This window comes from Treponema sp. OMZ 840, assembly GCF_050937815.1.
Taxonomy (GTDB): domain Bacteria; phylum Spirochaetota; class Spirochaetia; order Treponematales; family Treponemataceae; genus Treponema_C.
Map to the genome: position 1 here is coordinate 173,015 of NZ_JACDIJ010000001.1, position 230,686 is coordinate 403,700.

A 230,686-nucleotide genomic window follows, 5' to 3' on the forward strand; every position below is an offset into this window, starting at 1 on the left:
GACGGTTTTTTCTTTTCATCCGGTAAAGACAATCACCACCGGTGAAGGCGGAGCTATAACGACAAACGATGAAAGCCTGTATAAACGCCTTTTAGAATTGCGCAGCCACGGTATGACAAAAGATACTGAGCTGCTTACTCAAAATCCCGGACCTTGGTACTATGAAATGCATAGCCTCGGTTTTAATTATCGTATGACAGATATACAAGCCGCCTTAGGTTACTCGCAGCTTTTAAAACTTCAGCAGTTTAGAGAAAGGCGGCAAAGTATTGTAAACCGATATAACAAGGCCTTTGACGGTATACCGTATGTTAAACTTCCATATAGGACTTTTGAACAAGTTTCCTGTTTTCACCTCTATGTATTACAAATCGACTTTGAAAAACTCGGAACAGTACGCAAAGAGTTTATGAAAAAATTGACCGATAAAGGAATCGGTACGCAAGTGCATTATATTCCCGTTCATACGCAGCCCTATTATAAAACACACTATGGTTATAAAATCGGAGACTACCCTATTGCCGAACGATATTATCAAAAAGCCTTATCTCTTCCCCTATATCCTGCAATGAGCGATGATGATGTGCAAAAAGTTATCGATGCTGTTAAGGAGCTTGTTCAGCAATGACAAAACTTGCACTCGGTACCGCACAGTTCGGCATGAACTACGGTATCTCAAATACGCGCGGCCAAGTTTCCGAATCGGAAATAGAACGGATTCTTACATTTTGTAAAACTCACGGTATATGTACGCTGGATACGGCACAGGGCTACGGTGAAAGCGAAGCCGTTTTGGGCCGCTATGATTTATCTTCGTTTAAAATTGTTACTAAATTATCCGGTGACGCGGAGCTTGAAGATTCTCTTTGTAAATTAAACGTCAGTTCAGTTGATGCCCTCTTGTTTCATCGTGAAGATGAAATAAATGATACAACGTGGCAAAGGTTTGAAAATTGGAAAAGACAAAAACTGGTACATAAAATCGGCGTAAGTGTCTATTCTCCTCAAAAACTGTCACAGATAATGCAGTTATATCCTATAGATATTGTACAGTTGCCGCTTAATATATTGGATCAGCGTTTTATTCCCTTACTGCCTGAATTAAAACAAAAAAAAATAGAAGTACACACACGTTCGGTTTTTTTGCAGGGGCTGTTGTTAATGAATGAATATCCGACATATTTTGATTCGGTTAAACCTGTTTTGCAAAAGCTTCCCGAACCTAAATTATTGTATGCATTGCACTTTGCACTTTCATTACAACAAACCGATAAAACGGTTGTGGGTGTTACCTGTTTAAAAGATTTGGAAGAGATTTATAAAGCAGCTGTAGCCCCCTCCCCTTCCGTCGATTACAGTGTATTTTTTGTTGAAGATGAAAAGATTATCAATCCTTCCTTGTGGAGTAAAGAATGAAAACCATTGCAATTATAACGGCACGCGGAGGCTCGAAGCGCATTCCTCGAAAAAATATAAAAGAGTTTATGGGTAAACCCATGCTTGCTTATGCAATTGAAGCTGCCCAAAAATCGGGAATCTTTGATACGGTTATAGTTTCAACCGATGATGAAGAAATCGCTGCCCTTGCAAAAAACTTAGGTGCAGAAGTTCCCTTTATGCGGAGTGCTAAAACCAGTTCGGATTATGCAATTACCTATGATGTTTTGGAAGAAGTATTGGCAGAATATAAAAAAATAAACATCGGTTTTGATACACTTTGCTGTATCTATCCCTGCGTTCCCTTTTTAACGGCCGATTCGCTGTACAAAGCGTATAATCAAATGTTTTCAGATTCACACGATGCCGTTATGCCCGTATGTAAATATCCGGTTCCCATAGAATGGGCAATGATTATAAGTGAAGGAAAACTTATGCCGAACGATAGAGCCGCACAGCTTATTCGCTCACAGGATTTGGTGCCGAAGTATTATGATGCTGGGATGTTTTATTTTTGCAAAACTTCAGCTTTACTGGAACATAAAACCTTGGTACCGCCGAATACCGGTGCTTATATAATCGATGAAACGGAATGTCAGGATATCGATACCCTAGAAGACTGGAAAAGTGCAGAATTAAAATATAAAATAATAAAGGGAGCGTAAGGCTATGAAAACATATACAAAGTCAAACGAACTGCTTGAGCGTGAATTAAAGGTTTCTCCGCTTGCGGCACAAACATTCAGCAAATCATACCGCTATTTTTGTAAGGGTATTTCTCCTGCCTATATAGATCATGCAAAGGGCTGCCGTGTCTATGATGTCGACGGAAACGAATTTATAGACTTTATTTGCGCATTGGGACCTATTACTGTCGGCTACAATGATGACCGCATAAATACTGCCGTCAAAGAGCAGTTGGATAAGGGGGCGAGTTTTTCTTTACAAAGCCCGATAGAAGTTGAACTTGCCGAAAAAATATGCCGGATTATTCCCTGTGCCGAAATGGTACGCTTTGTAAAAAACGGAGGCGATGCCACTACGGCAGCAATACGGCTTGCACGAGCGTATACGGGAAAAGAAATGGTATTGATGAGCGGCTATCACGGTATGCATGATTGGTCGATTGGTGCTTCAAACAACAATAAAGGAGTACCGCAAGCGGTTTGCAATCTTACAAAGAATTTTATATACAATGACCTTACTGACATTGAAGAAAAATTAAATACATATAAGGATAAGGTTGCAGCTGTTATCCTTGAGCCGATTCAGGCAGACGGCCCGAAAGAAGGATACTTACAAACATTAAAGGATTTGGTACACAAACACAATGCAATTCTTATCTTTGATGAAGTTGTTTCCGGTTTCCGATATGCCTTGGGCGGTGCTTCCGAACTCTATAAGGTAACGCCCGATTTGGCTGCTTTCGGTAAGGGAATGGGAAACGGATATGCCATATCCGCCGTTGCAGGTAAAAAAGAGCTTATGCGGCAAATTGAAACCGGTGTTTTTATTTCAACCACATTCGGAGGAGATGCCCTGTCCATGGCAGCAGCCTTGGCAACAATTAAAGTTTTGGAACAACCCGGATTTTACGATTCTATTTGGAAACTAGGAAACAAAATGCATACAGGCTTAAAACAGCTTGCCACAAAGTACGGATTGGAAAAAGTTATCACCGTAAGCGGTTTAGCTCCGCATTGCGGCCTTTCCTTTGACGGAACCGGCAGCTTATCGTATTTAGATATACACAGCGTATACTCCCAAGTTATGATTGAAAACGGTATTTTGGTTTTTGCAATTTGTAACTTGAACGGAGCACATACCGAAAAAGAAATCGATTTATATCTTGACGCAACGGAAAAAGCCTTTGCTCTTATAAAAAAAGCAATTGAGCAGGACAGCCTTACCGGAATTCTTAAAGGCGGAAAAGTTGATCCGGTCTTTAAAAGAAATATAAGATAATGAGAGAAAGTTAAAATAATATGTTTATGTGTAAATACAAAATATTGCAAAAACAAATCTACACTTTTGAAAGTTACTCTATTGTTCCAATAAGATATGAAGACCGCTTTGATATAATGAAATGGCGTAATGAACAGATATATCATTTGAGGCAAAATGAACCCTTAACCGCCGAAAAACAAAATACATATTTTGATACGGTTGTTTCAAAATTATTCGATGCCGATAAGCCCGATCAGATATTGTTTTCTTATTTGAAAAATGATATTTGCATAGGATACGGCGGTTTAGTGCATATCAATTGGATAGATAATAATGCGGAGATTTCATTTATTATGAATACGGATTTGGAAAAAAAATATTTTGATAAGCATTGGGGTATATTTTTACAACTTTTAAAAGAAGTTGCTTTCGGTGAGCTTAAGCTGCATAAAATATATACCTATGCATTTGATTTGCGGCCACATTTATATGTAACACTTGAAAAAAATGGATTTAAAAAAGAGGCTGTTTTAAAGGATCACTGCTTCTGTGATGGTGAATATAAAGATGTTGTTATACATTCACTAATTACTCGTATCAGCATATAGGGGACTCTGTATAGAATGAAGTTGGCATTAGTTATAGGTTCAAGTTCTGAATCTGTTTATGCAATTAATGTTGCAAAACAAAGCGGATATACAGTATGGGCATTTGATCAGAATCCAAATGCGTGTGGGTTTTCTTACGCAGATAAATGTTATACTTTGGATATAAATGATACAGATGCAATAGTAAAAGAACTTAATGGTCGTATTCCCAATCTTATTTTACCTGTTCCAATTGGAAGAACACTTGTTTCTGTAGGGAAAATGAATGACAGATATAAGCTTGTTGGCATAACGGAAAAAAATGCAGATATATGCACTGATAAATATATTTTCCACAAAGTATTAAATAAGAAAAAATTGAGAAATATCTCTTGCGCTCTTATTCAGAATACTAATCTACATAAGATTATGTCGAAAAAATACCCTGCTATATTGAAGCCGCGTTTTGGATCGGGGAGTCGAGCTGTAAAAATGATATCAGATCAAAAACAACTTACTGCTATTATTTCATCATACAGCCCTTTGAGGGAAGATTTTGTTATTGAAGATTGTGTGATAGGCCAAGAGTATGGTGTTGATGGGGCAATTATTAATGGAAAAGTTGCAGTTACGATTTTGAGAAAAAAAATAAATACATCTCCTCCTATTTGTCAATGTGTAGGTTATATTGGGATGCCGAAACAGGCAAATAGTATGGAGATATATAATTCTGCCACATCGTTTCTTACTGAAGTTATATCAGTGTTGAATATAAAAAATGCTTTATTTCATGCAGATTTGGTATATGATATGCAAAAGAATTGGTTTATTATTGAGCTGTCTCCAAGACCTTCAGGCCATAATTTACATAACCTTTTTACTATAAAATGTACAGGAATTGATATAGTTAATGAGTACATAAAATATGCTGAAAATAATTCTATCTCCGATTCGTGTTTTATTACCGAAAAAATTAAACCGATGATTATTCATTTCTTTAATTTTGAGAATTTATATGTTACATCAATACCTGATGAAAACTACTTGTTTTCCAAATATCCGCTTGTTTCCTATAAATGCAATATAAAAAAGAATGATTTTCTCGGGCCGATTATTGACGGGAAATCAATTATAGACAGAGGCTTTTTTATTTTAGAAGCAGATTCTGTAGAGGCTCTATATAGTTTAAAAGATAAATTCCTCTTAGAATTTGATACACGAGGCAGCTTATGAATCATTGTTTAATTCCTGTAATGTCATATCCTGAAATTATAATGCAATCAGGTAAGGGAAGTTATCTTTTTGATACATCAGGGAAAAAGTATCTTGATTTTAATTCCGGTCAATTTTGTACAATATTGGGACACAGTAATGTAAATTTAGAGAAAAAAATTAATAAAGCTAACTTAAACTTGTTACATACATCAACTGGACTATTATCCGAAGCTGTTATAAATGCTAGTCTTCTTATTAATACACTCAGTGGTAGCTTGAATGCTTATTCTATTTTCTTAAGTACCGGTGCTGAAGTTATTGAATTTTGTTTAAGATATGCAAAACATATTACAAAAAAAAATGGTATTGTATGTTTTGATTGTGGATATCACGGATTAAGTTTAGGGGCTCAATCCATTACCTTTGCAGGTAAATATGCAACCCCTACGGTATCAAATGTGTATACAATTCCTGTAGCAAATAGAGTTTTTTCCAAAAGATGTATTGATAATATTTTGTTTAGAACAGATAGACTCTTACAAGAAAATGAAATAGCTGCTATAGTAGTTGAACCAGTCGTTTCTGTGGGGGGGATGATATTCTTATCTGAATATTTTCTTCATGAGTTACGATGTATATGTACAAAGTATAAAGTATTGCTCATATTTGATGAATGCCAAACAGGATTTTGCAGATTGGGAGAGTGGTTTGCATATCAAAAGTATGATGTTATTCCAGACATGGTTGCCACTGCAAAAGGTGTTGGATTAGGTTATCCTGTTTCATTAGCTCTGTTTAATGGTGAGCTGATAAAATACATGGATTTTAGTATGACACATTATAGTTCACATCAAAATGATGCTTTTGCTGCGAACATAGTATTGGCAGGTATTGATTTTATAACTAAACGCAAAATCCTCACAAAAGTAAAACAAAAAGGGAAGTATTTTCTTAAAGCATTACAGCGCTTGACTGAAAAAAATAAGTATTTATTAAATCCACGTGGACAAGGACTTATGTTAGGTGTAAATTTAAAGGAGATTCATGGAGTTGATTCCAGAGTTATATACAATGTTTTGGCACAGGAACTTTTAGAGAATGGTATTATTATACAGGGAACGGATAGAGGGCGTGTACTAAGATTTTTACCTGATTATTTAATAACACAAGAGGATATTGATTTTGGTCTTCATTGCCTGTCTGAATGCATAAATGGAATATATAAAGCATATGATAAATAATTTCTATTTTTCTTTTCCTACAAAATATATTTTCGGCATCAATACTATTTCTCAGATTGAAAATGAATTGAGTGATAAATCTATTACAAGGCTATGTGTTCTTGCGGGAAAATATTCGGCGGAAAAATTAGGTATATTAAAAATCATAGAAACAATATGTCATAAGCAGAATATTAATTATTATGAATATAAAATAATTGATGGTAAGGCTTCTCGTGAAAATATTGAATATATAAATGATTTTTTGTTAAATAAAAAGATAAATTTTATAATCGCCGTTGGAGGTGGAACAATTATAGATATTGCTAAAACAATAAAATCTGAATTTAATAATATTGAATTTGGTGTAGTGTTAACGCATCCTGCGTCCTCTTCAGAATCAAATAATTCATATGTGTATTATGATAATATAAAAAATAAAAAAATAGCAAAAAGAAGTATGAATGCCTACCCGAGTTTTTCAATTTGTGATCCAACCTATATGGAAACATTGACAAAAAAACAAATGTACTCATCTTTCTCAGATGTCTTTTCCCATTTACTGGAACAATTTTTTGCAATTGAATTGACATTTATTGATGATATGATTATTGCCTGCTTGCAAAGAGTTGTAAACCTATTTGAATTATATCAGAAAAAGCTATTCACAATTAATGAACAAATGGAATATATGTTACTGACATCAATGGCATTAAGTTATATTTTTTCTAATGGTAGAACAATGGATTGGGTCGCTCATCAGGTAGAACATTCTTTATCCGAATATAGTATCGGAACTCATGGAGAAAATCTAGCAATTATTATGCCTGCATGGGTCTCCTTTTCTCAAAATAATCAATACTATTCTAAAAAATTGGAATATCTAAGTAGTAAAATTAATCATAACAATAGTAAAAAAATATCTGGATTATTTTTTATACAATCATTTTATAGTTCAATATCTGAAAACTGCAGATTATCATCAATGCTTAAAAATAATTTTATTCTTGATAAATATCTAGGAACATTGTTTGACACTCCTTTGCTTGGACGAGTGAATGTCATTAATTTAGAACAATTTAGTTTTTTTTTTAATTCACTAATATAGATATGAACACATTTATAATTGCCGAACTTTCGGCTAATCACAATCACAAAAAAGAAATAGCTTTTAAAACAATAGAAGCGGCAAAAAAAGCCGGTGCCGATGCGGTGAAAATTCAAACCTATACGGCCGACACTATGACCTTAGACTGTGATAATGAACATTTTCAGATAAATCATGGTTCACTATGGGATGGTAAGACATTATATGAGCTTTATCAACAGGCATATACCCCATGGGAATGGCATAAAGAATTATTCAATCATGCAGCAGAACTTGGTATTCCTCTTTTTTCAACTCCCTTTGATAAAACGGCGGTAGATTTTCTCGAAACGCTTAACAACCCCATATATAAAATAGCTTCGTTTGAAATTACGGATATTCCCTTGATTGAATATGCTGCCTCAATGCATAAGCCGATGATTATTTCTACAGGAATAGCAACATTGCAGGAAATTGAGGAAGCAGTAAGCGCTTGTAAAAAAACAGGGAACAACGATATTACCCTATTAAAATGTACGTCTTCCTACCCCGCTCCGCTTAAAGAAGCTAATTTATTAACTATACCGGATATGATTACAAAATTTAACTGTAAAGTTGGGTTATCCGACCACACGCTTGGAGATGTTTGTGCCTGTGCGGCTGTTGCTTTAGGAGCAAAAGTTATTGAAAAACATTTTATTATTGACCGCTCCATAGGGGGGCCTGACGCCGCATTTTCTATGGAAGTCGAAGAGTTTGCTGTTATGGTAAAAAGAATACGTGAAACGGAAAAGTGTCTGGGATGTGTTTCGTATGAACTTTCGGAATTGAGTAAAAAAAGCAGAAAATTCTCGCGTTCTTTATTTGCCGTCAAGGATATACAAAAAGGAGAAATTTTTACCGAAGAAAATATACGCTCAATAAGACCAGGCGATGGATGCAGTCCGAAATATCTTCCAGAATTGTTGGGAACTAAATCGGATAAGGAATATAAAAGAGGAGAGCCGTTAATTTATGAACCTGCGACAAATAATTAAATTATTTATTCCCCCGATAATCTTAAAAATAAGACATTTTTTTCTTAACAACAAGAAAGACGACTCTTATCTCAGTACCGTACACACAATACAAAAAAACTCAAATACATTGTTTATACTCGGTAACGGTCCTTCGCTTAACACAACATTTGCAAATGGAACCGATTTTTTTAAGGAAAAAGATATAATCTGTGTAAATACTTTTGTTACTACAGATTTTTTTGTGACACTTAAACCTACCAAATATATGATTGCCGATCCAAATAATCTTATTGGATTAGAAACTTTATCAAATGTATTAAAAGAGCAAACACAGGAAATTGTAACTGAATTCCAAAAAAAAATAAATTGGCATATTGATTTTATTGTACCGGATTTTGCTCGAGACGGGTATTTATATCAAAGTCTAAAAATGAATAAGTTTATCACTTTTTATTTTTATAATACAAAAGATGTTTCAAAAACAAATTATACATACTTTCAAAATCTGGATGAAAATCTTATAGCACCGCCAGCTCAAACTGTTTTGAATACCTGCTTATGGCTGGGAATTAAATTAAAATATGATGCGATATATCTATTAGGAGCCGATACCTCTTGGACAGAACAAGTGAGTGTCGATCAAACAACAAATGAGCTATATACAATAGATAAACATTTTTATGGAGAAGTTAAACGACCTGTGTATGGTGATGTTGATGGAAAAATTCCGCGTAAATTACATGAAGAACTGGAGGCTGATGCGAAGGTTTTAAGAAATTATTGGGAATTAAAGACTTATGCTCAACACGTGGGTGTTGCAGTGTATAATGCAAGTGCATACTCTTTAATTGATGCCTTTGAGCGAAAGAAAATATAGATGGAAACTATGACAAAAATTGTAATAAACAACAAAATCTTTGATTATAATCCGGAGGTTCTAACGTATGAAACGGCCGTTCCTTTAAATTTAGCAGATGCAAAAGAAAATTTACTGTTATTTAAAAAAGCCGCCGATACTCAAAACTTATTTTTTTTACTTTACTATGGCACATTATTAGGTGTCATAAGAGAAACAAACTTCATTAAACATGACATTGATATAGATGTAGTAACAAATGATGAAACATCATTACAAAACATCATACCAATATTAAATGAATACGGTTTTAGTTTTATAAGATATGAAACTACAAAATCTTTACATTCTTTTACAACTGTTTATTCGTTTAGACGGAAAAGTGTATATATAGATGTATATATCGCATATTTTGAAAAACAAAAGAAATGTTATAACTTATTAGGCTCTTACATACCTTGTAAATGGATTGATGAAACAACTATGATTTCTTTTTTGGAAAATGATTTTCAAATCCCAAAAGATTATATAAAGATTTTAGAAACATTATACGGAAAAAATTGGACAATCCCTATTATACACCAACCGGGAGATTTCAAAAAAGACAAGCTTCTTAAAGATAGAATTCGAGACTGTATTTTTTATTTAATTAACAGATTAAAAAGAATATTAAAAAGGATATTTCCTAAAATATATATAAAAATTAAGCATCTTGTAAAGAAGAAGTCTTTTTTAGATAATCACCACCAACCGTAACAATGCCGCAGGTTTTCGTAAAACAATAGAAAGCGTTGTAACTAAAGATTGTAGCGATAATCTAGTTCCCGTCATCATTAAATAATTAAAAAAAGAAAAGACTGACTTATGGTGTTTTTTTAATGTTTGAAATATATTATGGAAAAATACAATCAGAGATGAGGAAGGGAAAATATGTGATGTATAGCATTTCGAATATATTAAAAAAAGTCAGAGGATGTAGTATATTATGTTTTGATTTATTTTCATGGATTAAAGAATGGTATATATCTTTATTTGATCGGCGATTACGATATTTTGTTTACGGTCTTTCGAATAAAGGTTTCCAACATATTCAACATTATTATTACAAAAACTTCCTGCCTTTTAACGAAACACAAATAAGACCTTCAATATACAGACCGCATATCAGGTTTTATGAAGTTTTTGGGGGATTAAAAGTACGGGAAAAAATTAAAAAAGTTCCTAATAAATTAACTGTTTTCAGTACGGGTGAATGTGTACACTCTTTAGTTGTACCTGCTACGCAATATTATAAGGATAATTGCATCTCCTGTGCCGATATTTCTCTTGGCTTTGATTATTTAACGGACAAGAATTATATTCGTTTTCCTTATTGGCTATTACGGTTTATTTCTCCAACTAAAAATAAAGATAAGATTGCAAAATTAATTGATGAGTATAATGCTCGTAATTATAAAAAAACACAATTTTGCGCGCTTATTGCAAGTCATGACAAGACAAATATTCGTACAAAAATGCTTGAAAAAATAAATATGATAGAACCTGTGATGTGTGCAGGAAGGTTTGCATATAATGATCCGACTTTAAAAACTCTATTTAATGATAATAAACAAGAATACCTAAGGCAATTTAAATTTAATATCTGTCCCGAAAATGATTCGTTTCAAGGTTATGTAACCGAAAAAATATTTGATGCTTTATTAGCCGACTGTATCCCTATTTATTGGGGAGGAGACAGACCGCCTGAACCGGAAGTAATCAATCCGGCGGCACTCATTTTATTTGATCCCGATAATCCGGAAGATGTGATTGAACAAATAAAATTTTTACATACTAATGCAAGTGCATATGAACAGTTTAAAAAAAATATAAAATTTAGTTCTACTGCAGTAGACTGGATCTATAATAAAATGCATGATTTATTCGTTCTCTTCGATGACAAAATTACGGAAAAGGGGTTATATAAAAAAAATGCAAATTAATGTAGAATCTGTTTCTTGCCCTCTCCTCTCAATCATAACAATAAACCGTAACAATGCTTTAGGTCTTCGTAAAACGATAAAAAGTGTTGTAACTCAGGATTGTACCGATTTTGAATACCTTATTATTGATGGAGCATCTACGGATGAAAGTCATACCGTTATAAATGAATTTTTGAGCAGCAAATATGCAAATAAAATTTCTTATTGGATCAGTGAACCGGATACCGGAATTTACAATGCGATGAATAAGGGAATCAGACAGGCACGGGGTACTTATGTATACATACTCAATTCCGGTGATTGGCTTGAACCTAATGCGCTTTCAAGTATTGTCGAAAAATTAAAAGCTGAACAACCGGATTTACTGCTATTTTTTTTGAACTTTTGGAGTAATGGAGAAAAAATACAATTAGAAATGAGGTTGCCGGAAAATTTATGTATGGCAACAATGTGTCATCAAGGTCTTATATATAAAAAGAATCTACATGACAAATATAGCTTATATGATGAACGTTATCAATTTGCAGCAGATTACGATTTTTGTATAAAAGCCTTTTACAAAAAAAATATAAATATTTCGTTTTTATTCTTACCTCTAGCAAATTTCCCGGTTGGAGGAATGGGGGGCTCCGAGGTTTCAACCATAGAATTTAATGAAATACAAATCAAATACGGCTTTATTCCCCCGCCCCCCTCTCGTATAAGAATTTTTATAAAAAAAGCAGTTAAATTTTTTATTCCCTACGGCTTATTGTTTTTATACAGAAAAATAAAAACAATTGGAAAAAATTATGCAAATAAAAAAGAATAATAACATCATTTCATTAATTGTACCCATTTATAACCGCAGTACTTTTTTACCGGCTTGTATTACAAGTATAATAAATCAATCATATCCGCATTTGGATATTATTCTTGTAGACGACGGTTCAACCGATAATTCGTTTGATATTTGTAAAGAATATGCACAAAATGATAAGAGAATTACTGTTATAAGTATTCCGAACAGCGGAGTAAGTACGGCACGTAATACCGGTATACAACACGCAAAAGGCGATTTTATACAATTTGTAGACAGCGACGATATGATAAAACAAAATGCCTGCGAAATTCTTTTGAACGAACAAAAAAAGAATGATGCGGATCTTGTGATATGCGGGTTCTATAATATAGACAGCAATGGAAATCACTTATCAGATGATTACTCAGATAGTCCGATATCCAACTTGGAAGATTTTTACAAAAATTTTGGATCCCTATTGGATAAAAATTTATTAAGGTCTCCTGTCAATAAGTTATATAAAAAAACTGTTATAGATGAACATAAAATCGGTTTTAATTCGGATTTTAGTATTGCAGAAGACGGACTGTTTAATCTTCACTATTATCGTTATATGAATTCACCCGTTGTAATACGGGATACTCTCTATATATGTACAGACCATAACGATACCTCTCGATTGACTCGAAAGCCGCATGAAAATTATTTTAAAATACAAAATATATATTTTGAACAACTGGTTAATTTATTAAAAACTAAAAATGCATATACGAAACAAAACAGAAATACTGTTATGTATCAATATCTTCAAATTCTTATAACAGGTCTGGAAAAAAAAGCCATGCACAATGAGAGCCTCGACTTAGATACATTACATAAAAATATTTTATGGGATATCTTTCCGGTACGGCACAATTTTGACTTTGTATCGAATAAGGTTACTTTATGGATAGAAAAAAAGCAGGAAAATAAATTACTGTATGCATTCACTAATACCGCATGCAAAAAGAAATTTGCGGCTATAAAATATACACAATACAATAAAAAAATTATACATAAAATATATGGAGTTTTAAAGATAATTTTTTGGCAATGTGCAGAAATTATATCTATTCTACGATAGAAGGACTATATGAGCGAAAACATTAAAATTATAACCTGTACCGGCTACGGCAATTCGGGCAGTTCGGCAGGTACGGACTTTTTAAAAGAATTCGATTCAATAAGTGTTCCCTGCAATAACTTTGAATGCACCTTTTTACATGAACCTGACGGTATTGCGGATTTAGCTTATGCATTGGAAGTTGAACCACATAGACTCAAAGCCGACTTGGCGATAAAGCGCTTTTTAGATTTAATTTCAAGGTTAAATAAGAACTATGGATATCGTTCTCATTTTAAGAACACCTTCCAGCCGATTATGACTGAGTATATTCAAGAATTGGTAGATTGTACATGGAAAGGAGGCTGGCATAGAGCATACGAAGAAGAAACCCTTTCTCTTAAAGAAAACGCTCGCAGAGATTTTTCCGTTATGTATTTTGAAGAAGTATATAAAAAAAATCTGCATAATGAAAAAAAACAATCACTATATGAGCCGGATAACTGGCAGCGTCAATATCTCCCCTATGTAACACAATATTATACAAATGCGAGAGAAACATTTATTTCTGTAACAAAAAAATACTTATATAAACTTTTTGCCCAATTGCCGTATGGTAATGCCGACTATCTTGCATTGGATCAACTTTTACCTCCAATTTCTCATAGATTATATTCACGATATTTTGACTGGATCAGAACAATCATTATAGACAGAGATCCGCGCGACTTATATATTGCAAGTAAATTCTTTTGGGGCTCAAGGTATATTCCCCTCGATAATATCGATACATTTATTACATGGTTTAAATCAACACGAAGTGAACGGCTAACCGATACTTCAAATAATGTAATATATATTCAATTAGAAGATTTAATATATGACTATGAAAATGCTAAAAACAAAATTATACAATTTATAGGTATTTCTCCCGAAAAACATAAAACTCCTTTAAAGTTTTTTAATCCGCAAAAAAGTTGCGTAAATACTCGATTATGGACAAAATATAATTTCTATAATGATGATATAAAAAAAATTGAACAAGAATTAACTCCCTTTTGTTTTGATTATTCTAAGTACAATTTTAATGAAATGAATTCTCGCAAGACAGTCGATTTTATGTTTCACGACCTTCAACATGAAGCCGATACTATGCGCATAAAAAAGCATATATCTTTAAAATTACGATTTTTATATTTTAAGCGCAAATTAATCCGCTGTGCTTTGGATGCAGCTATAGTAAAAACAATGCAGTGGTTTAAGCGAGAAAAAAAAACACCCGCACTTTGTTTCCGTTTTCTTATTAAGTTCGGTGTATATGCAACTTTTTTTCCTTTTTATTATCTTTATGAGATTCTAAAGGCGATTATTAATTTTATTATTATGTAGATTCAGTAAATAGGGGTATTTAGAGCTGATGAAAAAAAATAATATTCGATTTTCAATAATAGTGCCTGTATATAATTTGGAAAACTGTATCAAACAAAATATTCAAAGTCTTCTAAATCAAACATATGACAATATTGAAATAATTATTGTCAATGATGCTTCTACGGATTGCAGTGCAGCCCAAATAGTTTCACTTGGACCATCTGATAAGATGACCGTTATAAACAATAAAAAAAATTTAGGCTTATTGCATACAAGGCTGGTCGGAACAAAACAAGCCTCTGGAGATTATATTTTATTTATGGATGGAGATGACAGTTTCGAAAAAAAAGCCTGTGAAATATTGGCAAAAAATCTTGAAGAGCATCCTTGTGATGTATTGGAATTTGCCTATACTCGTATACCGGATAATATAATTCAATATCCGCAAAAAGTTACAAAAAATAGATTGGAAGCAATGTTTGTTCCGCCTATTTCGGCCGGGGTAACAATATGGAATAAAGCGTATAAAGCAACAATCATAAAACAAGCGTTTTCTACCGTCACTCCTTTTTATTGCACTCCGGCGGAAGATGTATTTTTATCAAGTATCATAGCTTCTTTTACGGATGATTATCATATTTGTAATCAAGCACTGTATAATTACAATACCGGACAGGGGATTTCAACACGACAGAATACGGTACAAACAAATGAAACATACTTTTCTTCAATGAAAAAAGTTTGTGTAGAACTTGAAAAATACTTTACCCGGTACAATCGGCAATATCTTCCTATTGTTGCCTTCACAGAGAAAATGTTGGCTGAAAATGCCGTACATTGGTTTATCCAACAACATACAGAACCCGTTGCTGTAGAAGATTCATATTTGCTTATATTGAAATATTTTTCCGATGAAGCATTGCGTCCCATTTTGCAGGAATTAATACGTAACGCGGAAAAGTACCGAACGGGAAAAATCAATTATTCTCGTATCGGTAAAAACTTTATAAAGACTCTTGTCCCCCGCTCTTTATTTACAAAACTGAAAAAAATTATCTATAGGTGATTACATGCACAATAAAATAACCGTCATTATAACTATCCGCAATAGAGATACCCTACGTATGGAAAAACAAATTGCCTCGATACGCAGTGCTGGCGCGGCTCCCGCCTTTCATATTATCGATTACGGTTCGGATGAGTTTTATGCAAAACAATATTCCGCACTTTGTAACAAGCTTAATTTGGAATATACTCATATGTATGCCGAAGGTTTGCCGTGGAATAAGTGCAGAGCGTTAAATTACGGTGCAAAAACGGCAAATACGCCTTTTATTGTAACATCAGACGCCGATATGATTTATGAAGGGAATCCCTTTCAATACTGCATTGACAATTATAAAGACAAAACAATGTATCATATGGAAACTTATTGGCTGCCTAAAAACGGTGACAAAAAAAAAGCCGGTTATGCAGGCCACGGAAACTCGGGAGGTTTTCAATTTATCGCAAAAGCGGCATTTGAAGAAATAGGCGGTTATGATGAGCGTATTGTTTATTGGGGACCTGAAGATTTGGATTTTCCCGACAGATTAAAAAAAATCGGCTACACACAGGAATGGCTTCCGAATACTTTTAAACTCTATCATCAGTGGCACCCCGTAAGCGAAGCAAATTGTAAACGACCGCAAACTGTCACGATAAATACGTTAAAATATGCATGGGATAATAAATTAAATCCTGTTAAAAAAAATGATTGGGGGATAATTCTTACGGAAAAAGATAGACCTATCTTAAAAGAAATACGGAATAACAACCCGAAAACAGTTTATCTGGAAAAAAGTATTCTTGACTTTTGGAAATCGGCGGAAACGGTTTTAGATACACAAAAGTACGGTTTCGTAAAGCTGGAACTTGGTAAACGAGTGAATAATAATTTTCTTTCACATATAAAAACCGCCATGAAAATATTACTAAAACCGGACTCATCTTTTTCAGCCATAAGATCAACAATTAATATTAATTTTGATGTTTTATATGAAATGCTTCCCGTACTTTCAGCAAACGGACTCCGCGATTACTATATTTCGGATGATGTTTCCTGTGTATATTTATTATGGAATTGACCGAAACTATGAATAAAAAAAGCAGCCTTTTTGTATCCCCCTTTCCCGACAATCGTCTTGATTCTACGGACCCTTTGCGCCAAGCTCAGCTTGTAATGCTACGCCTGCTTAAAATTTTCGATGCCATATGCACAAAACACGGCCTTACCTATTGGCTTGACGGCGGCACTTTATTGGGAGCGGTACGGCACAAAGGCTTTATTCCTTGGGATGACGATCTTGATGTATGCATGCCCCTTGAAGATTATGAAAAATATAAAAATCTTCCTCAAAGCGAGTTCCCGTACGATGTGTATCACGATACCGTTTCTTTTAATTTTTTAAAATTACGCGACCGTTTTTCCAAACGCCTTGATGAAGGTTTTGATGCCGATAAAATGTTTAACAGTATTTACATCGATATTTTTCCGGTGAAAAAATTTCCTGCCGGCAGAAGATTATTTTCCCGTATTCGTATGCTGATCCCCCCCTATACTCCCCCTCCGTTTTACAAAGGCATAAGTACAAAAAAACGTATTAAGCGCATAGCTGCCCGGCTTTTGTATTATGTTATAAATTATACCGGACTTTCATATATAATAAAATTGCTGAGCTTACTGGGAGCAAAAAACTGTTGGGCATACGATTTACCTGCTTCATGGCACTTTCATTTTCCCGATAAATGGATTTTCCCGCTGAAAAGGTTGAACTTTGAAGACTTTCCGGCGCCCGTACCGCATGATTATCATAATTTTTTACGCTGTGAATTTAAAAACTATATGGAACCGCCGCCGGAAAATCAGCGCAATCATCACAATAATATTTCCATTTTTCCGACCGTACCCTGCAATCATCCTGAAGCACTAAAATGGGAGGATTATCATTGAAAATGAATACACTTAAAATCCCTGTTTTTGTTATAAGCTTAAAATCGGCTTCCGAGCGGCGCAGTTTTATACAAAATCAATTAAAAAAACTTAATTTCGATTTCGAATTTTTCGATGCGTTTATAGGAAAAGACTATGCGTCCGATCCCGCTTATTACAACGAAAAAAAAGCATTAAAAGCCGAAGGACGCAAACTGCGTGCAGGAGAAGTGGGCTGCGCATTAAGTCATAATGCAGTATATCGCCTCATTGCCGAAAAAAAGCTTCCCTATGCCCTGATATTGGAAGACGATGCAATTATATCGGAGGATTTACCCCAAGTAATAGATAAACTGCTTCCATATCTAGACGGGCGGCGGATTATACAGCTTGAACGCTGCGATTTATATAAAAAATCGAGCATACAGCCACTTGTTAAAGGGTATTCAATAGTGGAACCGCGGTTTATAAAAGCAGGAACGATTGCACAAGCGGCAGGCTACCTTATAAGTTTTGAAGCGGCCATGGCTATTAAGGATATTAATTTTCCGGTTTATTTTCCTGCAGACAGCTGGGGCTATTATAAAAAATATGTACATTTTTCCGCCGTCATTCCCTCCCAAACCTGTATACGACAAAGCGGCGGATTTTTCAGTTCAACCGAAGACATCAAAACGGTACGCAGCTTTTCCGACACAAATGTGTGGACCTTTATATTGCACGTTTTTTTTACTTATAATTTTTTCGGCCGCATTATCTATAGATTTTTTCATCCGCTTTACAAAAGGGTTTTCAGATGGAAAAAATAAGTATTTTTATACCTCATATTGCACAAAACAACCATCTTTTAAAATTAAACCTGCCCCTCATTAAAAAAAATCTAAACCCGCAAAAAGTATACATAGCGGCCGCCCAACCGGCCTTGGACGATTTGAGTTTTTTGAAAGATAAAACGGTAGCTCTTATAGATGAAGATTCGATACTTCCGGGATTAAGTTTCAAGACAACGCAAAAACTTATGGAAAAGGCGGGACTTCCGGTTGAACGCACGGGATGGTATTTTCAACAGTTTTTAAAACTCGGCTGGGCATTGAAAGACGAAGATTCCCCCTGGTATCTCAGCTGGGATTCGGATACGATTCCCGTTCGTCCGGTCAGTTTTTTTTCCGATACGGGTAAACCGCTGTTTATTAAAAAAACGGAATTTAATCCCGCCTACTTTGAAACAATTGAAAAAACTTTAGGCTTAAAAAAAAATAACGATTTTTCTTTTATTGCAGAAGCTATGTTATTCAATAAAGATTTTGTAAAATCAATGATAAATACTATAGAAAATAACAGTGCCGTTCAAGGTAACGTTTTTTATGAAAAAATACTCTATGCCGCCGCTCAAAGTTCTTTTGTGCAAAGTGCTTTCAGTGAATTTGAAACCTACGGTACCTATGTAAGCGCATGTTTTCCCGGGTCTTATGAATTTAAATCAAGTAACGGCTTTAGAAACGGAGCAAAATATGTCGGCCTCAATCCTTCAAGCTATGATTTGCAACGCTTTGCCCGAAAATACGATATTGTATCATTTGAACGCTGGAATACTATTTTTAAACCCTTTATTTTGCTGCAAAAAATATACTCATTTATATATGTAAAAATAAATAAATTATGATAGTTTTACAGTTTTTTATACAATGTGCTCAAGCGGAGAACGCATTGCCGACTTTTTAATACAAAAGCAGAGCGAAATACACGAACAGGTGGAAATATTGAATGGAACAAAATTTTAACCCCTCAACAAACGGCAAAAGCCCCCTTGTTTCGGTTATTATGGGAGTCTATAATTGCGAAACGACGGTGGAAGATTCTATCAATTCAATATTGAATCAAAGCTTTAACGACTTTGAATTTATCATTTGCGACGACGCTTCTTCCGATAAAACCCTAGAAATTGTCTTAAAATGTGCACAAAAAGATACGCGCATACGCGTACTACGCAATCAGGTGAACAGCGGTCTTGCTCCTACGCTGAATAAATGTATAGAACATGCACGCGGGACCTACCTTGCCCGCATGGACGGCGACGATATAAGCAAAAAAGACCGCTTCCAAAAACAAGTTGATTTTTTGGAAACGCACAACGACTATGCTTTTTGCGGAACTTCGGCCGAATTGTTCGACGATGAAGGCGTGTGGGGTTTGCGTACCTGTATCGAAAACCCGAAAGCAAAAGATTTTTTATCGGTATCGCCGTTTATCCATCCTTCCGTACTGTTCCGAAAATCCGCACTGATAACAGCCGGCCTTTACAAAACAAAAAACGTCGGCCGCTCCGAAGATTACGAATTGTTTATGCGCTTGTATGCACAGGGGTTCCGCGGTTACAATTTTCAGGATTTTTTACTTACCTACCGGGAAGACAAAAACGGTTTTGTAAAACGCAAAGTAAAATATTTATGCACGGAAGCAAAAATTCGATACAGGGGTTTTAAAGCCCTGCATCTTTTTCCGCGGGCACTGCCCTATGTTATGCGCCCCATTGTTTTAGCGCTTTTGCCTGCGCGGTTTCGAACCTTTTTACATAAGTCAAAATATAAAATCGGAGAAAGACAATCAAAATCGTAAAAATATCGGGCGGCTTGGGAAACCAAATGTTTTGCTATGCCTTCGCCCTCGCTCTGCAACATGCAGGCCATGAAGTTTTTGCCGATACAAGCTTGTATAACACAAAGACAATCCGAAACGGTATCGATTTTTGCCACAACGGCTTGGAAATTGAACGTTTGTTCGGCGTTAAAATTGCCGAAGCGGACAGGGCTGATGTGCGCCGATTATCGGTTTCGTCCTCAGGTTTGATTAACCGCATACGGCGAAAATATTTTACGCCGAAAAGCCATTATATCGATACTCTTTTTGCATATACGGGCGAACTTTTTCAAGATACGGCCGACCGCTATCTTGAAGGATATTGGCAAACCGAAAAGTATTTTTTACCCATAGCAGCCGATATCCGTTCGGCTTTTACGTTTCGCCCGCCCCTATCGGAACAGTCGGCAGCACTCAAAACCGAAATTCGCTCATATGCCGAAAACGGCCTCGCTTGCGCCTCGGTTCACGTGCGGCGCGGCGATTATTTGGCGACAAAAACCCTTCATGTGTGTACGGAACACTATTATAATAATGCCATTGCCCGCGTTTTAGAAAACCATCCCGTTTCCGCCTTTTATGTTTTTTCAGACGATATAGCCTGGTGCCGCGAACATCTAAACTTTTGCGGTACAAATGCCGTTTTTATCGATTGGAATACAAAAACCGACAGCTGGCAGGATATGGCATTGATGAGCTTATGCCGCTTTAATATCATCGCAAACAGCTCGTTCAGCTGGTGGGCGGCATGGCTTAACGACAATCCGGACAAAAAAATCATAGCGCCTGCGGTGTGGAATCGCCGCGAATTGGAATACAAAGATTCTTATTACAAATACGATTATTCGGATATAGTACCCGAAAGTTGGATACGCATCCCCATCGATTAAAGATAAACGGGCGACTGTTGCCGCTTAAAAAATTGCCGCCCCTAAAGAGGAAAGTTATGAACGATTTTTCACATATTCCGGAAAACCGCCTCAGCGCCGCAGATACCCTCCGGCAAGCCCAGCTTGTAATGCTGCGCGAATTGCGCGTTTTCGATGAAATTTGTAAAAAACACGGGCTGCGTTATTGGCTTGATGCCGGAACGCTTTTAGGTGCGGTTCGCCACGGCGGCTTTATTCCCTGGGACGACGATATCGACGTTATGATGCCGATTGAAGATTATAAGCGGTTTTGCACCCTTGCGCAAAAAGAGCTCCCCTTCGATATGTTTTTTCAAACCTCACAAACCGATCCCGAACACGACATACAATGGGCAAAAATCCGCGACCGCTTCAGTTATATGGACGATCCGGGAGGTCCTTATAATTATAATCAGGGCATCCCCATCGATATTTTTCCCGCATACGAACATACGGAACGCGAATCTAAAAACCGCAATATCTTCATTTTATTTTCAGACGAAAATAAAAGGCTTAAAATTTCAAAGCGTAATTCGCGCAAAAGAAACATGTACTTGTTTTTTTGGAAAACCGTCCACTTTATAATAAAACCCCTTGTATGCCTGCCGTTTATACGCAAAAAAATACAAAAATGGGGACAAAAAGGCACAAAGGGATTTTGCTACAGCTTGGAGCAGCCCTGGTTTCATTTTTTCCCGCTCGACTGCGTTTTACCCCTTTCGACAGTAAGGTTTGAAAACCATGAATTTTATGCTCCGCACAATGTAAACGAATATTTAACGATTTGCTACGGAAATTGGCAAAAAATCCCGCCGCCTGAAAAACGCGACAAACACGGCGTCCTCGGTATTCATCCGACCGATGCGGGACCTCGCCCCGATAAAAACAGTTTAAAATGGGAAGATTATTATGGAAAAAAAACACAATAAAGTCCAAACCGATAAGCCCATACGGGTAGCTCAAATTATAGGAAAGGCGGTTATAAGCGGGGTCGATTCGGTGGTTATGAATTATTACCGCAATATAGATAAAAGCCGCGTTCAATTCGATTTTTTTATGGACGGCTATAACCCGACTCTTATCGACGAAGAAATCCTTGACTTGGGCGGCCGCATCATAAAACTGCACCCTTATGAGCAATCAATGTATAAAAATATGAGTGAATGCCGCAAAGCCTTTGAAAAAAGCCGCTATACGATTGTCCATTCTCATTTAAATACCTTAAGCGTTTTTCCCCTCTTTGCGGCATGGCAGGCAAAAGTTCCCGTGCGCATAGCACACAATCACAGTACGACAAGCCGCGGCGAGTTTAAACGCAATCTTATGAAGCAGGCGCTGCGCCCTTTTTCAAAAACCTTCGCCACCCACTATGCCGCTTGCGGCGAAACTCCTGCACGCTGGCTGTTCGGTTCGAAGGCGGTGCGGGAGCATAAAGTTCGTTTAATAAAAAACGCCGTAGATACATCGCGCTTTTACCCCGATACGGCTGCGGCACAGCGCATACGAAAAGAATTCGGCTTGGAAAAGCGTTTTATAATCGGTCATGTCGGCCGCTTTGTATTTCCGAAAAATCACGAATTGATTGTAAAGGTATTTGCCGAAGTCTATAGGCAAAATCCGAATGCCGCCCTTGTTTTAGTCGGAACCGGAGAGCTTGAAAACGAAACGCGCGCCCTTGTAAAAAAACTCGGTATCGAACAAGCCGTATTTTTTACCGGTTTACGCCGCGATATCCCCGATTTTTTAAATGCTTTCGACGTGTTTTTTTTACCGAGCCGGTATGAAGGAATGCCCGTTGTAGGAATGGAAGCCCAAGCGGTAGGTCTTCCCTGCCTCATGAGCGATGCCGTTCCCGTCGATACAGCCGTTACCCCTCTGGTTGAGTTTTTCCCCTTGAACGCGGGTGTAAAAGAATGGGCGCGTAAAATTTTAAGTTATGAAAATCGGAGAAAAATGACTTTTCCCGATTTAATGCGCGATTCCGGCTTTGAAATACGTTCGGCAGCCGAAAATTTATGCCGTTGGTATGAAGATTTGCAAAAAGGTGCCGCCCATTAAAAAATCTCTTTGCTTCTTTTAAAAGAATATGATAAAATAAAGCTATGACGGCATTAGATTTCCCAAATAGCTTTAAAAAACGTTTTAATCATACAAGTTCTTTTTCAACCGGCACAACTTTTATGATTTTCGATTGTATCGGCGTTATGTTGTGTGTCGGCGCGGCTTTTTTTACGGTAAACGCCGTAGATAAAACACTCATCAGATTCCGCGATTTTGTGGACTATTGGGTATACCTTCCCGCCTTTGCCGCAGCCTTTTTTGCCGCACGGCTTTATCCGGGCATTATGCTCCAGCCTGCCGAAGAAGTACGGCGTTTTACCCTTACATCGTTTTTTTGTTTTACCGGTATCGCCCTTTCAATAGCGGTCGAAACCGACGGCCGTGAAGCACTGAGCGTCGCTTTGTTTTTGGCCGTTCCTTTTGCAGCCTTTATACTTCCGCTTATGCGCGAAGCGGTGCGTACTTTTTTTTGCCGCTTTAATTGGTGGGGAATTCCGGTTGTCATATATGCTTCCGAAAAAAACAAACATATTATAACCGACCGTCTTTTAAATAAACATTCTTTCGGCTATAAACCGGCGGCAATCATCAGCTCGGACGCAGCCGGATATTCCGAATATAAAACCGTTCCCGTTTTTCCGTATTCGGAGGAAATCGAAAAATCCGTACATGCATGTAAAATTACAACGGCAATCGTTATGGAAGAGTCCGAACGGTTACGTGTAAAAACGCCGCTTAATTCCCTGCTATCCGAATACCGCTACATCATTACAATACCTTACAGTCAAAGCTTGAAATTCGTTTCCCTGTCGGTGCGCGATTTCGGCGGCATCCTCGGTTTTTCCGCTTCAAACCGTCTGACACGAATGTTAAACCTCTTTTTTAAACGCTGCATCGACTTGGCTCTTTTACTTATATTTTCCCCGCTCATTGTTCCCCTGATTTTACTTATTTCCATTCTCGTAAAATGTACGTCAAAGGGGCCTATTTTTTACGGCCATAAGCGTATCGGAAAAAACGGTAAACAAATAACCACATGGAAATTCCGCTCGATGGTTATGGATGCCGACAAACGCTTAAAAGAATTGCTCGAAAAAAATCCCGCCTTAAAACGCGAATGGGAAGAAAATCAAAAACTGGAACACGATCCGCGTATTACCGGTATCGGAAAATTGCTGCGCAAAACCAGTCTTGACGAATTACCGCAGTTTTTTAATATCTTAATCGGACAAATGAGCTTTGTCGGACCGCGGCCTGTTGTCGAAGCCGAACGGAAAAAATACGGCGACAAATTCGATTATATTTTTTCGGTTACGCCCGGCCTTTCGGGAATGTGGCAAATTTCGGGACGCTCTTCAACCGGCTATGACGAACGTATTATGCTCGATACCTTTTATATTCAAAACTGGTCGATTTGGCTCGACATTTGGATAATTTTACAAACCTTTGTCGTCGTTGTTACGGGTAAAGGAGCCTACTAGTTTTATAAGGAACAATATGGCACATAAAAAAATTGCCCTTATTACGGGCATAACCGGTCAAGACGGTTCTTTTTTGGCGGAATTTTTACTTGACAAGGGGTATGAAGTACACGGTATTATACGGCGCTCATCCTCCTTTAACACAGGACGAATCGAACACTTGTATATCGACGATTTAATTGAAGACATGCACAAAAAACGGCGTGTACATTTGCATTACGGCGATATGACCGATTCCATGAGCATTACACGCCTTATACGGGAAATATCGCCGAGCGAAATATATAACCTCGCCGCCCAATCACACGTAAAAGTTTCTTTTGAAGTGCCCGAATTTACGGCTGAAGCGGACGGAGTGGGCGTATTGCGTATACTTGAAGCAGTGCGTTTTTTGGGACTTGAAAATACATGCCGTATATACCAAGCTTCCACTTCGGAACTGTACGGCCGGGTGCAGGAAATTCCGCAAAAAGAAACAACCCCCTTTTACCCGCGCTCGCCCTATGCCGCTGCAAAACTGTATGCGTATTGGATTATAAAAAATTACCGGGAAAGTTACGGCATATTTGCGTCAAACGGAATTTTATTCAATCACGAATCCGAGCGGCGCGGTGAAACCTTTGTTACGCGGAAAATAACCTTAGGTGCTTGCCGGATTGCACACGGATACCAAAAAAAGCTATATTTGGGCAATTTGGACGCTTTGCGCGATTGGGGCTATGCAAAAGATTATGTCGAATGCATGTGGCTTATGCTGCAGCATAAAGAAGCCGACGACTTTGTTATCGCTACCGGAGAACAATATTCCGTGCGCGATTTTTGTTTGCGCGCTTTTAAAGAAGCCGGTTTGGAATTGGAATTCCGCGGCGAAGGCATAGACGAAAAAGGGTATTGTAAAAAAACGGGACAAGTTTTAGTCGAAGTGGATCCGAAATACTTCCGCGCCGCTGAAGTTGAAACCTTATTAGGCGATCCGTCAAAGGCAAAAAATGTGTTGGGATGGAATCCGCGAAAAACATCGTTCGACGAATTGATTAAAATAATGGTAGCGCACGATATGGATTTTGTCGTACGCGATCGGCAATCCCGTACCGGAAAAAAATAAAAAACGGACGCTGTTATGGAAAAAAACGCAAAAATATATGTGGCAGGGCACCGCGGTTTGGCGGGTTCTGCAATTGTACGTAAACTTCAAAGCGAAGGATATACGAATATAATTGTGCGCTCTCATGCCGAATTGGATTTGTGCAATCAAAGCCGTACAAACGATTTTTTTGCCTCCGAAAAACCCGATTACGTTTTTTTAGCGGCAGCCCGTGTCGGCGGTATCGGCGCAAATTCAATCCTCCCCGCCCCCTTTATTTACGAAAATACGATGATAGGGTTTAATGTCGTTGAAGCGGCACGGAAAAACGGCGTAAAAAAACTGCTCAATTTGGGATCGTCGTGCATATATCCCAAGTTTGCCCCTCAGCCGCTAAAAGAAGAATATCTTTTAACGGGAGCCTTGGAGCCGACAAATGACGCCTATGCCCTTGCCAAAATCGGCGTAATAAAACTGTGTGCAAAATACAACAGCCAATACGGTACAAACTTTTTGTCCCTTATGCCGACCAATTTATACGGTCCCGGCGACAATTATAACATTGAAACTTCCCACGTCCTTCCCGCCCTGATCGCCAAATTTCACAACGCAAAAGCATCCGGAACCGACAGCGTTTGTTTGTGGGGAGACGGAAGTCCCGAACGCGAATTTTTATACAGTGAAGATCTTGCCGATGCGGCCCTCTATCTTATGCAGCACTACAGTGCTTGCGATATAGGGGAATTTATCAATGTGGGAAGCGGAACCGACTTATCGATAAAAGAATTGGCCGAAATTGTACGTTCTGCCGTATATGCGGATACAAAGGGACGCAGCTGTAAAATCGAGTGGGATACGTCAAAACCGAACGGTACCCCCAAAAAGCTTTTGGATGTATCGCGTTTGTCCGCCCTCGGCTGGAAAGCAAAAACACCGCTTAGAACCGGCATTGCATTGACATATAAGCACTTTCTATCGGAACATATCTAGCTTTTTTTTAAAATGCCTGTTATACTCATACCCATGTATTCAATACGTTTTTATAAAATTCGGCGGATTTTTGCTGTTATTATATATATGTCGGCCTTGTGTTTATATGCGGAGCAGTATCACATACGTTCGGTAGCGTATGATATTCAGGGAATAACGCGCCAGTACCCCCTTTCAAAAGTCGTCAATATAGATACCGCAAAGGTTTTTACAAGCCGCTCCGAATTGGATTCATATTTAAATGAAAAGCTGATTCAATTAAAAAATCAGCGGGTGTTGGAAGAAGCATTTATTATACCCTCATACGGAAGCGAAAACGATGAAGGTATTATTCCCGTCGATTTGCTAATAAAAACAAAGGATACATGGAATATTATTGCTTTGCCGTATCCGAAATACGATTCGAACAGCGGCTTTGTCTTTAAAATCAAAATAAAAGATTATAATTTTTTCGGTACAATGCGGACTTTAAACGGCGACATATCGTATAAATACGAAACTGCCGACACGCCGCAGCACAATATCGGAACCTCCGTTTCGTTCGATATTCCCTTTAAACTCGGAATTGCCGATGCGAATTGGGCAAACAGTTTCGGCATAAATTATATAATCGGAAAATCATCCCCGAATATAGATTTTTCAACGGGTGTCAGTTTCGACATACCCTTATACAAAATCATAAATCTTAATTTTTCAATAGCTCAGTCGGTAAAATATAACCCCGATTACAAAGCCGACGGAGATGCCTTTTATCTTGCCGAATCCGTTAATATGGGCCTGCCCATTACCTTATTAAAAACCGAAAAATGGGGGAATCTGCTATGGACTCCGTCCGCTTCGATAACTTGGAATTGGGATCCTTTTGACATAAGTAAAAGCGGGGACGGCATTAATCGTTCCGATTTAAAAGGACCCGATATACAATTAAAACACGGCTTCGGTATGCAAAAAATAGACTGGATAGGCAATTTCAGACGAGGCTTTGCCTATACCGTATCTCAAAATCTTTCATACGACACTTTTTTTAAAACATATACAACTTCGTTTTCAATGCATGCCGAATATTACCGCGCATTCGAGCGTGTAGGCTTTGCCGGCCGTGCATACTTATTTAAAAATTTCGGCGTAACTTCGGAAGAAGGCTCACGTATACGCGGTGTCCGCGATAAAAACATCAATACGGATTCGGCATTGCTGATTAATATAGACGTTCCTATAAAAGTTTTACAAACCGATTGGGTGGGCTGGGGTTTACCGGCATGGACAAAATGGATTGACTTTGAAATGCAAATTTCCCCCTTTGCGGACATAGCAGTCGGCAATAATGAAGCGGCGGGAACTCAGTATAATATAAAAGACGGCTGGTATGCCGCCGGTTTTGAAATTATCGGTTTCCCGAATAAAATGCGAAGCATACAAGGACGCATAAGTTTCGGAATCGATACGGTGCGTTTTGCGCAAAAAGCCGGCAAAAAAATCGGTTTTGTAGACAAGGCGGTGAATAAACTTTTCAATACATCATGGCGGACAGGTTCATGGTATGAATTGTCTATCGGTATAGGCTTACATTACTAAAGGATTAAACATATGCGACACTTACTATATTCAAAAAAAATAATAATTATATGCTTTTTTTTGTCCCTGCTTTGTTACGGATTTGCACAGCAAAATATATCCGTTCCTTTAGAAGATCCCGTATATGCAATGCTTGACTATGCAATGATCCGCGGTTATTGCGAAACAATGCACAATTCGCGCCCCTATACGCTTAAAACCGTTTTGGATTTACTGAATCAAATACTCGACAATTCCGAGTCGTTGCCGAAAGAAAAAACGCTTGCACGGGAAACCTTGGAACGTTTAACCCCTAAATCGGTCGGCCTCCCCTTGAAACAAAAATCGCCCGCATCCGTTTTGCTAAAAAACGGGTCCTATACGTGGGAAAGTACCGCCAAACTTCCCGTTCGCATACATATAGGCGGCTCATGGGAGTCGAGTTTTAACACCAACTTTAATTCCCCCGATCTTTCCTCTATACACTGGTTTGATATGTATATAAAAGGCGATATCGGCAATAATTTTTCCTACAATGTAAATGCAGGCATGGGAATTATGAAATTGGATATTGCGCCCGCTTCAAGCGGAGAAGCCGATTCACATGCGCCTAATACCTTCAGCCAAAGTTGGGACGGGTATCAGTATCTGATGCAAAACCTCGCTACCTTTGACGGTTTATCCAACTCGCCTGCTGCCGGTATCCGCCTTCTGCCGGAATTTGCAGTACGTTTATGGGACGGAAAAGCCGGAATCAATTTTTCACGTATGAGGCGCGATTGGGGAACGGGCGACGGCAATTTAATATTATCAAAAACCGCTCGTCCCTTTGCCGCCGTTGATGTATACATACGGCCGTTTCCGTGGATTTCTCTTTCCGCCCTTACCGGTTCGTTGGAATATTTTAATTCAAAAGGGATTCAGTCTTCCGCAAAAGAATTCCAAAACAATATCAGTGCCTTTATGGCCGAACTTTTTATAAAAGATATAGCATATATCGGTTTTACGTCTTCTGCCGTGTGGGTAAAACGTTTTGAACTGGGCTACCTGAATCCCGGAATGATTCCCTTTTTTTATCAAAACATGATAGGTGATTTTGATAATTTGCAATTGGGATTTGCAGTCGGCTTTAACATTCCTAAATATGCAAAACTATATTATAATCTCTTTATAGACGAAGCTATACTGAACGATGATAATTTTTTCCATAATCCGCGTGCAAGTATGTTGATTTGGCAAACCGGATCAAAACTTACGATACCGGAAATACCTTTTACAACCTTTTTATTTCAGTACACAAAAATAGAACGGTATATGTATACGCATCCGCTTGAAAATGTTCCCGGCTATAACACGCCGATGAATACAAGTTATATCAATCACGGAGAACCGCTCGGCTATAAACTTAAGCCGAATTCCGACGAACTGAAAATCACGGTGCAAACACTGCCCTTTTGGTATTTGAACATACAGGGTTTTTACACCTTGGTTCACCACGGTGTAGACTACGGTTCAAAAAAGATTCCGGGAAGTTCATACGGAGCGGGCTACAAAGAAATGTGGACTCCTGAGGCCGATGCAAATCCGACCCTGTATCGATATAAGGATTTTCTTAAAGACGGCGTATATGAGTGGATACATTCTTTGGGTATATCTGCCGACTTAAATCTGCGCTTTGTAAAAGATATACCCTTAAAACTTCGAATGGGCTATACGCTTTCCTATACACATCATACGGAATTCGTCAACGGAAAATTTATGCAAGAACGAACCGGAGAGTACAAAAACCGCTTCGGAAACTATCTGAGCTTGTCTATAAAAGTATACTGATTTATAGTTCTTTTTGAGCCAACACTTTCCACATTCGCTGCGGACTTTCTTGTGAAACGGCTTTAAATATATCGGATGCAAAAGCGGTATGGCCGAGTTTTTTCGATATTTTTCCAAGCAAATAAAAACCTTCCCACAGTTTATTTTTTTCGGCCCATTCGTTTATATCGGGATAGGTTTGTATTTTATGCAATAAATCAATTACGGTAGTATAGGTATAGTCCATATTGCGCGATTTAATAATATTGTCGGCGCGGCTTAAAGCCGTCAAACAAAACAATAAGGCGGTTTCAAAAGCTTTTTCATTTAAATCGAAAGAGTCGTAATATGCGGTAAGCTGAAACCATACATACAGCGTATGATAATTATCGTTTCGGTATAATAAAAACAGCTTATCGGCATTCATTCCGCGCCGTACCGCCGAATCGACCGCTTTTAAAAAGCCTGAAGAAACCCCGTCCGTTTTATATCTGTCGTCACGGGAAGCAAGAAGCAGTAAAGCGGATTCATATCTTTCATTGTCGCCCGTTAATCTATATAAATCGGCCATATCGGCAAGTATATCGAATTGAATATCGGGTATATCAAGATATTTTCTGTTTTTATATGCGGACGAATAAAATTCTTCGGACAGCGCATACTCGCCTTCAATCATATATAATTTACCCAATAAAAAATCGGCTTCCGGATACGCCATATTTTTTATATATGCGCTAAAATTTGTAATGGAATAATTAAAATCCTGAAACGAAAACCGGATAAGTTTTGATTCGATAATGCGCACCGCATCGACATTATTCCGCTCACGAAGTACGTTAAGAACGGATTCCATATCGTCTCCGGCTTTTAACAAACCGGGCTGAGCAAGTGCATAATCGATTGTAGAAACGGCCCAATCTTTTTCTTCTTTCCATTGCTCCTTTGCATTTTCTACAAGACGAAAAGCGGTGCCGAAATCTCTGTCATTAAAAGCATCATAGGCTTGTTCCAAAGAATACCAAGACGCATCGTCAAAGCCCCTGTCGGGATCCAAATATTGGGCATAGAGGCTTACGCCTACACATATAAAACAAGCACAACATGCAAAAATGTGTTTTTTCACAAAGATTTTAATTCCTCACTAAATGCAATATCGGCATTTTTGTTAAGAAGATTGAGGTCTTTATGCCGTATAGTCCGCACGGTTTTTCCCTTTTTAAATATCACAACCGAATCTCCCGCTCCGGTAATGCCGATGTCCGCGTGTTTCCCCTCCCCGCGTCCGTTTACGACACAGCCCATAACGGCAACCGTTATATCCTTATCCATCGACAACAGTTTATGCTGCCATCGCTCTATAAAACCGTGCACGTCGAAACCGTTTCTTCCGCAGCGCGGACAAGACACGATTTTAACGCCTCCTGTCGATAAACCGCAGGCGCTCAGTATTTCGCGGGCGGCTATAACCTCGTCTTCGGGAGAAGCCGAAAGGCTGACGCGGATTGTAGCTCCGATACTTTCTTTTAAAAGATGAGAAAAAGCAAGGGTGCTTTTTACAATACCGCCGATAAGAGGGCCTGCTTCGGTAACGCCGACGTGTAAGGGTACGAGCGGACATTGTTTCGCAAAGGCTTCGTTTGCTTCTATCGTTTCTTTTACATCGGATGCTTTAAGGGATACAAGATAATTTTCAAACTTCAGCTTTTCAAAAACTTCGGCTTCCCGTATTGCGGTAAGGGCAAGACCTTCGGCGCGGGAAATCTCTTTTGCTTCGACCCGCTTTGCAATATCGGACGGGAAACTTCCTGCATTAACGCCGATTCTGATTGCCCTTCCCTTTTCGCGGCATGCGTCGACAACGGCTTTTACCCGCTCTTTACTGCCGATATTGCCCGGATTAATGCGGATTTTTGCCACATTACCTTCAAGACAGCGAAGGGCAAGACGCCAATCAAAGTGAATATCGGCGACAAGGGGCATGGTACAGTGTTCGGCAATGAGGCACAGAGCTTCGGCGCTTTCTATATCGGGAACGGCAAAGCGTAAAAGGCGGCAGCCTAAGCTGCTCAAAGCTTCAATTTTGTCTAAAAGCGAAAAAAGGGCACGCTCGTCGGTTAATACCGGAACGATACCCTCTTTCCACATAGTTTGTATTGCAACCGGAAAAACGCCGCCGAGCTTAAGTTCGGCGGTCCGGCCCGCACCGCCTATGCATACGGTACGGGTTTTAATCGTATTCATCTATCTATCGGCTGCCGGTTGTGTTATGCCAACACCATAAAGGAGAAAACCATGGCAAACAAGGCGACACTCTCCGCCAAACCGACTACCGTAAGATATTGCACAAAACCTTTTCCCGTTTCTCCCAAAGCATCGGCACCGGCAGCTCCGGCCTTACCTTGGAATACGGCGGATGCGGCCATTGCAAGTCCCGAAAACAAACCGAGTGCCAAAAGGAACATGCCGTCTTTTACATCGGCGGCCTTAATCATAGACCGCATAAGCAAAAGGCCGTAAATGGTTTGCGTAAGCGGAGCGCCTGCAAAGGCTACCAAAATAAAGGGGGCCGGCTTATTATTTACATAACACCGTTTCCATGCACCGATTGCCGACTGGCCGGCGATACCGATACCGATTGCAGAACCCGTTGCTGCAATACCGAGAACACATGCTGCTCCGAACAATCCGATCATAAATATCTCCTTAAAACTCCGCTCCGGCCGAAAAGCACCGAAAGCGGGGCATATCCGTCATTCGACGGTAAAAACAAATTTTAAGCGGCACACGGCCGCCTTATGCTGAGCCGGCAATCTTGCCCGAATGCCGCACAAACGGCAGGCAAGGCGCCGCGCGTCATTCTTTAAAGGGCTTGTATTTAAAGCCCGCCCAAACCATTCCCAAGTGGTTTGAAAACTCCAAAGTATTCAAACGCACACCGTGAACGATAACCGAAAGCATGTTTAAAATCAGGTTTAAGCCGTGCCCGAATACCAAAAGCAAAATACCGGCAAAGATGATAAAGCCGCCGAGCATGGGGCCGGCCATCGTATTGACGGTTGACGAAATCGCAGCTCCTGCCAAGCCGACCGCCCACAAACGTATGTACGACACAATGTCCGAAAATACGTTTACAACACCGAGCAAAACCGAAATCAGGTTTTTTAAACTGCTTAAAATCGATTCTTTTATGCTTCCTTCGTAACTTGAAAACACAAAGCTCAAGGCAAAACCGCCGCCCACCAAAAGCGCAACCGGATACAATATCGGGTAGCCCGAAAGAGAAGCTATAGGAACCGGCGCATCGAAGGGAAAGCGCTGATTGTCGACAACCATGTTCAATACAACGTAAAACATTCCCCAAAGCATAAAAAGAGCGCCTAAATCGCCGACAGCTTTCAAAGAACGTATATTGCGCACAATGCTTTTGATGTGAGCAATGCTCAAGTGAAACAGAGCCAGGCAAAAACAAAAGATTTGCAGGTTTTGTACAACCCAGCGGTTATTCGCTTCGGATTGGGCGGCATAGGCGCTCGAAAAAGGTTCAAACGCGAGCGACACCAAGGCGGGCGGAAGTTTTTCATGCGGAATACCGAACCAGCTGCACGTAAGCGTTCCCCACACAAGGGTTGCCGCTCCCAAAATAAACAGGAGTCCCGCTTCGCTCTTCGGTTTTTTGCCCTTTGCAAAACCGATAAAGGTTATCACAAGGGAAAGCACAACCATTAAAGAGCCGTAACCGGCATCGCCGAAAATCATGCCGAAAAACACGGCAAAAAACAATAAAAACCAGCCGGATATATCGTATTCGCGGTAACCGGGAACCACATCCAAAAAGTCCGATAAGGGATAGATGAGGCTGACCAGTTTATTGTTTTTAAGCTTTGTCGGAACCGCATCTTCTTCGGCAGGATCGGCGGCAACAAGGGCCCACTGCTCTTTTTGAGCGGCGGCTTGCAGTTTTGCAAGGTCGGAAGCGGGAATATAGCCGGTAAGCCAAGCCAAAGCATGAGAGCCTTCTTCATCGCGTTCCATACCCGAATTGAGGTTTTCAAACTCCAGTGCTTTTTCCGCCGTATCGACAGCGTTTTTAAGCGCTTCGGTATACACCGCAGCCGAAGCGATTTTTTCGGCTTTTTGCTTTTTTTCGGCACTTAAATTTTCGATTTCTTCGGCAAGCTTTTTTGTCGAAACGTGAGGAAGCGGCACCGCGTAAGCTTCGGGCGGCAGGGCAGCTTTGTCGGAAGCGCTTTGTGCTTCATCACCGTCTTTTTCTATCAATAAAAAGCGCGTAATGTTTTTATCGCGGTTTACAAAGATTGTTTTAATATTTTCGCTTAAGGACGAGTATTTATCCGTTGCGATTTCGTATAATGAAAGCACAATGTTTTTGCCCTGCAAAAAAGCCAAATCGTCGGTATCGACGCCGCCCCAACGCTCAAGGCGTTCAAGTTCGGCTTTTGCCGAATGAATTTTCTCTTCCATATCCTTGATTTCGGCATTCCACGCGGTAATTTCGGCCGCCTTTGCGGAAGCTTCTTCAAAAGAAAGCGGCTTTTGGGCATTTTTTAAGTCTTTGCGCTTTATTTCGGATACGAGCGCGTAGGCATTTTGCAGTTTTTCAAAATTATTTTTATACTCGTTAAAGGTTTCTCCTCTGCCCTCCACTTCTTCAATGTGGACAAGGCCCAATTTGCGCAGTTTTTGTAAAGCTTTTTTACGTTCCGCATCGAGGACTACCAGGGATATTTTTTTCATAGGTACAATCATTGTGCATCTCCCTTAGCAGCGCGCGCCGCCTTTTCTTTTTCGGCGGCAATTTCCAAATTCTTTTTGGAAATCTTACCGCGCACAACGGCGGCAACCTGCTGGTCGCCCAAATAAACGGTAATAGCCTTAATATTCGCCTTTGTTTCGGGAATCTTTACCTTTTCAAACAGGTTGACGCGCTGGGTTGTTGTCCTCAATTCGCGGGTTAAAAGGCGAACCTGTTCTTCCAACACGTCAGCTTCCAAATCCAAGGATAAAGCCTGTTCCATTTTAAGGGAAGCAAGGTCTATCCACAAAGGCTCGGCATATAAATCGTAATCGCCGCGTGAAAAATCCGCACCCTCGTAGATCGGAATAACGACACCGGCAATATTGCCCGTCGATTTTCGGATATTGCGGACGGTTACCGTATCCTTTTTAAAAACTTCGCTTTCGCCGAAGACGGCTATCCAGGCTTCAAATTCCGCATCCAGTGCTTTACGCTTGCTGCGCACTTCTTTAGCACGCGCATCTATGGTACGGATTTCGGTTTGAAGCTGCTGTTTTTTTAAAGTCAGGGTCGGAAGATAGCGCTGATACATTTTCAGCGCATCTTTTTGAGCCTTTAATTCGTTTTTAGTCAGCTTAATTGCAGCCATTATTTACGCCTCGCGCCAGTATTTTGCAATCAATTCGGACTTTATACCCGTTTCTTCGCTCTTAAAGCAGGAGGCGAGAATCTTCCAGCCCATATCGAGGGCGCTTTCAAGCGGAACGTTGATGGACAAGTCCATCATTTCTTTTTCGAACATAGCCCCGTATTTTAAAAGCTTTTCGTCCCATTCGGACATCATAAAGCCCATCGATTTTTTTTCGAGGGTGTCTTTGTACGATGCATACAGGCGGATCATACTGTCCATAAGGGTGCGGTGGTCGTCGCGGGTTTTATTGTTGACGTTTTGCTTTAAGCGCGACAAACTTCCGAAAGGCTCGATACGGCCGCCCTTTAAATAATACTGGCCTTCGGTAATGTAGCCGGTATTGTCGGGAACCGGGTGGGTCACGTCGTCTCCGGGCATGGTCGTAACCGCCAAAATCGTAACCGAACCGGCCGAATCAAAGTCGACCGCTTTTTCGTAGCGCGCGGCAAGCTGGCTGTACAAATCGCCCGGATAACCGCGGTTTGACGGAACCTGTTCCTGAGTGATGGCGATTTCTTTCATCGAGTCGGCAAAGTTCGTCATATCGGTTAAAAGAACGAGAACGTCCTTTCCCTGAAGGGCGAACTGCTCGGCGACGGCAAGCGACATATCGGGGATTTTCAAACATTCAACCGTCGGGTCGGCGGCGGTGTGAACGAACATAACGGTGCGGCTTAAAGCGCCTCCGTTTTCAAGTTCGCTTTTAAAGTACAGATAATCGTCGTACTTTAAGCCCATGCCGCCCAAAACGATAACGTCTACTTCGGCCTGCATAGCTATGCGCGCCAAAAGCTGGTTATAGGGTTCGCCCGATATACTGAAAATCGGCAGTTTTTGAGATACGACGAGTGAGTTGAATACGTCGATCATCGGAATACCCGTTCGGATCATGCGGCGCGCCATAATACGCTTTGAGGGGTTAACCGAAGGACCGCCGATTTCGACGAGGTTTTCATGAAGGGCCGGCCCCTTATCGCGCGGGTCGCCGGAACCGTCGAAAATGCGTCCCAAAAGGTTTTCCGAAAAGCTTACCTGCATTTCATGACCCAAAAAGCGGATTTGATCTCCCGTGGAAACGCCGCGTCCGCCTGCAAAAACCTGTAAAGAAACGGTATCGCCTGCAATACGGGTTACTTCGGCTAACGAAGTACCGAACGAGGTTTCGATTTCGGCAAGCTCTCCGTTTTTTACGCCTTCGGCACGGACAGTGATAACGCTTCCGTTGATTGATTCTATTTTACTGTATACCTTATTCATTATTCACCGTCCTTAAGCAAAGCCTGAGCTTCGGCAACGAGTTTTCCCGACATCGAATCATACAGGGATTCAATATCTTTTTCTTTTTCTTTGAATTCGGCGCTTTGCCACAGCGTATAGTTCCAGTCGATAAACTGCTGGCGCAATCGGTTAAAGAAAGAGCGCGCTTCGTCTTTTCCGGGAAGGTTAAAGTCCGAACCGAGCACGCGCAGCAAAAGCTTAAACACGTAGGTTTGGCGTTCAACTTCGGCGGAAGAATCGACTTCGTCGAATGAGTTTTGCTGGAAGTATACGGCGTCTAAAAAGTCGGCCTTTAAATACTCGATAAAGTCTGCCAAACTCGTACCTTCTTCACCGACAACCTTCATCATCGCTTCAACATCGGTACCGCGCTTAAACATGCGGCGGGCAAAGTTTACCCAGTCTTCGCGGATAACGCTTGTATATTTCGACCACGAATCCAAGGGATTGATGGCAGGATATTTACGCGCATCGGATCTTTCGCGCGACAAGCCGTGGAAGGAACCGACAACCTTCAGCGTAGCCTGCGTTACCGGCTCTTCAAAGTTACCGCCCGCAGGAGAAACGGTACCGCCGATGGTTACCGAACCGGTTGAACCGTCGGAAAGGCGGACAATACCTGCGCGCTCGTAAAAGGCCGCGATGTAGGATTCCAAGTATGCGGGGAATGCTTCTTCGCCCGGTATTTCTTCCAAGCGGCCGGACATTTCGCGCAAAGCCTGTGCCCAGCGGCTCGTAGAGTCTGCCAAAAGCAATACGTGTAAGCCCATTTGGCGGTAGTATTCGGCCAGCGTAACGCCCGTGTATACGGAAGCTTCGCGCGCGGCAACCGGCATGGACGAAGTATTGCAAATGATGATGGTACGTTCCATAAGGGAGCGTCCCGTGCGGGGGTCGGTTAATTCGGGAAATTCTTTTAAGATTTCTACAACTTCACCGGCTCTCTCGCCGCAAGCGGCGACGATAACGATATCGACGTCGGCGTTACGGCTCGTGGTATGCTGTAAAACGGTTTTACCCGCACCGAAGGGGCCGGGGATACAATAGGTTCCGCCCTTTGCAACGGGGAAAAAGGTGTCGATAAGGCGGATTTTGGTTACCATTGTTTGTTCGGGCTTAAGACGCTCCGCATAGCAGTCGATAGCGCGCTTTACCGGCCAGTTAAAGCTCATTGTGATGGAATGGTCTTTTCCCTTGCTGTCGGTTAAAACGGCGATTTCGTCTTTTAAGCGCTTTTGTCCTGCATTGATAACCGACTTTACCGTATAGGTGTCGTTCATATAAAAGGGCACCATGATTTTATGCATAAAGGGGCCTTCGGGAACCGTTCCTACAGGGTCTCCCTTGCGCACGGTTGCGCCGGCTTTTACCGTCGGCGTAAAATCCCACAAAGTTTCGTCGGGAAGGGCGTCCAAATAAATACCGCGCTCCAAAAAGAAACCGGCTTGCTCTGCAAGCTGGGGCAGCGGGTTTTGCAAACCGTCGAATACCTGCCCTAAAAGGCCCGGTCCCAATTCAACCGAAAGCATATCGCCGGTAAACGTTACCTCGTCCCCGGTTTGAATGCCCTTGGTCATTTCAAATACCTGCATTTGGGCCTGATCTCCCCGTATGCGGATAACTTCGCTTTTAAGGCTTTTGCCTGCGACCTTTACATAGCCGACTTCGTTCAGCGCGACGATTCCGTCAAACTGTACGCTTATCATGTTACCGTTGACGCCGATAACCTTTCCTTTTGTATCCGTCATGTTGCTTCTCCAAGAATTCTGTCGTAAATGGCGCGGTATGCGTTCATTCCGGCCTCTGTATTAAACTTCTTTATGCGAACCGCAAGTTTCAGTTTTAATGCGTAATAAAAAAACGAATCGACGGAAAATCCGTCTATCGGACGCAGGGTTTCCAAAACGGCGGCTCTTTCCGTATTTAAAAATTCTTCGGCTTCCAGCGGGCTTGCCATACCGGATGCGGTGCGGGCAATTTGCACAATGTCGGCAGGAAGACTTTGGGCGTTTACGGAAAATTCCTTTTTAAGTTTTGCAGCCCTCACCTGTACAAGGGCATAGCGCAAAGAACGTTCCCAATCATACCATGCATCCACAAAGGCCGAGCCTGTCGGCTTTTGCACGCGCGGCGGTTCAAGCGAAAGCGATTTTAAAATTTTTACGGATCCTTCGTCCAAACAGCGCGTACATAAATCGGTAAAATAGTCTTCCGTAATCGGCAAAGCCGAAGCGGCGTTAATTGAAAAAGCCGGAAGCTGCGCCGCAAGATAATAGCGGCTGCTCACTATCGGCTTCCTTCCGCAGCAGATGCCGCATTTTTAAGAATTTGCGCGGTACGCTCATTGAGATAGGCGGCAAAAAGATTTGCAACGGCTTCAGCCGAAAAATCGTAATATGCGCGGCCGTCCTTGGTACCGATACGGAATCCTGAGCTCAGGTTTGCATCCGTTTTTATTTCAAGCCCCTTGGCAATGTGGTCTTTTAATGCGCTCATAAAACCGCTTTCCAAAGCTTTGCGGTCTTTTTCGCTCAACAGTACGGAAATCCCGTCCGAATCGCTTCGGGACGTCCATGCTTTTACCGTTTCGGGAATTAAGGTTTTCAGCATATCCGCAGAATAGGCTTTTTCGGTTTCGGTTTTTATAAAAGCGTCAAGCTGAGCGTTTATGCCGTCGCGGAAGGCAATCAAAACGTTGCGGCTTGCCTGACTGACCGCATCGATACTCGCTTTTTCAAGCCGTTCGGTTTCGGTTTTTGCATTTTTTATAATGCCGGAAGCCTTATTTTCGGCTTCGGCAATAACGGCGGCAGCCTTTTTTTCCGCTTGTGCAATAATATCCGCTGCCGCCGCTTCTGCGGAAGCAACTCCGTCTTTTTTGATTTTGTCGATCAACTCTTGTAATTGGACGTCCATAGAACCCCTCGTAAAATAGCTTTATATAGAATAACGTTTTGCCAAAAATAAATCAACCGCCGATAAGGCCGAATTTGTGTACCGTGCGGCTTTCATACACCGTTCCCGCCTTTACGACAGCGGAAGGAAAATCGCTTCGGTTCGGCGAATCGGGAAAAGCTTCGGTTTCAAGGCAAAAGCCTGCGTGTTTTTTATAGGGTAAACCGTTTTTGCCGGAGGCGACGTTTAAAAAGTTTCCCGTATAAAACTGAACGCCGGGACAGTCGGTGTACACGCTCATCATGCGGCCGCTTACGCTTTCTTCAACTTCGGCGCATAAAAACAGGCCCTTTGCCGCCCCTTCGGTATAGTTTTTTTGCGTTTTATCGATACAAAAACAGTGGTCGTAGCCGCCGCCGGCTTTTTTTATATCCTGACCGACTGTTTTAAATGCGCGGAAATCGAAGGGTGTTTTTTCGACCGGTGTTTTTTTAAGCGGAATCAAATCGGAATTGACGGGTAGATACGAGTCCGCATGTATGCGCATACGGTGAGATAAAATATCGGGCGCCCCCTCCCCTGCCAAATTATAATAGGAATGATTTGTAAGGCACACAACCGTATCTTTTTTTGCGGCGGCCTTGTAGCGGAAAATCAATTCGTTCGTTTTTGTAAGCGCGTATTCGACTTCGATTTTAAGCTTACCCGGAAAGCCCTGCTCCCCGTCGCAGGAAGTACGGGAAAAGCGCACTCCTATTTCATCGTTTTTTCGAAATGCCTTCGAATCCCATACCATACGGTTATAACCGTGAAAGCCGCCGTGCAAACAGGCAGTCCCGTCGTTTGCGTCCAAGCGGTATTCGGTTCCGTTTAAAGAAAAGCGGGCGTTTGCGATACGGTTTGCATAGCGTCCGACACAGGAGCCGAAATAGGTATTTATATCGTTTATATAGCCTTCAATAGTGGAATAGCCGAGTACAATATCTTCAAGTTTCCCCTGTTTATCGGGCACAAAGAGGCTTGTGATAATGCAGCCGTAATCGGTTACCGAAAAGGCCATTGAAGTATTGCTTAAGGTATACAGGGTAAGTTTTGTTCCGTCGGACAAAACACCGAAACGGCGTTTTTTGATTTTCATGGAATATAGTATATCACATTGTACCGAAAATGGAAAGTCTTTTTATTATGCCGCATAACCGTAAGCCGCCAGAGCGTAGGCTCTTACCGGAACCGCTTCAATAGAGCAATAAAATAAACGGCAGTGCTGACAAATCCCGTATATTGATATATACTGTCGTAACATGAATTCCGACAATCTGTTTGACCGGCTCGGTTCGGTTTTAAAAGATTATATAGACGATGAGGATTTGCAAAAGCAAAACCGTACACAAGCCGCGCGGAGCAAAAGCGGGTCAGAAGAGGAGCCGAATACAAGTACGGATAAAAAAACTTTTACATATCAAGGTCCCAAAAGCCGCATTGAAAAAAACAAATCGGAACAAACCGCCCGTGCGCGCGGTATTGTGTACAAAGCGCCTCCGATGCAGCTCATCGAAGATTTTAGAGTTTTAGGTTTTACTGCGTTTACCGATTTCCAAAACTGCAAAAAACGGTATAAACGGCTTTTACACAGCTATCATCCGGATAAATATGAAGCCGATCCGAAAAAACAAAAATCCGCGCTCGATGCAACGGTAAGGCTTCATAAAGCTTTTAAAAATATAGAAGCGTGGTTTAACCGAAATAACGGACAGCAGTTTTAATCGCTGCCGCCTGTTTTACCGGCATATTCGTCAAGTTTTCGATGCAGGGTTTTTCGCCCTATGCCGAGAATATCGGCGGTTTTTGTTTTATTTCCCTTATTGATGGCAAGATTTTGCAAAATAAGAATCTTTTCCGACTCCGACATAGGTATACCCGCGGGCACTTCAATAATATCGGCGGAAGTGCTGCCGGCAATCGTCGGAGGCAAATCTTCAAGTTTTATTACCGGGCCGGAACACATGACAACGGCACTTTCCAAACAATTGCGTAATTGGCGGATATTACCCGGCCAATCGAATTTATATAATGCGGAACGTGCGCGGGTATCGATACCCTCGATAACTTTCCCGTTTTCTTTTGCAAATTCCTGTAAAAACGCGGTAATAAGCAAGGGAATATCGTCACGCCGCTCGCGAAGCGGGGGTACATGAATATGTACGACATTGAGCCGATAATATAAATCTTCGCGAAAACGTCCTTCGGTTATTTCCCGCTCCAAATCGCGATTTGTTGCGGCTATAACTCGTACATCTACTTCCAGCGTTTCTTCGCCGCCGACACGCTCAAAGCGCTTATCCTGCAAAACGCGTAAAATTTTTATTTGCACGTTTTGATCGATTTCTCCGATTTCATCCAAAAAAATCGTGCCGCCGTTTGCAAGTTCAAAGCGGCCGCGCTTACGGGCCGAAGCACCCGTAAAAGCGCCCTTTTCATGGCCGAACAATTCGCTTTCAAGCAGATTTTCCGACAAGGCGGCGCAGTGGACCTTTATAAGCGAATTGTCGCGTCTGGGCGACAAATTGTGCAGTGCGTTTGCAATCAATTCTTTTCCGACGCCGCTTTCACCCGTAATAAGAACGGAAGCCTTTGAATTCGCCGCTTTACGCACAATTTCGAATATTTTTTGCATTTCGGCGCTTTTTCCGATAATCGATTCAAAAGATTTACGGTTATTCAATTCTTCCTGTAATTCTTTATGCTTTAATGCAAGTTCTCTTCCTTGTAAAGCACGCTTTACGATAAGGATTAATTGGTCAAGATTCAAAGGCTTAGTTAAAAAATCATAAGCGCCGTTTCTCATCGCGTCCACCGCGGTGTCTATGCTTCCGTGACCGGTAAGCACAATAACGGGTACGCCGGGAGTTTCGGCCGCAACCTTTGCAAGCACTTGTTCACCGCTTACCTGCGGCATACGCAAATCGGTTATAACCAAATCGATATCGCCTTGCATAATACGTTCCAAACCGGCTTTACCGTCGGGCGCTAAGGCGATTTTATAACCTTCCATTTCAAGAGCGGCGCCCAAACCTTCGCGTATGTTTTTTTCATCGTCTATAATCAAAATCGTGTACTGCATAATTTATTCTCCACTGTACTCCAAAAGCCGCCGTTCTTTTTGCGGTATCGGGAAACTCATAGCAAAAACGGTTCCTTCTCCCGGAAAGGATTTTACACTTATGTCGCCGCCGAATTCTTTAATGATTTTATATACCATAGTCAAGCCCAAACCCGTTCCTTGCGCCTTTGTCGTAAAATAAGGCTCAAAAATGCGGCTGACGGTTTGTTCGTCCATACCCTCTCCCGAATCGGCAACACTTACGACAAAACGGTCGTTTTTTACGGCAGCGCTCATCCATAATACGCCGCCTTCGGGCATTGCGGCAATTGCATTTTGAACCAAATTATTCAATATTTGGCGGAAAAGCTTTGTATCCAGCATAATATGAGGAGCTTTTTCAATAAATTCGGTTTGTAAAACAATATGCTTTTGGTTAAGTTCGGCTTTTACAAAATCGATGAAGGTTTGCATTTGTGCAACGGGATTGACGGCTTCCAATTCCGCATGAACGGGACGAACGGCAAATAAAAAATCGACTATTATTTGATTGAGTCTGTCGATTTCTTCATTGACGGTTTCCAGATACTTTTCAACATATTTTTTATCCGGCAGTACACCGTCGCCCTGTCGGGCTTTTTTTAAGGCTTTTTGAATTAATTGTATATGAATGCTTATTGCCCCGAGCGGATTTTTTATTTCATGGGCAACGCTTGCCGCCAAATTGGTTAAACTTGCCAAATTTTCCATACGCCTGATAAGGGTTTCTTGGTTGCGTTTTTCGGTTATGTCTTCCGCTTGTACGATATAGCCGGAAAGTTTTTTTGAACGGACTAAGGGCAAAACGGATATATGTACAAAACGCACCGCCCCTGCAGGGGTCGAAAGGGTAAATTCTTCGCTTATGTATTTTTTTTGCGTTGCACTGTTTGCTTTTAAAAAGTCAGCCATATTGTCATCGTCTACAAGTTCCCAAACACAGGCATTTACCGCTCCCTGTGTATTGAGCGGAATGTGCCGTAAAGCGGTTTTGTTTATTAAAATAGGATGCCATTGCGAATCGCAAATGATAAGGCCGGTACTCAAGGATTCGAATACGGCGTCAAGCAATTCGGCTTCGTCATTTAAAACATCAAAAAGGCGCTGAATTTGATCGGGCGTTAATTTTGAAATTTTACCGGTTACACGTTTTACAAAATCTCTCATCGCATGCCTCTTTTCGGATGTATCAAGGCGAAACCGCCTCCTCTAAAAATGCATAAGCCAAGCTTTCCATGGCGGCAACAGGCGATTGGTTATACACGGTAATATCTTCATACGAGCGTTTAACCGCATCAGCTATACGGTCGCGGTACGTAAGAGAGTCGGGCATACGTTGCGATTGCTCTTTTACGGCCGCTAAAACAAAGTTAAAAAATAAAGACAAGATAATGCGCGGTTCGAAATTTTTCATCTTTTTTACGAGGGCGTCTATATCGGGAACATCATTGTGATGCAAAGTATCGGTAAAGTCAAAAGCGGCTTTTTCTATATCTTCCGAGCCGACCGGTAAAAATCCGTTTAAGTATGCACCGACCGAACCGATGCCGTCTTCATGAAAAATACGTTGAATAACCTCTTTTTGCTGATCGGCAGTACGTTCGCTAAAACCGTAAGTTCTGACACGGGAAAGAATTGTCGGCAGTACGGCGTTTTTACGTTCTGCAGTTAAAATAAAAAAAGCATCGGCCGGCGGCTCTTCGAGAATTTTCAATAAAGCGTTTTTTACACTGTCCTGCATGCGGTCGGCATGTTCAAAGATAAGTACGCGCTTTCCCTCCGATGCGGTAAGCCGCGCCCACGCAGAAGCTTTGCGTATATGGGATACGGGAATAGAATCGTACATAAAAGCCGATTCAAGTTTAATGCACTGCGAAAGCAAATTTTCGACGGTTTTTTCCAAAGCGCTTATATCCTGCAGGGGACGCTGCGGATCGGCTTCTTCCAAAAGTTCTTCGATAACCGAAGTAATCGCCGCTATCTTTGAAATTTTTTCATCGCCTTCCCATAACACTTGGCTGAAGCGGTTGGTTAATTTACGGACACTTCGGACAAAAAGATAGCGCGCCGCAGTTATATATGAGGCGTTTTGCCGTGCGGCGCTGCGCAAAGTTTGGGCGGAGGCGGCAATTTCCAAACTGCAGTCACGGCTGCCGGCTAAAAGCAAGCCGGAACTTACCAAGCTTTTATGTTTTAAGCATGAAGGACAAGTACATTGCCAAGTTCCGCAGGGGCTTTGTGAGCATGAAAGTACACGTGCCGTTTCAAGGGCCGCAGTTAATTTTCCCGACAACGGAGGGCCGAAAAAAAGCAATGCTTGGGGCAGCTTTCCGCCGGCAATATCATCGCTTAAAAGTTCCGCTGCAGGCTGGTACAAAAGATTTTCAAACACGGTAACTTTCTCCCGTATAAAGGACAAAAGCGATAAAGTCTTGAACCTTACTTACCGGTTTTGCTAAAATATCTTGAAGAAAGTTGTGAAAAAAACTTTTATGTACAAGAACTCCGATTCCGAACCAGGGTTGCGCATATAAAACGACAAGCACAAAACAAACCAGCAATAAACCTTCAGCCGTTCCGAAAAAAAAGCCCAAAGCCCTATCCAAACCCGTCATTATTTCGCCGGAAAAAAAACCGCCGACCAATTGTTGTATTAAGCGGATTATCAAATAAATTAAAACAAATATAAGCAAAAACGCAAGGATTTGTGAAACAAACTGAGATTCTACATAGCGGTTTATATAGGGCGACAATTTGGCATAAAGCATTACCGCACCGAATATACCGGTAACAAAGGCGGCTTTGCCGAAAAACTCTTTTACAAAACCGTTTACTGCCCCCTGTATGCCGCATAATAAGATAATTACAAAAAAAATAATGTCAAGAAAATTAAAAGTCATTTTTTGCTAATACTCCCCTGTATAGAATATCGGCAATTTTTTGTGCGCTCTTTTCCGTTCCGGCCGATTTTAAAGCATTTTTTCCCATAGCGGTACGAAAATCGACGTCGCACATTTTTTTAAGATTCGATTTTAAATCGAGCGATAATTTTTCTTCCGCACTCGACGCCTTTCCGGCCGGCGCTCCGGCAGTAAGCGGCTGTATAACCAAGGCGGCTCCTTGTTGTGCAAAGCGTGCAGCGTTTTCAACTTGATCGCCTCGAGTTCCGGAGCCTGCAAGCGGCAGCAAAAGCATGGGTTTTGCACAAACCGCGCATTCCCATAAGCTGTTTGCACCGGAGCGCGAAAACACAATATCGCTTGCGGCTATAACATGGGGCATATCGCTGTAAATAAAATCATACGGAAGATAATTTTTATTTTGCCGCGCGCTCTCATATTCGGGGCAAAGGGCTCGTTCGTAATCGTTTCCCCGCCCCGTTTGATGAACGAGTATAAAACGCTCGCACAGCCAATCGAAATTTTTAAAAACAAGATTGTTTATTTGATGTGCTCCGCTCGAACCGCCCAAAACAAGCAACAGAGGTTTTTCTTCCGCACGGGATTTTTTTACGCTTTCGTTTGTTTCCGTTTTGTCTGCTTCGCTTTCGCTTTTTCGGTCAAGTCCCAAAAAAAGCCGTCCTTTTACGGCATCTGCCGTGTAAAAAGCCGAACGCACCGGATTTCCCGTTACCGAAAGAAAAGGTTGCATTTTTTCGGGGAAAAAACGGCGGGACTGTTCGTATGAAAGCAAAATACAAGAGGCAAAACGGCTGTTTAAGCGTGTGGCAAGACCGGGAGAAAAGTCGCATTCATGAGTATAAACGGGGATACGCAAAAAAAACGCGGCGGCACACGGAGGTACACTTACAAAACCTCCTTTGGAAAAAACGGCACAGGGTTTTATGCGGGCTAAATGGAAAAAAGCGGTAAAAAAACCTGCGGCAACTTTAAATACGTCCGCAAAGGTACGAAACGAAAAATAACGCCGCAATTTGCCGGAAGGAATGCCTACAAAGGCATCGACGGAAGAAAAACCCGCCGCATTTTTATTGGCAAGCACCATTTCTTTATCGCGGCCGGAAGAAGATCCGAACCACACAATACGCACATCGGGACAAAGCTCTTTTAATTCATCGGCAACCGCCAACCCCGGATAAATATGTCCGCCCGTACCCCCTCCGGTACATACGATTGTTTTCATCAGCGCGACGATTCGAATAAATCTATAAGAATTTGTTTTTTGAATACCCTTGCATAATCAAGCGCCGACAGCCCCATCCGGTCTTTCAAAAAAACATCACCGCCGTTTGCATAAAGCAATTTACAAATTTTTATATTACAAATACCGGTTGCAATAACCATAAGCGGCTGCCCGTCTTTAGCAACGGTATTTATCTGCGCGCCGGCTTTTACCAAAATATCGGCAATTTCATAATTATTTTTCCACACAGCATCCATCAAAGGCGTATAACCTCTGTCTTCTGAGGCGGCATTTATATCGGCACCTTTTTTGATAAGCCACGATACTAAAGGTTCTTTATTGCTGCGGGCCGCTATGGAAAGCATAGGGGTGCCTGCCGAATCGCGGATATTTACATCCATTCCCGCTTTTAAAAACAGTTTTGAGGTATCCAAATCTCCGCGGGCAATATAGTTTGAAAAAGAATCGGGTGTAAGCGGAATACCTAAATGAAATAACTTCTTTTTAACCGAATCTTGAACTTCCTGTTTAACATACAGCGGAAAATCTTTTTTTAAAGATGCAAGCAAAGCATCCACATCGTAAAAAGATTGACCGAACGAAGAACCGATGCATGACGGCAGCATTTGTACGGAGGGTACTGAAAACACGGCAAGCTGTTTTCCCGAAAACAAACCGACGGCATACATAAAAAGCGGCGATACGGGAATAGTATCGGCGCCTAAACAAATACAATGCGTCGCTTTATTTATTCGGCTGATATATTCAAAACAAGTATTTTCGGATTGATTTGCACAAAGAAATTTTTCGGAATCGGCTTTAATTACGGTATAATGTACTTTTTTATCATCAAAAAACGAGCTAAGCGCATCTATATGTTTTTTAGTTTTTTTTCCGGTAAACAGCAACCAATCCATATAAGTATCCGTAAAGTTAAAAGGCTTTCACAAAAGCACACACCTTTATGAAAGCCCCTTAATGCCGCCGGACAGAATCGAACTGTCGACACATGGATTTTCAGTCCATTGCTCTACCGACTGAGCTACAGCGGCATAACGTTATACATAATACAGTTTTACGATATTTGTGTCAATATGTCAAAACAAAAAAATAAAAAATCAGCGTGAAAACAAATCGATAATAAACTGCACTTCGGTTATCGATAATTTTAACTTTTTTGAAATATCGTCAATCGACATACCCTCGGAATATAAGGTGATTACCTTGTCTTTTAGCGGAGCTTCCGCGTGTGCGGGAGCGGATATAATTTCGGGTTCTTCAATATTTTTATACGAATCGAAATTGATCGATAACTGTACGTCGTCGGAAGCGGAAGACCTCTTCATGTTTTGATATCTTTGCGCTGCGGTTTTTATTTGCGAATTCGGCGCCGGTTTTGACGACAGCTTTGTTAAAACGGCATTTTCCCGTAAACGCTCTTGTTCTTCTTTTTGTACGAAATTCAAACGCCGGTCGGCCGCCTGTATAAGCGCTTTTAAATCCTGTATGCGGTTTTCTATAAGTGTAATATCCTGATCGACGGTTCTGTTTATTTCTATTAAAAGTTTATTAACTTCGTTTTTTATATCGGTGAGAAGGGCTTGGGAAGCAAATTTCTTTTTTAATCGAACAAAAAACACACACCAAAGAACAAGGTTTATGAGCGTTATAAAAATCAATAAAAACGTTTGTGCCATTTTTTTATCCGGATATATCGATATGTTGTCCCAGGCGGGGATCCTTAATTACTTCCATAATTTTATCGTCGGTTTGCGCGTCGGAACCGCTTTTTTGTTTGTCTTTTTTTTCTTTTTCCGGGGAAGCACCGCCGCTTTTATTTTTTACCGCACCGGGTCCTTCATCGTGATTCACCGCCGCTTCAACGGCTTCATGCTGCTCTTTAAGACGCTTGCTGTGCTCTTCTTGTTGAATGGCGTTTTGAAGCTGTGCGCCCTGCTGTTGAAACGCGACGTTTTTTGACACATTAGCCAGTTGAGAATACAATGTTTGCAAATCAATTGGTTGAATAGCCATCGGGACTCCGTTTGGTATCGGCCTCCGAAGGCGGTTCGTATTTACCGTACCGGATAAAGCCGTTTTCATAAAAAAAGGTTACCGCTTTCGATTCATTGCGTACTTCTTCTTTAATATCCCTGATAAAAATCTTAACTCCGGAATATACCGTACCGGAAACGGAAATTTTGCCGACCACCTTTAACTCACGCAAATATGTTTGCAATTCCTGAATTTCTCTTGTCATTTCTTCCGTTTCGGCTTGTATATCGCTTTGACGTGCAATAAGAGCGGTTAAATTTTCTTCTTTTTCGTGCGAAAGCGTTCTTCTTACTTTTTTTTGATTTTGAAGCGTTTGAATGTTTAATTCGACTTCATCGAGTTCCTTGGCACGGGTATCCTGCAAGGCAATCAATTCATCAAGACGCTTTTTTGCTTTGGGATCGAAGCCGACTTCAAGCACGGTTTCGCTTCCTCCGGTGCTGTTACCCACATTTTTTGCATATATCTCTTCAGTAGCAAAAATATGTCCGCCGATAATACTTGCCCGTTTACCCTGTACAAGCACTTTTTTATTCGCGGTAACGGTAGAGTTTATAATACCGTCTTGAACAATAATAAATTCTTCTGATTCAACCGTACAGTTTTGAATGAATTTTGCCCATAAAGATTTCCCGGCTTTGATATAGCCCTTATCTTTACCCATAATTCCCCGCGATACGACAATATCGCCGTTATCGGCTTCAAGGCGGCTGCTTCCGACACTTCCGTGAACTTCTATATTGCCGGAAGCATGCACATCAAAGCCGTCTTCAACATTTCCCTTAATGATAACCGCACCCAAAAAGGTAATGTTTCCGGTTTTTATGTTGACGCTTTCCAATTCCATAACAGGTTCGACGGTTATTTTATCGTTCACCAAAAGAACTTGACCGTTAACGGCAGCCAATACCGTCCGCCCGTCGGTATCGAGGTTTACGTTTTTTCCCAGCGGAATATGTATATCTTTTCCGTTTTTTGCTTCCAAATAACGTCCGAACAGGGTTTTTCCGCCCCTGCCCCTTTCGGCCGGAATCTTTTGTGCAAGGGTTTGTCCTTCTATAACGTTTTGAATGAGATTCAATTCTTTAAAGTTTACCTGTCCCGACTCGGTTTCTTTTATGCGCAGTTTGGAACGATCCGTTTCAAAATTATAAGCGATATAAGCGTCGCGGCCGTCTACCGGTTCCGTACCTTCTGCAACGACAAAGGGAGTACCGTACACGGGTTTATCGACAAAGGAATCTATATATTCTTTATTTATACCCACAACGATACGCTGTGCATCAAGCATTTTCATTATACGGTCTGCGGATATTTCCGCACCGCCTATAGCCGGTGCGGAAGCTATAATGCTCGCTTTCATTTCATCGTTGCTGACTTCAACATAAAAAGTCGCATCTCCGGCTTGGTTATGAGAATATAAGCCGATAGGTATATATTCGCCGTCGGAACCGTTTTCCACCGTTTTTTTAATAACATTTTCTTCAAGGGACAGGGTATCGGAACGCTTAACCCTCGCCATAACGCTTTCAAGATCAACCGGCACGCCCTTGCCCACGGGCGGGATAACTTTTAAGTTTATTTGAGAGCCGAAATAGCGCACATAAAAAATACCGTCAATATCTTTGGGTTTACCTTCATCTTCAAAGGCACCCGAAAGAATATCTTTGCTTTTTTTCTTTTTTAATGTCTTTTGCGTCAAGGCGGTGTTTTCATATATACGAAGAAACCAAGGCTTTTTCATCATGCCGGCAAAGCCTTTAAAACCTTGCTCCAGCACTTCATATTCCAACATCATAGGTCGGGTATTGAGCTGTGCGGCGGCATCGGCTAAAGCTTCTTCCAACGTATCGGCACGGACTTCAACATAACGAAGGTTTTGATCCTGCTCAAGAAGCTGCTGCATATCGGTTCTGATATTTTCAAGCGTAATCATGCAAACCTCCGGTTTTTACATAATCCCCTTTCGGATATTCGTCAATTTCGCGCGCAAGCGTGTATTTGCACTGGCATGCAGCTGCGATATGCGCGATTCACTGACTTGTAAAACTTGTCCGATTTCTTTAAAAGTAAGATCCTCGTGATAATACAAAACAAGAACCATTTTTTCTTTTTCAGGCAATTCGTTTATTGCCTCGGTAATAACCCGCTTTATTTCTTCACGCTCGACTATAACGTCGGGATTTAAACTGGAGGGGGATTCAATACTGTCGCCTATGGACATTCTGTCGGAATCTTCTCCGGAATACCACACATCGTTTAAGGATAAAATACTGGTAGCGGATACTTTTAAAACAGTATGATGAAAATCGGCAAGGCTCATATTCATAGCGGAGGCGATTTCTTCATCGGTGGCCGTGCGCCCCAATTTAGATTCCAATTCGACGATGGTATCTTCAATTTCGCGTGATTTTTGCCGTATGGAACGGGGCACCCAATCCATTTGCCGCAATTCGTCGAAAATCGCCCCCCGAATACGTGTTACGGCATAGGTTTTAAATTTTACGTTTTTATCGGGATCGAATTTATTTATCGCATCGAGCAAGCCGAATTGACCGAAGCCGACCAAATCGTCGAATTCAACATTTCCGGGCATACCGACGGCAACCTTACCCGCAACATATTTTACCAGCGGCATGTACTGCCTGATAAAAGCGTCACGCAGTTGAATTGATTTGGTTTTTTTAAATTCAACCCAAAGCTCTTCTTCTGTTTTTTGCTCAAAAAGCGAAATCGCCATATTCCACACCCTTTATTTGTGTCAAAACCGTATAGTTTACGACTCTTTTTGCAAAGCCGTCCGTATTGCGGCGGCTATATTTTTTGAATCGCTCAAATCAACGTTTATTTCGTTTTGCCCCGCCCGCAAGCCGCCCGTACTCGATTGGGCACTAAGCGATACCGCCTGTTCATCATCCGTATCCGCATAATATTCTTGCGGCGTAAAACCGTCCAAATCGGGCAACGTATCCAAAACGGTATCGCCGGCTTCTTCCGCACTATCGGAAGATATGTCGGTAAAACCGGCGTTTTCTTCCGATAGCGTATGCTCATCGGTTTGCGTATTCCCCTGTTCGGAACTTTCAGCCGACTCAACCGTTTCATCGGTTTTAAGAATTTCGGCGTCTTCGACATCCTCAATTTCTTTTTCCGTATCCTCGTCCGAAAAACTCTCGTCGGAATGTTCAGCCCTAGTTTCGGTATCGAGGGGTTTGCCCAAAGGGGAAGGAACAAAGCCGTCTTCAACCGCTTTTTTTTCGTGATCATCGTGCGCTTCTCCGTCCGCCGTTTTATACAGGACTCTCGCATCGTTTTCCACAATAAAATCGGGCGCCGTATCCGTATCGGGTAATTCCGTATCGTCAAGAGATATATCTACGACACTGCCTGCCGCCGACGCTTTAAATCCGCTGGCCGCCGAAGGTTCCGTCTGCGCCTCAGCTAAAAAACGCACGTATAAAAAACGGACGGCGCTGATGAGTACTCCGGAAAAAACAGCCGACAACACTGCACGCAAAAGAACAATCAAAAAGTCCACACGTCCGATTATCCCTGCGATAAAAGACACGGTAAAACCTGCAGCCGCGCCGATTATTGCGGTTTTAAGGTTAAACACTATCCCCTCCAATACTAGATTATGACAAAAATGCGCTAAGGTCAAGGGCTTGTTTTAAACTAAAGCGGCTTTTAAACGCACCCTGCCGACGCTACCATTTTCTCCGCATTTTTCTAAAAAAGCGGGCAAAGCCTTCTTCCGTATCCAGCTTCGTTTTTTCTATACGGCCTACAATATGTTTTATACACACGGAACATTTTGCATTCGGCTGCGCGATTAAAAACGGCTTTTGGCGCAATACCGAAGAAGAAACGGCAGGGTCGTCGTATATAAAACCCAAATAATCGATTTGGTAGTTTAAAAACTGCCCTACAATTGTAATAATGCGCTCGGCGACTCTTTTGCCTTCGGAAGCCGAATGCGTACGGTTTACCAAAAGCTTTAAATTAGGCCTGTTATCGAGCATTTCCGTCGCAATAATTTTGATAATACCGTATGCATCGGTAATCGATGTGGGTTCGGGAGTCGTAACCACATAAACTTCGTCGGCGGCGGCCAGCAATCCCAATACGTTTTGTGCAATTCCTGCGCCCGTATCTATAATAATGATATCGGCACTCGATAAGGTAGTGAATTCGGATGCAAAAAAATCCATTTCGGCATTGCTTAAATTGGCGATACGGGAAAACCCGTTTGCTCCGGGAATAAATTGAAAGCCGAATTCGGTGTCCGTTATAATTTCACTCATACGGCGGCGGTTGTTTATAACGTCCAACAAGTTTGCTTTCGGCGATATGCCTAAAAGGACGTTTACGTTTGCCATGCCCAAATCGCCGTCAATAAGAATAACCCGTTTGCCGTTTTGAGCATAGGCAATCGCCATATTTACGGCGATATTGGATTTTCCTACCCCGCCCTTACCGCTTGTAACGGCAATAATACGGGTTTTATTCCCGTTGACAATCCTTTCATTTTGATACGCAGCTCCTTTTTCCAAGCGGCGCTGCATCATTGCCCGTAATTCGGACGCTTGATCTTCCATACTTTTATCCTAAACTTTGTGATGAAAATTTTCGATCGATGTGTTCCCGATCTATTTTAAAATCGGACAACTGGATAAGCATTCTTACAGGATTTGCTTTTTCAATATCGCGAGGTACACGCTGTCCGGTAGTAAAATAAGCCAAAGCTTTATTTTTTTCATCGACAATACTGATAATGCTGCCGATACAATCGGTTTCATCCATTTTTGTAACGATAAGCGCATCATAACCGAAGATTTCATATTGCTGCATAATGATACGCAAATCACTGACCTTTGTCGATGCGGAAACGGTTAAAAACACTTGAGTTTGAATACCTTTAAAATCCAAAACTTTGCGCATTTTTGCCAATCCTTCATAATCTTTGGGGCTGTGGCCTGTCGTATCGACAAGAATAACATCCACATCCTTTGAATACAGTTTTAAAAGTTTTTGCATATCATCCGTCGATTCGGCCATCGAAACGGGTATATGCATAACGCCGCCGTAAGTTTCGAGCTGTTCTTTGCCCCCGATCCGGTAACTGTCGGTCGTAATAATGCGCACACGCTGTACCGTCGCATCTACGGTTCCCCGATCGACAATGTACCGCGCGGCGAGTTTTGCAACGGAAGTTGTTTTGCCGACTCCGGTCGGTCCGACCAACACAATAACTTGCGGCGAAGAAAGATATACGGTATCGGCGATGCGGATACTTTGTCCTATCCAATCGACTACGGTTTTTTGCACAGTATCAAAATCATTTAAATCATCAAGCGAATATTCTTTTCGGATTTTATCGCTTATATTCTTGATATAGGTCGGAGTAAATTCGTTTTTTCGCAGCAATTCTTCCAAACGCACGATGGTCGGATGTTCATCATTTTGTACGGCAGCCGTTTTTTCATCAAGATCGCGGCGCAAAGAGCGTATTTCATCTAAAACCAACTTCATTTGCGGATTTGAAAAATTTTTATTTGCTTCAAGAATTTTACGCTTTTCTTCGGCAAAATCCATTGCGGAAGAAACCGCCGCCGAAGAAGATGCGGTTCTTTGCACGGACGGAGGAATTACCGCATAGGTTACCGCATACTGCTTTCTTTTCAAAAAACCGAATAAACCTTCGGGGGCAACTTCTTCTTTTTTTATGATATAATAATCTCTGCCGTAAATCTTACGAATCTTTTCGACACAATCTTCGTACGATTCTCCGCGCATTATCACGGGTACTTCTGAAGCACTGCTAACCGCCAACTTTAATTTCTCCTAAATTTTCAAGTTTTATATCGTTTACGATTTCGGGCACCGAAAGCACAACCAAATTCGGCAATTCTCTTTCCGTACTGACTTTTACCAAAATGCGCGCTTCTTCCGGACATAAAACAACCGGCATAAAGCCTCCGCCTTGAGCCGAAGCAACGGCTGTACTCAATGCCGATATCCACTCATGCTGTTCGGCAGGTTCCAATGCGGCGATAGGCCCGTTTACCGTATCTACACGGCTTGAAACCAATTTTTGTAAAAAATCGGGAGCGATTGTAAGAACATGCATAACGCGGTTGTCGTCCGAATATTGAAGGCAAATTTGCCGCGATAAAGCTTGGCGCACTTTTTCGACCAAAATATCCGTTTTTTTAGTCACCGGACCGAAATCCGCCATAGTTTCAAAAATCGCAACCATATTCCGTATGGACACCTGTTCGCGCAAAAGTCCTTGCAGTACTTTTTGAATTTCTCCCATGTTAAAGAGTTTTGTAACTTCTTCAACTACGGCAGGATATTCTTTTTTCAGCGTATCGACAATGGATTGTATTTCCTGGCGTCCCAAAATTTCGGCCGCATGTGTTTTTATCAACTCGGTAAGATGGGTTGCGATTATTGTCGGAGGATCTACAACGGCATAACCGGCGCGCTCGGCACGTTCGCGGTCGGCTTCGGCAAGCCATATGGCGGGCAGTCCGAATGCGGGATCCGTCGTCGGTTCGCCCTGTATTTCTTCGGTTACCGAACCGGTATTCATACACATATACCAGCCCATCCGTATTTGACTGGAACCGACTGCGGCTCCCTTTATTTTAAAGCAATATTCGTTCGGACTTAATTGCATATTATCGATAATACGAATGGGGGGAACTACAAGGCCCATATCGAGTGCGCCTTCACGCCGAATTCTCGTAATACGTTCCAGCAATTCCGCTCCTTTTTCTTTATCTACCAGCGGGATAAGACCGAAGCCCAATTCCAATGAAAGCGGATCCAAGGGAACTACGGGACTGATATCGGCAACCGAACCGCCTTGGGTTTGGCGGCGCTCGGTTTCTTTTGCCAGTTTTGCCGCAAATGCACTCGCTTGTTTTAACTGCAATCTGCGTCCGATATAGCACAGGGCCGCTCCCATCGGAATAAGAACATACCAGGGAAAGCCCGGTAAAAATCCGATAAGCCCCATCGTAACGCCTGAAATATAATACACCCACGCATTTTGCGTAAACTGACGGCGCATATCATCGCCCATTGATGTTTTACCGTCTGATGCCGATCGGGTTACGATAATGCCGGTTGCAACCGAAATAAATAAAGCCGGAATTTGTGAAAGCAAACCGTCGCCGATGGTAAATTTAGCATAGGTTTGTATAGCTAAGTTAAAAGGTTCGCTTCTGAATACCATTCCGAAAATAATACCGACAATAAGGTTTATAACCGTTATAAAAATACCGACTTTTACGTTTCCCGATACGAATTTAGTCGCACCGTCCATCGACCCGTAAAAATAAGATTCGCTTTGTATTTCCATTTTTTTTATTCGGGCTTCATCTTCGGTTATGGCGCCTTGATTGTACTCGGATTCGACGGCGGCCTGTTTCATCGGCATAGCGTCAAGGGTAAAACGGGCGGCAACTTCGGCAATACGGGTAGCACCCTTTGTAATAACAAGGGCTTGAACCGCTATCAAAATAATAAAAATAACCAAGCCGATAACAAGACCTTCGGTGCCGCCGCGTCCGACGACAAAGGTACCGAAAGCGGTTATAAGCTGGCCGTCGAACTTTGCTCCCTGAGTCAATATAAGCCGTGTCGAAGATACGTTCAAAGCAAGACTGTACACTGTCGAAATAAGCAGCATAGTCGGAAAAAACGAAAAATCGATGGCGCGCGGCGTATACATGACGATTAATAAAATAAGCAGCGCAAGTAAAAGGTTAACCGCCATCAATACGTCCAAAATTACGGTCGGCATGGGGATAATAAGCATAAAAACAACCGCTACAACGGCAACAGCCATTGCAATATCGGTATTTTTCTTTTCTGACATTCCCCCTCCCTAGACGGTTTTCCCGCTTATAGCATATACTTTTGCAAGTATTAGTGCAAGAACTTCATAGTATGTATCGGGTATTATATCACCGACTTCGGCTTCCGCATAGAGGGCACGCGCAAGCGGGCGATTTTCAACCATGGGTACATCGTTTTCACGGGCTATTTCTTTTATGCGCTGTGCAAGCAAATCCTGCCCCTTGGCGGTTATCATAGGACCCTGCATAATATCTTTATCATATAATATTGCAATAGCAAAATGGGTCGGGTTTGTAATAACCACATCGGCCTTTGCAACATTGTCGCGTACGTTTGCCTGCATAAGCTCGCGGATAAATTGGCGCAGACGGCTTTTTACAAGCGGATCTCCTTCCATCGTTTTAAATTCTTCTTTAACTTCTTGTTTGGTCATTTTCATCGATTCGATAAACTGCCAACGCTGCACTAAATAGTCGGGAATTGCAATCGACAAAAAAATAACCGCCGCAATAACCAAAATTTTTGCACACATAAAGGCTATATGAGTTATACCCTGCCATAAATTTACATTTAATAAAGAAAGTAAAGAAGGCAAATCGTTTTTTATGGTTATGTAGGCTGCAAAAAAAATAACGGCAACTTTTAAAAGCGATTTAAATACATTAAATGCGCCTTCAAACGAAAACAATGTTTTACGAAAATACTCGCCGAAATGCGGCAAAACTTTTGAAAATTTAGGCTCAATCGGTTTGAGCGAAAAAATAAATCCTCTGTTTTGAATTAAATTTGCCGCAACCCCTGCAATAAGGGCGGTTAAGGCAATGGGAAAAACCATTTTAATAAAATAGTAAAAAAAAGCCCGTACAAGCAGCGCATTCAGCTGCGCTTCCGTACAGCGTGTAAAATAAAAATGAATTATTTCAACGCTTTGTTTAAAAAGCCAGGGGGCAAGGATAATAAGGGTTAAAACGGGCAAAAGCATAACCAAAGCACCGTTTAATTCTTGACTTTTTGCTACGCGGCCTTCTTCACGCGCTTTTCGTAATTTATGCTCGGAAGGCTGTTCGGTTCTGCCTTCGTCTTCGGCGGCAAACCACTGTAAATCTATGCGGTATATATCGGTGCTCATATACTTTGCCCCGTGTTTGCAAATAAGCGTTCAAGATTTAAAAATCCGGCATCAAACAAACGTATAAAAAAATCGGCCATATACGGCAATAAAACCGTCAGCATAAAAAAGGCGACTAAAATGGTAATGGGCAATCCTTCCGATAAAAGGTTCATCTGCGGGGCGGCTTTGGATAAAATACCCATACACACGGCAACTAAAAACAAAGTGCCTACCATGGGCAAAGCGATAACCATTGCATCAAAAAAAAGTTTGGAAAGCCCCCGAAGCAAAAAGCGCAAAAAATCGTTTTGATGGGTTAAAATGCTGAAAGCATTTAAGCTTTGAAAGCTGTTTAAAATACCCGTTAAAAAAATTTTTTGAAAGCCGCCCGTTTGTAAAAAAAGCACAAGGGCTATAAGGTTAAGATATTGACCCATTAAGGGGTTTTCGATTTGGGCAAGGGCGTCATATACTTCCGAAGCACCGAAACCCATTTGATAGGTAAAAAACTGACCGGCGGAGCTGAAGGCGGCAAAAAGCATTGAAATATAAAAACCGCTTATAACACCGAGCATAGCTTCCCCGATTAAAATAAATACGTATTCCAAACTGAAGGGTAATACATTCCAGCCTTCGGCATAGGCAAAGGGAAGCACCAAAAAAGACGCATAGCCTGCTAATGCGATACGTGCGGGACGGGGAACCGCACCGGAAGCCAATAAGGGTAAAGTTAAAAACAAAGCCATGCAGCGAGATGCAACGAGTAAAAAAAACGGAGCCTTTGCGACAATCTCATTCAGCATACAGTCCCTTCCCGTTCCCGATCTAACGCGCTATTTGGCCGATCATCGCAAAAATATTTAAAGTGTACTGGCGCATCGAAACGAACATCCAACCGCCGAGTAAGGCAAGCACGGACAAAATAGCGATCAATTTCGGCACAAAGGTTAAGGTTTGTTCTTGAATGGATGTAGTAGCTTGAAAAATCGCTACAATGAGTCCGACTATCAAAGCGGAACCCAGCACGGGAGCGGCCATCAATAAAATTTGAAAAATACCGTCACGAAGCAATGTAACAAGCATTCCCAACGACATATGTTCCTCCTAAGTTTAAGGAATAATCGAGTTAAATAACTGCTGCGTAAGCAGTCCCCAGCCGTCAACTAAAATAAATAAAATAAGTTTAAACGGCATTGAAATTTGTACCGGCGGAAGCATAATCATACCCATGGACATTAAAATGCTGGCAACCACCATATCGATAACGATAAAGGGAATATACAGCAATATACCGATACGAAATGCAACGGTAAGTTCATGCAGTATATAGGCCGGAATAAGTGCGTAGGTGGGAACGTCCGCCAAGGTTTCGGGTTTTTCAAGTTTTCCCATAGACATAAAAAGAGAAATATACTCGGTATTGTTTGCCATTTGTTTATACATAAAAATACGCAAAGGGGCTTCGGCTTCGTCAAAAGCCTGTTCGATGGGAATTTTCCCTTCAGACAGGGGTTTGAAAGAATTGGTATACACTTGCGTAAATGTAGGCCACATAACAAAAAGGGTTAAAAAAAAGGCAATACCGTTTAAAACCGATGTCGGCGGAACTTGCTGTAAAGAAAGTGCGCGTTTTATAAAATCCAAAACAATTGAAAAGCGCAAAAAACAGGTAACAAGAAGTAAAATGCTCGGCGCTAAAGACAAAATTGTCAGCAAAAGCAAAAGTTGTACGTAAAAAGAAACTTCTTGGCCGCTTTGTGCGCGCCTGATTTGTACGTCTATTGTGGGAATCTGAACCGGATTTGTATTCAACGATAACTGTGCCGTTCCCTGTGCGCTTCCGCGCGGAAACTCGGATCTTGATTCTGTTTGTGCAAACATAGGGGCGGCGGTACAAAAAACGATACACAATAGGAGTATCCGGTATATTTTGTTCATTCCCCCTCCCCCTCTTCGAGCCGCCGGCGCTGTTTTTTTAAAACGGATTCGGTTTGCTTTGCCGCAGCGGAAAAAGCGTTCAAAACGCTTGCAAAATCTTTCGGTTTTTCGGCAGGCGTTTTTTCGGCCTCCAAAATCAACCGGTCTACAAGCTCTTTATCCGTGATTTCCCCGATAAGATTTACCGAAGATTCGCCGACGCCGACAAGCCACGCTTTTCCCGGCATAGTTAAAACATGAACGGATTTCCCCGGTGCTATAGTAAGCGAAACGGCTTTTTTTAAAAAAGGGTTTTCCTGCACCCGCGGATTCAATCCTTTTTTTAAAAAGAATACAAGGCCATAAATACAGGCAATAACGAGAATAAGTACCAAAATCATGCGAATAAAAAGCCAAAGTGTGCTTGTCCGTTCCGCACCGGAAAGCTCCGAAAGGACTTGCGGGTTTATCGGCAAATCTTTTTCCGAACTTTTAATCGATTCGGAATCGAGTTTTTTTTCAATCGTAGTGTCGGATCCGCTTAGACCGCTTTCGGTATTTTGCGCCGCAAGAGGCACTGCGGCACAAAGGGCGATACACAGAAAAAAGCACACAGCTTGTTGTGTTTTGTGTAAAATATTCGTAATTTTCCCCCCACCCCATATATTTTATCGCAAATCGCTGACCCTTTCAATCGGCGAAAGAATTTCGGTTACACGCACACCGAAGTTTTCATCGATAACGACAACCTCACCCTTTGCAATGGGTTTATGGTTTACAAGGATATCGACCGGTTCACCGGCAAGTTTATCAAGTTCTATAATCGTACCCTCGCCCATACCGAGAATTTCTTTTATTTGTTTTTTTGTACGTCCCAGCTCTACGGTCATTTCCATGTATACGTCCATGATAAGACCGATATTGCCCTGCTCCATTGCACTGACGGTTTGCTGTAACGAAGGATATTGAACGGACTGAACGTTCGGGATATTCATTCCCGGCATTCCCATATTCATACCGCCTCCCATATTCATGGTGCCGCCCATATCCATACCGGGCATTCCCATCGCGCCTCCGGCGTTCATACCGCCCAAGCCGGCCAGCTCGGACGGAGAAAGCATACCCGGAGCACTTGAGGCGGACGAGGAAACGGAAGGATTCAGCGCATTGATAATACCCGAAGCGGCTTCCGTCGAAAAAGCTTCCCAAATAGTATATTCGGTGCCGTCAACGGATACCGGATACGAAAAAACGGGGAAAGTATCCTGAGGAAAACGAACCATCGCCTTAGGAACATGCAAAGCCTCTGCAGGCCGCGACGCCAATCCCGGCAGTTTGCCGCTGGTACTTAAATGGGTTATTTGCGTACCTACTTGCTGGGCTATGGCTTCGGAAATTACCGACAAAGCCATTTCATCCAATTCGGGGGCTTCTTCTTTATTCACAAGCGACGTTATTTTTTTTGCCAAATCGGGCGAAAGCAAAAACAAATGATCGCCGGTCAATCCTGCAGAAAAATCGGACATAACCGCAACAACCATTTCGGGCAAATTCTTAAGAACATCGTCGCGGCTTAACACTTCAACCACCGGCTTTTGAACGCTGAATTCGGCACCGGTCATCGTTTTAAGAGAATTCGCAAAAGTACCGACGGTTTCGGCAGCAAAATTAGCGAGAATCGAGGTATCGAGAGAGGGCGAAGGGAAGGAACCGCTTGAAGAGCCTCCGCCGCCCATATCTACACCCGCCAACAGAGCATCAATTTCATCTTGAGAAATGGCGCCATCACTCATATGCTTCTTCTCCTTCCACTGATAATTCTTCAAATTCTTCGGTTTCAGCCTGGTCTATTTTTCCGATAACTTGGACGGCCATTTTTTTTCCGATTACACCGGGCTGACAATAAAATTTCTTTTTATTACCGACATTAAGAGTAAGCGGATCGCCTACCCGTATATTTGATAATCGGACAATATCGCCGACTTTTAAAGTCAAAACGTCGCGGATAGGCAAATCTATCGAGCCTATTTCAGCAACCACATCCATATCGACCGAAGACAGTTTTTCTTTTAAGACGCCCAAATACTGGGTGGTGGAACTTCTGCGCACCGAAGAAAACCAAAATTGCGAAGACAACTTGGAAATAATCGGCTCAATCGTAATATAGGGAATACAAAAGTTCATCATTCCCTCTTCTTCGCCTATCTTCGTTTCGAGGGTAACCAAAACAACCATTTCCGAAGGCGGAACGATTTGGGCAAACTGGGGATTCGTTTCGATTTGTCCTAAGCGCGGGCGTAAATCGATAACCTGTGTCCACGCTTCGCGCATATTTGCCAAAATACGCACGATAATTCCTTCCATTACGGATTGTTCTATATCGGTAAGGTCGCGCTGCACCTTAGCCGCATGTCCCTGTCCTCCGAACAGGCGGTCGATAATCGAAAAGGTAATGGCCGGATCTATTTCCAAAATGGCGTTTCCCTTTAAAGGGTCCATATTGATAACGGCCAAAGTCGTAGGCGTCGGAATAGAGCGGATAAATTCCTCATAGGTAAGCTGATCTACCGATGCAACATGAACGTGGGCCATACTTCGCAGTTGAGCCGACAAAGCCGTAGTCGTAAGACGCGCAAAGGTTTCATGCATAATCGATACGGTACGGATTTGTTCTTTTGAAAATTTATCGGGACGCTTAAAATCGTATATTTTTATTTTTCGGGTATCATTGACCGGTTTAAACTCTTCAGTGTCGGTATCACCGGAACTGATAGCCATTAAAAGCTGATCAATCTCATCCTGCGACAAAACTTCATTCATTGCCTACACCCTTTTCCCTGCAATAATCACTGCTCAACCACTTCAAATTTTAAAAACCGCACATCCCGTATCGAGGATGAGGTTAATATATCGTTAATATCGTTTTTTATTTCGAGTTTCAGCATATCCTCATTTTGAGGACGCAATTCGATTATTTTTTTACTCGAAAAATATTTTCGAAGATAATCCTGGATTTCAACTTTGCGGTCGGTTATCTCTTTGGAAGCAACCTTATCGTCAACCTTATAACCGAGTACAACATTGACAATGACGCTTGCGGGCAAGGGGTCTATGGTTTTTGCCCGTACATCCGGCAAAGCTTGATACCATTCGTAAACGTCGCGCTTCGGAGCATATTCCTGCGATATGGGTACCGCCGTTGTAGACGGAGAATTGGAATTGATAATCGACATTGTAATAACGACAACTGTTACTATGAGAATAATAGCTCCGACGGCAATTGCCGCCCATTTTAAGATAGTCGGCAGTAAGCCGCTGCCCTTAGACCCTTTGGATGCGGACGCAGCACCGGAATCGCTATCTTCAAAATTCAAATCGTCATCAGCCATAACAGTTTAACCTCTCTTACATAGTATCATTAAAAATGACCTTCGTCCAGAATAATTATATCCACGCGGCGATTATATGCCCTTCCTTCGGGCATATCTTCGGCAAATTGGGGCTGGGTATTGCCGTATCCGGCAACATAAAACCGCCTTTCGTCGGCACCGAAATCCGCCAAATAATGCAGTACATTTATAGCCCGCGCCGTAGAAAGCTCCCAATTACTCGGCCATAAAGCCGGATCCGGCGCTATGGAATCGGTATGGCCTTCTATTCGGAATTTGCGGTCTTTTAATTCGTCTAAACTTAAAAATTGCGCCAGCTTTAACAAGGTTTCCCGTGTTTCATCTATAAGCAATTCCGCACTGTTTTCTCTAAAAAAGGCGTCGGAAGCCAGTGTTATAACAAGACCGCGCTCGTCGGCGGTAACCTTTATTCTGTTTGTGTGTCTTTCGGGCGCAAAAAGACTCACCGCTTTTTTTACGGCAAGCCCCAAAGCCTTTCCCTTTTCCAAGGCAGGCAGTGTATTGACCGTATTGCCCAAATCGGCAAGACGCCCGGCGGCCAGCGACATACCGCCTGAGGTCGGATCTCCTTGCAGGGCAACGGTAAGCTGGGCAAGCTGAATTTCATCGATTTCAGTCGGATTAAAAAGCATAACGAAAAAGCAAAGCATAAGCGTAATCATATCGCCGTAGGTTTCGAGCCATGCCTTCGACGGTTTAGGCGGTTCTTTTCGTTCTTTTGCCATGCCTAGTCCTTTAATACATCGGCTTCAATCGCTTTACGCGTTTGCGGATCCAAATAGGTAAGCAGTTTCATTGCCAAAATACGCGGATTGTCGCCGGCTTGAATTGAAAGCACACCTTCTATAACCATTTCCCGCGTTTGAATTTCCCTACTGTTTTGGTATGCAAGCTTTGAGGCAATCGGAGATAAAAACATATTTGCCAAAAGAGAACCGTAAAGCGTGGTAACCAAGGCAACTGCCATATTCGGACCGATAGAGCTTTTATCTTCCAATTTACCCAACATACCTATAAGACCGATAACAGTACCCATCATTCCGTAAGAAGGCCCCAATCCCGCCCAGTGAATAACCATTCCTATCCAGTCCATATGCCGGCTTTCAATACGGTTGAGTTCGTTTTCCATAATCGTACGTATAACGGCACCGTCGGTACCGTCAACGACAAGACGCAATCCCGATTTCATAAAAGGATCTTCCAAATCTTCCAAGCCCTCTTCCAAAGCTAAAATCCCCTCGCGGCGCGCCTTTTCGGATAAAGCTACCATATTTTGAACCAAAGCTTTCCCCCCAAAATCGGGCACTTTAAAGATTCTTGCAATGATTTTAAACATTGCCAAAACCCTATTCATGGGAAAACTGAGAAACATTGCAATAAAAGAACCGATAATAACGAATATAAGAGAAGGCAGGTCCCAAATTCCGCCTATGCCGCCTCCCGAAGAAAGAACGGAAAATACAAGAGCAGCCAGACCGCCTGCAATACCGATAATACTTGCTATATCCATAGAATTCTTCCCCTCCCCTTACAACTCGTTTTTAAATGCCCCGATACGCTGCCGGTATGCAATAATTTTTTGAAGCATATCATCGGCAGTATTACGCACAACCAGCTTTTTGCCGGACAGCATAACCAAGGTTAAATCGGGGTTTTGTTCCATATATTCAATTTGATGCGGATTTATCCAATACAAGCTCCCATCCAAACGTGTTACTTCTATCATACTATTTTCTACGCTAACTCCCTTCCAGTCAAGTACTTAATCATGTTTTTCCGCAAATTCCTTATAAAAAATAAAAAAATCTACATATACTATATCGGAAAATACACATATAATATTGAGGGTAAATATTGCACAGGAGTCCGTTTTCACATACAATATATTTGTATGTGTATAGAAGAACTTAAACGGGAATTAAATGCAGAACAATTAAAAGCCGTGCAAAAAACCGAAGGCGCTCTTTTAATTATTGCGGGAGCCGGAAGCGGTAAAACACGGGTTATCACATACCGCATAGCATGGATGCTTGAACAGGGGATTCCGCAAAGTCAAATACTGGCGCTCACTTTTACAAATAAAGCGGCAAAGGAAATGTCTGAGCGCATAAAAAAACAAACGGGGAAAAAACTGCAAAATCTTACGATTTCCACCTTTCATGCTTTCGGGGTGCGTATTTTGCGAAACGATATAGCCAGTTTAGGCTGGCGGGATAACTTTTCAATTTATGACGAAACGGATAAAACCCAGCTTATAAAAGAAACCGGCCGTGAACTCGGCTTTAGCGCCGATGCCTTGGACGCCTATAAAATCGGTACTCTTTTTTCAAACATAAAAACCGGCCGCTATACTTGGCAAAGTGCAAACGATATGTACCGTCCCCTGTATGAAGAATATCAAAAAGGCTTAAAATTGTACAATGCGGTTGATTTTGACGATTTGATTGTTTTGCCTATAAAACTTTTTAAAGAATATCCGGAGGTATTAAAGCGCTACCGCCAGCGCTATAAATACATTATGGTGGATGAATTCCAGGATACATCGTTTCAACAATACAGTCTTATGCATTTGATTGCCGATCGGAATATTGCGGTTGTAGGAGATGACGACCAGTCGATATACAGTTGGCGCGGAGCAAACTACGAAAATATACGGATGTTCGAAAAAGATTTTCCGCATGTAGAAGAGATACGCTTAGAGCAAAATTATCGATCGACGGAAACGATTTTGGCAGCCGCAAACGGCGTTATATCGCATAATACAAACCGCAAAGATAAAGAACTGTGGTCGGGAAACGGAAGCGGAAAACCCATAGAAATGTATATGCCTGAAAATGAAGCGGCGGAAGCCGATTTTATAGTTGAAAGTATACAAGGTTTACGCAGCGGCGAAAGGCGCAACTACGGGGATTTCGGCGTTTTAATGCGTGCAAATACCCAAAGCCGTGCTTTGGAAGAAGCGTTTTTAGCCTCCGGTATTCCCTATACGATGAGCGGCGGTACAAGTTTTTTTCAACGTAAAGAAATTAAAGATATTATAAGTTATCTGCGCGTGTGCACGAATCACTACGACGATATAAATCTTTTACGCATCATCAATACGCCCAGACGCGGCATAGGCCGTAAAACGATAGAAAAATTAAACGCAGCGGCGGGAACCGGCGGTTCTCTATGGGAAGCGATTGAACATCTTATCGCACAAAATACCGAACAAAAAACGGGGACAGCCGAAGAAAAAAAACCGACGCTTTTCGGCGAAGAAACGTCCCGTGAAAAAAAAGAAAAAGATCGGGGTATCGGCGCGCTCGAAGAATTTTATGATTTTATCGTAAACCAAAGAAGCGTTCTTTTAAGCGGCGGCGGTTCTCTTTCAAAAAAAGTACGCACCTTTGTGGAAAATCTGGATTATTGGAGCTATTTGGTAAGCGAATATCCCAAAAACGAAAAAGCGGCGCGCTATAAATTTTTAAACATCGAATACCTTATCAATTCGATCGAAACATGGGAAAACAACCCGGATAATGCGGACAGAAGCTTATACAGCTGGCTAAACCGCATTACCCTTTTATCGCGCGACGATGCCGAAGAAGAATCTTTATTGGGGAAAGTTAATTTGATGACCATCCATGCTTCAAAAGGCTTGGAATTCCCTGTGGTGTTTATTGCAGGCTGTGAAAACGGCCTTATTCCCCACGCACGCAGTCTTGAAGACGGTGAAGGCGGTATAGAAGAAGAACGCCGCTTGTTTTATGTTGCCATTACCCGCGCCCAAGACAAACTATTTATTTCAGCCTGTAAAAAAAGGCGCAAACTTCAATCAGTAGTCGAATGCGAACCTTCTCCGTTTTTGGATGAGATTCCCCGTAATTTAATCGAGTACCATGAACCTCCGGCAGAATTAAGCGACGAACAGGCAGACGCTTTTTTTTCAAACATAAAACGCGGTTTCGGCGCCCGGCACTCGACGGATGGCACGGCGCAATAGTTCCTGCCGATTGTACCGCACTTATTTAAAAGCGGACAGCCCATTTGACAAAAAACCTCTTTTTGTGTTATAGTTGTGTAAATATTTATCTATATGTAAATATTTATCTTTAACTGATACCGCCCTATGCGGTATGAATAAATTATGGAGGAACACAGTATGAGTTCTTTAAGAAAAGTACTGACGGTTTTGTTTGCCGCAGTACTTTGTATTTCTTTTATTGCCTGCGGCGGACAAAAAGAAAGCGCTAAACCCGCCGTCCGCGCCGTAACCGAAATGAAAGCCGGTACTTACACCGAAACGGTAACGGGTATGCACGAAGGTTTGGTAGTTGAAGTAAAACTTGCCAAAAACAAAATTGAAGCCGTAAACGTTAAGGCACACAAGGAAACACCCGGTATCTCCGATGCGGCCATCAATACGATTCCTGCTGAAATCATCAAACAGCAAAGTCTTTCGGTAGACACCGTTTCCGGCGCTACGATGACCAGCAAGGGAATTTTAAGTGCGGTTGAAGCGGCGATTCAAAAAGCCGGCGGAAACCCTGCCGAGTTTAAAACCGGTGCAAGCGGCGCCGCTGCAGCCGAAAGCAAAAATTACGGCAGCACTCCGCCTAAAAAATGGGACGAAACCCACGAAATCATCGTCGTAGGCGGCGGTTTTGCAGGTCTTGCAGCGGCACACAGTGCCAAAACAAACGGTGCAAAAGACGTTGTGCTTATCGAAAAAATGCCCTTTGTCGGCGGTAACTCTCAAATTAACGGCGGTGTTTATGCCGCTTATACGAGCAAAATTGCCGCTCAATTCCAAAAAGAGCTGAATCTTCCCCCCGACACCGCCGAAAAGCACATTGCCGACACCCTTAAGGGCGGCGACAATATGGGCGATGAAGCGCTTGTAAAAAACATGGTATACGGTTCGCCCTTCTATCTGGACATGCTTTTGGACAACGGTTTACAAGTTCGTAAAACCTTAACCCGTCCGGGCGGACATTACGGTTACAGAACCTACACAACCATCAGCGGTCAAGGTTCCGACATCGTACAGGTTCAAAAGAAAATGGTTGAAAAAGCCGGCGTTCCCATTATGACAAATACCAAAATGGTAACCATTTACCGCGAACATCCCCTTTCGGGAAAAGTGTTGGGTATCGGCGTTGAAACCAAAAACGGTTTTAAAACCATGAAAGCTACCAAGGCTGTTATTCTTGCAAGCGGCGGTTTTGCAGGAGATGTTCCCATGAGATCCCGCTATGTTCCCATGCTGACAAAAGAATTGCCCACTACCAACCACGTAGGTGCAACCGGTGAAGGTATTGTTCAAGCACAAGCCATCGGTGCGGCAACGCTTCATATGTCCTACATCCAGCTGTATCCGTTTGCAAACCCGAACGGGGGCGTTTTGGACGCATATGCGGTTATCCCCTTTTCCGGCCCCAGCTCCGGCGTTGTCTATGTAGACTACAAGGGTGAACGCTACGTAAACGAAGGCGAGCGCCGCGACGTATGTTCGAATGCAGCTAAAAACTCAGGCGGTTTCCCCACCTTCTGTATTATGAACGAAGAAATCGTTAAAAAAGGCGGATTCGTAACCCCGGCCCAACTTCAAGGCGGTATGGAAGCGGACAGAATTTTCAAAGCCGATACGCTTGAAGCTTTAGCTGCCGAAATCAACAAGCGCACCTACGAAGGACAAAAGGTATCCATGTCCGGTGCAAATCTTGTTGCAACCATCAAAAAGCATAACGGTTACGTAAAAGCCGGCGCCGACCCCGATTTCGGTAAGCGCGTCGACAAGGGTATTATGATGACCATCGAAAGCGGCCCCTACTATGCAATTCCGCAGTGGCCTTCCGTTCACCACACGATGGGCGGTTTGAACATCACTCCCAACACCGAAGTCCGCGATATTTACGGAAACGTAATTCCCGGTCTTTTTGCTGCAGGTGAAATCACCGGCGGTATCCACGGTACCAACCGCTTAGGATCCAACGCCGTTGCCGACTGCTGTGCAAACGGTTATATTGCCGGTCAATATGCCGCAACGGGAACCCTGCCCGACTTTATTAGGGGTAAATAAGGATTTTTCAAAAGTCACTTTTTTTGAAAAACTCAGTGTCTTAAAACCGGTTTTTATTCTAAAATCCGATTTTTAAGATACCAAAACGAGGGCTGCCTAAACCGAAAGGTTCGGGCGGCCTTTTTTATGTAAAAATAAAAACCGGATATTTATACCTTTGTAAATTTTTTTTTATATTTACAACATATTTAAACACACTTTAATTTCTCTTGTTTTTTTTCCAAAAAAAGGTTATAATACAAATATGAAACAATTACAAATTATAAAAAACATTGCATGTGTTTTATTCACACTGACTTTGTTAAGCTGTACAAAGATGTCCGCCCAAACCGGTTCCGCGGCATCCAAGGAGTTCAAAATGACGGAAAACACAAGAGAAATATATCTTGCAGGCGGCTGCTTTTGGGGCGTCGAAGGATATTTCCGCCGCCTTCCGGGAGTTAAAGCTACCGAAACGGGATATGCAAACGGCAAAACCGATAAAACAAGTTACCGGCAAATAGCGGTAACCGACCACTCCGAAACGGTTCATATCGTATACGATTTTTCAATTATAAGTTTGGAAGAATTGCTTGCTCATTTTTTCAGAATCATCGAGCCCACCTCTGTCAATAAACAGGGGAACGATGTCGGCCGCCAATACCGCACGGGCGTTTATTATACCGACGAAACGGATGCCCCGCGTATTAAAGCTTTTTTCGACTTTATGCAAAAAAAGTATACGGAGCCGATCGCCGTCGAAACCGAAAAACTTGCACACTTTGTAAAAGCCGAAGAATACCATCAGGATTACTTGGAAAAAAATCCTCAAGGCTATTGTCACATCGATTTGAATTTGGCGTCAAAGCCGCTCTATGATGAAAAAAGTTTTAAAGTTCCCTCAGACGCGGTTTTAAAAAATAAACTGACGGCCATCCAATACGAGGTTACGCAAAAAAAGGCAACCGAGCGCCCCTATACGAGCGAATACGACCAATTCGACGAACCGGGTATCTATGTGGATATTGTAACGGGGAAACCCCTCTTTTCGTCAAGCGACAAATACGATGCGCTCTGCGGATGGCCGAGTTTTACAAAGCCCATAACGACATCGGCCCTCGATTACGAAAGGGATACCAGCCACGGCATGGTACGAACCGAAGTACTGTCAAAAACGGGCGGTACACATTTGGGGCATGTTTTTCCCGACGGACCGAAAAAAGACGGCGGTTTACGCTATTGTATAAACGGCGCTTCTTTAAGGTTTATTCCGTATAAGGATATGGAAAAAGAAGGTTACGGCGATTATATGGTGTATGTTCGGCAATAAAAAAAGGGGCGCAACGAATGTAAGCATTGCATCGCGCCCCGACTTTTTCCTCAAAACCGCATCGCCGAATCAGCTAAAGTCGCGGTTATACAATTTGTCCGCAACAAGCGTGATGTCGGTTGATAAGGGCAAAGAGCCGAGTTTTTGTTTAACGGCATTCAAATAGGAGTCATCTTCAAAAAGGCGGCATACCGTATCGCAAATTTCTTTAGGATCCCGTATATATCGGGCAACCTTATTGCGAACGGCAAATTGCATATTGCCCAATTCCTGCCCGTGTATATACGACGAAATAATAACGGGTTTGCGCGAAACAAGCACTTCCATTAATGAAGATGTTCCGGCCTTTGTAACCGCACAATCGCACACTTTTACCATTTCATCCATATACGAAATAAAGCCCATCGGGCGCAAATCTATGCCGGGGTACAATTGCGCCGTTATATCCAACACTTTTTTTGCCGCCTTATCTTTACCGCATACGACTAAAATCGTAAAGGAAACTTTTCGGCGCACAAAATGCTGCACGATACGAACCGCATTGGGCAGTCCCTCTCCCCCGCCTGCTAAAAGTATAACCTTTTTATCTGCCGGTATTCCGTGTTTGCGGCGAAGTTCAATTACATCGCTTTTTGAAAGCGGCGTTAAAAATTTCGGATTAAGTAAAAAGGGAACGACGCTTACATTTTTTTCGGGAACGCCGCAGTCCTTTACCGCCTGTTCTTTTGCAATATCGGAAAAAACAAAATATTTTACATTTTTTTCATAAAACCATGCCCGCGGCAAACTAAAAGGATCGGTTACTATAACGGTTAAAGAGATTTTACCCCCAAGACGCCGTATGGCGCTTACGACAGCAGGGGTTAAACCGAAGTGAAAACATACGACATCCGTAGCTTGAGCTTTTTTTATAAGCCTCTTTAAATACCATGCGGTATGAGGGGCTAAAAGCATATTGACAAATTTCTGAAACCATGTATGCATTCCCAAATCATAGGTTAATATCCATATACCCGGCACATAATTACAAGCAAAGCGATAACATGTTTCAAAAACAAAGCGTGCAAAATGATTTTTAGAATCAACTCCGTTCAACACTTCTACGGAAGCGTCGGGATGAGTTTGTTCCATAGCATATTTTAATACATTTGCAGGGGCTTTATGTCCCCCGCCGGTGTTTAAGTATAAGCATACAAATTTTCGCATACGTATATTCTATAGAGAACCGATACTCCTGTCAATGTATGTAAAATCGGCAAAAAACGCTTAAAATATTACATAGATTAAAGATTCAAATCGCTTTCATCAATCCATGTTATTGCATCCCATATGTGCCGGCCGTTATTTTTTTGTTTTTTTCCGGGGGTGCTTCTTCCGTTTAAAATATACGCTATAAGACGTTTACGTAATTCGGCGGCAATATCGGGGTGTTCTTTTATAATATTGATTTTTTCGCCTATATCGTTTTGCAAATCATAAAGCTGAAATCTGGGGGAAGTTTTATCTTCTTTTCCGGGCTGCGGATACGACCAGCCGCCGGATCCGGGACACATTTCCAGCTTCCACCTTCCCTGTCTTAAGGATAAAGAACCGTCTATGCTTTGATGAACCGTATCCGTCCGCACTTCGGCACGTTCTTCTTTCCACAATGCATAATTGCTTACACTGTCCTCACCTTCATTATCCTTTAATGTAATTCCCAATATATCGGCAATGGTTGCCATAAGATCCGACAAACAAACAAGGGCATCGGAAATCCTATTTCCCCGTATGCAGGCAGGCCAGCGGACAATACAGGGCACGCGATGACCTCCCTCATAAATGTCGGCCTTTGTTCCTCTAAAAACATAACTGGGATTATGACCTTTTTGTGCCAATTCTTCATAATCGGCCATAGGCGAACAACCGTTATCGGAAGTAAAAATAAGAATCGTGTTTTCCGACAAATCGTATTTTTTCAACTGCGCTTGTACACGGCCTACCACATCGTCGCAGTGCAGTACAAAATCGCCGTATTCGTTTGTTCCCGATTTACCTTGAAATTGTTTTGCAGGCAAAATGGGAGTATGCGGGGCAGGAAGCGGAAAATAAATAAAAAACGGAGAATCTTTGTATTCCCGTATTTTTTCACACACTTTATCGGTAAGTTCATCCAAAACGTTTTCATGAACAAAGCCGGGTGCAGTAGGACCTCTTCGCCAGAATTTTTTTCCGCCGCTTTGCGTTACCGTATCCGGTATTGCCGTAAACCGGTCGTTTTCAATATATACATAGGGAGGCATATCCAAAGAACCGCTGATACCGAAAAAATATTCAAATCCGTATGCTGTCGGCGATTGTTTGATCGTTCCGCAATAGTCTATGCCGTCGCATGCGGCAAAATCTTCCCGCTCAAAAAATTCGGGGGTTTTCGGAAAATCCATGCCAAGGTGCCATTTGCCTATCATACAGGTTTTATAACCCTGAGCTTTGAGCAAATCCGCCACTGTTGTCCTGTTTTTTTCGATAATGGGGGCCGAATATCCGCCGACAACATAGGACTTAAGCACGGAGCGCCAACTGTACCGGCCGGTTAAAACGGAATATCTGGAAGGCGTACACACGGCGGAAGCCGCATGTGCATCCGTAAAACGGATTCCTTCTGCACACATGTTGTCCAAATGAGGCGTACAAAACGGACAATCGGGATTATAGGCCGAAACATCTCCGTACCCCATATCATCCGCTAAAATATATATAATATTCGGTTTTTGCTCGTTCATATAATACCGGTTCCGTATACCTAAAAAAAGAACGGCCGGGCTTTGTAAAAACAGGTTTATTCAAAAATTCCGCACCTTTTCAGACAAACCCGGCGTTCCTCTTATATTTTTTTTATGCTGTTATTTGAGTCCGTAGTTATTTTCTTTACTCCAGCCCTTTTCGGTTTTTATGTTTTTTAAAACGGCGGCATAGGATTCCTGCACATACTGAGCAAATTTATCTACGGAATACGCTCCTTCCAAATACATTTGACCGCCGCGGCAAAACAAATCTCTGAGTTCGCCGCTTATTCCCGTATAGTACGGAAGACGCAGAGGCTCTTCGATAATAATAAAGCCGGCAAGGCGTTCCGGAAGTTTTGTGGAAGTTGACAAAGGAATTCTGTTTAATTCTTCGGCATAGCGAACCTGTACTGCGGATGAAGACATGTATTGGGCAAAATCGATAGCCGCTTTTAAGCGTTCGGGATCTTTTTCAAGGGCTTTATTTACACCGTAAATAATATCGGGCTGTCCGCCCAAGATAACCGATTTTCCCATTGCATAGGAGCTGGTGGCTGAAGTAATGACAGGTATGGGCATAACTCCGTATTCAAATGAGTTTCCTACATTTGCCGATATGGAAGTAAGACTGGTAGATAAAGCTTGTACCATAGCGGCTTCTCCGCGAATAAACATTTCGACGGCGGACTTTTGTTCCAATCCGTTATAATCCGACGACCAGTATTGTGAAAAATCTTTCATTAAAACAAAGGCTTCTTTAATTTGCGGAGCGGTAAAGTCAAGAATTCCTTCGTCAAAAGCTTTTGCAATTTCGGCAAGTTCGACAAAACCGTTACCCGTAACGTCGGCTTTGCTTAAAATCGCACTGTTAAGCTGGCTGCATACGGAATTATTAAACCACAGCCATGATAAGTCGTTTTTCGATGCATTCGGAAAAGCGAAGGGAATAGTGCCGGATGCTTTAAGTTTTTTACAACTGTCGATAAATTCTTCCCATGTTGCGGGCACTTTTGCGCCGGCGGCATCGAAAAGGGTTTTATTGTAAAATATACGTACTACCGCCGTCGAAGAAGGATAACCGGGAACATCCGTAGGAGTTACATACATTCTCTCCAAAATCGAATCGGGAAGCGTTGCCTTCCAAGGTCGTCCGGGATCATAGGGACTTTCTTTTTCATATAAATCTTTAAAATTGTATAAATAACCGGCCTCATAATCGGATGACATTTCATATAAAATACCGCTGTATACGTCAGGTCCCTGTCCGGCGGTAAACTGTGTTGTCAACCACGTTCTGTAATCGCTTTCGTGATTTTTGAACTCAATAGTTACACCTGTGGCCTCTTTATATTTTTGCAAAATATCTTCGGTTATTTTGTTTGCCGTTTCATTTACGCCGAGATCCTGTGCAAACACCAATTTCATTTCCGAAGTTTTTTTACTTTGTTTGCACCCTACAAACAGTATCGTACAGGCAATGACGCTTAACAATACCGCCGCTGTCTTTTTTTTCATATTAACCTCCTAATAAGGGGCTTACCCCTTTACAGCTCCCTGTGTCAATCCGGCTACAAAATATTTACTGGCAAAGCAAAACAAAATAATCAGCGGTAAAGATGCTATAATGTAGCCGGCAAAAAGCACCCCGTTTCCGTCGGTAACGGAAACGACCAGTTTAGTTAACGCAACCGCAATTTGCTGCGTGGCCGTACCGCTGCTTGCAACCAAAGGCCAAATATAATTGTTCCACACATTCAAACCGGTCATAATCGTTACGGTTGAAAGTATCGGTGTGGATAAGGGTAACACGATTTTTAGAAGAATTTGCATATCGCCTGCACCCTCTATATATGCGGCTTCAAAAAGACTTTTAGATATGCTTTCCATCGAAGAACGGATAAGAAAAGTACCCATAGCCACTTGATAGGCGGCAGGCGGAAAAATCAATCCGGCGAAGGTATCGTATAAGTGCAGCCGCGTTATCTGTATAAACTGCGGAATCAGCATTACAAAACCGGGAATCATTAAAAGTGCAATTATACCGTAATAAAGAACGGTTCGGCCTCTAAAATTCTTATATCGCACAAAGGCATAGCTTGCAAGCATTGAAACTGCCGTCGTAATGAGAATAACAAAAACCGTAACTAAAAAAGAATTCAGCATGGGTCTGATTACTTGGGGTAAAGCCTTTGCATAATTTGCAAATTGCCAGCGGGCGGCAAAATTAAACGGGTTTTTTATAATCTCCGTTTGACTTTTAAAAGAATTGATAACCAATAAATAAAACGGAAAAAGAGTAAGCAGCAATAAAAGAGCTAATAAAAATCTGCTGAAATACCGGCGTAGTATCGTATACATTTAAATTTCCCTAATCCATATGTTCGGTTTTTTTCATTACCGCCTGATTAACGACGGTCAAGGCTAAAATCACAATAAACATTAACACGCCGATTGCGGAAGAATAACCCATTTTTTTATAAGTAAAGCCCTGCTCATACAAAACAACGGAAGGCATAATAGTCGCGGTGCCCGGACCGCCCTTTGTTAAAATATACACTTTATCGAATACTTGTACGGCACCGATAATTGCAAGCGTAACGGTAAGCCGTATTTGACTGGCAAGCATGGGAACGTCAATATAAAAAAAACGCCGCCAAGTGTTTACACCGTCTATTTGTGCCGATTCAAACAAAGCTTTCGGTATTGACTGTAAAGCACCGTAGTACAATAAAAACTGTAATCCGCCCAAACCGGCAATACCCAGCCACGGAAACCCGATTGCAATAATTGCCCCCAATGCGGTTTTTGAACTGCCGAGCCAGGGACGTGTCAATTGCGGCAAGCCTATACGTGTAAGAATAGTATTAAAAACCCCGTTGTCCCCGGCAAGTATCCATTTCCATAATAAAATAATTACGACAATCGGAACAACCATAGGAAAAATAAACGCCGTTCGGATCATATATTGCCCTTTTGCCGATTTTAAAGCAAATAAGAGTTCTGCAGCCAAAAGCGGAATCGTTAATACGATAATCACATTCGATACGGCCATCCAAAAGCAATTTATTACACTTGCACGCAACGAAGGATCCGCAAAGGCTTTTTTATAATTTGCAAATCCGATAAACAAATTCACATTTGTTCCGTTCCACTCAAAAAAAGACTTTCCAAATGCCATTGCAAACGGGAAATACTTAAAAACTATCATGAGGATATAAATAGGCAATAAAAATAAATACGGCTTTAAAAAATTAAAAGATAGCGTTTTGGGGGCTGCCGAAATTTGCTTGTTCATATGTTCCTAACTAAAATATAATAAAAAGCATTATATACCCGCAATACGCTCATGTCAATGTATATGATTTTATAAGCTCTTGTCATTATTTTTTATCTATGCTACTACTGACATATATGAAAACGCTCAAACAAAAAATATCTTGTATATGCATTTTAATGTGCATAACCTGTTTTCCGGTTTTTGCACAGTTCAGCGCCGGAGCAAAATTTTTCGGATTAAGTATGCATCCGCGGGGAGCCGCGAATGCACCTCTTATACCTTATAAATTCGATTCAAGAGGTATTTTTGTCCTTCATCCGGGTGTAACGCTTAATTTCGATTATTTTCTATGGAAAGACATCGTTTCGGTAAAAGCCGTACAGGGACTGTATGCCGATTGCGCAATGCAGTTTGCAGGCTTTTCTCACGTGGGTTTTCGCATACGCTTGTTTAAAATCGGCCGTTTTTCGATGAATGCGGGCCTGGGTCCCACCTTTTTATACCGCCAAAGCTGGTATAGGCTTCCCGGTTATAAAGACAGTTTTACCTTTTATCACGGTACAAAGCATGAAGATTGGCAGTACCGTTTTATCGTATACGGAGGAGAAATCGAAAGCAATATACAGGTAAACGACAAATTCGACGTTTCGATTTCAGTTATTCCCGGAGGGATCGATTTAATCAATGTCAGTTTCGGCGCCCGGTACAACTACAAGGTTCGGTAAAACTGCCGAAAATAAGGATATGAACGACACAAAGGTACTCATAATTGCCGAAATAGGAACGTCCCACGGCGGTTCATTGGATAAAGCAAAACGTTTAGCCGATGTTGCCGCCGAAGCGGGAGCCGATTGTATAAAATTTCAGTGGGTGTATGCCGACGAGATTTTGCACCCGAACACGGGTTATGTCAACCTTCCCGGCGGAAAAATAAGGCTGTATGACCGTTTTAAAGAGCTTGAAATGCCGCCGTCCTTTTTTGAAACGATGCGCAATTATGTACGCTCACTGGGAAAAAGCTTTATGTGTTCCCCCTTCGGCATACGCTCTGCCGAAGAACTGTTTGCCTTACAACCCGATTATATAAAAGTCGCTTCTCCCGAATTGAATCATTTTCCCATGCTGAAAAAGCTGTGTGCGCTGGAAACATCTTTAAGCGAAAAAAAGCAAATTCCTCTGGTGCTTTCAAGCGGAGTTTCGAAAATGGAGGATATAAAAAAAGCTTTTGAGGTTTTTAAACCGCTTAAAAAGCTTTCGCTTCTTCACTGCATTACAAGCTACCCCGCCCCGCCGGAAGAATATAATCTTTCGCTTATAAGCCTGTATGCAAAAAAATTCGGCATCGATACGGGCGTAAGCGATCATTCTTTAGACCCCCGCATTGTTCCGGTTATGGCCGCTGTCTGCGGCGCACGCCTTATAGAAAAGCATATTACTTTATCGCGCACAACCGGCGGCCTCGACGATCCGGTCGCCCTTCCGCCCGATTTATTTTCAGACATGGTACAATCGGTACGACGCTATGAAAAAATGCCGCCCGAAAAAGCCCTCGAAGAAGCGCAAACGGAATTCGGGGAGGAATTGTGCCAAAAAGTTATCGGAAACGGTGTAAAGGAGCTTGCTCCGTCGGAAAAGGCGAATTACGGGCGCACAAATCGTTCAATACATTTTATGCACGATATGAAAAAAGGCGATGTAATACGGGAAAAAGATATAGGAGTGCTGCGAACTGAAAAAGAACTTTCAGTCGGTATTTCGCCTGAATATTACGAACGGGTTATCGGTTTAAAAATTTCAAAAAACGTAAAAGCCGGAGAAGGTTTGCAATGGATTCACACGGAACGAGGCGTTTCACCGCTATAAAAGGTAAATGTACGTCCATTGTTATTTTGTACCGATTTTTTCGGTACAGCAAAGCGAAATGCGGTAAAGTCCCTTTAGTGTCAAATCCTTGTCCACGCTTTCCAAAATATCGGTAATGGGCTTTATAACGCTGTTTAAGCCGCCCGTTGCGATAACTCGTATATCTTCGGCTTTACAGCCGGTTTTTGCACACAGGTCGGACTTTATGCGCTCGGTAAGGGATTCGGTTAAACCCTTATAACCGAGAACGATACCGGCTTGTATCGAATGAATCGTATTCGTACCCAGGGCATCCGGCGGCGACTCAAGCGGCACCGAGGGAAGCTGGGCGGTATTATTGAACAATGAGCGTACCGCCGTTCCCAAGCCGGGGGCGATGGCAACGCCTTGAACAGAGCCGTCCGCACTTATCGCCGTAAAGGTAAGCGCCGTACCGAAATCTATAACAATACAGGGGCAGCGTAAACGCGCATAAGCTTCAACCGCATTGCATACGATGTCGCTTCCGATTTGATGAACCGCCGTTTCCGGAATCTTTATCGGCAATTTGCCGAAAATGGGCGGCGCGACAATGAGGGGTTTTTTCCCCGTCAAATTGACGACGACACTTATAAAGGGCCCGATAAGAAGGGGAACGACCGAACTTAACACGGCAGACTCCACATCCGATACTGAAACGCCCGCATCGCGGAATAAAGAGCGCATAACTGACGTGTATTCGTCGGCGGTACGCTTGGTATCGCTGTAAATGCGCCGCTTAAACACAATACGCTCATCATCAAAGAGGGCGGCGACCGTATTCGTATTTCCTATATCCAAAGCTAAAAGCAATTGCAATTTTCTCCCGTTACGGCTATTATAAACGATATGACTGCACTTATACAACCGAAAATACTCAAAGGCTTTAGAGATTTTTTACCCCAAGCCGAAATTAAACGCGCGCTTTTAACCGAAAAATTAACCGCCTCTTTCCGCTCATACGGCTTTGTTCCCATAGATACGCCCGCATTGGAATACTCGGAGATTTTACTGCGCAAAAGCGAGGGTGAAACCGAAAAACAGGTATTCCGCTTTACCGACAACGGCGGGCGCGATGTTGCCCTGCGTTTCGACTTAACGGTGCCCTTTGCACGTTTTATAGCCGAACACAAGGACGAATTGTATTTTCCCTTTAAAAGATACCACATAGCCAAGGTATGGCGCGGCGAAAAACCGCAGGCAGGACGCTACCGCGAATTCGTGCAATGCGATTTCGACATTGTAGGCTCGGACAGTGCAGCCTCCGACTTTGAAATACTTTCTCTTATAAGGCAGGCGCTTTTTTCGATAGACGTAAAAAACATTACCATACGCATAAGTCACCGCGGTCTTTTTAACGTTTTTTTGACAAAACTCGGTTTAAGCGGCAAAAGCGAAGATATTTTGCGCACGGTCGATAAATTGGCTAAAATCGGCAAAGACAAGGTACTCGATATTCTAAACGACATAACCGGCAGCGCTAAAAAAACGGAAGAGGTTTTAGCCTATATTTCAGGCGCCGGCAGCTTTGATGCAACCCTTGCCCTGATGGAAAAATATACGGAAGAAGAAGGCGGCGAAGGCATAAAGCGCTTAAAAGAAATACAAAGTTTTATCAAAGAAAGCGGTATGGAAAACATCGTTGTGCTCGACCCTTCCATTACACGCGGTTTGGATTATTATACGGGCTTGGTATACGAAACCTTTTTAAACGACCTTCCGTCAATCGGCTCGGTATGCTCGGGCGGCCGCTACGACAATTTAACCGGCTTGTATATGAAGGAACAAATAAGCGGTGTAGGCGCTTCAATCGGCTTGGACCGCTTAATCGCCGCCCTTGACGAACTCGGCTGTGCGGCCGAAGCGGAAGGCTTTTTGGACGCCGAAATCTTTTGCACGGACGAAAGCTTAATGTCCGTATATCAAAAAACCGCCTTTACACTTCGCAATGCGGGCTTGGCGGTAGAAGTATTCCCGGAAGCAAAAAAGATGAATCAACAGTATGCGGCCGTAGAAAAAAAAGCCGTTCCCTTCGGCATCCTTATCGATAAGGCGCAAGCCGAACAAAATCTTTTAACGCTGAAACACCTCAAAACACGCACACTATACGAAAACATCAGCGCACAAAAAGCGGCCGATATTATTGCAAAACATAAAAACGGCACAAAGGAATTAAACCGCTAAGGAACAGGCAATCCGTATGGAACAATCGATTACCTTTAAAATCAGGAAAAGGCAGCTTGTCGCAACCCTTTCGGCGTTTTTTTTCACACCGAAAATACTGTCGGTACTCTTCGGCCTCAGTATGCTCACCGTTTTTCCTCACACACTAAAACCGTTTTCAGCAACACGATTAATCGCCTCCGTACTGACGGCCGCCGTTTTTACACTACCGCTTGTCATTATACTCTTGCTTATGATACTGATTAGAGCCGCATTCATTTTTAAACAGGAAAAACAGTACGCATCCGACATAGCAGTCCGCTTTTATGACACCTTTTTGGAAGAAATAACCGTAAACAATACACTAACCGTACAATATGCGGATATATACAAATTAAAACTGCGCAAAACCGTCCTGTTGATTTACCTCAGCTCTTTGCGGGCAATTGTCATTCCGGCAAGTACGGAATACGACATCAAAAAACTGTATGCAGAGCTGCACATCAAAACTCGACAGGGTTGACAACGTGCATACAAACCAGTGATAATAAGTTAAGAAAAAGGAGGATGTATGCCGCTTCAAACTACAACCATCAAAATCGATACGGAATTAAAAGAAAACGCCCTCCGCCTTTTTTCCGACCTCGGAATGGACATGGAAACTGCAGTTACCGTTTTTTTACGGCAAGCTGTCCGCGAACAGGCAATTCCGTTCAGGGTCGGAAACCCTATACCGAATCGTGAAACACTTGAAGCAATGCGGGAAGTTGAATTGATGAAAAAAGAACCTCAGTCATATCGGGGTTATACCGATGTAGATACGATGATCGGGGAACTGCTTGCATGAAATATACATTGAAACCGACCGGGCGGTTTCAAAAAGACCTCAAGAAGGCTCAACGCCGAGGTTATAATCTTGAACTGCTAAAAACGGTTATAAAGATACTTGCGGAAGGACAGCCTCTCCCAAAACAATACAAAGACCATCAGCTTAGCGGAAATATGAGCAACTGTAGGGAATGTCACATAACACCCGATTGGCTTTTAATCTATGAAATCAATAAAACAGAACTTATTTTATATCTTACCCGCACGGGTACTCACAGCGATTTATTTTAACAATCGCCTGTAAACCCGCAGACAAGGGCGGCGGCGGCTTCGTTAGCCTCTTTAAGCGCTTCGCTTAAAGTTTTTCCTTTTTTTAAAGCTGCAATCAAGCTTCCCATATGCGCATCCCCCGCCCCGTTTGTATTGCGTACGCATACGGGAGCGGAAGGAACGGTATAGCCGTTGATACCGTCTTCAAGGCAGTAAACGCCGTTTTTTCCGAGGGTAATTACCACCGTATTTTTGGTTGCCCCCGCCAAATTGTGGGCCGCATGTTCTATATCCCTGGCTCCGGTAAAAGAAAGGGCTTCTTCTTCGTTTAAGTGTAAAAAGGGATTAAGGGCAAAAAGACGCTCCATACGCTCCAAGGGGATACGGCACAGGCGCGGACCGGGTGCAAAATAAAGGCATTTGTTAAACGAGCGGACACCGGAATCGTCGGTATGAGAACACTGTTCAAACGTATCTTCAAGCCAGCGCACCAAGATTTCTCCCGTCGGTTCTTCGACTTCAAGGCCGCAAATATAAATACTGTCGGCGGATAAAACATCAGCCTTGTCCATCCAATCCGGATTAAAAACATACTCGGCGCCGTGCCAAGACATAAAGGTGCGCTCTCCGGTTTTATCGATAAAACAATAACAGCATCCGTTGTCCTTATCTTCCACATCGGTAAAAATCGGTATACCGTTTTCTTTAAGAGCTTTACGTACAAAATCGCCGTAAGCTCCCGTTCCGACCGGAGAACATAGGGTACAAGGCACTCCCGACTTCCGTATTGCCGAGGCGACGTTGTAGGCACAGCCTCCCAGCTGTAATTTTTGATCGATTACGTGAACATCTTCCGCCCTTCGAGGAAGTTCATCTATATGAATAATTACATCGGCTACCGTAGAACCGATCACTAAAATCTCTTTCATTTTATTTTCTCCGCTGCAAATTCCGCTTTTAATTTATTTGAATACACTTGTATTGTTTTTTCCGGCAGCCATCCCGTAGAAAACTGATACCATAAGGATCGCTTCGCATTTAAACCGTCTACCGCAATAGCCGTTCCCTTAACTTGTATAATATCACCTTGACGTCCGTGACCTACAATACTTGCACCGTCGGAGGGTTTTATACGGTACGCAGCATAAGGATCGGTAATAAGTGCCCAGCGTTCGCCCAAAACGATATGTTCGGCAGCATTGATATCAATGGTGTACATATCCGTTTTATTTTTACACGAAATAAACAAACACAATAAAAATAAAAAACAGAGAATTTTAGTCTTCACAATAAAACCGATTTATAAAAAAAGTACTCGGGGGAAAATAAAATGAAGCGTTGCAATCACAATGCAAAAAATCCCCATATATTTTCGTCCGTCGATAAAAATCTTTTCAAAAAAAGCGGGCAAAGTAAAGGAAACGGAAGCCGAAGCTTTATAATATTCATACAACAAACAAAGACCGGCACATATACCGGCAAGAGCAGGTATTAAATCGCCCAAAACGGGAATATCGCCTTGCACGACGGTTAACAGCTTCATAATGCCGGTAAAAATAGTTAAAATACCCAAAATAAGACGAAAATTTTTTGTTTCAAAAAAACTCAATCCGGCAGCACTCGTTTCGGCCGCATCTTCCGGTATTTGTTTGGAAAATACGAGTAAAAGCCCCGAAGCCGCATTCAAAACCACTGATAGTAAATAAAATTGTATCATGAAATCCCCCTATCCGGCCGGCACCTACTTTTGTTCAACCCGTGTACGAAGCGTCAGAGTTTCACCGTTAATACCGATATCGGCCTGCACATATACTATATCATAATCCGTAAAAATTGTCCTGTAAAATGTCGGCGTTCCATCCGAAAAAGCGGAATTTTCCTGTACGGCAAGTATGTTTTTTTCTTTATCCATAGCGGAAAACTTTACGGATACCGTTTCTCTATCGACGTTATTTTTTTGCTGTGCTTTTACACTCACATATACCGATTCTTCGAATGAAAAAGCGGACAACTTAAAATCCGTTCCTTCAAAAAAAGCCTTGTTATCTCTTCCCGTTAAAAATGCAAGCGATAAAACGACAAGAACGCAAAGTATAACCGAAACAAGCATAAACCGAGATTGCTTCGTATGTACAAGGGCTTTAAATAAACCGCGTGGAGGTTCGGCGGCGGTACCGTCATAAAACGCCCGGACACTTTTATCCGCCCGCTCCAAGCGCGTTTTACGGTTATAATAAAAATTAAGTTCCGATTCCTGTATTTTAGTATCTTCGTTATTATTCATCAGCGATTCCGACTCGACTGGATAATGCTGTCTATAAGCGTATCGGTGCGCCACCATACAACCGAAGCTTTATCTTCTCTTGCAACGAGTGCCGAAATAATTCCCGACGGCGAGAGGGAAAAACTGTGATATACGATATTGTCGGTATCCATCTGTAAACGCCGGCGGATAATTTTTTGCCCGCTTTCTTTTAACATAAGAATTGAAAAACCTTCGGTATCCGCTGTAATAAAGAAAAACCATCCCGATTCGGTTACGCCCAAAAACTCATATGCCATTGCAAATACTTCTTTGGTATAACCGTAGGTTACCGTTTGTTCAAAATCGGGAACCGCAATGGGATCGGCGTATATACCCGTATTTAAATCCAAAGGATAAACAAGGGTTTGGTCGAAGGTCATACCCGATTGAACCCGTGTTAAAGCGTCTATTTCGGCCGGAAAATAATCTATTTTCAGATATAAAACGGGTGAATTATAGTCAGGAATAACTTGCGCCAAAGTTGAAAACACAATATCCGAATTGTCGGTACCGTATTCGGGAAGTACGGAGGGCGGCAAAGGCACTTTAAATCTTAAATATCCGTCACGAGTAAACCAAAATACCGCATAACCGTTTTCGATTAAACAGACGACAACCAATTCGTTTTGTTTTGTCGTATAGATGTTTTTTATATAGGGAAACGGAGTGCCGCCCGGCCCTTCTTGTCCCAAATAATCGATAAAAGATCCGTCGCTTTCAAAACGCAAAACAACCGAACGTAAAAGTGTTTTTGTTTTTTCATCAAATACAAAACGCTCTCTAGGAAGTATATCGGCCGCATATAAGCGTTTACCCGAATCCACTGCAAGGGCGCTGATTTTATTAAAAGGATATGCAACCGCATTTTGCGTTGCGACACCGTTATTCGCTTCCAAAGCGGAAACGGTTTTACTTCCGTTTAATCCGATAAATGAGGGAACGGGGTTTTTTTCGGCATTGTACAAAATACCTATTAAATCGCCGTAAGACGTTAATTCCATTATCTTCGCAGCTTCGGAATTTGCAATATAAAAAAAACCTTCATTCATAACCAAGCGTGTTTGCACTTCTCCGGGAACTTGTAAATCAAACAAGCGCAGCTCATTTTCAAAGCCCCCGTACTGCAAATCAAACAAGGTTTCTTTTTCAAAGGCGGCTATAGGTTTGGATCCGCCGCAGGACACAAAAAAAAGATGCGCGATACTAAAGAGTATCAATACACAACCGGTTCGAATATTTTTGCAGCATAAAAAAATCGGTTTTCGAAGCATAAACACAGCATAAAGTGCTTGCCCAAATATGTCAATAAGCGGTACATTATAAGGTATGATTGACGCAATAATGACATTCTTTTTCGGTTCCAAACAGGAACGAGATGTAAAAGCCCTGATGCCTATCGTTGCAAAGGTCAACGAAAAAGAAGCATGGGCAAGCGCCCTTGACAAAGAAGGATTTTTAAAACAAACAGCCCTTTTTAAAGAACGGCTTAAAAACGGCGAAAGCCTTGACGATATTTTACCCGAAGCCTTTGCCCTCGCCCGCGAAGCGGCAAAGCGTGTACTGGGAGAGAGGGCCTACGACGTGCAGGTTATGGGGTCAATAGTGCTTCACTCCGGCCGTATCGTAGAAATGAAAACGGGCGAAGGTAAAACCCTTATGTGCGTCGCCGCAGCCTATTTAAACAGTTTAGCCGGAAAAGGCGTTCACGTTGTAACCGTAAACGATTACCTTGCTCAGCGCGACGCGGACTGGATGCGTCCCGTCTACGAATACTTAGGCGTTACGGTCGGCTCAATCGTATCGAATATGGATAACGCGGCGCGCAAAGCCGCTTACAATTGCGACATTACCTACGGCACAAACAACGAGTTGGGCTTCGATTATTTGCGCGACAATATGCAGTTAAGCCCTGCCGAAAAGGTACAGCGCAGCTTTGCTTTCGGCATTGTTGACGAAATCGACTCCATCTTAATCGACGAAGCGCGTACCCCCCTTATTATTTCGGGACAGGGCGAAGACGACACGGTTAAATTTTTCGAAGTCGATAAATACGTCGGTCAGCTTGAAGAAGTACAAAAAAACCCGGAAACCGGTTTATACCCGGACGAAGTACAGGGCGAAGAGGTTATCGGAGATTATACGCTCGACGAAAAAAGCCGGCGCGTATCCTTTACCGACGCGGGTATGCTTAAAATCGAAGCGATTTTACAAAAGCACAATTTAATCCGCGGCTCGGTGTTTGACGAAGAAAACTTTGAATACATTCACTACTTTACACAAGCCGTGCGCGCCCACACCCTCTATAAAATCGATGTCGATTATGTCGTAAAAGACAAGCAGGTACAAATCGTAGACGAGTTTACCGGCCGTATTTTGGAAGGACGGCGCTACGGCGAAGGTTTGCACCAGGCTATAGAAGCGAAGGAGCATATCAGAATCGCCCAGCGCAACCGCACTCTTGCGACGATTACCTTTCAGAATTTTTTCCGTATGTACGACAAATTGTCGGGCATGACCGGAACGGCTGATACCGAAGCGGTCGAATTCAGCAAAATATACGATTTGGACGTAACTGTTATTCCGACAAACAAGCCCGTTGCCCGTATCGACGAAAACGATGAAGTGTATTTGAACGAGCACGACAAGTGGGAAGCCATTTGTGCCGAAATCGCCGAAGCCCATAAAAAAGGACAGCCGGTTTTGGTCGGTACGGTGTCGATTGAAAAGTCGGAGCATTTAAGCGCCCTGCTTACCAAAAAGGGAATCCGCCACGAGGTATTGAACGCAAAAAACCACGCGCGCGAAGCTTTGATTATTGCCGAAGCGGGGGCCAAGGGGGCGGTTACGATTGCAACCAATATGGCAGGCCGCGGTACCGATATAAAGCTGGGCGGCAACCCCGAATTCAGGGCAAAAAAACGTGCCGGAACCGAAGCGACACAGGAGCAGTATGAAAGCGCGTATAAAATCGAAAAAGAAAAATGGCTTACCGATTATGAAGAAGTAAAGCAGGCCGGCGGCCTTTACGTTATCGGTACCGAGCGGCACGAAAGCCGCCGTATAGACAACCAGCTTCGAGGACGCTCGGGCCGTCAAGGAGATCCGGGCCGCAGTAAATTCTACATTTCGATGGACGACGATTTAATGCGGCTTTTCGGCGGCGAAAAGATGAAATCCCTTATGTCGCGCATCGGTATGGAACCGGGAGAGCCTATTTACCACCCCTGGCTTACCAAGGGAATTGAAAAAGCGCAGCGCAAGGTTGAAGAGCGTAACTTTGAAATCCGTAAGCACTTGCTCGATTACGATGACGTTTTAAACGAACAGCGCCGCTTTATATACGATCAGCGCGACGCCATTTTAACCGACGAGGATTTAAAACAGCGCATTTTACTGACCGCCCGCGAAACCCTTGAAGAATTTGCCGAAGAGTACGCCGCAGCGGCGCGCAAAAACGCCGAAGGAGCTGCAAGCGAGCTTGCTTCCGAATTAAAGCAAAGCTTTGCCCTCCCGCTTTCTCAGGACTTGCTGCACAGCGCACAGGCGGAACATAAAGCGGATGCCGTACAAGACAAGCTTGTAAGCGGTATTATGAGCGCGCTTGAAAACGATTTAAGCGAAAAAGAACTTTTGGCGGGAAAAGAAAACCTGAATATGTTTATCCGCTATCAATACGTACAGGCTATAGACCGCAAATGGCTCGACCACCTCGAAGCCCTTGAAAGTTTGCGCGAAGCGGTATACCTTCGCACTTACAGCTCGAAAAATCCCTTAACCGAATACAAAATCGACGGCTTTAATATCTTCGACGAAATGCTCGACAGTATCCGCACCGAAATCGCCTCGCGTGTCTTTAAAGTGAAGATAACGAACGACCGGGGTGAAGATATGCAGCGAAAGGCTCGCACTATGCAGATGAACGCCCAGCACAATGCGATGGCCGCCTTTGATGCGGGAGCCGCGCGTTCGGCCGCAGCAGCCTCGCCCTTTGCGTCAAAACGTCAGGGCGAAAACGTGACGGTAGTGCGCACAACGCCGAAAGTAGGCCGCAACGATCCCTGCCCCTGCGGTTCGGGGAAAAAGTATAAGCAATGCTGCGGACGCTAGGACGCTGCATTGCCGCATGCTGCGGACGCTAGCGGTTTTTTCTAAAAAGTCGGTTACTTTTTAGAAAAAACGGTTTTCCCAAAAACTTTTATTTCCAATCCGTCTTTATATCCTGTATCCGATTCCATATCCAATCGGTGATATTTTATAATTTCATATAAAACAGCTTTATAGCCGACACTGCCTCCATCCTTATAGTAAACGGGAATCGGAATAATAAAAAATATAATTATAATAATTAATGCAATTTTCATTTTTTTATTTTCATTAAGTCCTTCACACTAAGTTTCGTTTCAATAACAAACATCCGCCTTTTCCTATCGCTTTATTACTCTTGTAGCAATATAGGTTTTAATGTTCAATTCATGAAGTCTGCCTGTACCGTTCGTGTCTTCATACAAATCGACTAAAGTAAATCCTGCTTTTAATTGGCCGCCGATTTGTTCTTCAAGAGTATGGGAAAATTGCAAACCGTAATCATTTTCTATGCCGTATTGTTTTGATTTTTCATCCTGCAAAGGGTCAAACGGCATTTTCCATATAATTTCTTTTTCTTCGCTGTCTACAATGTAATTTATTTCATTATTCAAACCCGACAGCAAAATCCCGCCTTTTTTCAAAACCCTATAAGCTTCATTAAAAACATGATACACATCTTTGATATAACAATTTGAAACCGGATGAAAAATAATGTCAAAGGTTTCATCGTCAAAGGGAAGGCACTGCGTCATATCACCTTGTACAGCCCGAATTTCATATTTTTCCCTGTCGGCAACAAACAGTTCCGATTCAATTTGTTTCGATGAATAATCGAGTACCGTACACTCGGCGCCCACGGCTTGAAATATTGGCATTTGCTGTCCGCCGCCCGAAGCAAGTCCTAAAACTTTTTTACCTTTTAAATCACCGAACCACTCGTGAGGGACGGTACGGGTCGGTGTAAGCAAGACATTCCACTTGCCTTTTTTTGCATTTTCGTACACTTCATGTGAAATCGGCTTTCCCCATTCCCAGCCCGCTTTAATCCATCTGTCTATACTCGCCTTGTTTATATCCTGATATCTCTCCATGCTTATCAAGCCTGCCTTTGACGGCTATTAAACCGTATGTTTGATAGAATTTATTGTACCGTGAATCTTTACTTGTGTCGATTGCCGTATGCGGCTTTTTTTCCTATTCCATAGCATTTTTCGGGTTTTTATAAAAATACCTGAGCCTTTTTACAGTGGTTTTGCCGTAGTTAATTGCTTCTTTCGGGCAAAGGTGCAGGCATTTTAAACAATTGTCACATTGAGGTTTTATCCATTGCGGCTTTCCGTTTACCATTTTTATTGCAGAGGCGGGACAATTTTTTTCGCATTGCGAGCATGAAATACAGGAATCCAAAACATAAAACGGTTTTGTACTTTGATACGCTTTGTAACTGCGGTGAATATAGGGCTGCAACAGCTTCATTATAAAAGGACTGTGATAAGCCTTCTTTTTTCCCTGCATGATCTTTTCCAAGCCGATGTCCGCTTTTTTCAATTTTCGTTTTTGTGCATCTATATTGGGAATACCGTGCAATATTGAATAATTTGTTACCATTCTTAATTCATAAATTGTCGGTTTCGGCAATGATTTTTCGGCACAGATTTCTTCCACCTGTCTGTCCGCCCCGCCTAAAATACCGCCGCATGTTAAAATAAAGATGAGATTTTTTATATTTCTAAATTCGGTTTGAAAGATAAAAGATTTTACTTTTTCGGACACCCCCCAAAAACAATTAAATGTAACAATATATAAATCTTCGTGGGCTACATTAATTGTCTTTTCTTTTATCGAACACATATCGACAGGCTTACTGTTTAAAAAATTACCCAGCCTATCGGCAATGTGTTTTGAGTTGCCGGTTGAACTGTAGTATAAAATCATATGAATGCTCCGTAATTATGTTTTGCTTTTTAAGAATCTGATGGAACGGAGGCTTCGGACACCACACCCTTTATAAAATAGAGAGTAAGAATCCTGATTACCTCGCTGCAGCCTTCAAAATCCGAATCCGTTATATGACAATCGATATAGTATAAAAACTCATATACTCTCTTTAATTGAGAAGCCAATCGACTATTGATTTTTAATTCTTTTATTTTTTATCGAGCACAGCCGTTAAAAAGTGATGAAATTGATTATCCCTTTTTCCTTGTTCCGAAAAATAATATTCATGCAAAACCTTTGAGATTTTAGGATTGCTCCATTCCGCCATTATTTTATTGCCGAACAAATGTTTTGAAGTTACGGAGAACAAGGATTCAACAACTATTTCGATCGGCATCTGCCAATCAACTTGCTCCATAACCGCTTGTCTGACTCTTATATTTTCACGTTTATACACTTCCAAAAATATATCTTCTTTGGAAGCATAATATTTATAAAACGAACCTGTTGCAATATGAATGGATTTTGTAATATCGGAAATATTTGTTTCCTTATACCCTTTTTTTGCAAAAACGGCATGCGCGCTTGCTAAAAGTTCTTCTTTTTTATCCATACTCGCCTTCTTATGAATGAATATTTTTTATTATTCATTCATAATTTAATACAAAGATTTATTTGAGTCAAGTAATGCAATAATCACACCTATAATTTTTTTATATCGGCCACTTTTGTTTTTTGGCGAGTTTTTCCAAAATTTCAAGAACGAGCCAAATATTTGTTACATGTATTGCACTCAAAGTGATAAATGTTTTTTTATCTTTGAATTTAATATTGATTGTATTTGACGGTTTATCTATCCTATAATATTCTATTGTGTTTAATGGAAATGAAGCATCACGGCCCCGCTTTGTTTCAATTAAATTTCCGTTTTCTATTCGAATATTGTAATCATTTAAGCCATACTGCAAAATAACCTTAATACTGTTTATTTCTTCCGGAATGTCTCCATTCAACTGATATTTTGCGTAATGTTTAAGGACGGAATCGATTTCTTCTTTTTCAGGAGCAATATCCGCACTGTATTCTTTTTGATCGTTCATTAATATCGTTATTGTACGATGGGGTGTTATTTTATCAAAATAAAAATTTGATTTTACCGCTTTAATATCCTTGAAATATAAGGGTATTTCATCCCCCTTATCCATAAAAACGACAAAACCGTCTTCAGACAAAGCGATTTTTTCAATATGATTTTGTCCGAACAGTTTTTTTAAAAAACCCTTCGACGTGTTTTTTATTATTTTTGTATACATACTTTTCTCCTTATGATAAAAAAGCTTATTTTTGTGATTTCTATTTTACTCTATCATGCCGAATGAGTAAATACCGGCATATATTTTTCATCTACCCTACCGAAATTTTCCATTCTTTCGATTTGTTTTGCAGCTGCCACAGCCGTGCATACAAGCCTTGCTTTTCCAGCAATTCGGAGTGAGAGCCTTCTTCAACAATCCGCCCCTTATCCAAAACAATGATGTTGTCGGCGTTCTTTATTGTCTTTAACCGGTGAGCAATCATGATGACGGTTTTGTCTTTAACCAAATGGGATATGGCTTTTTGAACCGACACTTCATTTTTTGCGTCCAAGCTCGATGTCGGCTCGTCGAGTAACAAAATCGGTGCGTCTTTTAAAATAGCTCTGGCAATCGAAATGCGCTGTTTTTCACCGCCCGATAAAGTGGAGCCGCCCTCTCCGACAAGGGTGTTGTATCCTTCGGGGAGTTTTTCGATAAATTCGTGACAGCCCGCCAGCTTTGAAGCGCGGATCATATCTTCTTCCGTTGCATTTTTGTTTCCGAACATAATGTTTTCTCTTACGGTGTCATGGAAGAGGTACACATCCTGCAGCACCATCGAAATATGTTTAAGCCAATTGTCGGGATTTATTTCATTGAGCGAAACACCGCCGATTTTTATACTTCCCGCATCTACGTCCCAAAACCGCGCAATAAGTTTTAATATGGTGGACTTTCCTCCTCCGCTCGGCCCCACAATGGCGGTAAGCGTATTTTTCTTAAAAGTGCAGGATATATCATCAATAACCTTTTTCCCCTTTACATACGAAAAGCCTGCATGTTCAAACTCAATGCCGCCTACATCTTTTGGCTCTATTGTTTTTTCTCCGCCTAATTCTTTTTCGCTCATAACGGTGTCGATTCTTGTTGCACTGACATAATACATTCTAAGAGCGGCGATGTATCGAATCCATGTAAGAAGCGGACTTATTATTTTAGTGCCGATGATAAGGATACTTAAAAATTCGGTTAAGCCTATTTCTCCGCCGAAAATAAGATAGGTCCCCGTAAAGCACATAAGCGGAAGTCCTGCACGTGCAAAGGTTAAGGCAAAGCCTAAAAGTGCACCGCCGACAGTTTCACTTTTTATACTGATTTCTTTCAGATGCTTGTATGCGTTTTCAAGTTTGGAAAAACCTTCTCCGATCTGGTTATAACTTCTCAATATTTTCATACCGGAAAGGTATTCGTTTAACGCCTCCGCAGTGTCGTCTTTAGCCGCTCTTGAGCTTACAACAATCTTTCCCGTTATTTTCAACGAAACAAAAATGATACTTGCGGAAATCGGGAGTGTAATATAAAAGGCCAGCGCCATTTTCCAATTAAACCAAAACATAAAAAACGACGTTGCAACACAGGAAAAAACAACACCGAAAAGACCGGTAAGAGCGCCGACCATACTCCGCTCAATCGCCAAAAAGTCTCCGGTAAACGTATTGATAAGTTCCCCTGAACGGGTTTTGGAAAAAAAGCCGAGCGGCAATTTTTTTATTTTTTGAATAAAGTCCTTTTTATTCCGTGCCGAATTGCGCGCACCGGGAAGAAAGGTCCTTAAAAAAGCAGCCGTACTGACCGTCAGCTGTAAAAGAAAAAAGCCTGCCAGACACAGTGCAATAGTCCAATACCCTTTATCAAAGATAACGGCGGGAGTATTAAAATATTCGATAAATAAATTGATTGCAAAATACACCGCCACCGCAGGAAAGGTTATCGCAAAGCCTTCCAAAAAATACCATATCACCGGTTCCGTCATTTGCCCGGGATGCCCCATCGTAAATTTTCTTATCAGTTCTTTCATTTTTCTTCACCTCTCCTTGCCTGCTATTTCCCATGTTTCCGCTTCAAACTGTAAGTCCCACAGCGTTTTATATGCTCCGTCTTTTTCAATTAAACTTCCATGTGTGCCTTCTTCTATAATTTTCCCCTCTTTCAATACAATAATCTTATCCGCATCCATAATGCTTTTAAGCCGGTGCGCAATAACAATAACGGTTTTATCTTTAATGAGATTTCTAATCGCTTCCTGTATTAAGTTTTCATTTTCCGCATCGGTATAAGCCAAAGCCTCGTCCAAAATGACAATGTGAGAATCTTTTAAAAAAGCCCGTGCAATGGAAAGTCTTTGTGCTTCTCCGCCCGATAATTTTATATTTCCCGAACCGATGGGGGTATCGTACCCTTGCGGAAGATTCATAATAAAATCGTGGCAGCGCGCTTTTTTTGCCGCTTCGATAATTTCCGCATCGGAGCGTTTTTTGTTCATCGCGATATTGGCCCGCACCGTATCCGAAAAAATATGGGTGTCTTGAAATACAAAGGCGATTTTTTCCATTAAGTCCTTTGTATCAATGTTTTTTATATCTTTACCGCCTATTTTTATGCTGCCGGTCTGTACGTCCCAAAACCGTACCAGGAGCTGCCCGATGGTGGATTTTCCGCTTCCCGATTCTCCGACCAGGGCGGTCATTTCATTTTCGTTACAGGTAAATGAAACGCCGCTCAGTGCCTCCCTTCTAAGCGGATCCGCCTCGCTTTGATACGAAAATGAAACCGAATCAAAGACAACCGTATTACCGCTTTCTTTTTCCGCAGTGTTTTTTGTCTCAAAAACGCTCTCATTTAAAATGGTATCAATCTGAGTCAATCCTGCCTTTGTGAAATTAAGCTGCGTTGCATAATCGATACAGGTTAAAAGCGGGTCGTACAGTGCGGGAACGATAATCAATGCCGTGACAACCGCCAAGACCGTATCGCCTGAAGGATTTTGTAAAATCAAAAAACCGCCGGCCGGAATAACAAAGGCAAGGAGGGAAAGGCTTATCGTTTTATACATACTCATAAAAAAAGCGGAATTTCTGTAATTGGTTATCTCCCAATCAAGGCATTTATCAAGACTGTGCTCCAGGTTTTTTGATATGCCGCCTGCCCGTCCGAACAGTTTTACCTCCGCCATTCCTTTTACATACTCGGAAAAATTGCCGGTAATATCGGCTGAGCGCTTCATATAATCCGAATACCTTTCTTTCGCTTTTTCTCCGCCGAAAATCAAAGCCTGAAAACTAAAGGCAATAACGACCGCAAGGAAAACGGTACATGCCATAATCCAATTAAGATAGACAATTCCCGAAAAGAATAAGATCAGCACAATCAATGAGCCGATTAAATCGGGCAGCATGTGGGCGATGACACCTTCCATGTTTTCGATATTTTCGTCCATGATTTTTTGAATGGAGCCGCTTGTGTTTTTTGAAAAAAAGCCGAGCGGTAATGAGCCCAAATGCTCCATCAGTTTTATTCTATAGGTATACAAAATCTTAAATGCCGCAGTATGACAGCCGACGCTGCCTAAAAACGAAAAAATCAAATTGCATAACACAGCGCAGCCTGCGGTAATTATCCAAAAGAAAACACCGGTTTTTTCTCCCGCCGTTAAAAATATCCTCGCTATAAAATATACCGATACATACGGAATAACATTGCACACCATTCCCAGTGTGGACAAAAAAATACTTGCGGTAAGAAAAACTTTTCCCTTATTTGAATAATGGAAAATATAGTCCATTATCCCCTTTGATTTTTTATTCACAAAATGCTCCTATAAGTATTTGGATTAGTCTTAACTAACTTGTCTTATTGTATCCGTACCGGATATTTTTGTCAACACATCAATTCTTCAAATAAGAAAGAAAATATATAAATACTTGCAATTTTAAGTCTAATATGTTATTCTAATCTTCAAATAGAACAGAAAAAACTTTAAAAAGGACAGATATATGAGAACGCTTGAAGACTATTGGAAGGATTTTGAGGATTTCGGTTTTGTCAAACATGTAAAAGACGGAAGAAGAGATTATATATTGGAAAAAACAAAGGGCTCAGGCGGTTTTTCCGTTTTGGGAGATACCGGGACGGCTATGGCGGTCATTTCCGATTGCACACTGTATCAGCCTTTTATTATTAAAGAGTATATAGATGAGCGGATTATTGAAGCAGGGCAATACTACACAGGAGCCGCATCTTATTATCAACAGCAGGATGACAGTACCGAATTTGAATATGGATTGAATGCCTATGTCAATTATGATTACTTTTACGGATATAAAAGAATTGAGCCGAATGTACGGCTGGTAAATATAGGCTTTGCTTTTCGTAAAACTTTTTTTTCTTCTTTGCCTATAACATTGGAGGATGATTTTTTTGAAAGAGCGGCAAGTGTACTTAATCCCGAGCCGATTGTCATTCCGAAAATAACCGCAATTTGCGACAGCCTTAAAGAATGTACACTGGAAGGAGCAGCATTAAAGCTTTATATTCAAGGTAAATGCTTGGAGGTTTTTTCACTTCTTTACGATTATGTTTATAAGGCACAACCGAAAACAAATGTGCACCTTTCCCAAAAAGACAAGGCTGTTCTTAAAAATGTAAAAACTTTTATAGAAGAACACTTTGCAGATCATTTTACCATTGCGGAGCTCACTAAAAAATTTTCTATCAATCAGCAAAAATTGGTAACGGGTTTTAAAGATTGTTTTAACACGACAATAAATGAATACACGCAAAAGGTAAGAATGACAAGGGCGCTTGAATTGCTTTATAATGATGAATTATCCATTGTAGAAATAGCACAGGCGGTCGGCTACTACGGGGACGGCTATTTTCAAAAAGCGTTTAAAGAAACCTACGGCATCAGTCCCGCCCGAATGCGCAAGGATTTGTAGGAAAGCTGCCGACTGAACAGTCTTAACCTATAAAAAAAGGCTGCCCTCATTGAGGGCAGCCCCTTATAAACGGACAGCGCCGTCTTATAAACCGATCAGGATTCCGACAGCGCCGAGGTCCTCTGTAGTTTTATACCTTATCAGCCGTTGCGGATAACCGCTTGAGCCGCAGCCAAACGGGCGACGGGCACGCGGTAGGGAGAACAGGAAACGTAGTTCAATCCGGCACGGTAACAGAAGTCGATCGTATCGGGGTCGCCGCCGTGTTCGCCGCAAATACCGAGCTTTAAGCCGGGCTTTTTGGAACGGGCTTTAATGCGTGCAATATTGATAAGTTCACCGACTCCCTCTTCGTCAAGGGTTTTGAACGGATCGGTTATAAGCACGTCCTTTACCAAATACGAGGTAAGGAATTTACCGGCGTCGTCGCGGCTGAACGCAAAGGTCATCTGCGTTAAGTCGTTTGTACCGAAGCTGAAAAAGTCCGCATGTTCGGCAAGTTTATCGGCGAGGAGCGAGGCGCGCGGCACTTCAATCATAGAACCGATTTGCACATCGAATTTGACTTTTTCCGTATCGAATACCTTTTGAATAATAGCCTGCGCTTGACCGCGGATAATTTCCAATTCGTCGTTATCGCAGACAATCGGAATCATAATTTCGGGCTTTACGTCGATTTTGCGCTTAATACAATCGGCGGCGGCAAGGGCGATAGCTTCAACCTGCATTTCGTAAATTTCGGGATAGGTAATAGCCAAACGGCAGCCGCGATGGCCGAGCATCGGGTTCATTTCGTGCAGGGCGTCGAGCTTTGCATTCAACTTTTCCAAGTCGATGTGCATAATGTGCGCAAGCTCTTCGCGCTCGGTTTGCGTGTGCGGAATAAACTCGTGAAGCGGCGGATCCAAAAGGCGGATTGTTACCGGCCGGCCGTTCATCGCTTCGAAAATACCGACAAAGTCTTTCTTTTGCAGGGGCAAAATATTTGCCAAAGCTTCGCGGCGCTGTTCTTCCGTGTCGGAAGCGATCATTGCGCGGAAGTGAATCAATTTATCGCGGTCAAAGAACATGTGTTCGGTGCGGCACAAACCGATACCTTCGGCGCCGAAATCGAATGCATGCTTTGCATCGGCGGGCTGGTCGGCATTGGCGCGGACGCTGAATCCCTTAATTGCGTTTCCGTCGGTATTGGTACGCAGCGAAGCGTTGCGCACTTCATCGCACCAGTCGAGGAAGGTGTGCAGACGGTCGGAGATTTCAGAGTCGATAAGGGGAAGCTGACCTTCGTATACGCAGCCGGAAGAACCGTCGATGGTGATAAAATCGCCGCGCTGAAAAGCTTTACCGTTTATAAATACTTCTCCGTTTGAAAAAAGCACTTCCGAAGCGCCGCATACGCAGGGGGTACCCATACCGCGGGCAACAACGGCCGCATGGCTGGTCATACCGCCGGTAGACGTTAAAATACCTTCGGACACAACCATTCCGGTAATATCTTCGGGGCTGGTTTCTTTACGTACCAAAATAACCTTGTGGCCCTTTTGTACCCACGAATCCGCTTCGTCGGCCGTATAGACGATTTGACCGCAGGCGGCTCCCGGAGAAGCGTTTAAGCCCTTTGTAAGCGGCTTTGTTTCTTTAACCGCCTTGGGATCGATTCTCGGGTGCAAAAGCTGGTCAAGCTGATCGGGAGACACGCGCATAACGGCGGTCTTTTTATCGATGAGTTTTTCTTCAACCATTTCGACCGCACAGCGTACGGCAGCCTGCCCGGTGCGCTTACCGTTACGGGTTTGCAAAATAAAGAGCTTTCCCTGCTGAACGGTAAATTCCATATCCTGCATATCGCGGTAGTGTTTTTCGAGGCGGTCGCGGATAGCGATAAGCTCGGCATACACTTCTTTGTTTTCGCTTGCAAGTTTTTCGATGGTTTCGGGAGTGCGGATACCGGCTACAACGTCCTCACCCTGAGCGTTCATCAGGTATTCGCCGTAAAATTTGTTTTCTCCGGTTGAGGGGTCGCGGCTGAAGCACACGCCCGTTCCCGAATCGTCGCCGAAGTTTCCGAATACCATAGACTGAATATTAACCGCCGTTCCCGCAAGGCCGCGGATACTGTTCAATGCGCGGTACTTGATGGCGCGTTCGTTCATCCACGAACCGAATACGGCATTGATGGCACCCCACATTTGCTCGACGGGGTTTTGGGGGAAGTCCTTTCCCGTGTGCTTTTTGTAAATCTCTTTGTAGCGTCCTACCAGTTTTTTTAAGTCCTCGGCATCAAGGTCGGTGTCGAGCTTTACGCCCTTGGAAACCTTAATGTCGTCCAAAGCGTTTTCAAACCCTTCGGAAGGAACACCCATTGCAACGTCGCCGAACATTTGAATAAAGCGGCGGTATGCGTCCCATGCAAAACGCGGATTACCGGTTTTTGCCGACAAACCTTCAACGGCTTTGTCGTTCATACCCAGGTTTAAGATGGTATCCATCATACCGGGCATGGACAGGGCGGCACCGGAGCGTACCGACACCAAAAGAGGATCGTTTGCATCTCCGAGTTTTTTACCCATAAGTTTTTCAAGGCGCTCAAGATGTTCCGCAACTTCACTTTCAAGTCCGTCGGGATATTTTTTTCCGTTTTCGTAGTATAATTTACAAACCTCAGTTGAAATGGTGAACCCGGGCGGAACGGGAATTCCCAAATTAGTCATTTCGGCCAAATTTGCACCCTTTCCGCCGAGACCTTCTTTCATGGATGCATCGCCTTCGGCTTTACCGTTGCCGAAAAAATAGACAAACTTTGTCTTTGTCATGAAATTATTTTCTCCTTAACATAGTTATCTTTGTATTGTACATTGAAAAAAAATCGCTGTCAATGTATACTCTGGGGGTATGGCCAAACTTTCGCAGGCTTTGTCCGTTTTGTTTTTATTTTTAATACTTTCGTGTACGTCCGTTCCGAAAAAGAACGAAAAAGCGGCACAAAATCATACGCAAAACATACAAAATGTGATAAGATTTAAACACCCGCCTAAACAGCAGCCCCTTCGCCTTTGTTTTGCAGGCGATATTATGGCTCACTCGGTAAATTACCGTATGAAGGATTTTAACCTTATCTATCGGGATGTACAAAATCTTTTGTCGGCTTGTGATTTGGCATTAGGCAATTTGGAAACGCCGATTTGCGATGAACTTCCCTACCAAAATTTTCCCAACTTTAATATTCACGGCGAATACGCCCAAGCCGCCATCGATGCGGGTTTTAATGTATTTTCGCTCGCAAACAATCACACAAACGATCAGGGAAAAGCCGGCATACGCGGAAGCGCCGCTTTTTTTGCCGAAGCGCGTTCACAAGGAGTCTACAGTGCGGGGATTAAAAAACCGGAAAGCGAAGAGCTCACATACGAATTGATTGAAACGCAGGGATGGAAAATCCTTTTTGCCGCCGTTACGGAAATCGTAAATATTGAGCGCCATACCGATTTATTCGACTTTTATCCCTTTACCGAAAAGGGAAAACGCACATTAAAAAGCGAACTGATACGAATACAAAAAGAAAACCCCTGCGACTTGTTTATTTTAAGCATTCATTCGGCCGATCCCGAATATGTATTAGAAGTGACGCAAAAGAGACGCGAATATTTTTATTCGCTTTTAGATTTGGGCGTCGATATTATTTGGGCGAACCATGCCCATGTTTCAAAGCCGTGGGAACGGGTAAGCTGCAAGGTAACGGAAGACGGCATAAGCCGAAAAACGGAAAAACTCATTATGTACGGTATGGGAAATACGATTTCCGGCCAGTTGCCGCGTTTTAACTTCGATAATCCTTCCCATCCCTACGAATACACCGGAACGGGAATTCTTTTGCAAGTCGATGTAAAACAAAACACCGATTCTCAAAAAAGCGCTATTCAATTCGCCGATATAAAACCGCATATTATTGTAACTCATGTCGATAAGGGGTATAATTTTGTTATAAGGCGGTTGAATGAGAACCTGATAGCGCAGCAGGATAAAAGATTGGCCGCATATTATAAAAAGCGTTTGGAATTGATGAAAAACATACGGGAAATTACTACATGCCGATAGATTACCGGGCCTTGCCCGTTTACGAACAAAAAGAACTTATCCTCGATGCGATTAAAAAAAATCAGGCAATAGTCGTACAAAGCCCCACCGGTTCGGGAAAAACAACGCAACTGCCCGTAATCCTCTATGAGGCGGGTTTTGCCGATGCGGGAATGATTGCCGTAACTCAGCCGCGCCGTATTGCCGCCCTGTCGGTAAGCGAGTTTATCTCAAAACAGCTGGGCTGCACCTATCCGGGAACAGTCGGTTATAAAATGCGCTTTGAAGACAAAACGGATTTTTCAACTAAAATAAAAATTATGACCGACGGCATTTTGCTTCAGGAAATGAAGCTAGACCCCATGCTGTCGCGCTATTCGGTTATTATGGTGGACGAAGCTCACGAGCGCAGTTTAAACATAGACTTTGTACTCGGCCTTTTAAAGCGCGTTTTAAAAGAGCGGCCCGATTTTAAAGTGATTGTATCGTCGGCAACAATGAACGCCGAAGCTTTTTCCGCCTATTTTAACGATTGCCCGATTGTAACAATCAATACAATCACCTACCCCGTTACAATCGTCTACGATCCGCCTGCAATTCCTGCAAGTACGGCTTCTTTAAGTGCCTCGGAAGCCCTTTTGGCAAAAATCGAAGATACGATAAGCCGCGTGTTGGACAGTAAATACGATGGCGGAATTTTATGCTTTTTACCCGGCGAAAAAATCATCAAAGACTGTATCCGTCGTCTCGGCCGCGCACCTTTTTCGCGGCGCATTTTTCTTATTCCGCTGTACGGACGGCTTGCCAAAGAAGAGCAGGAACGCGTTTTTATAAATCCTCCTTTCGGCCGCAAAAAGGTTATCGTTTCGACAAACATCGCCGAAACAAGCGTAACCATTCCCGGCATTACAACCGTTATAGACAGCGGCTTGGCAAAACTGAACTATTACAATCCGCGCAGTTTTACCTCAAGCTTGACCGAAACCCTCGTGTCGAAAGCGTCGTGCAATCAGCGTAAGGGGCGCGCCGGGCGTACCCACAGCGGCGTATGTTACCGCCTCTATCCGCGAAAGGATTTTGAAAACCGCAGCCTCTACACAATGGAAGAAATATACCGTACCGACTTATGCGAAGTGGTGCTCCGCATGGCGGAACTCGGCATACGCGACTTTGAGCAGTTTGAATTTATTTCGCCGCCCGGCCGTGAAGGGCTCATAGGCGGTGTGGAAACGCTTAATATGCTCGGCGCCTTGGAAAAGGACAACAGTCTTTCCAAAATCGGAGAGCTTATGGCGGCCTTTCCCCTTATGCCGCGCCAAAGCCGCATTATCGTCGAAGCGATTTTACGTTATCCCGATGTGATAGAAGAAGTGCTTATCGCCGCCGCCTTTTTGTCGGCGCACTCGCCCTTTATACTTCCGCCCGGCGAAGAAAGCGATGCCCGGCGCGCCCATCACGAGTTCCGAGATATGAGGGGCGATTTTTTATCCTATGTAAACATATTCAAACGGTACGGCGAAGCAAAAAACAAATCGCGCTTTTGTCAAAAAAGTTATCTTGACGAGCGCGTTATGGCCGAAATAGTCAATATAAAAGAACAGCTGGAACAAATAGTCGGCTCTTTAGGCCTTCCCGTTGTAGGCGGCGGCCACCCGGACGATTATTTAACCTGTATAGCCGCAGGTATGATTCAGTTTGTGTGCATACGCGAAAAAAAAGAAAGCTATCAAAGTTTAACCGCCGAACACATTCAAATACATCCGGGCTCCTGCATGTTCCGCTCCGACCCCCTCTATATTGTTGCAGGAGAAATTGTGCGCACATCGCGCATGTTCGCCATGTCGGTTTCTCCGCTTACAAGGGCGGTGTTATCGCGCCTCGACGAGGGGATGGCAGAGCGCCTTGCGGCAATGACGGGGAAAAGTACCCGATCCGGCATTAAAAACAAAGCCGGGGCCGGCGGCGATGAAAGGGCGGCAAGAGAAAACCTCGGGCGCAACAAAAAAGAAACGGGCGGCAAACAGGGCAGGCTTTGCAAAAAAGAACGATTATCCGACAGCGCACATATTGCAAGGGCAAACGTTGAAAATGTAAACGCGGAAAACGTCATCATAGGCGGCATAGTCTTTGCCGTCGAAAAAATCAAGGGTAAAAAGCACCTTATTATGCCCTACTCTCTTTTACAAAAAGCCGCCCAAGCCGACGAAGATCCGGGACGGCTTGCACAGGCGGGAAAACTGCGCGTAAAAGTCGAATACGGAAAGCACGCCCTCTTAACCGGGGAGCGATTAAGCCTTGCCCTGCGGGTCGTAAAAGAAACGGATTTACGGCCGCTCACCGAGAGCGAATGGGAGCGCACGCTGAACCTGTCGTTTGCAGAAGAAGCGGAAAAACTGTTTAACGCCCTGCCGGTTATCCTTCGCACGGCCCCCGTAAAAAAGGGCGGAAAAGAAATCGGTTTTATCGGCCTGTGTACCGACGGCAGGGGAACCTATTGGCTTAAAGTATCGAAAAGCTTTACTACGGCACTCAATGCAAGCCTTTCAAGTTTGGAGGTGCTTATAGACGAAGCGCCCGATTCTATGAGCGAAGCGGATAAAGGACGGCTTAACAGACTCTACCGAAAACTCAACGATTTATATGAATAACTTATACGAATAACCTAATGCAGGGTAACCGCGGCCGTGTATTCTTCCGTCTATTGACTATTTTGAATGTATGGGATAATATTAAATAGGAGTTTGGATTATCCCATGAAACTAAGGACAAGAAAAAACGCATTTTTACAGCGTCATGCGGACAAAACAATACAAAGACTCGCCTCTTCATATCCGGCCGTGCTGCTAACGGGAGCCAGGCAAACGGGAAAAACAACCCTCTTAACAAAAATTACGGATGCCCAAGCCGTTCCCTATCTTACCTTTGACGACCCGACGGAAGAACTGTCCGCAACAAACGATCCTAAATCATTTTTGGCATTTCATCCTCATCCCGTTATATTTGATGAGATTCAATATGTCCCGCATTTGTTCCGCTACTTGAAAATTGAAATCGATAAAAACCGCCGTAACGGAATGTATTACCTTACCGGCAGTCAGCAATTTAAGCTTATGGAAACGGCAACGGAAAGTCTTTCGGGAAGAATAGGCATTGTGCAGCTCTATCCCCTTTCCGCCCGTGAAATCAGGCAGGACATATTTTCGGACAGCTTTATTCCTACAAAAAAATATTTTCTTGAAAGAAGCAAGGCTTTTTCGGCTTATACATTTTCAATTCATAAAACATGGCAGGCTATTTATGCCGGAGGTTATCCTGAAGTCATTAAGGGAAAAGTTGCGCCCGCCGATTTTTATGCAAACTATCTTAAAACCTATATTGAACGTGATATTAAAAAACTGACACAGGTTGCCGATGAAATGCAGTTTTTGCAATTTATCACGGTTGCGGCCTCCCGTACAAGTCAACTGGTCAATTACGGCGATATGGCGCGGGAGTGCGGCATAAGCGAAGTTACCGCAAAAAAATGGCTTTCTCTTTTGGTTACCTCCGGTCTTGTGTATTTATTGAAGCCCTATTCGTCGAATGTCGAAAAACGGGTTGTTAAAACTCCGAAAATGTATTTTATCGATACCGGACTTGCAGCCTATTTAACGCGCTGGACAAATCCTGAAGTTATGCAAACCGGCGCAATGGCGGGTTCCTTTTTTGAAACCTATGTTATCGCTGAAATTATAAAATCTTTTGCCAACAACGGAGAAGAAGCTCCGCTGTATTTTTACCGCGATAAAGATAAAATCGAAATAGATGTGCTTATCGAACGCAATAACACAATTTACCCTGTTGAAATAAAAAAAACGGCAACTCCGAATACCGAAGATGCAAAGAATTTTTTCATTATGAACAGACTTAAAAACGTGCGCATAGGTCAGGGAACAATTATCTGCAACTGCAGTCAGGTTGCAGCGGTTACAAAAAATAAAATAAGCGTCCTCGCCGTTCCCCTTGAGTTTATATAAATCAAATGTTCACAAGCTCAACGATTTATATGAGTAAAAAATCATTGACAATACAAGCTATACATTGTATTGTTTTATTATGACCGGTAAGGAAATCGTAAAAATCTTAAAAAAATACGGGTGGACATTGGACAGAACCAAGTGTTCGCATTATATTTTTGTAAAAGATAATAAAACAATTCCCGTACCCGTGCATGGAAATAAAGATATTCCGATAGGAACGGTAAAAAAAATATTCAAATCGGCAGATATACAGGAGAAATTATGACATATTATTGCACATTAAAAAAAGAGGACAATGTATATTATGTAGAATTTCCCGATTTACCGAATGTATTCACTTTCGGAGAAACAAAGGAAAAAGCAATAGAAATGGCAGGAGAAGCTTTAAACGGTGTTTTGGAAAGTGAAATAACACGGGGCATACATATTCCGCTCCCCTCTTTTATATCCGAATATCCTGTAGAAGTTGAACCCAATATAGCCTTTTCCCTTATGCTGCGAAAAAATCGCGGGAAAAAAACACAAAATGAAATTGCCGATAAGCTGAATATATCTTATCAACAATATCAACAGTTGGAAAATCCCAAAAAAGCAAATCCGACTTTGAAAACAATTGCCAAACTCCAAAAAATATTGGATTACAAATTTGTAACTTTTTAAAACCGATAAAAAACGTTCACCGTATAGCCGCGATTTGCACAAGAAATTCGTTTAAGAACAAGAGGCCTTCTTTTGTAAGACGGTAGGCTTTGCCGTCGGTTTCGGCTAAAGCCCGTTTTTGCCAGCAGGTAAAAACGGGTTCTATAAAATCCGTAAGCTCACGACCGAAGCGTTTTTTGAATTCGGCATCGTTTACGCCCTCAAGCATACGGAAGCCCATCATCAAAAATTCGGTTATTGCCTCATCTTGACTTATGTGTTCGAGCGCACTGACCGATTCGGGGATAACAAAGCTTTGTGCAGCCTGCCCGGAGACGGCCGCCCGGAAGGCGGGGGGCAGGAAGGCGGCCGCACTTGTACCGTTTTTTAAGCCCGTCCAAAAGTCCGTGTATGCTTTAATGTCGTGCGTGCCCGTATAGCGGACGGAACCGACTGTTCCGACGGCCGCGGCACCTAAGCCGATATAGTCTTCCATACGCCAGTAGGCGCGGTTATGGACGCTTTCAAAACCCTTTTTGGCAAAATTGGACACTTCATATTGGATGTAACCCGCTTTTTCGAGTATGCCGCGCCCCAAAAGCCACTGCTCGTCGGCGGTATCTTCATCCCGGGCAATAAGGCCGTCGGATATTTGCTTTTCAAGAGGTGTTCCCGTTTCTATCATAAGGCTGTAAAGGGATATATGGTCGGGTTCATAACTCAGCAATTCACGTAGACCTGAACAAAAATCATCGGTGCTTAACCGGGGAAGCCCCGCAATAAGATCGCAGGAAAAGCGCCTCCCTAAAGACGCTAAGGAAGCCCCGCTTCGGAAATCCGGTGACGTACCGGCAAGGGACCGAGAAGTTTTTTGTCCGTTTTTGCGCCATTGTTGTAAATTTTCGAGGGCACCTTTGATTTGCTCAGGGGAGGAGCGCCGCCCCATAAGGCGCAAAACATCATCGTTAAAGGTTTGAATGCCGGCTGAAATGCGGTTTATGCCCGCTTCGGAAGCTTTTTCAAGATAGGAACAAACACCGTCCGGGCCTTTTTCGGCAATGTCGGCGCAGTTGACTTCAAGGGTAATTTCGGCTTCCGCTTTAGGCGGACAGAGTTTGTACAAGCCTTCTAAAAGACGCTTCAGCTGTACGGGAGACAAAAGCCCCGGAGTACCTCCTCCCACATAAATACTCGACCATTCGCTTATACCGTGCAGATATTTGCGGTATGCCGCTTCATTAAGCAGGGCATCCATATAGGAGTCGGGAATACGGGAACGGGCGGCAAGCGGTACGGAAAAAAAATCGCAGTACGAACACTTTGATTTACAAAAAGGAATATGGACGTATAAATACATCAATACAGTTTTTTTATGTCGGTAAACGGATAGTATTGAAAAAGCGCTTTTCCGCTTATTTCGGATGCCCTTACCGGACCGAACAAACGCGAATCAAAGGCGGAAATACGGTTATCGCAGAGTACAAAATACTCGTCTTTTCCCAATGTAATCGGCGGCATTTTTCCCGGTGCCCCCATAGCCCTATCCCACATAGCGGGAAAATTATCTATGAGAATATTATAATCGGCCGAAGAAAGTTCAAATTCCGTTAAAAAATGAGAAGTTCCGGCTTTTTTTATATAAACGACATAATCATCGATATAGAGGATATCGCCCGGAAGTCCGATCAAACGGAACAAGGCCGTAGGCGGACAGCCCGAAGGCAAAACCGTAAACGGATGTACCCGCTGAAAAGTCAGCATTGCAACCGAAACTTCAAGCACCTTTTCAAAAAAATTCAATTGATTTTTTTCCGGCGCTTCAACCCTGACAATATCGCCGCGGTTCAGATTTTCCGTACTGAAAAAATCGGGCCTATCGGGAGCAAGGGGCAGTATAAAAAGAGCTGCATTTTTTACAAGGCCGGGCTTCATTGAGGACGATAAAATAAGGACGGGAGATAAAAAAAAATGGAAAATTAATTGCAAACAAATCATCGTCAACAAAAAAATGCACACAATAAGCAGAATTTTTCTTTTTAACTCTTTTTTACGTGCAAAAGCAAAATCGTATGAATTTACCGTCATAACACAAGCATATCACATACAGCCCTTCGTTACAAGCAATTTAACGCTTCCGCTTTTTAAAATTGTTCCGAACTGTCCGTATTTTATTAAAACGGCTTGTTTTTATCGCAATATCGTATTAGTATCGCTGTATGAAAACAAGCAACGTTTTTATTTTAATATGGACAGCCGCACTTACCTTTGTTTCGGGGTTGTTAAACGGAACGGGCTTTTTGCTGTATGCAAGCGCTTTAAGTCATCATACAGGTAACCTAACCCGCGCGGCCGTCGAATTGTCGCAATTAAATGTCCGTTCCGCCTTGTATATATTGACTTTGCCCGCTTCATTTTTTACCGGCGCATTTATTTCGGGCTTGCTTTTTCATGAAAAAAACTTTGAATTTTCAAAACGCTACGGTATCCTCCTTATGAGTTTTTCCCTTATATTCATGTATCTCGGAGTTTTTAATACAGCCGACATTCCAAGTACCGTTTTTATGTGCCTTATTTTGGGGATACAAAACGGTATGTTTATTTTTTATAAGGGAATTTTAATCCGTACCACCCACTTTACCGGTTATTTGACGGACGCGGCACTGTGTTTGGGAAGCGCATTTTGCGGTACGGCCGGAAGCGAAAAAAAGAAAAACGATTTAAAAAAGAGTTTATTTTATCTTTTGAGCATTTTATGCTTTACGGCAGGAGGTATGTTTTCGGTTTTTATAAAAGCACCCGGCGTTTTTTTTGCGGCAGCCTTGATATACTTTATATGCGGCCTGTGTTATTTTACACTGCGAAAATTAAAGCATAGGCATTAAAGCTGTGATTGCGGATATTTCGGTTTTTGCGGCAGGCATCTATTTTTTATTGTTACTCGAATCGCATTTTATAACGGCGCTCAGCGCGCTTATGTATTTTAAATGTGCAAAAACGGCAGCACGCAAAATCGATGTACGTGATAAAAAATTCGACTTAAAAGACAATTACATAATCTGCATTCTTGTTTCAGTTATCGGTATTGTTATTGCCTTTTATTCTCTTCGGGCAGCGGAGGTATACACAGGATTTCAGACGCTGCTTATCGGCGCAGTCCGTATCTTTATGCCGAAATATTTTACCCGAATACGCAGCGTAAAAGACGCAGAGGATAGAAAATGCGTCCGTCTTGTTTTTTCTGTACAAAAACTGAATATTTTGTTTTCACCCTGCGTCCTAAAACAGTATGATAAGGCGGCCCGCACCGGTTTTTTGATTATTCTCGTTTGTGCCGCCGCCGAGGCGATACTGCAAAGAATGTCGTAAAAAAAATGAGCATTTGCAAAAAAAAGAATTTGTGTTTTTTTAAAACCGATTGTATAATGTACTCAATACAAATAACACAGTGCCGGCTGTAAGGGTGCTTACGTTTTAATACCGTATTCCGCTTTAGCTTAATTCCAAAAGGCACCGGAAAAGTAAAAAAAAGGAGTTTATGTATGCCAAAAGTATTATCCATCATTCTCGGCGGCGGCAAAGGCACACGCTTATATCCGCTCACAAAAGAACGCTCAAAACCGGCGGTTCCCTTCGGAGGAAAGCACCGTATAGTGGATATTCCGATTTCAAATTGTATTAACTCGAACTTCAAACAGATTTATCTGCTTACCCAATTCAATTCGGCATCCCTTCACATGCATATTACAGCCGCCTATAATTTTGACCGGTTTTCGCAGGGCTTTGTCGAAATTCTTGCTGCAGAACAAACCCTTGAACATTCCGGCTGGTATGAAGGAACGGCGGATGCCGTACGAAAAAACTTTATCCACTTTCAAACACAAAAACCGACTCATTACATCATTCTTTCCGGCGATCAACTGTATCAAATGGATTTAAACGCCTATCTTGAATATCACATGGAACACAATGCGCAAATAACGATTGCAACGACGGCCGTCAACCGCGCCGATGCGTCGGGCTTCGGTATTATGAAGATAAATAAAGAACGCAATATTACCGCCTTTATGGAAAAACCCGCTGCCGACCTTGATATAAGCGATTGGATAATTCCCGACGAAAGCAGGACGCCCGGAGCAACTCAAGGTAAAGATTATCTTGCCTCCATGGGTATTTATATTTTTAACGCCGAAGTTTTGGAAGAAGCACTCGATAACGACTATACCGACTTCGGAAAAGAAGTAATTCCGCAAGCTATAGAAAAATACAAGGTATTTTCGTATATTTACGACGGCTATTGGGAAGATATCGGTACGATAAAAAGTTTTTACGATGCAACTATCGACCTTGCCGCAATTACGCCGAAATTCAATTTTTACGATGAAGACAAACCCATTTTTACTAAACCGCGCAATTTACCGCCTTCAAAAACAAATCACGCCCAGATGACGCGCTGTATTGCAAGCGAGGGCTGCGTAGTAACGGAAGCATGCATTATAGATTCGGTTATAGGTATACGAAGCGTTATAGAACGTAATTCCAGCTTGGAAGGCGTTGTCTGTATGGGAGCCGACTTTTACGAAACGGAAAGTCAAAAAAAGGAAAACCTTGCAAAGGGTATACCAAATATCGGCATAGGCTGTAATACGCATATAAAACGCTCTATTATCGATAAAAACGCCCGTATCGGAAATAATTGCTCGATAGGCTGCCGAGGTCCCGTTCCGGACGGTGAAACGGCGCAATATTTGGTATCTGACGGGATTATCGTCATCAAAAAGAATGCGATTATTCCGGATAATACGCTCATATAGAAAAGTGCATAACCGCGCCGCATTTACTGCAGGGTATGTGCGGCGTTTTTTTCCGGCGCTTCAATGGATAAAGCGGGAGCTGTAAGCTCAAGTTTTGCCTTTTTTATACGTAAATGTAAAACAGTGCCGCTTTTTATTTTTTTGCAGTCTATAAGCAGCGTATCTCCGGCAGTACATTCGCCTGCAATAATTTTTGAAGCTAAAACGTCTTCCACTTCATGCTGAATCAAACGGCGCATAGGGCGCGCTCCGAATGCGGGTTCGTAACCGTTTTCGATAAAATAAGAACGGGCTTTCGGTAAAAGTTCAAGATATATATTTTGTTCGGCTAAACGTTCTTTCAGTTCCTCAATTTGAATATCCAGTACGCCCGACACTTCCTTATCGCTTAAGGGGGTAAAAACCACAGTATCGTCGATACGATTTAAAAGTTCGGGGCTTAATATTTGTTTTAATTCATTTAAAGCGTCGGCTTTAATATTCGCATAATCCATAATCGCCTTATTTGAAGCATTAAAGCCCAAACGGTTTTCATTGGAAATACGGCGCACACCCGCATTGCTTGTCATAATAATCAAGGTATTTTTAAAATTGATTTTATGTCCGGAGTTGTCGCTCAGTTCGCCTTCTTCAAGTACTTGTAACAATAAATTAAATACATCCGGATGAGCTTTTTCTATTTCGTCTAGCAGGACAATCGAATACGGATTTTTTCGGATTTTTTCGGTTAAAATACCGCCGTCTTCATACCCGATATAACCGGGCGGCGCCCCTACAAGACGGCTTGCATTATGTTTTTCCATGTAGTCGCTCATGTCGATGCGTATAAGGGCATCCTCGGAACCGAACAAAAAGCGGGCAAGGCTTTTTGCCAATAAGGTTTTACCTACACCTGTAGGACCTAAAAAAATAAAGGAGCCTAAGGGGCGCTTTACTGAAGAAACGCCGGATCGCGCACGGCGCACGGCAGAACAAACGGCACATACCGCTTCATTTTGACCGATAACAAAACGGTGCAATTCTTCTTCCATATTCATTAAGCGTGACGTTTCCGAAGCATTTAACTGTTCAACCGGGATGCCGGTCATACCGGCTACAACGGAACATACATCTTCGATTTGTACGGTATTTTGTGCCGAAGAAGAACGCCATTGCTTTCTCAGCGTTTCAAGTTCGGTGCGCAAAGAATATACTTGATCGCGAATTTTAGCTGCACCCTCATAATCTTGATCTTGTACCATCAGTTGTTTTTCTTCGGTCAAAGCATATATACGCTTTTCAATTTCGGCAAGTTCGGCCGGACGGGAATCGTCCTGTATTTTTTTCATTGCGCCGGTTTCATCAAGTAAGTCGATAGCTTTATCCGGTAAAAAACGGTCGGCAATATAGCGTTTGGAAAATTTAACGATGGATTCTATTACGCCGTCGGCATATCGTATCCCGTGAAATTCTTCGTAACCGCTTTTAATACCTTCCAATATTTCCGTTGTTTGCTCTTCGGTAGGTTCATGGATATGAACAATTTGAAAACGTCTTTCCAAAGCGGCGTCTTTTTCAAAGTATTTTCTATACTCTTTTAAAGTCGTAGCTCCTATACACTGAAGTTCGCCGCGTGATAAAGCAGGTTTTATCATGTTCGATGCATCCATCGTTCCTTCGCCGCTGCCTGCACCGATTATCGTATGAAGTTCGTCAATAAATAAAATAACGTTTTTTGCTTCATGAATTTCTTTCATGATGCGTTTAAGACGTTCTTCAAATTCGCCCCGATATTTTGTCCCCGCAATGACGAGGGCTAAATCAAGCGTTAAAAGGCGCTTGCCTATAAGGCCGGCAGGAACCTTTTCTTCGACAATAGCGGCCGCCAAGCCCTCGACAATAGCGGTTTTGCCGACGCCGGGTTCGCCTACAAGTATGGGGTTATTTTTTCCGCGGCGGGATAATATTTGAATTACTCTACGGATTTCATTTTTGCGCCCGACGACGGGATCCAAACAGCCGTTTTTTGCCGCGTCGGTTAAATCGCGGCTGAATTCTTTTAGCAGGGATGTTTGCTGAAGTTGTTTACTTTGTCCGAAATTAACCGGTTTTATGTTTGTGCCGGTATTTTTGGCATCATAAGCGGATGAGGGTATTTGTACCGAAGCGGCTTCAACGGCGCGGCGCACACTGTCCAAACCGATACCCGCTTTTTTAAAAAACAGAGCGCATAGACTTTGCTCTTCACGGATTGCGGCGAGTAAAAGATGTTCGGTACCTATATAATCGCGGCGCAACGAACGCGATTCGACTGCGGCAATATCAAACATCGTACGCAATCTGCGCGAAGGCGCTATGTCGGAAAAAGCTGAAACGGGGGACTTAAGCGGAATAACCTGCTCAAGAGCAAGCTGAAAGGTTAAAAGGTTGATTTTTAAAAACTGCAAAACGGCAAAACCCAGCCCCGAAGAACTTTTTATAAGCGCAAGCAATACATGCTCGGGTAAAATTTCGTCGGCACCCGATCTTTTTCCTTCTTCTTGGGCATAGACATTGAGCAATTTGTGCGCACGCGGCGAAAGACCTTTTATCATATAACACTCCCCTGCATTCCAATCAATTAAGCATATATTTGTATGCTTTCAAGCGATTCCTGCATAATTAATGAACGTAATCGCGCATGCTGTAATTCCGGCGTATTGATATCGCTTTCGAATTTAAAGCGTTCGTTGCGGTTTACAAATTCGATATGAGCTTCCCGGGTTCGATATACTAAAGCAAACAAAACCGGGTTTTCGATACATGCTAAAATGCCCGTATCTTTTCCCCACTTTATGCGAAAAAGGGCATCGATACATTCCCGTTCGGTTAAAAAGCGGCTGTACTTAACCGAAGCGAGCGCCTTATATACAAAATCGCGCAAAGCCGTCGGTTTAGTATCGGCAATTTTATGTCTGCACATTCGTTCCGATTCCGCAGCCGCTTGTAAAGTTTCCGTTAAAGCCGCAATTTGTTCTTCTTCAGTTCCGGTAAAGCAAGCTCCGCTGCTTATTTGATAGCAGGCGCCTAAAGCAGGCGAAAAAGAATTCTCATAATCCGGGGCATAACCGAAACAGGGCATAACCGTAAAGCTTTTTTTTTCAATATCCGAAAACAAAGCGCTTAATTCCTTGGTTTCCCGATTTAAAAAAGTTAAAGAAGGCAAATGTACAAAGGCCGAAATCTTCATACCCGTACCGACATTATTTACGGACGCGCTCAAATAACCGAATTCGACCGAAGCGGCAAACTGAACGATATTTTGCAGCGAAATGTCTATATCCTTTATAATAGGATATACTTCATCGACATTCAAGCCGGCGCCGAAACAGGCAATTCGTAAATGGTCTTCATCATTAACCGAACACATCAATTTTCCGTCGGTACGCACAACAATTCCCGCAACAGGGTTCGTTATTTGATCCGAACTTAAAACGCCGCGCTCCGAAAGAATACGCTGACCGAGCGAATCGAGTTTTTTTACACTGAGCGCTTGATACCGTTCCGGATGTTCGAGGCGCGAAAAAGCATCGAAAACAAGACTTTGTATGCGTTCCCCGTCATCGCGGCTAAAACACGAAGGAAAGGGAAAATTGACAAAATTTCGTGCAAGGCGAATACGGGTGGAAAGAACGACATCATTTTCCGGTCCGGTTTCGCTGTACCAAGCACCCGCTTCATTCATACGGCAATTCTCCCTAATGTTCGTCCGCGCCCGTTACGGCCGGAGATTCAAGTGCCTTTAAAAAATCACGGTACATCGCAGCTTTTTCATAATCTTCACGTGCAAGAGAGTCTTTAAGCTTTGTTTGTATCGCCATTCTATCGGTAAGCATGGATCGAAAATACGCAAGCTTTTTCGGCATCGAACCGGTATAAGGTAAGTCGATACCTTTTTTAGTGAGCATACCTTGAATTTCCTCTTTAAAAGCTGCGTAACATTCGGGACAGCCTGCTTGACCCGTTTTGCGTATGTCATAAATACTGCGTCCGCAAACGGAACACACTTTTTTTTCGGTATGCACACCGTTTATAAGATTTTCAAGATTCATAGTAATCGTTTGCGTCGATGCGTCTATACCCTGCGCTTTTGCACACACTTCACACAGATGAACTTCTTTTTTTCCCAGTGTACTTATTTGTCGAACAAAAACTACGGCTTCGCGCCGACCGCACAAATCACAAATCATCATATACCTCGTATATCTCAGGTTTTTCTGAGAATATGCAGGGGCTTTTCTTTTCCTGCACGGACAGCCGGAAAAACGGAAACCAAGGCCGACAAACCGAGTGTTTGCAAGGCTATAAAAAACATCTCCCGAAATGAAATATGTACCGGTATGGTTTGTAAGTAATACGCGGGATCCAAAAAAGTAACCGGCGAATACATTGTTTGCCCTGTTATACGATACCATATTTTTAAAATAAGGTTAACAGCCTTTTCGGAAAATTCTATGATTTCATTACAGTTTACGGCACATACCAAGCCGAGAGGAAGCCCCAAACAAACGCCGCCCATACCGCAAATGATACCGGTAATTAAAAAAGCCGTGCTTATGCCTGAAGAAGACGCTCCGATACTTTTAAGTATTGCAATTTCTTTTTTACGCTCCATTACAACCATAATAAGAGCCGACGATATATTAACCGAAGCGATAAGTAAAATCAAAAACATAATGAGAATTAACAGCATTTTGGTCGATGCATAATTTTCATATTGCGCGGTATTCATATCGCTCCACCGCTTTATGCGGTAACCGGCAGGCAAAAAGTCTTCAGCCGAACGGTAAGCTTTTTCCAAACGTTCGGAAAAAGGAAAATCGGTTTCAATTCCGATACAAAGGCGCGAAGAAGATGCGGGTAAAAAAGAAAAACCGGTTTTAAACGGCACAAAAACCCATAAAGCGTCTATTTCTTCGTATCCCGACGATACGATACCCGATATTTTACAGGACAGCATTTTAGGCCGTATATCCGAAGCGGACAAAAGGTTTGCCGTAATAAGGCGGATTGTATCTCCGACTTTCAATTCCAATTTTTCAGCAAGGGCACGGCCGATAACCGCGCTTTTGGCATCGGGAAAAGCCGCTTGACCTTCCAAAACTTCAATATAAGTTTTAAAAGCTTCGTTATTTATAAATATATCTCCGTCAACGGAACGTATTGCAGCCCCTGTCCTGCCTTTTTTACCCGCAGCTAGGGCCATTCCCTGCTTTTCGATAAAAGCCGTTCCCCCCGTTAGGTTTTCAAGTTTTTCGGCAATACGGTTAAGTTCGCCTACCTGTTCATCAAAACCGCTCAAAGAACTTTCAGGACACAAAACTTGCATGTGATAGCTTGAAAGTCCGATCATACGTTCGGTAATACCCTCTATCATACCGTCGGCTACAACCAATACGACAATAAGCGGAACCAAACTTAAGGCAATGCCGAATACCGCACCGAAAAGGCTTTTACGTCCGTTTGAAACGCTTTTATAATTCGGCAATATAATGCGCAAGGCATATAAAAAAGATGCTTTAAGAGTCATATACGAGCCTGCCCTGTTTTATGCGCAAACATTCGTCGGCGCGCGAAGTTAACGATACGTCATGGGTAACCATAATAAGGGTTTTGTGGTATTTTTCCACCATGGAAAAAAGCAAATCGCCGACTAAATGCGCGTTTTCGGGATCCAAGTTGCCGGTCGGTTCATCGGCTAAAATAAGCTCGGGATCGGTAATAAGAGAACGGGCAACGGCGGCCCTTTGCCGTTCGCCGCCGGAAAGCTGAGACGGTAAATGATGCATACGTTTTTCCAAACCGACTTCGCAAAGAAGCTCGGATGCACGCATGCGGGCTTCTTTTTTTGAAATGCCTTTCATATACAGGGGTAAAAATACGTTTTCCAAAGCGGTAAAATCTTTTAAAAGGTAATGGAATTGAAATATAAGGCCTAAAAACGAAGCGCGGTATTCGGAAGCCGTATATTCATCCAAAGCCGTTATATCATAATGCCCTACCCTAACCCTGCCCGCAGAAGCGGTATCCAAGGCGCCGATGATATTTAACAATGTGCTTTTTCCGCTGCCGCTTTCGCCTAAAATAACGATTTTAGTACCCTGTTTTACCCTCATATGAACATCGGAAAACACGGTCAGTTTTTCACCTGCCCCGGTATATATCTTTTTCAGTCCTTCGATCTGTATAAAACTTGTATCGTTTTCAACTCGGTTACTCATAACGCAATACCTCTGCTATTGAAAGTTTCAGTATATTTCGACTTGCGGCATATGCAGCGCTTAAAGCCGATAAGATACCGAATATCGTTATAGCGGCAGTTTCGACAAAAAACATACGCGCAGGAATTCGGGCATAAAACATAAACATAGGATTTTCGGTTAAAAAAACAAGATTTGACGGATTAAGCAAAAGGGTAAAAATATATTGAACGCCGTATACGGTTTTTGAAATAAGCCAAAACACCGCATCCATACGCACGCTTATAAGCATACCCAAGAGCAGTCCGGGTACGGCACCGCCTAAACCGATAAGCATTCCTTGCATAAGAAAAACCGCTTGAATATAAAAAGGCGGAGCGCCGAGTGCCGACAGTACCGAAATTTCTTCACGGCGTTCAAAAATAATACGGCGCATTCCGTTAAAGATATTTACTCCGACTACAATAAAAATGATAAAAACAAGCATCGTCAACACGTTTTTTTCAACTTTTAAAGCGCCGAAAAAGGATTTGTTGTAAGTGCGCCACGATTCAACCGCAAAATACGGATCTTTTTGTTTTATAAGGTGAATTAACCGATTGTCATGGGCAGGTTTGTGCAATTTTATACCGTACAGGGTTTGGGCCGACGAACCGAGCAGTTTTTGCCCCGTATCGAGGGATAAAAACACAAAGCTGTTGTTGATTTCCGAATACGAAGATGAAAAAAGCCCGGACACGGTAAACACGCGGCTTGAAGATAACAAATCAACATCTGAAGAACCCGAAATGGCTAATAAACTTATCTTGTCGCCGGGGGCTATCCCCAAACTGTAGGCTAACTGAGATGCAACGACGGCTTGATTATCGCCGAGATCAAAGTTTCCGCGGTATACGGCGATTTCACGGGCAAAGCCCCTATCCAATTCCATTATGTTTTGAGGAACAAAGCGAATAAAAGCAGCCTCTTGACGGCCGTTTTTTCCTACAGTTAACGCTTGGGCATCCATAAAGGGAATGATACTGCGGACAAGCGGATGTTCGGCCATATCCTCCAAACGTTTTTTTTGTACATCGCTATCGGGAACCGCGCGTATATGAAAAGAATGGATTTCCAAAATACTTTCTATGTATCCCATTTGAAAACCGTTCATTACGGCCATAACGACAATCAGGGTCATCACGCCGAATGCAATACCCAATGAAAACAAAAAAGCGGTTAAAGCGTTTTTACCCCGTGTATCGATACGGGCAAAGCGGCGCGAAATAAATAAAACCCATGATGTTTTATTCATTTGTTTTATATTTGAAGTTTTCACAGCGCCCTCTCCCGTTTTTTTTCATCGTTTTTATAAAAGATTTCCCAAACGGGTGTTTCGTCTTTATACACGGTAACTATTTTTATATTATCGGGAAAATAAAGCACTTCTTTCCAGCTTGTATCCGAAGTATATGTTTTTTCCTTTATTTTGATACCGCCTCTATAATATAAAATATCGGCTTTATCGCCTCCCTTTCCGTAACGGTACTCCGTTTTTTCGCTGCGCTTACCCGGTTGTGCATATACGACAGTTTGTTCCGCTATTCTATCTTGCATATCGTAACGTATCGTTTCAGAGCATATCAATTTTTTATCGGTACTTTCATATGTTTCGCGTTTTAAAAGGCGTTTTTTTTCACCGTAAAATTCACGTATAAAAACGGCATTTTCTCTGTCGGTTGTTTCCGCCCGCTCGGGAAAAAGGGAATCGCTTGTATAAAAATAATCGGTTTCGAATACGGGTTCGGCCGCAGACGGCTTCCATATTATTTTCTTTATTAATCGATAAGATGAATCGAGTTTTTTTTGTACAATTATGTTATCGGCACACCGAAGCGTATGCATACCGTTTTTATCAATTAAAAAACGTTCGGATTCGTCAAAATGGCGGCGCAAACTTCCGTTCGGGAAAAGAGCGCTTCCTTTTTTTTCAAAAAGGGTGCCGTCGATAAAAAAGCCGGAAGTTTGTTCCTCAGCTTTATCGGCATAGCTGAAAACGAAAAATGCACAAAAGAAAAAAAAACACCGAATACAATATTTCACATTCAATCGCCTAAAAAATCATACGCATAGCGTTTGGAATCGAAGAGTTTAATATCCGCATAGGTTTCACCCGAACCGATAAAAGCAATCGGAATTCCCAACTCCCGCCCTAACGAAAAGGCCGAACCGCCCTTTGCACTTGAATCGTGTTTGGTTAAAAAAACGGCATCAATACCTATCGCATCATGAAAAACTTCGGCTTGGCGTAAAGCGTTTTGCCCGGTGGTGCTGTCTAATACGAGAATTTTCTTGTATGCACCGGCACTTGCTTTTGCCGAAGCAATCCGGTCTATTTTTTGAAGCTCATGTATAAGATTTTCTTTATTGTGAAGACGTCCTGCCGTATCCGCCAATACCAAACCGCCGCCCTTGGCACCGAGTGCTTCCGCCGCATCAAAAACAACGGCAGCGGGGTCTCCGCCGTGCTTGTGGGATACAACCCGTATACCGAGTTGTTCGCCGTGAAAACACAATTGCTCTATAGCGGCGGCACGGAAGGTATCGGATGCAGCCATAATCAAATTGGAAAATCCTTTTTTTTGATAAAAATCAGCCATCTTTGCAACGGAGGTTGTTTTGCCCGTGCCGTTTACACCGAGAATCATGTATATATTGATTAAAGCCGGATCGGGTTCCAAAACAACTGATTTTGCCGATTCGGCAAGGAGTTCGACCAGCTGATTGCGGATAGCACTCAAATCCCGTATTTTAGATGTTTTACAGCGCTGTTCCAATTCTTCGGTAAGTCCGAAGGCGGTTTTTGCACCTATATCGCCTTCAACGAGCATATCGGCTAAATCGTCGAAAAAATCATCGTTTATATCATTTTTTGAAAACAGTTGCTTTATTTTTGTAATAAATTGTGGCGCCATACTAAGATCCTATCAATATTTTGCAGGTTTTATCTGCTTCGGCAAAACCGCATTCACCGAATGAAGATAAATGCCTAATTGTACTAAAAAATTGATACCCAACCCTATGGAAATACCGGTTGCGGTATAACTCGCCGCTTTCCATTTTTGCAAATCATCTCCCGTATTTTTCCCCAGCGCCCATGCATTGTATTCGTCAACCTGTTTTCCCATTAAAATAAAGGCAGCCGGCAAAGAAATAATAAGCGCAGCATAAGAATCATACATTATTTTTCGCTTTTTTTCAATGGCGGCGGCATTTGCCATACTTTCATTGGGAATTCGATATTCGGGTATATACAAGTTTTTCGAGGTTTTTTGTTCCAAAATAAAATGTCTCAAACCGCCTGCATCGGTTAATTCGACTAAAACGGGAAAACCGTTTACCATAAAAGTATTTTTTGTTTTAGACAAAGGCTCTGCAGGAAGCCCGTTAAAGTAAAAAAGATAAGAATCCTGTGTATCCGTTTTTATTTTAACGGGAATCGCATTTTGGCGCGGCAATCGTGCATGTACATAAAAATTATCTTTTTCCGAAAAATTATACACAAAGGCGGAGGCTCCGAATCCGTCCGCTTCAATATACAATTCATGGATTCCTTCCGGAATAACGGCAGATAAAAGACCGTTCCCGGAACCGCGTAATTCGTTTTCCGCCGAATCCGAATACTCAAAACGATTGCGGGAAACGCTTAAAAGCCGGCCGTCAAGCCGTATAACCGCCTTTTGTGCGGCTTCAGGAGGCAAAACATCAAAAATGAGATTAACGGTTTTTCCGTTACGCAGATTTACAAGAAGTTTTTCGGAAATACGCGCCGCAAGCAGTGAAAGTTCTTCTATATGCTCGGTTTCGCTTATATGCAGACAAACAACACTGCCCGGAAACAATACAAGATTTACATTAGCTTGAATATAGGGACCGATACGGCTTATGCTGCCCGTTACCAATCCCCGTATATCCGAAGGTTCATCGGCACGCATCGATTTTTTTAAAGACGGGTACAATTCGCTGTATGTATTTTTCCATAAAACAACTTGTTCGCGCACGGGCTTAAAAGCTTCAACGGACAGTACCTTGTCTTTTTCGGCGTTTTGTTCCAATTCGGCGTTTAAAGCATAAATCGCTTTTTCTTTTTCGTCGATTTGAAAGCGGCGTTTTTTTTCATCATGTACACTGACGATATACGTATCGCGTTCTGCAACCGCTTTTTCCAACTGTGCGTATAGTTTGCGTTTATTATCGGCTATGGACTTTTTTTCACGGCGAAACAGTTCTTCGGGCATTACGGTACGCATACCCGTTTGCGAAAGTTTTTCCAAAATGAGTTTAGGAAGCAGTTCCGTTATTTTTTCTTCGTGGCCGGAACTTACCGGTTCAAAACCGGCGGTAATTTCGTCCACGGTAAACGCAGAGGCGGACAATACCCATAGGGGCGGCGAATCGTTACGGATATTTTGCGCATTTTGTGCATAAAGAAAAACGGACAGCAATAATACCGCAGCGGCAAGCGTCCCGATTCTTTTCACGGCTCGTCGTCTCCTTCGCTTATCGGCAATCCCTTCCATTTTGCCGCCAAATACGATTCGATAAAGGGATCTATATCTCCGTCCATAACCGCTTGTATATTCCCCATTTCATAGCGCGTACGCAAATCCTTTACCATCGTATAGGGCTGAAAAACATAGGAACGGATTTGACTTCCCCATGCAATATCCTTTTTTTCTTGAGCAAACTTTGCGTTTTCTTTTTCTTTTTCCTGACGGTAGTGCTCGTACAAGCGGGCTTTTAGCATATTCATCGCAGTAGCCCTGTTCATAGTTTGACTGCGTTCCGTTTGGCATGCGACGACAATACCCGTCGGAATATGTGTAAACCGTACTGCCGAATCGGTTTTATTGACATGTTGTCCGCCCGCTCCTCCTGCACGGTAGGTGTCCACTCGTAAATCTTCGGGACGCACTTCAACTTCAATGCTGTCGTCGAGGACGGGAAACACGTATACGGAAGAAAAAGATGTGTGGCGGCGCGCATTCGAATCAAAGGGGCTTATGCGTACTAATCGATGAACGCCCGCTTCCGATTTAAGATAGCCGTATACATAATCGCCCGAAATTTGCAACGTTACCGATTTTATGCCGCCTTCGGCTTCAAGGCGGTCCACCGTTTCAACCTTATAGCCGCGCCTTTCGGCCCAGCGGACATACATACGGCACAGCATTTGCGCCCAGTCGCATGCTTCAGTTCCGCCGGCTCCCGAATGGATGCTCAAAAAGGCGCTGTTTTTATCGACTTCATCCGATAACAAATTTAATATGCTGTATTTTTCGTAATCGGCTTTTGTACTTTCATATAAATCCTGAATTTCACTTTCAAGACCGGCATCGCCCGATTCTTCAGCCAATTCATATAAAGCTTCCAAATCTTCAACCGTTTTTACCAGTTCGCGCCAAGGTGTAATTTTATTTTTGAGTAATTTTATTTCGGATAAAACTTTTTCCGCCTTTGAAGGATCGCTCCAAAAATCGGGCTGCGCCGTTAAAGTTTCTTTTGTTTCAATATGTTTTTCTACCGCAGCGACGTCAAAGACGCCCCCAAACGTCAAGGATGTCCTCTTTTAAAGAGGTAATGGGTATTTTAAAATCTTCGATCATATGTAACTCCGTAATAATGTTTTAATTTTTTTTAATCCGGCTGGGGGCGCAGCATACAGCGCCGCCATTTTTTTTTGCTCAATTCCGTAATTGCCATTAAACCTTTTACCGGATATTGGTATATGCGGATTCTGTCGTAAAAATCCGTTACCCTGTCTATATCTTTTTTCAGGGTACGCAAACGTTTTTCCGATACGGCGGTATTTTCCCAACATGCACGTTGTATGCGGGTAAATCCGTACTGTGCAAGCAGCGATATAAGCGCTCGTGAAGAATCGGCTCCGCCGGGATCCAAAACAACGGAAACAAACATATATACAGCATAATTGAAAGTTTTGATCTTGTCAAACAGTAATTTTTAAAGCATTATATATGTATGAAAAAATCTTTATTTTTTTGTGTTTGTGCGCTTTATACCGTATGTGCCGCCCTTTACCCGCAGGCGGACCTATCGATACCCGGCTCGCAAAAAACGGCCGAAGCACATCCGCTCGATATGTTAATCGCCGCACGGCCGGAACGTCCGCTTGTTTCCGATATCCAAGCGCTTTTAACCGACAACGCGGTTGTACTTTCATGGAAAATCGAGCCGATTATTGCCGCCGGCATAAAAGAATTGCTCGTATACCGCAATGTTAAGCGCATCGATTTTGTCGATACCGATGTATCTTCCGAAAAAAATCAAGATGAAAAATCCGCACGGATTATTGCGGTTCTTGCTCCCGAAAGCCTCAGCTATACGGATACGGACATACAAAGGGGTATTTGCTATTATTATGCGGTTATTGCGCGAGAAAACAACGGCGTTTTGTATAATTTAATTATACCGTCGGTAAATGCCAGTTTAAACGGAATAGAATTTCCGATCACAGTTAAAACACAAGGCAGTTCCGCCGTAAATCAAAATAATGCGGAAAACCGGGAAAAATCCTCCGCCGGCACTTCGGATATAGTGCGAAAACAAGCGCTGCCGGAAATACAAATAGGGCGTACCGAATACAAGCTGCAGCCGAAAAAAACAACGGATGCTGCGGCACCTCATAAAGACATCCCGTATAAAAATAAAACCGGTTCGGCCGCTCTTTTGCCGGAAGAAACCGAAGCAGGAAAATCCACCGGAGACGACTACAGTCTTTTTGCAATCGTTGACGCTTATATAAATACAAAAGATTGGCATAAAGCGGAAAAAGAACTGAGGCAATTTTTACAGATAAACAGAACGGAAACGGCAAGCGCACGGGCATACTTTTATTTAGGACAAAGTCTTTATTTTACCGGCAATTACCGTGAAGCCCTTAGGTGCTTTCAAAGATCGTGCGCATTATATCCGGTGCCGTCAAAACGATGGATTACCGAAGTTCTCGATGCTTATCGTATCGATTGAATAAGTTCATACAATACCGTTTTCTTTTTTTCAATTTCAACGGCGGGAGTATCCGTTTCCTTTTTTTTCTTTACCTTTTTCGGCTTTTCCGCAGCATCTTGTTCTTGAACTTTTACGACGGGAACGATTTCATCACCGAGTGCAAGCAAATCGTAAAATCCGTTTTGTGTAAATTCGCCCTGTGAAATATCTTCGCCGAGAGCATTGAGCGTAATCGTTCCTATACGCTTTTTTTCATCATACTTAAGCGCAATGTCGGTACCGGAAAAGAGTAAATCGCCTTTTTTATATACATCAAAAACCTGTTTTTCTTCGGCACCGTCTTTTCGTCCGAAATCGACTAAAACGGTTGAACCGCGCCGTTTTATAACGCGCGCTTTTTGCGGCAATACGGAAGTCAATTCGTCGCGAATTTTTTGCATAGCGGAAGCAAGGCGGCCGTTTCCCGTGCGGTACACATCCCACGAAGCAAGTTTATTGCCGCTTGCGGCCGAATATAGGTCAAAGCTGAAATTGACATCACGCTCGCCTTCCGTAACGTTAAGCAACGCAAAAAAGTCGTAGTTTTGTGTCCGCGCATTTTTAAAAGCTTGTGCGTAAGAAGCAACGGGGGCCGAAACAGGGGAAACGGATACGGTTTGGCTTGCATTAAAAACATCGGCAAGCATTCCGGCGCTTATAAAAACCGCATTTTGATGGTACAGCGAAAAATCTTCGTTTAAAGTATAGAGTCCTACCGTCCAGCGTATTTTATCCAAATAAAAGGGCTGTATTCCCCACTGAAGCGGGAGGGTGTTTTGCAAAAGCGAAGTATAGGATTCGATAATATCGTCTATACGTTTATCGTTTTTTCCCCTGTCTTTTAAAAATTGCAACTGAGAAAGATAGGATTCGCTTAAGCCGTTGTTAAGTAAAATATCGGCTAGAGCAAGCCGGGCGGCAACATTCAGCGGGTTAAGACGTAAAACCCGCTGATATTCATACAGGGCTTGCACGGACATAAATTTTTCCGCATACGCTTCGGCTTTTTCCATATGGTAGGCCGCCCAGTTTTTACGGCGGGGGTCTTCGACCTCGGTTGATTCGAAAATAAGCAATTCAAAGGCGGCGCGCATTATTTCGTCTTGGGGGTCTATATCCAAACCCGTTTGCCATGCCGACAACGCTTTTTCGTTTTCACCGAGGGCGGCGCACGAAAGGCCTTTTAAGTACCAAGCCGATACGGCAAAACGGTTTTTCGACAAGCGGTAATCGCAAATATCGATAGTTTCGGCATAGCGTTTTTGTACAAACAAAATATCGGCAAGCAGTTTATATGCTTTATCGTATGTACCGTCAAGCAGCACCGCCGTACGAATACGGGATTCGGCTTCGCTCAGTTTATTTTCTTTAGCCGCCAAATAACCGGCAAAATAATATACTTCCGGATTGGCACTGTGCGTACGCAGCGCATTTTCCATATATATATGTGCTTTTTCCGTTTTGCCCTCTCTGTCGGCAAGCAGGGCTAAAGAAATCAAAGCTTTTTTATTATGCGTTTCGCGCTTTAATGCATCAAGATAGTATTGTTCGGCGGTTAAAAACTTTCCGTCGAAAATATCCAATTGCGCAAGACCGAAACGCGCTTGCACATCATTGGGGAATGTTTCCAAAACCTGTAAAAACACTTTGCGCGCTTCGGAAAGATTTTCCAAACCGATAAGGGCAAAACCTTTAAGATTTAAAACATCGGTACGGTTTTTAATGTATTTTGCCGCAAAATCGCTGTAGCGCACCGCCAAATCGTACTGTTCCAATTCGTATGAACATTGGCCCAACGCAAGCCATGCTTCGCCGTAAGCCGGATTAATTTTTAAAGCTTGCTGATACAGTTCAACTGCAGCATACCAATCCGCTTTGTTTTGGCAATCTTTTGCCTTAGTATAAAAATCTATTGCAGCGACATTAGGGCTTTGTTGTGCAGCTATATAAAATGTGCAAAAGAAAAACAGCACTACAATTTTTTTCATACCGCATCCCTCCCGAAAAATACGATTATACGGTTCCTACGCGGCTCCCGTATCGGTATGCTTAACGATTTTTATTTGATTTACCCGATGCCCGTCCATGTCCTGAACGATAAAATCATAGTTATGCCATGAAGCTTTTTCGTATTTGACCGGAATTTTACCGAAAAGGTCAAATACAAAACCGCCCAGGGTATCGAATTCTTCATTCGGAAAATCGGAATGTATACTTTCGTTCAAATCATCCAAATTGGCACGCGCATCACAAAGCCATACGTTTTCACCCAACTGTAAAACATCTTCACATTCGTTGTCAAATTCGTCTTGTATATCTCCGACTATTTCCTCGATAATGTCTTCCATACATACAATGCCGGATATCCCGCCGTATTCGTCTATAGCAATGGCAATATGGATGTGCCGGCGCTTAAATTCGCGCAAAAGAGAATCGATACGCTTGGATTCGGGAACAAAAAACGCTTTACGGATAATCTTTTGCAAATCGACCGCTTCTTTTTTTGCGAAAGCGGTAATCAAATCTTTTACATAAAGCACACCGACAACATTGTCGATCGAATCTTCGTATACAGGAAAACGGGAATGCCCGCTTTCGGCTATGCGCTGCAACAGTTCGTCTTCCGGAATTGTAAGGGACAAAAAATCCACGTCAATACGCGGTATCATCACTTCTTTAACCGACGTTTCCGCAAGCTCTTCTATACCGCGGATCATATCGCGTTTTTCTTCGTTTAAAATATCCTGTTGTGCCCGTTCTTCCGTTGCGGTCCGATTACCGGAATATGCACTATCGGATACAGCTGCATCGCTTGTCTTTTTTTTAAATAGTTTTTCCAAAAAAGCCATTTATTTTTCCTCAATAACGGTACGGGAAATAAAATCCGTAAGTAATTGTTCCTGCAAAGCAATCATTTCGCAGTATACGGCATCTCCCATATGGTTTTCGCCGTGATCCATCCCTTCCAAATGAAGGATACCATGAATCAATAAGCGTTTCAATTCTTCATCGGGACAAACATTAAAATCCCGTGCATTTTTATATAAAAAATCGACACTGACGGCAATGTCGCCTGCAAGATAACGCTCGTCGCCGTTTTCATCCGTGTAACGTGTTCCGGATTCAAAGCTCAAAACATCGGTGGCGGCATCTACGTTCCGGTATTCGCGATTCAAAGAACGGATAAGGGCATCGGAACAAAACAAAACGGACAGTTCCCAATCGGTATGCCCTCTTTTTTCCAAAAGTTCGGCAATAAAATTTTCGGCATTTTTCAGCCAGGGCGGCAAACTTATATCTTCAACGCTAATCAAAAGTTTATTTTTCACTTTCTTCCGCTTTTTCGTCGTTATCGGGATCTTTTTGGTTCGGGTATTCAATGCGCGAATGGTAATAACCGGCAAGAATATTTACAAACGATTCGCGTATAATATCCAAATCGCTGAATGTAAGGGCGGCTTTATCGAGTTGGCCTTTTTCGTATTTGGCCATTATAAGGGTACGGATGAATTTTTCAAGGCGCGGCACCGACGGGTTTTCCAGTGTGCGGCTTGCAGCTTCGACCGTATCGGCAAGCATTACGACAGCCGCCTCTTTTGAAGCGGGAGGGCTTCCCAAATATGAAAACTCTTCTTCGGAGACCGAAGCGTCCGTTTTTTTTGCTTCATTAAAAAAATAGGCAATAAGTCCGTTTCCGTGGTGCTGGGCTATAATATCGATAACCGGCTGCGGAAAACGCATTTGATGGGCGCGTTCGACGCCTTTTTTAACGTGATTGCGTATAACCGAAACCGAAAGGCGCGGATTTATTTCATCGTGTTTATTTCCTTCTTTTTGGTTTTCTACAAAATATTCGGGCTGTTCAAGTTTACCCAAATCATGGTAATACGCACCGACTCTGGCAAGCAAACCGTTTGCCCCTATAGCAGCACATGCGTTTTCAGCCAATGTCGCGACAAGCATGGAATGATTGTAGGTACCGGGAGCGGTTATAAGCATGCGCTTCATAAGCGGATTATTCAAATCGGACAAATCCATAAGCCGGAATACCGAAGCCGTGTTCAGCGCTATTTCAAGCGGCGTCAAAAAACCGAGTGCTAAAACACCCGATATAAAACCGTTAAAAGCGACGGCCAAACCGTTTAAAACGGAATCATGTAAAGAACTGCCGTAAATAATTTCAAGCGTAAACAAAAATACCCAGTTTAACAAGCTTAATAAAACGGCGGCAAAAATCAAATTAATCCGCCTATCCAATTTACGTACAATGCGGGCAGCCGATAACGAAGAACACAACACAAAAATTGCGGGAGCCGTATTAAAAGCGGCGCCGTATAAAACGGCAAAAAACAATAAAAAAGAAAAATAAACGGCTATGCGTTCTTCAAACAGCATGGCGATGAGCATAATGCATAAAGAAGCCGGAATAACAAAGGGAAGCGTAAACGGATCCGAAAAAGCCGGTAATTTTCGACCGAATACGACCGATGCATATACGATAGCAAATATAATTCCTAAAAACACTGCCTCTTTTAATTCGATCGAGCGTTTTAAAAATACGGGCGAAAATAAAAAAAACATCAAAGCGCTTAAAAGCATAAAAAATAAAAAAGCGTTTCCCAAAGCACGCAAGTCTATATAACCGGGAGCTTCGGCCATCTTTTTTAATTTATCGTAACGCTCCTGTGTTATGGGAAAACCTTTTTTTATAATTTCTTCGCCCTTTTGCACTCCAACGGGATTTAACTCGGTCGGCGCAAATGTTTTTTTAGCCGTAATCGTACGGTCCGATATTTGATCCACTTGATATTCGCCGAGCGAAAAAGCAAAAAATGTTTCCGAGGTTGCAATATCCAAAAATGATATTGCAATACTGACTGTAAAAACCAATGCAAATACAATAAAAAAAGGATACTTTGTTTTTAACTGTATAAGTATTTTTGCATTCAAATTTTCATCGGTTTGGCCGTTATTATTCGTATTTTTCATAAGCTTGTATAATTTTTTTTACGAGTGCGTTGCGCACGACATCGGAAGAATCCGTTTGCATAATGCGGATACCTTCTATGCCCTGTAAAACATGAAGGGCATGTTTTAAGCCGGATTCGGTGCGCTTCGGCAAATCTATTTGAGTTATGTCGCCGGTAATAAATACCTTTGACCCTTCTCCCATGCGGGTTAAAAACATTTTCATTTGCTGACAAGTGGTGTTTTGCGCTTCGTCTAAAATAATTACGGAGTCGGATAAGGTTCTTCCTCTCATATATGCAAGAGGCGCAATTTCTATAACGCCGGCTTCAACGAGTTTGCGGATAAAATCTTTGGATACAAAGGCTTCCATTGCGTCGTACAGGGGGCGAAGATAGGGACTTATTTTTTGCTCCAAATCTCCGGGTAAATAACCCAAACTTTCGCCGGCTTCCACAACGGGGCGGGTTAAAATGATTTTCGATTTTTTGCGCGATAAAAGCAAATTCAACGCTTCGGCAACCATAATATAGGTTTTTCCCGATCCGGCAGGCCCTATGCAAAACACCATATCGCAAGAGCGCATTGCATGAACCAATTGCGCTTGATTTTTGCTTTTGGGATAGAGCTTACGGTCGGTGCCGGGAATATGAATACTTGTTTTTGTAAAAAAATCGTGCAAATCTTCGCGCGAAAGCGAAGAGGTTTCGGGCGCAACATTTAAAATCGAATACACCATATGACCGTCGGCATCGTTACCGCTTTCCACTTCGTCTACAATGCGGTCGATAATGTATTTAAAACGCTCGTGTATATGGGGGTCGTTTTCGGAAACGGAAAGCTCGTTACCGCGCGTAAAAACGGAAACACCCAAATGTTCTTCGATGAGACGTAAATTGCAATCATTTGTTCCGCATAAGCGTGACAATACATCGGTATCCGGAACGACAATTGTAAATGCAGATTCCACCTTATAAATAGTAACCTTTATATGTACATTCAGTCAAGGGGAAAACCGAATGAAGCGCATTATAATTTTAATTCATTGCAAGGGTTCCAAAATACCATCGGGATGTGCAAAACTGCATTGTCGTTGTTTGATAAAGGGCCGTGCGGTTGCCGAAATGCAATGTAAAATGGCCGTATTTAATTCTATTGCAATTCGTACTTGTTTACCCAAAACTTCTTTTATATCGTGATTTTTCCATGCGGGTTTAACCGATACCGAGTCGTCAAAACTGAAGGGTACACAGTCGTCCAACGAAAATCCTTTATAAAATTCCCCGTCTATATTCATAATGCCGAAGCGGGCAAAACCGCAAGAAGAACGGATATTAAAACGAAGGTCGTCTTTTATAAGTTCCATTCCTTTTGTAATAATCAACCCGCCCTTTCCTACCGATTCTATTCCGCAAAACCCGTCTTTTCGGATTCGATATACGGGATTTCCGCCGTTTATACCCCGTGCTTCACATTCTTCATGAAACACTTTGTTTTTTTCCATTATATCGTGAACAATAACCGGCCCCCAGCACATAATATAATAGCTTGTACCGTCAATGCTTTCACACATATCAATGGGAGCAAGGCCTGCACAGCCGGCTTGCGGAGGATAGGGGCGTTCAATTAAGGCTTTGCCGGTCGTATATACGTATTCTTTTCCGTCATAACTGTACACAAGTTCCGGCTCGATAAAGCCGAACATCCGCGAATAATCGATATTGTAAAGGCAGGTATTATAGCGCCACAGCATACCGTAAAAAATGCCGTCCATATACGAGGAGGTCATACTGTAATGCTGCATCCCCGTAAAACCGTCATTATATTGCGCTCCGGGCTGTAAAATAGTTCGGGCATCGCTCCAATGCACTAAATCTTTTGAAGAGCGCACCGATATTCTTCGGTCGATAAAGGCTGCACGGTGGAAAAGGTCGTATTCTTCCGTTACGGGGTTGTAGATAAGTTTATTTAAAGCATCGCTCGTTTGCGGACTGGCGACAAGTTCCGGATGCCGTTCCCAATTAATGCCGTCGGAAGAAAAAGCGATTTCCACACCTATCCGGCCGCCGTCTTTTTTATCATAATCTTTTGCTTTTACATCCATCATACCGCACAGCTTATAACGCCGCGCAGGATTTTTATCCCATTTGTCGTAAAAAACCGTGCAGCCGTGAATGCCCGAGCCGGCTTTATAGATTGTGTCCGTTCCGTCGCTGCCTAAAACGGAATTAAAATGCTGCATGTCCTCGCTTTCACACAGTTTAAGCTGACGGATACTGTCTTTTTCTTTTGAAACCAAGTCTTCATAGTATAAGCGGTACTTTTTTCTTTGCGGATCGTAAAACATTGAACCGTACGGCCCCCAAGGAGCCGTACTTACATATTCGGGCGAAAACCATCTTCGTATTGTACCGCGTCTAAAATCAATCCAATAATCGTCAAATAAGGGTAATTTTATTCTATTGTTATATGCCATGTTTTTTTTCCTTTTGAGCACCGGTATCGTATAAATGACAAGCTACCAAATGAGGCGAATCCGCGTAGGGTTTAAGCGGCGGTGCCGTTTTTTTGCAAATATCCATACAATGCGGGCATCGTTCATGAAAAGCACACCCCGAAGGCTTGGTAATAGGACTGGGAACGTCTCCTTTAAGGATAATGCGGTTTTTTTTGCGTCCGAGAACCGGTACCGGTATTGCGGAAAATAAGGATTCGGTATACGGGTGCAAAATATTCGAACACAATTCTTTAGTATCGGCCAATTCCACAATAGAACCCAGATACATAACCGCAATGCGGTCGCTCATATATTGGACCACCGATAAATCGTGTGCGATAAACACATAGGTTAAAAGCCGCTCGCGCTGTATTCGCTTCATTAAATTAAGAACTTGAGCTTGGATGGAAACATCCAAAGCCGAAACGATTTCATCGCAGACAATTACTTCCGGCCGTACTTGAAGAACGCGCGCAATACAAAGCCGCTGCCTTTGCCCGCCGGAAAATTCATGGGGATATTTATAAATATAATCAATCGGAATATTTACGCTTTTTAATACTTCTTCCATTATTTTTTCACGTTCCGATTTGTTTTTTACCCCGTGTATCAACAAGGGTTCTTCCAATGCCGTGTAAATCTTTTTCATCGGGTTTAACGCGGAGTAAGGGTCTTGAAATATCATTTGAATTCTTTTGCGGAATAAAAACAATTCTTTGCGGTTAAACGATTGTATGTTCCGATATTCTTCGCCGATCTTATACGATACGCTGCCGCCCGTTATATTTTCCAACAGCATTATCGCTTTTCCCAAAGTTGTTTTTCCGCAGCCCGATTCTCCGACAATACCCACCGTTTCTCCCCGATAAATATCAAAGGTAACGCCGTCTACCGCTTTTACATAGCCTACAATCCGCTTGGGAAAGCCCTTTGTGCGGGGAAACCATACCTTTGCATCGTTAATGCGGATAATCGTTTTATCCATTTTGTACCGCCTTAAGACATCTTACTTCATGGCTTTCGGATATGTAAATGCTCGGAATTTCGGCTTCAGTGCATGCGCTTTTGCAAAAGGGACAGCGGTCGGCAAACTCGCATCCGGGACCGAGTGTTGCGGGATCCGGAGTACTGCCCGCAATTGTCGTCAACTCCTTACCGTCATTTACACCCAAAACGGGTACGGATTTAAAAAGAGCTTGCGTATACGGATGCATGGGAGCGCTGAAAATATCCGAAACACTGCCCCTTTCGACAATTCTGCCCATATACATAACGGCAACATCGTCGGCCATTTCGGCGACAAGTCCCATATTGTGTGTAATCATAATAACGGTTTTATTGAATTCCGTTTGAAGTTTTTTCATTAACTCCATAATTTGGGCTTGAATCGTTACGTCCAAAGCCGTCGTAGGTTCGTCGGCAATGATAAGTTCGGGGTTGCATATCATTGCAATGGCAATGATGATTCTTTGTTTCATGCCTCCCGATAATTGATGCGGAAAATCGTTTATGCGCCGAACGGGATCGGGTATTCCCAGTTTTTCAAACATTTCGATTACCGCAGCCTGTGCGTCTTTTTTTTTCATTTTGGGGTTGTGTTCCAAAAGACCTTCCATAACTTGACTGCCGACTCGGTAAACCGGATTTAAAGATGCCATGGGGTCTTGAAAAATCATCGATATTTCACAGCCGCGCAATCGGCGCATCTCTTTTCCGTAGTTTGACATTAGGTCAAGCCGGTATTCTTTTTTTATATTTCCCTTTAATGAACGATAAACCGCATAATCCGACGTTATTTTTGCATTTTTAGGCATCATCCGCACAATCGAATGCAGGGTAACACTTTTTCCGCAGCCGGATTCCCCTACAAGAGCTAAGGTTTTGCCCCGTTTTGCCTGTAAGGATACGTTTTTTATAATATGAACTTCTTTACCGTCAACAAAAAAACTTGTATTAAGGTTTTTTACATCAAGAATAATATCCTCCGCCACTGTTTTCTCCCTATTGTTGTTTCGGATCCATTACATCTCTGAGTCCGTCGCCGAAAAAATTGACTGCAAGAACAAACAAACAAATCGCCGTTCCCGGAGCAATCCACACGGCGGGATTGTACAAAATAACTTTAGCGGATTTAGCCGCATTGAGCATCGTTCCCCATGTCGGCACGGACATGGGAACGCCGAAGCCCAAAAAGCTTAAACTTGCCTCCGACATAACATAACCGGGAATATTCATCGTTATTTGTACGATAACAATGGTTAATACCGAAGGAAGAATCTGATTAAACATAATTTTTACCTTGCTCATACCGAAAGCTTCGCACACTTTAACGTAGGTTTCTTCTTTTTTTGCAATATATTCTGCGCGGACAAGACGAAAAGTTCCCGTCCATCCGGTAAGGGCAAAAATAAAAATAAGATTAAACATTCCGGGTCCGATAAAAGCCATAACAACCAAAACCAAAATCAATTGCGGAATACAGCACACAATTTCTGAAATTCTGACAAATAATTTATCTATAAGCCCGCCGGAAAAGCCGCCGACTGCACCGATAATCAAACCTATACCGCTTCCCAAAAGAGAGCTGGTAACGGCTATTAACATTGAAGTGCGGCCGCCGTATAATATTCTTGTAAAAAGATCCCTGCCCATATTGTCGGTACCGAAAAAATGCTCTTTACTCGGATTTGATAATGTCGCTTTAAAATTAGGTTCAAGCGGATCATAGTTTGTAATCAGCGGGGCAAAGGCGGAACACAAAAAAAACAGCAATATGACGGCAAAACCGAATACGGCAAGTTTATTGTTAAAAAATTTTCTTATTCGTTTTTTCCAAAGTTTGGTGCCGGCTTTTTTTGCTGCGGTAAATTGAGATACGGTTTTTTCCACCCTATACCTCCAATCTGACGCGCGGATCCAATAAAGCGGTGCTCAGATCAATCAAAAAACTGATTACCAGCATTAAAACGGCGGTCATCAAAGTGGAAACCATAACGACCGGATAATCGCATGCGGTAACGGATGCGGTTAATACGGGACCTACGCCCGGCCAACTGAAAATGGTTTCTATGGCAACCGAACCGCCGACAAGCAGGGTTAATCTGAATAACAAAACGGTTACTATGGGCCTGAGGCTGTTTCGAAAAATATGTTTTGTATATACTTTCCATTCCGGCAAACCCTTGCTGCGCGCCGTTTTTACATATTCCTGATTTGCCGCATCAAGCATTGTGTTGCGCGTATAACGCATTAAATTGCCGCACATGGGAACGGTCATAGCCGTTATGGGCAATATCATATTGGGTAAACGGTTCAAAAAGCCTGCGGCACCTACCGGAAAGCGTCCCCCGCTCGGAAGCCACCCCAACTGTACCGAAAAAATTTGAATTAAAATCAAGGCAAAAAAGTATTCGGGCATGGAATTCCCGAATACGGCAAAGGCCCGGCCGACATAATCTAAAATACCGTTTTGGTAAAAAGCGGTAAGCATACCGAGTAAAATACCGAAAACAGTGGATAAAACAAAGGCCGATACGGACAATTCCAAAGAAGCAGGCCATTTGGAAATCAAACCGTCACGGATGGAAAATTTTTTTGCAATGCTGTATCCGAAATTTCCGTGCAGCATATCGTTCCACCAACGGAAATAGCGGACCATAAGCGGAGCATCCAAGCCCAGCGATTCCCGTATTTGTTGAGCCATTTGCGCATTATATGTAGTCATATCCATAGTATAAAGCACCGGATCTACACCGGTACTGTTTAATGCAACAAAGATAACAAAACTCACAATGAGAATCATACCGACAGTTAAAGCTAATTTTTTTGCAACATATTTGAGCATGTCCGTTCGCTCTCCCTGCAAAATTGAGGCGGCAGGTTTGTTTGCCCTTCCCGCCGCCTAAATTAAAGACAATCCGCGGTTATCTCAAAAGTAAGCTGCTTTTAAGATAACCCGAAAGTCCTTATTTTATTTCCCATTCTTCAAATTTATAATCGAAGAAAAACCAAAAATTTCCCAAAACGTTTTCAGGAATGCTGAGTTTCGAACTTTTCCATATTTGCTGATTGACGGTATAGACGGGAAGGAAAAATGCATTGTCCCTGTCCATTTTTTGCAGTACGGCAAGCTGCGCCGCTACCATTTTCGGCGTATACGCTTGTTCGAGTTTGGCAACTTCGTCCTTAAAAAGATCGCGGGCGGGAATCATCCAGTTCATGTTTTCGCGCAAATACATTTGATACCAACTGAGGTTATCGTATGCGGAAAGGCCGAAGTACGCAAGGTCATGTTTTCGTCCTTCAAAAACATCGCCTACGGGATTGGAAGTATATACCGCTTCGCACTTTACGCCGATTTGTCCCAAATAATATGCAATCGCATCCATAACGTCAATCGATGTTTGGTCTTTATAATAATAGTAAATCTTTAAAACATGATTAAAATCGTAACCGGCTTGCTGCAACAAAGCTTTTGCGCCCTGCGGATCATATTTGTACCAGTCGCCCGCATAGTTTTTGTCCGACGAAAGAACTCCGGTTTGCGTTAAAGACGCTTGATCGCCGTACAAGCCTTTAATGAGGGTATTCCAGTCAACCGCCATTGCAACGGCTTTTCTTGTACGCCAATCGCCGATAATATTTTTTTCCTTTCCCGCCGCATCGAAAAAGTTAAACAATAAAAAGCGGAAAAAAATCGTCGGAACGACCTTTAATTCAAAGCCGGGTGTTTTTTGCATAGTGTGATAGGTTTCCGCATCGTTTGCCATAAAAAAATCCGTAATGCCGGAACGTGCGGCAACGGAAAAATCCGAAGTAACGGTGCACACGATTTTTTTAATTTTGGGTACTTTATCTTTATAGTGAGGATTCGGTTCAAGAATATAATAACTTCCCGGCACATGTTCTTTAATGACAAACATACCGCTGTTAACCGGAATGGTATTCCAAATCGGGTCCGTTTTAAAACCGTTGTTTTCAAAGGCGCAGTTTTGATAGATATGTTTCGGCAAGGGAGCAACTTGGCACATTAAATCCACAAACGAAACATAGGGAGCGGATAATTTTATGGTCAATGTATCGCCGTTTGCCTGTATACCCTTTATCCAATCCGTTTTGCCCGTTTTGTAATCTTCAAAACCTTCTATGTATTTAAGCGCATTTGTAACATAGGCCCAGTAAATACCGTCTTTGCACATACGGCCGAGCGTCCATGTTACATCGTCCATGGTAATCGGTTTACCGTCCGACCATTTGAGATCGTTCCGAATGGTCATAACAATGGTACGTCCGTTATCCTTTATTTCCCAACTTTTCATAATTTCGGGGCCGGAAGCCTTAAGTTTGTTATCAGCCTGCAAAAGGGTTAACCACATAAGGTTGCCGGTAAGATTGGTATCCGTCCACGGATAAACAAAATCGTAACTGTTGTACGTATTTCTTTCGTTATTATACGCAAGGTGCAAAACCTGTTCCCGCCCTTCTTTTTTAGAAGCATCATCTTTAGCACCCGTTGCCGCAAGAGGCATAACGACTACGGCAAATATGGCTGCCGTCAACAAAAATAACCCGTTTTTTTTCACTTTGTCCTCCTTAAAAAGATTTCAACAATAAACTTGTTCCGACATGGCCGCAATTATAACTGCACGGCACATGCGGCTTTGTTCAAAATATGTTTCCACCTCCTTTTATAATTTCTGTTTACAAACCGGCCGCTGCCGAAAAGCCTCTTTAAACAGTCGGCATCTCAGCTCCACCGGAAACCGGCAGTTTGCAATTCTTTCATCAATGCGCCGACATCGTCTTTGTGCATCGGCTTTGAAGGGGCGGCCGCATGACCGGCGCCGAGTCCCATAAAGCTGAGCGCTTCTTTAACCGCTCCGATTGCTCCGTAAGAACTGTGGCGAATAAGTATTTCAATAATCCGGTTGGCTTTGAACTGCCATTTTTTTGCTTCTTCCATATCGCCCGCCTTATATGCATTATATATATGCACGTAATAATCCGGAATAAGATTATATGTAGTTCCTATGCCTCCGTCCGCTCCCATAATAAGACCGCATAAAAGCGTTTCGTCCGGTCCGTTAATAATGTTGATATCGCCGCCGTTCAGTTCGGATAAGCGATGCATTAAATAATAATCCGGCATAGTGTATTTTGCGCCTATAACATTGGGAATATCCATAAGCTGTTTCATCAGCGTATAGATATTCATGCCGCCGAGCATGCCGGTAGCATACACAATGATAGGCTTATCGGTATGATCCGAAATTTTTTTGTAATAGGCTATCAATTCTTCTTCCGAATAACGGAAATAAAAGTTGGGCGGCAAAGAAGACAGGCCGTCAACTCCTATACTGTTTGCATGTTCGGTCAATTCCAATACATCGGCCATATTTATTGCGCCTATGTGGTCTATAACCGCAGCTCGGCCGCGGCAAGCTTCAACGCTGACTTCGGCCATTTGTTTTCGCACTTCTTTGGTCAATACCGGCCCTTCGCCCGTACCGCCGCAAATATAAAAACCGTTTACGCCTTTAGCAAGCTGCCAGTCTATAATTGTGCGTACAGCCTCCGTATGCAGCCGTCCCTGTTCGTCCAGCGGAGTAACAAGTGCGCTCATAATACCCTTGAACAGTTTATTTTTCATATGCAGCTCCGAATCACCTATACAATCATTCGCCTATAAATGAAAATTTTACTTCACGCTTACGGGCGCGCACTTGATCCCAATCGATAAAGTACACAAAACCGAACTGTCCCAAATCCAGCTTTCCGTTTTCTATAACGAGCGTTTCCGATCTGCCGAATAATACGGAACGAAGATGACCGTCCGTGTTAAGGCTTGTCCAGGGGCCGGGTTCTCCTACGCTGTCGCCGAATTCTACATGCTCCGGACCGGGATGCCGATACTGCCCTTCGACGCGGCATGTGGGTATAAGTTTTTCCATTATGTCGCACATATCCTGCTGAAGGTATTCAAGGCCGAAATAGGTTTTATCATGGCTTTGTTCTTGGATAATCACCGAGCATGTTGTGTGATGCGAATATACGGTTACTTGACCGTTTTTTATGCCGCTGTCCGCAAGCGCTTTTTGTAATTGCTCGGTAACATTGTGGAATGTCGGATGTGCACCGGCGGATTGTACTTCGATTGTTTTTTGATACAGCTTCATTTTATTTTCCTTTACTGATTATTGTTTCGCCGATACAGGTTTTATGAGAAGCATCGGTCATATAATATACTACGGCTATTGAGCCGTCTGTGCGTTCGGCCGCAAATGTATAACCCAAATCTTCGGCTTTTCCGCATTTTCTGAGCACAAAGGTATTTTCGGAAGAAAATTCCGGCCGCATCGTATCGACTAAAAGGCCTTCAATCCCCTTAGGATCCCTTCTTTGTCCGTAGGTGCATAAAAGCTTATCGCCCATGGGGCGGACATGAATGGGGTTCGGACAGTATAAATCGGTACGGACGGGACGAACCCAATGCTTTCCCATATCGTCGGAATATGAAATATGAAGATTGTCGTAATCTCCCACCTTGTTTCGCGGCCCGACCTTATGGGTGCGCATAAGAATATAAAGCCTGTTATCGGGACTCATATAAAGGAAGGGTTCAAAAAACTGTACCCCCGCTTTTCCGGGGATAGTCCCTGCATTTTTCCACGTTTTACCCTTGTTTTCGGAGCGCATAACAACGCAGCCGGTAACTCCGCCGAAGGTACGCATACCGTATAAAGCGGCAAAAAGGGTTCCGTCGGAAGCTTCAAGCACATTGCCCCGCATAGACAAAGCGCCTTCCCTCGAAGCGTCTTTTATCGAGAAGGGACCTTCCCATGTTTCGCCGTTGTCCGTAGACCGCAGGCACAGCGTCCCTACATGAACGGCGGCCCATGTGTCGAACACTATGCGCCCGTATGCCCCGAAAGCTTTACCTAAACTCGCTTTTTTTTCTTTCGGAACAACCTTCCAACGGAAAAAAGTAAGAATAAGGGTTCCGTCGGAAAGCGTATTTACGCAAGGGTCTTGTTCGCTCATCTCATCTTCATACAAAACACGGGCTTCTCCCCACGTTTCTCCTTCGTCGTCCGAAAAGCGCATCATAATCCGGGCGGTAGGATCAACGTGCGTTACCTTTTTATACTCGCTCAGCCTGTCAACAGCCTGCCGATACACCAATAAAAACCTTCCGTTTTTTAACTTTGTAATACTCGGGAAGGCAAGATATTTTCCGTCTTCCTGTACGATGATTTTTTGTGAAAAGCGCATAGTACGTCCTTTGTTGCAATTACAGTGCGGGCTGCCTTAAAAGTACCTTTTTCGGCAGCCCGAATGCAATCAAAACCTTATTTTTTTGCCTTTTTTTGAGCGTCAAGCTCCGCTTGAAGGCGTTTTTGCATAGAAGCGATTGTTTTTTCTATATCCTGCTCGCCGTTATAATACAGTTCGCGTTCTTGACCGTATATTTCGCTCGCTTGAGCAAGACCTTCGGGATTTGCCCGCGCATCGGTTTTATAATATGCGGTTATAGGCTGCGTCCAGCCGCCCATTACCGTTTTTACAAAGTCGGCATCATAAGCGGTCATCGTATGAAGCGTTCCGTCCTTTGCCTTATAGGTTACGAATTTTTTCATAAAAACATTCAAATCTTCGTGGCGGTACGACGAAAGGGTTCCGAGCTTGGGCCATACTTCGGTAATCATAAACATAGCCAACAAAGCGCCGCCTTTGGGATTTTTTGCCGTTGTAGGAACGGCAAAATACCAGTCAAGTTCGGTAGAGTTCAAATTGTTGGGAACCTTTGCACTCGGGCGCGGAATATTGACAACACCGATTCTAAAGTTCATAAGATTTTGTCCGTCGGCGGATCCGAATTTGGCATTCATCATCCATGTTGCCGACCACCAGTTTGAAAGAAGCATTGCGGCTTGTCCTTTGGAAAAGGGCATACGACTTCCGATTTTTTCGGTTTTAAATGTGGAAAGCTGAATTGCCGATTTATCGACTTTTTGCATTCTGTACCACATTTCCAAAGCATCTTTAAGCCTTTGGTCGGTCATATTCGCTTTGTAAACGTCGCCGTTTGCAAAGGGTGTCCAGCCGGCCATTTTAGCCGGAAGGGTTTCGATATCGTAGCCCCATGTAAGGTGTACGTTTGCTCCGTACACGCCGTTTTTTGTCAGTTTTTTTGCAATTTGTTCGAATTCTGCCCATGTCCAATCGTTGGTCGGATACGGAATGCCTGCCGCATCAAACATATCTTTGTTGTAAAAAACGTAAAAACCGCCCTTTGTATACGGAAGACCGTAGAGCTTTTTATCGATATAGGATGCTCTGATACCCGTACCGAAGGCATCTTCAAGATCGTAGCCTGCATCGGTTAAATATTTTTCAATAGGCACATACAAGCCTTCTTTTGCACGCGGAACATAATCGCTTGAGGACATCGAAAGACACATATCGTAGCGCTCTCCTGCGGCAAGGGCGGTATCAAGCCGAACCAAGTAATCGGTACTGCCCAAATCGACATATTCGACTTCGTACTGGGGATATTTGGCTTCAAAATCGGCCTTTATAATATCCGCTTTTCCTTCGTCAAGATAGCCGTATGCAGCCCAAATGACTTTTTCTTTTCCCGCAGGGGCGGCTTCACCTTTGCCGCCGGCAAAAACCGATACGGTTAATACCAGCACGGCACATACAAGCGCCGACACAACTTTGAAACGTTTCATCGTTTTCTCCTTGATTAAAATATTTTATCCCTTCAAACCCGTTGAAGAAATATCCTCAATAATAAAACGCTGCAAAAAAATAAAGCAGGTTATAACCGGCAGCGACATGGAAACAGCCGCGGCAAGCATTGCCGTATAATTCGTATCATACTCGTTTGTATAAAACTTAACGGCAAGCGGGAGCGTATATTTTGCAACGCTTCGTATATAAATAAGCGGTCCGTCATAATAATTCCATGCGGCAACAAAGTATAAAAACAAAAGCATAGAAACTGCAGCTTGTGCAAGCGGCAATGCGACCGTCCAAAACATTTTCCACTGCCCGGCGCCGTCTATTTTTGCGCTGTCCAGTAAATCATTGGGAACCTTAACGAAGTATTGGCGCATTAAAAAAGTACCGAAGGGCTGCCCGAGAAAAAAGGGAAACCACAGTGCGATATGGGTATCCAAAAGGCCGAGCCATTTGAAAATCATAAAATTGGGCAGCATCGTAATTTGGGCGGGCAGCATCATCGTCGCCAATTTAAGCATAAAGAATTTATCGCGCCCTTTAAAATTGATTTTTGCATACGCATAACCGCCCATAGTGCATGAAAAAAAAGTGCCGCACAAGGCTAAAACGGTTACTTTTACGGAATTAAAGAAAAACCGCAAAAAATCGGAATTTTCCAGCCATACTTTTCTATAACCGGAAAAATCGGGCGGAACGGGAATCCATTTGATGGGGAAATCGAACATACTTACCGAATCTTTAAAAGAACTGGATATCATCCACAAATACGGAACAAGCATGGTTACGGTAAAACAAAACATAAAAAGGGTAAGCACGTTTTTTGTTATAAACCGCCGCGTTTCGTAGGATTGTATTTTTTTCATCTTTTTCTCCTAAAAATCCCGCTTTTTTTCAACACGGAAACGTAAAATCGTAAACAGCATAATAAAGGCAAGCAATACCCAAGCTATTGCCGATGCGTATCCCATCCTGTTTTTTTTGAATGCGGCATAGTAAATATAAAAACCTATCGTATAAGTGGAGATTCCCGGTCCGCCTTCGGTCATAATTTGAATAAGCGACCAATCGTTAAACACCGAAATTATCGACATAATCGTAAGCATAAAGGTTGTCGGCGATAAAAGCGGAACGGTGATTCTAAAAAATTGCTGCACGGAAGAAGCGCCTTCCACTTCGGCGGCTTCATACAGTTGTTTCGGAATGGATTGTAAAGCCGCAAGATACAAAAGCGAATAATAGCCGACTTGTTTCCAAATCATAAGAAAACCGATTGTAGGTTTTGCCCAAAAGGTGCTGGCAAGCCATTGGGGCGGATCGGCGACTCCCAAAGAGCGAAGCAAATTATTTACGGGCCCAAGCCGCGGATTAAACATTGTAAACCATACAACCGAAATCGCAACCGTACTCGTAATGTTCGGTAAATACAAAATCGTTCTGAACGTTCTTTTAAAGAAAATCTTATCGTTTATAAGAAAGCCCAAAAGCATGGCAATAAAAATCGTAATCGGAATGACAAGTAAAAACTGTATATTATTAAGTATGGACGCATGAAACCATTTGTCGGTAAATAATTCCATAAAGTTCGATAAACCGAGAAACTTTATATTGGAGAATTTTTTAATCATACTCCAATCGGTTAAACTCATAACAAAAGAAAACGAAACCGAAAACGCGGTAAAAATAACAAACCCGGCAAGGTTGGGCAAGATAAATAAAAATCCGGCGAGGTTTTCTCTAAGCTGCATTTTATTCATACGTTTCTTTTTTATACTTTTTGTCGCTTCCATCGTTTTATCAATTCTCCGTTTATAAAATTACTTTATTTTATACCCTAAACCCTTTTATCCGCAAGTCTTTTTCCGACCGCTCCGCCCGGATGATTGAGGGCAAAATTCTTATTTGCAAAATCGCTCAATTCGATTATTGCGGCCTGAATGACGTCGAATATAACGCACTGTACCGTAAAGCTCGCCGTTCCCTGACAATTATATTTATCGGTTTCTTTTTCGACCGAAAACGGAATAACGATATCGGCATTTCGGGCAAGCGTGCTTTCGGTGTTTTCCGTTAATGTAATTATACTCACTTTTTTCGTTTTGCATATATCCAAAAGCGGAAGAAGTTCGTTTGTCATGCCGCCGCGGGAATTTAAAAGCATAACATCGCCCTTTTGCAAAAAACCCATTGCTCCGTGATTCGCTTCGGACGGAGAAAGAAAGCGGGCGCTCCGGTCGATACAGCACATAAGATGCACAAAGTGGCGGCAGGCAATTCCCGAATGTCCGCAACCGCTTGCACCGATACGCGGCGCATTCATCAACATTTTTGCGGCACGGATAATAAGGCCGGGTTTTATAATGCTTTTTTCATGCATAACGGCAGCCGCTTCAATTTCAAAGGCACAGCGAATCCTTTCGAGAGCCGCTTTTTCGACATCTGCTTTCATATTTATTTTTCCCCTAAAACCGTAACCTGTACGGTACGTTTTCTTGCACGGGTTTGATCGAAGTCTATAAAATAAATCTTACCGAAATCGCCTAAGTCCGGCGAACCGTCTATTAAAGCAACGGATTCGCTTCTGCCTATAAGCGCCGAACGAAGGTGTGCATCCGTATTATGACAGCCGCGCGCATCTTCGCCGTGTTTAAGGGCAAAATCCAGCGCTTTTTGCTGCGGGTGCAAATACATTCCTTCACGTTTGCACACGGGAATAATCGTATCGAATATATCGACAAAATCCTGCTGCAGCGTTTGCAGTCCGGTCATAGACATATCGAATGCGTCTTCTTGAATGACGATACTGCATGTAGTGTGATGAGAATACACCGACACAATACCTTCTTTTATGCCCGACCGCCGTACAACAGCACGGATTTCTTCGGTTACGTCGTGAAAAGTACAGATTTTATCGTTTGATTGCAGCGTAAGCGCTTCTCGGTATACCATTTTATTTTTTCTCCTTACAACAAGCGGACTTCAAATCGTCGGCGGCACGGCGCACGGCGGCAATCATATCGACAGCCGTTTTTACGGGGTCGGCGGCATTTACAATTCCGGACGCGGCGCCCGCCGCATCGCTTCCGGCCATAATAAAATCGTATACTTGCTGCGCTTTTGTGATACCGGCTGCCTGTTCCACCAATATGTCGGCATACACCGCTTTTATTTGCCGTACGGTTTCGCGTACATAATCCAAACTGCTTACCTGACCGCTGCCGCCGCCTATAAACTCGGAGGGTTCGGGGTTTAAAATATCCGGGTGAAGCTGGGCAACGGCCTTTGCCTCGGCAATCGTATCCGCACAAGCGAATACTAAAAAATCAAGTTCGGCCGCACGTTCAATCGTTTGTTTAATTTGCGGTATCGACATGGGTTTTTCGCAGTGATTTACGATAACGCCGCGCGCCCCGGCATCTTTAAGGCCTTCGGGCAGTATGTCCGCCATACCGCGCCCCGGACGCAAAACGTCCATATAGGGCGCAAGAATTACCAAGCGTTCGGTACGTTCGGCTACGTGGCGGATTTCGGTTGCGGGGCAGGTAAAAAGCACGTCTATGTCATAATCCTGCGCAGCCTTATCCGCTGCAAGGGCAAGCTCAAGCACTTTATCTCCCCAAATATAATTTTTAGTACCGATTTCAAAAAAGGGAGTTTTTATTACAGGTTTCATAGATACTCCATTATGCCCTATAAACGTCTTGGCCGTACTGCCAATAGGTAATCGGCTTTGCAAGCACTTCGCTTACATAACAGGTGCCCGGAAACAGCTGAATAATTGACGAGGGGCATTGCATAGATACCGGACCGTATAATGTTAAGCGGGAAATCATACGCTGCCACGAATCACCGCCGATAAAGGTAATACTGTGCATATCGAAATGGTCGCGGGCATTGGCAATGTCTCTGGGGCCGATAGTAGCCGCACGCGGAGGCACGGCATACACGTCGCCCGAAGCGCCCATAGGAGCAAAGAGGGAATTTTCGGCAATAGTAAGCGGATGCTGGGTTACAAGGCGCGAACCGAGTGTTAAAAATTCTTCAAGGGAATCGGCGGCGAACTCTTTTGTCTGCGGATCTATAAAAGCAATGTGTCCGGGCCAGCCCGTTGCCGAATAACATACGTCTGCCCCTCCTTCTCCGACATCTTCAATTATTTTTGAATAATCGTTTACGTTTTCGTTTGTAAAAACATGCCAATGATCTACGCTCGGACGCAAATCTTCTCTTATATTGCCGTAAAAATGCGTTCTAAAAGAATAACCGAGTCCCGCTCCGTATGTAAGAGGGGCGACGTTTCCGTCTTCGTCGGCCCATTCGTCCATAGCGAAAGCGTCTACATTCCTACAGCTTACATTATGCTGATTGCATAAAAAAGCGATGGTTTTATACGCTTCGGGCCACTGGTTGGGAAAAATCATCGTCAAATGTGTATCTTCTTCATCGCTTTTTTTAATGCGTTCAAAACAATCGACAATAAACAAATAAGTGGGATTGGGAACAACCTTTACGGAAAAACCGTGTTCGTTCGTATATTCCATATCGTCGCGCTTGATATTCCGGCATTTTTCAAGCACCTGTGCATCATGCATAGGTAAAAAATCGGCCGGTTTAAATGAAAATTCTTTACTCATTCCATTCTCCTTAAGTTTTTATATTACGGGCTGTGTAAAAACGACAGGGTTTTATGCCGCTCCCGTTTTTATATTCGCCCCGTTTTTTAAGACCGCCCACTTGCGCGGCAATGTCTGACAATAAATAAAAGCAATGCCTTTGCTTCCCATACCAATTGTTCGCATTCCACATATTCATCCGCTTGATGCGCGCCGCCGTACACGGAAAAGTCTCTGAATATGCCGAAATTAAAGCTGCTTTCGGAACCCGCCGCCAAAAACACCGAAAGGTCGGAAAGGCAGGCACCGGTTTGACGCACTTTTTTCCCCGACACCTGTTCGGCCGCACGGTGAAGTTCGGCGATGGCTCCGTAAGTATCTTTACTCGGTGCATAGTTAAAAAAACGGGATGTTCGTGTAAAATCAGCCAAATGAAGGTCTTTTTTTTCCAAAACCCTGCGTATTTTTTCAAGAGCGGCGTTTAGCTGAGATTCGACTTCTTTTTGTTCTTTATCGGTATATATGACAAAAGAAAGCTCTCCGGAACCCGCGCCCACATGCCCCTTTCCCGTCTGCATACCGATAAAGCGGAAAGCCGAACCTTCCATATCGGTACCGCGGTATAAAGGATTTTCGTGCAGTTCACGGCGGCGCGCGGCGGCGAATTCTTTTAAGCCTTCTTTTACAATGTACAAACCGTCAAACACCTTTTCGGCATTATCGGTCGGATACTCAAGCGAAATTTTAAGCATATACACACAGCCGCCCAAACCGGCAGTCCATATTTCGTAATTTCCGCCGTCCAAATTGACATAGGTTTCGGCAGGATATTTTAAACAAGCTGCAAGAGCGCCGTCGCCGCCGCCGTCTTCTTCGTCTACATACGAAGTAAAGGCAAGAGGTTTATCGATTTGTATTCCCAAATCCTGAAGGGCTTGAAACGCAAACATACTTACGGCAATACCGCATTTATCGTCTCCTGCTCCGCGGCCGAACAATTTTCCGTCTTTTATTATACCGCCGAGAGGATCGACGCTCCATAAATCGGTATCTCCGATTAAAACGGTATCCATATGGGCGGCAAGCATAACGCCCTTCCCTTTTTTATATGTACAGGTAATATTCGGCCGCTTATCCGTTCCGCGGCCGGCAAGATATTCGGGATGATTTTTTATGCCGGAAACGGAATCGGGACAGTACATTTCATATTCGAATCCCCTGCCTTCGCACCATTTTCGTATATATTCCTGACCTTCGGCTTCATTGCAGTGTGTCCTGTGATTTTCCGTATTGATTTTGATCAAGCGGGAAAGCAAATCGAACAGTTCTTCTTTATGCTCATCCGCATAGCGCAAAACGGCTTTTTCTTCTGCTATTCCCATTTATGTTTTTCCCCGTATATATCCGTTGAAGCGCCGTCTATCAATTCTTTGGCGTTCCCGTAAAACACACGTGCAACGTCGTCGGCGGAAAGTCCTACGTTTTGCGCCGCTTTTTTAAAAGCCAAGATTTCTTCATACATAAAGTATGTCAGCTTTTCGCCTTCGGCAGGAGAAACTTCCCGTAAATGCGGATCCAAACTCGGATCTCCGTACAAACCCGGAGGCACCAAATTTATATAGGTACCGTTTTCTTCAATGCGGTGCATTCTCATGCGAAGTACCGGCAAATCGCTTCCGAACATTACGCGCTTGGGGCCTACGGCTTCAAGCAGTTTGGTCATAACATGTTCGTTTGTATTTGCGGTAAACTCGAACATAAGATCCTCGGCTTCGGCAAGGCGTTCGAAGGCATCGCCTACATCGTCTTTGCAATAAGCGCGGCCTATATGAGCTATCATAAGCCGTATGCGGGGAAACTCGCGCTTAATTTCAAGGATTTGCGCTATGTTTACCGGGTCTTTTAATCGTCCGGAACGCGGAATATGAAGCATCATAAGCGCGCCCATTTCATTCAGTTTTTTAAGCTGATGTTTGGGGAAAAAGTCGAATATGCGAATTTCGTTTTGCGGAATATATTCGGGCGCAAGATCAAGATACGATTTTAAGCCGTAAAAATGCCCTTCGGTAATTTTCCGTTCGACTTCTTCTGCGCTTTGTTCGGGCATTGAATAATAGAGTGCCGGATACCCGGTTTTTTCGACACATTCGCGGCAATAGGTATTGCAGGCGTCGGCCGTATCGCGCTTTGTACTGGCAAAAAATAAGGGCGTTACCCGTTTACCGGGAAAAAACAAGCGGTAACTTTCCTGCAAATCTTCAATACTGTTGTCTTTTGCAATCAAATATGGCCACATAACGGTACGCACGGGATCTTTCGGATTCGGTTTTCCCACACTCGAAAGATGATAGAGCCATACGTGGCAATGAATGTCTATCATTTTATCCGGAAGAAAATCTTTAAGCTCTTCTTCGTATATGCGGCGGTCTACATCTTTTATTTCAAATAAACTCATAAATACTCCTTTTATTGTATTTTTCCATACTGTTCCAAGAGTTTTTCAAACGGCTCTTTGTCTTTTTCCGGAATCAAAACATCGTATTCGGGATGCAGTTTTTTACAGCCCTCTTCTACGGAAGCGAAGATTCCGCAGCCTGCTCCGGCAAGTACGGCGGCTCCCAAAGCGGGAAGATCCGGCGTTGACGAAACGGACAAGGGACAGCCCAACACATTACAGGTAAGGCGGCTCCAAAAACGGCTGTTCGCAGCGCCTCCTGAAAACACGACCTCCCGTATATCGCCGGCTCCGCTAAACGAACGGAAAAGCTGCAGCAATCGAACGGATACTCCTTCCATCACAGCCTGCGCCATATCAAAGCGGTCGTGTCCCAAATGCATACCCCTAAACTCGACGGCCGAAGAAGCACCCGATGCGCTTTGAGGATAAAAACACAAGCCCGAACTTCCGCAGGGCCGCGCTTCGGCTTCGCTATCAATTTCTTTATAAGAAAGTCCTGAAAGCACATTTTCTTTAAGCCACGAAAGACATATACCGCCGTTCGAAAGCGAGGCAAGAAAACCCCACGGTGAACCGGCAGCCGAACGCGATTGGGCAAAACCCGTTTCAAAACGCGGTTTATCCGACAACGCACAAATAACCCATGCGGTTCCCGTTCCTATAAGAGCGGTTCCTTCGCGGACAATCCCCGCACCGCTCATAGCCGCATATTGGTCATGCGCTCCGCTAACGACGCATACGTTTTCAGGCAAGCCGAGTTCACGGGCGGCATCTTTTTTTAACCGGCCGACGTTTTGTCCCGACGGAACAAGGGTACTCAAGTTTTTTTCGCCTATTCCGAGCCACTCAAGCATATCGGCATCATAAACTTCCCGTTCGATATCGGCCAGTTGATTTATACCTGCGTTTGAAAAATCTATAAGCGCTTGACCGGTAAGCCGCATTGTTACATAATCGGCAACCGAAAAAAACTTTGCGGCTTTGCAAAACAACTCGGGCCGTTCGTCTTTTAAGCGCTTAATTTGGAATGCCGGAAGACCGTTGCCGGCCTGCCAGCCGCTCATGCGGTACATACGTTCTTTTCCGAATGAGCGTTCATATTGCATACGCTGCGCCGCACAGCGGGTATCGCTCCATACGAGGGCGGGTGCAATAGGTTCCATAAAGCCGTCAAGGGCAACGAGTGTTCCGCCCTGCGTTGAAAGCGACAAGGCGGCAATACCGGAAGCCGTTCCTTGAACATCGCATGCGCTGCGTACCGTTTTTACCAAAGCGTTCCACCAGTCATTCGGGCTTTGCTCGCAGGCATGTAAAGAAGGACGCATAGTCGGATATTCGGCATACGAACGCCCCAAACAATTGCCGTCCGGAGAAAAAACCATAGCTTTTACGCCGGTCGTTCCGATGTCGATACCTAAAAGATAATCGCCCATAGGCGCAATGTCCTCCTTTTGATTTTAATTATAAGGGTGAAGACTTTTACTGTCAATAAAAATGATTGAATAAATCATATTTTTTTTGAATAAATCAATTTTAGTGAAAAAAATATATAAAATAAGCTTTTTATTTAAAAGTCAATCATTATTTACACACTTTTTGATTGACTTCACGCAAAAAATGCCGTATAGTTTTAGTATGCGGCAAAACATAAAAAACGCTTCCGTCAGTAAATACGAACGGCGCGAACAAATGCTTATGGAACACCTCCGGCAAACCAACCGCGTTACAACCCAAGAAGCGGTAAAACTGCTCGATATTTCCGAGGCTACGGCACGAAGGTTTTTTTCTTCGCTTGAAATGCAGGGCAAAGTTATACGCGATTACGGCGGCATACGTTTAGCCGCGCGCAAAAATCACTATTATTTCGATTTACTGGAAAAAGTCGATACCGAAGAAAAAAAACGTATCGGAAAATATGCGGCGTCCCTTATAGAAAAGGGCGACACCGTTTACCTTGACTGCGGCACCACCCTTTTATATATGGCTATAGCTTTAACGGAGCGCATTAAGCACGAAGATTTACTTCCTTTAAATATTATCACCAATTCCATGGCAAACATTCAAATTCTTTCCGAAGCACCGTCATACAAGGTTATTCTTACCGGCGGCGTATACAATCCGAACCGCAGAGATTTTTCGGGAGCTTTAACCGAAAGATATATAAGCGATTTCCACTTTACAAAAACATTTTTCGGCTGCGACGGCATATCGCTCGATATGGGCTTTACGTCAAATGAAATGGAAATATCCCGATTGAACGCCTGTGTGCTTGCGTGTTCGGATCACGCTTATGTGTTATCGGCTTCTTCAAAATTCGAAAAAAAATCTTTTATTTCTTATGCGGAATTACATCAAATCGATGAACTTATTACCGGCAAAAAGCCCAACCGCACTATTCTCGGTGCGCTCAAAAGCAAGGGGCTGAAAATACATGTAACCGAAGAATAACAAACATGCACAAACCGCATATTAAATATGATTGAAATAATCAAAAAAAATAAAATTCATTATTGAAACAACCATATTTTGATTGACAGTTCAATATAATGGACTTATACTTTTCTTTAAGAATATCACAGATCTCTTAATTGAAGGAGGAAAGCAATGAAAACAGGAACAAAAAAAACAGTTTCAATTTTATTAGCCGTATTACTTTCAATTGTTTGCATCTACGCGAACGGCAAAAGTGAATCTCCGAAAGAAGTTGTAACCATTGAAGCTGCCTTAGGCATGGGAGAATGGCTTGACGGCTGGGAAGTTTTGGAAAAAAGATTTGAAGCCGCCTATCCTTGGATAAACGTTGAAGCTGTGGGAGTCGGCGAATTGACCGACGATTTTATCAGTGCCCGATTGGCTGCCAACGATTTACCCGATTTACTGCAAGTAAATAACAACACGCTGACCAGAGATATGATAGACGAAGGTCTTTTAGCGGATTTAAGCCGGTTTGAAGCGGCAGCGCATATTCCCGAAAGTTATAAAGATGCATTTACATACAAGGGAATACTGTTCGGTTTTACTCAAGGAGCCGCATTCAGCACCTTATACATAAACATGAATGTGCTGCGAAAAGCCGGATGGAATAAAGTTCCTGCCAATTGGAACGAATTTGTCGACTGCTGTAACGACATTAAAAATAAAACAAAGGCGGCACCCTTAGTTGTCGGCGGAAAAAATCCGACCACCTGCTGGATGCTTTTTGAAAGTATTGTCGCAAACGCATGCGGAGATGAAATCGGTTTCGGTACATATGAAAAACAAATGTTAAACGGTACGTTTGATTTTACCAAATATCCGAAAATTCAAAAGATGCTATTTGAAGTATCGCAGTTTTTATTAAAAGGTTCGGCAAGTTTAATCGATGACGATGTTGTAGCCGCTCTTAATGACGGTACTGCGGCGATGGCGTTAGCCGGTAACTGGACGGCCGGAGCTATTTTTTCGGGAAACCAAGACATTGTATGCGCATTGCCGCCCTTTAATGCCCCAAGCGGCAAATCATGGATTACCGTTTCGCCTGAAACGGGATACGGTTTATCGGCACAAAAAGAAAAAAACCAAAAAGTTATAGAAGCAAGAAACATTTTTTTCGAATGGCTGTTCAAACCGGAAAATTTTGCATTGAATCAAAATTATCGGGGCACAGTGCCCGTTTTGCAAAGTTTAACCCCCGATTTAATTAAATTACCCGAACAAATTGCAAAAATCGTTCCTGAAATGAACAAAGCAAATTATGTGACAATGGGTTTCAATCTATGGACACCGCAGTTTGCAGATACGGCTTGCACGGCGCTTAGAGATGTGTATGCCGGAAATATGAAGGCTGAAGATGCTTTAACAAAAATGTCCAAAACGTTAAAAGAAAGCCATGTGAAGTAGTATAATCGCTCGGCCGTTTTGAATATTCAATACGGCCGGACGTATTTATTTACAGCACGAAAAAAATGCTATATGAAACACACGCATACGACTCTTTTAAATTTTGAAAAACAGCGAACAAAAACCGGATTTTTATTTTTGCTTCCGACACTGCTTCTTTGTACGATTTTTATCGTAATTCCTTTGATTGACTTAATTTACTATAGTTTTCACGAATGGAACGGAATATCCAGCACGATGAAATTTGTCGGATTACAAAATTATGTAAAACTGCCGTCAACCGAAGGTTTTGCTACTATGTTTGTATGGACGGTTGTATACGCAATCGGAGTTACCGTATTCACCGTAACGCTTTCTTTTTTTGTTGCCCTCGCCCTTGACCGTAAAGGGAAGTTTGTAATAAACAGACCCTTTTTACGATCCCTGTGGTTTTTGCCCTGCTTATTGAGTCCTACCATAGTCGGTATATTATGGAATATTATGTACAACTATAACAGCGGCATTATTAATACGGTTTTAAAATATTTAAACTTAAAGCCGATAAATTGGCTTGAAACTTACGGTGTAACGAATATCGCAATAATTATAGCCAGTGTTTGGGCGCTTATGGGACTGTGTATCGTTATATTTTTAGCCGGTCTTCAAAGCATTCCCTCTGAATTATTCGAAGCGGCACATATAGACGGAGCTACAAAAAGGCACAGATTATTTTACATCATTATTCCGATGATGGCGCCTTCCATAACCGTAAACGTTTTAACGACAAGTATTACGGCATTTAAAATGTACGAACTGCCTTTAATTATTTCTCAAGGTTTGCCGGGTTTTTCCACACGATTATTAACTCAGAGAATATATTTTTTCGGTTTTTTTGCCAGAGAATACGGTATCGGATCCGCAATGTCCGTAATGCTGGTAGTCATTATAACCTTTATATCTCTAATAGAGTTTTTTTACTTACGAAAACGAGAGGAAACGTTTTGATGAACAGCCGTACAATCTCCGTAAAAATAAAAAAAACACTGCCGCTTTTTCTCGGTGAATTGTTTTTTGTTATCGCTACGATACTGATTTTAATTCCCATTTATTATTTTTTTATCGGAGCGTTTAAACAAAGATTGGATATTGTAAAATTTCCGTTAAAAATCAACGCAGCTATGTTTACTTTAAAGAATTTTGCTTACGCCTTGGATAAAATGAAATACCTATCGGCTTTAAAAAACACATCTGCGATATTCATCATATCACAAACGCTGATAGTACTGTTCGGCTCTATGGCCGGTTTTGCAATTGCAAGAATCCCAAGAAAGTTATTTTCGGCCGTTTACGTAGCCCTTCTTGCATTAATGGTCGTCCCCTTTATCGGATGTATAATCCCGTTGGTCGTACAATCCGTCAAACTGAAAATTTATAACACATTATGGGCCTGTATACTTGTCCAAACCGCATGGAATTTGCCTTTTGCGATATTTTTGTATACCGGTTTTATGAGGGGACTGCCGCTTGACCTCGAATATGCAGCTTATATAGACGGATGCTCTACATTAAAATTATATTATAACATATTTCTTCCCCTGCTTTCGCCGGTAACCGCTGCCTGTCTTATCCGCTGCGGAATAGGAATATGGAACGATTATGTGTTAAGCAATTCCGTATTAAACAGTGCGAGATCCCCCACGTTGATGGTGGGAATAAAACTGTTTTTCGGAGCGCGCATAACCGAATACGGCTATGCATTTGCGGGAATTATCTTTACCTGCCTTCCGATAATAATTGCCTTTATCGCATTGCAAAAGAATTTTATCAAGGGCTTAACGGCCGGTTCCATGAAGGGATGAAAACGGCTGCATCGGCCGACTTAATGCCCCTCCAAACCGGCACTTACTTTAATCGCTCCACCGTTCATAATGAATTTTGGAGCTTTCAAAGCGTTCAAAACTGCGGCCGGCTTCATCGGGGAATCCCAGAGGAATGAGGCTCATCGCCGATACGGACTCAGGCAGCCCGAGAAGGTTGTGTAAAAAATCGTGCCAGGGGCAGGTTTTTCCGGCACCGCACCATACCGCCCCCAATCCCAAAGCATGGGCGGCCAAAAGAATATTTTGCGTCACAGCCGCACAGTCTTCTATCAGACGGACGTTATCTTTTTGTATCTCCGTATCGCCGCACACGACAATACACACATCGCAAAAAGCCGCCATTTTTGCATAAGTGCTTTTATCGGCAATTGTTTTAAGTTTTTCTTTATCTTTAATGACAACAAAGGAATAAGGGCGCAGATTGTGTGCCGAAGGAGCGCACATACCCGTATACAAAAGCGTTTGAATATATGCATCGGGTATGCACTGTTCCGTATAGCGGCGGATACTTTTTCTTGTCATAATTGCGGACAAGGCATCTTTTCCGCAATCGCATTCAATGCCCTCGGGCACCCTTAAAGTTATATTATCTTTTTTTTGCATTATGCTTCCTCCTTGCATTTTTTTTCAGCCGGCACACAGGCCGCCGTTATTTTACCGGATTTAATATAAAATCGCCGTATTCGTCGCGTATTACCGTTTTTACACCCTGCATGGGCTTCCATTGTACCGAAAAAGTAAAATACGGTTTATAGTCGTATCTTTTTTTGCCTCCCGCTTCTAAAATGCGCGGTTCGACTTTAAATTCGGAATAAAGCATCCAATCGTGCAAATCGTGTTCCAGTTTTATGTTTATGTGTTTAAGTTTAAATCCTGAAGAAGAACGCTTTTGTTCATCCCAAAAGGCAAAAGAATTAAGTAAATCCAGTAAAATATTGCGCTCACCGGGAATGGCCGGCTGAAAGCCTATCGCCTTTTGCATATAACGCAGCAATTCTTTATTGCGGCTTTCCGTACTAAAGGTAAGATTAAAGAACTTATTTATTTTAAACGTAAGCGAAGGCGTAAAGGTAAAATAACTGTCGGTGGGTTTTACGATATTCCACGCACATACGGCTGAAAACGCCGGCTTTAGGCTGATTGTCTTTGCTTTGTTTTCGAATTCTGCATTCGATACGTTTGATTGAAAACTTAACATATACGGTAAGAATTTTTTATTCTGTGAAGCTGTCCAGCCGCTGGTCGGATCCAAAGAATAAGAATAACCGTAAAGCATTTCATACGACAAACGCATACTGCGCCATGAAATTCCTGCATTAAAACGTTCCGGATGTTTTTCTTTTATATTATATTCGAATCTTTGAATAAAATCCAATTTATTTTTATTATTCGTACCGTCACGCTTTTGTTTAAAAAATGTCCATGATGAAGTTTGCACAAACGGCAAAAAATACCATTGCGTCCTTCCAAACGATTCGTCTTTTTTATAGCCGGTTTCCAAGGACGCTTTGCCGGCAGGAAAAATAAATTCCGCTTTTCCCGTGTACGCATCCGCTAAGGGCGGCAGATTCGCTTGAAAGCTTAAAATTTGCGAAAAAGACGATTCTCTTGTAATAAGAGTAAAATTCAAATTATGATTTGTAATACTGTGTCTGTCCCACTTAAGCCCCGTATACGCCCACGCCGGTTTTTCGATTGTACCGGTAAAAGTACTGTATAAAAGTTTTGTACCCGTATTCCAGCTGACAGAGGAATCTTTAACGACAGGATAAAAAATAAGCGGCTTAACCGTTACGCTGTTTGTATTTGTAATATTGATTTTTCGTGCCGAATAATCGCTTAGAATAATTCTGTTGCGTTCCGCTTGTGCATAAAAATCCGAAATAATAGGATGTGCTTGATAGCGCGATTGCAAAGCAACCGTATTCGATACCGAAAGTAAACTGTCATACCATGTAAGCCTGCTGTTAATGTCCAAAGGTACATTTAAAGCTATTTCGGACGTCTTCGGACTTTGTAGAAAAAATTCAGGATAAGAATAAGTTTCGCCGCCGACCGTCACTTTTTTCGGACTGTATGTAAGAAGAGAAGAAAAATCGGGACGGAAGGTATAAGAAAGCTTGTACGATAATACATCTTTTTTTGCTCCGGAGGGCTTTGAAATACTTATATCCGGCAGGGTTTGAAAACCGAATAAATCTTCCGACTTTGCTTCACTGTCTTTTGTATCGACTTCACGCACTTCGGTATCGGTATCGTTTTGGGTATCCGAACTGTCGGACAGAATTTCCGGCATCCGCATACGATTTTGAATGTTTTTTATCCGCTCGTTATTTTCATCTTTTTCCCGGCTTTGGGTACGGGAAGAGCCTGCGTCGCTTTTTTTCGGCGGCCATGTAAAAAGAGTGCCCGATGCACCTACCGAAAAAGCAAGGGGTTTTATTTGAACCGGATAAAAAAAATCTCTGTTAGGACTGTTGATATACCAGTCGTCATAGTTGTTGAATTCTTCTTTGGGAGTTTTTTGCTGAGAAAAAAGTACCGATGAACCGAAAGAAGAAAGCGAAAAGCTTTCCACCCAAGGGCGCAGCAATACAACGGAAGGCACATATGAACCTGAAACATTCCATGTATAAGAAGAAATCGACGATGATGAAGAAGCAGGGGATGAAGCGGAAACATCGCTTGTTTTTCCCGCACCCGAAAACGCACCTTGTAAAAAAAAGTCGATCCAATCCATACTTTCTTTTCTATCCGAAAAATCCCGTGCAAATTTGGGGTCGGAAAAAGAGGGTAAATCCATCGACATAGAAAAATTATTTTTTTGTATGGAGGTTTTAAAAGATACCGCATATCGGAAGGGAAGTTTTAAACCGAAAAAAAAGCCGAAATCGTTATGCCGCTGTTTTTCTTTACTGTAAGAAACGTATTGCGTATAGCCGGGAACGGGATATATCGTATTTGACAATCCCAGCCGTACATCAAAAGCCAAATTTCTAAAAAAATTGTTCGGCTTAAAATCGCCGGCCAAACCTACCATTCCTCCCAAAGTACTGTAATAATCGGCCATAAATTTAAAAAAATAAGCAGGGGCCGAAGCGTCGGCATCCAAATTGCGCAAAACCAAGCCGCTTAACGTTTGTTCTTTAAGGGAAGAAGATTGCATAAAATTAAAGCCTTTTGCTCCGCCGCTTCCTTCTTTTAATTGTTTACGTCCCATAAAGTATGTAGTGGTTTGCACAAAATAACCTTCGCGCGGCCGGTAGCCGAACGAAGGATTAAAAAACAATTCGTCTTTAGGATAATAAAAAAAGGGAAAGTACATGAGAGGAACCGAGCCCACATATAAAAGCGCATTTGCAAAGGCAAACTCGTTTCCGGGTAAAAGCCAAATACGGCTTGCCTTTATTTTCCAGTGCGGATTTTCACTGTCGCAAAAAGTAAGATCGGCATTTTTAAAGGTAACGACATCGGAACGGTCTTTTGCAAAAACATCCGAAGATACAATCAGTTTTGCCCCCTGAGGAAGCTTTACCGACTCCTGCTGCTGATGTACAACCTTTCCTTCATAAAAAATGCCTTCAAGCGTTACGGTATTGAATAAAACGGATTCCGCTTGCAAAGCTTTTGTTTGTTTTCCGGCTTCGAACTGTTCCATGGTAACATTGCCGGAGGCATACAAAACATTGCGGCTACGATTGTAGGTAATAAGGTCGGCATGAATAATCGTTTTTTTTTCGGCAGCGGCAACGGAAATAATAACATTACCCGAAAAAGAAACGACTTCGGTATTTTGCTTTTCATTTTTTGTATATGAGGTTTTAAGGGCTTGTTCTATGGTTACAATCGAAGGCTCGCGCTTTTGCGGATACTCCGCCTTTTCGGTACCTTTTTCCTGTGCAAAGGAAGCGGTACAAAACAAAAATGCAACGGCAATAACCGCCGAACGAAAGCCCCTCATAGCACCCTTAGCCTCGTCTTTGCGCAGTATGCGCAGTACTCTTTTTTTTGCGCTCAAGCATTTCTTTTATATAGTATCCGGTGTAGGATTTTTCGCACAAGGCAACTTCTTCGGGCCTTCCCGTTACCAAAACCCGGCCACCGCCCTCGCCTCCTTCCGGCCCCAAGTCGATAATATTGTCGGCTTGTAAAATCACGTCCAAATTGTGTTCAATCATCACCACGGTGTTGCCCTGATTGACAAGCAAGTGAATAACTTCCATCAGCTGTTTTACGTCGGCAAAGTGAAGCCCGGTTGTCGGCTCGTCGAGTATGTACAGGGTTTTTCCGGTTGACGGACGGGAAAGCTCGTTGGCAAGTTTTACGCGCTGGGCTTCTCCTCCGCTGAGGGTAAGGGCGGACTGTCCCAGTTTTATATAGCCCAAGCCGACGCTCAAAAGGGTTTGCATTTTGCGCGCGACGTGGGGAATGTGGGCAAAAAAATCGGCGGCTTCTTCGATGGTCATATCCAAAACGTCGGCTATATTTTTACCCTTGTAGCGCACTTCAAGCGTTTCTTTATTAAAGCGCTTTCCGCCGCACACATCGCAGGTGATATAAACGTCGGATAAAAAGTTCATCTCTATTGTAATCGTTCCGGCACCCTGACAGTTTTCGCAGCGGCCGCCCTTGACGTTAAAACTGAAGCGGCCGGGCTTATAGCCCTTTGCCTTTGCTTCGGGAAGGGATGCGTATAAATCGCGTATGCCGTTAAACACGCCGACATAGGTTGCAGGGTTTGAACGCGGCGTGCGTCCTATGGGGCTTTGGTCTATGTGAATCACTTTATCGATGTGCTTTAAGCCGTCCACCGATTTATATGCGCCTACGGAAAGGGAGGTGCGCATAAGCTTATTCGACAAAAGAGGAAAAAGCACATCGCTTATCAGGGTAGATTTTCCGGAACCGGAAACGCCCGTAATGCAGGTAAACATTCCCAAAGGGATTTCTATTGAAATATTTTTTAAGTTGTGCTCGCTTACCCCTTCAAGCTTAAGAATATGCGAATTGCCTTCCCTGCGCTTTTCGGGGATATCCATTGTAAGCGTTCCGGCCAAATACTGCCCGGTGAGGCTTTTTTTACACAGGGCGACTTTTTCGGGCGGCCCCTCTGCGGTGACATAGCCCCCGTGCACACCGGCTCCCGGCCCCAAATCGATAATCCAATCGGCGGTGCGCAGGGTTTGTTCGTCATGCTCGACGACAATCAGCGTATTGCCCAAGTCGCGAAGATAAACGAGGGTGTCGATAAGTTTTTGGTTATCGCGCTGGTGAAGCCCGATTGAAGGCTCGTCCAAAATATATAAAACGCCTACCAAACTCGAACCGATTTGCGTTGCAAGCCGTATGCGTTGGGCTTCGCCTCCGCTTAAGGTCGCCGCTTGACGGTCGAGGGTTAAATAGTCGAGGCCGACGTTTTTTAAAAAGGTAAGGCGGTTTTTAATTTCCTTTTCTATCTGAGAAGCGATAAACTTTTCGGTTTCGCTAAGCTTTAAGGCATTAAAAAATTTTAAAGAATCGCCGACGGAAAGCAAACAAAGCTCGTGTATGTTTTTGCCGCCGACGGTTACCGCAAGGGCTTCGGGTTTCAGCCTTCTTCCCTTACAGCTTTGACACTCGCGGTGAGCCATCAGTTTTTCCAAGCTCGCCCGCTGCGCTTCCGAATAGGATTCGCGGTAACGGCGGCGTAAATCGGCATAGAGGCCCTGCCACCTTTGGTCGTAAGAGGAATAGCCCGAACCGTCCTGTTTTTCGTAGACAAACTGAATCGAATCCTTTGAGCCGTTGAATAAAATATCCCACTGTTTTTTCGTTAAGCTTTCCAAGGGCGCATCAAGTGAAAAACCGGCATAGGCGGCCAGGGCTTCAAAGCGGGTGCGGTTCCATGCCGAATCGGGATTATAGCACATAATGCCGCCCTCGTTAAAAGAGCGCGACTTATCGGGAATAATCAAGTCCGCATCGAATTCCATCTTTTCGCCCAAGCCCGTACATTCGGGGCAGGCGCCGAAGGGATTGTTAAACGAAAAAAGGCGCGGCTGCATTTCGGGGAAGGACACGGCACAGTCGGGACAAGCGTTTTTTTGCGAAAAAAAGTGTTCGGTTTCGGTGTTAGGCGCCGCACTTCCCTCCCCTGCCGCCGATTTTTCAGCGGCATCGGACGACTTTTCAGCGGCGGCTGCGGTTTTAGGCACTTGGCGCGTAACGATTAAAATACCGTTTGCGCTCGTAAGGGCGGTTTCAACCGAATCGGCTAAGCGGCGGCGCACATCCGGCCCGAGTATAATGCGGTCTACAACCAGTTCTATCGTATGTTTTTTTTGTTTATCAAGCTTTATCGGATCATCGAGGCTGCACATAATGCCGTCGATACGGGCGCGAACAAAACCGGCGGCCTTTGCATCGTCGATGATTTTTTGATGCTCGCCTTTTTTACCGCGCACAACGGGAGCCAAAATCTGAATACGGGTTCCCTCCCCCCAGCCGGTAATCGCATCTATAATTTGGTCTACGGACTGCTCGCGTATTTCGCGCCCGCACAGCGGACAGTGGGGTACGCCTATGCGCGCAAAAAGGAGGCGGTAATAGTCGTAAATTTCGGTTACCGTTCCGACGGTGGAACGCGGGTTTCGGTGGGTGGTTTTTTGTTCGATCGAAATGGCAGGCGACAGCCCTTCTATATAGTCGATATCGGGCTTGTCCATGCGTCCCAAAAACTGGCGCGCATAAGCCGAAAGACTTTCCACATAGCGCCTCTGCCCTTCGGCAAAGATGGTGTCGAAGGCTAAAGAGCTTTTTCCCGAACCCGACAAGCCGGAAATAACAACCAGCTTATCGCGCGGAAGCTCGACATCTATATTTTTTAAGTTGTGCTCGCGCGCACCTTTTACAATCAATGTATTGCTTGCAGACATACATTCAGTATAGCTCAAAAAAGGCTCAAATTCAATCGGGGCAGTCTTAAAAATCGGCAATTCAATATAATCAGCATAGGCGGAAATCGGCAAAAAAGCGGTCTTGAATTTCAGGTTGCCGATTACGGTTTTCATGATATAATGAGGAAGGGGGTTGAACAATGTTATGTGTACGGTCGAAAAGCCGGAGGGGGTAATGATGGAAATAGATAATATCTTTTGTGCAAAAAAAATGATTTTTGAAATGGTATCACGTATACTAGATGCTAATTTACCATCATATGGGCTACGGGCATTTGTTCCCGGATATGATAATCTTCCAAAAAATGAACAAAGAACTTTCATTATTGCTGAATTATGAAAAAATTTTAAATTTTGGTAATAGATGGTTAAAAGTATTAAAAGCATAGTTTTTAAAAAAGCTATTTTCTCTTGACTTTATAAATGTGCGCACTTATACTGTGTGTATAAGGAGCATTTATGAAAAATATAACGCTGTCAATTGATGAAACTGTTTTACAGGCGGGGCGGGAATATGCGAGAAAGCATAATATCTCCTTTAATTTTCTTGTAAGAAAACTTATTGAACAAACGGTTGTGACCGACAAAGATTACTGGCTTCATGATACTTTTTCACTTATGGATACATTAAATGTAACCTCAGGCGATGAAAAATGGACAAGGGAAGAATTATATCGTGTCTAAAATATTTATTGATACAAATATACTTGTTTATACACTTGACTCAAAAGATTCATATAAGCAGGCTCAAGCTCGGAAAATAATAGAGAAAATTGTAGATTTACATCAGCCGGTAATATCAACACAAGTACTAAAAGAATTCTATGTAGCTGCAACAACAAAATTGAAAGCAGATCGAATAATTGTTAAAAATATTATACATAATTTTTGCAATATTGAAATTGTTCAAAATGATTTAGAGTTGATAGAACAGGCAATAGATATTAGTATAATTTTGCAATTATCATTTTGGGATTCATTGATAGTAGCTGCTGCTGAGAAAGCAAAATGTAAGTTTATTATTTCTGAAGATTTAAATCCGGAACAGACATATCGTGGCGTAATGGTAATAAATCCATTTAAAGAAGAGGCTTTCTAACCCCCGCTTTCACATATAGACAGCAGAAAAGCTGCAAATATTATATTGAGAAGATTAGTAATAACATTAAGACAAATTTCGATAAAAAGCTCAAATTCAATCGGGGCAGCCTTAAAACTCGGCAATTCAATATAATCAGCATAGGCGGAAATCGGCAAAAAGCGGTCTTGAATTTTAGTCCGTCTAATGAAGATAGCCTAATCTGCCTGTTGTTGTTCTACCTACTATATATTATGGTAGAAAGGTTTGCTATTTTGTTTTAAAGCAGTTTAGATTGAAAATTGCCGTTCTCCGTGATATAGTGAGGAAGGGTCGAAAGGGTGTTAGACCGATGCCTTACGGCACGGAGGAAATAAATGACAGATGAAAATTGGTATCGAAATGAAATATGGAATGATGAAGTAGAAAAATGTTTTATGGATAAACTCAATAAAGCACGTTCTCAAAAAACACAATACATAAAAATTCAGGCATTCTATCTTCTGGCTAAATATCCATCTATAACATTAAAACTCATAAAATATTCGCGTAATATAAAAATAGATGAATTTTGGGAGCAAGAGTATTGTTTGTATGAAAGCAAAGCTTTTTACGCTCTAAAAGAATACTCTTTAGCATTAGAAAAAGCATTTGAATCAATCGAATGGAGAAGAAAGAAGCCATGTGTACAGACTGAAAATATTTATTGGCTAGCTGAATTAGTATTAAGAACTAAACAAAAAAATGAATACCAAAAAAGCATCGATATTATGAAAAAAATGCATAAAGAAACACCTTTTCCAATAGATGAATACAGGTATCATGGATTTAATGCATTATTGTTAAATGAACTGGGATACAAGAATGATGCAATCTCTGAATCTCGTATTGCAGTTGAGTGGGCAAATCGAGATAAAAATTTATTAGACAATGTGCAAAAACAAAAATACGGATTGGTTAAAAGTAAATTAAATTGGCCATATATGAAATTGCGGAAATTATCAAAAATGGAATTCGTCTAACACTCGCTTCAAAGCTGACATTTGTTTTGTCACGAAAGTTGCTGGAATCGGTCGCTGCTGGCAGCTCCCTCATTTATGCAACTTTCGCGCCAACTTTGCCTTAACTCTTCGCTTCAGGCAAAGACACAAATGCAGGTTAAGCGAGAAGTTAGAAGGATGCCGCAGATGCGGCGCATAATAAAAGGAGATAGAAATGGAGTTACAAACTTACCAACAAGCCCTTGAGCACTTGAAAAAAGCAAAAAGAGAGAAGCACTTGCTTATGGGAAATGGATTTAGCATTGCATATGATCCAAAAATATTTTCCTATAATGCATTGAGTGATTTTATTAAGAAAAGCAATGATCCTTTGCTTATAAAGCTTTTTGAGATTGTTAATACAAGCAATTTTGAACAAATTATGCAACAGCTTAATATGAGTAAAAAAATAATTTCAGTGTTTGATTCTAAATCTCAAGGTTTACAAAGAATAGATAAATCTATTAACTTATTAAAAGAATCGTTAATTTCCGCTGTTAAAGAACTTCATCCTGAATATGTATTTTCTATTCCAGAAGATAAAAGTACTGCATGTGCAAAATTTCTTAGTGATTATTTGGGGACTAATGAAAGTATTTTTACAACTAACTATGATATACTTCTTTACTGGGTATTGATGCGTAATGATATTCAAAATTGTATTGATGGTTTTGGTCGTGATCTTGAAAATGATGATGACGAGTATATACCTGAGGACGATCGTGAATATTCAGAACTCCGTTGGGGGAAACATAAAGATATTCAAAATATATTTTACCTACATGGAGCTTTACCAATTTTTGATACTGGAATTGATATTATCAAGGAGGAATATGATGGGAAATACATTCTTGATAAAATAAAGGAGAGAATAGAAAAAGGAAATTATCCAATATTTGTTACAGCCGGTAACGGTGACGAAAAATTAAACCATATACTGCATAATCACTATTTGTCATTCTGTTATGATAAATTATCTACTATCAAAGGTTCACTTGTAACATTTGGTTTCAATTTTGGCGAATATGATGAACACATCATTAGAGCTATAAATCTTGCAGCAAAACAAGATAAAAAAAATTGTTTAAGAAGTGTTTATATTGGTGTTTATTCTGATGATGATAGAAAACATATTGAACAAATTGAGCATAAATTCAAATGTAAGGTTAATATTTTTGATACGAAAACTGCAAATATATGGAATTAAAAAACCTTCTAACACTCGCTTCAAAGCTGACATTGCGGAGGAGCCGCAAATGCAGGTCAAGCGAATGTTAGGTTGAAGCGGATGTTATACGGATGCTGTGCGTTTGTTTAATGGGAGGCGGAACATCCGTCTGTCGTCCGGCACAAAGCGGCACATACTTTTTCTTATGTCGTAAAATCGGCTGATAGTAAAACAGGTAATAATACGGTGTGTCAAGTTCAGTAGAAGTCAGTTGCATATTCAGTCTGAATATAGTATTATAAAAAGACAGGAGGCGCGTATGATTCCCAATGTACACGAATGTATAAAACCTATTTCCTACATAAAGGCGAATGCTGCCGATATGATGAATTTTGTAAATGAAAGAAAAGAGCCTCTCATCATAACACAAAACGGAGAATCACGAGCCGTGTTGATTGATGTTGAATCTTATCAGGAAATGAAAAATGCTTTCACTTTTTTAAAGATAATTCAGTTATCCGAAAAAGATATAAAAGCCGGAAATGTTAAGCCCGCTTCAGAAGTTTTTGCAAATTTAAGAGGAAAATATAACCTTGAAAATTAAAGAAATTATTGTTTCCCGGTTTGCAGAAGACGATTTAAATGAAATAGTAGAGTACTATTTTTCGGTGAGCCGAAATTATATTGAAAAAGTAATTTCCGAATTTGAAAAAAATATTATGTCCTTGCAGAAATATCCTAAGAGCGGCAGAATTGTTCCCGAGCTTGAAAAACAAGGTATTTCGCAATATAGGGAATTGATTCAAGGATATTATAGAATTGTATACGAAATTTCAGGAGATAAAGTAGTAATACATACAATTATTGACGGCAGAAGAAATTTTGAAGATATTATAATTTCAAAATTGTCTCGCTATTATGAAAATAACGCCTAACACCCGCTTCAAAGCCGACATTGCGGAGGAGCCGCAAATGCAGGTTAAGCGGAAGTTAGGTTGACAAGCTAACCGCTAATATTATTAAGTGGAATGCAGAAAATGATATTTGAGAAGCTTTGACCAAGATACGAAGATGTTAAAATGAGAAAAGATGTAGATTCATTGGAAAAAATAAGAGAAAATGAAACAAATAATACACGGAAAGCTGTATATCTTGACATTGGAAGCAAAAATCCTTTTAGCGCAAAACAATTTTACAAAAATAGCCGAGCCTCATATAATACCGCTTTTAATAATTTGAGAAGTTATCAAAAATTTTCTCAAGTTATTGATAGATTTATGCGTGCATGCACATAATTTAGCAGATATGAATATTGACTTTTGTATATTGTTAGTAACTAATACATAAAAATAACATAACATATGCAAAAGTCTTTACGATTAATATAAATAATATAAAGCAACAAAATATGCAATGTTACGAAAAATTATAGAGATAACAGATGTAAACTTAAATAGGACTTATGTTTTTCCAATTAAAAAATATAGAAAATATTTAATAAAACTTATTGACAGCAAGTACCTAATTGCGGCATAGTATAAGTAAGGAAAGTAAGGAGGTGTTTTATGGAACTTGCAAAAGTAACTTCAAAAGGTCAGATTACAATTCCGCTTACGATAAGAAATCTGCTTGGATTAAAAACCGGCGATAAAGTTTTTTTTGAAGAAAGTAGAGGAAAAATTTATATTACAAACGCTTCTCAAATAACTTTATCAAATATTCAAGCTCAAATGCAAGGAGAAGCAAAAAAAGCAGACTTTCAAACAGAAGATGATGTTATTAATTATATCAAGGAATTACGGAAAGCACGTTGAGAGTTTTTGTAGATACAAATATCGTTATTTCTGCGATACTTTTTCCTAATGGTAAAACGGCTAGAGTTTTTTCCCATTTGCTTGCAAAGCATACGGTGATAATTTCTTCATACACAAGGGAAGAATGCGAAGAGGTTTTTGAAAAGAAATTTCCGTTGAAAAAAGAACTGTTGAGTGTTTTTTTTGATGGAATTAGTTTTGAAGAATTTAAAAGTCCGCAGGAAATTGATGAAAATCAATATCCAAAAATTCGGGACACAAAAGATTTACCTGTTCTTGCATCTGCAATTTTATCTGATTCCGATATTTTGATTACCGGAGACAAAGATTTTGAAGATATAAAAATTGATAAACCATTAATTTTTACACCGACAAAATATTTTGACTTGATTGAAGAAACAACCTAACACCCGCTTGAAATAAAAATATAAATATTAAGGATAAAATAATTCTATGATTTTAAAGAATTTAATAATTCCGCTTACATTAGCAAATAAAAGAAAACAAAATTCATTAAAAATATCTGATTATCCGGTGTTTTATTATAAAAATAAGAATGCACAGCAAGAAAATATAAAATTTGGCGTACGAATTCTCTTTTGGACCGGAATGGTTGGACACGGTAAAAATTTCAAAGAAGCATTTGTAAAGCTTTGTGAAAATTTCGATTTATACAAAAAAAATAATGAATATGTACCAAAACCATGGGAAAAAAAAGAATTAGAATTTGCATCAGATAAAAAAATTTTGGAAAATGAGAATTTTGCAGTAGAATTTTTTGATAAAATTCTTGGTACGGATTTTTACAAAGGATTTTATTCTGATGAAACATATCTGGAGCACTTTTATTGTGATGTTGATGTTGACAAGCAAAAAAGAATAAAAAAAGGAATCATAGATAAGGTAAAATCATATTATAATATTGATATAAGCAATGTCTATGATTTTGCTTTGCCGGATGTATTTCAATTTATAATAGATAAAAAACCGCCTAGCATAAGTTCATAGCCCATATCCTGTCAAGCCGCTCTGCGGTTTAAAACAATATTATGAGAACGGTGCAGGAAACCTCTAAATCGGAGAAAAGGTGAAAATACAGAGAACTTTAAAACAGACTATTTTTTTTGGAATTGTTCTCGGTTTTAATTGTATAGCTCTCATTCCTTTAGATTACAAATTACTGTTTTTATAATATAATAAAGAAGGGTCGAAGAGATATTAGGTTGACAGAGCTCCGGAGCGCTTGGAGAAAGAATGAAAAAATTATTTTTTATAGTTTCTTTTTTATTATTATCACTCTTCTTTCAAATTTATGCACAAAAATCAATAAAATATTGTGAATTGAGTAAAATAGAAACTATAAAGGATGTGATTATTACAAAACGGGATTTTAATGGACGGCAAGAAAATATAACAATCAAATTAAATGAAAGCCAAAAAAAAGAGTTTTTTGATAGAATTAAAATCTCAAAGCACGAAAAATATATAAAAGTATCGTTAGACTATGAAGTGTCTATTGCCTATGATAACAACGAAACAGAAGTCTTTTTTATGACCGGTAGAGTAATAAAAAAACAGGACGGTAAAACTTTTACACTTGATAATAATATGAATCTTTTTTTAAATTCTTTATTTACAGACGATTATGTTTCAAATAAATATAAAGAAAGACTTATAGAAACCGATAGCCGTCGAATTCAAATTTATCAGCCGAATTATTCAAGAAATAATCTTTTATTTATTGGCAGTTCTGAATCAATAAATTCCTATGCAGCTTGTATTTGTACTTGGAAAGTCGGTCGAGAACTTATTGATGTGCAATATAGTTTTTTCAAAAAAAAATATTTGAAAAATTATATAAAAGAAAAAAGATTAAAAGAGCTTGCAGATATTTATTTAAAAGAAATTCATAAATTATATCCGAAACAAATGATTTTTAAAAATTTCGAAATTCATCCTATAGATGAGAATAATAAGAAGTTTATTATTTATTTTAATTATAAAATAAAATTACATAACAAAGGGTATTTAAATGAAGTTGTGTATATGATGCCGGACGGCACAATTGTTATCAGTGATAACAATTATGAGAATATACAATTTTAGATTCTTTCGGCGCAGATTTCTCCTTAAGTCCCAAATCGGTAATCAAAGCGTTAAAACGCGGCATTCCTAAAAGGGTACAATATATACCGCCGGTTTGTATGTACGCTTTATTTGATTTTGTGCTTGCTTTTGCAAAACGCAGTCCTCATATATCTTCAAGGCGGGCTTCTATATAAAAAAGTACAGCCCGCCTTTTATACGCCTTTACTGCTTACCGATTATTTTTTTTGTGCGTATTCGGCAGCTTTTAAGCCGGCTTGACGGCCGAACACCGTAATATCGGTAACCGCATTGCCGCCCAGCCTGTTTGCACCGTGTACGCCCCCGGTTACTTCACCTGCGGCATACAAGCCCTTAATAACATTTCCCGCCGTATCGATAACTTGAGTGTCGGTATTGATTTTAATACCGCCCATCGTATGATGTACGCCCGGGCCGACCTTTATCGCGTAAAAAGGACCCTTATCCAAAAGGAATTTAAAACCTGCCGTGCGGCCGAACTCGGAATCCTTGGCGTTCTTTGCGCCGGCATTCCACTTTTGTAAAGACGCGGCAAAGGTTTTTGCGTCGACATTGATTTGCGAGGCAAGCGCTTCCGCCGTATCTCCCTTTGCTACAATGCCCTTTTCGATGGTTTTATCCAATGCCGCCATATTTGCACGTATTTCATCGGCAAAAATAAGATATGCGGCTTTTCCGGGCTGTTCGAGAATCTTTGCGGACAATACGTCGCGGGCAAGCATTTCGTTTGTAAAACGTACGCCGTTTTGATTGACAAAAACGGCACCGAGGCCGCGTACGGACTCGGATATAACCTCGGCTGTGGTTTGTTCGACAGTCGGATTTGTTTGAATTTGATCCATATCCACAAGCGCGGCCCCGACTTTTTCGGCCATAATAATACCGTCACCCGTTGCGCCCTTATGATTTGTCGTAATAAAGCCGGCCAAATCCTTTCGATACTTTGTGTACATTGCTTCATTCGCACCGAAACCGCCGGTTGCAATAATAACGCTTTTTGCAAAATAATCGGCTTTTTTGCCGTCGGCACTCAGGGTTTTTACACCGACGGCCGCACCGTTTTTCATAATAATTTCGACAACTTCGGTATTCAATTCTATTTTAATATTATCTTTTTTTGCGCGTTCCGATAGGGTTGCAATCAACATGCCGCCGACATTTTTTCCGCCTTTCGGACGGTGCATACGCGGAGCACTTTGAGCCGCACCCCGTGCCACTTCGGACAGGTCGGCACCCATTTCGCTCAGCCAATCCACGGTAGCCGCCGAATTTTCGGCCAAAAACCGTACCAAATCGGGATTATTTTTATTTTTACCGCCCTTCATCGTATCGGCAATAAAGCTTTCCACATTATCGCTAATATTCGCATTTTTTTGCGGAACGGTATCGGCGGCGTTCATGCCTCCCTTTGAACGAACCGAATTGCCGCCTACAAAGGCCATTTTTTCAAACATAATAACCTTTGCTCCGTGCTCTTTAGCCGAAATTGCAGCGGAAAATCCCGCACCGCCGGCCCCCACAACAATGACATCATACTTTGAACTTGTACCGCTGCAACCGGCAAAAGCAGTTAACAACAGTACCGACATAATTTTTAAACCGTTTTTCACTTTTGAACTCCTAAGTTATAGTAAATTGGATGTTTTTTGATAATAACTTTTCAAAAAAAATTTGTCAATGTGTGGGAAGTACGATAAAAACTGTACATCCCCGACGTTTTAGGCGGTGGTACACCGCCTAAAACTCGTAGCATAAAAACTCACACGGATGTGAGTTTTTATGCCCGCCACGGACGGCGGTAAAGGCTATATATCCAATACTGTCTTTACGTGTGAGCAATTCTTCAGAATTGCGAACCTAAAGCTGATTATCCACGATGTTTTGGACGGTAAAATACCGCACATAAAACATCCTGTTTTATATCCCGTGCATGGATGCACGGGAAAGCCGTTAGTAATCAGTTTTGAGCTATGCTCAAAACTGGAGTTCAAAACCGCACAGGAAGCACGGTTTTATGCCATGTTCCCTCCGGTCCACCCTTCCCCACTCGCTTTCCGGCGCATACACGGATGTATGCTAAAGCAACAAGTAAGGAGTTTTACGCCCCGCGTAAAACTCGCATTAAAAAGAAAACAGGATGTTCCCTCCGGTCCACCCTTCCCCCACTCGCTTTCCGGCGCATACACGGATGTATGCTAAAGCAACAAGTAAGGAGTTTTACGCCCCGCGTAAAACTCGCATTAAAAAGAAAACAGGATGTTTTCTTTTTAAACATTATAACTTGATTTTCCTCATAAAGCAAGTTTTAGAGGGAAAATGTGAAAAAATGTTTATGCATTCCTGTACAGCGCTTTCAAAGTCCTTTTTCCTTATATTGACACAGCCCCCTTGTAACGTTAATATGTTAGTTATGACTAAAAAAGAAGGCGCCGCTTCGGATTCCGGCTGTGAAGATTTGACGGGCTTAACCGCAGATCGGCTTAAAATAAAAATTGCAGACTATACTTCACAAAAACGCAGCGTATTGGACCCGCGGACACTTGTGGGTTTGAATGTGGTATTCTCAATGGTTATGCTTATATCGCCTTCCGTTACGGCGAATGTGCTTGTATTTTGCATTTCGTCCGTGATTATGATTCTTTTTAAAATGCAGCGCAGACTGTGGAAATATACCCTTGTGTTTGCGGCAGCCGTTTTAATCCCCTTTTTTTTAAAATCGTACGGTGCTTTTTTAAGTCCGGCGATCAAAAACGCTCTGTTTATTATTTCCATGGGAGTTCATAAGTTTGTTCCGTTTATGATGGTTGCCGTCGTTATTTTTAACAAAGTGGATACAAAAAATCTGGTCAGCGCCCTAAACAAAATGCATCTTCCCAAAGGTTTTATGCTCGGCTTTGCCGTTGCAATACGCTTTTTACCTACGATAAAAAAAGAAACGGCGATTATTTCAACCGGAATGAAAATGCGCGGTATAGGCTTGGGTGTAAAAAGCGCATTTTTGCATCCGATGCAAAGCCTCGAATACGCCCTTGTTCCCGTTTTGTTCCGTGCCGTTTCGCTCGCAGAAGATATGAGTGCGGCAGCTTTGGTAAAAGGAGCCGAAGCGGCTCAAGCGCCTACCGAGCTTTTTGCCGTAAAGTTCGGTAAACTCGACGCTGCGTTCGCCCTCGGCTCTGTGGGCCTTGTAACTGCGGCAGTTCTTTTTAACTTTGACCTTGTTATTACCAATCTTATACGGAGTTTTGCCGTATGAAAAAAGCCGTAGAACTGCAAAACGTTTTTTTTTCGTATGAAAAAACCGAAGCCCTTGAGGACACAACCGACACGGCCCGTTTAAAAAACGCTTCTGTCAGCATTTGCGAAGGCGAGTTTTTATTGGTTACGGGAATAAGCGGAAGCGGAAAATCCACCCTCACCAAATGCATAAACGGCCTTATTCCCCGTTTTTTTGAAGGAACATTTTCCGGCGGCGTATACATTCACGGACAAAATATAAGCGATTGGACAATCGATAAAATCTCGCACAAAGCGGGATCCGTATTCCAATCGCCGAAAAGCCAATTTTTTACCGACGACGTTATTTCGGAACTGGCCTTTGCCTGCGAAAATTACGGCACAGCTCGCAGCGAAATCATCGACAGAATAAGCGAAGTGTGTACCCTGCTTCAAGTGCAAAATCTGTTATTTAAAAGACTTGAACACTTATCGAACGGCGAAAAACAAAAAATTGCAATCGCTTCGGCCCTTACCCTGCAGGCGAACATCATTGTTTTGGACGAACCTTCTTCCAATCTCGATTTTCACTCTATACGCATTTTGTCCGAAGTGCTCGCCCTTTTAAAACAAAGGGGATTTACAATCATCATAGCCGAACACCGCCTGTACTATCTAAAAGATTTGTTCGACAGGGTGATATATATAAAAGACGGAAAAATCGACGCCGAATACGGTGCGGCGGAATTCAAGGCACTGAAAAATGCTGAATTAAACGCCCGCGGTTTGCGCAGTGTACATCTTTTTAAAGACGGAACTCTTCCGTTACAGCCGCTTTTCTCCGCCCGCAAAACCTGCGAACGGACAGCCGAAGCGGCCGCCGCTACGAACGACCTTGCGCAAAAACGTGCGGAACAAAACGGCGATGAAGTGTGCCGTCTTTCGGATATTTCGTTTTCATTTAACGACGGAACCGAAATTCTTAACGGCATCGATTTAAGTTTACGCAAAAATGAAATTACCGCCTTGACGGGAAAAAACGGGGCGGGGAAAACAACCCTTGCAAAGATTCTTTCGGGCATTTACGTTCCCGATTCGGGAACAATCCGGTTAAACGGAAAAATCGTTTCGGAAAAAGAGCGCATTGAACAAACCAATTTTGTTATGCAGGATGTCGAATACCAGCTTTTCGGCCCGGATGTATTTTCCGAATTGTTGATAGGCAGCGGCGGCATTCCGGACATAAAAGAAAAAGTTGCGGATGCGCTTAAAAAGCTCGATTTATACGACTGTAAAGATGCCCATCCTTTTTCGCTTTCAATGGGACAAAAACAGCGCCTCATTATCGCCGCAACCTATGTACGCGGCTGCCCGGTTACCATCCTCGATGAACCTACAAGCGGCCTCGATTACGGCAATATGCAAAAAGTGGGCTCTCTTTTACGCGAAATCGCTCGTACATCGGCGGTACTCGTCATTACCCACGATTTTGAATTCATTTCAACCGTATGTAACCGAATCGTTTTATTGGAAAATACACGCATTACACGGGATTCAATGCTCGGTGCCGACGACGGCACGCTTGAACATAGTTTTTCAACTTTATAAAAAGGAGTTTTTTATGCAAAAGGCAAACAGGTTTAAAACAAAAGATTTTGTTTTAATAGGCATTATAGCCGTCATCTACATTGCCGTTTTTTTTATCATCGGTTTTACGACGGCGGCAATAAATCCGGTGTTACACGCTTTTTCTCCGGCCATTGCAGGTTTGATTGTCGGTACGGTGTATTTATTTTTGGCAATTAAAGTCCCCAAATTCGGTGTCTTTACTATTTGCCAAAGTATATTGATTCTCATAGTCGCAATTTTGGGCATGGGTTATCTTCCCTGGCTCATCGGTATGTTTATCGGAGCGGCACTCGGCGATATTGTCGCCTTCACGGGAAAGTATAAAAATAAATACACAATAGCCGCCGCAAGCGGTTTTATGTGTACCGGAAGCGCATCCGGCGGGGTTATTCCCATCCTGTTTTTTGTAGACCACTATAGGCACTTTTGCATCGACAAAATGGGTATGAGCGCCGAACAGGCCGAAGCGTCGATTGCGGCAAGTGCAGGCCGTATAGGCGTTATCATTCTTATTTCGACCTTTGTCTTCGGTTTTACCGGTGTTCTTATCGGTTCGAAGATTTTAGGCAAGCATTTTAAAAATTCCGGAATAAAATAACCGGATTTTATATTTTATTAAAGGAGTTGTATATGAAAAAACTCGGATTTATTTTCACAGCGGCTTTTATACTTTTAATTGCCGCTCCCCTGTGTGCCGACGCCGCCAATGATGTTAAGATCGATTGGAAGCTGGACATTGCAAAAGAAAACTATGCTATGAACTTTTTCAGCTGGAAAGCCGGCGACAAGGCGGAAGTAAAGGATTCGTTCGATGCGGCATCGGGTGCCAGTTTAAAAGGTTCTACAAAGGCTTTTAACAGCGTTCGATATGCCGAACCGGCCGCAGATAAAAAAGCCGCAATACCCGGCGGTTTACGCGGTTTGTTTTTATTTGCGGTCGCCGATTGGAAATTCACCCAAAGCCATGCCTTGCAAGTTACAAAAAAAGCGGGTGCGATTACCGTTCGTTTTATCCGTAAAGCAAACGCATATGAATTAAAAACCGATAAAAAAGGAAACTTCGACCTTTTAACCGGTTCAAAATGTGCAAAAAACATCGCCGAAAAAACGGAAAACGGTTTTGTTCTTAAACCCGAATATGTAAAAGCGGGCGGAAATGCGGCAAACATGGCCGATTTGGATTGGGACAAAGTTAAACTTGAAAACGACACTTTCAATCCGGAAGCCGCTTACCGTTATGAAGGTACATTGCAGTTCACACTGAAAAACAACGTACTCGGCATTTCAGGAACGATGATAAAAAAATAAATCTTTATAAAAAAGTGCCGGAAAGCGGCCGAACAAATTTTGCAGCTCGTACGGCTTGCACAAATTGCAATCCGGTATTATTATATGGAAAAATACCGCACATAAAAGGATGTTATTATGGATTTTGTAAATGAAATGAAAAAAAAGGCCGCCGAGCTGCAAAACAGACTTGTGCTGCCGGAAGGCACCGAAGAGCGCACGATTGCGGCTGCCGCTCAAATTATAAAAGAAAAACTGGCTAAATCCGTTACCCTGCTCGGGAACGAATCCGACATAAAAAAAGCCGCCGACGCAAAGGGTGTATCGCTTGCCGGTATCGATATTATCGACCCCGAAACCTCCGAATGGCATGCGGACTTTGCGGCGACTTATTGTGAACTTCGCGCCAAAAAAGGCATGACAAGCGAACAGGCCGCTATAGATATGAAAAATAATGTGCGTTTCGGCGCAATGATGGTACGCAAAAACAAAGCCGACGCCATTGTAGCCGGCGCCCTTGCGGCAACCGCCGACGTACTTCGTGCAGGCTTGACGATTATCGGAACCGCACCGGGTATGAAAACGGCGTCTTCATGCTTTGTTATGGATACGCACAATCCCAAATGGGGCGCCGACGGCATTATGATTTTTTCCGACTGTGCCGTTATTCCCCTGCCCACTTCGGAGCAACTGGCCGATATTGCAATCGCCGCAGCGGAATCCTGTAAAACCATGCTCGGTGTAGAACCTGTTGTTGCGATGATGTCGTTCAGCACCAAGGGCTCCGGCGGCAAAGACGAAAATGTTCTTCGCGTACAGGAAGCCGTACGCATTGCAAAAGAAAAAGCGCCTTCCCTCTGTCTGGACGGTGAAATTCAAGCCGACGCCGCGCTTATCCCTTCGGTTACCGAAAAAAAAGCGCCCGGAAGCCCCATTACCGGCAAAGTTAATACTCTTATTTTCCCCGACTTGGGAGCGGGCAATATCGGTTACAAACTGGTGCAGCGCTTGGCGGGCGCCGATGCGTTCGGTCCGATTTTGCAGGGCTTTGCTTCTCCTATCAGCGATTTGTCGCGCGGCTGTTCCGTTGACGACATTGTAACCACTTCGGCCGTAACCCTTGTACAAGCCGGCAAAAAATAACAACGCTGCGCCGTCCGATACCGCACCGCAGTAAAAAAAGCGCGCGGCCGCACATACAGTGCGGCCGCTTTTATACATTTTCGGACGGCTTTATATTTCTATTGTCTGCCATTTGCCTTTTTTAAAACGCACCCATGTAAGTGTAAATCGTACAAATTGATCGAGCAAAAGCCCCAGCCATGCTCCCGTAAGCCCCCAGTTAAACGGATATACAAAAAGCCAGCCGGAAAACGGGCGGATTATTGCAACGCTTATAAGTGAAACCACTGCGGTATACCGTGTGTCGCCTGCACCGCGTAAACATCCGAAACCGATAACCTGCCCCACTTGAAAAATAACGATAAAGGCGACTATTTTCATAATAATGCTGCCGTAATTTAAAATAATCGTATCCGATGAAAAAAGGCTGTATATGTTACGTCCGAAAGTACTGTACACAAGGGCTATCGTAAGCGAACATACCAATCCCATACGCTGACAAAACACACCGTATATTTTTGCAAGGTCGGGACGCTTTTTACCCAAACTTTGTCCGACCAGCGTGATACCCGCAAGCGACAAACCGTCGCCTACGGCAAAAGATATGCTGATAACGATCATACCTATTTGATGGGCGGCAAAAGCGGCCGTTCCCAAATTCGCTACGACAATTGCGTATAAAAAAAAGCCCACACGTAAAAAGATTTGTTCCAGTAAAGCTCCCGAACCGACCTTATACAGTCCGGCTAAAATACGGGTGTCAAAGCGAAGCTTGTTATTTCGATAAAACAAAAAAAGATACCCGTCGGGTTTTAAGACGGAAGCTGTAGAAAGTATAAAAGCCGCAGCGAATCCAAGTACCGAAGCGATTGCCGCCCCCCGTACACCTAAAGCGGGAAAACCGAAGCGTCCTTCGATAAGTAAAAAATTAAATATAATATTTATCGCATTTGAAACCAAATTCGTTTTCATAGCGATTTTTGTATTACCGGCCCCTCTTTGCGCCGCATTGACGACAAGGGTAAAGGCTTGTAAAACGAGGGATGCAATAATAATACGAAAATATATAATTGAATGTGAATGTGTATCGGTTTGACTTCCCGCAAAACGCAGTATCGGATCCGCACAAACATAAGCCGCCGAACCGATGCATAAGGCCAAAATAAAGGTAATGGCCAATGCTTGAATCAGGGTTCGGTTTGCTTCGTCCCTGTTGCCGGCTCCCGTACGCCGTGCAGTCAGCGCACTGACCGCAGTGGATATTGAAAAAAATATCGTCAAACATAAAAAACGCGGCTGTGCAGTCAATCCGACTGCGGCAATGGCGTAGGAGCCTAAAGCGCCTACCATAATCGTATCGGCCAATGAAATAAGAGCGGTTAAAAAAGATTCAAGCATAGTCGGCCATGCCATACGCAGAGTATCGGTAAACAAGGTTTTATCGGAAGGCAGTTCGCCCTGTAATAATTGCTTTCCGACAACGGATTGTGCATTGAATATAAGCATAAATATACAATGTCATATTACCCGATAATACCGTATTTTTGCAATCGGACAATAAAAAAATTAAACCGCAAAGACAAATTTTATAAAAACAATGTAAAAAAAAACAGTGTTAACTTGTGCTAACAGACTTTTTGATGTTATGATAATTTATCACACTTCTTATAGGGAGGTTATTTATGGCATACAAAATCACCGATGCATGTGTAAACTGCGGAGCTTGCGAAGGAGAATGCCCTGTTAATGCAATATCCGAAGCGGAAGCTGCACGTGTAATTGCTGCTTCAACATGTATAGACTGCGGTTCTTGTGCAAGTGTTTGCCCGACGGAAGCAATACTGCAAGATAACTGAAAAAACTGAAATTCGGTTTCGCATATTTAAGTAAAACACACACTACATGTAAAAAACCGAAAAAAGCGTTTTTTTACGTGCTTTTTACGGCATAAAGGTTTATCGGTTTTACCGGTAAACCTTTTTTTTTCGGTTTTTTAATTTCCGGAAAATGCAAAAATGCTCTATTTTTTTTTATTTTTTTGTGATATGATTTAACGGATGAAAAACCGTATCTTACGTAAAATTCGTACTGCAGCCCTTTTTTTTGTAAAATTGATGCTTGTAGCGGCGGTATGTTTTATATTCGCATGTATTTTTGTATATCCTCTGTGGCTTTTTGCGGTACAAAAACCCAATATGTTTTCGATAACGGTTCTTATTTTTTTCGCTCTTTTTATAAGCATTTTTTTTGCCGCAAAAATACGGTCACGAAAAAAGCATGAAAAAGACTGATTTATTTTATATCATTTTATTTTGGTTTTGTACCGCAGCACAAGCGGCCTCATCGCCCCATACGCCGTATCCCGAAATACAAAAACTTCATGTATCGGATCCTTTGTTTCAGCAATACATTCAAGAAGTGGAAGCCAATTACCGTATACGTGCCAAAGGCGGCGATGCATATACTTCTTTCTATATATACAAGGTGAAAAACGGCGAAGATCTTTTAAACATAGCGGCAAGATGTAATATTCCCTATGAAACGATTGCGCTTGTCAATAATATAAGTTTTATAGATTCGCCGCTGGAAAATAAAGTTTTATACCTTTCAACATGTTCCGGTTTATTTATTCCGAAAAAGCCGCTTTCACCGCTTGAGTTTATTTTAAAAACACGCTATCCTAATGAAGAAGGGTTTTCGGTTTATACTGTCGGGAATTCCGAATATGCATTTATTCCCGATGCACGGCTGAATCCGACGGAACGCTTTTTTTTTGCCGATTCGAATATGACTTCGCCTTTGGCAACGGGGGTTATTTCATCTTCTTTCGGCATACGCATAAGCCCTATTACGGGCCGTAAGAGTTTTCATAGCGGTATAGATATTGCGGCCGACGAAGGAACACCCGTTTTTGCGTGTAAATCGGGTATCACGGCCTTTACCGGTACCGATGAGCGTTACGGTAATTACATTATTTTGCAGCATGATAACAATACCCAAAGTCTTTACGCTCATTTACAAACAATTCTTACGAAAAAGGGACAGCCGGTTATAAAAGGAAAACAAATAGGAACGGTAGGTAACAGCGGGTTGTCTACAGGTCCTCATTTGCACTTTGAAATACAGGTTGGAGGTAAAGCTAAAGATCCCTCATCTTTGATAAAAAAGTTTTTGCGGGAATATTGATTTTTTGAGGATCTGAAAAACGATATGAAGAAAAAACGGATTGCAGCAATATTTTTCTTAATGGGCATTTGTTTATACGGATTTTCCGAATCGTTTAGAGTGCATAAAACTATCCTTAAAACTGTAACGGAAAAAACAAAATCCGCTCATGCCGAATTGGGTATAAATGACGCCCTTGTTTTGAATTTACCGGAAAACAGTCTTTTTTTACAGGGCATAGAGCTTGAAATAAAGATTCCCGCCATAGCGGCCGAATATCGGGATGCAATCGCATATGCACTGTATACGGATATAAGTCCCCGGCCGGCTGCGGATATTATCGACTATTCGGGACAACGTTTAAGCATAGACACCTTTCCCGGCCGGCTTAGTTGCAATATCCGCATTCCTCTTATAAAAAATCATACAATGCAAAAAAATCCGTACACCATTATCATGCCGTCCTTATTTTCAAAGCCGGTAAAAACGCTTTTTTTTAGGCTGCAATTGGTAATGAAAGGAGTTCCGCGCGAACTTTTCGATTCCGTGTTTTCCGTTACTATCAAGCCTGTTCTCATAGATCGGGGATTATTGGACCTTAAAATTCTATATCCCGAAGCGCAAAAAGAAAATGAACAACAAAAATTTTTGGTTTTTATCGATGAACGGCAAATAGATTTTCCTCAAAAAACGCTGTTTTTGGATACGGGAATGCACCGGCTCAATATTGTGTCGGACCACTACCGCAATGAAGTGCGGAGTTTTTCGATAGAACAGGCAAAAACTTCATCGTTGGTAATCCGGCTTCAGGATATTATTCCCCTTCTTCATGTTTCGGCCCCTCAAAATACCCGTTTTTTTATGAACAATACCGAAATTAAAGATTTTTCAAAGCCCATACCTATTGAAGCCGGCACACATCAGTTGCGGTTTTCACTCGGCGATTATGAAGTGGTGCGCGTATTGGAAGCCGAAAACGGACGCTCCTATAATATATCGGTTGCCTTTGACGTAACCATATCGGAAGAATAATATTAAAGATTTGCCGATTAGCGCCGATATTATAAATGTCGGGTGAACAAATCCCCTCCCACCCATTGTTCGCTCGATTGCCTTGATGGCATGGCCGGCGCGAAAGCCGGCCTTTTTTATTTTCGATTGCCTTGACAAAAACCCGCCTCTTTACTACTCTAGTATATGTATGCAAAAAACTAAAACAAAAATCGTCCTTTTATGTTCGGCTGCTGTGCTTTTTCCCGTTTTACTCGGAATCCTATTAGGCACACTGCTCGGAATGACTGTAAATATAAAAAACAATGAGCATTTTACCGAATTTGCCAATGCGTTGCCGACAAAACTGTTGGATATAAACGGGGAACTTATTACCGAATTCGCTTCGGATGAAAAACGGGAAATTATCACTTTGGCGGAATTACCCCAGCATTTAATAGATGCTTTGATAACCCGCGAAGACAATGTCTTTTTTAAGCATGCAGGTTTTAGTATAAAAGCGATTACACGTGCCGTTATCGGTCAGCTTATGCGCCGTTCTTTGGGCGGAGGCAGTACCCTAACCCAACAAATAGCCGGCACCCTCTATCTTGACCGCACGGAAATATCCGTAACGCGGAAAATAAAAGAGTTGTGGTGGGCAATTCAAATGGAAAGGCGCTATTCAAAACAGGAGATTTTGGAACTGTATTTGAATAAGGTATATTTGGGCGGCGGTACTTACGGCGTAAACGCCGCTTCAAAATACTATTTCGGACACAGCGCCCGTGAAATAACGCCTGCCGAAGCGGCGATTTTAGTAATTCAGCTTTCGAATCCGGGACACTATAATCCTTTTGAATATCCGAATCGCGCAATGGAACGTCAATCATATGTTTTAAATGAAATGACACGGGCCGGTTTTTTAACAAAAGAAGAGGCCGATCAAAGTTTTGACGATTTTTGGCTGCATTTCGATTACACACGTATAAGTTCGTCCGCATATTTTATGCGTGAAGACAAGGCACCATGGTTCAGCGAATTTGTGCGAAAAGAACTTGAAAAAATGATGTACGGTAAAATGGACGTATATACAGGGGGATATACAGTTCACACGACAATGAATATGAAGCACCAGCTTGCGGCACAAAATATAATGCAGCGCTATATCACATGGGCAAACAAATCATACAATGAAACAAAAAATGTCAGGAAATCGAGTGCTTCTTCAACCTATATTCCTATGACCGAACTTTTAGCTTTGGTGTTCGATATACCGCAACTTAAAATTTCGGAACAGCGCAATGAAGTGATTACCATGTCCGCTTTTAAAAATACCGTAAATCCGACCCTTGACGTTTTATCGCTTATGTTCGGTATTGAACAATTAAAAATAGATGTTGTAAACAGGGCAACCGCGCAAACGAGCGAAACACGCAAAAAAAATAAAATAGAAGGAACGATGATTGCTCTTGAAAATGCAACGGGTTATATTACCGCTATGGTCGGCGGAAGCGAATACGGGCAAGACAATCAGTTTATACGGGCCGTACAGGCAAAATTACAGCCGGGAAGCTCTTTTAAACCGCTGTATTATACTGCAGCGATAGATTCGAAAAAATTCACGCCTACAAGCGTTATATATGATGTACCGACTATATTTAGAAAAGAAGACGGCAGCTTATATATTCCTCAAAATAATAAGGGAGAATGGTACGGTTCGGTACAGCTTTGGTATGCACTGACAAGATCTATGAACGTTCCGTCCTTGATAATATTACGCGATATCGGGTTTGATGCTGCAATCAATCAAGCGGCGGCTTTGCTCGGTTTAAAACAAGAAGAATTTGCGGAACGCAAGCTTGAACGGGTGTATCCGATAGGGCTGGGTGTGTGTTCGGTTAAGCCGGTGGAAATGGCGCGGGCTTTTGCAATCTTTGCCAACCAAGGTAAAGAAGTTGTTCCCTTGGCGGTACGTTCCGTTGAAGACAGAAACGGGAAGGTTATATTAAATCCGGAACGGGAAATACGGCTTGCCCAACAGGAAAAAGGAGAGGCATCACAAATTATCAGTCCGCAAACGGCATATATTATGACCGACCTTTTAACCAATACGATAACGCACCCGAAAGGAACGCTGGCGTACGGTTCCGATTCGGGTAAAAAGCTGCGCTATATAGATGAAAACGGCAAACGATATACCATTCCCGCCGCCGGAAAAACGGGAACAACTCAAAACTGGTCGGATGCATGGGCGATAGGTTTTACCCCCTATTATACGGCGGCATTTTGGTTCGGTTTCGATGCAAAGGGCGAATCGATGGGTGTATATCTAAACGGTTCCAGCCTTCCCGGTCCCGCATGGGGAGATTTTATGGGAGCCGTCCATGAAGGATTACCCTATAAGCCCTTTGTAAAGCCCTCAACGGGAATTGTAGAAGCAACCGTATGTTCGGTGTCCGGCGGTATTTTATCGACTGCCTGCGGCAATAACAGAACAACAAAGTATTTTTTGGCGGGAACCGAGCCGATAGGAATTTGCGAACAGCATACAAACAGAGAGCGGGAGGTGTTCCTCGGAGCCGAAAGATTGTTTTCGGAGTATTATATGTCCGGTACACGACAGACAAAAATTACGGATAACACGGGATTAAAACTCGATCTTTCTTTTTTAAACGGGGAAGAATACAGCATGCAAAGCGAAAAAGACATTGCAGATAAACAACAATCGGCAGAATTCGAAAAAGAGCGGCAAAGGCTTCCCGATCACAATGAATTGTTTGACTAAACGGGCAAAATCTTTAAACCGCGAATTATAACGGAGGCATTATGCTTGTACATATTTCCGATATTACCGTGAAAAAGCGTATACGTAAAAACATTTCCGATGTCGACGCCCTTGCAGACAGTATACATAAGCACGGACTTTTAAATCCGATTATCCTCGACAACAATTATGTGCTGATTGCGGGTTTTAGACGCTTACAAGCTGTTAAACAATTGGGCTGGGTATCCGTTCCAGCAACGATTGTAGATGCAAAAGATAAAATCAGCCGCATGGAAATCGAACTTGATGAAAATATACAGCGTTCGGATTTTACACGGAACGAACTTTTAGACGGCTATGCCTATTTGGAAAAACTGAAAAACCCCAACCGTATCCGCCGAATTTGGCAGCGAATAAAAAGCTTTTTTGTCCGTATCTTTGCAAACGCCGAAGAAAACCGCGCCGAAAAGCGTAAAAAAAATGCACTGCTGTCGCTTAGCGCCCCAGCCGGTTTAATTTTAGCGGTCGTTTCGGGTATACTCCATAAAAAAACCTATATAAGTACATTTTTATTATCCGCTTTAAATATTGTTTCGCTTGCACTTTTTATTGTAGGCCTTTTCTTTTTTATTCGGTTTAAAGCCGCACGCAAAAAAGCGGCAATTTCCCAAATTCGGAGTTCTTAATCCGCTGCGGCGGGCTTTTAGACCGTTACGACGCGCACAAACTTTTTTTTGCCGGCGCGAAGGATAAACTCGCCCGATTCGTCGGCGTCTTTTAAGTTTATAAGGGCTTTAAGGTCGGTTACGGTTTTTCCGTTTACAACCGCCCCGCCCTGCTCTATGAGCCGCCTTATATCGCTTTTTGAACCGCCCAAGAGCGCAGCGCTGAATAAGTCGATAACGCCTATGCCCGCTTCCAAAACCGAACGTTCGATTTTTGCGGTCGGCATGGCATCCTTATCTCCTCCGCCCGAAAAAGCCGCCTTTGCGCCGGCCAAAGCGGTATCGGCTTCTTCTTTACCGTGTATTTCTTTTGTAACTTCCCAAGCAAGGCGTTCTTTTGCCTTGTTGATGTCGGCACTGCAAAGGCCGTCGATTTCGTCAATCGGCAAAAAGGTAAACAAAAGCATGAATTTACGTACATCGGCGTCGGCAACGTTGCGCCAATATTGAAAAAAGTCGAATACGGGCGTAAGGGTTTTATCCAAAAAGAGGGCGCCCTTTTCGCTTTTGCCCATTTTTTTACCGTCGCTCCGCGTAATAAGCGGAAAGGTTAAACCGAACACTTCCCTGCCCGTTTTGCGCCGAATCAAATCGACACCTGCAACAATGTTCCCCCACTGGTCATCCCCGCCTATTTGCAGGGCGCAGTTGTGGCGCTCATTGAGCATTAAAAAGTCGTAGCTTTGTAAAAGCTGATAATTGAATTCAAGAAACGAAAGACCGGTTTCCATGCGCTTTTTATAGGCTTCGTAAGTGAGCATTTTATTAACCGAAAAGCATGAACCGATATCGCGCAAAAAATCTATATAGTTGAGGTTTGCAAGCCACTCTTCGTTGTTTTCGGGGAAAGCCGTTTTGCCGTCAAAACCGATAAAACGGTTTAACTGCTCTTTTATTTTTTCGACGTTTTCGTTTAACTGCTCGTAACTGAGCATTTTACGCATTTCGGTTTTGCCCGAAGGGTCTCCGATGCGTCCGGTACCGCCGCCGATTAAAGAAATACCGATATGTCCGGCCGAGCGCAAATGGCGCAGGGCAAACTGAGGCACCAAGTGGCCGATATGAAGGCTTCCCGCCGTCGGGTCGGTTCCGACATAAAAGGTAACCGGTCCCTTATCCATTAAATCCGAAAGTTTTTCGGTGTCGGTACATTGCTGAAAAAATCCGCGTTCTTTAAGTGTTTGAAGAGCTTTGTTCATAAAGTCCAGTGTACCGAAAAAAAGGTCTCTGTGCAAGCACTTTGCTTTTGTATATAAAAAGCCGGACTATTCCACATTGCGGCATTGTTCGCGTATGTTTTCGAGGGCGTTTTTGGCTTCTATAACGTTTTGGCCGATTGCAAGCACTTGGCTTTTCGAACCGACGGTATTGATTTCCCTGTTTAATTCCTGGCAAATAAAATCCATTTTGCGCCCGGGTGCTTTGTTGTGTTCAATTTCGGTTTTTAAAGCTTCGATATGGCTTAAAAGGCGCACCACCTCTTCGTTTATCGTGTATTTTACAAGCATAGCCGCCGTTTCGCTCATAATGCGCTGTTCGTCGGCTTTATCGCCCAACAGTTCGTTAAAGCGCTTGAAAATCGTTTCCTTAAAATGCGCTTCCATTTCGGGAATGCTTTTTTCGAATATGCGCGCGCAATTTTCAAGTTTTGTAAGCTGCAAAAGTATATCCCGTTTGAGGTTTGCCCCTTCGCGTTCTCTGTCCGCACAAAAAGCGGACAAAGCCTGTGCAAAAACCGGTTCAATGAGGGCGCGGTATTTGTCAATGTCGTAATTTTGGCTGACGGTAAGCACCCCCTCGCGGGATGCGATTAAGCCTGCACAAATATCGGCTTCGCTTACGTTTAAATCATAAGCGATTTTTTTTAAGACATCCGCATAGGTTTTTGCCGCGTGCATATCGGCTTCAATGCTCATATCGGGTGCAAAATCTTTAACACGGATATAGACGTCAACCTTACCGCGCACAAGCGACTGCATACAAAGGCTTCGAATTTCCTGTTCCAAGCGTCCCAAAAAAGGAGGCATATTGATATTTAAGTCCGCAAAGCGCGAATTAACTGCCTTTATTTCGGCGGAAACAAAAACCGTATCGCTCGAATTTTCGGCATAGCCGTAGCCGGTCATACTTTTCATAAAATCTTCCTTAAACGTTTTTATTTTGAATGCCGGGAATGCCGGACAGCTTTTCCGAAAGCAGGCGGCCGAGTTTCCAATTGTCGCCCGCGCCCATAGTAATAAAAAGCACATCTTTTTTTAAGCCGGTACAGCGTTCAAAAAGGTAATCGAGGGCATCAAAAATTTCTTCAAAATACGATACGTGATTATGATTACGGCGCACCGCTTCGTATAGGGTTTTACCGCTTATCGAACCGTCAAAGCTTTCGCGGGCTGAAGCATAAATTTTATGTAACACAACTTCGTCGGCCGCCGAAAATGAACGCGCAAAGTCATCCAACAAAGCGGCGGTTCGCGTATAAGTATGCGACATAAAGTCGACGATAATGAACCGGTCCGGATAAAAAGAACGCAATCCCTCTATCGTTGTTTTTAAAGCGGTCGGATGATGGGCGTAATCGTCCATAATTAAAACACTGCCGTTTTGCAAACCGACCGTATCGATAATTTCACTGCGGCGCTTTGCTCCCGTAAACGATGCAAAGCCTTCTTTAAGTTTTTCGCACAAACGTTTTTTTTCAGCGCCGCTAAACTCGCATATCGGGCGCCCGCAATGTTCGGCGCATAAAGAAAGGGCAAGAGCGCAGGCCGCCCCGCAATTCAGCACTGTGTGTTTTCCCGGAATGCGCAGGTAAAAATCTTCATCAAAGCCTAAAAGCGAAAAATACTGCCTGCCTTTTTCGGTTTTTCCCATATGCAGCCGATAGGGGCCTTTTGCAGCGAAGCCGTAGGGCGTATACACAATATCGTCCCTCTTTTTTTTAACGGCGGCAACCGTTTCGCAAGCACCCGCATCGTCGGCACAGTAAATCAATTCGCCTCCTTCGGGCAATAAAAGGCAGTAATCGATAAAGGCATCGCGTATGCTTTCGTAAGTGGGGTAATAGTCCTGATGGTCGCTTTCGACACCGGTTAAAACGATTTTTTTCGGGCAAAAGGACATAAAATGCCGCCGGTATTCGCAGGTTTCGGCAACAAAAAAACGGCGGCCCCTGTTAAGCGTACAGCTTCCCGTCGCTCCGGACGGCGTTTGAATAGAGCTTTGTTTTTCCTCATCGGCGAAACCGGGAATAACGCTTCCTGCAAGCACTTGTACGGGAAGATCCAAGCTTTTAAGGAGCATACCCGTAATACCGGTCGTTGTGGTTTTGCCGTGAACGCCCGCAATGCCGCAGCTGTAAGCTGCACGCGACAAAGCGCCCAAGGCTTCGGTATATAAAAGCATGGGGACTCCCGCCTTACGTGCGGCAATCAATTCGGGGTTCGAGTCGATTTTGTATGCGGAAGAATAGACAAGAAGGTCTATATCCTTTGTTATATTTTCAGCCGAAAAAAGAGTCGGCTTGATGTGTAAGCGCTCAAGTACTTCATCGGTATAAAAGCGGTCGGCGACGTCGCTTCCGCTTATACGGGCACCGCGGAAATGACAGATTTCCACAAGGGCGGCCATTCCGGTTCCCTTAATTCCCGTAAAATGAATGTGCGTATTTCGCAAATCGTTTTTGGAAAATATTTTTTCCGTAAGCGGCATGTCACAGTGTTTAAGCGGCATATGAAAATCCTTTGCGTGAAACTTAGATTTCGTCATCGGTTTCATTTTGGTACACTTTAAATTTTTGTACCTCAGTTACAAGATTATTAATGCTTTGCTTATTTTTTAAAGTAAGATGATTTACCTCTTGCACGGCATTATTTATCTGAACGGATCCTGCAGACATTTCATTCATACTGCTTGTAATAACTTCGGTTAAATTGCTCAGCTTACTCATTTCATTTGCAGTCGCTTCACCGCCTCTTAAAATACCGGCTGAACTTTCTTTAACTTTAATCGTTACTTCGTTGATATCGCGTATTGCCGCAAGTACTTCACGGCTGCCTTTTTCCTGTTCGGACATTGCTTCGGTAAGTCTGGTACTCATATTTTTAACCTGTTCGGTTAAATTAAAAATAACATTGAATTTTTCTTCGGCAGTTTTTGAAGCGGAAGACAAAACTTCAATTTCGCTGCTCAGCATTTTCAGCGTTTCGGTAATATTTTTTCCCTGAGCGCTTGATTCTTCGGCAAGTTTACGGATTTCATCTGCAACAACGGCAAAGCCCTTTCCCGCTTCTCCGGCGTGGGCAGCTTCTATTGCCGCATTCATTGCCAATAAGTTCGTTTGACTTGCTATATGTTGAATAACGCTGGAAGCTTCAAGCAAGCTGCCCGATTCTTCCGCAACCTTTTGGGTTATTCCGCTCGAATTGACTACGGTTTCTCTTCCGTCCACAGTCGCCGATGCAAGCGTTTTTATTACCTCATCGGTTCTGCCGAGTGTTTGACTGATAGAACCGATATTACCGACCATTTGTTCTATTGCCGAAGAGGATTCGGCGACACTTGCCGCTTGAGATTCGATACTTGCATTCAGTTCCGTTATCGTACCGATAATTTCTTCCACTGTCGCAGCGGTTTCGCTTAAGCTTGCCGCTTGAGTTAAGGTTTGATCTTTTACCACATCGACATTTCCGCTTATTTGGTCAACGGCGCTGGCCGTTTCCGTCATATTGGCGGAAAGGGTTTCTCCTATTTGACTCATCGACTGAGATTCAAGAATAAGAGTGCTGATCATTTTGCACATATTGTCCATAGTTTGATTAAAATAATCCAACAATTGCCCTACTTCATCGTTTTTATTGTACTTGATACGGCCGGTAATATCGCCGGAAGCGATTTTTGCAAAAACATTGCGCATGTGTTTAAAATGCAAAAGCAAGCGGTTCGAAAAAATAAAGCCGGCTATAAATATAATAAGAATAAAAACCGCACCGATAATGATCATATCTTTAACAACATGATAAAAGGTTCCCAATATTTCGCTGCGCTCGACAAACATAATGATTTTCCAATTAAGTTCACCCAATGAAAAAACCCGCGCATTCCATTTTTTCCCGTCCATATCAAGCGTTAAGCTGTCTTTATTCATTTCAGCCAGCTTTGAAAAACCGGGAATACCCGATTCGTTTAAAGATTTGAAATTCAATTCCCTATGACGGGGATCGGCAATAATCGTACCGTCGTTTTGAACCAGCATGACATAACCCGTTTTACCTATGTGAATATCATTCATAAGCGACGTTAATTCATCAAGCGAAATATCTATACCCAAACAGCCGATTAATTTATTTGCAGCGGATTTTACCGTGCGCGCAAAAGTTACAACGATACCGTCAGTCGGAGTCATATATGCGGAAGTCATAATAATGTTTCCGTCTGCTTCTTTAGCCTGCTTATACCAGGGACGCTGACGGGGATCATAACCGCCGGGCATGGGAATATCCATTGTTGTAACGAACCCGCCCCATTCACTGCCTGAATATATAATGGAAAATTCGGAGTAATACGTTTGCATATATTTAAAAAAACTGCCGATTTCTTTTTCAACCGGGCTTTTTTCCGATTCGGGAACAAGGATATCCTGCGTATTTTTCGTATAATCATACAAACTGCCGTCAATTTTTTGTACGGACGGATGCTCCGAAAGCATTTTTACGGCATTTTTATTATTTTGCATAAAAATATGTACCGCTTGGTTTACGGTAACAAACTGCTGTTCCGTAAATTGTTCGAATTGCAGTGTGGTGATTCGGTACAGCTGAAAACCGATGACAGAGCAAATAATGAGCGCCAGTGCAAGAACAACCGTCATCATAGCAATAATGAATTTAGTACGGATAGAAAAAAAAGCTCCCTTTTGTTTTTGCGACAAATCGAATCGGTGATTCATGATAAAAGATTCCCCTTTAGTATTTTATAAGGGGCATTGTACAGTAAATAAAAAAAAATATAAAGATGAAAATCTTAAAAACATAAAGGACTTTTACACACATATTATTTTATGTTATACTTACAAAATATGACAGAACATACATCTATGCGTGCTTTTTCCCGCTGGCTTGAAAATTATTTGAACTTTGAAAAAAATCCTAAAAAAGATATTTTTAAGCTCGATACAATGAAATTCTTATGTGCCGAATTCGGCAATCCGCAAAATACATATAAATCGATTCACATTGCCGGTTCCAAGGGAAAGGGATCCGTATCGGCTTTTTGTGCTTCAATTTTGGAAGAAGCCGGTTTTAAAACGGGTTTGTACACTTCTCCCCATGTTGAAGATATAAGAGAGCGGATAACCGCGCCGACGCATTTTTTTACGGAAGAAGAATATAGCAATGCCCTACAAGCTTTTATTCCGGCGGCCGATTTGTATATTTCAAGCAGGCTGAACGGAAGGAAAAAACCGACATGGTTCGAATTGATGACTTTGTTTGCTTTTTTTTGTTTTCGAAACTGTAAAACACAATGGGCGGTTTTTGAAACGGGGATGGGCGGCCGCTTGGATGCAACCAATGTACTGCATCCGCAAGCCTGTGCAATAACGACCATCGAATTGGAACATACCGAATACTTAGGTTCAACGACTGAAGCGATTGCATATGAAAAAGCGGGCATTATAAAACCCGATATTCCGGTTTGTATCGCGCGGCAAAGTGCCGATGTAAAAAAAGTATTTAAAGCTAAAGCGGCTAAAGAACATACCCCCATCTTTTTTATTGAAGATATAGTTACACATATACATTATATCCGCGAAAAAAGCGGCATAGAAATTCTTTTTGCCCCGGATGCCTTTTGCGCATTGAACGGTTCGGTATTTTTTTCACGTCCGATAAAAGCGCATCTTAAGCTGCACGGAGCGTTTCAAACGGAAAATGCGGCATTGGCCGCCGCTGCCGTCAAAACGGCCCTACCCGATATTGACGAGCAAACAATAGAAAGAGGGCTTGAAAAAGCATTTTTACCCGGGCGCTTTGAAATAATACACACCAAAGTACGAAATAAAGCGCTTACAATCGTTATCGACGGATGTCACACACCGAACAGCATACGGGGTACATTGGAAACTTTTTTTGCCGATTTCGGTCCTTCGGCACATTTGCTTTTTGCCTGCGCCGAAGATAAAGATGTCGATTCAATGGCATCCATTATAAAAGACTCTCCCTGCTCTTTCAGCAAAATCAATTTAACGATACCGGGCAAGGCAAAACATTCCGATTACGACAAAACGCTCAAAAGTTTTTATACACGCTTTGAAAAATCTCTGCTGAATGCAGATAAAGATTACACCGCATTAATACACAATGCATTCGAACAAGCCGCAGCCGAAAACAAAGCGCTGCTTTGTGCCGGCTCGTTTTATTTGGCCGGCGAAGTAAAAAAAGCGATACAAAAAAACCGCCTCGATTCATGTCCGCCGCAATAAAGCCGCTGTTTTAAAATTTTCTTTGTTTTTTAATTGCAGGCTTATATAAAATCGGATATTTCAAACCCTTTTAAAACAATACAAAGGGGCTCATTAGTTAAAGGATGATTGAATTTTAAAGCACAAGCGGTAAAACAAAGTTCCTGTTTTATCGGTTTGTCCGCCGTTGCAGAACACTCGGGATTATATGCAAAATCGCCTATAACGGGTAAACCGTATGCGGCAAGGTGGGAACGCACTTGGTGACGAAATCCGTTTGCGATTTTACAAACTACTTTTACGGCGGCATTACCGTTTTTTATGCCGGCATCGCATATCGATACAATTTCCGTGCGGTATGTCGTTTTGCCGGCTTTTTTTAAGTCGGCTTTACCCGCATCGGTAAAAACGGGTTTTACTTTTTTATTCCCCACACCGTAAGATCTAAAGCGGCTTTTAATTACAAGGGGAAAATCTTTTTGTTTTTGTAAAAGCTCAAGAGCTTGATCCGTTTTAAGACAATAAGCGCAATAATATTTTATAAAACGTCCTTCGCTTTGTTGTTTTTGAAAATTATCAAAGGCTTTTTGCGTACGGGCGGCAAGCAAAAGTCCTCTTGTAGCCGTATCCAAACGGTGTACCAAGCCTCCTTCAATACTTTTTTTCCCGCACACAAAGGCGGTTTCCGGAACATAGTCCGTAATTTGCGAGTATGCGGTGTTTTCATACGGATGTAAGGGGGCTGAAGGAAGACCGGCCGGTTTATCTATAACGATAAAATCGGCATCTTCAAAAATGAGGGAGATTTTAAATTCGCAATTTTCCGCAACCCGGCTGCCGGTTTTAGCCGAAGTGTCCATATCCGCTCCTTAGGTTTTTCACTTTTTTTTACGTATTACGGCACAGAGGCGTCGGTTTAAATTCGGCATGAAGCGTTTTAAGCACTTTTTTAAAACGCCGCGGAACGGGAGCAGTAAATTCTACCGGATGTTGCATATCTGTGTCCTGCCTATACGAAGGCAACCGCAAACTCAATGTACGCGCATGCAGCATCAAAACGGCATCCGTAAAAAGGGTATCTTTTACACCGTATATGGAATCACCGAGTATGGGACATCCTAAATATTTCATATGCACACGTATTTGATGAGTACGTCCCGTTTTGATTCGTATACGCATAAGAGAATAGGGGCCGTATATACCTATACAGCGGTAAAGGGTATGAGCGTATTTTCCGGTTTTTGCATCACGCATTACGGTAAATTTTTTACGATTCGACGGCGAACGGCCTATATTGTTTTTTATTTCACCCTTTAAATAGGGCGGATGCCCCCGCACTATCGCAATATATTCTTTTTTTACGCGCCTATTTTTAAATTCGCTTTGCAAAAACACTTCCGCATCCCTGTTTTTTGCGGCAATCAAAACTCCCGATGTATCTTTATCAAGACGATGAACTATTCCGGGACGGGAAGATACATCTTCTATTTTTTCCCTGCATCCCCAATGATACAACAAGGCATTAACCAAGGTCCCTTCCCAATTTCCCGCGCCCGGATGAGTAACCATGCCTTGCGCTTTATTTACTACGGTTACATCGATATTATCAAACAAAATATCCAGCGGAATATTTTGCGGCTTAATATATGCGGGAACGGGATCTTCCCATGCTATGCATATGTTTTCTCCGCCTTTTAAACGTAAAGACAGTTTTGCGTTTTTTCCGTTTACCGTTACCGATTCCAGTCCCGTTTTTAAACGCGAGCGGCTGATATTTTGGACGGAACTTGCATAGGTATCAAGCCTCATGGGACATAAACACGGATCGGCGGTAAAACAAAGAGAATGCATTATTCGGTACTTTCCTTTATTTGATCGGAATCGGAACTTCGGCTGCTATCGCTTTGTGCATCCTGTGCAGAATCTTTTTCTTTAATATTTTCAGGCACGGCTTCTTCAACGCGAATTCCGCTCCTGTCTTCCGCATACATTTGCTCCAGCTTTTTTTTATTATGGTCTTTAACCCGTATAACAATAAAATCGGTCAGACCGATTGCGATGCTTAAGACGGCGGCAGTCGTAAAGATTCCTATTTGTTCGTTTTTATTAAGTTTTGCTTCGCTTGAAGACAACGGAAAGGGGTTTGGAATATAAGCCGGATTAAAATCGTTTGCGCCGTAGCGGTAAAGAGAATACACAAGCGTTACACCGAGCGTGGTAAAAGGTAAAGAACCGAAGGTTATAATTTCGGCACGGCGCACATCTTTCAGCCAAGAGGGAAGCGGCTTTCCTTTTTCGTACGAATCAATACGGAACGCCGCATTTTCCGCCGAAAACGCGAAGGACGATATAAAAATCAGCATACATAAAAATGCGGCCAGTTTTTTCATAAGCGATTCTCCGAATCGGGGTTGTAAAACAGGCGGCTTCCGACACGTACTAAGGTCGAGCCTTCTTCGACGGCGGTTTCAAAATCGCCCGACATTCCCATAGAAAGTTCGGTAAAAGAAAAACAAGCAAATCGTTTTTGCATAGCTTCGGCGGTTTCCCGTAATTTTATAAACGAGCGGCGTACCGCTTCGGCTTCGGTTTTGTCTGCCGGATTTCGTATAAGCGGAGCCATAGTCATAAAACCGCACACACACAGATTTTTTTCTTCGGCATATTCCAAAGAACGCACAATGTCGTCGCTGCAAGTAAAACCCGATTTCGATTCTTCGCCCGTATGTACTTCAAACAAAAGCTTAAGGGGCCGCGATGCCGCATCAAACGGTGCCGTATCCGACTGTTGCGTTTCACCGCTTAAACGTTTGGCGATTTCTTCAAGCAGTTCGATACGGTCTACCGACTGAATACAGCTTACCAAGGGTAAAATCGTTTTGACCTTATTGCGCTGGAGGTTTCCTATCATATGCAACGAAGAATCGGGAAGGTTCAAGCCGGAGCGGCCGAATTTTTCAAGGGCTTCTTGAACGCGGTTTTCGCCGAAAAGACGGATACCGGCATCATGAGCCGCTTTAATTTCTTCTATCGAGCGGAATTTCGTTACCGCCATAAGTTTAATATCCGCCGCTTTTCTTCCGCTGCGCCCGGCAGCTTTTTCGATTTTTTCGCGTACAAAGCCGATATTATCGGCAATAAGCATTTCCGTATTATTCATGTCCGTATCCTTCGGCAGCGGCGCCCGTATTTTTTGTGCGGTACTCACAGGATGTATCCGCAAGCATACATATTTTTTCCACCGTTAGGTTTTCGGCGCGTATTTTCGGGTCTATTCCGGCAGCTTTAAGCACCGCTTCGGCCGTTTCGGTATTTCCGTACAAAGCGCTTAAATTGTTTTTTACGGTTTTGCGCCGCGATGAAAATAAACTGCGCTGCAACTTTAAAAATTCTCCCGTATTTTTGCAAAGCGGAAACGCTTCTTTTTTTGTGCATACCACCGCTTGCGAAGCAACGTTCGGCCGCGGCCAAAAACTTCCGCCGGCCAAATCCATAAGGGGCTGTATATCGTATGCCCAGGAACAAAGAACCGAAAAAGACGAATAGTCGGCGCAGCCGCATTGTGCCGCCATACGCTGTGCAACCTCTTTTTGCACGGTAAATATGCATCGCTCGAAGCGTACCGTTTCACTCACCGTATCGGCAATGATTTTGGCGGCAATATTGTACGGAAGGTTGCCGCACAAACGCGCAGGCACACCCGAAGCTTTATATTCGCCCTTCCATGTCTTCAACACGTCGCCTGCGACGATTTTCAATTGTCCGCTTTTTATTTCGTCGGTAAAAATATCTTCAAGTGCAAGAATAAAACCGCGGTCTATTTCAAAAACGGTCAGTACTGCGCCGCGTTTTAAAAGTTCGGCGGTTAAGGCCCCCAAACCGGGTCCGATTTCCCATACCTTCATTCCTTCTTTTACCGCTAAAGCCTCGGCTATTTTAGCGCGCGCACGCGGGTTTACAAGAAAGTTTTGCCCGAACTTTTTTTGCATAGCCATTCCCCGGCTTTCAAGGTAGGTTTTTAAAAAAGACGGAGAATCGTAATCCATTAAGCGCACCCGGCACTCCTCAAAGTAATAAAAAAGTACATATAAGTGAACAATCGAATATTAAAATACAATCGGCGGAAACCGGCCGAAAAACAATACCGCATATTTTAATATAATATACAGCACTTGCATTATAGCGCCAAGAGGGGATATAAGAAAAGGGATCAGGACGCATAAAACCGCGAATATAAAGCCGGCAATAAAAAATACGGAAGCAAGGGGCGTTACGACAACGGAAGCTATAATGCCGATAGGACTTATTTGACCGAACATAAAAGCACCTATAGGAGCGGTAAATATCCATGCGCTCAGGGAGGCTGCGGCGGACGAAACTGCAAAGCGGGGCAATATTCTATGCAAAAAGGGGCTTATAAGCGGCGTAAGGATTAAAATACCGGCAACTGCCGCATAAGAAAGCATAAAAGCCGGATTATAAATATCCGCATGTAAAATCGAAGTTTGAATAATAAAGGCGCCGCATAAACAATCCAGGGCTGCGCTTTTATAGGTGTGTACATATAAAAGGCGGGTTAGCATCATAAGCGTAATACATAAAAAAGCACGTACCAAAGATGGGGTGGCGCCTGCAAACCAGATAAAAACGCATATGAGGATAACCGATAAAAGGGCGCTCAGTTTTTTTCCGGCAAAAAGGCTTATTAAAGACGAGGCGGAAATAAAAAGCGACAAATGCATACCCGATAGGGCTAAAATATGAGCCAATCCCGCATTTTTAAAAGCGGCGGCAAGATTTGTATCCGTGTATTCGCGCGAACCGGACATAAGGGCAAGAACCAAGCCTCCCGCTTCGCCCCAGGCGTACAGCATACGTTTTAAATACAAGCGGCATAAGGCACGCAAGCGTGACAAGCCGTTTTTCCAGCCGGCAAAGGCCGTTGTTTGTGCAACAAAAGCGGGTGTTTTTTCTTGTTGCAAGTGCCGAAAACCGGAGGCGGCTGTCGCTTCGTCTACAGCTTCGTTTTCACTGCCGAAAACCGGAGCGGAACTTTTAAGCACATAACCGGTACACACAAGGCGGGCTCCTTCTTCAACCGGCACGGCGTTTCGGCTAAGCGAAAACAGCTTGCCCGGATACAGGGCTTCGACCGTTTCGGCAGGGATAAGCAGTTTTATGCGGCCTTGCGCTTCGGCACGCCCGGAAGCCGATTGTACCGTTTCGGTATTAAACAGCATCGAATAAAAACGCCCCGATGAAGTTTTAACCGGATTTGAAGCAACAAAGCCTTCAACGGCAGTAAGGCTATGCACATCAAACAGCGAACGGAATACAAACGGATTTACCGGCTTTACAATACCCGTATATAAAAGAAGGGCAAGAATAAGGGCTGCCGTTTTAAGCGGATGGATTTTTACAATCGCAGTCTTTACACCCGATTTGAACTCTACCACTTTAATTTACTCAACGCATCTCTTGCCGCCGAAATAACTTCTTCGGGATAATTTTGATACGTTGTATAGAGTAAATCGTCAAAGGCTGTTTTATCCCCCAAAAGCTGCAAAGATTGGATAACGGCAAGCACCACCGGCGTACTGACGGGTTTGTGTTCTTCTTGATTTTTATTCAGCTCTTTAAGATAATTCGACAAATGAGATACCGCTTCAACCGAAGCAAGCCGTGCAAAGGCATAGATAATTTCAATAAATTGATTATCGTATAAAAATCCCGCTTTGTATTCCGCACGGGCAGCGCTAAATACGTCGCGCATAAGGGCAGGAGATCTTGTCCACGATACACGGTACAATTCGCGCATAGCTTGCATTTTAAGCGCAGTACATTCCGCATCGAAATTTCCGTTTTCTGCGGTTGTATATATAGTTTTAGATAAAGCGTTTTCGGAAATTTCCGCTTTAAAAAAGTCCGAATTTTGCGGATTGTTTAAAACCAAATCAAGAGCACGCCGTTTTTCCGTCAGCGTTCCGTCGGAAATAAGCATTCGAATTTGTTTATCATAGACGCCGGAAAAGTTATCCAAAGCCCGAGCCGCCGCTTCGGATACGGCTTTATCGGGGGAAGCATAACAGGAAAATAAGACGGGAAAAGAAGAAGCTTGTTTGAATTGCCCCAGGGTTTTTATTGCAGCCGCAAGCGTTTCCCTGTGCGGCGAACCGGCCGAATCGCTTTGAAGCCCGGCAGTCAGCTTAGCGGTATAGGCATCGACAAGCTGTACCGTTGCAGCGGAAGGTTTAAAACCCGAATGTACTGCGGCTTCAGTCAGATTTTCCAAAATTTCCTTTTGCAGGGTGAGATTTTCATTTACGGCGAAGATTTTTTCAAAGAATACGGCCGCATCCTCATCATCCGCTACAGAAATTTTCTTTACGGATTCACATGCTAAGATAATAAAATCCGGCTCCGAAGACAAAAGCGCATAATTTTCGTGTATAAACTTTAAAGCACAAACGGATACGTCGTTAAACCGCTTATCCGCCGAGTCGATTGTTTTAATTATTTTGATTTTTCCGTTTATATTTTCTTTAACAAAATTCTTTTTTATATGTAAAACTTCATCCGCATATGCACACAAGGAGAAAAAAGACAGTATAATGCATATGCCGCCTGCGATATTTTTTTTAGGTTTTAAAACATTCATGTACATCTCCCTATTAAAATAAAACAATTATCAGCCCATTAGGTTTCCGTTTGCGGCACATTTCCGATAATTTCACAGCATGCGCTCATATCAAACTATAATCATGCGGCAAAATTTTATACACGTAGCCCAGAATAGTATTTCTAAACCAAGGCGTGGTTTGCAGACATTGAAAATGTATATGCGACTCCTCATTATCTTTGTCATATTCGACAAATTTTGAAACTCCGTACATAATTACTCTTTTACCTTCAAGTTGAAATTGAAGCTTTATTATAATACCGGCTTTTCCCTTCCCTCTTATACGGATAAGAGCACCGTCTTCGGAAATATCTTCAAGAATACATTTAAGTCCCCCGCTGCGTTCGGGTATTAAACGTTCTTCTTTTTTCCGTGCGCCGAGAAAAAGCAGGGCATGGATAAAACAATCACACCTGACCGACTTGCGTTTTTGCGAACGCAACAGAGAATAAGAATGAGCTAAAGACAGGGCGTTTCGGCCGTTAAACAATAAAGCTTTTGTAACTACCGTATCAAAAATATAAAAAGCATCGTCTTGCCGATGAAAATACACAACCACTTTTTTTCCGACCCATTTTTCACCGGATACGGTCAGTTCGCCGTTTTCCAAAGGTAAAGAAATTATCAACTGACGGCCGTTTTGCATAACATGAGCATAAAAAACGCCGACGCCTCTGACAAGCAGGCGCAGTTTTTGTCCTTTGGTAATATACCGTGTATCTTTTATCCCTCTTTTACTGTTCGGATCCAATTCAAGCTTGGTACGGCACGCATACAATCGATTTAATAAGGACTGTACTTTTTCCGATTTGCTTGTATTGTTTTTTTCCGCTTTCCTTAAAATAATGCCGATAGTTCTGTCCATTAAAGGAACCGAATCGAAAAAAGCACAAGGATCTTCGGGCTTTACGGCATTAACTACGGACCAAACAGAACGTATCTCCCCAAAGGTAAAACCGGCATCAAAGCCGGAGGTAAAAAATTTAATACGCGGAGAAAGCAGCACAATAATCCGCATAAAAAAAATGAGCAGCACAATACTGACAACAACAATCCCTAGTGTGTACATAAAAAGCCTTATAGTATATTATCATACAAGTGAAATTTTTTCATCGTGTAAGTATCGAAATTTTAGAATATTTTTTAATTATTGCCCTATGTGCAGTTCCTTCTCTTTTTGTATCGGAACGGAAGGAGCCGGCTTCGCTGTTTCCGTCTGCGGATATAATTTTTTTTTACGCAACGGCAGCAGTGTTTTTATTATTGCGCAGTAAAAAATCACAGACTTTTAAAGTGCGGCAAAGTGCAGTTTATAAAAAGGGCAAAAAAAAATGCATTATGCTTTTTTTACATACCCCGGTTTACGGTTTATTATGTTTTTGTTTGCTCATCGCTTCGGCGTTACTGTGGAATTATATCGCAAAAATCAGCGGACGCGCAGAGCTTCCTCCCGTTTCCCTACCCCGCACATATACCGAGCGCCTTTTATTTTTTATTTCGGCAATCGTTCTCGCCTCATATGAAGAAATAGTGTTCCGCTTTTTTTTGCCCGAACGCGGTCTTGCAATTATTCACGATATTGCCCCCGAATCGGAAAAATCAAAATCAGGCTTTGTTTTAAAAGCGGCCGCGGAAACTATACCGATTGTTTTATTTGCCCTTGCTCACCGCTATTTGGGGCTTTTTGCCGTAGGCAATGCCCTGTGTGCCGCAATTATCCTGCGTCTTGCCCTGTATAAAAAGCTGCACATAACGCTTCTCTGTGCGGTTCACGCCGCCTACAACATAACGATTTTTATCGCATTGAGCTGTATGCGCAGTTGATTTATCGGGTTAACAAGTGTAAAATATCTACGGAAGCTTTATGACGTTTAAAGAGATAGAAAAGAAACTGAAAGCGGACGGCTGGTATTTTGTCGGAGCCAAAGGTTCCCATAATCAGTATAGGCATTCTTTAAAAACGGGAAAAGTTACGGTTCCCAATCATAAAGGAGATATACCTATAGGAACCGCATATGCAATCCTAAAGCAAGCGGGATTGAAGTAAAGTGGAGGTTATTATGAAATTGGCATATCCTGCAATTTTTACATTTTGTAAAGAAGATAACAGTTATTCGGTAGAATTTCCGGATTTACCGGGCTGTGTTTCAGGCGGCTTTTCTTTACTTGAAGCTATGGAAATGGGCATAGATGCGGCATCCGGATGGATATTATCCGAAATTGAAGAAGGCGGTATGGTACCGGCTGCAACTGATATTAAGGCAGTAAAAACCGAAAATGCCGACAGTTTTGTTAATTTACTTGTTTTGGATATGGATGCATACGGTGAAAAATATTCCGCCAAGCATATAAATAAAAACGTGTCCATTCCGCAATGGGTCAATGCCCTCGGTGAAAAACATAATGCCGATTTTTCCAAAGTACTGCAAGAAGCTTTGATTGAAAAATATGCGGTTCCGGTGTAAACAGAATGTATCCCCTAATACGGAACTATCGCGATAAAGGCGCCTTTTTCCGCGCGCAGTACCACCCGCTTTTTGTGCGCAAGATAATCGGCGCGCACCCTGTTGCTTAAGCTGAACGCTTCGTTTTTCCAATCCAAATTATCAAGCGGCCATTCCAAGCCTTCGGAATATATTTTATATTCACCGTCTTTTACGGGCACGGGAAAAACCGACATATGTTCGGCACAGCGTTCGGCGGCAAACTTTAGAATCGCGCCCTTGCCGTCGGAAGCGGGACGCAGGCTGTATACGGCTTGTTCGCGGCAGAGCCATATATCCGGGAAAAAGACGCGCTCGAATTGCTTTACTATGCCGAGTAAGTGGTCTATTCTTCCGCCGTCGCCTCCGCACAGAATAATCGGCATATTGTGCCCGCCCGCCCCTTCAGCCGCCGAGCCGCTCCCATGAAGTTGTACAGAGGCCGGGACGTTTTTCCGCGTTTGCACGCTCAAACCGGAATTACGGGGCAAAAGCTCCGAACCCCGCGCTTCAAGCTCTAGACGCTTTGCAAAAGCTTTTTCGAGGGCAAGGACGGTGTCGCTTTCGGCTTTGTCGCGCTCGAATATGAGGATTTTATCTTCGGGATAGGCCGATAAAAGGCTTTTATCCGTTAAACTGTCCATATCGCCGACAATCAAATCGGGTGTATAACCGAATTCTTCGGCGCAGAGGAGCCCCGAATCGGCTGCAATCACAAAGCCCGGAGTATCGAAATCATGCATAAAACGCTCAAACACCGCCTTTTCGGGATGCAGGGCGCCGGTAAAAATCACAATAGGTTTCACCATCAAACCGTCCTATAAATCAATCCTATCGCAAGGCCGGCCGAAAACTTCGGTTTTTGGTCAGGGCTCTTTTATAAGCGGGCGCTTTCACAAGCGGGCATAATAGGATATACTCATTGTATGATAAAAAGCGTATCTGTACCACCCGTATTACAAAAAATAAACCGCATTTTTTCGGATGCGGGCTTTGAAGCATGGCTTGTCGGAGGGGCCGTGCGCGATATTGTGCGCGGGAAAAAGGCCTCCGACTGGGATATAGCAACCGACGCACAGCCCAAACAGGTATGCGCCCTTTTTAAGCGCGTGATTCCCACAGGCATCGAACACGGAACGGTTACCGTCATCTTTACGGGACATCATATCGAAGTTACGACATTCAGAACCGAAAAAGGCTATTCCGACGGACGGCACCCCGACGCGGTACAATATGTAAGCGGTATAGAAGAAGACTTGGCACGGCGCGACTTTACGATGAACGCAATCGCGGTCTCCTTAAAAGACGGGCACATCTTCGACCCCTTTGACGGTAAAAAAGACATTAAGTCAAAAACCATCCGCTGCGTGGGAGAGCCTTCACAGCGGTTTAACGAAGACGGCTTGCGCCCGGTACGTGCAATCCGCTTTGCTTCAACATTGAATTTTACAATTGAAGAAAACACCCTGAGCGCAATTTCCGGTGCCCGCGAAAAAATTGCCGGAGTAAGCCTTGAGCGTTTCCGCGACGAGTTTATAAAAATCCTTTTGTCCGATAAGCCTTCATACGGCTTATCCCTGCTTGAACAAACGGGCATTTTAAGCATTTTTATTCCCGAACTTGCATCCTGCCGCGGCGTAAATCAGGCTGACGGGCGCGGGCATCACCGTTTCGACGTACTCGACCACCTTTTTTATGCCTGCGACCATGCCCTGTCGCGCTCGAAAAAAGAAGACAACCTGCTTACGATACGGCTTGCCGCCCTTTTTCACGATATAGGAAAGCCGCCCGTTAAAAACGAGGTTACAAAAAACAATATCGGCTGCATTACCTTTTATTCGCACGAAAAAGAAGGGGCGGCCCTGTGCATCCGTATTTTGGAGCGCTTGCGTTTTCCGTCAAAAACCGTGCGCTATGTAAGTTTTTTGGTTTTGCATCACATGTTTCATTACGAGTCTTCGTGGACGGATGCCGCCGTCCGCCGTTTTATGGCGCGCATTACGCCTCCTGCCGGTTTGGGAAGCCTTGAGCAGGCTTTAAGCGATTTATTCGACTTGAGGATTGCCGATGCTTCCGGTATGACAAACTCGGCACCTCTTTTGCATACGGGAACGTGGAGTGCCGACCTTTTGGAATTAAAGGAGCGTATAGATAAAGAATCAGCTCAAAAAAACGCCATAGGCTTAAAAGATTTGGCCCTAAGCGGTAAGGATTTAATCGAAGCGGGCATTCCTTCCGGGCGCGGCTTGGGCCTTCTTTTGGAAGAACTCTTGCAAACCGTTTTGGACGACCCCGCATGTAATACGAAGGAAAAGCTTTTGGAAATTGCGGTAAATAAAGGTTTAAAATAATCGTCGGCTTTTAGACGCTTTTCAAAAAAGGGTCAGGCGTTTTTGAGTTCGGCGCGTTTTTTGTCGAGGTAACCGCAGTCTTCAAGGTAGCGCCGCCGCGTGATGATGAGGGAAATCAATTCCTGATACATGTTATAGTCGACTGCAAGGGCGATGGGCAGGATAAAATATTCCGTTTCGTCGCAATAACGCTCTATAAAGGCGGGGTTTGTTACAAAGCCGAGACTTATCATATTGCTGATACGGTCGGCGCATTTGAGGATTTTCGCTTTGGGGCTTCCGTGTTCGATAATCCCGCGAAGATAGTCGCTTTTTAACTGGCCTTCTTTTTTGGTAACTTCCAAAACAAGGTCGTACACTTCCTGCGATTCGGAATCGATTTCGAGGATACGTTTGTGGTCAAAGTCGGCAACGTCTTCAATTAAATCGTGAATGACGGATGCTTTAAGAAGGACACTGTCTATATAGCCGTAGTCGATAAGCACTCCCATCGTGTCGATTTGATGACGGAACATATTGCCTCCGTCTTGCCGGGATTTTCCGATAAGGGCTGTTGCAAGCTGCAAATAGGGGGCAAGATAAATTCCCTTTAATTGAAGCATCGCTTCGGTATTCATACGTGCGGGTTTTTCCGTTTGCATAATCCCCTTCCTTTGTAGCTCTGCGGCTGCCGCCGATTCGGGCGGCTTGCGCAGGCTTATAGACTTTCTATATATTCAATCAGCTTTTCCGTTCTGCGCACGGATGCGCTGCGTTTTTCCTTTTCGGCTTCCACCACTTCCGCAGGCGCGTGTTGAGCAAAACTTCCCGACAGCTTTGCATCGTATCGTGCGATGGCGTTTTTTTCGCTTTCAAGCTCTTTTTCAAAGCGCGCTTTAAGCTGTACCTTATCGACGGCACCGCTGACCAAAATAAAGGCTTCAAAGCCCTCTCCTACGGTACCGACCGCTTCGGCCGGTTTTGATTTTACAAAGTCGATATGCTTTATGCCCGCCAAAAGCCCGATAAGATCGGTTTTTTCGGTACATACTTCGGCAGCCGTTCCCGGTGTGATAAGCAAGGCGGCGTCGAGTTTTAAGTCGGGGGCAAGACCGCATTCGATACGGAGCGAACGCATTGAGCGGATAAGGTTTTGCAGTACGGCAAAACGCTCGGCCGTCTTTTCGTTTTCGCGCGCACCGACCGGCACCGGATAGGGTGCATTTATAAGCAGACCCTTGTAAAGGCTTGAGGGCAAAATCCCGTTTTGCACTGCCGGCAGCTCTGATAAGGCTGACTGTGCCGACGGCCCGCTTTGTCCTGCCCGTTTTCTGCATGAAACGATTTCTTCAAGCGGTAAAAACGAATAGATTTCTTCGGTTACAAAGGGCAGATAGGGGTGCAGGAGGCGCAAACTTTCTTCGAGTACGTTCAGCAAAACGGAAACGGCGCGGTCTTTTTCTTTTTCGTCGGTGCTGCGGAACGAAAGCTTAGTGCCTTCGACGTACCAGTCGCAAAAGTCGTTCCAAAAATATTCGTACACCGATTGGGCGCCGTCGTTGTACCGATAGCCTTCCAACGCGCTGCGTGAAGCGGCTGCGGCGGCGTTTAAGCGGCCGTAAATCCATATATCCAATTCGGTTAAATCGCCGTCGTTTAAAGGAACGATGGTGCGTCCTTCCAAATTGCCCAAAATATAGCGGCTTGCGTTCCATACCTTGTTGGCAAAGCGGCTTCCCATTTTAAATGATTCTTTATCGACGAGCACGTCCTGACCCTGAGCGCACATAAATGCAAGGGTGAACTTGAGCGCGTCCGATCCGTATTCTTCGATAATGTCCAAGGGATCCATGCCGTTACCCAAGGATTTACTCATTTTTCGTCCCTGTTTGTCGCGCACAAGGCCGTGTATGTAAATGTCTTTAAAGGGAGCCTTTCCCGTAAACTCAAGGCCTGCCATTACCATGCGGCTGACCCAAAAAAAGATAATGTCGTAAGCGGTAACGAGGGCGCTTGTGGGATAAAAGGTTTTAAAGTCGGAAAGGCAGCCTGCCGAACAGCCTTTGTCTGCCTTTTCGCCTTTTTGTGCATTTTCCGGTGCAGTTTCCGCTGTTTCCGGTGCGTTTTCCGGCCAACCGAGGGTCGAAAAGGGCCACAGCCAACTTGAAAACCAGGTGTCCAATACGTCTTCGTCCTGTTTGAGCTTTCCGTCGGCGGCCTTTGCACCGCAAAAAGAACAGGAGTCCGGGTCGGTTTCCGAAACGGTCATCTTGCCGCAGTCTGCGCAGTACCATACGGGAATGCGGTGTCCCCACCACAGCTGGCGGCTTATGCACCAGTCGCGGATATTTTCCATCCAGTGCGCATAGGTGTTTTCCCATTTTTTAGGATAAAAGACGATTTCGCCATCCTTCCACGCTTTGAGGGCTTTTTCGGCAAGGGGCTTCATCTTTACAAACCACTGGTCGCTTAAATAGGGCTCGACAACGCTGCGGCAGCGGTAACAGTGGCCGACCGAATGGCTGATTTTTTCTTCACCCTTGTACAAGCCCGCTTCCTGTAGGTCTTCAATGACAAGGGTGCGCGCTTTTTTACAGCTGAGCGATCGGTAGCGTTCCGGGCAGTTTTCGTTTAAAGTGCCGTCGTCGTTCAATATATTGATTACTTCAAGATTGTGACGCTTGCCCACTTCCCAGTCGTTGGGGTCGTGTGCGGGGGTGATTTTTACCACGCCCGTACCGAATTCCTTATCGACATAGCTGTCGGCGATAACGGGAATAAGGCGGTTTGCAAGCGGAAGCTTTACCTTCATGCCCACAATGCTCTTGTAGCGCTCATCTTCGGGGTGAACGGCAACGGCCGTGTCTCCCAAGAGGGTTTCGGGGCGGGTGGTTGCAATTTCTATACGGGACGGCATTCCCGGCTTGGGGTTGTCGATTTCGTAGTAAATGTGATACATAGCCCCCGCGGTATCTTCGTGTTCCACTTCGTCGTCGGCAAGGGCTGTGGTGCATGAAGGACACCAGTTGACCAAATAATTGCCGCGGTAAATCAGGCCCCGCTCGTAGAGGCTGACAAATACGTGGCGCACCGCCTTGGAAAGGCCCTCGTCCATCGTAAAGCGCTCGCGGCTCCAGTCTACCGAAGCGCCGAGTTTTTTAAGCTGTTTTGTAATGATTGCGTGGTGTTCTTTTTTTACCTTCCACGTGCGCTCGATAAAGGCTTCGCGTCCGAGGTCGTGGCGCGACAAGCCTTCTTTTTTTAAGGCGCGCTCTACAACGTTTTGCGTTGCGATTCCCGCGTGGTCGGTTCCCGGAAGCCAGAGCACAGGCCGGCCGTTCATGCGCTGATAGCGGATAACAATGTCCTGCAGCGTGTTGTTCAGGGCATGCCCCATGTGAAGAATACCGGTTACATTCGGAGGCGGAATCACGACGGTAAAAGGCTTTGCATTATCAGCCGTGCCGGCACAGTCGGTGTCGGAGGCAGTACCGGAGGCCGTGCAGGGGCAAGCGCCTTTATCCGCGGGTTTTGCCGGCTTAAAACAGCCTTCTTTTTCCCACTGAGCGTACAATCTGTCTTCAAAATCTTTCGGATTATAGGCTTTTTCAAGCTCGATACCTTCCATCGTCCTCTCCCGGCATATTCACTAAACGCGGCCGTCTACCTGTTCGGTTTTAAAACACCCGCACAATTATGTGATAAAATTATTCTAATATTGTAACGATTTTCGGAGAAAGTGGCAATAAGGGTTCAACACCGAACATGGCATAAAACCGTGCTTCCTGCTCGGTTTTATGCAACGAGTTTGCCTACGGCAAACTCGCGGTATCTAAAGCTTTACCGCACGTCCGTGTGCGGATTTTCACAGTAGGGCCTGAAAAAGCAGTACAACGCATCCCAATACGATACGGTATATGCCGAACGCTTTAAAATCGTGCTTTTTTATGTACGTTATTAAAAACTTTACGGCGGCGAATGACACAATAAAGGCGGTTATACAGCCTGCGGCTAAAACGGCACATTCATGCCCATTTAAAGCACCGTTATACTTAAAAAGTTTTAGCAAACTTGAACCGAGCATAACGGGCACGGCAAGAAAAAAGGTAAACTCCGCAGCCGCCGTCCGCGACACGCCTATAAGCAGCGCTCCGATAATCGTTGCGCCCGAACGCGAGGTACCCGGAATTATAGACAAAACTTGAAACAAGCCGATAACAAAAGCGGTTTTATAATCCATATCGCACAGACATTCAAGACGGGCGGCACGGTTTTTATGTACGGTTTCAATAACGATAAAAACGATACCGTAAAAAATCAAGGCGGCGGCGATTACAAAGGGGCCGCGTACATGGGCTTCTATAAAATCATCGGCAGTAAATACGACAAGGGCTCCCGGTATACAGGCAACAAGGGTTTTAAACCACAGCGAAAAAATATCTTTTTTGACGACAAGCCGCCGTGAGCCGCTTACACCGAAACCGAAGGGAAACATACGCTTCCAATACAAACCGATAACGGCGCAAACCGCAGCCAGCTGTATAACGATAAAAAAAAGCGATTTAAATTCGGCACTCATACGCATGGGGAAAAAGGTATCGACAAGGAGCATATGGCCGGTACTGCTCACCGGAAGCCACTCGGTAATACCTTCGACAATACCGATTACAACCGCTTTAAGGATTTCAAAAAAAGGCTGATTTTGCATAACGAATATAATTTAGCACAAAAAAAATCAAAAGACAATGCCGGCGGTTTTACCGCAAGCCGTATAAACGGCGGCACAGTTGACATATTCATTTTAGTCGGTTAGGATTATAAGCGGAGGGGAACTATGCTGAATCAAAACAATCCCGAAGACATACGCATCTTTAATCAAAACATCGATAGAGCCTCTCTTGTCAAGTCGTGCAAACATTTTGTACTTGATATGGACGGCACCTTTTATTTGGGTAATACGATTTTACCCGGGAGCCTCGACTTTTTAAAAACGCTCGAAGACACCGGACGTGATTATTTGTTTTTTACGAATAATTCGTCAAAAAGCCCCGACGTATACATAAAAAAACTTGCACGTATGGGCTGTCATATTTCGCGTAACCAAATTATGACAAGCGGAGACGTAACCATCGAATATTTAAATGCCGCGTATCCGGGGAAAAGCGTTTATTTGGTCGGTACCGAAGCGCTTATCGCCAGTTTTCGTGAAGGCGGTATCAACCTTGTCGAAAAAGATCCCGAAATTGTCGTAATCGGATTCGACACAACTTTAACGTATGAAAAAATCGTCAAAGCAAGCGACTATGTACGCGCCGGTGCAATCTATCTTGCAACACACCCCGATATCAATTGCCCGGTTGAAAACGGTTATATTACCGATGTCGGAGCGTTTTGCGCAATGATTTCACTTTCGGCAGGCGGCGCACAAGTAAAATCACTGGGAAAACCGAATCCCGAAACGGTCGAAATGGCAATGCTGAGAGCGGGCTGGAAAACGCGCAGTGAAATCGCCTTTGTCGGCGACCGGCTTTATACCGATATTGCAGTCGGCGTGCGCAACGGCGCACGCGGCTTACTCGTACTTACCGGAGAAGCAAGCATGGACGACGTAAAAAAATCGGACACAAAACCCGATGCGATTTTTGAAGATTTGCGCGAAATAGGCTCGTTTTTACGATAAACGGCGTCTCGGTTTTCCCGTAGTCATTCTGGCGACAAGCTTGTTTTTAAATTCCAAATGCGTTACAGCCACCGGACCGATATCCCTATTTTCGATTTTCGTTTGTAAAAGAGAAAAAGCGCTTTGTCCGCGCCGATTGATAAAATGGTCAATCGTCGTTAAACCCACACCGCAAAACTGCGACGGATAAATATTGTCAAAACCGCATACGCTGTAATCGTCGGGAATACGCAGCCCCTCTTCCAAAATTTCATCTATAACCCCGTATGCAACCATATCGTTAATCGCAACAATAGCGGTTACATGCGGATACATCCGAATACACCTTTTTGCAAGCGCTTTTCCCGTTCGATGTTCGATTTCGACGGTCGAAAGCTCGGACATTGTATCAAAGGTATCGGTGATAAGAGAAACGGTTCCGCCCAAAGCTGCATCGTTAAAACTTTCGCACAAACCCTTATACCGCCGCACTCGTGAAGAATGCTGTTTGTTAAGCATAGTCGAAACATAGCACACGTGTTTATGCCCGAGTGAAATCAAATGCGTTCCCATTTTATATCCGGCATCGAAATTATCGACTTCTACCGTATCGATACGCAGTGCATCCTGTCTGTCGCCGACGGTAACAATCGGCAGCAATTCCGCCATTTTTTCCACAAGTTCGGGCTGCTGGGGAATCATCGAAAAAATAAGGCCCTTTACCGCCGGATTTTTTGAAAATGCAAGAATGTTTTTTTCGCGTTCAAGATTCCAGTACGTGTTGTATATGATTGTCATATATCCGTTTTTTTCCGCCATAAGCTCCATACCCTGCAAAAGCGTTGCAAAATACGGATTTATTATGGACGGACACACGATAACGATAAAACCGGTTTTATCGTCACCGTGTTTCGGCGTGTATTTAAGCTCCCGTGCGGCATCATAGACACGTTCGATTGTTTCGGCGGGAAAGCGGGACAGTTTTTTACCGGCAAGAATCATTGAAACCGTTGCGGTGGAAAACTGTACTTTGTCCGCAATATCCCGTAAAGTCGGTTTGGTGTTCATAATTTATTAAACAAAGTTTAACACGTCTTTACATAAAAAGCAATAAAAATTTGACAATTATGCGCTTTGGGTTTATGATTTATACGAAAATTACGGCTAAACAATAACCGAATATTGTTTAATTTTGTTAAATTTCGGTACAGGAGGTTTTATGAAAAAAACGGCACTTTTAGCACTTTTTGCAGCGGCTTTTATCCTTCCGCTGTCGGCAATGGGAGGAGCCGATTCGGGTTCGACCGGTGCTCCGATCGGAGACATTACGGTAAAAGAACCCATCGAAATCGTATGGTGGCATGCGCTTGAAAATCAATATGCCGATTTTGTTACCAAAATCGTCGATGATTTTAACAAAAGCCAAAATATGATTACCGTAAAGGCGGAATACATCGGTAATTACAGCACCGTCAATCAATCCCTTGTCGCAGCCCATGCGGCGGGAACGGGACTGCCGGCCATTACAGTTGCAAACACACCCTATGTCGCCCAATACGGTGCAAACGGTCTATGCGAAGATTTAACGCCCTACATTAAAGCTTCGAAATTCGATATTCAGGATTTCGGCGAAGGTATGATTAAAGCGGCCGCATATGAAAACAAACAAGTATGTATGCCCTTCCTTATTTCAACCCAGGTTATGTACTACAACAAAAACATGGCCGATGCAATGGGAATTAAAATACCGTCGCAGTTTAAAGATATGAACGAATTTCTTTCAAAAGTATCGAAGGTAAATTCCGACGGAACCACCAAACTGTGGGGAACCATTATTCCGGGCTGGGATCAATGGTATTTTGAAACCTTCTTTTTGAACAACGGCGTCAACATTGTCAATAAAGACGGCCTTTCGACCGATTTGGCGGGGAAAAATTCAATTTACACGACAAAAGAAATGGGTAAGTGGATAAAAAACGGTTATGCATATTTTGCCGTCGGAAAAGACGCTTCGTCAAAAATGCGGCAAAACTTTTTTGAAGGAAACGCATTTTCGGTTATTCACACCAGCAGTTTGTACAATACGTATGTGCAAAAATGCAAAAATTTCGAAGTGGGCATGGCATGGCTCCCCGCATCGAATACGCGCAAACAGGAAATCGGCGGCAGCGTTCTTTTGATTCCCGCAAAAAATACTCAAGCAACGAAAAATGCGGCATGGCAGTTTCTTGCCTATTTGTGCAGCAAAGAAACGAACATGAAGTGGGCCGAAGCGACCGGTTATATGCCGACACGAAAATCGGTGCTTGAAACATCCGAAGCTCAGGATTTTTTAAAGCGCAAACCGGCCTTTAAGTGCATTTTCGATAACTTGGACAATATTCATCCGCGCATTCAGCATAAAAACTGGAACCAGCTGGCTGAAATTTGGAAAAATTATCTTTCGGAATTTTACAACAACAATATGGACATCGACGGCAATATCAAAAAAATGGCCGATGAAATCAACGAAGTTCTTGAAGATTAAATTTTAAAAATCAAAAGCAAAAAAAGGCGGTATGGCAAATGCCGCCGCCTTTTTGTTTTTATCATTAGGAGCTCATATGAAGGGTATAGGAATTCCCCCGAGAACAAAGGACCGTTTGCAGGATTTTTTATGTACGGTTCCCGCACTTATACTAATACTTGTCTTTACCTATTATCCTATAGCAAAGCTTATACAAATCAGTTTTACCAATTGGAATTTGTTAAACGATAATTATCAATATGTGGGATTTAAAAACTGGAAATGGCTGTTTACCGGTTCCGGTACGCGCTATCTTTTGAATTCGCTGCGCGCCACCTTTGTGTTTTCGGCAGGTTCGCTTTTTATAACAATCGTCGGCGGTCTTATACTTGCGCTTATATTCAATACGATGAAAAAGGGATTTTCCGTAATGCGCGCGGTTGTGTTTATGCCGAAATACGTTGCAATGAGTTCGGCTGCCGTCGTTTTTTTATGGATTCTCGATTCCGATTACGGCGTACTTAATTATATTATTTCACGGATCGGTATGCAGCCGGTAGACTGGCTGGGCAAACGGGGCACGGCAATGCTTTCTGTCCTTATGCTGACCGGCTGGCGCGATATCGGCTACGGAATGATTGTATATCTTGCCTCGATGCGCAGCATTCCGAAAGATTATTACGAAGCGGCGGCTATCGACGGGGCAACCTATTGGCAGCGTTTGTTCAGAATCACGCTTCCGATGCTCAGCCCTACCACCTTGTTTTTATTCGTAACTCAATTTATCGCATCGATGAAGGTTTTCCAAAGTATCGATATAATGACGGCGGGAGGACCTTACCGCTCCACCGAAGTATTTGTATATAAAATTTATCAGTACGCTATGGAAGATTTCCGCATGGACCGGGCTGCGGTTATGGCCTTAGCCTTTTTTATCCTGCTTCTTGTGATTACCGTATCGACGCTTAAATTTTCAGACCGGCGCGTCAATTACGATATGTAGGAGTATATATGAAAGATCAATTTCAAAGCAAAAGTTTAAACAGCGACAGTATTCGTAAAAGCTTCTATATTTCGATATTTCAATGGGCGCTTGCAATTGTCGTAACTGTTATTGCATTTTATCCTATATATTGGATGCTGATTTCATCGGTAAAAAGCCAGAATGAAATATTGATGCTCCAGCCGACTTTTTGGCCGAAAGAATTCCATTTTGAAAATTATGCGGCGGTTTTACGCAAGGGAAATTTTCCCAAATATTACTTTAATACAATCGTTATGACCTTCGGTATTTTAATAAGCCAAATTGTAACGGGTGTTTTTGCCGCATACGGTTTTGCAAAAGGCAGATTCCGCTACCGCGATAAAATATTTTTGCTGGTACTCGGTGCGCTTATGATTCCGATTCAAGTTACCTTTATTCCGCTGTACATAATGTTTGCCCGTGCAGGCTTTACCGACACCTTTGCCGGTTTGATTTTACCGTCGGCGGTAAGCCCCTACTATATTTTTATGCTGCGCCAAACGTTTATGTCCATAGACGACAGTTATATAGATGCGGCAAAAATAGACGGACTGGGTAAGGTCGGCATTATTACAAAGATTTTAACGCCTATGTGCAGTTCTACCCTTTTTACGATAACCCTTGTAACGTTTACGGCAGGCTGGAACAGTTACTTTTGGCCTAAAATTATCGCCAAAGACGAAAGCAGGCGCGTACTTACGGTCGGTCTTGCAAAACTGCGCGATACCTTTGCAGGACAAGGAACCATGAACAATCACGAAATTATGGCGGGAGCCGTTCTTGCGATTATTCCCGTTGTCGTTTTATTTTTTGTGTTCCAAAAATACATGCTTTCCGGTTACAGTAAAGCCGCTATGAAATAAAAGGAAAATTACTATGAATGTTATTGCACACCGCGGATACAGCGGATGCTATCCCGAAAATACGATGCTTGCCTTTCGTAAAGCCGTCGAAGCCGGCTGCGACGGAATCGAGTTGGACGTACAGCTTACAAAAGACGGGAAGGTTGTTATCATTCACGATGAAACGGTAGACCGCACAACCGACGGAACGGGAAACGTGCGGGATAAAACCCTTGCAGATTTGCGTACGCTTAACGCAGCCCATACATGGGGCACTACCTTTCCTAAAGAACCGATACCTTCATTTGAAGAATACTGCGAATGGGCGGCAACGGTGCCGATAACGACCAATATCGAATTAAAAACCGGTGTCGTCTATTATGAAGATATCGAAAAAAAAACAATCGATATTATTACCAAATACAATCTTATTGATAGGGTATTGTTTTCTTCATTCAATCACTGTACGCTCATCAGTGCAAAAAAAATCGCCCCGTCGATTCCGGTCGGCGCCCTTGTCGGCGAAAAAGGTTTGGTTAATGCCGGTTATTATTGTAAAAAATACGGCTTCGACTTTTATCATCCGTCATATAAAACGTTAAACGAAGCGGCCGTTGCCGAACTGGAAAAATTCGGTATCGGGTTTAACGTGTGGACTATAAACGATATGGCGGAACTTGAAAAAATGTACGCATGGAAGGCTTCCGGCCTTATAACCAATTATCCGGCTGTATGCCGCGCGTATCTTAAAGGAAAAGTTTAAAGTGAGCGTCTAAAATAGCGCCGCTCACTTTAATTTGAGTTTTGCCTTTCAACATTGCGAAGGGCAAAACTCCTTTATTTTTTGTGCTTTTTCTCGCTTGCTTACGCTGCGAAAGCACGAATAAAACAGCTTCCAAAGTTGACACTTTGTTCTGCTGTTTTATTTTAAGGAGGTTTAAAGTGTGCGTCTAAAATAGCGCCGCTCACTTTAATTTGAGTTTTGCCTCTTTTTGTGGCGGCAAAACTCCTTTATTTTTTGTGCTTTCTCGCTTGCTTACGCTGCGAAAGCACGAATAAAACAGCTTCCAAAGTTGACACTTTGTTCTGCTGTTTTATTTTAAGGAGGTTTAAAGTGTGCGTCTAAAATAGCGCCGCTCACTTTAATTTGAGTTTTGCCTCTTTTTGTGGCGGCAAAACTCCCAGTATTTACTGCCGTTTTTTACTGCGTTGCAAAACGGCGTAATTGAACAATTTTCGGAAATCGACATTTCCTCAATTGTTCAATTTTAAGGAGGTTTAAATGAAAAGAATTATTACTTGTGCCGCCCTGATTGCCGCGATTTTATGTTTTACGATTTTTTCCGGCTGTAAAACGCCGCAAACGCTTTCGTCAAAATCTGCGGTAACGCGGGAAAAAGTAAGCGAAGCCGGAAACGGCAAACTTGTATTGTATTTTATCGATTTGGATGTTCCTAAAGACAGTAAAGATAAAAGCGGCGACAGTACCCTCGTTGTTTCGCCGGACGGAAAAATAATGCTTATCGATTGCGGTCATCCCGATGCGGGAAAAGACGTTATAAAAACCTTAGACGCGCTCGGAATAACAAAAATCGATATGTTTGTTATGTCGCACCCGCATATCGACCATCTCGGCGCTTTTCCGCTGGTTGCAAGCCGCTTTCCTATCGGGCTGGTATACCGCTCCCGCTTGGAATACGACACGCAGTATATGAGAGCCTTTGAAGAAGCGGTTAAAAACCGCCGAATTCCGGTTGAATATCTTGAAGAAGGCGACAGCTTTTTATTCGGCGATAAGGTAAAAGTCGAAGTATTCGGACCGGAACACGAAATCGTGTATCCCAAAAATTATCCTTCAAATTCGACACAATTCGTCAACGATAATTCGGTTACAATGATGCTTATATACGGTGAATCGAAGGCGCTTTTCGGCGGCGATTTGTACAGAAGCGGCGAAACGGTAATACTCGATAAATATAAAGACCGTTTAAAATGCGATGTCGCAAAAGTAAACCACCACGCCCTCAGTACCAGCAGCAAACGAGGCTGGATTAAAGCAACCCGCCCGCAAATAGCCGTTGCAATGAACGATGTGCTGGGAAGCATGGATGTTGTAAACGATTATGTAAAAAACGGCGCGCGTTTTTATCACACACTGTATAACGGTTCGGTAAAAATAGAACTGGACGATAAATGCAACATCGTCACGGTAACGGCGGAAAAAGAAAGCTGGATAGAAAAACTGCCCGAAAAAGCAAAATAGGCTAAGCGCAATACGGTGTCCGCAATGATAAAGCGGGCACTTTCGCGCAAGCGCTTCCCCCGCAGGTGTTTTTCCGCTATACTGAACATATGAAACAGGCACAACAATTACTCGATTTTATCGATAAAAGCCCCTCTGTTTTCCATGCAATGCATAATGCGGCGGCTCTTTTGGAAGCGCAGGGGTTTACACGGTTAAAAAGAAGCGACGACTTTATTTTGCATAAGGGCCAAGCGTATTATACCGATTATAACGGCAGCGCCCTTATTGCATGGCGTATGAGCCGAGGCGGCGGTATTGAAAACGGTTTTAGAATTATCGCAAGTCACGGCGATTCTCCCGGATTTAAGATAAAACCGCAGCCCGAAATACATACGCACAATTATCTAACATTGAATACGGAAGTGTACGGCGGCCCTATTTTATCGACATGGTTTGACCGTCCGCTTTCCGCAGCCGGGCGCATCGTTTTAAACGGCGCCTCTCCATTCAAACCCGAAGTAAAGCTCATCGATTTTGAAAAACCGATTTTTACGATTCCCAACCTTGCCATTCATATGAACCGCGAAGTAAACGAGGGTGTTTCTTACAACAGGCAAAAAGATACCCTGCCCCTGTGCGCCCTTGTGCCGCCTGAAAGCAAAACCGAAAACTTTTTAATAAAACGTATCGCCGAAAAACTGGGCGTTACAGCGGATGCGGTTTCGGACTTCGATTTATATCTTTATTGTACGCAAAAAGGCTGTTTTACGGGCGCACAGGATGAGTTTTTTTCCGCAGGCAAAATCGACAACCTCGGTATGCTCTACCCTTCTATCGAAGCCCTCGCCCGCTCAAAGCCGGCCGACTTTATACAAGCGGCCGTAATTTTCGACAACGAAGAAGTAGGCTCCGCAAGCGCACAGGGAGCCGACAGTCCGTTTTTTCGCGATACCCTTCAGCGAATAGCCGCTGCCGTATGCACGGAGCGGATTTTCGAGCGTTTACAGCAAGCTTTGTCGCAATCGTTTTTAATTTCCGCAGATCAAGCCCACGCATTCCATCCGAATTACCCTGAAAAAAACGATATTACAAACTTTCCGCTTATAAACGGAGGGCCGGTTATAAAAAGCGCGGCTTCTATGAGTTATACATCGGATGCCGTTTCTTCGGCCGTGTTTAAAAACCTGTGCCGCAGTGCAGGCGTTCCCTTTCAAACCTTTGTAAACCGTTCGGACATAAAGGGCGGCTCCACAATAGGGCCGGTTTCAAGCGCCCACGTGCATATACAAACCGTCGACATCGGGAATCCTCTTTTAGCTATGCATTCGGTACGTGAACTTGCCGGCAGCGAAGATCAGGAATCGATTTTCAAAGTATTTGAAGCATTTTATAGGGGTGTATAAATTCAAAAAAGCCTTTTTAAAGGATAAAACTTCGTCAATACGCCGGTCTAGTTTTGCGACAACTGCATATACACTTGATCGGCTAAACCGAAGCCGGCATTTTTAGTCATCGTAACTGCAAGTTCGTCGTAAAACATATCTTCGTACATTTTTTGCGCATAACTTGCTTTTTCGCCTGCAAAAGAGGCGCCCGTTAAAGAGCCGCGCATCGAAGAAAGCATGATTTTTATAATATAGGATTCAAGTTCAAGCGATTTTTCGTACAAAAGGCTTGTTTTATCTATTTTTTTTTGAGCGGAAGAAGCCGACGCCGAATTTGCGGCCGCCCCGGAAGGAAGGGCGGTTTTATCGGCAGCATTTGTAAAGCTGTTTTTAAAATCGGAAACATAATCGCCGTTTATTTTATAGTCAAGGCGTTTTTGTATGTTTTGAGCCGCCTCTATATCGCGCGCGCCGCCGTAACGCATCATAGCACCGTTTATTATGTCCATTCCCCTACCCCTTTATGGTTATTTACCGTTTGACGGTATTTACCGCTTTAAGCCGGCGGCCGTTGCAAGCATCGAATCGCTTGTTTGGATTGCCTTGGAGTTAAACTCGTAGGCGCGCTGTGCGACAATCATTTGCACCAATTCGTTTACAACCGAAACGTTCGACATTTCCAAAAACTTGTGGATGGTTTTTCCGAATCCGTCAAATCCGGGGCGGCCGGGAATCGCCTCTCCGGAAGCGTTTGTAACGATAAAAAGGTTGTCCCCTTCGGCTTGCAAACCCACAGGGTTCGGAAAGCGGTATAACTCCAACTGGCCTATATCGAGCGGATCGTCGCTTCCGGCAACCTTAACGCTAACCCTGCCCGTTTTGGTAATGTTCAGCGTTTCGATAATAAAATTTTCGGGCATAATGATTTCGGGCATTACGCGAAGCCCGTTATTCGTTACCAGCTGTCCGGTCGAATCGACTTTAAAAGAACCGTCTCTTGTGTAAGCGTAGCTTCCGTCATACTGCTGAACGCGGAAAAAACCTTCGCCCATAATGGCCACATCGCTTATGTTTTCGGTATTTTGCAAAGAACCCTGATTAAACATGCGCTGGGTTGCGCCCAAACGTACACCGTTTCCCATTTGAATACCGACAGGCGTTACCGTATCTTCGGTTGCAGGCGTTCCTGCAAGCTTTAAGTTTTGATATACCAAATCTTCAAACTCGGCGCGTTTCTTTTTAAAGCCTGTCGTATTGACGTTTGCAAGGTTGTTTGAAATCGTGTCTATCTGTAATTGCTGACCGTTCATGCCGGTGGCCGCACTCCATAAACTTCGTACCATATCAGCCCCTTTTATCCTTTAACTGTCCGTTAATATCCTGTCACATTACCCGCGAAGTGAAGCGGTTTTGCTCCACAACACGCTCATCATAGTATCACCGGCTTGTATTGTTTTTTGATTGGCTTCATAAGCGCGGTTTACTTCAATCATTTGAACCATTTCGTTTACAACATTTACATTTGAAGTTTCGACAAACCCCTGTAAAAAAGCGGGACGTTCTTCGCCTTCCGCTATATAGGCGGGACCCGAAATATCCGTTTCGGCATATAAACTCGAACCTTGTTTTTTCAAATAACGTTCGTTTTCGAAGCGGACGGTTTTAAAACGCTCTATTTCGCGCATATCTTCGGAATCGTATATAATGCCGTCCTTATCGATAAAAAATTCGGTATCCGCAACATAAATCGGGCCTTTTTCGCCTAATACGGGATAACCGTCCTTCGTTTCAAGCAAGCCCTCTTTACCTATCATAAAGTTGCCGTTGCGCGTATAGCGTTCTCCTCCAGGAGTTTGCACGGTAAAAAAGCCTGCTGCCGAAAAAGCGACATCCGTTTTGCTGCCGGTTTCTTTATACGAACCTTGTGAAAAATCGGTAAACGATTCGTTCGTTTCGACGCCGAGGCTCATTTTACCGATAATGGGTGCGGCATCGGCGGATCCGAGTGAAATTTTATACACTCCGTCATCGTTCGTGCGCCGAATGAGCAATTCGGAAAAATTCTTACTGACCGCAGTATCTCTTTTAAATCCGGTCGTATCCACATTCGCCAAATTATTCGCAATGACGTTCAAACGGTTTTGCTGTGCATTCATACCGCTCGAACCGATATACCATCCTCTAATCATAGTACCTCTACTGTTATATTATCGGAGGCTTTAATTTTTCACTTTAGCGACAGATATTCTATTTTATAAAAAACGATGCGGAAGCTTCACGGATAAGTAAACTGACGGTTTCCGTAATTTGACGCACCGTTCCCCGCATTTGCCCCTGTACAAAACTTAAATAAACGGAAATAAGCCCGCCGGCAAACAACTCCAAAGCTATTTCGAACTGGGGATTGGTACGCACTTTTTCCGGCACCGTTTTGTCTGAAGAAATATAATCGATCAGTATTTTTTTTATTTGGTCGGTAAAGCCGATCGATGCGGTGTTTAAATTAATTCTGCGGTAAAAATCAAGATTTGCGGTAAGTAAAGCTTCGACACGGATTAAAAGCGGATCGGGATTTTTTAAAAAATCGGCAAAATCAAAGTCCGCCAAAAAACCCTGAACGTCTCCCACAATTTCATCGACAATTTCCATAAGCACATCCATGGGATTTGAATAATGGGCATAAAAGGTTCCCCTGTTCAAATCGGCCGTACGCACAATATCGGAAATGGAAATCTTGTCAATGGTTTTTTTTTGCATAAGGCTGACGTATGCATCCCGTATAAGGCGGCGCGAACGGGCGGCGCTGCGGTATTCGGCTTTTTTTACAAATGCGTTTTTTTCAATATCAGACATTTTTAACCTCTTTTATGCATTTTTGATAATTTACCGCTTTTTTGTTGTTGCGGTATTCACACTACATTATTATACTGTATTGACATTAAAAAATCAACACATGATTGATTTTGGTATAATGTGTTATTTTGTAATAAAAATTGTTGACGGAATATCCGCAGTATGCCGCAGACATTCCGCCAATGTAAAAAAAGGACGTATTCGGCTTTGATGGAAAAAAAACTGTCTTGTAAATTTGTGCGGCGACTTTTGTTTATACTGCCGGCAATTCTCATACCTTTGGTTGCCGTTTTGATTTTTAAGAAAAAACCAGACGAATACCATCCTCCCGCTCCGGCGGTAACCCTTATTCAAGCGCAAAGCAAAACCATTGCACAGGGAATTACATTGAGCGGCTACATAGAAGCCCTCGCCCCCGTTCCGGTTGTGCCGTTGGTAAGCGGTATAATAACCGATTACCCGGTAAAAACGGGTATGAAGGTTGCCGAGGGCGATATTCTCGCACAAATAGATAAAAAACACTTTATCCAGCAAATGCTTCAAGCAAAGGCTGTATACGAAAGTTTTGACAATGCATATAAGCGTATCGATTCTTTATATGCATCAAATGCCGCTACACAACAAGACTTTGAAACGGTTAAAGCACAGCGCGACAGTTCAAAAGCCGCATACGAGCTGGCCTTGCTCCAGCTTGAACATACCGATATAAAAGCTCCGATAAGCGGAACGATTTTAAATGCACCGCTTTCCAAGGGCAGTTTGGGAAATCCGCAGCAGCCCATAGCCCTTATAGCGGATTTAAACAATTTGGTTGTCCGATTAGACATACCTGAAAAATATTTCAATCTTTTTACCGGCACACAAAAAAACTTAATCGTATATATAAGCAAATCAAAAACCGCATACAACGGTAAAATACGGCCGAATGCACAAACAGACACTGTAAGTCCGTATATTCAAGCGAATACAAAAACATTCCGTACTGTGTTTACGTTAAATGAGGATATGCATGACTTTATGCCGGGTATGTTTGTATACGTTCATATCATATACGATATAAAAGAAAATGTAGCGGCCCTGCCTTTGGAGGTTTTAAAAACGGACGGAAGTTTTTACACATACTCACCGGAAAACAATACCGTGAGTAAACACAGTCTGCCGATTACAATCAAAAACGACGAATATTTTATGATACCGGAAGAATTAAAACATGGCTGGTTTGTTCTTTCGGGTCAATACAATATTTTTGACGGGCAAACCGTAACGATTATTACAGATACGGGAGATACGCCGGAGCTATGAAAATATCCCATTATGCCGTAAAACACCCCAGAATTATCGGTATGCTCCTTATCGTTCTTATAACCTTCGGTTTTATATCGCTAAGCGGCATAAATGTAGCCTTTATGGGGGAATTATCGCTGCCGTCAATTGCGGTTATATCGATATATCCGGGTGCGGGAGCACAGGACGTTGAACGCGACGTTACCGATATCCTCGAAAACGATTTTGCAACCTTAAACGGATTAAAAAACATAACCAGTTCTTCAAAAGATTCGCTAAGCATCATTACTCTTTTTTTTCAAGACGGTATAGACCCCTATGAGCAGCTTGCGGAAGTGCGCAACCGTATAAACAAAAAACTTGAAGATTTACCCGACGGACTTCAAGGCATTCCGGATGCCCTCGTAGGCGGTTCGGAAATGCTTCCCGTTATAAGCTTTTCGGTATCCGGAGCCGAAGATTCCGCACGGCTGAGCGAATATATCGACGACAGGCTCAAACCCCGTTTAACCTCTCTTTCAGGAGTATCTCAAGTTTCCGTAGCGGGAAGCAAAAAACCTATAGTAAGCGTAAAACTGCGTACAAACGATTTAAAGGCAAAGCAGATTTCCGTTACGGATGTATACAATGCACTGCGATATGCAAACATAAAATTGCCGGCCGGTTCTGCAGAGTACCAAAAGCGAAATATCGATATCCGTTATGACGCTTCTTTGCAAACGATTGACCATATACAAAATATAACCGTGGGAATCGGGGAACATAATGTAATAATCAAATTAAAAGATATAGCGGATATAGGCTTTGATTATCCTAAAGCCGAATCGATAGTATCGGACGGAGAAAAATCTATTGTAGTAATCGATATAAAAAAAAGAAGCGGCGCAAACGTTATGAAAATAGCGAAAGATGTAAAAAAAATACTTGCAGAATCCGCCGCCGATACACACGGAGCTATCGAATATAGTATTATAAACGATGACAGCAGGGTGATAAAAGCTTCCGTTACGACGGTCGTCACTTCCGGGATAACCGGTGTCGTTATGGCAATTCTCATACTGTTTTTATTTTTAAACGATATAAAAGCAACGTGCATTATAGGTATGTCCATTCCTCTTTCGATTTTGTTTACCTTTATCGGAATGAAAATACTGGGTATCAGTATAAACCTCATGAGTTTATCCGGTATGGTTACCGCACTCGGCATGGTTGTTGACGCTTCCATTGTTATGATTGAACAAGTATACCGCTATTATAAACGTATCCCGATACATACGGATACGGAAAATACGGATAAAGAAGATTTTACCGAAAAACTTGAAAAATCAATCTATACGGGTGCGGATGAGGTCGGTCAGGCAATTTTATCGGGCGCGGCAACTACCGTTGTAGTTTTTTTACCCATTGCATTATTAAACGGATTAATCGGTATGATGTTAAAGGATGTAGCTCTTACGCTCATACTTGCATTGAGCGCTTCGCTTTTTACCGCCCTTATTATTGTGCCGTTTTTAATGAGATTACTGTTACAAAAGCAAAATGTAAAAGAAAAAAAACGTTCTCTTTTTAATGTGCAAATTGTAAAACTTGAAAAACAATATGAACGTGTATTAACCAAGGCGTTGAAGGTGCCGAAGACGGTTATAGGAATATCCGTTTTAATACTCGTTTTTACCTTGTTTTTAATCCGGCTTTTGGGCATCAGTTTTTTACCGATTATCGATAATTCGGATTATTATGCAGCTCTCAGCTTTCCGGCAGGATACAGCCTTGAACAAACACATATGCACATGACCAAAGCGGCACAGCTTATTAAAAAAAATATTCCGGAAGTTCAAACGACGATTTTGTATTCGGGATCGGCAGATAATTTTATATCTTCAAAAGGAAATCCCAACGAAGCCTTTACCCATATTATTTTAAAACCCAGATCGCAGCGTAAAAAAAACATTCAAAACATTATAACGGAAACACAGCGGTTACTTTCTCTGTCGATACCCGATGCTCAAATCACGGTAACAAACGGCGGATTTAACAGACTTTTAGGATATGTTGCCGGCGGCGGCGGATTCGGTATCGGTTTGGAAGGAGAAAACATACAAGACCTATATGCCGAATCTTTGCGCTTGTATCATTTTTTAAAAGAAGATTCGGAAACCCTGAGTGTAAAAACGGACACCGCCTTTGACAGCACAAGCTTTGTATTGGCAATAAAACACGAATATATGAACGAATTGGGCATAAACAATTATGAGGCTGCCCTTTCAAGTGTTATTTTATTTCAAGGATTGAATGCGGGGCGTTTTACCGATAAGTTAAGCGGAAAACGCTACGATATATATTTGAGTTCGGATATAACCGATACGCCCCTGAATTCGGATACCTTAGCTGCCATAGAAATAAAAAACGGCGAAGGGCACATGGTCAGTTTTGCATCGATTGCAGATGAAAAAATAGAACAAAACCTTTCTTCAATAAATCATACAAACCGCACAAAAAGCATAAATATATCGGCCGTATTGGTAAACGATAATACGGCAGGAATACATAAGCGCTTGCAGTCGTATTTGCAAAAAAATCCTTTAAAAAGAGGCATACGCAGTAAGTCAATCGGCATTATGGAATTATTGGAAGACTCTCTGCCGCGCATGATACGGGCTTTGCTTATAGCGTGTTTTTTGGTATATACGGCTATGGTACTGCAATTCGAACGTTTCCGCCAGCCGCTTTTAGTTATGGGCGCAATACCTTTTTCCATAATCGGCGTTACATTCGGTTTACTGATTTTCGGATCAACAATGAGTCTTATAGCTCTTTTGGGAATTATTTCGCTTGCGGGTATAGTCGTCAATAACGGTATTATTCTTATCGACTATATTAACTTAATACGCAGCAAACAAAGTAAAACAAACCCGGAAAGCGAACGGACATTAATACAAAACATTATTAAAGCGTGTGCAAGCCGTGTGCGCCCCATCTTAATGACAACGCTTACCACACTGTTGGGCATTATACCTATGGCGCTTGCCCGCGGTGAAGGGGCCGAAACATATACCGCTTTGGCACAAGCAATTGCAGGAGGATTGGTAAGTTCTACTCTCATAAGTTTGCTTTTAATTCCCGTTTTATATTACCTAACCGAATTGCGCCGGCTCAATATACAGCAGGGCATAAAAAACAAAATTCCTTTAAAACAAATAAGTTGTCTGTTTATTGTGCTCTTATCCGCTTTAAGCGCACAGAAACTGTACGGGCAAAAAACGCACGATTCGTCTTTTCAAGATTTATCTTCTCAAACGCAAACAAAGGTTTACACATATTCCGATTTATTATATGCGGCGGAACAAAACAATCCGGCAATCCGAAAAGCCCGTGAAGAATTCCTGCAAAGTACTTTTGACACAAAAAATGCAAAAGGCGTTTTACAGCCTCATATCGATGCAACAATGAGTGCTTCTTATTTATATAATAATCCGCTTCCCGATATTTATATGGACGCAAAAACCTTATTGCCGCCCGCAATCGCGCAAACTATGGGCGACGGTACAAAAAAAATAATGGATTTTCCCGACAACGACTTTAGACTCAGCCTTTCGGTTGCCCAGCCGATTTTTTTATGGGAAAAGGGTTTTAAAGCCGTTTCGATGTATACGGTTATATCGCGCATCAAGAGGGATATGCTGCAAGATACGCACAATAAAATTGAAATTGAAATAAAAACACGGCTTTGCGCCTTATATTATTTACAGGCGATGCTTCTGCTCACCGATGAACAAAAAAACTATATGCGTGCGCTAAGCCGCACTGCGGACCATGCGGCGCAAAAGGGCAGTATTCTTGAGCAGGAAGCGGCAAAAATACATTTAAACATAGGCGAAATTGAAATAGCCGAGGCACAAATACGAGGCAGCATTGCCGAGCATGTGCTGGAACTGCAAACACTAACCGGTTTGGAAAACTTAAAAGCCGAAAACTTGCCTTGTTTTCCCCATCCTAAAACAAGTGCGGATTTGGGCAAAAACAATATTGAAGCGTCGCTGCGGCGTATTTTGACGGAAAAAGCCCTGAGCGCGCCGGAAGGCAGTATCAGTGCCGCAAAAGCGGGGCTGCGTGCCGCCGAACTTGCCAACAACATATCCGTATTAGATTCATACGGTATTCCCGATATAGTGTTATCGGGAAAACTCGAATACGGCGGCTCCGTTTCTTCATTTCAAAACAACGATTTTTTTACAAAGGATAAATTAAAAGTAATAATCACCGTCAGCATGAACAGTACGCTTTGGGACGGCGGGAAAAAAATAAACGAACAAAAAAGATCTCAAAGCCGTGAAAATGAAGCCCAAGCGGATTTTGATGCGGCCGTTTTTTTTATAAAAGAACTTGTACATAAACAGCTTAATACTATCGAATTGTGCAATATCCGCAGCGCACATCTGGGTGAAAAAGAGCGTATTACAAATAAGATGCTGGAAAAACACGTGCATATGTTCGAATCCGGCTCGGGTTCCGAAACTGAGGTTTTGCAAAGCCGTGCCGAAAAAACACAGATTAAAATACAACTGCTTGAACAACACCTTATACGTGACGCGGCTCTTTTTACGCTCGAATATCTAACGGGAGCTCCGCTTTAAAAACCGGATAATTTAAATACCGGATGCGTAAAAAACGAACGCTTTAAACAAAAAAAGCTGCCGTAAGCACTTAAGCTTTCCGACAGCTTCACATTAAAAACAATTCAAAAAATCAAAAAATTTTTAAAACCATCCGCCGTTAACGCACATGCACAGCATTAAACCGTAAGCACGGAAACGGCGGCTTTTTTTTCTTCATCGGAGGGTTTCCAATTACGCCGTACCAAGGCAATAAAGGCACTCGCAATCATAATGGTCGAATATACACCGGAAATCATACCTACGATAAGAGCTAACGCGAATTCCTTCATACTGCCGGAAGTAAAAAAGTATAAAGCAAAAACAGCCAACAGTGTTGTAACGGTGGTAATAACCGTACGTCCCAAAATTTCGGTTTGAGAAATATCGAGCAGCTCTTTAAATGTAGCAACCTTTACCGTCTTTACGTTTTCACGTACCCGGTCCAAAACAACGATCGTATCGTTGATGGAATAACCGATAATAGTCAAAATTGCGGCTATCATTGTCGAATTCATTTCTAGACCGGCCCAAGAAATAAAGGTGAGCATAATAAGGGCGTCATGGGTAATCGCCAATACGGCACCGAGGGCAAAATCCCAACGGAAGCGTATTGTGGAATACAGCCAAATCAGCAATAATGTCGCCGCAACCAAAAGTACGGATTGTATGACAAGGGTAGATGAAAATTGCGAGCCTATAAAGTCCGTCTTTATAACGGCAACCATATCTTCACCGAAACGAGATATCAGCGAAGCATTGATAAGGCTCTGAAGCTTTTTACTTGCTTCCGGATCGCTTCCGTCATCGCCTGCACGAATTTGAAAGGAATTACTCTTCGAATCGCCCATCATTTTTACGGAAACATCACTCATAGCGGAAAGTGCCGAACGCACATCTTCAACGGTATAATCACCGGTATTGTTTCCGATATAATGCAATCTAAACGGATTTTCTCCCAACAAGCTCGAAGATTCGGAGTTTGAAAACAAATCAACCGCTTTTTGATCCTGTGACGCTTTAACAACAGCTTTGATGCCTTTTATTTCATTAAGAGCGGACGCCACTTCACCTACGGTGCGGTATTTGACATAGGGTATCTCATAAGAGGCATTTTCGGCTCCGACACCGCTTACGACCACAGTCAGTCCGATACCGGATACTTGCACGGAAACATTTGCAGGTCCCGTATAGGCAAGTTCCAAGGCGGTCGGTGCAATACGCACATCTTCGATTAAACCGGCTTTAAACTCAATACCGAGATTTAAGCCCTTTACGGTCAATGCATATACACCGGATAAAATAATCAAAACACTGATAACAACACAGGGAATAAAAGCTTTGCTAAAACGAATTATTTTTTTACTCATTTTTTAATCCCCCAACCGATATTGATTTTTTCCCGATGCAAGGTTTGCGTACCGAAATCGAATATAAGGCGGGAAACGATTAAAGCGGTAAATACCGATGAAAAAACACCGATGGCCAAACTGACGGCAAAACCCTGTATGGGGCCGGTACCCAATTGGGATAAAAACAAAGCTGCAATAAAGGTGGTTATATTGGAATCCATAACGGCCCATAATGCCCGGTCAAAACCCGCATTTACCGCCGCAGCACGGCTTTTTCCCAAACGCAATTCATCGCGTATACGTTCGAAAATAATAACGTTTGCATCTACCGCCATACCGAGCGTTAAAATCATACCCGCAATACTGGGCAAGGTGATTGTAAGACCGAATGCCGACAAAATACTGAACATCATAAAAAGGTTTAATATTTGCGCTATAACCGCATTGATACCGGCACCGGTATACCATATAAGCATAAAAACCAAAACCAGGGACAAGCCCAATAAAACGGCTTTTATGCCCTGACGGATAGTTTGCTCTCCCAAAGAAGCTCCGACCGTTTGCTGACTTTCAACCGTAAGCGGCACGCTCAGCCATGCCGTTTGCAATACTTTTTGAAGATTATGAGCTTCTTCAACACCGAAGCCGTCAATAGCTACATTGCCTCCGGGTATGGCCGTTTTTATGCGCGCATAAGATTTTACTTTATCGTCGGATACGATAGCTAAAAAGTCGTCGACATGATTTGCCGTAAATTCGCCGAAAATAACGGCGCCTTCGGTATCAAGCGTAAGATGCACTTCGGGTCTGCCCAAACGCCCGGATCCGACCGTAGCAGACTTAATATGCTTTCCGTCAAGTACGATATCTTTTTTTATAACCAAATAGCCTTGACGTTCGTCCAAACCGTAATCGTCTTTTGAATATAAGCCCAAAACTTCCGTATCCGGGGGAATAATTGAAGGGTCCAAAAGTTTACCGGAAGCGGTAAAAGTATCGGCCATATGAGAAGCATAGTATTGATTAAAAACTGAAGTCGCTTCCATATCGACAAGGCGGATATTTAAAATTCCCTTGCCTAAAATGATCGTATTGATACGGTCAGTTTCCGCCGCACCGGGGATTTCAATATAAATACGGTCTTCTCCCTGTTTACGGATAACCGGTTCGGATAAACCGAATTTATCTATGCGGCCCCTGAGTGTTTCGACCGCTTGCGTCATAGCCTGCTCTCTAAAAGCGGCTTCGTTATCTACGGAAACGCTGCCTTTTTGAGCTTCAACGGCTGCATCAAGATCCGCTTTTACAATAACGCTCATGCCGCCGGACAAATCCAAACCCAGCTTTACCGCACGGCTGTAACGATTTTTAGCCTTTAATATTTGCGACCGATAGCGGTTTTCAAAAATAACACGGGCTTCGGCCGCCGCTTTTATAGGATCGGCCGTTTCATCGCTTAAAATAAGCAATGCTTCGCGGACAGTCATCGGAGAAGAAGGAGTTTTACCACTTTTTTTATAAAGCTTTTTCGCTTCTTTTTCAAGCCATGCATATTCGCTGCCGAGTACCGCAGTACGGTCGGCACGCTGTATTTCTTTGAGAGTGTTTACATCTTGCGCCGCCATAACACTCGAATAATCTTTTATCTTTTCCAGCGAACTTAATGCCAGTGTTTGCACTTCTTTCGGAGTACCCGCATACCAAACCAATGAGGGCCACAAGAAGACAAAACACAGGGCAATAACCGCAAGAATAAGAACAAAGCGGCTTCTCTTATTCATCATTTACTTTCAGCTCCGCATTTTTATTTTTCGGCCGAACCGTTTTTATCGGCAGTCGAAGATGCCGATTTTTCTTCAGCACTTTTTTTTGCTTTTCCGAATAAAGACTTTTTTTCGTCCGATTTTTCGTCGGCTTTTGCAGGCTTATCAACAACAACCGTTGCAATAGCCGAACGTGTAAATTCGATTTTTGTATTATCGTCTACTTTTACGATCACGGTTTGTTCTTTTGTGGAACTGATGGTACCGTGAATACCGCCGATAGTAATGATTTTATCGCCTTTTTTTAAAGCTTCAATCATTTTTTGAGTTTCTTTTTGCTTTTTATTTTGAGGTCTGATAATAAAAACGTAAAAAATAACAAAAATAAGCGCGATGGGCAGCATCATGCTTAAAAGAGAGCCCTGCGGAGCAGCGGCTTGCAGCAATGACATAACATACATACGAATGTCCTTCCTTATGATTTTAAAAATACTTGTAGTACAGAATAACACAAAACCGTAAATCCAGTCAAGCATGAAAAAAACACAAACCCGCAAGGGTAAAAACCGTGTACACTTTTTATATACAGTCTACCGTTGCGGGTTTGAATGTTTGAAAGAAGCGATGGTTAATATTCTTAAATATTAACCATACGCGCCCTCCAGTTAAAAAATGCAATTTAAATTATTTAATAAACTTAACGTTTTTACTTATTTTTTCAAGAGCCGTTTCTTTTCGCCGGTTATAAACAATTTTCTGTTCTTCAAAATAGTTCCTTCCGTATGTATCGATTGAAACAATAAGCGGCCCGAATTCTTTTACACGACAATTCCACAGGGTTTCGGGCATACCTAAATCCTGCCATTGCGCACATATAATCTCTTCAACCGCTACAGCCGCTACAACAGCATTTCCCGCAGGAATCACACAGTGCAAACATTTAAAATTTTTACATGCATATTCTGTATTGTGTCCCATGCCTCCTTTTCCGATAATAATTTTTACACCGGTTTGTTCAATAAATTCCTTTTCGAATTTTTCCATGCGCATAGAAGTTGTAGGACCTACGGAAACCATTTCAAATTTGTCATTTCCAAGAGAACGGATAATCGGCCCGGCATGAATAATCGCACTATCCCGTACATTTACCGGAAGCGGTCTTTGTTCTTCCACCAAACGCCTGTGAGCAACATCACGGCATGTCGTTAAGCTCCCATTTAAATAAATTATATCACCAATATGAATATCCCGGAGATCATTATCGCTGATCGGTGTTGTAAGAATTTTTTTCCCGTCTTTAATTTCTACCATAAGATTAATTCCTTTTGTAATTTAAGGGTAACACACAAATTACAATGTTACACCTGAGTGTGTATCAACAATGTAATTTAGTGCTTTATCGAAAATAATATGACCGCGTCGATGCGACCAGCAACCTACATTTACGGCAACGCCTATTGTAGAAGGATGGCGGGCTGTATGTTCAATATGCACCCCCAGTACCGAATATTTTCCACCCATTCCTTGCGGCCCGAGTCCGATTGAATTAATTCCGTCTTCCAAGAGCTGTTCCATTTTTGCAGCTTTTTCATTTTCGTTATGACTTCCTATCGGGCGCATAAGCGCCTTTTTTGAAAGAAGCGCGGCGGTTTCTATGGAAGTAGCAATACCTACCCCGACTAAAAGAGGAGGACAAGCATTAAGTCCATAAGATGTCATGCGGTCAAGAACAAATTTTGCCACTCCTTCATAACCTTCACCGGGCATTAAAACCATTGCATGCCCCGGAAGCGTACATCCGCCGCCTGCCATATACACATAAATTTCGCACGTATCCGAATGAGGAACAATATCCCACCATACTGTCGGCGTCCCCTTGCCAACGTTCGTACCGGTATTATATTCATCAAAGACTTCTACGGAATTATGACGTAAAGGAGCTTCTTGTGTAGAAATCATTACAGCTTTTTTCAAAAGAGCCTCCAAATCATCAATAAGTGGAAATTGAGTACCGCACTTTACCCAAAATTGCAAAACACCGGTATCCTGACAGCAAGGTCTGTTAAGCTCATCAGCCAACTTTTGGTTACGTGTCATTGTTTCGTAAATAACTTTTGCCAGCGGTGAATCTTCCTTTTTTCGGAGGTCTTCAAGTTTTGCAGTTACATCATCCGGAAGTTTTTTGGCAATATGTGATATAAAATGTGCCATATAACACGTTATTTTTTTTACCTGTTCTTCATTTGTCATATTTTAATTCTCCATAAAAATTATTTTATCGGTTTTCATTGTTCAAAAGCGTTTATTTTAACCGTCCCAAATTGTTGATCTAAAAACCGTTAATTCGGAAAAAATGGAAATGCAAGCGGAAGAATAATCATGCTCACAACCGTTGCAATCAAAATAAGAGGAGCCCCCGCCTTCACATAATCCATAAATTTGTATCCGCCCGCCCCTACAACCATTGTATTTGCAGGCATACCGATCGGTGTCGCATAAGCGCAAGAACCGCCGATTACGCACGCCATAAGAACAGCTCTCGGGTCTGCCCCCATATTTACGGCAATTGAATAGCATATAGGAGCCATAAGAGCTGTTGTGGCCGTGTTCGACATAAAGTTAGTCAAGATACAACACAAAAGAAATACAACTAGCGTTAGCAAAAACGGAGAAGGCGTTGCACCCATAAGCCCCACAACTTTTTCTGCTATAAGCGTACCTGCACCGGTTTTTTGTAATGCGGATGCAAGAGATAGAGTACCCCCAAAAAGAAAGATTGTCCGCAAATCTATCGATTTCAAGGCTTGTTGTTCGGTAATTGTATGCGTAATAACCAAAAGAAGTGCTCCTATACAGCCGGAAACTGCAAGATTTATCCCTATCTTTTTTTCAAAAATCATTGCAAGAAGAGTGAGAATCAAAATTATGAGGGACATTGCCTTTTTTAAAGGCGAAACGGAACTGTAATCAGGCTCCTTATCAAAAACACTGTCGCCGCTTTGCGTCGGTTTATTATCGGGCAGCAATTTAAAACCGATTGTTGCATAAAAAACGATACCAGCAACAAGGATCGGAAACCCTACAATTCCATATTCGAAAAACCCGAACTCGGAACCTACAGCAAGCGCCCCTTCTTCAATTGCTTTTTGAATGGTAGACTGAGCAATCATATTGCCCGGCGCACCGATCAAAGAAAGATTCCCCCCCATAGCCGCAGCGAATACCAGCGGTAATAAAAATTTGGATCTGGAATATCCGGATTTGGCGGCAATACCGACTACAACGGGAATAAGAACGGCGGCCGTCCCCGTATTCGAAAGAACACCGCTCATAAGCCCGACAATAACCATAATGGCAACAATAAGCATTCTCTCGGATTTTGCAAATCTTGTAACAATTCCGCCGATAGTATTAGCCATACCTGTTTCAAAAAATGCCCCTCCTACAATAAACATAGCTACAAAAAGAATTACGTTGTTGTTTACAAATCCGGAAAATGCCGTTTTTACATCAAGGACACCGGTTATAACAAATCCCACGCATACAAGCATTGAAGTAACACTTAACGGAATCAGTTCAGTAATGAATAAAACAATCGCAGCAAACAAAAATACGATGGTTATTAAAGCCGGAATATTCATATTACACCTCCATATTGAATTTCCATAAAACATCCTTTTACATTACCCTAAAATTCAACCTTTAATATGATATTAAATATATGATAATGTATCCAATATAAATGTATAATAAGCCATTTTATTCTATCTGTCAAACAAATTTTCTATAAATTTTATAACATAGAAAAAAAAATGTTTTTTTTAGATATTTCAACCTACAGATGAATCAGTATACCTAGTCAGCATACTTTCCAAACTTCGAAGAATATGCGCTCTCATATATTCAGCGGAGAGTTCACCGTCTCTATTTTTTAACGCTTCAAAGATTTTTTTGTGTTC

At 42.6% G+C, this 230,686-nt stretch carries 215 protein-coding genes and 1 tRNA gene (2 of these 216 cut by a window edge); 91 read left to right on the forward strand and 125 right to left on the reverse strand.

Features of this window, described 5'->3' with window-relative positions:
* The 29 genes from pseC to H0R92_RS01010 form a co-directional block, all read left to right on the forward strand.
* A protein-coding gene (pseC, locus tag H0R92_RS00870) for a UDP-4-amino-4,6-dideoxy-N-acetyl-beta-L-altrosamine transaminase (protein WP_432960204.1) crosses the window boundary here: on the forward strand, positions 1–628 show its 3' portion. It extends 521 nt beyond the left edge of the window; 628 of the gene's 1,149 nt are visible here — the last part of the coding sequence; its start codon lies off the left edge, out of view; the stop codon is at positions 626–628.
* On the forward strand, positions 625–1,416 hold the full coding sequence (locus H0R92_RS00875; protein ID WP_432960206.1) for an aldo/keto reductase: 792 nt from the start codon (positions 625–627) through the stop codon (positions 1,414–1,416). The genes pseC and H0R92_RS00875 overlap by 4 nt, the downstream gene beginning before the upstream one ends.
* Positions 1,413–2,102, forward strand: coding sequence for a pseudaminic acid cytidylyltransferase (gene pseF, locus H0R92_RS00880; protein WP_432960208.1), 690 nt, complete (start codon positions 1,413–1,415; stop codon positions 2,100–2,102). Before H0R92_RS00875 ends, pseF begins: the two co-directional genes overlap by 4 nt.
* A 4-nt stretch (positions 2,103–2,106) precedes the next feature.
* Positions 2,107–3,402: an aspartate aminotransferase family protein gene (locus H0R92_RS00885; RefSeq protein ID WP_432960209.1), complete on the forward strand. Its 1,296-nt coding sequence runs from the start codon at positions 2,107–2,109 to the stop codon at positions 3,400–3,402.
* A gap of 26 nt (positions 3,403–3,428) precedes the next feature.
* Positions 3,429–3,992 (forward strand): GNAT family N-acetyltransferase, encoded by a 564-nt coding sequence (locus H0R92_RS00890; protein WP_432960211.1) that lies wholly within the window; start codon positions 3,429–3,431, stop codon positions 3,990–3,992.
* A gap of 15 nt (positions 3,993–4,007) precedes the next feature.
* Positions 4,008–5,204: an ATP-grasp domain-containing protein gene (locus H0R92_RS00895; RefSeq protein WP_432960213.1), complete on the forward strand. Its 1,197-nt coding sequence runs from the start codon at positions 4,008–4,010 to the stop codon at positions 5,202–5,204.
* Positions 5,201–6,427 (forward strand): aspartate aminotransferase family protein, encoded by a 1,227-nt coding sequence (locus H0R92_RS00900; RefSeq protein ID WP_432960215.1) that lies wholly within the window; start codon positions 5,201–5,203, stop codon positions 6,425–6,427. Before H0R92_RS00895 ends, H0R92_RS00900 begins: the two co-directional genes overlap by 4 nt.
* Positions 6,417–7,514, forward strand: coding sequence for an iron-containing alcohol dehydrogenase (locus tag H0R92_RS00905; protein ID WP_432960217.1), 1,098 nt, complete (start codon positions 6,417–6,419; stop codon positions 7,512–7,514). The genes H0R92_RS00900 and H0R92_RS00905 overlap by 11 nt, the downstream gene beginning before the upstream one ends.
* 2 nt (positions 7,515–7,516) lie before the next feature.
* Entirely contained in the window at positions 7,517–8,530 is a 1,014-nt protein-coding gene (pseI, locus tag H0R92_RS00910; RefSeq protein WP_432960219.1) for a pseudaminic acid synthase, read from the forward strand.
* Positions 8,508–9,389, forward strand: coding sequence for a hypothetical protein (locus tag H0R92_RS00915; protein ID WP_432960221.1), 882 nt, complete (start codon positions 8,508–8,510; stop codon positions 9,387–9,389). The genes pseI and H0R92_RS00915 overlap by 23 nt, the downstream gene beginning before the upstream one ends.
* 9 nt (positions 9,390–9,398) lie before the next feature.
* Complete coding sequence (locus H0R92_RS00920; RefSeq protein ID WP_432960223.1) at positions 9,399–10,124, forward strand: hypothetical protein; 726 nt, start codon at positions 9,399–9,401, stop codon at positions 10,122–10,124.
* A gap of 122 nt (positions 10,125–10,246) precedes the next feature.
* A complete protein-coding gene (locus tag H0R92_RS00925; protein WP_432960225.1) occupies positions 10,247–11,350 on the forward strand; it encodes a glycosyltransferase family 10 domain-containing protein in 1,104 nt (367 codons plus the stop codon).
* Positions 11,340–12,161, forward strand: coding sequence for a glycosyltransferase family 2 protein (locus H0R92_RS00930; protein WP_432960227.1), 822 nt, complete (start codon positions 11,340–11,342; stop codon positions 12,159–12,161). Before H0R92_RS00925 ends, H0R92_RS00930 begins: the two co-directional genes overlap by 11 nt.
* Entirely contained in the window at positions 12,142–13,254 is a 1,113-nt protein-coding gene (locus tag H0R92_RS00935; RefSeq protein WP_432960229.1) for a glycosyltransferase family 2 protein, read from the forward strand. Before H0R92_RS00930 ends, H0R92_RS00935 begins: the two co-directional genes overlap by 20 nt.
* A gap of 9 nt (positions 13,255–13,263) precedes the next feature.
* Positions 13,264–14,622: a hypothetical protein gene (locus H0R92_RS00940; protein WP_432960231.1), complete on the forward strand. Its 1,359-nt coding sequence runs from the start codon at positions 13,264–13,266 to the stop codon at positions 14,620–14,622.
* 28 nt (positions 14,623–14,650) lie between these two features.
* Positions 14,651–15,670, forward strand: coding sequence for a glycosyltransferase family 2 protein (locus H0R92_RS00945; protein ID WP_432960233.1), 1,020 nt, complete (start codon positions 14,651–14,653; stop codon positions 15,668–15,670).
* Positions 15,671–15,728: 58 nt separating this feature from the next.
* Positions 15,729–16,730, forward strand: coding sequence for a glycosyltransferase (locus tag H0R92_RS00950; protein ID WP_432960235.1), 1,002 nt, complete (start codon positions 15,729–15,731; stop codon positions 16,728–16,730).
* Positions 16,721–17,596, forward strand: coding sequence for a LicD family protein (locus H0R92_RS00955; protein ID WP_432960237.1), 876 nt, complete (start codon positions 16,721–16,723; stop codon positions 17,594–17,596). The genes H0R92_RS00950 and H0R92_RS00955 overlap by 10 nt, the downstream gene beginning before the upstream one ends.
* A gap of 2 nt (positions 17,597–17,598) precedes the next feature.
* Positions 17,599–18,384, forward strand: coding sequence for a glycosyltransferase family 25 protein (locus tag H0R92_RS00960; protein ID WP_432960239.1), 786 nt, complete (start codon positions 17,599–17,601; stop codon positions 18,382–18,384).
* On the forward strand, positions 18,372–19,238 hold the full coding sequence (locus H0R92_RS00965; protein WP_432960241.1) for a DUF6492 family protein: 867 nt from the start codon (positions 18,372–18,374) through the stop codon (positions 19,236–19,238). The genes H0R92_RS00960 and H0R92_RS00965 overlap by 13 nt, the downstream gene beginning before the upstream one ends.
* A 101-nt stretch (positions 19,239–19,339) precedes the next feature.
* A complete protein-coding gene (locus H0R92_RS00970; protein ID WP_432960243.1) occupies positions 19,340–20,191 on the forward strand; it encodes a glycosyltransferase family 2 protein in 852 nt (283 codons plus the stop codon).
* A gap of 26 nt (positions 20,192–20,217) precedes the next feature.
* Positions 20,218–21,102: an alpha-1,2-fucosyltransferase gene (locus H0R92_RS00975; RefSeq protein ID WP_432960244.1), complete on the forward strand. Its 885-nt coding sequence runs from the start codon at positions 20,218–20,220 to the stop codon at positions 21,100–21,102.
* Between the two features lie 56 nt (positions 21,103–21,158).
* Positions 21,159–22,049, forward strand: a complete 891-nt coding sequence (locus tag H0R92_RS00980) for a LicD family protein (protein WP_432960246.1) — start codon at positions 21,159–21,161, stop codon at positions 22,047–22,049.
* Complete coding sequence (locus tag H0R92_RS00985) at positions 22,030–23,178, forward strand: glycosyltransferase family 1 protein (RefSeq protein WP_432960248.1); 1,149 nt, start codon at positions 22,030–22,032, stop codon at positions 23,176–23,178. Before H0R92_RS00980 ends, H0R92_RS00985 begins: the two co-directional genes overlap by 20 nt.
* Before the next feature lie 44 nt (positions 23,179–23,222).
* Positions 23,223–24,662 carry an undecaprenyl-phosphate galactose phosphotransferase WbaP gene (gene wbaP, locus H0R92_RS00990; protein ID WP_432960249.1) on the forward strand — a complete coding sequence of 480 codons (1,440 nt, stop codon included), beginning with the start codon at positions 23,223–23,225 and terminating at the stop codon, positions 24,660–24,662.
* Between the two features lie 16 nt (positions 24,663–24,678).
* A complete protein-coding gene (gene gmd / locus H0R92_RS00995; RefSeq protein ID WP_432960251.1) occupies positions 24,679–25,767 on the forward strand; it encodes a GDP-mannose 4,6-dehydratase in 1,089 nt (362 codons plus the stop codon).
* A gap of 15 nt (positions 25,768–25,782) precedes the next feature.
* Positions 25,783–26,736 carry a GDP-L-fucose synthase family protein gene (locus H0R92_RS01000; protein ID WP_432960253.1) on the forward strand — a complete coding sequence of 318 codons (954 nt, stop codon included), beginning with the start codon at positions 25,783–25,785 and terminating at the stop codon, positions 26,734–26,736.
* Positions 26,737–26,769: 33 nt separating this feature from the next.
* Positions 26,770–28,311, forward strand: a complete 1,542-nt coding sequence (locus tag H0R92_RS01005) for a hypothetical protein (protein ID WP_432960255.1) — start codon at positions 26,770–26,772, stop codon at positions 28,309–28,311.
* Positions 28,312–28,323: 12 nt separating this feature from the next.
* Positions 28,324–30,120, forward strand: coding sequence for a hypothetical protein (locus H0R92_RS01010; RefSeq protein ID WP_432960257.1), 1,797 nt, complete (start codon positions 28,324–28,326; stop codon positions 30,118–30,120).
* Between the two features lies 1 nt (position 30,121).
* Here H0R92_RS01010 and H0R92_RS01015 read toward each other — a convergent pair whose 3' ends face one another.
* The 10 genes from H0R92_RS01015 to H0R92_RS01060 form a co-directional block, all read right to left on the reverse strand.
* A complete protein-coding gene (locus tag H0R92_RS01015; protein ID WP_432960259.1) occupies positions 30,122–31,222 on the reverse strand; it encodes a hypothetical protein in 1,101 nt (366 codons plus the stop codon).
* Positions 31,219–32,340: a (E)-4-hydroxy-3-methylbut-2-enyl-diphosphate synthase gene (gene ispG / locus H0R92_RS01020; protein ID WP_432960261.1), complete on the reverse strand. Its 1,122-nt coding sequence runs from the start codon at positions 32,338–32,340 to the stop codon at positions 31,219–31,221. Before ispG ends, H0R92_RS01015 begins: the two co-directional genes overlap by 4 nt.
* 23 nt (positions 32,341–32,363) lie before the next feature.
* Positions 32,364–32,792 carry a V-type ATP synthase subunit K gene (locus H0R92_RS01025; protein WP_432960263.1) on the reverse strand — a complete coding sequence of 143 codons (429 nt, stop codon included), beginning with the start codon at positions 32,790–32,792 and terminating at the stop codon, positions 32,364–32,366.
* Between the two features lie 160 nt (positions 32,793–32,952).
* A complete protein-coding gene (locus H0R92_RS01030; protein ID WP_432960265.1) occupies positions 32,953–34,866 on the reverse strand; it encodes a V-type ATP synthase subunit I in 1,914 nt (637 codons plus the stop codon).
* A complete protein-coding gene (locus H0R92_RS01035) occupies positions 34,863–35,504 on the reverse strand; it encodes a V-type ATP synthase subunit D (protein ID WP_428771780.1) in 642 nt (213 codons plus the stop codon). The genes H0R92_RS01030 and H0R92_RS01035 overlap by 4 nt, the downstream gene beginning before the upstream one ends.
* 3 nt (positions 35,505–35,507) lie before the next feature.
* The gene (locus tag H0R92_RS01040) at positions 35,508–36,803 is read right to left on the reverse strand and encodes a V-type ATP synthase subunit B (RefSeq protein ID WP_428771778.1); all 1,296 of its coding nucleotides are present in this window, start codon (positions 36,801–36,803) and stop codon (positions 35,508–35,510) included.
* Positions 36,803–38,572, reverse strand: a complete 1,770-nt coding sequence (locus tag H0R92_RS01045; RefSeq protein WP_432960267.1) for a V-type ATP synthase subunit A — start codon at positions 38,570–38,572, stop codon at positions 36,803–36,805. The genes H0R92_RS01040 and H0R92_RS01045 overlap by 1 nt, the downstream gene beginning before the upstream one ends.
* Entirely contained in the window at positions 38,569–39,111 is a 543-nt protein-coding gene (locus tag H0R92_RS01050) for a hypothetical protein (RefSeq protein ID WP_432960269.1), read from the reverse strand. The genes H0R92_RS01045 and H0R92_RS01050 overlap by 4 nt, the downstream gene beginning before the upstream one ends.
* Positions 39,111–39,740, reverse strand: coding sequence for a V-type ATP synthase subunit E (locus H0R92_RS01055; RefSeq protein WP_432960270.1), 630 nt, complete (start codon positions 39,738–39,740; stop codon positions 39,111–39,113). The genes H0R92_RS01050 and H0R92_RS01055 overlap by 1 nt, the downstream gene beginning before the upstream one ends.
* Before the next feature lie 52 nt (positions 39,741–39,792).
* The gene (locus H0R92_RS01060) at positions 39,793–40,857 is read right to left on the reverse strand and encodes an aldose epimerase family protein (RefSeq protein WP_432960272.1); all 1,065 of its coding nucleotides are present in this window, start codon (positions 40,855–40,857) and stop codon (positions 39,793–39,795) included.
* Between the two features lie 163 nt (positions 40,858–41,020).
* Here H0R92_RS01060 and H0R92_RS01065 point away from each other — a divergent pair, with 163 nt between their 5' ends.
* Complete coding sequence (locus H0R92_RS01065; protein ID WP_432960274.1) at positions 41,021–41,482, forward strand: J domain-containing protein; 462 nt, start codon at positions 41,021–41,023, stop codon at positions 41,480–41,482.
* On the opposite strand, the gene H0R92_RS01070 is transcribed toward H0R92_RS01065, so the two are convergent.
* From H0R92_RS01070 to H0R92_RS01195, 26 genes are all read right to left on the reverse strand, one after another.
* Positions 41,479–42,840, reverse strand: a complete 1,362-nt coding sequence (locus H0R92_RS01070; protein ID WP_432960276.1) for a sigma-54-dependent transcriptional regulator — start codon at positions 42,838–42,840, stop codon at positions 41,479–41,481. The two genes, H0R92_RS01065 and H0R92_RS01070, sit on opposite strands and share 4 nt — an antisense overlap.
* A 3-nt stretch (positions 42,841–42,843) precedes the next feature.
* The gene (locus H0R92_RS01075) at positions 42,844–44,025 is read right to left on the reverse strand and encodes a two-component system sensor histidine kinase NtrB (RefSeq protein WP_432960278.1); all 1,182 of its coding nucleotides are present in this window, start codon (positions 44,023–44,025) and stop codon (positions 42,844–42,846) included.
* A 22-nt stretch (positions 44,026–44,047) separates the two neighbouring features.
* Positions 44,048–45,250 (reverse strand): DNA polymerase III, encoded by a 1,203-nt coding sequence (locus tag H0R92_RS01080; RefSeq protein ID WP_432960280.1) that lies wholly within the window; start codon positions 45,248–45,250, stop codon positions 44,048–44,050.
* Positions 45,243–45,758 carry a CvpA family protein gene (locus H0R92_RS01085; protein ID WP_432960282.1) on the reverse strand — a complete coding sequence of 172 codons (516 nt, stop codon included), beginning with the start codon at positions 45,756–45,758 and terminating at the stop codon, positions 45,243–45,245. The genes H0R92_RS01080 and H0R92_RS01085 overlap by 8 nt, the downstream gene beginning before the upstream one ends.
* Positions 45,748–47,001, reverse strand: a complete 1,254-nt coding sequence (locus tag H0R92_RS01090; RefSeq protein ID WP_432960284.1) for a UDP-N-acetylglucosamine--N-acetylmuramyl-(pentapeptide) pyrophosphoryl-undecaprenol N-acetylglucosamine transferase — start codon at positions 46,999–47,001, stop codon at positions 45,748–45,750. The genes H0R92_RS01085 and H0R92_RS01090 overlap by 11 nt, the downstream gene beginning before the upstream one ends.
* Positions 47,001–47,918, reverse strand: a complete 918-nt coding sequence (locus tag H0R92_RS01095; RefSeq protein WP_432960286.1) for an ankyrin repeat domain-containing protein — start codon at positions 47,916–47,918, stop codon at positions 47,001–47,003. The genes H0R92_RS01090 and H0R92_RS01095 overlap by 1 nt, the downstream gene beginning before the upstream one ends.
* Positions 47,919–47,980: 62 nt before the next feature.
* Positions 47,981–48,053: transfer RNA gene (locus H0R92_RS01100), tRNA-Phe, on the reverse strand.
* Positions 48,054–48,119: 66 nt separating this feature from the next.
* A complete protein-coding gene (locus H0R92_RS01105) occupies positions 48,120–48,698 on the reverse strand; it encodes a DUF6115 domain-containing protein (protein ID WP_432960287.1) in 579 nt (192 codons plus the stop codon).
* A gap of 4 nt (positions 48,699–48,702) precedes the next feature.
* Positions 48,703–49,035 carry a hypothetical protein gene (locus H0R92_RS01110; protein WP_432960289.1) on the reverse strand — a complete coding sequence of 111 codons (333 nt, stop codon included), beginning with the start codon at positions 49,033–49,035 and terminating at the stop codon, positions 48,703–48,705.
* The gene (locus H0R92_RS01115) at positions 49,016–50,992 is read right to left on the reverse strand and encodes a FapA family protein (protein WP_432960291.1); all 1,977 of its coding nucleotides are present in this window, start codon (positions 50,990–50,992) and stop codon (positions 49,016–49,018) included. Before H0R92_RS01115 ends, H0R92_RS01110 begins: the two co-directional genes overlap by 20 nt.
* Positions 50,993–51,007: 15 nt before the next feature.
* Positions 51,008–51,796: an RNA polymerase sigma factor WhiG gene (whiG, locus tag H0R92_RS01120; RefSeq protein WP_432960293.1), complete on the reverse strand. Its 789-nt coding sequence runs from the start codon at positions 51,794–51,796 to the stop codon at positions 51,008–51,010.
* Between the two features lie 36 nt (positions 51,797–51,832).
* Entirely contained in the window at positions 51,833–52,672 is an 840-nt protein-coding gene (locus H0R92_RS01125) for a hypothetical protein (protein WP_432960295.1), read from the reverse strand.
* 91 nt (positions 52,673–52,763) lie between these two features.
* A complete protein-coding gene (locus tag H0R92_RS01130; protein ID WP_432960297.1) occupies positions 52,764–53,654 on the reverse strand; it encodes a MinD/ParA family protein in 891 nt (296 codons plus the stop codon).
* Positions 53,655–53,658: 4 nt separating this feature from the next.
* The gene (gene flhF / locus H0R92_RS01135; protein WP_432960299.1) at positions 53,659–54,888 is read right to left on the reverse strand and encodes a flagellar biosynthesis protein FlhF; all 1,230 of its coding nucleotides are present in this window, start codon (positions 54,886–54,888) and stop codon (positions 53,659–53,661) included.
* A complete protein-coding gene (gene flhA, locus H0R92_RS01140; RefSeq protein WP_432960301.1) occupies positions 54,878–56,947 on the reverse strand; it encodes a flagellar biosynthesis protein FlhA in 2,070 nt (689 codons plus the stop codon). Before flhA ends, flhF begins: the two co-directional genes overlap by 11 nt.
* Positions 56,948–56,956: 9 nt before the next feature.
* On the reverse strand, positions 56,957–58,057 hold the full coding sequence (gene flhB, locus H0R92_RS01145) for a flagellar biosynthesis protein FlhB (protein WP_432960303.1): 1,101 nt from the start codon (positions 58,055–58,057) through the stop codon (positions 56,957–56,959).
* The gene (gene fliR, locus H0R92_RS01150; RefSeq protein ID WP_432960305.1) at positions 58,054–58,842 is read right to left on the reverse strand and encodes a flagellar biosynthetic protein FliR; all 789 of its coding nucleotides are present in this window, start codon (positions 58,840–58,842) and stop codon (positions 58,054–58,056) included. Before fliR ends, flhB begins: the two co-directional genes overlap by 4 nt.
* A gap of 22 nt (positions 58,843–58,864) precedes the next feature.
* On the reverse strand, positions 58,865–59,134 hold the full coding sequence (gene fliQ, locus H0R92_RS01155; protein WP_432960307.1) for a flagellar biosynthesis protein FliQ: 270 nt from the start codon (positions 59,132–59,134) through the stop codon (positions 58,865–58,867).
* Positions 59,135–59,149: 15 nt separating this feature from the next.
* Positions 59,150–59,977: a flagellar type III secretion system pore protein FliP gene (gene fliP, locus H0R92_RS01160; RefSeq protein WP_432960309.1), complete on the reverse strand. Its 828-nt coding sequence runs from the start codon at positions 59,975–59,977 to the stop codon at positions 59,150–59,152.
* Positions 59,974–60,570, reverse strand: coding sequence for a FliO/MopB family protein (locus tag H0R92_RS01165; RefSeq protein ID WP_432960311.1), 597 nt, complete (start codon positions 60,568–60,570; stop codon positions 59,974–59,976). Before H0R92_RS01165 ends, fliP begins: the two co-directional genes overlap by 4 nt.
* 54 nt (positions 60,571–60,624) lie before the next feature.
* Positions 60,625–61,749 carry a flagellar motor switch protein FliN gene (gene fliN / locus H0R92_RS01170; protein WP_432960313.1) on the reverse strand — a complete coding sequence of 375 codons (1,125 nt, stop codon included), beginning with the start codon at positions 61,747–61,749 and terminating at the stop codon, positions 60,625–60,627.
* Positions 61,742–62,776 carry a flagellar motor switch protein FliM gene (fliM, locus tag H0R92_RS01175; RefSeq protein ID WP_432960315.1) on the reverse strand — a complete coding sequence of 345 codons (1,035 nt, stop codon included), beginning with the start codon at positions 62,774–62,776 and terminating at the stop codon, positions 61,742–61,744. The genes fliN and fliM overlap by 8 nt, the downstream gene beginning before the upstream one ends.
* 26 nt (positions 62,777–62,802) lie before the next feature.
* Positions 62,803–63,345 carry a flagellar basal body-associated FliL family protein gene (locus H0R92_RS01180; protein WP_432960317.1) on the reverse strand — a complete coding sequence of 181 codons (543 nt, stop codon included), beginning with the start codon at positions 63,343–63,345 and terminating at the stop codon, positions 62,803–62,805.
* Between the two features lie 29 nt (positions 63,346–63,374).
* Positions 63,375–64,091, reverse strand: a complete 717-nt coding sequence (gene motB, locus H0R92_RS01185) for a flagellar motor protein MotB (protein WP_432960319.1) — start codon at positions 64,089–64,091, stop codon at positions 63,375–63,377.
* A gap of 2 nt (positions 64,092–64,093) precedes the next feature.
* Entirely contained in the window at positions 64,094–64,876 is a 783-nt protein-coding gene (locus H0R92_RS01190; RefSeq protein ID WP_432960321.1) for a motility protein A, read from the reverse strand.
* A gap of 18 nt (positions 64,877–64,894) precedes the next feature.
* Entirely contained in the window at positions 64,895–65,092 is a 198-nt protein-coding gene (locus H0R92_RS01195; RefSeq protein ID WP_432960323.1) for a flagellar FlbD family protein, read from the reverse strand.
* Positions 65,093–65,263: 171 nt separating this feature from the next.
* Between H0R92_RS01195 and H0R92_RS01200 the strand changes: the two genes are divergently transcribed.
* The 3 genes from H0R92_RS01200 (at position 65,264) to msrB (ending at position 70,739) form a co-directional block, all read left to right on the forward strand.
* Positions 65,264–67,351, forward strand: a complete 2,088-nt coding sequence (locus H0R92_RS01200) for an ATP-dependent helicase (RefSeq protein WP_432961167.1) — start codon at positions 65,264–65,266, stop codon at positions 67,349–67,351.
* 159 nt (positions 67,352–67,510) lie between these two features.
* On the forward strand, positions 67,511–69,430 hold the full coding sequence (locus H0R92_RS01205) for a flavocytochrome c (RefSeq protein ID WP_432960325.1): 1,920 nt from the start codon (positions 67,511–67,513) through the stop codon (positions 69,428–69,430).
* A 244-nt stretch (positions 69,431–69,674) separates the two neighbouring features.
* Positions 69,675–70,739, forward strand: a complete 1,065-nt coding sequence (gene msrB, locus H0R92_RS01210) for a peptide-methionine (R)-S-oxide reductase MsrB (protein WP_432960327.1) — start codon at positions 69,675–69,677, stop codon at positions 70,737–70,739.
* 69 nt (positions 70,740–70,808) lie between these two features.
* Here the strand turns inward: msrB and H0R92_RS01215 are convergent, their stop codons facing one another.
* The 5 genes from H0R92_RS01215 to H0R92_RS01235 form a co-directional block, all read right to left on the reverse strand.
* Positions 70,809–71,945, reverse strand: a complete 1,137-nt coding sequence (locus tag H0R92_RS01215; protein WP_432960329.1) for an MGDG synthase family glycosyltransferase — start codon at positions 71,943–71,945, stop codon at positions 70,809–70,811.
* Positions 71,946–72,022: 77 nt separating this feature from the next.
* On the reverse strand, positions 72,023–73,501 hold the full coding sequence (locus H0R92_RS01220) for a sulfatase family protein (RefSeq protein WP_432960331.1): 1,479 nt from the start codon (positions 73,499–73,501) through the stop codon (positions 72,023–72,025).
* Between the two features lie 120 nt (positions 73,502–73,621).
* Positions 73,622–75,019: an ABC transporter substrate-binding protein gene (locus tag H0R92_RS01225; protein WP_432960333.1), complete on the reverse strand. Its 1,398-nt coding sequence runs from the start codon at positions 75,017–75,019 to the stop codon at positions 73,622–73,624.
* Positions 75,020–75,040: 21 nt separating this feature from the next.
* Positions 75,041–75,862 carry a carbohydrate ABC transporter permease gene (locus H0R92_RS01230; RefSeq protein ID WP_432960335.1) on the reverse strand — a complete coding sequence of 274 codons (822 nt, stop codon included), beginning with the start codon at positions 75,860–75,862 and terminating at the stop codon, positions 75,041–75,043.
* Positions 75,863–75,872: 10 nt separating this feature from the next.
* Entirely contained in the window at positions 75,873–76,799 is a 927-nt protein-coding gene (locus tag H0R92_RS01235; RefSeq protein WP_432960337.1) for a carbohydrate ABC transporter permease, read from the reverse strand.
* A 116-nt stretch (positions 76,800–76,915) separates the two neighbouring features.
* Here H0R92_RS01235 and H0R92_RS01240 point away from each other — a divergent pair, with 116 nt between their 5' ends.
* Both H0R92_RS01240 and H0R92_RS01245 read left to right on the forward strand, forming a co-directional pair.
* Positions 76,916–77,506, forward strand: a complete 591-nt coding sequence (locus H0R92_RS01240) for a hypothetical protein (protein WP_432960339.1) — start codon at positions 76,916–76,918, stop codon at positions 77,504–77,506.
* A gap of 19 nt (positions 77,507–77,525) precedes the next feature.
* Positions 77,526–78,644: an N-acetylneuraminate synthase family protein gene (locus H0R92_RS01245; protein ID WP_432960340.1), complete on the forward strand. Its 1,119-nt coding sequence runs from the start codon at positions 77,526–77,528 to the stop codon at positions 78,642–78,644.
* Between the two features lie 21 nt (positions 78,645–78,665).
* Here the strand turns inward: H0R92_RS01245 and H0R92_RS01250 are convergent, their stop codons facing one another.
* On the reverse strand, positions 78,666–79,481 hold the full coding sequence (locus H0R92_RS01250; protein WP_432960342.1) for a type III pantothenate kinase: 816 nt from the start codon (positions 79,479–79,481) through the stop codon (positions 78,666–78,668).
* A 30-nt stretch (positions 79,482–79,511) separates the two neighbouring features.
* Between H0R92_RS01250 and hisS the strand changes: the two genes are divergently transcribed.
* From hisS to H0R92_RS01270, 4 genes are read left to right on the forward strand one after another with little or no spacing between them, the layout of a single operon-like run.
* Entirely contained in the window at positions 79,512–80,846 is a 1,335-nt protein-coding gene (gene hisS, locus H0R92_RS01255) for a histidine--tRNA ligase (protein WP_432960344.1), read from the forward strand.
* A gap of 16 nt (positions 80,847–80,862) precedes the next feature.
* Positions 80,863–81,348 (forward strand): hypothetical protein, encoded by a 486-nt coding sequence (locus H0R92_RS01260; protein ID WP_432960346.1) that lies wholly within the window; start codon positions 80,863–80,865, stop codon positions 81,346–81,348.
* Between the two features lie 48 nt (positions 81,349–81,396).
* The gene (locus tag H0R92_RS01265; RefSeq protein ID WP_432960348.1) at positions 81,397–81,672 is read left to right on the forward strand and encodes a type II toxin-antitoxin system RelB/DinJ family antitoxin; all 276 of its coding nucleotides are present in this window, start codon (positions 81,397–81,399) and stop codon (positions 81,670–81,672) included.
* Positions 81,669–81,944, forward strand: coding sequence for a type II toxin-antitoxin system YafQ family toxin (locus tag H0R92_RS01270; RefSeq protein WP_428768358.1), 276 nt, complete (start codon positions 81,669–81,671; stop codon positions 81,942–81,944). The genes H0R92_RS01265 and H0R92_RS01270 overlap by 4 nt, the downstream gene beginning before the upstream one ends.
* Here H0R92_RS01270 and H0R92_RS01275 read toward each other — a convergent pair.
* The 5 genes from H0R92_RS01275 to H0R92_RS01295 all read right to left on the reverse strand — a co-directional run bounded on the left by H0R92_RS01275 (position 81,941) and on the right by H0R92_RS01295 (position 85,499).
* Positions 81,941–82,852, reverse strand: a complete 912-nt coding sequence (locus H0R92_RS01275; RefSeq protein ID WP_432960351.1) for a PfkB family carbohydrate kinase — start codon at positions 82,850–82,852, stop codon at positions 81,941–81,943. The two genes, H0R92_RS01270 and H0R92_RS01275, sit on opposite strands and share 4 nt — an antisense overlap.
* On the reverse strand, positions 82,849–83,142 hold the full coding sequence (locus H0R92_RS01280; protein ID WP_432960353.1) for a hypothetical protein: 294 nt from the start codon (positions 83,140–83,142) through the stop codon (positions 82,849–82,851). The genes H0R92_RS01275 and H0R92_RS01280 overlap by 4 nt, the downstream gene beginning before the upstream one ends.
* Positions 83,143–83,223: 81 nt before the next feature.
* On the reverse strand, positions 83,224–83,640 hold the full coding sequence (locus H0R92_RS01285; RefSeq protein WP_432960356.1) for a hypothetical protein: 417 nt from the start codon (positions 83,638–83,640) through the stop codon (positions 83,224–83,226).
* Between the two features lie 24 nt (positions 83,641–83,664).
* Positions 83,665–84,207 (reverse strand): hypothetical protein, encoded by a 543-nt coding sequence (locus H0R92_RS01290; RefSeq protein ID WP_432960358.1) that lies wholly within the window; start codon positions 84,205–84,207, stop codon positions 83,665–83,667.
* Positions 84,207–85,499, reverse strand: coding sequence for an LIC_12708 family protein (locus H0R92_RS01295; RefSeq protein WP_432960360.1), 1,293 nt, complete (start codon positions 85,497–85,499; stop codon positions 84,207–84,209). The genes H0R92_RS01290 and H0R92_RS01295 overlap by 1 nt, the downstream gene beginning before the upstream one ends.
* 55 nt (positions 85,500–85,554) lie before the next feature.
* Between H0R92_RS01295 and secA the strand changes: the two genes are divergently transcribed.
* Positions 85,555–88,335 carry a preprotein translocase subunit SecA gene (gene secA / locus H0R92_RS01300; protein ID WP_432960363.1) on the forward strand — a complete coding sequence of 927 codons (2,781 nt, stop codon included), beginning with the start codon at positions 85,555–85,557 and terminating at the stop codon, positions 88,333–88,335.
* Between the two features lie 53 nt (positions 88,336–88,388).
* On the opposite strand, the gene H0R92_RS01305 is transcribed toward secA, so the two are convergent.
* The 7 genes from H0R92_RS01305 to H0R92_RS01335 form a co-directional block, all read right to left on the reverse strand.
* Positions 88,389–88,589, reverse strand: a complete 201-nt coding sequence (locus H0R92_RS01305) for a hypothetical protein (RefSeq protein ID WP_432960365.1) — start codon at positions 88,587–88,589, stop codon at positions 88,389–88,391.
* A 63-nt stretch (positions 88,590–88,652) separates the two neighbouring features.
* Complete coding sequence (locus H0R92_RS01310; protein ID WP_432960367.1) at positions 88,653–89,405, reverse strand: class I SAM-dependent methyltransferase; 753 nt, start codon at positions 89,403–89,405, stop codon at positions 88,653–88,655.
* A 103-nt stretch (positions 89,406–89,508) separates the two neighbouring features.
* Positions 89,509–90,249 carry an EFR1 family ferrodoxin gene (locus H0R92_RS01315; protein WP_432960369.1) on the reverse strand — a complete coding sequence of 247 codons (741 nt, stop codon included), beginning with the start codon at positions 90,247–90,249 and terminating at the stop codon, positions 89,509–89,511.
* Between the two features lie 211 nt (positions 90,250–90,460).
* The gene (locus H0R92_RS01320) at positions 90,461–90,865 is read right to left on the reverse strand and encodes a TetR/AcrR family transcriptional regulator (protein ID WP_432960371.1); all 405 of its coding nucleotides are present in this window, start codon (positions 90,863–90,865) and stop codon (positions 90,461–90,463) included.
* Between the two features lie 100 nt (positions 90,866–90,965).
* Entirely contained in the window at positions 90,966–91,565 is a 600-nt protein-coding gene (locus tag H0R92_RS01325; protein ID WP_432960373.1) for a hypothetical protein, read from the reverse strand.
* Positions 91,566–91,656: 91 nt separating this feature from the next.
* Positions 91,657–93,405, reverse strand: coding sequence for an ABC transporter ATP-binding protein (locus H0R92_RS01330; RefSeq protein WP_432960376.1), 1,749 nt, complete (start codon positions 93,403–93,405; stop codon positions 91,657–91,659).
* A gap of 6 nt (positions 93,406–93,411) precedes the next feature.
* A complete protein-coding gene (locus tag H0R92_RS01335) occupies positions 93,412–95,193 on the reverse strand; it encodes an ABC transporter ATP-binding protein (RefSeq protein ID WP_432960378.1) in 1,782 nt (593 codons plus the stop codon).
* A 187-nt stretch (positions 95,194–95,380) separates the two neighbouring features.
* Here H0R92_RS01335 and H0R92_RS01340 point away from each other — a divergent pair, with 187 nt between their 5' ends.
* The gene (locus H0R92_RS01340; protein ID WP_432960380.1) at positions 95,381–96,325 is read left to right on the forward strand and encodes a helix-turn-helix domain-containing protein; all 945 of its coding nucleotides are present in this window, start codon (positions 95,381–95,383) and stop codon (positions 96,323–96,325) included.
* Between the two features lie 140 nt (positions 96,326–96,465).
* On the opposite strand, the gene ppdK is transcribed toward H0R92_RS01340, so the two are convergent.
* The gene (ppdK, locus tag H0R92_RS01345) at positions 96,466–99,138 is read right to left on the reverse strand and encodes a pyruvate, phosphate dikinase (protein WP_432960383.1); all 2,673 of its coding nucleotides are present in this window, start codon (positions 99,136–99,138) and stop codon (positions 96,466–96,468) included.
* 79 nt (positions 99,139–99,217) lie between these two features.
* Between ppdK and H0R92_RS01350 the strand changes: the two genes are divergently transcribed.
* The 5 genes from H0R92_RS01350 (at position 99,218) to H0R92_RS01370 (ending at position 105,078) form a co-directional block, all read left to right on the forward strand.
* The gene (locus H0R92_RS01350) at positions 99,218–100,420 is read left to right on the forward strand and encodes a CapA family protein (RefSeq protein WP_432960385.1); all 1,203 of its coding nucleotides are present in this window, start codon (positions 99,218–99,220) and stop codon (positions 100,418–100,420) included.
* On the forward strand, positions 100,411–103,047 hold the full coding sequence (locus H0R92_RS01355) for an oligonucleotide/oligosaccharide-binding fold domain-containing protein (RefSeq protein ID WP_432960387.1): 2,637 nt from the start codon (positions 100,411–100,413) through the stop codon (positions 103,045–103,047). Before H0R92_RS01350 ends, H0R92_RS01355 begins: the two co-directional genes overlap by 10 nt.
* A gap of 105 nt (positions 103,048–103,152) precedes the next feature.
* Positions 103,153–104,415: an ATP-binding protein gene (locus tag H0R92_RS01360; protein ID WP_432960389.1), complete on the forward strand. Its 1,263-nt coding sequence runs from the start codon at positions 103,153–103,155 to the stop codon at positions 104,413–104,415.
* A gap of 79 nt (positions 104,416–104,494) precedes the next feature.
* The gene (locus tag H0R92_RS01365) at positions 104,495–104,683 is read left to right on the forward strand and encodes a type II toxin-antitoxin system HicA family toxin (protein WP_432960392.1); all 189 of its coding nucleotides are present in this window, start codon (positions 104,495–104,497) and stop codon (positions 104,681–104,683) included.
* Entirely contained in the window at positions 104,680–105,078 is a 399-nt protein-coding gene (locus H0R92_RS01370; protein WP_432960394.1) for a type II toxin-antitoxin system HicB family antitoxin, read from the forward strand. The genes H0R92_RS01365 and H0R92_RS01370 overlap by 4 nt, the downstream gene beginning before the upstream one ends.
* Positions 105,079–105,094: 16 nt before the next feature.
* Here H0R92_RS01370 and H0R92_RS01375 read toward each other — a convergent pair whose 3' ends face one another.
* Positions 105,095–106,414 carry a coproporphyrinogen-III oxidase family protein gene (locus H0R92_RS01375; protein ID WP_432960396.1) on the reverse strand — a complete coding sequence of 440 codons (1,320 nt, stop codon included), beginning with the start codon at positions 106,412–106,414 and terminating at the stop codon, positions 105,095–105,097.
* The gene (lepB, locus tag H0R92_RS01380; protein WP_432960399.1) at positions 106,414–107,142 is read right to left on the reverse strand and encodes a signal peptidase I; all 729 of its coding nucleotides are present in this window, start codon (positions 107,140–107,142) and stop codon (positions 106,414–106,416) included. The genes H0R92_RS01375 and lepB overlap by 1 nt, the downstream gene beginning before the upstream one ends.
* A 131-nt stretch (positions 107,143–107,273) precedes the next feature.
* Between lepB and H0R92_RS01385 the strand changes: the two genes are divergently transcribed.
* The 3 genes from H0R92_RS01385 to H0R92_RS01395 all read left to right on the forward strand — a co-directional run bounded on the left by H0R92_RS01385 (position 107,274) and on the right by H0R92_RS01395 (position 109,868).
* On the forward strand, positions 107,274–107,939 hold the full coding sequence (locus H0R92_RS01385) for a YoaK family protein (protein WP_432960401.1): 666 nt from the start codon (positions 107,274–107,276) through the stop codon (positions 107,937–107,939).
* Positions 107,940–107,943: 4 nt separating this feature from the next.
* Positions 107,944–108,423, forward strand: a complete 480-nt coding sequence (locus H0R92_RS01390; RefSeq protein WP_432960403.1) for a hypothetical protein — start codon at positions 107,944–107,946, stop codon at positions 108,421–108,423.
* Between the two features lie 173 nt (positions 108,424–108,596).
* Positions 108,597–109,868, forward strand: coding sequence for a glucose-1-phosphate adenylyltransferase (locus H0R92_RS01395; RefSeq protein ID WP_432960405.1), 1,272 nt, complete (start codon positions 108,597–108,599; stop codon positions 109,866–109,868).
* 23 nt (positions 109,869–109,891) lie between these two features.
* Here H0R92_RS01395 and H0R92_RS01400 read toward each other — a convergent pair whose 3' ends face one another.
* From H0R92_RS01400 to H0R92_RS01450, 11 genes are all read right to left on the reverse strand, one after another.
* Positions 109,892–112,441, reverse strand: coding sequence for an ATP-dependent Clp protease ATP-binding subunit (locus H0R92_RS01400; RefSeq protein WP_432960408.1), 2,550 nt, complete (start codon positions 112,439–112,441; stop codon positions 109,892–109,894).
* 26 nt (positions 112,442–112,467) lie between these two features.
* Complete coding sequence (locus tag H0R92_RS01405) at positions 112,468–113,571, reverse strand: hypothetical protein (RefSeq protein WP_432960411.1); 1,104 nt, start codon at positions 113,569–113,571, stop codon at positions 112,468–112,470.
* 13 nt (positions 113,572–113,584) lie between these two features.
* Complete coding sequence (locus tag H0R92_RS01410) at positions 113,585–114,079, reverse strand: DNA helicase UvrBC (RefSeq protein WP_432960413.1); 495 nt, start codon at positions 114,077–114,079, stop codon at positions 113,585–113,587.
* Positions 114,080–114,093: 14 nt separating this feature from the next.
* Entirely contained in the window at positions 114,094–115,416 is a 1,323-nt protein-coding gene (locus tag H0R92_RS01415; protein ID WP_432960415.1) for an ABC transporter permease, read from the reverse strand.
* Complete coding sequence (locus H0R92_RS01420) at positions 115,406–116,107, reverse strand: ABC transporter ATP-binding protein (protein ID WP_432960418.1); 702 nt, start codon at positions 116,105–116,107, stop codon at positions 115,406–115,408. The genes H0R92_RS01415 and H0R92_RS01420 overlap by 11 nt, the downstream gene beginning before the upstream one ends.
* On the reverse strand, positions 116,100–117,404 hold the full coding sequence (locus H0R92_RS01425; RefSeq protein WP_432960420.1) for an ABC transporter permease: 1,305 nt from the start codon (positions 117,402–117,404) through the stop codon (positions 116,100–116,102). Before H0R92_RS01425 ends, H0R92_RS01420 begins: the two co-directional genes overlap by 8 nt.
* Positions 117,401–118,168 (reverse strand): hypothetical protein, encoded by a 768-nt coding sequence (locus tag H0R92_RS01430; RefSeq protein ID WP_432960423.1) that lies wholly within the window; start codon positions 118,166–118,168, stop codon positions 117,401–117,403. The genes H0R92_RS01425 and H0R92_RS01430 overlap by 4 nt, the downstream gene beginning before the upstream one ends.
* Before the next feature lie 2 nt (positions 118,169–118,170).
* Entirely contained in the window at positions 118,171–119,040 is an 870-nt protein-coding gene (gene ftsY / locus H0R92_RS01435) for a signal recognition particle-docking protein FtsY (RefSeq protein ID WP_432960425.1), read from the reverse strand.
* Between the two features lie 12 nt (positions 119,041–119,052).
* The gene (locus H0R92_RS01440; RefSeq protein WP_432960427.1) at positions 119,053–120,606 is read right to left on the reverse strand and encodes a hypothetical protein; all 1,554 of its coding nucleotides are present in this window, start codon (positions 120,604–120,606) and stop codon (positions 119,053–119,055) included.
* Positions 120,603–121,731, reverse strand: a protein-coding gene (gene prfB, locus H0R92_RS01445; RefSeq protein WP_432960430.1) for a peptide chain release factor 2 whose coding sequence is annotated in 2 segments (ribosomal slippage) — positions 120,603–121,661 and positions 121,663–121,731 — 1,128 coding nt in all. Because the reading frame shifts where the segments join, the coding sequence is not laid out codon by codon here. Before prfB ends, H0R92_RS01440 begins: the two co-directional genes overlap by 4 nt.
* Before the next feature lie 31 nt (positions 121,732–121,762).
* On the reverse strand, positions 121,763–122,044 hold the full coding sequence (locus H0R92_RS01450) for a CRISPR-associated protein Cas2 (protein ID WP_432960432.1): 282 nt from the start codon (positions 122,042–122,044) through the stop codon (positions 121,763–121,765).
* 63 nt (positions 122,045–122,107) lie between these two features.
* Here H0R92_RS01450 and H0R92_RS01455 point away from each other — a divergent pair, with 63 nt between their 5' ends.
* The gene (locus H0R92_RS01455; RefSeq protein ID WP_432960434.1) at positions 122,108–123,115 is read left to right on the forward strand and encodes a tetratricopeptide repeat protein; all 1,008 of its coding nucleotides are present in this window, start codon (positions 122,108–122,110) and stop codon (positions 123,113–123,115) included.
* Here H0R92_RS01455 and H0R92_RS01460 read toward each other — a convergent pair.
* The 24 genes from H0R92_RS01460 to H0R92_RS01575 all read right to left on the reverse strand — a co-directional run bounded on the left by H0R92_RS01460 (position 123,100) and on the right by H0R92_RS01575 (position 148,849).
* Positions 123,100–125,124 (reverse strand): tetratricopeptide repeat protein, encoded by a 2,025-nt coding sequence (locus tag H0R92_RS01460; protein ID WP_432960436.1) that lies wholly within the window; start codon positions 125,122–125,124, stop codon positions 123,100–123,102. The genes H0R92_RS01455 and H0R92_RS01460 overlap by 16 nt on opposite strands.
* A 36-nt stretch (positions 125,125–125,160) precedes the next feature.
* Positions 125,161–125,985, reverse strand: coding sequence for a hemolysin family protein (locus H0R92_RS01465; RefSeq protein WP_432960437.1), 825 nt, complete (start codon positions 125,983–125,985; stop codon positions 125,161–125,163).
* Positions 125,986–126,465, reverse strand: a complete 480-nt coding sequence (gene ybeY, locus H0R92_RS01470) for an rRNA maturation RNase YbeY (protein WP_432960439.1) — start codon at positions 126,463–126,465, stop codon at positions 125,986–125,988.
* Entirely contained in the window at positions 126,455–128,125 is a 1,671-nt protein-coding gene (locus H0R92_RS01475; RefSeq protein ID WP_432960441.1) for an HD family phosphohydrolase, read from the reverse strand. Before H0R92_RS01475 ends, ybeY begins: the two co-directional genes overlap by 11 nt.
* A complete protein-coding gene (locus tag H0R92_RS01480) occupies positions 128,109–129,074 on the reverse strand; it encodes a PhoH family protein (protein ID WP_432960443.1) in 966 nt (321 codons plus the stop codon). The genes H0R92_RS01475 and H0R92_RS01480 overlap by 17 nt, the downstream gene beginning before the upstream one ends.
* A 72-nt stretch (positions 129,075–129,146) precedes the next feature.
* A complete protein-coding gene (locus H0R92_RS01485) occupies positions 129,147–130,580 on the reverse strand; it encodes a hypothetical protein (RefSeq protein WP_432960445.1) in 1,434 nt (477 codons plus the stop codon).
* On the reverse strand, positions 130,570–131,586 hold the full coding sequence (locus tag H0R92_RS01490) for an ABC transporter ATP-binding protein (RefSeq protein ID WP_432960447.1): 1,017 nt from the start codon (positions 131,584–131,586) through the stop codon (positions 130,570–130,572). The genes H0R92_RS01485 and H0R92_RS01490 overlap by 11 nt, the downstream gene beginning before the upstream one ends.
* On the reverse strand, positions 131,579–132,592 hold the full coding sequence (locus H0R92_RS01495; RefSeq protein WP_432960450.1) for an ABC transporter ATP-binding protein: 1,014 nt from the start codon (positions 132,590–132,592) through the stop codon (positions 131,579–131,581). Before H0R92_RS01495 ends, H0R92_RS01490 begins: the two co-directional genes overlap by 8 nt.
* A gap of 10 nt (positions 132,593–132,602) precedes the next feature.
* Complete coding sequence (locus tag H0R92_RS01500; RefSeq protein ID WP_432960453.1) at positions 132,603–133,490, reverse strand: ABC transporter permease; 888 nt, start codon at positions 133,488–133,490, stop codon at positions 132,603–132,605.
* Between the two features lies 1 nt (position 133,491).
* The gene (locus tag H0R92_RS01505; protein ID WP_432960456.1) at positions 133,492–134,445 is read right to left on the reverse strand and encodes an ABC transporter permease; all 954 of its coding nucleotides are present in this window, start codon (positions 134,443–134,445) and stop codon (positions 133,492–133,494) included.
* Between the two features lie 121 nt (positions 134,446–134,566).
* Positions 134,567–136,183 carry an ABC transporter substrate-binding protein gene (locus H0R92_RS01510; protein WP_432960459.1) on the reverse strand — a complete coding sequence of 539 codons (1,617 nt, stop codon included), beginning with the start codon at positions 136,181–136,183 and terminating at the stop codon, positions 134,567–134,569.
* 164 nt (positions 136,184–136,347) lie between these two features.
* The gene (locus H0R92_RS01515) at positions 136,348–137,250 is read right to left on the reverse strand and encodes a dihydrodipicolinate synthase family protein (protein WP_432960461.1); all 903 of its coding nucleotides are present in this window, start codon (positions 137,248–137,250) and stop codon (positions 136,348–136,350) included.
* A gap of 25 nt (positions 137,251–137,275) precedes the next feature.
* Positions 137,276–137,776, reverse strand: a complete 501-nt coding sequence (locus H0R92_RS01520; RefSeq protein ID WP_432960463.1) for a YjbQ family protein — start codon at positions 137,774–137,776, stop codon at positions 137,276–137,278.
* 1 nt (position 137,777) lies between these two features.
* The gene (locus H0R92_RS01525; protein ID WP_432960465.1) at positions 137,778–138,872 is read right to left on the reverse strand and encodes a sialidase family protein; all 1,095 of its coding nucleotides are present in this window, start codon (positions 138,870–138,872) and stop codon (positions 137,778–137,780) included.
* A 77-nt stretch (positions 138,873–138,949) separates the two neighbouring features.
* A complete protein-coding gene (locus H0R92_RS01530; protein WP_432960468.1) occupies positions 138,950–140,335 on the reverse strand; it encodes an ABC transporter substrate-binding protein in 1,386 nt (461 codons plus the stop codon).
* A 24-nt stretch (positions 140,336–140,359) separates the two neighbouring features.
* Positions 140,360–141,211 (reverse strand): carbohydrate ABC transporter permease, encoded by an 852-nt coding sequence (locus H0R92_RS01535; RefSeq protein ID WP_432960471.1) that lies wholly within the window; start codon positions 141,209–141,211, stop codon positions 140,360–140,362.
* Between the two features lie 9 nt (positions 141,212–141,220).
* On the reverse strand, positions 141,221–142,135 hold the full coding sequence (locus H0R92_RS01540) for a carbohydrate ABC transporter permease (RefSeq protein ID WP_432960474.1): 915 nt from the start codon (positions 142,133–142,135) through the stop codon (positions 141,221–141,223).
* Positions 142,136–142,179: 44 nt separating this feature from the next.
* Positions 142,180–142,794, reverse strand: coding sequence for an SIS domain-containing protein (locus tag H0R92_RS01545; RefSeq protein WP_432960476.1), 615 nt, complete (start codon positions 142,792–142,794; stop codon positions 142,180–142,182).
* A gap of 2 nt (positions 142,795–142,796) precedes the next feature.
* The gene (locus tag H0R92_RS01550; RefSeq protein WP_432960479.1) at positions 142,797–143,294 is read right to left on the reverse strand and encodes a secondary thiamine-phosphate synthase enzyme YjbQ; all 498 of its coding nucleotides are present in this window, start codon (positions 143,292–143,294) and stop codon (positions 142,797–142,799) included.
* Between the two features lies 1 nt (position 143,295).
* Positions 143,296–144,018, reverse strand: a complete 723-nt coding sequence (locus H0R92_RS01555) for a triose-phosphate isomerase (protein WP_432960481.1) — start codon at positions 144,016–144,018, stop codon at positions 143,296–143,298.
* Between the two features lie 10 nt (positions 144,019–144,028).
* On the reverse strand, positions 144,029–144,979 hold the full coding sequence (locus H0R92_RS01560) for a 6-phosphogluconolactonase (protein WP_432960484.1): 951 nt from the start codon (positions 144,977–144,979) through the stop codon (positions 144,029–144,031).
* An 86-nt stretch (positions 144,980–145,065) separates the two neighbouring features.
* Positions 145,066–146,340, reverse strand: a complete 1,275-nt coding sequence (locus tag H0R92_RS01565; protein WP_432960486.1) for a M20 family metallopeptidase — start codon at positions 146,338–146,340, stop codon at positions 145,066–145,068.
* Positions 146,331–147,413, reverse strand: coding sequence for an amidohydrolase family protein (locus tag H0R92_RS01570; protein ID WP_432960488.1), 1,083 nt, complete (start codon positions 147,411–147,413; stop codon positions 146,331–146,333). Before H0R92_RS01570 ends, H0R92_RS01565 begins: the two co-directional genes overlap by 10 nt.
* A gap of 11 nt (positions 147,414–147,424) precedes the next feature.
* Positions 147,425–148,849, reverse strand: a complete 1,425-nt coding sequence (locus H0R92_RS01575) for a xylulokinase (RefSeq protein WP_432960491.1) — start codon at positions 148,847–148,849, stop codon at positions 147,425–147,427.
* A 202-nt stretch (positions 148,850–149,051) separates the two neighbouring features.
* On the opposite strand from H0R92_RS01575, the gene H0R92_RS01580 reads away from it, so the two are divergent.
* The 4 genes from H0R92_RS01580 (at position 149,052) to H0R92_RS01595 (ending at position 153,133) form a co-directional block, all read left to right on the forward strand.
* On the forward strand, positions 149,052–149,864 hold the full coding sequence (locus H0R92_RS01580; protein WP_432960493.1) for a DeoR/GlpR family DNA-binding transcription regulator: 813 nt from the start codon (positions 149,052–149,054) through the stop codon (positions 149,862–149,864).
* A gap of 156 nt (positions 149,865–150,020) precedes the next feature.
* The gene (locus H0R92_RS01585) at positions 150,021–151,295 is read left to right on the forward strand and encodes an ABC transporter substrate-binding protein (protein ID WP_432960495.1); all 1,275 of its coding nucleotides are present in this window, start codon (positions 150,021–150,023) and stop codon (positions 151,293–151,295) included.
* Between the two features lie 72 nt (positions 151,296–151,367).
* A complete protein-coding gene (locus tag H0R92_RS01590) occupies positions 151,368–152,279 on the forward strand; it encodes a carbohydrate ABC transporter permease (RefSeq protein ID WP_432960497.1) in 912 nt (303 codons plus the stop codon).
* Positions 152,279–153,133 carry a carbohydrate ABC transporter permease gene (locus H0R92_RS01595; RefSeq protein WP_432960499.1) on the forward strand — a complete coding sequence of 285 codons (855 nt, stop codon included), beginning with the start codon at positions 152,279–152,281 and terminating at the stop codon, positions 153,131–153,133. The genes H0R92_RS01590 and H0R92_RS01595 overlap by 1 nt, the downstream gene beginning before the upstream one ends.
* Before the next feature lie 48 nt (positions 153,134–153,181).
* Here the strand turns inward: H0R92_RS01595 and H0R92_RS01600 are convergent, their stop codons facing one another.
* The 3 genes from H0R92_RS01600 to uvrA are packed head-to-tail and all read right to left on the reverse strand — an operon-like array spanning position 153,182 to position 160,068.
* A complete protein-coding gene (locus H0R92_RS01600) occupies positions 153,182–153,757 on the reverse strand; it encodes a nitroreductase family protein (protein WP_432960500.1) in 576 nt (191 codons plus the stop codon).
* 46 nt (positions 153,758–153,803) lie between these two features.
* Positions 153,804–157,172, reverse strand: coding sequence for a hypothetical protein (locus tag H0R92_RS01605; RefSeq protein ID WP_432960502.1), 3,369 nt, complete (start codon positions 157,170–157,172; stop codon positions 153,804–153,806).
* Positions 157,123–160,068 carry an excinuclease ABC subunit UvrA gene (gene uvrA, locus H0R92_RS01610; RefSeq protein WP_432960504.1) on the reverse strand — a complete coding sequence of 982 codons (2,946 nt, stop codon included), beginning with the start codon at positions 160,066–160,068 and terminating at the stop codon, positions 157,123–157,125. The genes H0R92_RS01605 and uvrA overlap by 50 nt, the downstream gene beginning before the upstream one ends.
* A 196-nt stretch (positions 160,069–160,264) precedes the next feature.
* On the opposite strand from uvrA, the gene H0R92_RS01615 reads away from it, so the two are divergent.
* The 12 genes from H0R92_RS01615 (at position 160,265) to H0R92_RS01670 (ending at position 167,295) form a co-directional block, all read left to right on the forward strand.
* Positions 160,265–160,429, forward strand: a complete 165-nt coding sequence (locus H0R92_RS01615) for a hypothetical protein (protein ID WP_432960506.1) — start codon at positions 160,265–160,267, stop codon at positions 160,427–160,429.
* A gap of 119 nt (positions 160,430–160,548) precedes the next feature.
* A complete protein-coding gene (locus H0R92_RS01620) occupies positions 160,549–160,773 on the forward strand; it encodes a hypothetical protein (protein WP_432960508.1) in 225 nt (74 codons plus the stop codon).
* Positions 160,736–161,188 (forward strand): PIN domain-containing protein, encoded by a 453-nt coding sequence (locus tag H0R92_RS01625; protein WP_432960510.1) that lies wholly within the window; start codon positions 160,736–160,738, stop codon positions 161,186–161,188. The genes H0R92_RS01620 and H0R92_RS01625 overlap by 38 nt, the downstream gene beginning before the upstream one ends.
* Positions 161,189–161,544: 356 nt before the next feature.
* Positions 161,545–162,189 carry a hypothetical protein gene (locus H0R92_RS01630; protein ID WP_432960512.1) on the forward strand — a complete coding sequence of 215 codons (645 nt, stop codon included), beginning with the start codon at positions 161,545–161,547 and terminating at the stop codon, positions 162,187–162,189.
* A 193-nt stretch (positions 162,190–162,382) separates the two neighbouring features.
* Positions 162,383–163,414, forward strand: a complete 1,032-nt coding sequence (locus tag H0R92_RS01635) for a DUF4917 family protein (protein WP_432960514.1) — start codon at positions 162,383–162,385, stop codon at positions 163,412–163,414.
* 280 nt (positions 163,415–163,694) lie between these two features.
* Positions 163,695–163,979 (forward strand): type II toxin-antitoxin system Phd/YefM family antitoxin, encoded by a 285-nt coding sequence (locus H0R92_RS01640; RefSeq protein ID WP_432960516.1) that lies wholly within the window; start codon positions 163,695–163,697, stop codon positions 163,977–163,979.
* Positions 163,969–164,310: a type II toxin-antitoxin system RelE/ParE family toxin gene (locus H0R92_RS01645; RefSeq protein ID WP_432960518.1), complete on the forward strand. Its 342-nt coding sequence runs from the start codon at positions 163,969–163,971 to the stop codon at positions 164,308–164,310. The genes H0R92_RS01640 and H0R92_RS01645 overlap by 11 nt, the downstream gene beginning before the upstream one ends.
* Before the next feature lie 144 nt (positions 164,311–164,454).
* Complete coding sequence (locus H0R92_RS01650; RefSeq protein ID WP_428768496.1) at positions 164,455–164,670, forward strand: hypothetical protein; 216 nt, start codon at positions 164,455–164,457, stop codon at positions 164,668–164,670.
* Between the two features lie 270 nt (positions 164,671–164,940).
* A complete protein-coding gene (locus H0R92_RS01655) occupies positions 164,941–165,189 on the forward strand; it encodes an AbrB/MazE/SpoVT family DNA-binding domain-containing protein (protein ID WP_428768498.1) in 249 nt (82 codons plus the stop codon).
* Positions 165,186–165,596: a putative toxin-antitoxin system toxin component, PIN family gene (locus H0R92_RS01660; protein WP_428768500.1), complete on the forward strand. Its 411-nt coding sequence runs from the start codon at positions 165,186–165,188 to the stop codon at positions 165,594–165,596. The genes H0R92_RS01655 and H0R92_RS01660 overlap by 4 nt, the downstream gene beginning before the upstream one ends.
* Before the next feature lie 46 nt (positions 165,597–165,642).
* Complete coding sequence (locus tag H0R92_RS01665) at positions 165,643–166,197, forward strand: hypothetical protein (RefSeq protein WP_432960521.1); 555 nt, start codon at positions 165,643–165,645, stop codon at positions 166,195–166,197.
* A gap of 246 nt (positions 166,198–166,443) precedes the next feature.
* Positions 166,444–167,295: a hypothetical protein gene (locus H0R92_RS01670; RefSeq protein WP_432960523.1), complete on the forward strand. Its 852-nt coding sequence runs from the start codon at positions 166,444–166,446 to the stop codon at positions 167,293–167,295.
* A 218-nt stretch (positions 167,296–167,513) separates the two neighbouring features.
* On the opposite strand, the gene H0R92_RS01675 is transcribed toward H0R92_RS01670, so the two are convergent.
* On the reverse strand, positions 167,514–168,926 hold the full coding sequence (locus H0R92_RS01675) for a flavocytochrome c (RefSeq protein ID WP_432960525.1): 1,413 nt from the start codon (positions 168,924–168,926) through the stop codon (positions 167,514–167,516).
* A gap of 800 nt (positions 168,927–169,726) precedes the next feature.
* Here H0R92_RS01675 and H0R92_RS01680 point away from each other — a divergent pair.
* From H0R92_RS01680 to pta, 5 genes are all read left to right on the forward strand, one after another.
* Entirely contained in the window at positions 169,727–170,569 is an 843-nt protein-coding gene (locus H0R92_RS01680; protein WP_432960527.1) for an energy-coupling factor transporter transmembrane component T, read from the forward strand.
* Positions 170,566–172,137, forward strand: a complete 1,572-nt coding sequence (locus tag H0R92_RS01685) for an ABC transporter ATP-binding protein (protein ID WP_432960529.1) — start codon at positions 170,566–170,568, stop codon at positions 172,135–172,137. Before H0R92_RS01680 ends, H0R92_RS01685 begins: the two co-directional genes overlap by 4 nt.
* A 13-nt stretch (positions 172,138–172,150) precedes the next feature.
* Positions 172,151–172,756 (forward strand): MptD family putative ECF transporter S component, encoded by a 606-nt coding sequence (locus H0R92_RS01690; RefSeq protein WP_432960531.1) that lies wholly within the window; start codon positions 172,151–172,153, stop codon positions 172,754–172,756.
* Between the two features lie 32 nt (positions 172,757–172,788).
* The gene (locus H0R92_RS01695) at positions 172,789–173,466 is read left to right on the forward strand and encodes a hypothetical protein (RefSeq protein WP_432960533.1); all 678 of its coding nucleotides are present in this window, start codon (positions 172,789–172,791) and stop codon (positions 173,464–173,466) included.
* A 117-nt stretch (positions 173,467–173,583) separates the two neighbouring features.
* A complete protein-coding gene (gene pta, locus H0R92_RS01700) occupies positions 173,584–174,588 on the forward strand; it encodes a phosphate acetyltransferase (RefSeq protein ID WP_432960535.1) in 1,005 nt (334 codons plus the stop codon).
* Positions 174,589–174,678: 90 nt separating this feature from the next.
* Here pta and H0R92_RS01705 read toward each other — a convergent pair whose 3' ends face one another.
* Positions 174,679–176,073 carry an MATE family efflux transporter gene (locus tag H0R92_RS01705; protein WP_432960537.1) on the reverse strand — a complete coding sequence of 465 codons (1,395 nt, stop codon included), beginning with the start codon at positions 176,071–176,073 and terminating at the stop codon, positions 174,679–174,681.
* A gap of 176 nt (positions 176,074–176,249) precedes the next feature.
* Here H0R92_RS01705 and H0R92_RS01710 point away from each other — a divergent pair, with 176 nt between their 5' ends.
* From H0R92_RS01710 to H0R92_RS01735, 6 genes are all read left to right on the forward strand, one after another.
* Positions 176,250–176,423 (forward strand): DUF362 domain-containing protein, encoded by a 174-nt coding sequence (locus tag H0R92_RS01710; RefSeq protein ID WP_432960539.1) that lies wholly within the window; start codon positions 176,250–176,252, stop codon positions 176,421–176,423.
* Between the two features lie 201 nt (positions 176,424–176,624).
* The gene (locus tag H0R92_RS01715; RefSeq protein ID WP_432960541.1) at positions 176,625–176,858 is read left to right on the forward strand and encodes a hypothetical protein; all 234 of its coding nucleotides are present in this window, start codon (positions 176,625–176,627) and stop codon (positions 176,856–176,858) included.
* On the forward strand, positions 176,845–177,753 hold the full coding sequence (locus H0R92_RS01720; RefSeq protein ID WP_432960543.1) for a LysM peptidoglycan-binding domain-containing M23 family metallopeptidase: 909 nt from the start codon (positions 176,845–176,847) through the stop codon (positions 177,751–177,753). Before H0R92_RS01715 ends, H0R92_RS01720 begins: the two co-directional genes overlap by 14 nt.
* 24 nt (positions 177,754–177,777) lie before the next feature.
* Positions 177,778–178,764: a hypothetical protein gene (locus H0R92_RS01725; RefSeq protein WP_432960545.1), complete on the forward strand. Its 987-nt coding sequence runs from the start codon at positions 177,778–177,780 to the stop codon at positions 178,762–178,764.
* Positions 178,765–178,933: 169 nt separating this feature from the next.
* The gene (locus H0R92_RS01730) at positions 178,934–181,510 is read left to right on the forward strand and encodes a penicillin-binding protein 1A (protein WP_432960546.1); all 2,577 of its coding nucleotides are present in this window, start codon (positions 178,934–178,936) and stop codon (positions 181,508–181,510) included.
* Positions 181,511–181,551: 41 nt separating this feature from the next.
* A complete protein-coding gene (locus H0R92_RS01735) occupies positions 181,552–182,175 on the forward strand; it encodes a ParB N-terminal domain-containing protein (RefSeq protein ID WP_432960548.1) in 624 nt (207 codons plus the stop codon).
* 17 nt (positions 182,176–182,192) lie between these two features.
* Here H0R92_RS01735 and tyrS read toward each other — a convergent pair whose 3' ends face one another.
* From tyrS to H0R92_RS01755, 4 genes are all read right to left on the reverse strand, one after another.
* Positions 182,193–183,413, reverse strand: coding sequence for a tyrosine--tRNA ligase (tyrS, locus tag H0R92_RS01740; protein WP_432960550.1), 1,221 nt, complete (start codon positions 183,411–183,413; stop codon positions 182,193–182,195).
* Between the two features lie 66 nt (positions 183,414–183,479).
* Positions 183,480–184,349, reverse strand: coding sequence for a YicC/YloC family endoribonuclease (locus tag H0R92_RS01745; RefSeq protein ID WP_432960552.1), 870 nt, complete (start codon positions 184,347–184,349; stop codon positions 183,480–183,482).
* Between the two features lie 10 nt (positions 184,350–184,359).
* Positions 184,360–185,922 (reverse strand): UDP-N-acetylmuramate--L-alanine ligase, encoded by a 1,563-nt coding sequence (gene murC, locus H0R92_RS01750; RefSeq protein WP_432961169.1) that lies wholly within the window; start codon positions 185,920–185,922, stop codon positions 184,360–184,362.
* Between the two features lie 43 nt (positions 185,923–185,965).
* The gene (locus H0R92_RS01755; RefSeq protein ID WP_432960554.1) at positions 185,966–188,158 is read right to left on the reverse strand and encodes a methyl-accepting chemotaxis protein; all 2,193 of its coding nucleotides are present in this window, start codon (positions 188,156–188,158) and stop codon (positions 185,966–185,968) included.
* A 129-nt stretch (positions 188,159–188,287) separates the two neighbouring features.
* Between H0R92_RS01755 and H0R92_RS01760 the strand changes: the two genes are divergently transcribed.
* On the forward strand, positions 188,288–189,691 hold the full coding sequence (locus tag H0R92_RS01760; RefSeq protein WP_432960556.1) for a bifunctional folylpolyglutamate synthase/dihydrofolate synthase: 1,404 nt from the start codon (positions 188,288–188,290) through the stop codon (positions 189,689–189,691).
* A gap of 41 nt (positions 189,692–189,732) precedes the next feature.
* On the opposite strand, the gene H0R92_RS01765 is transcribed toward H0R92_RS01760, so the two are convergent.
* The 8 genes from H0R92_RS01765 to H0R92_RS01800 all read right to left on the reverse strand — a co-directional run bounded on the left by H0R92_RS01765 (position 189,733) and on the right by H0R92_RS01800 (position 197,418).
* On the reverse strand, positions 189,733–190,530 hold the full coding sequence (locus H0R92_RS01765) for a pseudouridine synthase (RefSeq protein ID WP_432960558.1): 798 nt from the start codon (positions 190,528–190,530) through the stop codon (positions 189,733–189,735).
* A gap of 28 nt (positions 190,531–190,558) precedes the next feature.
* Positions 190,559–191,521, reverse strand: coding sequence for an RluA family pseudouridine synthase (locus H0R92_RS01770; protein WP_432960560.1), 963 nt, complete (start codon positions 191,519–191,521; stop codon positions 190,559–190,561).
* Positions 191,521–192,060 (reverse strand): hypothetical protein, encoded by a 540-nt coding sequence (locus H0R92_RS01775; protein WP_432960562.1) that lies wholly within the window; start codon positions 192,058–192,060, stop codon positions 191,521–191,523. The genes H0R92_RS01770 and H0R92_RS01775 overlap by 1 nt, the downstream gene beginning before the upstream one ends.
* A complete protein-coding gene (locus tag H0R92_RS01780; RefSeq protein ID WP_432960564.1) occupies positions 192,057–192,830 on the reverse strand; it encodes a YggS family pyridoxal phosphate-dependent enzyme in 774 nt (257 codons plus the stop codon). The genes H0R92_RS01775 and H0R92_RS01780 overlap by 4 nt, the downstream gene beginning before the upstream one ends.
* Positions 192,823–193,716 carry a 16S rRNA (adenine(1518)-N(6)/adenine(1519)-N(6))-dimethyltransferase RsmA gene (rsmA, locus tag H0R92_RS01785; RefSeq protein ID WP_432961171.1) on the reverse strand — a complete coding sequence of 298 codons (894 nt, stop codon included), beginning with the start codon at positions 193,714–193,716 and terminating at the stop codon, positions 192,823–192,825. Before rsmA ends, H0R92_RS01780 begins: the two co-directional genes overlap by 8 nt.
* Before the next feature lie 60 nt (positions 193,717–193,776).
* The gene (locus tag H0R92_RS01790) at positions 193,777–195,126 is read right to left on the reverse strand and encodes a ComEC/Rec2 family competence protein (RefSeq protein ID WP_432960566.1); all 1,350 of its coding nucleotides are present in this window, start codon (positions 195,124–195,126) and stop codon (positions 193,777–193,779) included.
* A complete protein-coding gene (locus H0R92_RS01795; RefSeq protein ID WP_432960568.1) occupies positions 195,120–196,328 on the reverse strand; it encodes a HEAT repeat domain-containing protein in 1,209 nt (402 codons plus the stop codon). Before H0R92_RS01795 ends, H0R92_RS01790 begins: the two co-directional genes overlap by 7 nt.
* Positions 196,329–196,413: 85 nt before the next feature.
* Positions 196,414–197,418: a PilZ domain-containing protein gene (locus H0R92_RS01800; protein WP_432960570.1), complete on the reverse strand. Its 1,005-nt coding sequence runs from the start codon at positions 197,416–197,418 to the stop codon at positions 196,414–196,416.
* A 29-nt stretch (positions 197,419–197,447) separates the two neighbouring features.
* Between H0R92_RS01800 and H0R92_RS01805 the strand changes: the two genes are divergently transcribed.
* Genes H0R92_RS01805 through H0R92_RS01815 form a run of 3 tightly spaced genes read left to right on the forward strand, consistent with a single transcriptional unit; the run spans position 197,448 to position 198,814 of the window.
* Positions 197,448–198,173 (forward strand): CPBP family glutamic-type intramembrane protease, encoded by a 726-nt coding sequence (locus H0R92_RS01805; protein ID WP_432960572.1) that lies wholly within the window; start codon positions 197,448–197,450, stop codon positions 198,171–198,173.
* A gap of 40 nt (positions 198,174–198,213) precedes the next feature.
* A complete protein-coding gene (locus tag H0R92_RS01810) occupies positions 198,214–198,396 on the forward strand; it encodes a type II toxin-antitoxin system HicA family toxin (protein WP_432960574.1) in 183 nt (60 codons plus the stop codon).
* Between the two features lie 13 nt (positions 198,397–198,409).
* Positions 198,410–198,814: a type II toxin-antitoxin system HicB family antitoxin gene (locus H0R92_RS01815; protein ID WP_432960576.1), complete on the forward strand. Its 405-nt coding sequence runs from the start codon at positions 198,410–198,412 to the stop codon at positions 198,812–198,814.
* A 14-nt stretch (positions 198,815–198,828) separates the two neighbouring features.
* Here the strand turns inward: H0R92_RS01815 and H0R92_RS01820 are convergent, their stop codons facing one another.
* Entirely contained in the window at positions 198,829–199,641 is an 813-nt protein-coding gene (locus tag H0R92_RS01820; protein WP_432960578.1) for a hypothetical protein, read from the reverse strand.
* Between the two features lie 117 nt (positions 199,642–199,758).
* Here H0R92_RS01820 and H0R92_RS01825 point away from each other — a divergent pair, with 117 nt between their 5' ends.
* Complete coding sequence (locus H0R92_RS01825; RefSeq protein ID WP_432960580.1) at positions 199,759–201,183, forward strand: CCA tRNA nucleotidyltransferase; 1,425 nt, start codon at positions 199,759–199,761, stop codon at positions 201,181–201,183.
* A 32-nt stretch (positions 201,184–201,215) separates the two neighbouring features.
* On the opposite strand, the gene H0R92_RS01830 is transcribed toward H0R92_RS01825, so the two are convergent.
* The 3 genes from H0R92_RS01830 to H0R92_RS01840 form a co-directional block, all read right to left on the reverse strand.
* The gene (locus H0R92_RS01830; RefSeq protein WP_432960582.1) at positions 201,216–201,824 is read right to left on the reverse strand and encodes a hypothetical protein; all 609 of its coding nucleotides are present in this window, start codon (positions 201,822–201,824) and stop codon (positions 201,216–201,218) included.
* Positions 201,825–201,880: 56 nt separating this feature from the next.
* On the reverse strand, positions 201,881–204,790 hold the full coding sequence (locus H0R92_RS01835) for a valine--tRNA ligase (RefSeq protein ID WP_432960584.1): 2,910 nt from the start codon (positions 204,788–204,790) through the stop codon (positions 201,881–201,883).
* 237 nt (positions 204,791–205,027) lie between these two features.
* The gene (locus H0R92_RS01840; protein WP_432960586.1) at positions 205,028–205,870 is read right to left on the reverse strand and encodes an undecaprenyl-diphosphate phosphatase; all 843 of its coding nucleotides are present in this window, start codon (positions 205,868–205,870) and stop codon (positions 205,028–205,030) included.
* Positions 205,871–205,996: 126 nt separating this feature from the next.
* Here H0R92_RS01840 and H0R92_RS01845 point away from each other — a divergent pair, with 126 nt between their 5' ends.
* Positions 205,997–206,842: an HAD-IIA family hydrolase gene (locus H0R92_RS01845; protein WP_432960588.1), complete on the forward strand. Its 846-nt coding sequence runs from the start codon at positions 205,997–205,999 to the stop codon at positions 206,840–206,842.
* Here H0R92_RS01845 and H0R92_RS01850 read toward each other — a convergent pair.
* On the reverse strand, positions 206,834–207,889 hold the full coding sequence (locus tag H0R92_RS01850) for a LacI family DNA-binding transcriptional regulator (RefSeq protein WP_432960590.1): 1,056 nt from the start codon (positions 207,887–207,889) through the stop codon (positions 206,834–206,836). The genes H0R92_RS01845 and H0R92_RS01850 overlap by 9 nt on opposite strands.
* Before the next feature lie 151 nt (positions 207,890–208,040).
* Here H0R92_RS01850 and H0R92_RS01855 point away from each other — a divergent pair, with 151 nt between their 5' ends.
* The 6 genes from H0R92_RS01855 to H0R92_RS01880 all read left to right on the forward strand — a co-directional run bounded on the left by H0R92_RS01855 (position 208,041) and on the right by H0R92_RS01880 (position 214,841).
* On the forward strand, positions 208,041–209,348 hold the full coding sequence (locus H0R92_RS01855; RefSeq protein WP_432960592.1) for an ABC transporter substrate-binding protein: 1,308 nt from the start codon (positions 208,041–208,043) through the stop codon (positions 209,346–209,348).
* 76 nt (positions 209,349–209,424) lie between these two features.
* Positions 209,425–210,330 (forward strand): carbohydrate ABC transporter permease, encoded by a 906-nt coding sequence (locus H0R92_RS01860; protein ID WP_432960594.1) that lies wholly within the window; start codon positions 209,425–209,427, stop codon positions 210,328–210,330.
* 8 nt (positions 210,331–210,338) lie between these two features.
* A complete protein-coding gene (locus H0R92_RS01865) occupies positions 210,339–211,214 on the forward strand; it encodes a carbohydrate ABC transporter permease (RefSeq protein ID WP_432960596.1) in 876 nt (291 codons plus the stop codon).
* A gap of 13 nt (positions 211,215–211,227) precedes the next feature.
* Positions 211,228–211,956: a glycerophosphodiester phosphodiesterase gene (locus tag H0R92_RS01870; protein WP_432960598.1), complete on the forward strand. Its 729-nt coding sequence runs from the start codon at positions 211,228–211,230 to the stop codon at positions 211,954–211,956.
* A gap of 519 nt (positions 211,957–212,475) precedes the next feature.
* Entirely contained in the window at positions 212,476–213,456 is a 981-nt protein-coding gene (locus tag H0R92_RS01875; RefSeq protein ID WP_432960600.1) for a ComEC/Rec2 family competence protein, read from the forward strand.
* An 89-nt stretch (positions 213,457–213,545) separates the two neighbouring features.
* Positions 213,546–214,841: a M18 family aminopeptidase gene (locus tag H0R92_RS01880; protein WP_432960602.1), complete on the forward strand. Its 1,296-nt coding sequence runs from the start codon at positions 213,546–213,548 to the stop codon at positions 214,839–214,841.
* Between the two features lie 47 nt (positions 214,842–214,888).
* On the opposite strand, the gene H0R92_RS01885 is transcribed toward H0R92_RS01880, so the two are convergent.
* Genes H0R92_RS01885 through H0R92_RS01900 form a run of 4 tightly spaced genes read right to left on the reverse strand, consistent with a single transcriptional unit; the run spans position 214,889 to position 217,676 of the window.
* Entirely contained in the window at positions 214,889–215,332 is a 444-nt protein-coding gene (locus H0R92_RS01885) for a rod-binding protein (protein ID WP_432960604.1), read from the reverse strand.
* A gap of 39 nt (positions 215,333–215,371) precedes the next feature.
* Positions 215,372–216,166 (reverse strand): flagellar basal-body rod protein FlgG, encoded by a 795-nt coding sequence (gene flgG / locus H0R92_RS01890; RefSeq protein WP_432960606.1) that lies wholly within the window; start codon positions 216,164–216,166, stop codon positions 215,372–215,374.
* A gap of 45 nt (positions 216,167–216,211) precedes the next feature.
* Complete coding sequence (gene flgF, locus H0R92_RS01895) at positions 216,212–217,012, reverse strand: flagellar basal-body rod protein FlgF (protein ID WP_432960608.1); 801 nt, start codon at positions 217,010–217,012, stop codon at positions 216,212–216,214.
* A gap of 58 nt (positions 217,013–217,070) precedes the next feature.
* Positions 217,071–217,676: a TetR/AcrR family transcriptional regulator gene (locus tag H0R92_RS01900; RefSeq protein WP_432960610.1), complete on the reverse strand. Its 606-nt coding sequence runs from the start codon at positions 217,674–217,676 to the stop codon at positions 217,071–217,073.
* 210 nt (positions 217,677–217,886) lie between these two features.
* On the opposite strand from H0R92_RS01900, the gene H0R92_RS01905 reads away from it, so the two are divergent.
* Both H0R92_RS01905 and H0R92_RS01910 read left to right on the forward strand, forming a co-directional pair.
* A complete protein-coding gene (locus H0R92_RS01905) occupies positions 217,887–218,978 on the forward strand; it encodes an efflux RND transporter periplasmic adaptor subunit (RefSeq protein WP_432960612.1) in 1,092 nt (363 codons plus the stop codon).
* Positions 218,975–223,594: an efflux RND transporter permease subunit gene (locus H0R92_RS01910; protein ID WP_432960613.1), complete on the forward strand. Its 4,620-nt coding sequence runs from the start codon at positions 218,975–218,977 to the stop codon at positions 223,592–223,594. The genes H0R92_RS01905 and H0R92_RS01910 overlap by 4 nt, the downstream gene beginning before the upstream one ends.
* Before the next feature lie 158 nt (positions 223,595–223,752).
* On the opposite strand, the gene secF is transcribed toward H0R92_RS01910, so the two are convergent.
* From secF to H0R92_RS01945, 7 genes are all read right to left on the reverse strand, one after another.
* Complete coding sequence (gene secF, locus H0R92_RS01915; RefSeq protein ID WP_432960615.1) at positions 223,753–224,982, reverse strand: protein translocase subunit SecF; 1,230 nt, start codon at positions 224,980–224,982, stop codon at positions 223,753–223,755.
* Complete coding sequence (gene secD, locus H0R92_RS01920) at positions 224,979–226,745, reverse strand: protein translocase subunit SecD (protein ID WP_432961173.1); 1,767 nt, start codon at positions 226,743–226,745, stop codon at positions 224,979–224,981. The genes secF and secD overlap by 4 nt, the downstream gene beginning before the upstream one ends.
* A 23-nt stretch (positions 226,746–226,768) precedes the next feature.
* Positions 226,769–227,188 carry a preprotein translocase subunit YajC gene (gene yajC, locus H0R92_RS01925; protein ID WP_432960617.1) on the reverse strand — a complete coding sequence of 140 codons (420 nt, stop codon included), beginning with the start codon at positions 227,186–227,188 and terminating at the stop codon, positions 226,769–226,771.
* A gap of 223 nt (positions 227,189–227,411) precedes the next feature.
* The gene (ttdB, locus tag H0R92_RS01930; protein WP_432960619.1) at positions 227,412–228,038 is read right to left on the reverse strand and encodes a L(+)-tartrate dehydratase subunit beta; all 627 of its coding nucleotides are present in this window, start codon (positions 228,036–228,038) and stop codon (positions 227,412–227,414) included.
* Positions 228,039–228,077: 39 nt separating this feature from the next.
* Complete coding sequence (gene ttdA, locus H0R92_RS01935; RefSeq protein WP_432960621.1) at positions 228,078–228,977, reverse strand: L(+)-tartrate dehydratase subunit alpha; 900 nt, start codon at positions 228,975–228,977, stop codon at positions 228,078–228,080.
* 89 nt (positions 228,978–229,066) lie between these two features.
* Positions 229,067–230,368, reverse strand: a complete 1,302-nt coding sequence (locus H0R92_RS01940; RefSeq protein ID WP_432960623.1) for an SLC13 family permease — start codon at positions 230,366–230,368, stop codon at positions 229,067–229,069.
* Between the two features lie 189 nt (positions 230,369–230,557).
* Positions 230,558–230,686, reverse strand: the 3' end of a protein-coding gene (locus H0R92_RS01945; protein ID WP_432960625.1) for a GntR family transcriptional regulator. The gene runs 534 nt beyond the window's last position; 129 of the gene's 663 nt are visible here — the last part of the coding sequence; its start codon lies beyond the right edge, outside the window; its stop codon occupies positions 230,558–230,560.

Bases quoted from the DNA above. Each gene is read 5' to 3' on its own strand.
- gmd (WP_432960251.1), top strand. From the start codon at position 24,679: ATGGCACATAAAAAAATTGCCCTTATTACGGGCATAACCGGTCAAGAC.
- H0R92_RS01395 (WP_432960405.1), top strand. From the start codon at position 108,597: ATGCCAAAAGTATTATCCATCATTCTCGGCGGCGGCAAAGGCACACGC.
- H0R92_RS01410 (WP_432960413.1), bottom strand. From the start codon at position 114,079: ATGATGATTTGTGATTTGTGCGGTCGGCGCGAAGCCGTAGTTTTTGTT.
- H0R92_RS00940 (WP_432960231.1), top strand. From the start codon at position 13,264: ATGAGCGAAAACATTAAAATTATAACCTGTACCGGCTACGGCAATTCG.
- H0R92_RS01195 (WP_432960323.1), bottom strand. From the start codon at position 65,092: ATGATAGAAGTAACACGTTTGGATGGGAGCTTGTATTGGATAAATCCG.
- H0R92_RS01940 (WP_432960623.1), bottom strand. From the start codon at position 230,368: ATGAATATTCCGGCTTTAATAACCATCGTATTTTTGTTTGCTGCGATT.
- H0R92_RS01010 (WP_432960257.1), top strand. From the start codon at position 28,324: ATGCGACACTTACTATATTCAAAAAAAATAATAATTATATGCTTTTTT.
- ttdB (WP_432960619.1), bottom strand. From the start codon at position 228,038: ATGGTAGAAATTAAAGACGGGAAAAAAATTCTTACAACACCGATCAGC.
- H0R92_RS00885 (WP_432960209.1), top strand. From the start codon at position 2,107: ATGAAAACATATACAAAGTCAAACGAACTGCTTGAGCGTGAATTAAAG.
- H0R92_RS01670 (WP_432960523.1), top strand. From the start codon at position 166,444: ATGAAAAAATTATTTTTTATAGTTTCTTTTTTATTATTATCACTCTTC.
- H0R92_RS01630 (WP_432960512.1), top strand. From the start codon at position 161,545: ATGACAGATGAAAATTGGTATCGAAATGAAATATGGAATGATGAAGTA.
- H0R92_RS01365 (WP_432960392.1), top strand. From the start codon at position 104,495: ATGACCGGTAAGGAAATCGTAAAAATCTTAAAAAAATACGGGTGGACA.
- H0R92_RS01035 (WP_428771780.1), bottom strand. From the start codon at position 35,504: ATGGCTGCAATTAAGCTGACTAAAAACGAATTAAAGGCTCAAAAAGAT.
- H0R92_RS00875 (WP_432960206.1), top strand. From the start codon at position 625: ATGACAAAACTTGCACTCGGTACCGCACAGTTCGGCATGAACTACGGT.
- rsmA (WP_432961171.1), bottom strand. From the start codon at position 193,716: ATGGATTACGATTCTCCGTCTTTTTTAAAAACCTACCTTGAAAGCCGG.
- H0R92_RS01235 (WP_432960337.1), bottom strand. From the start codon at position 76,799: ATGAACAAGCAAATTTCGGCAGCCCCCAAAACGCTATCTTTTAATTTT.
- H0R92_RS01905 (WP_432960612.1), top strand. From the start codon at position 217,887: ATGGAAAAAAAACTGTCTTGTAAATTTGTGCGGCGACTTTTGTTTATA.
- H0R92_RS01695 (WP_432960533.1), top strand. From the start codon at position 172,789: ATGAAAAAACTCGGATTTATTTTCACAGCGGCTTTTATACTTTTAATT.
- H0R92_RS01005 (WP_432960255.1), top strand. From the start codon at position 26,770: ATGTATTCAATACGTTTTTATAAAATTCGGCGGATTTTTGCTGTTATT.
- yajC (WP_432960617.1), bottom strand. From the start codon at position 227,188: ATGTATGTTATGTCATTGCTGCAAGCCGCTGCTCCGCAGGGCTCTCTT.
- H0R92_RS00980 (WP_432960246.1), top strand. From the start codon at position 21,159: ATGAACGATTTTTCACATATTCCGGAAAACCGCCTCAGCGCCGCAGAT.
- H0R92_RS01085 (WP_432960282.1), bottom strand. From the start codon at position 45,758: ATGACTTTTAATTTTCTTGACATTATTTTTTTTGTAATTATCTTATTA.
- uvrA (WP_432960504.1), bottom strand. From the start codon at position 160,068: ATGTCTGCAAGCAATACATTGATTGTAAAAGGTGCGCGCGAGCACAAC.
- H0R92_RS01755 (WP_432960554.1), bottom strand. From the start codon at position 188,158: ATGAATCACCGATTCGATTTGTCGCAAAAACAAAAGGGAGCTTTTTTT.
- H0R92_RS01130 (WP_432960297.1), bottom strand. From the start codon at position 53,654: ATGGAAGATCAAGCGTCCGAATTACGGGCAATGATGCAGCGCCGCTTG.
- H0R92_RS01515 (WP_432960461.1), bottom strand. From the start codon at position 137,250: ATGAAAAATAAACTGTTCAAGGGTATTATGAGCGCACTTGTTACTCCG.
- H0R92_RS00960 (WP_432960239.1), top strand. From the start codon at position 17,599: ATGAATACACTTAAAATCCCTGTTTTTGTTATAAGCTTAAAATCGGCT.
- H0R92_RS01835 (WP_432960584.1), bottom strand. From the start codon at position 204,790: ATGGAAGGTATCGAGCTTGAAAAAGCCTATAATCCGAAAGATTTTGAA.
- H0R92_RS00955 (WP_432960237.1), top strand. From the start codon at position 16,721: ATGGAATTGACCGAAACTATGAATAAAAAAAGCAGCCTTTTTGTATCC.
- secF (WP_432960615.1), bottom strand. From the start codon at position 224,982: ATGAGTAAAAAAATAATTCGTTTTAGCAAAGCTTTTATTCCCTGTGTT.
- H0R92_RS01075 (WP_432960278.1), bottom strand. From the start codon at position 44,025: ATGAGAGATTTTGTAAAACGTGTAACCGGTAAAATTTCAAAATTAACG.
- H0R92_RS00935 (WP_432960229.1), top strand. From the start codon at position 12,142: ATGCAAATAAAAAAGAATAATAACATCATTTCATTAATTGTACCCATT.
- H0R92_RS01765 (WP_432960558.1), bottom strand. From the start codon at position 190,530: ATGGACACTTCGGCTAAAACCGGCAGCCGGGTTGCGGAAAATTGCGAA.
- H0R92_RS01285 (WP_432960356.1), bottom strand. From the start codon at position 83,640: ATGATACAATTTTATTTACTATCAGTGGTTTTGAATGCGGCTTCGGGG.
- hisS (WP_432960344.1), top strand. From the start codon at position 79,512: ATGACTGCACTTATACAACCGAAAATACTCAAAGGCTTTAGAGATTTT.
- H0R92_RS00945 (WP_432960233.1), top strand. From the start codon at position 14,651: ATGAAAAAAAATAATATTCGATTTTCAATAATAGTGCCTGTATATAAT.
- H0R92_RS01635 (WP_432960514.1), top strand. From the start codon at position 162,383: ATGGAGTTACAAACTTACCAACAAGCCCTTGAGCACTTGAAAAAAGCA.
- H0R92_RS01710 (WP_432960539.1), top strand. From the start codon at position 176,250: ATGGCATACAAAATCACCGATGCATGTGTAAACTGCGGAGCTTGCGAA.
- H0R92_RS00905 (WP_432960217.1), top strand. From the start codon at position 6,417: ATGATAAATAATTTCTATTTTTCTTTTCCTACAAAATATATTTTCGGC.
- fliM (WP_432960315.1), bottom strand. From the start codon at position 62,776: ATGAATGAAGTTTTGTCGCAGGATGAGATTGATCAGCTTTTAATGGCT.
- H0R92_RS01665 (WP_432960521.1), top strand. From the start codon at position 165,643: ATGATTTTAAAGAATTTAATAATTCCGCTTACATTAGCAAATAAAAGA.
- H0R92_RS01275 (WP_432960351.1), bottom strand. From the start codon at position 82,852: ATGAAAGAGATTTTAGTGATCGGTTCTACGGTAGCCGATGTAATTATT.
- H0R92_RS01615 (WP_432960506.1), top strand. From the start codon at position 160,265: ATGATGGAAATAGATAATATCTTTTGTGCAAAAAAAATGATTTTTGAA.
- H0R92_RS01110 (WP_432960289.1), bottom strand. From the start codon at position 49,035: ATGGCTATTCAACCAATTGATTTGCAAACATTGTATTCTCAACTGGCT.
- H0R92_RS01560 (WP_432960484.1), bottom strand. From the start codon at position 144,979: ATGAGTAAAGAATTTTCATTTAAACCGGCCGATTTTTTACCTATGCAT.
- H0R92_RS01625 (WP_432960510.1), top strand. From the start codon at position 160,736: ATGAAAAATGGACAAGGGAAGAATTATATCGTGTCTAAAATATTTATT.
- H0R92_RS01055 (WP_432960270.1), bottom strand. From the start codon at position 39,740: ATGGACGTCCAATTACAAGAGTTGATCGACAAAATCAAAAAAGACGGA.
- H0R92_RS01540 (WP_432960474.1), bottom strand. From the start codon at position 142,135: ATGGAAGCGACAAAAAGTATAAAAAAGAAACGTATGAATAAAATGCAG.
- H0R92_RS00895 (WP_432960213.1), top strand. From the start codon at position 4,008: ATGAAGTTGGCATTAGTTATAGGTTCAAGTTCTGAATCTGTTTATGCA.
- H0R92_RS01655 (WP_428768498.1), top strand. From the start codon at position 164,941: ATGGAACTTGCAAAAGTAACTTCAAAAGGTCAGATTACAATTCCGCTT.
- H0R92_RS01845 (WP_432960588.1), top strand. From the start codon at position 205,997: ATGCTGAATCAAAACAATCCCGAAGACATACGCATCTTTAATCAAAAC.
- H0R92_RS01525 (WP_432960465.1), bottom strand. From the start codon at position 138,872: ATGCGCTTTTCACAAAAAATCATCGTACAGGAAGACGGAAAATATCTT.
- H0R92_RS01400 (WP_432960408.1), bottom strand. From the start codon at position 112,441: ATGATAAAAGGTCTTTCGCCGCGTGCGCACAAATTGCTCAATGTCTAT.
- H0R92_RS01875 (WP_432960600.1), top strand. From the start codon at position 212,476: ATGAAAAGAATTATTACTTGTGCCGCCCTGATTGCCGCGATTTTATGT.
- H0R92_RS01545 (WP_432960476.1), bottom strand. From the start codon at position 142,794: ATGAAAGCAGATGTCGAAAAAGCGGCTCTCGAAAGGATTCGCTGTGCC.
- H0R92_RS01290 (WP_432960358.1), bottom strand. From the start codon at position 84,207: ATGAATAATAACGAAGATACTAAAATACAGGAATCGGAACTTAATTTT.
- H0R92_RS00915 (WP_432960221.1), top strand. From the start codon at position 8,508: ATGAACCTGCGACAAATAATTAAATTATTTATTCCCCCGATAATCTTA.
- fliN (WP_432960313.1), bottom strand. From the start codon at position 61,749: ATGAGTGATGGCGCCATTTCTCAAGATGAAATTGATGCTCTGTTGGCG.
- H0R92_RS01690 (WP_432960531.1), top strand. From the start codon at position 172,151: ATGCAAAAGGCAAACAGGTTTAAAACAAAAGATTTTGTTTTAATAGGC.
- H0R92_RS01415 (WP_432960415.1), bottom strand. From the start codon at position 115,416: ATGACTCTTAAAGCATCTTTTTTATATGCCTTGCGCATTATATTGCCG.
- H0R92_RS01900 (WP_432960610.1), bottom strand. From the start codon at position 217,676: ATGTCTGATATTGAAAAAAACGCATTTGTAAAAAAAGCCGAATACCGC.
- H0R92_RS01310 (WP_432960367.1), bottom strand. From the start codon at position 89,405: ATGGAGAGATATCAGGATATAAACAAGGCGAGTATAGACAGATGGATT.
- H0R92_RS01830 (WP_432960582.1), bottom strand. From the start codon at position 201,824: ATGCAAACGGAAAAACCCGCACGTATGAATACCGAAGCGATGCTTCAA.
- fliQ (WP_432960307.1), bottom strand. From the start codon at position 59,134: ATGTCGTTGGGAATGCTTGTTACATTGCTTCGTGACGGTATTTTTCAA.
- H0R92_RS00975 (WP_432960244.1), top strand. From the start codon at position 20,218: ATGTTTTGCTATGCCTTCGCCCTCGCTCTGCAACATGCAGGCCATGAA.
- H0R92_RS01350 (WP_432960385.1), top strand. From the start codon at position 99,218: ATGGCCAAACTTTCGCAGGCTTTGTCCGTTTTGTTTTTATTTTTAATA.
- H0R92_RS01550 (WP_432960479.1), bottom strand. From the start codon at position 143,294: ATGGTATACCGAGAAGCGCTTACGCTGCAATCAAACGATAAAATCTGT.
- H0R92_RS01535 (WP_432960471.1), bottom strand. From the start codon at position 141,211: ATGAAAAAAATACAATCCTACGAAACGCGGCGGTTTATAACAAAAAAC.
- H0R92_RS01885 (WP_432960604.1), bottom strand. From the start codon at position 215,332: ATGGACATAATAAACGGTGCTATGATGCGTTACGGCGGCGCGCGCGAT.
- H0R92_RS01685 (WP_432960529.1), top strand. From the start codon at position 170,566: ATGAAAAAAGCCGTAGAACTGCAAAACGTTTTTTTTTCGTATGAAAAA.
- H0R92_RS01680 (WP_432960527.1), top strand. From the start codon at position 169,727: ATGACTAAAAAAGAAGGCGCCGCTTCGGATTCCGGCTGTGAAGATTTG.
- H0R92_RS01355 (WP_432960387.1), top strand. From the start codon at position 100,411: ATGCCGATAGATTACCGGGCCTTGCCCGTTTACGAACAAAAAGAACTT.
- H0R92_RS01800 (WP_432960570.1), bottom strand. From the start codon at position 197,418: ATGTACACACTAGGGATTGTTGTTGTCAGTATTGTGCTGCTCATTTTT.
- H0R92_RS01040 (WP_428771778.1), bottom strand. From the start codon at position 36,803: ATGAATAAGGTATACAGTAAAATAGAATCAATCAACGGAAGCGTTATC.
- H0R92_RS01455 (WP_432960434.1), top strand. From the start codon at position 122,108: ATGAAAAAATCTTTATTTTTTTGTGTTTGTGCGCTTTATACCGTATGT.
- H0R92_RS01640 (WP_432960516.1), top strand. From the start codon at position 163,695: ATGATTCCCAATGTACACGAATGTATAAAACCTATTTCCTACATAAAG.
- lepB (WP_432960399.1), bottom strand. From the start codon at position 107,142: ATGACGGTAAATTCATACGATTTTGCTTTTGCACGTAAAAAAGAGTTA.
- H0R92_RS01385 (WP_432960401.1), top strand. From the start codon at position 107,274: ATGAAAACAAGCAACGTTTTTATTTTAATATGGACAGCCGCACTTACC.
- ppdK (WP_432960383.1), bottom strand. From the start codon at position 99,138: ATGACAAAGACAAAGTTTGTCTATTTTTTCGGCAACGGTAAAGCCGAA.
- H0R92_RS00890 (WP_432960211.1), top strand. From the start codon at position 3,429: ATGTGTAAATACAAAATATTGCAAAAACAAATCTACACTTTTGAAAGT.
- H0R92_RS01490 (WP_432960447.1), bottom strand. From the start codon at position 131,586: ATGGATAAAACGATTATCCGCATTAACGATGCAAAGGTATGGTTTCCC.
- pta (WP_432960535.1), top strand. From the start codon at position 173,584: ATGGATTTTGTAAATGAAATGAAAAAAAAGGCCGCCGAGCTGCAAAAC.
- H0R92_RS01375 (WP_432960396.1), bottom strand. From the start codon at position 106,414: ATGTATTTATACGTCCATATTCCTTTTTGTAAATCAAAGTGTTCGTAC.
- H0R92_RS01265 (WP_432960348.1), top strand. From the start codon at position 81,397: ATGCCGCTTCAAACTACAACCATCAAAATCGATACGGAATTAAAAGAA.
- H0R92_RS00970 (WP_432960243.1), top strand. From the start codon at position 19,340: ATGGAACAAAATTTTAACCCCTCAACAAACGGCAAAAGCCCCCTTGTT.
- H0R92_RS01795 (WP_432960568.1), bottom strand. From the start codon at position 196,328: ATGAATGTTTTAAAACCTAAAAAAAATATCGCAGGCGGCATATGCATT.
- H0R92_RS01225 (WP_432960333.1), bottom strand. From the start codon at position 75,019: ATGAAAAAAAAGACAGCGGCGGTATTGTTAAGCGTCATTGCCTGTACG.
- flgF (WP_432960608.1), bottom strand. From the start codon at position 217,012: ATGATTAGAGGATGGTATATCGGTTCGAGCGGTATGAATGCACAGCAA.
- H0R92_RS01325 (WP_432960373.1), bottom strand. From the start codon at position 91,565: ATGTATACAAAAATAATAAAAAACACGTCGAAGGGTTTTTTAAAAAAA.
- H0R92_RS01730 (WP_432960546.1), top strand. From the start codon at position 178,934: ATGCAAAAAACTAAAACAAAAATCGTCCTTTTATGTTCGGCTGCTGTG.
- H0R92_RS01530 (WP_432960468.1), bottom strand. From the start codon at position 140,335: ATGAAACGTTTCAAAGTTGTGTCGGCGCTTGTATGTGCCGTGCTGGTA.
- H0R92_RS01360 (WP_432960389.1), top strand. From the start codon at position 103,153: ATGAAACTAAGGACAAGAAAAAACGCATTTTTACAGCGTCATGCGGAC.
- H0R92_RS01070 (WP_432960276.1), bottom strand. From the start codon at position 42,840: ATGCAGTACACGATTTTGATTATAGACGATGAAAAAAACATACGCGAA.
- fliR (WP_432960305.1), bottom strand. From the start codon at position 58,842: ATGCTGAATGAGATTGTCGCAAAGGCTCCGTTTTTTTTACTCGTTGCA.
- H0R92_RS01090 (WP_432960284.1), bottom strand. From the start codon at position 47,001: ATGAAAACAATCGTATGTACCGGAGGGGGTACGGGCGGACATATTTAT.
- H0R92_RS01105 (WP_432960287.1), bottom strand. From the start codon at position 48,698: ATGGCACAAACGTTTTTATTGATTTTTATAACGCTCATAAACCTTGTT.
- H0R92_RS01030 (WP_432960265.1), bottom strand. From the start codon at position 34,866: ATGATTGTACCTATGAAAAAAATATCCCTGGTAGTCCTCGATGCGGAA.
- H0R92_RS01485 (WP_432960445.1), bottom strand. From the start codon at position 130,580: ATGGCATATAACAATAGAATAAAATTACCCTTATTTGACGATTATTGG.
- H0R92_RS01330 (WP_432960376.1), bottom strand. From the start codon at position 93,405: ATGAAAGAACTGATAAGAAAATTTACGATGGGGCATCCCGGGCAAATG.
- H0R92_RS01715 (WP_432960541.1), top strand. From the start codon at position 176,625: ATGAAAAACCGTATCTTACGTAAAATTCGTACTGCAGCCCTTTTTTTT.
- fliP (WP_432960309.1), bottom strand. From the start codon at position 59,977: ATGAACAAAATATACCGGATACTCCTATTGTGTATCGTTTTTTGTACC.
- pseF (WP_432960208.1), top strand. From the start codon at position 1,413: ATGAAAACCATTGCAATTATAACGGCACGCGGAGGCTCGAAGCGCATT.
- H0R92_RS01815 (WP_432960576.1), top strand. From the start codon at position 198,410: ATGAAATTGGCATATCCTGCAATTTTTACATTTTGTAAAGAAGATAAC.
- H0R92_RS01065 (WP_432960274.1), top strand. From the start codon at position 41,021: ATGAATTCCGACAATCTGTTTGACCGGCTCGGTTCGGTTTTAAAAGAT.
- H0R92_RS01460 (WP_432960436.1), bottom strand. From the start codon at position 125,124: ATGAAAAAAATTGTAGTGCTGTTTTTCTTTTGCACATTTTATATAGCT.
- H0R92_RS01860 (WP_432960594.1), top strand. From the start codon at position 209,425: ATGAAGGGTATAGGAATTCCCCCGAGAACAAAGGACCGTTTGCAGGAT.
- secD (WP_432961173.1), bottom strand. From the start codon at position 226,745: ATGAATAAGAGAAGCCGCTTTGTTCTTATTCTTGCGGTTATTGCCCTG.
- H0R92_RS01025 (WP_432960263.1), bottom strand. From the start codon at position 32,792: ATGATCGGATTGTTCGGAGCAGCATGTGTTCTCGGTATTGCAGCAACG.
- H0R92_RS01420 (WP_432960418.1), bottom strand. From the start codon at position 116,107: ATGAGTAACCGAGTTGAAAACGATACAAGTTTTATACAGATCGAAGGA.
- ttdA (WP_432960621.1), bottom strand. From the start codon at position 228,977: ATGACAAATGAAGAACAGGTAAAAAAAATAACGTGTTATATGGCACAT.
- H0R92_RS01810 (WP_432960574.1), top strand. From the start codon at position 198,214: ATGACGTTTAAAGAGATAGAAAAGAAACTGAAAGCGGACGGCTGGTAT.
- ftsY (WP_432960425.1), bottom strand. From the start codon at position 119,040: ATGGCGCCACAATTTATTACAAAAATAAAGCAACTGTTTTCAAAAAAT.
- H0R92_RS01865 (WP_432960596.1), top strand. From the start codon at position 210,339: ATGAAAGATCAATTTCAAAGCAAAAGTTTAAACAGCGACAGTATTCGT.
- H0R92_RS01205 (WP_432960325.1), top strand. From the start codon at position 67,511: ATGAGTTCTTTAAGAAAAGTACTGACGGTTTTGTTTGCCGCAGTACTT.
- H0R92_RS01520 (WP_432960463.1), bottom strand. From the start codon at position 137,776: ATGAAGCTGTATCAAAAAACAATCGAAGTACAATCCGCCGGTGCACAT.
- H0R92_RS01720 (WP_432960543.1), top strand. From the start codon at position 176,845: ATGAAAAAGACTGATTTATTTTATATCATTTTATTTTGGTTTTGTACC.
- H0R92_RS01760 (WP_432960556.1), top strand. From the start codon at position 188,288: ATGACAGAACATACATCTATGCGTGCTTTTTCCCGCTGGCTTGAAAAT.
- H0R92_RS01825 (WP_432960580.1), top strand. From the start codon at position 199,759: ATGATAAAAAGCGTATCTGTACCACCCGTATTACAAAAAATAAACCGC.
- H0R92_RS01555 (WP_432960481.1), bottom strand. From the start codon at position 144,018: ATGAAACCTGTAATAAAAACTCCCTTTTTTGAAATCGGTACTAAAAAT.
- H0R92_RS00930 (WP_432960227.1), top strand. From the start codon at position 11,340: ATGCAAATTAATGTAGAATCTGTTTCTTGCCCTCTCCTCTCAATCATA.
- H0R92_RS01475 (WP_432960441.1), bottom strand. From the start codon at position 128,125: ATGAAAAATACGAATAATAACGGCCAAACCGATGAAAATTTGAATGCA.
- H0R92_RS01505 (WP_432960456.1), bottom strand. From the start codon at position 134,445: ATGCTCAAATATGTTGCAAAAAAATTAGCTTTAACTGTCGGTATGATT.
- H0R92_RS01180 (WP_432960317.1), bottom strand. From the start codon at position 63,345: ATGGCTGATGACGATTTGAATTTTGAAGATAGCGATTCCGGTGCTGCG.
- H0R92_RS01650 (WP_428768496.1), top strand. From the start codon at position 164,455: ATGAGAAAAGATGTAGATTCATTGGAAAAAATAAGAGAAAATGAAACA.
- H0R92_RS01095 (WP_432960286.1), bottom strand. From the start codon at position 47,918: ATGGATTGGTTGCTGTTTACCGGAAAAAAAACTAAAAAACATATAGAT.
- H0R92_RS01570 (WP_432960488.1), bottom strand. From the start codon at position 147,413: ATGAGTTTATTTGAAATAAAAGATGTAGACCGCCGCATATACGAAGAA.
- tyrS (WP_432960550.1), bottom strand. From the start codon at position 183,413: ATGAACAAAGCTCTTCAAACACTTAAAGAACGCGGATTTTTTCAGCAA.
- H0R92_RS01725 (WP_432960545.1), top strand. From the start codon at position 177,778: ATGAAGAAAAAACGGATTGCAGCAATATTTTTCTTAATGGGCATTTGT.
- H0R92_RS01245 (WP_432960340.1), top strand. From the start codon at position 77,526: ATGAACGACACAAAGGTACTCATAATTGCCGAAATAGGAACGTCCCAC.
- H0R92_RS01600 (WP_432960500.1), bottom strand. From the start codon at position 153,757: ATGCAAAAAAAAGATAATATAACTTTAAGGGTGCCCGAGGGCATTGAA.
- H0R92_RS01215 (WP_432960329.1), bottom strand. From the start codon at position 71,945: ATGCGAAAATTTGTATGCTTATACTTAAACACCGGCGGGGGACATAAA.
- H0R92_RS00900 (WP_432960215.1), top strand. From the start codon at position 5,201: ATGAATCATTGTTTAATTCCTGTAATGTCATATCCTGAAATTATAATG.
- H0R92_RS01620 (WP_432960508.1), top strand. From the start codon at position 160,549: ATGAAAAATATAACGCTGTCAATTGATGAAACTGTTTTACAGGCGGGG.
- H0R92_RS01230 (WP_432960335.1), bottom strand. From the start codon at position 75,862: ATGTATACGATACTACGCCGGTATTTCAGCAGATTTTTATTAGCTCTT.
- H0R92_RS01775 (WP_432960562.1), bottom strand. From the start codon at position 192,060: ATGAAAAAACTGGCCGCATTTTTATGTATGCTGATTTTTATATCGTCC.
- secA (WP_432960363.1), top strand. From the start codon at position 85,555: ATGATTGACGCAATAATGACATTCTTTTTCGGTTCCAAACAGGAACGA.
- H0R92_RS01575 (WP_432960491.1), bottom strand. From the start codon at position 148,849: ATGGGCGATTATCTTTTAGGTATCGACATCGGAACGACCGGCGTAAAA.
- flhA (WP_432960301.1), bottom strand. From the start codon at position 56,947: ATGTCAGAAAAGAAAAATACCGATATTGCAATGGCTGTTGCCGTTGTA.
- H0R92_RS01595 (WP_432960499.1), top strand. From the start codon at position 152,279: ATGAACAGCCGTACAATCTCCGTAAAAATAAAAAAAACACTGCCGCTT.
- H0R92_RS01870 (WP_432960598.1), top strand. From the start codon at position 211,228: ATGAATGTTATTGCACACCGCGGATACAGCGGATGCTATCCCGAAAAT.
- H0R92_RS01585 (WP_432960495.1), top strand. From the start codon at position 150,021: ATGAAAACAGGAACAAAAAAAACAGTTTCAATTTTATTAGCCGTATTA.
- H0R92_RS01370 (WP_432960394.1), top strand. From the start codon at position 104,680: ATGACATATTATTGCACATTAAAAAAAGAGGACAATGTATATTATGTA.
- H0R92_RS01315 (WP_432960369.1), bottom strand. From the start codon at position 90,249: ATGATTTTATACTACAGTTCAACCGGCAACTCAAAACACATTGCCGAT.
- H0R92_RS01340 (WP_432960380.1), top strand. From the start codon at position 95,381: ATGAGAACGCTTGAAGACTATTGGAAGGATTTTGAGGATTTCGGTTTT.
- H0R92_RS00920 (WP_432960223.1), top strand. From the start codon at position 9,399: ATGACAAAAATTGTAATAAACAACAAAATCTTTGATTATAATCCGGAG.
- murC (WP_432961169.1), bottom strand. From the start codon at position 185,922: ATGCCGCTTACGGAAAAAATATTTTCCAAAAACGATTTGCGAAATACG.
- H0R92_RS01295 (WP_432960360.1), bottom strand. From the start codon at position 85,499: ATGCTTCGAAAACCGATTTTTTTATGCTGCAAAAATATTCGAACCGGT.
- H0R92_RS01705 (WP_432960537.1), bottom strand. From the start codon at position 176,073: ATGCTTATATTCAATGCACAATCCGTTGTCGGAAAGCAATTATTACAG.
- H0R92_RS01270 (WP_428768358.1), top strand. From the start codon at position 81,669: ATGAAATATACATTGAAACCGACCGGGCGGTTTCAAAAAGACCTCAAG.
- H0R92_RS01850 (WP_432960590.1), bottom strand. From the start codon at position 207,889: ATGAACACCAAACCGACTTTACGGGATATTGCGGACAAAGTACAGTTT.
- flhB (WP_432960303.1), bottom strand. From the start codon at position 58,057: ATGAGCACCGATATATACCGCATAGATTTACAGTGGTTTGCCGCCGAA.
- H0R92_RS00985 (WP_432960248.1), top strand. From the start codon at position 22,030: ATGGAAAAAAAACACAATAAAGTCCAAACCGATAAGCCCATACGGGTA.
- H0R92_RS01880 (WP_432960602.1), top strand. From the start codon at position 213,546: ATGAAACAGGCACAACAATTACTCGATTTTATCGATAAAAGCCCCTCT.
- H0R92_RS00925 (WP_432960225.1), top strand. From the start codon at position 10,247: ATGTTTGAAATATATTATGGAAAAATACAATCAGAGATGAGGAAGGGA.
- H0R92_RS01910 (WP_432960613.1), top strand. From the start codon at position 218,975: ATGAAAATATCCCATTATGCCGTAAAACACCCCAGAATTATCGGTATG.
- H0R92_RS01580 (WP_432960493.1), top strand. From the start codon at position 149,052: ATGCGGCAAAACATAAAAAACGCTTCCGTCAGTAAATACGAACGGCGC.
- H0R92_RS01840 (WP_432960586.1), bottom strand. From the start codon at position 205,870: ATGCAAAATCAGCCTTTTTTTGAAATCCTTAAAGCGGTTGTAATCGGT.
- H0R92_RS01565 (WP_432960486.1), bottom strand. From the start codon at position 146,340: ATGGGAATAGCAGAAGAAAAAGCCGTTTTGCGCTATGCGGATGAGCAT.
- H0R92_RS01820 (WP_432960578.1), bottom strand. From the start codon at position 199,641: ATGGTGAAACCTATTGTGATTTTTACCGGCGCCCTGCATCCCGAAAAG.
- H0R92_RS01220 (WP_432960331.1), bottom strand. From the start codon at position 73,501: ATGAACGAGCAAAAACCGAATATTATATATATTTTAGCGGATGATATG.
- wbaP (WP_432960249.1), top strand. From the start codon at position 23,223: ATGACGGCATTAGATTTCCCAAATAGCTTTAAAAAACGTTTTAATCAT.
- H0R92_RS01735 (WP_432960548.1), top strand. From the start codon at position 181,552: ATGCTTGTACATATTTCCGATATTACCGTGAAAAAGCGTATACGTAAA.
- H0R92_RS01000 (WP_432960253.1), top strand. From the start codon at position 25,783: ATGGAAAAAAACGCAAAAATATATGTGGCAGGGCACCGCGGTTTGGCG.
- flgG (WP_432960606.1), bottom strand. From the start codon at position 216,166: ATGGTACGAAGTTTATGGAGTGCGGCCACCGGCATGAACGGTCAGCAA.
- motB (WP_432960319.1), bottom strand. From the start codon at position 64,091: ATGGCAAAAGAACGAAAAGAACCGCCTAAACCGTCGAAGGCATGGCTC.
- msrB (WP_432960327.1), top strand. From the start codon at position 69,675: ATGAAACAATTACAAATTATAAAAAACATTGCATGTGTTTTATTCACA.
- H0R92_RS01060 (WP_432960272.1), bottom strand. From the start codon at position 40,857: ATGAAAATCAAAAAACGCCGTTTCGGTGTTTTGTCCGACGGAACAAAA.
- H0R92_RS00950 (WP_432960235.1), top strand. From the start codon at position 15,729: ATGGAAAAACAAATTGCCTCGATACGCAGTGCTGGCGCGGCTCCCGCC.
- H0R92_RS00965 (WP_432960241.1), top strand. From the start codon at position 18,372: ATGGAAAAAATAAGTATTTTTATACCTCATATTGCACAAAACAACCAT.
- H0R92_RS01450 (WP_432960432.1), bottom strand. From the start codon at position 122,044: ATGTTTGTTTCCGTTGTTTTGGATCCCGGCGGAGCCGATTCTTCACGA.
- H0R92_RS01190 (WP_432960321.1), bottom strand. From the start codon at position 64,876: ATGGATATAGCAAGTATTATCGGTATTGCAGGCGGTCTGGCTGCTCTT.
- H0R92_RS01115 (WP_432960291.1), bottom strand. From the start codon at position 50,992: ATGATTACGCTTGAAAATATCAGAACCGATATGCAGCAGCTTCTTGAG.
- H0R92_RS01280 (WP_432960353.1), bottom strand. From the start codon at position 83,142: ATGTACACCATTGATATCAATGCTGCCGAACATATCGTTTTGGGCGAA.
- pseI (WP_432960219.1), top strand. From the start codon at position 7,517: ATGAACACATTTATAATTGCCGAACTTTCGGCTAATCACAATCACAAA.
- H0R92_RS01770 (WP_432960560.1), bottom strand. From the start codon at position 191,521: ATGCATTCTCTTTGTTTTACCGCCGATCCGTGTTTATGTCCCATGAGG.
- H0R92_RS01590 (WP_432960497.1), top strand. From the start codon at position 151,368: ATGAAACACACGCATACGACTCTTTTAAATTTTGAAAAACAGCGAACA.
- H0R92_RS01405 (WP_432960411.1), bottom strand. From the start codon at position 113,571: ATGAATGAAGCGGGTGCTTGGTACAGCGAAACCGGACCGGAAAATGAT.
- H0R92_RS01045 (WP_432960267.1), bottom strand. From the start codon at position 38,572: ATGACGGATACAAAAGGAAAGGTTATCGGCGTCAACGGTAACATGATA.
- H0R92_RS01780 (WP_432960564.1), bottom strand. From the start codon at position 192,830: ATGAATAATACGGAAATGCTTATTGCCGATAATATCGGCTTTGTACGC.
- H0R92_RS01855 (WP_432960592.1), top strand. From the start codon at position 208,041: ATGAAAAAAACGGCACTTTTAGCACTTTTTGCAGCGGCTTTTATCCTT.
- whiG (WP_432960293.1), bottom strand. From the start codon at position 51,796: ATGGCGATTTCGCTTTTTGAGCAAAAAACAGAAGAAGAGCTTTGGGTT.
- H0R92_RS01240 (WP_432960339.1), top strand. From the start codon at position 76,916: ATGAAAACGCTCAAACAAAAAATATCTTGTATATGCATTTTAATGTGC.
- H0R92_RS01465 (WP_432960437.1), bottom strand. From the start codon at position 125,985: ATGGCTTTTTTGGAAAAACTATTTAAAAAAAAGACAAGCGATGCAGCT.
- H0R92_RS01320 (WP_432960371.1), bottom strand. From the start codon at position 90,865: ATGGATAAAAAAGAAGAACTTTTAGCAAGCGCGCATGCCGTTTTTGCA.
- H0R92_RS01305 (WP_432960365.1), bottom strand. From the start codon at position 88,589: ATGAAAATTGCATTAATTATTATAATTATATTTTTTATTATTCCGATT.
- H0R92_RS01260 (WP_432960346.1), top strand. From the start codon at position 80,863: ATGGAACAATCGATTACCTTTAAAATCAGGAAAAGGCAGCTTGTCGCA.
- H0R92_RS01745 (WP_432960552.1), bottom strand. From the start codon at position 184,349: ATGAAAAGTATGACCGGCTACGGCTATGCCGAAAATTCGAGCGATACG.
- ispG (WP_432960261.1), bottom strand. From the start codon at position 32,340: ATGAATACGATTAAAACCCGTACCGTATGCATAGGCGGTGCGGGCCGG.